This window comes from Streptomyces sp. NPDC101237 (genome assembly GCF_044767465.1).
Lineage (GTDB): Bacteria > Actinomycetota > Actinomycetes > Streptomycetales > Streptomycetaceae > Streptomyces > Streptomyces gramineus.
Genome location: NZ_JBIWNY010000002.1, coordinates 276403 through 501770 on the forward strand (window position 1 = coordinate 276403; position 225368 = coordinate 501770).

The 225368-nt window shown below is 72.6% G+C and carries 214 protein-coding genes, 2 pseudogenes and 1 riboswitch (2 of these 217 only partly in view); of the genes and pseudogenes, 131 read left to right on the top strand and 85 right to left on the bottom strand.

Annotated elements, in window-relative coordinates; translation table 11 throughout:
- The 6 genes from ACIRQ9_RS04300 to ACIRQ9_RS04325 all read left to right on the top strand — a co-directional run.
- On the top strand, positions 1-238 hold the 3' portion of the coding sequence (locus ACIRQ9_RS04300; protein WP_404166967.1) for a hypothetical protein. The gene continues 29 nt to the left of window position 1, outside the view; 238 of the gene's 267 nt are visible here — the last part of the coding sequence; the start codon falls outside the window, past its left edge; its stop codon occupies positions 236-238.
- A 163-nt stretch (positions 239-401) separates the two neighbouring features.
- Entirely contained in the window at positions 402-1433 is a 1032-nt protein-coding gene (locus tag ACIRQ9_RS04305) for a LacI family DNA-binding transcriptional regulator (protein ID WP_404166969.1), read from the top strand.
- A 302-nt stretch (positions 1434-1735) separates the two neighbouring features.
- Positions 1736-2785: an LCP family protein gene (locus ACIRQ9_RS04310; RefSeq protein ID WP_404166971.1), complete on the top strand. Its 1050-nt coding sequence runs from the start codon at positions 1736-1738 to the stop codon at positions 2783-2785.
- Positions 2786-2959: 174 nt separating this feature from the next.
- Positions 2960-3316 carry a YciI family protein gene (locus ACIRQ9_RS04315; protein ID WP_362174907.1) on the top strand — a complete coding sequence of 119 codons (357 nt, stop codon included), beginning with the start codon at positions 2960-2962 and terminating at the stop codon, positions 3314-3316.
- 43 nt (positions 3317-3359) lie between these two features.
- Complete coding sequence (locus ACIRQ9_RS04320; protein ID WP_404166973.1) at positions 3360-4634, top strand: RNA polymerase sigma factor; 1275 nt, start codon at positions 3360-3362, stop codon at positions 4632-4634.
- A 309-nt stretch (positions 4635-4943) separates the two neighbouring features.
- Entirely contained in the window at positions 4944-5261 is a 318-nt protein-coding gene (locus ACIRQ9_RS04325; protein ID WP_404166975.1) for a hypothetical protein, read from the top strand.
- Here ACIRQ9_RS04325 and ACIRQ9_RS04330 read toward each other — a convergent pair.
- A complete protein-coding gene (locus tag ACIRQ9_RS04330; RefSeq protein ID WP_404166977.1) occupies positions 5239-6441 on the bottom strand; it encodes a methyltransferase domain-containing protein in 1203 nt (400 codons plus the stop codon). The genes ACIRQ9_RS04325 and ACIRQ9_RS04330 overlap by 23 nt on opposite strands.
- Before the next feature lie 90 nt (positions 6442-6531).
- Here ACIRQ9_RS04330 and ACIRQ9_RS04335 point away from each other — a divergent pair, with 90 nt between their 5' ends.
- The 4 genes from ACIRQ9_RS04335 (at position 6532) to groL (ending at position 10499) form a co-directional block, all read left to right on the top strand.
- Positions 6532-7422: a polysaccharide deacetylase family protein gene (locus tag ACIRQ9_RS04335; protein WP_404166979.1), complete on the top strand. Its 891-nt coding sequence runs from the start codon at positions 6532-6534 to the stop codon at positions 7420-7422.
- Complete coding sequence (locus ACIRQ9_RS04340) at positions 7419-8222, top strand: polysaccharide deacetylase family protein (protein WP_404166981.1); 804 nt, start codon at positions 7419-7421, stop codon at positions 8220-8222. Before ACIRQ9_RS04335 ends, ACIRQ9_RS04340 begins: the two co-directional genes overlap by 4 nt.
- Before the next feature lie 224 nt (positions 8223-8446).
- Positions 8447-8755 (top strand): co-chaperone GroES, encoded by a 309-nt coding sequence (gene groES / locus ACIRQ9_RS04345; protein ID WP_066995800.1) that lies wholly within the window; start codon positions 8447-8449, stop codon positions 8753-8755.
- Positions 8756-8873: 118 nt separating this feature from the next.
- Positions 8874-10499 carry a chaperonin GroEL gene (groL, locus tag ACIRQ9_RS04350; protein ID WP_404166983.1) on the top strand — a complete coding sequence of 542 codons (1626 nt, stop codon included), beginning with the start codon at positions 8874-8876 and terminating at the stop codon, positions 10497-10499.
- 87 nt (positions 10500-10586) lie between these two features.
- Here the strand turns inward: groL and ACIRQ9_RS04355 are convergent, their stop codons facing one another.
- The 3 genes from ACIRQ9_RS04355 to ACIRQ9_RS04365 all read right to left on the bottom strand — a co-directional run bounded on the left by ACIRQ9_RS04355 (position 10587) and on the right by ACIRQ9_RS04365 (position 12914).
- The gene (locus ACIRQ9_RS04355; protein WP_404166985.1) at positions 10587-11300 is read right to left on the bottom strand and encodes an ester cyclase; all 714 of its coding nucleotides are present in this window, start codon (positions 11298-11300) and stop codon (positions 10587-10589) included.
- 74 nt (positions 11301-11374) lie between these two features.
- Positions 11375-12148, bottom strand: a complete 774-nt coding sequence (locus ACIRQ9_RS04360) for an SDR family NAD(P)-dependent oxidoreductase (RefSeq protein ID WP_404166987.1) — start codon at positions 12146-12148, stop codon at positions 11375-11377.
- Positions 12149-12245: 97 nt separating this feature from the next.
- Positions 12246-12914: an MOSC domain-containing protein gene (locus ACIRQ9_RS04365; protein ID WP_404166989.1), complete on the bottom strand. Its 669-nt coding sequence runs from the start codon at positions 12912-12914 to the stop codon at positions 12246-12248.
- A 79-nt stretch (positions 12915-12993) separates the two neighbouring features.
- Here ACIRQ9_RS04365 and ACIRQ9_RS04370 point away from each other — a divergent pair, with 79 nt between their 5' ends.
- Positions 12994-13893: a LysR family transcriptional regulator gene (locus ACIRQ9_RS04370; protein ID WP_404166991.1), complete on the top strand. Its 900-nt coding sequence runs from the start codon at positions 12994-12996 to the stop codon at positions 13891-13893.
- A gap of 88 nt (positions 13894-13981) precedes the next feature.
- Here the strand turns inward: ACIRQ9_RS04370 and ACIRQ9_RS04375 are convergent, their stop codons facing one another.
- A complete protein-coding gene (locus ACIRQ9_RS04375; RefSeq protein ID WP_404166993.1) occupies positions 13982-14311 on the bottom strand; it encodes a WhiB family transcriptional regulator in 330 nt (109 codons plus the stop codon).
- 381 nt (positions 14312-14692) lie between these two features.
- Between ACIRQ9_RS04375 and ACIRQ9_RS04380 the strand changes: the two genes are divergently transcribed.
- The 4 genes from ACIRQ9_RS04380 (at position 14693) to ACIRQ9_RS04395 (ending at position 19054) form a co-directional block, all read left to right on the top strand.
- Positions 14693-15304 carry a response regulator transcription factor gene (locus ACIRQ9_RS04380; RefSeq protein ID WP_003948568.1) on the top strand — a complete coding sequence of 204 codons (612 nt, stop codon included), beginning with the start codon at positions 14693-14695 and terminating at the stop codon, positions 15302-15304.
- A 276-nt stretch (positions 15305-15580) separates the two neighbouring features.
- Positions 15581-16168 (top strand): sigma-70 family RNA polymerase sigma factor, encoded by a 588-nt coding sequence (locus ACIRQ9_RS04385; RefSeq protein ID WP_404166995.1) that lies wholly within the window; start codon positions 15581-15583, stop codon positions 16166-16168.
- Between the two features lie 153 nt (positions 16169-16321).
- Positions 16322-17824 carry an IMP dehydrogenase gene (gene guaB, locus ACIRQ9_RS04390; protein WP_404166997.1) on the top strand — a complete coding sequence of 501 codons (1503 nt, stop codon included), beginning with the start codon at positions 16322-16324 and terminating at the stop codon, positions 17822-17824.
- Positions 17825-17929: 105 nt separating this feature from the next.
- On the top strand, positions 17930-19054 hold the full coding sequence (locus tag ACIRQ9_RS04395; protein WP_404166999.1) for a GuaB3 family IMP dehydrogenase-related protein: 1125 nt from the start codon (positions 17930-17932) through the stop codon (positions 19052-19054).
- A gap of 70 nt (positions 19055-19124) precedes the next feature.
- On the opposite strand, the gene ACIRQ9_RS04400 is transcribed toward ACIRQ9_RS04395, so the two are convergent.
- Both ACIRQ9_RS04400 and ACIRQ9_RS04405 read right to left on the bottom strand, forming a co-directional pair.
- Complete coding sequence (locus ACIRQ9_RS04400) at positions 19125-19685, bottom strand: hypothetical protein (protein ID WP_404167001.1); 561 nt, start codon at positions 19683-19685, stop codon at positions 19125-19127.
- A gap of 147 nt (positions 19686-19832) precedes the next feature.
- A complete protein-coding gene (locus ACIRQ9_RS04405; protein WP_404167003.1) occupies positions 19833-21041 on the bottom strand; it encodes a nucleotide sugar dehydrogenase in 1209 nt (402 codons plus the stop codon).
- Positions 21042-21329: 288 nt separating this feature from the next.
- On the opposite strand from ACIRQ9_RS04405, the gene ACIRQ9_RS04410 reads away from it, so the two are divergent.
- On the top strand, positions 21330-23036 hold the full coding sequence (locus tag ACIRQ9_RS04410; RefSeq protein WP_404167005.1) for a glycerol-3-phosphate dehydrogenase/oxidase: 1707 nt from the start codon (positions 21330-21332) through the stop codon (positions 23034-23036).
- Between the two features lie 45 nt (positions 23037-23081).
- On the opposite strand, the gene ACIRQ9_RS04415 is transcribed toward ACIRQ9_RS04410, so the two are convergent.
- The gene (locus tag ACIRQ9_RS04415; RefSeq protein WP_404167007.1) at positions 23082-24125 is read right to left on the bottom strand and encodes a serine hydrolase domain-containing protein; all 1044 of its coding nucleotides are present in this window, start codon (positions 24123-24125) and stop codon (positions 23082-23084) included.
- Between the two features lie 170 nt (positions 24126-24295).
- Between ACIRQ9_RS04415 and ACIRQ9_RS04420 the strand changes: the two genes are divergently transcribed.
- The 7 genes from ACIRQ9_RS04420 to ACIRQ9_RS04450 all read left to right on the top strand — a co-directional run bounded on the left by ACIRQ9_RS04420 (position 24296) and on the right by ACIRQ9_RS04450 (position 37817).
- On the top strand, positions 24296-26347 hold the full coding sequence (locus ACIRQ9_RS04420) for a serine/threonine-protein kinase (protein WP_404167009.1): 2052 nt from the start codon (positions 24296-24298) through the stop codon (positions 26345-26347).
- 136 nt (positions 26348-26483) lie between these two features.
- Positions 26484-29240: a protein kinase gene (locus ACIRQ9_RS04425; RefSeq protein WP_404167011.1), complete on the top strand. Its 2757-nt coding sequence runs from the start codon at positions 26484-26486 to the stop codon at positions 29238-29240.
- A gap of 178 nt (positions 29241-29418) precedes the next feature.
- Positions 29419-31158 (top strand): protein kinase, encoded by a 1740-nt coding sequence (locus ACIRQ9_RS04430; protein ID WP_404167013.1) that lies wholly within the window; start codon positions 29419-29421, stop codon positions 31156-31158.
- Positions 31159-31595: 437 nt separating this feature from the next.
- Entirely contained in the window at positions 31596-33242 is a 1647-nt protein-coding gene (locus ACIRQ9_RS04435) for a serine/threonine-protein kinase (protein ID WP_404167015.1), read from the top strand.
- Positions 33243-33288: 46 nt separating this feature from the next.
- A complete protein-coding gene (locus ACIRQ9_RS04440) occupies positions 33289-34203 on the top strand; it encodes a serine/threonine-protein kinase (protein WP_404167017.1) in 915 nt (304 codons plus the stop codon).
- Positions 34204-34338: 135 nt separating this feature from the next.
- Positions 34339-35964, top strand: coding sequence for a succinic semialdehyde dehydrogenase (locus tag ACIRQ9_RS04445; RefSeq protein ID WP_404167019.1), 1626 nt, complete (start codon positions 34339-34341; stop codon positions 35962-35964).
- A gap of 77 nt (positions 35965-36041) precedes the next feature.
- The gene (locus ACIRQ9_RS04450) at positions 36042-37817 is read left to right on the top strand and encodes a GMC family oxidoreductase N-terminal domain-containing protein (protein ID WP_404167021.1); all 1776 of its coding nucleotides are present in this window, start codon (positions 36042-36044) and stop codon (positions 37815-37817) included.
- 121 nt (positions 37818-37938) lie between these two features.
- On the opposite strand, the gene ACIRQ9_RS04455 is transcribed toward ACIRQ9_RS04450, so the two are convergent.
- On the bottom strand, positions 37939-38952 hold the full coding sequence (locus ACIRQ9_RS04455; protein WP_404167023.1) for an LAETG motif-containing sortase-dependent surface protein: 1014 nt from the start codon (positions 38950-38952) through the stop codon (positions 37939-37941).
- 205 nt (positions 38953-39157) lie between these two features.
- Here ACIRQ9_RS04455 and ACIRQ9_RS04460 point away from each other — a divergent pair, with 205 nt between their 5' ends.
- The gene (locus ACIRQ9_RS04460; RefSeq protein WP_404167025.1) at positions 39158-40303 is read left to right on the top strand and encodes a hypothetical protein; all 1146 of its coding nucleotides are present in this window, start codon (positions 39158-39160) and stop codon (positions 40301-40303) included.
- A 684-nt stretch (positions 40304-40987) separates the two neighbouring features.
- Here the strand turns inward: ACIRQ9_RS04460 and ACIRQ9_RS04465 are convergent.
- Positions 40988-41275, bottom strand: coding sequence for a chorismate mutase (locus ACIRQ9_RS04465; RefSeq protein ID WP_404167027.1), 288 nt, complete (start codon positions 41273-41275; stop codon positions 40988-40990).
- Between the two features lie 309 nt (positions 41276-41584).
- Here ACIRQ9_RS04465 and guaA point away from each other — a divergent pair, with 309 nt between their 5' ends.
- Positions 41585-43165, top strand: a complete 1581-nt coding sequence (gene guaA, locus ACIRQ9_RS04470; protein ID WP_404167029.1) for a glutamine-hydrolyzing GMP synthase — start codon at positions 41585-41587, stop codon at positions 43163-43165.
- Between the two features lie 6 nt (positions 43166-43171).
- Here the strand turns inward: guaA and ACIRQ9_RS04475 are convergent, their stop codons facing one another.
- Positions 43172-43678, bottom strand: coding sequence for a pyridoxamine 5'-phosphate oxidase family protein (locus tag ACIRQ9_RS04475; protein WP_404167031.1), 507 nt, complete (start codon positions 43676-43678; stop codon positions 43172-43174).
- A 139-nt stretch (positions 43679-43817) separates the two neighbouring features.
- Between ACIRQ9_RS04475 and ACIRQ9_RS04480 the strand changes: the two genes are divergently transcribed.
- The gene (locus ACIRQ9_RS04480) at positions 43818-44612 is read left to right on the top strand and encodes a class II aldolase/adducin family protein (protein ID WP_404167033.1); all 795 of its coding nucleotides are present in this window, start codon (positions 43818-43820) and stop codon (positions 44610-44612) included.
- A 44-nt stretch (positions 44613-44656) separates the two neighbouring features.
- On the opposite strand, the gene ACIRQ9_RS04485 is transcribed toward ACIRQ9_RS04480, so the two are convergent.
- A complete protein-coding gene (locus tag ACIRQ9_RS04485) occupies positions 44657-45544 on the bottom strand; it encodes a DUF4429 domain-containing protein (RefSeq protein ID WP_404167035.1) in 888 nt (295 codons plus the stop codon).
- Between the two features lie 188 nt (positions 45545-45732).
- On the opposite strand from ACIRQ9_RS04485, the gene ACIRQ9_RS04490 reads away from it, so the two are divergent.
- Positions 45733-47010, top strand: a complete 1278-nt coding sequence (locus ACIRQ9_RS04490) for a hypothetical protein (RefSeq protein ID WP_404167037.1) — start codon at positions 45733-45735, stop codon at positions 47008-47010.
- Positions 47011-47201: 191 nt separating this feature from the next.
- Positions 47202-47735, top strand: coding sequence for a DoxX family protein (locus ACIRQ9_RS04495; RefSeq protein ID WP_351318284.1), 534 nt, complete (start codon positions 47202-47204; stop codon positions 47733-47735).
- 16 nt (positions 47736-47751) lie between these two features.
- Here ACIRQ9_RS04495 and ACIRQ9_RS04500 read toward each other — a convergent pair whose 3' ends face one another.
- Positions 47752-47961: a hypothetical protein gene (locus ACIRQ9_RS04500; RefSeq protein ID WP_404167039.1), complete on the bottom strand. Its 210-nt coding sequence runs from the start codon at positions 47959-47961 to the stop codon at positions 47752-47754.
- Positions 47948-49369, bottom strand: a complete 1422-nt coding sequence (locus ACIRQ9_RS04505; RefSeq protein WP_404167041.1) for a PspC domain-containing protein — start codon at positions 49367-49369, stop codon at positions 47948-47950. The genes ACIRQ9_RS04500 and ACIRQ9_RS04505 overlap by 14 nt, the downstream gene beginning before the upstream one ends.
- A 197-nt stretch (positions 49370-49566) precedes the next feature.
- Here ACIRQ9_RS04505 and ACIRQ9_RS04510 point away from each other — a divergent pair, with 197 nt between their 5' ends.
- Complete coding sequence (locus tag ACIRQ9_RS04510) at positions 49567-50859, top strand: PspC domain-containing protein (protein WP_404167043.1); 1293 nt, start codon at positions 49567-49569, stop codon at positions 50857-50859.
- Entirely contained in the window at positions 50856-51569 is a 714-nt protein-coding gene (locus ACIRQ9_RS04515; RefSeq protein WP_351318292.1) for a response regulator transcription factor, read from the top strand. The genes ACIRQ9_RS04510 and ACIRQ9_RS04515 overlap by 4 nt, the downstream gene beginning before the upstream one ends.
- A 17-nt stretch (positions 51570-51586) precedes the next feature.
- Here the strand turns inward: ACIRQ9_RS04515 and ACIRQ9_RS04520 are convergent, their stop codons facing one another.
- Positions 51587-52651 (bottom strand): NlpC/P60 family protein, encoded by a 1065-nt coding sequence (locus ACIRQ9_RS04520; RefSeq protein WP_404167045.1) that lies wholly within the window; start codon positions 52649-52651, stop codon positions 51587-51589.
- 499 nt (positions 52652-53150) lie between these two features.
- Here ACIRQ9_RS04520 and ACIRQ9_RS04525 point away from each other — a divergent pair, with 499 nt between their 5' ends.
- The gene (locus ACIRQ9_RS04525; protein WP_404167047.1) at positions 53151-53504 is read left to right on the top strand and encodes a hypothetical protein; all 354 of its coding nucleotides are present in this window, start codon (positions 53151-53153) and stop codon (positions 53502-53504) included.
- 48 nt (positions 53505-53552) lie between these two features.
- Here the strand turns inward: ACIRQ9_RS04525 and ACIRQ9_RS04530 are convergent.
- Positions 53553-53948 (bottom strand): annotated as a pseudogene (locus tag ACIRQ9_RS04530) (C40 family peptidase); the annotation flags it as partial.
- A gap of 120 nt (positions 53949-54068) precedes the next feature.
- Here ACIRQ9_RS04530 and pcrA point away from each other — a divergent pair.
- The gene (pcrA, locus tag ACIRQ9_RS04535) at positions 54069-56555 is read left to right on the top strand and encodes a DNA helicase PcrA (protein ID WP_404167049.1); all 2487 of its coding nucleotides are present in this window, start codon (positions 54069-54071) and stop codon (positions 56553-56555) included.
- A gap of 74 nt (positions 56556-56629) precedes the next feature.
- Here pcrA and ACIRQ9_RS04540 read toward each other — a convergent pair whose 3' ends face one another.
- Together ACIRQ9_RS04540 and ACIRQ9_RS04545 are read right to left on the bottom strand one after the other, a co-directional pair.
- Positions 56630-58117: a M23 family metallopeptidase gene (locus ACIRQ9_RS04540; protein ID WP_404167051.1), complete on the bottom strand. Its 1488-nt coding sequence runs from the start codon at positions 58115-58117 to the stop codon at positions 56630-56632.
- A gap of 268 nt (positions 58118-58385) precedes the next feature.
- Positions 58386-59240, bottom strand: a complete 855-nt coding sequence (locus ACIRQ9_RS04545) for an esterase/lipase family protein (RefSeq protein WP_404167053.1) — start codon at positions 59238-59240, stop codon at positions 58386-58388.
- Positions 59241-59555: 315 nt separating this feature from the next.
- Between ACIRQ9_RS04545 and ACIRQ9_RS04550 the strand changes: the two genes are divergently transcribed.
- Positions 59556-59972, top strand: a complete 417-nt coding sequence (locus tag ACIRQ9_RS04550; protein ID WP_404167055.1) for a cobalamin B12-binding domain-containing protein — start codon at positions 59556-59558, stop codon at positions 59970-59972.
- A gap of 53 nt (positions 59973-60025) precedes the next feature.
- On the opposite strand, the gene ACIRQ9_RS04555 is transcribed toward ACIRQ9_RS04550, so the two are convergent.
- Positions 60026-61624 (bottom strand): DUF5691 domain-containing protein, encoded by a 1599-nt coding sequence (locus ACIRQ9_RS04555; RefSeq protein WP_404167518.1) that lies wholly within the window; start codon positions 61622-61624, stop codon positions 60026-60028.
- Between the two features lie 46 nt (positions 61625-61670).
- Complete coding sequence (locus ACIRQ9_RS04560; RefSeq protein WP_404167057.1) at positions 61671-63026, bottom strand: SWIM zinc finger family protein; 1356 nt, start codon at positions 63024-63026, stop codon at positions 61671-61673.
- 132 nt (positions 63027-63158) lie between these two features.
- Here ACIRQ9_RS04560 and ACIRQ9_RS04565 point away from each other — a divergent pair, with 132 nt between their 5' ends.
- The 7 genes from ACIRQ9_RS04565 to sucD all read left to right on the top strand — a co-directional run bounded on the left by ACIRQ9_RS04565 (position 63159) and on the right by sucD (position 72269).
- The gene (locus tag ACIRQ9_RS04565) at positions 63159-64277 is read left to right on the top strand and encodes an AAA family ATPase (RefSeq protein ID WP_404167059.1); all 1119 of its coding nucleotides are present in this window, start codon (positions 63159-63161) and stop codon (positions 64275-64277) included.
- Positions 64274-66649, top strand: coding sequence for a DUF5682 family protein (locus ACIRQ9_RS04570; protein ID WP_404167061.1), 2376 nt, complete (start codon positions 64274-64276; stop codon positions 66647-66649). Before ACIRQ9_RS04565 ends, ACIRQ9_RS04570 begins: the two co-directional genes overlap by 4 nt.
- The gene (locus ACIRQ9_RS04575; RefSeq protein ID WP_404167063.1) at positions 66646-67830 is read left to right on the top strand and encodes a VWA domain-containing protein; all 1185 of its coding nucleotides are present in this window, start codon (positions 66646-66648) and stop codon (positions 67828-67830) included. Before ACIRQ9_RS04570 ends, ACIRQ9_RS04575 begins: the two co-directional genes overlap by 4 nt.
- Positions 67831-68016: 186 nt before the next feature.
- On the top strand, positions 68017-69297 hold the full coding sequence (locus ACIRQ9_RS04580) for a hypothetical protein (protein ID WP_404167065.1): 1281 nt from the start codon (positions 68017-68019) through the stop codon (positions 69295-69297).
- A gap of 179 nt (positions 69298-69476) precedes the next feature.
- On the top strand, positions 69477-69749 hold the full coding sequence (locus tag ACIRQ9_RS04585; protein ID WP_404167067.1) for a hypothetical protein: 273 nt from the start codon (positions 69477-69479) through the stop codon (positions 69747-69749).
- 429 nt (positions 69750-70178) lie between these two features.
- Entirely contained in the window at positions 70179-71357 is a 1179-nt protein-coding gene (gene sucC, locus ACIRQ9_RS04590) for an ADP-forming succinate--CoA ligase subunit beta (RefSeq protein WP_351318328.1), read from the top strand.
- 27 nt (positions 71358-71384) lie between these two features.
- The gene (gene sucD, locus ACIRQ9_RS04595) at positions 71385-72269 is read left to right on the top strand and encodes a succinate--CoA ligase subunit alpha (RefSeq protein ID WP_404167070.1); all 885 of its coding nucleotides are present in this window, start codon (positions 71385-71387) and stop codon (positions 72267-72269) included.
- A gap of 106 nt (positions 72270-72375) precedes the next feature.
- Here the strand turns inward: sucD and ACIRQ9_RS04600 are convergent, their stop codons facing one another.
- Positions 72376-73218, bottom strand: coding sequence for an RNA polymerase sigma factor (locus tag ACIRQ9_RS04600; protein ID WP_404167072.1), 843 nt, complete (start codon positions 73216-73218; stop codon positions 72376-72378).
- Between the two features lie 96 nt (positions 73219-73314).
- Here ACIRQ9_RS04600 and ACIRQ9_RS04605 point away from each other — a divergent pair, with 96 nt between their 5' ends.
- Positions 73315-74955, top strand: a complete 1641-nt coding sequence (locus tag ACIRQ9_RS04605; RefSeq protein ID WP_404167074.1) for a DUF6350 family protein — start codon at positions 73315-73317, stop codon at positions 74953-74955.
- Between the two features lie 15 nt (positions 74956-74970).
- Here ACIRQ9_RS04605 and ACIRQ9_RS04610 read toward each other — a convergent pair whose 3' ends face one another.
- Positions 74971-75717, bottom strand: coding sequence for a hypothetical protein (locus tag ACIRQ9_RS04610; protein WP_404167076.1), 747 nt, complete (start codon positions 75715-75717; stop codon positions 74971-74973).
- Positions 75718-75999: 282 nt separating this feature from the next.
- On the opposite strand from ACIRQ9_RS04610, the gene purN reads away from it, so the two are divergent.
- Together purN and purH are read left to right on the top strand one after the other, a co-directional pair.
- Complete coding sequence (gene purN, locus ACIRQ9_RS04615; protein ID WP_404167078.1) at positions 76000-76629, top strand: phosphoribosylglycinamide formyltransferase; 630 nt, start codon at positions 76000-76002, stop codon at positions 76627-76629.
- Positions 76626-78215, top strand: coding sequence for a bifunctional phosphoribosylaminoimidazolecarboxamide formyltransferase/IMP cyclohydrolase (purH, locus tag ACIRQ9_RS04620; RefSeq protein ID WP_404167080.1), 1590 nt, complete (start codon positions 76626-76628; stop codon positions 78213-78215). The genes purN and purH overlap by 4 nt, the downstream gene beginning before the upstream one ends.
- 81 nt (positions 78216-78296) lie before the next feature.
- Here purH and ACIRQ9_RS04625 read toward each other — a convergent pair whose 3' ends face one another.
- The gene (locus tag ACIRQ9_RS04625) at positions 78297-78893 is read right to left on the bottom strand and encodes an RDD family protein (protein ID WP_404167082.1); all 597 of its coding nucleotides are present in this window, start codon (positions 78891-78893) and stop codon (positions 78297-78299) included.
- A 230-nt stretch (positions 78894-79123) separates the two neighbouring features.
- Between ACIRQ9_RS04625 and ACIRQ9_RS04630 the strand changes: the two genes are divergently transcribed.
- From ACIRQ9_RS04630 to ACIRQ9_RS04655, 6 genes are all read left to right on the top strand, one after another.
- Positions 79124-79978: a bifunctional methylenetetrahydrofolate dehydrogenase/methenyltetrahydrofolate cyclohydrolase gene (locus ACIRQ9_RS04630; RefSeq protein ID WP_404167084.1), complete on the top strand. Its 855-nt coding sequence runs from the start codon at positions 79124-79126 to the stop codon at positions 79976-79978.
- The gene (locus ACIRQ9_RS04635) at positions 79968-80396 is read left to right on the top strand and encodes a DUF3017 domain-containing protein (RefSeq protein WP_404167086.1); all 429 of its coding nucleotides are present in this window, start codon (positions 79968-79970) and stop codon (positions 80394-80396) included. The genes ACIRQ9_RS04630 and ACIRQ9_RS04635 overlap by 11 nt, the downstream gene beginning before the upstream one ends.
- A 272-nt stretch (positions 80397-80668) precedes the next feature.
- A complete protein-coding gene (locus tag ACIRQ9_RS04640; RefSeq protein WP_404167088.1) occupies positions 80669-81136 on the top strand; it encodes a helix-turn-helix domain-containing protein in 468 nt (155 codons plus the stop codon).
- A gap of 298 nt (positions 81137-81434) precedes the next feature.
- A complete protein-coding gene (locus ACIRQ9_RS04645; protein ID WP_404167090.1) occupies positions 81435-82484 on the top strand; it encodes a DUF2690 domain-containing protein in 1050 nt (349 codons plus the stop codon).
- Between the two features lie 319 nt (positions 82485-82803).
- Positions 82804-83793, top strand: coding sequence for a malate dehydrogenase (locus ACIRQ9_RS04650; protein ID WP_404167092.1), 990 nt, complete (start codon positions 82804-82806; stop codon positions 83791-83793).
- Between the two features lie 348 nt (positions 83794-84141).
- The gene (locus tag ACIRQ9_RS04655) at positions 84142-85161 is read left to right on the top strand and encodes a hypothetical protein (RefSeq protein WP_404167094.1); all 1020 of its coding nucleotides are present in this window, start codon (positions 84142-84144) and stop codon (positions 85159-85161) included.
- Positions 85162-85170: 9 nt separating this feature from the next.
- Here the strand turns inward: ACIRQ9_RS04655 and ACIRQ9_RS04660 are convergent, their stop codons facing one another.
- Positions 85171-85857, bottom strand: a complete 687-nt coding sequence (locus tag ACIRQ9_RS04660) for a siderophore-interacting protein (RefSeq protein ID WP_404167096.1) — start codon at positions 85855-85857, stop codon at positions 85171-85173.
- A 39-nt stretch (positions 85858-85896) separates the two neighbouring features.
- Positions 85897-86166 carry a hypothetical protein gene (locus ACIRQ9_RS04665; protein WP_404167098.1) on the bottom strand — a complete coding sequence of 90 codons (270 nt, stop codon included), beginning with the start codon at positions 86164-86166 and terminating at the stop codon, positions 85897-85899.
- A gap of 68 nt (positions 86167-86234) precedes the next feature.
- On the opposite strand from ACIRQ9_RS04665, the pseudogene ACIRQ9_RS04670 reads away from it, so the two are divergent.
- The 13 genes and pseudogenes from ACIRQ9_RS04670 to ACIRQ9_RS04730 all read left to right on the top strand — a co-directional run.
- Positions 86235-86591 (top strand): annotated as a pseudogene (locus ACIRQ9_RS04670) (LysR family transcriptional regulator); the annotation flags it as partial.
- 164 nt (positions 86592-86755) lie between these two features.
- Positions 86756-86920 carry a hypothetical protein gene (locus ACIRQ9_RS04675; RefSeq protein WP_351318362.1) on the top strand — a complete coding sequence of 55 codons (165 nt, stop codon included), beginning with the start codon at positions 86756-86758 and terminating at the stop codon, positions 86918-86920.
- Positions 86921-86943: 23 nt separating this feature from the next.
- A complete protein-coding gene (locus tag ACIRQ9_RS04680) occupies positions 86944-87690 on the top strand; it encodes a DUF2637 domain-containing protein (RefSeq protein ID WP_404167100.1) in 747 nt (248 codons plus the stop codon).
- Between the two features lie 165 nt (positions 87691-87855).
- Complete coding sequence (locus ACIRQ9_RS04685; RefSeq protein WP_404167102.1) at positions 87856-89367, top strand: aldehyde dehydrogenase family protein; 1512 nt, start codon at positions 87856-87858, stop codon at positions 89365-89367.
- Between the two features lie 46 nt (positions 89368-89413).
- The gene (locus ACIRQ9_RS04690) at positions 89414-90940 is read left to right on the top strand and encodes a GMC family oxidoreductase (RefSeq protein ID WP_404167104.1); all 1527 of its coding nucleotides are present in this window, start codon (positions 89414-89416) and stop codon (positions 90938-90940) included.
- On the top strand, positions 90940-92157 hold the full coding sequence (locus tag ACIRQ9_RS04695; protein ID WP_404167106.1) for a glycine betaine/L-proline ABC transporter ATP-binding protein: 1218 nt from the start codon (positions 90940-90942) through the stop codon (positions 92155-92157). The genes ACIRQ9_RS04690 and ACIRQ9_RS04695 overlap by 1 nt, the downstream gene beginning before the upstream one ends.
- Positions 92157-94091, top strand: a complete 1935-nt coding sequence (locus ACIRQ9_RS04700; protein ID WP_404167108.1) for an ABC transporter permease — start codon at positions 92157-92159, stop codon at positions 94089-94091. The genes ACIRQ9_RS04695 and ACIRQ9_RS04700 overlap by 1 nt, the downstream gene beginning before the upstream one ends.
- A 2-nt stretch (positions 94092-94093) precedes the next feature.
- A complete protein-coding gene (locus ACIRQ9_RS04705; protein ID WP_404167110.1) occupies positions 94094-95044 on the top strand; it encodes an ABC transporter substrate-binding protein in 951 nt (316 codons plus the stop codon).
- A 123-nt stretch (positions 95045-95167) separates the two neighbouring features.
- Positions 95168-96580, top strand: coding sequence for a condensation domain-containing protein (locus ACIRQ9_RS04710; RefSeq protein WP_404167112.1), 1413 nt, complete (start codon positions 95168-95170; stop codon positions 96578-96580).
- Positions 96581-96744: 164 nt separating this feature from the next.
- A complete protein-coding gene (locus ACIRQ9_RS04715) occupies positions 96745-96990 on the top strand; it encodes a hypothetical protein (RefSeq protein WP_404167114.1) in 246 nt (81 codons plus the stop codon).
- A 7-nt stretch (positions 96991-96997) separates the two neighbouring features.
- On the top strand, positions 96998-97363 hold the full coding sequence (locus tag ACIRQ9_RS04720) for a hypothetical protein (protein WP_404167116.1): 366 nt from the start codon (positions 96998-97000) through the stop codon (positions 97361-97363).
- 96 nt (positions 97364-97459) lie between these two features.
- Positions 97460-97759, top strand: a complete 300-nt coding sequence (locus ACIRQ9_RS04725; protein WP_404167118.1) for a hypothetical protein — start codon at positions 97460-97462, stop codon at positions 97757-97759.
- Between the two features lie 205 nt (positions 97760-97964).
- Positions 97965-98321, top strand: a complete 357-nt coding sequence (locus tag ACIRQ9_RS04730; protein ID WP_404167120.1) for a hypothetical protein — start codon at positions 97965-97967, stop codon at positions 98319-98321.
- 61 nt (positions 98322-98382) lie between these two features.
- Here the strand turns inward: ACIRQ9_RS04730 and ACIRQ9_RS04735 are convergent, their stop codons facing one another.
- The 3 genes from ACIRQ9_RS04735 to ACIRQ9_RS04745 all read right to left on the bottom strand — a co-directional run bounded on the left by ACIRQ9_RS04735 (position 98383) and on the right by ACIRQ9_RS04745 (position 99873).
- A complete protein-coding gene (locus ACIRQ9_RS04735; protein WP_404167122.1) occupies positions 98383-98670 on the bottom strand; it encodes a hypothetical protein in 288 nt (95 codons plus the stop codon).
- Positions 98671-98892: 222 nt separating this feature from the next.
- Entirely contained in the window at positions 98893-99180 is a 288-nt protein-coding gene (locus ACIRQ9_RS04740; protein ID WP_404167124.1) for a hypothetical protein, read from the bottom strand.
- Positions 99181-99387: 207 nt separating this feature from the next.
- Positions 99388-99873 (bottom strand): hypothetical protein, encoded by a 486-nt coding sequence (locus ACIRQ9_RS04745; RefSeq protein ID WP_404167126.1) that lies wholly within the window; start codon positions 99871-99873, stop codon positions 99388-99390.
- A gap of 464 nt (positions 99874-100337) precedes the next feature.
- On the opposite strand from ACIRQ9_RS04745, the gene ACIRQ9_RS04750 reads away from it, so the two are divergent.
- The 3 genes from ACIRQ9_RS04750 (at position 100338) to ACIRQ9_RS04760 (ending at position 102190) form a co-directional block, all read left to right on the top strand.
- Entirely contained in the window at positions 100338-100979 is a 642-nt protein-coding gene (locus ACIRQ9_RS04750; RefSeq protein ID WP_404167128.1) for a hypothetical protein, read from the top strand.
- A gap of 76 nt (positions 100980-101055) precedes the next feature.
- Complete coding sequence (locus ACIRQ9_RS04755; RefSeq protein WP_404167130.1) at positions 101056-101334, top strand: hypothetical protein; 279 nt, start codon at positions 101056-101058, stop codon at positions 101332-101334.
- Positions 101335-101587: 253 nt separating this feature from the next.
- A complete protein-coding gene (locus ACIRQ9_RS04760; RefSeq protein ID WP_404167132.1) occupies positions 101588-102190 on the top strand; it encodes a chaplin in 603 nt (200 codons plus the stop codon).
- Between the two features lie 84 nt (positions 102191-102274).
- Here ACIRQ9_RS04760 and ACIRQ9_RS04765 read toward each other — a convergent pair whose 3' ends face one another.
- The gene (locus ACIRQ9_RS04765; protein WP_404167134.1) at positions 102275-102772 is read right to left on the bottom strand and encodes a carboxymuconolactone decarboxylase family protein; all 498 of its coding nucleotides are present in this window, start codon (positions 102770-102772) and stop codon (positions 102275-102277) included.
- Between the two features lie 46 nt (positions 102773-102818).
- Here ACIRQ9_RS04765 and ACIRQ9_RS04770 point away from each other — a divergent pair, with 46 nt between their 5' ends.
- A complete protein-coding gene (locus ACIRQ9_RS04770) occupies positions 102819-104249 on the top strand; it encodes a PLP-dependent aminotransferase family protein (protein ID WP_404167136.1) in 1431 nt (476 codons plus the stop codon).
- Positions 104250-104260: 11 nt separating this feature from the next.
- On the opposite strand, the gene ACIRQ9_RS04775 is transcribed toward ACIRQ9_RS04770, so the two are convergent.
- Both ACIRQ9_RS04775 and ACIRQ9_RS04780 read right to left on the bottom strand, forming a co-directional pair.
- On the bottom strand, positions 104261-104455 hold the full coding sequence (locus ACIRQ9_RS04775) for a helix-turn-helix domain-containing protein (protein ID WP_404167138.1): 195 nt from the start codon (positions 104453-104455) through the stop codon (positions 104261-104263).
- Positions 104456-104637: 182 nt separating this feature from the next.
- On the bottom strand, positions 104638-105465 hold the full coding sequence (locus ACIRQ9_RS04780) for a DMT family transporter (protein WP_404167520.1): 828 nt from the start codon (positions 105463-105465) through the stop codon (positions 104638-104640).
- A gap of 156 nt (positions 105466-105621) precedes the next feature.
- A riboswitch (ZMP/ZTP riboswitch) is annotated at positions 105622-105711 on the top strand.
- Between the two features lie 32 nt (positions 105712-105743).
- Between ACIRQ9_RS04780 and ACIRQ9_RS04785 the strand changes: the two genes are divergently transcribed.
- The 3 genes from ACIRQ9_RS04785 to ACIRQ9_RS04795 all read left to right on the top strand — a co-directional run bounded on the left by ACIRQ9_RS04785 (position 105744) and on the right by ACIRQ9_RS04795 (position 109119).
- A complete protein-coding gene (locus ACIRQ9_RS04785; protein ID WP_404167140.1) occupies positions 105744-107198 on the top strand; it encodes a glycine hydroxymethyltransferase in 1455 nt (484 codons plus the stop codon).
- 142 nt (positions 107199-107340) lie between these two features.
- Entirely contained in the window at positions 107341-108354 is a 1014-nt protein-coding gene (trpS, locus tag ACIRQ9_RS04790; RefSeq protein WP_404167142.1) for a tryptophan--tRNA ligase, read from the top strand.
- Positions 108355-108540: 186 nt separating this feature from the next.
- Complete coding sequence (locus tag ACIRQ9_RS04795; RefSeq protein ID WP_404167144.1) at positions 108541-109119, top strand: 2'-5' RNA ligase family protein; 579 nt, start codon at positions 108541-108543, stop codon at positions 109117-109119.
- A gap of 24 nt (positions 109120-109143) precedes the next feature.
- Here the strand turns inward: ACIRQ9_RS04795 and ACIRQ9_RS04800 are convergent, their stop codons facing one another.
- Positions 109144-109899 (bottom strand): decaprenylphospho-beta-D-erythro-pentofuranosid-2-ulose 2-reductase, encoded by a 756-nt coding sequence (locus ACIRQ9_RS04800; RefSeq protein WP_404167146.1) that lies wholly within the window; start codon positions 109897-109899, stop codon positions 109144-109146.
- Positions 109900-109907: 8 nt separating this feature from the next.
- A complete protein-coding gene (locus ACIRQ9_RS04805) occupies positions 109908-111299 on the bottom strand; it encodes an FAD-binding protein (RefSeq protein WP_404167522.1) in 1392 nt (463 codons plus the stop codon).
- 160 nt (positions 111300-111459) lie between these two features.
- On the opposite strand from ACIRQ9_RS04805, the gene ACIRQ9_RS04810 reads away from it, so the two are divergent.
- Genes ACIRQ9_RS04810 through ACIRQ9_RS04825 form a run of 4 tightly spaced genes read left to right on the top strand, consistent with a single transcriptional unit; the run spans position 111460 to position 114288 of the window.
- Positions 111460-111984: a phosphatase PAP2 family protein gene (locus tag ACIRQ9_RS04810; RefSeq protein ID WP_404167148.1), complete on the top strand. Its 525-nt coding sequence runs from the start codon at positions 111460-111462 to the stop codon at positions 111982-111984.
- A 29-nt stretch (positions 111985-112013) separates the two neighbouring features.
- Positions 112014-112973, top strand: a complete 960-nt coding sequence (locus ACIRQ9_RS04815; protein ID WP_404167524.1) for a decaprenyl-phosphate phosphoribosyltransferase — start codon at positions 112014-112016, stop codon at positions 112971-112973.
- Positions 112967-113395 carry a GtrA family protein gene (locus ACIRQ9_RS04820; RefSeq protein ID WP_404167526.1) on the top strand — a complete coding sequence of 143 codons (429 nt, stop codon included), beginning with the start codon at positions 112967-112969 and terminating at the stop codon, positions 113393-113395. Before ACIRQ9_RS04815 ends, ACIRQ9_RS04820 begins: the two co-directional genes overlap by 7 nt.
- On the top strand, positions 113383-114288 hold the full coding sequence (locus ACIRQ9_RS04825; RefSeq protein WP_404167150.1) for a YihY/virulence factor BrkB family protein: 906 nt from the start codon (positions 113383-113385) through the stop codon (positions 114286-114288). The genes ACIRQ9_RS04820 and ACIRQ9_RS04825 overlap by 13 nt, the downstream gene beginning before the upstream one ends.
- On the opposite strand, the gene ACIRQ9_RS04830 is transcribed toward ACIRQ9_RS04825, so the two are convergent.
- On the bottom strand, positions 114236-115516 hold the full coding sequence (locus ACIRQ9_RS04830; protein WP_404167152.1) for a D-alanyl-D-alanine carboxypeptidase family protein: 1281 nt from the start codon (positions 115514-115516) through the stop codon (positions 114236-114238). The genes ACIRQ9_RS04825 and ACIRQ9_RS04830 overlap by 53 nt on opposite strands.
- 91 nt (positions 115517-115607) lie before the next feature.
- Here ACIRQ9_RS04830 and ACIRQ9_RS04835 point away from each other — a divergent pair, with 91 nt between their 5' ends.
- The 3 genes from ACIRQ9_RS04835 to ACIRQ9_RS04845 all read left to right on the top strand — a co-directional run bounded on the left by ACIRQ9_RS04835 (position 115608) and on the right by ACIRQ9_RS04845 (position 118916).
- A complete protein-coding gene (locus ACIRQ9_RS04835; RefSeq protein WP_404167154.1) occupies positions 115608-115847 on the top strand; it encodes an SCO4848 family membrane protein in 240 nt (79 codons plus the stop codon).
- Positions 115848-115863: 16 nt separating this feature from the next.
- Entirely contained in the window at positions 115864-117159 is a 1296-nt protein-coding gene (locus tag ACIRQ9_RS04840; RefSeq protein ID WP_404167156.1) for a metallophosphoesterase, read from the top strand.
- A 215-nt stretch (positions 117160-117374) separates the two neighbouring features.
- Positions 117375-118916, top strand: a complete 1542-nt coding sequence (locus ACIRQ9_RS04845) for an ABC transporter substrate-binding protein (RefSeq protein ID WP_404167158.1) — start codon at positions 117375-117377, stop codon at positions 118914-118916.
- A gap of 90 nt (positions 118917-119006) precedes the next feature.
- Here the strand turns inward: ACIRQ9_RS04845 and ACIRQ9_RS04850 are convergent, their stop codons facing one another.
- The gene (locus ACIRQ9_RS04850) at positions 119007-120443 is read right to left on the bottom strand and encodes a sensor histidine kinase (protein WP_404167160.1); all 1437 of its coding nucleotides are present in this window, start codon (positions 120441-120443) and stop codon (positions 119007-119009) included.
- The gene (locus tag ACIRQ9_RS04855; protein WP_404167162.1) at positions 120440-121129 is read right to left on the bottom strand and encodes a response regulator transcription factor; all 690 of its coding nucleotides are present in this window, start codon (positions 121127-121129) and stop codon (positions 120440-120442) included. The genes ACIRQ9_RS04850 and ACIRQ9_RS04855 overlap by 4 nt, the downstream gene beginning before the upstream one ends.
- Positions 121130-121304: 175 nt before the next feature.
- Here ACIRQ9_RS04855 and ACIRQ9_RS04860 point away from each other — a divergent pair, with 175 nt between their 5' ends.
- A complete protein-coding gene (locus ACIRQ9_RS04860) occupies positions 121305-123716 on the top strand; it encodes an MMPL family transporter (protein WP_404167528.1) in 2412 nt (803 codons plus the stop codon).
- Here the strand turns inward: ACIRQ9_RS04860 and ACIRQ9_RS04865 are convergent.
- The 4 genes from ACIRQ9_RS04865 to ACIRQ9_RS04880 form a co-directional block, all read right to left on the bottom strand.
- Positions 123709-124452, bottom strand: coding sequence for a TetR family transcriptional regulator (locus ACIRQ9_RS04865; RefSeq protein WP_404167164.1), 744 nt, complete (start codon positions 124450-124452; stop codon positions 123709-123711). The two genes, ACIRQ9_RS04860 and ACIRQ9_RS04865, sit on opposite strands and share 8 nt — an antisense overlap.
- Positions 124453-124461: 9 nt before the next feature.
- Positions 124462-124956 carry a thiol-disulfide oxidoreductase DCC family protein gene (locus tag ACIRQ9_RS04870; protein WP_404167166.1) on the bottom strand — a complete coding sequence of 165 codons (495 nt, stop codon included), beginning with the start codon at positions 124954-124956 and terminating at the stop codon, positions 124462-124464.
- Positions 124953-125360 carry a hypothetical protein gene (locus ACIRQ9_RS04875; protein ID WP_404167168.1) on the bottom strand — a complete coding sequence of 136 codons (408 nt, stop codon included), beginning with the start codon at positions 125358-125360 and terminating at the stop codon, positions 124953-124955. The genes ACIRQ9_RS04870 and ACIRQ9_RS04875 overlap by 4 nt, the downstream gene beginning before the upstream one ends.
- Before the next feature lie 94 nt (positions 125361-125454).
- Entirely contained in the window at positions 125455-125865 is a 411-nt protein-coding gene (locus ACIRQ9_RS04880) for a VOC family protein (RefSeq protein ID WP_404167170.1), read from the bottom strand.
- 129 nt (positions 125866-125994) lie between these two features.
- On the opposite strand from ACIRQ9_RS04880, the gene ACIRQ9_RS04885 reads away from it, so the two are divergent.
- The gene (locus tag ACIRQ9_RS04885; protein WP_404167172.1) at positions 125995-126435 is read left to right on the top strand and encodes a hypothetical protein; all 441 of its coding nucleotides are present in this window, start codon (positions 125995-125997) and stop codon (positions 126433-126435) included.
- A gap of 88 nt (positions 126436-126523) precedes the next feature.
- Here the strand turns inward: ACIRQ9_RS04885 and ACIRQ9_RS04890 are convergent, their stop codons facing one another.
- The 5 genes from ACIRQ9_RS04890 to ACIRQ9_RS04910 form a co-directional block, all read right to left on the bottom strand.
- The gene (locus tag ACIRQ9_RS04890; protein ID WP_404167174.1) at positions 126524-127303 is read right to left on the bottom strand and encodes a succinate dehydrogenase iron-sulfur subunit; all 780 of its coding nucleotides are present in this window, start codon (positions 127301-127303) and stop codon (positions 126524-126526) included.
- Complete coding sequence (gene sdhA / locus ACIRQ9_RS04895; protein WP_351318446.1) at positions 127303-129057, bottom strand: succinate dehydrogenase flavoprotein subunit; 1755 nt, start codon at positions 129055-129057, stop codon at positions 127303-127305. Before sdhA ends, ACIRQ9_RS04890 begins: the two co-directional genes overlap by 1 nt.
- Positions 129058-129076: 19 nt before the next feature.
- Positions 129077-129559 carry a succinate dehydrogenase hydrophobic membrane anchor subunit gene (locus tag ACIRQ9_RS04900; protein WP_351318448.1) on the bottom strand — a complete coding sequence of 161 codons (483 nt, stop codon included), beginning with the start codon at positions 129557-129559 and terminating at the stop codon, positions 129077-129079.
- A gap of 5 nt (positions 129560-129564) precedes the next feature.
- Complete coding sequence (gene sdhC, locus ACIRQ9_RS04905; protein WP_404167177.1) at positions 129565-129945, bottom strand: succinate dehydrogenase, cytochrome b556 subunit; 381 nt, start codon at positions 129943-129945, stop codon at positions 129565-129567.
- A gap of 188 nt (positions 129946-130133) precedes the next feature.
- Positions 130134-130706: a 2-oxo-4-hydroxy-4-carboxy-5-ureidoimidazoline decarboxylase gene (locus ACIRQ9_RS04910; protein WP_404167179.1), complete on the bottom strand. Its 573-nt coding sequence runs from the start codon at positions 130704-130706 to the stop codon at positions 130134-130136.
- Between the two features lie 155 nt (positions 130707-130861).
- Between ACIRQ9_RS04910 and ACIRQ9_RS04915 the strand changes: the two genes are divergently transcribed.
- The 9 genes from ACIRQ9_RS04915 (at position 130862) to ACIRQ9_RS04955 (ending at position 140312) form a co-directional block, all read left to right on the top strand.
- A complete protein-coding gene (locus ACIRQ9_RS04915) occupies positions 130862-132511 on the top strand; it encodes a glycoside hydrolase family 20 protein (protein ID WP_404167181.1) in 1650 nt (549 codons plus the stop codon).
- 110 nt (positions 132512-132621) lie between these two features.
- Positions 132622-133392: a DUF4328 domain-containing protein gene (locus tag ACIRQ9_RS04920; protein ID WP_404167183.1), complete on the top strand. Its 771-nt coding sequence runs from the start codon at positions 132622-132624 to the stop codon at positions 133390-133392.
- Between the two features lie 162 nt (positions 133393-133554).
- Positions 133555-134100: a hypothetical protein gene (locus tag ACIRQ9_RS04925; RefSeq protein WP_404167185.1), complete on the top strand. Its 546-nt coding sequence runs from the start codon at positions 133555-133557 to the stop codon at positions 134098-134100.
- Between the two features lie 148 nt (positions 134101-134248).
- The gene (locus tag ACIRQ9_RS04930; RefSeq protein ID WP_404167187.1) at positions 134249-134629 is read left to right on the top strand and encodes a hypothetical protein; all 381 of its coding nucleotides are present in this window, start codon (positions 134249-134251) and stop codon (positions 134627-134629) included.
- Between the two features lie 215 nt (positions 134630-134844).
- Entirely contained in the window at positions 134845-136113 is a 1269-nt protein-coding gene (locus ACIRQ9_RS04935) for an NAD(P)/FAD-dependent oxidoreductase (RefSeq protein WP_404167189.1), read from the top strand.
- Positions 136110-136844, top strand: coding sequence for a DUF1365 domain-containing protein (locus tag ACIRQ9_RS04940; RefSeq protein ID WP_404167191.1), 735 nt, complete (start codon positions 136110-136112; stop codon positions 136842-136844). Before ACIRQ9_RS04935 ends, ACIRQ9_RS04940 begins: the two co-directional genes overlap by 4 nt.
- Positions 136841-138166, top strand: a complete 1326-nt coding sequence (locus ACIRQ9_RS04945; protein ID WP_404167193.1) for a class I SAM-dependent methyltransferase — start codon at positions 136841-136843, stop codon at positions 138164-138166. Before ACIRQ9_RS04940 ends, ACIRQ9_RS04945 begins: the two co-directional genes overlap by 4 nt.
- Complete coding sequence (locus ACIRQ9_RS04950) at positions 138163-139476, top strand: class I SAM-dependent methyltransferase (protein WP_404167195.1); 1314 nt, start codon at positions 138163-138165, stop codon at positions 139474-139476. The genes ACIRQ9_RS04945 and ACIRQ9_RS04950 overlap by 4 nt, the downstream gene beginning before the upstream one ends.
- A complete protein-coding gene (locus ACIRQ9_RS04955; RefSeq protein ID WP_404167197.1) occupies positions 139473-140312 on the top strand; it encodes a DUF1295 domain-containing protein in 840 nt (279 codons plus the stop codon). The genes ACIRQ9_RS04950 and ACIRQ9_RS04955 overlap by 4 nt, the downstream gene beginning before the upstream one ends.
- On the opposite strand, the gene ACIRQ9_RS04960 is transcribed toward ACIRQ9_RS04955, so the two are convergent.
- Genes ACIRQ9_RS04960 through ACIRQ9_RS04975 form a run of 4 tightly spaced genes read right to left on the bottom strand, consistent with a single transcriptional unit; the run spans position 140275 to position 142551 of the window.
- Complete coding sequence (locus tag ACIRQ9_RS04960; protein ID WP_404167199.1) at positions 140275-140853, bottom strand: hypothetical protein; 579 nt, start codon at positions 140851-140853, stop codon at positions 140275-140277. The genes ACIRQ9_RS04955 and ACIRQ9_RS04960 overlap by 38 nt on opposite strands.
- A complete protein-coding gene (locus ACIRQ9_RS04965) occupies positions 140853-141815 on the bottom strand; it encodes a DUF6286 domain-containing protein (protein ID WP_404167201.1) in 963 nt (320 codons plus the stop codon). The genes ACIRQ9_RS04960 and ACIRQ9_RS04965 overlap by 1 nt, the downstream gene beginning before the upstream one ends.
- Entirely contained in the window at positions 141812-141997 is a 186-nt protein-coding gene (locus tag ACIRQ9_RS04970) for a hypothetical protein (protein WP_404167552.1), read from the bottom strand. The genes ACIRQ9_RS04965 and ACIRQ9_RS04970 overlap by 4 nt, the downstream gene beginning before the upstream one ends.
- A gap of 50 nt (positions 141998-142047) precedes the next feature.
- The gene (locus ACIRQ9_RS04975; RefSeq protein ID WP_404167203.1) at positions 142048-142551 is read right to left on the bottom strand and encodes an Asp23/Gls24 family envelope stress response protein; all 504 of its coding nucleotides are present in this window, start codon (positions 142549-142551) and stop codon (positions 142048-142050) included.
- A 220-nt stretch (positions 142552-142771) separates the two neighbouring features.
- Here ACIRQ9_RS04975 and ACIRQ9_RS04980 point away from each other — a divergent pair, with 220 nt between their 5' ends.
- Genes ACIRQ9_RS04980 through ACIRQ9_RS04990 form a run of 3 tightly spaced genes read left to right on the top strand, consistent with a single transcriptional unit; the run spans position 142772 to position 144320 of the window.
- The gene (locus tag ACIRQ9_RS04980) at positions 142772-143356 is read left to right on the top strand and encodes an RNA polymerase sigma factor (RefSeq protein WP_404167205.1); all 585 of its coding nucleotides are present in this window, start codon (positions 142772-142774) and stop codon (positions 143354-143356) included.
- Entirely contained in the window at positions 143353-143976 is a 624-nt protein-coding gene (locus tag ACIRQ9_RS04985) for an Asp23/Gls24 family envelope stress response protein (RefSeq protein WP_404167207.1), read from the top strand. The genes ACIRQ9_RS04980 and ACIRQ9_RS04985 overlap by 4 nt, the downstream gene beginning before the upstream one ends.
- Positions 143973-144320 (top strand): hypothetical protein, encoded by a 348-nt coding sequence (locus ACIRQ9_RS04990; protein ID WP_404167209.1) that lies wholly within the window; start codon positions 143973-143975, stop codon positions 144318-144320. The genes ACIRQ9_RS04985 and ACIRQ9_RS04990 overlap by 4 nt, the downstream gene beginning before the upstream one ends.
- Positions 144321-144350: 30 nt before the next feature.
- Here the strand turns inward: ACIRQ9_RS04990 and ACIRQ9_RS04995 are convergent, their stop codons facing one another.
- On the bottom strand, positions 144351-145109 hold the full coding sequence (locus tag ACIRQ9_RS04995; RefSeq protein ID WP_404167211.1) for an anti-sigma factor domain-containing protein: 759 nt from the start codon (positions 145107-145109) through the stop codon (positions 144351-144353).
- Positions 145106-145690, bottom strand: a complete 585-nt coding sequence (locus ACIRQ9_RS05000) for a sigma-70 family RNA polymerase sigma factor (RefSeq protein WP_404167213.1) — start codon at positions 145688-145690, stop codon at positions 145106-145108. Before ACIRQ9_RS05000 ends, ACIRQ9_RS04995 begins: the two co-directional genes overlap by 4 nt.
- Before the next feature lie 465 nt (positions 145691-146155).
- Here ACIRQ9_RS05000 and ACIRQ9_RS05005 point away from each other — a divergent pair, with 465 nt between their 5' ends.
- Both ACIRQ9_RS05005 and ACIRQ9_RS05010 read left to right on the top strand, forming a co-directional pair.
- Complete coding sequence (locus ACIRQ9_RS05005; RefSeq protein WP_404167215.1) at positions 146156-146821, top strand: RNA polymerase sigma factor; 666 nt, start codon at positions 146156-146158, stop codon at positions 146819-146821.
- Positions 146821-147867, top strand: a complete 1047-nt coding sequence (locus ACIRQ9_RS05010) for a hypothetical protein (RefSeq protein ID WP_404167217.1) — start codon at positions 146821-146823, stop codon at positions 147865-147867. Before ACIRQ9_RS05005 ends, ACIRQ9_RS05010 begins: the two co-directional genes overlap by 1 nt.
- 219 nt (positions 147868-148086) lie before the next feature.
- Here the strand turns inward: ACIRQ9_RS05010 and ACIRQ9_RS05015 are convergent, their stop codons facing one another.
- Positions 148087-148971 (bottom strand): L,D-transpeptidase family protein, encoded by an 885-nt coding sequence (locus tag ACIRQ9_RS05015; RefSeq protein ID WP_404167219.1) that lies wholly within the window; start codon positions 148969-148971, stop codon positions 148087-148089.
- A gap of 97 nt (positions 148972-149068) precedes the next feature.
- Here ACIRQ9_RS05015 and ACIRQ9_RS05020 point away from each other — a divergent pair, with 97 nt between their 5' ends.
- Complete coding sequence (locus tag ACIRQ9_RS05020) at positions 149069-149329, top strand: hypothetical protein (protein ID WP_404167554.1); 261 nt, start codon at positions 149069-149071, stop codon at positions 149327-149329.
- A gap of 45 nt (positions 149330-149374) precedes the next feature.
- On the top strand, positions 149375-150031 hold the full coding sequence (gene leuE, locus ACIRQ9_RS05025) for a leucine efflux protein LeuE (protein ID WP_404167221.1): 657 nt from the start codon (positions 149375-149377) through the stop codon (positions 150029-150031).
- 64 nt (positions 150032-150095) lie between these two features.
- On the opposite strand, the gene ACIRQ9_RS05030 is transcribed toward leuE, so the two are convergent.
- A complete protein-coding gene (locus ACIRQ9_RS05030; protein ID WP_404167223.1) occupies positions 150096-151475 on the bottom strand; it encodes an FAD-dependent monooxygenase in 1380 nt (459 codons plus the stop codon).
- Between the two features lie 71 nt (positions 151476-151546).
- On the opposite strand from ACIRQ9_RS05030, the gene ACIRQ9_RS05035 reads away from it, so the two are divergent.
- Positions 151547-152191, top strand: coding sequence for a TetR/AcrR family transcriptional regulator C-terminal domain-containing protein (locus tag ACIRQ9_RS05035; protein WP_404167225.1), 645 nt, complete (start codon positions 151547-151549; stop codon positions 152189-152191).
- 209 nt (positions 152192-152400) lie between these two features.
- Here the strand turns inward: ACIRQ9_RS05035 and ACIRQ9_RS05040 are convergent, their stop codons facing one another.
- Together ACIRQ9_RS05040 and ACIRQ9_RS05045 are read right to left on the bottom strand one after the other, a co-directional pair.
- Entirely contained in the window at positions 152401-153324 is a 924-nt protein-coding gene (locus ACIRQ9_RS05040; protein ID WP_404167227.1) for a class I SAM-dependent methyltransferase, read from the bottom strand.
- Positions 153325-153488: 164 nt separating this feature from the next.
- Positions 153489-154598: an acyltransferase family protein gene (locus ACIRQ9_RS05045; RefSeq protein ID WP_404167229.1), complete on the bottom strand. Its 1110-nt coding sequence runs from the start codon at positions 154596-154598 to the stop codon at positions 153489-153491.
- 263 nt (positions 154599-154861) lie between these two features.
- On the opposite strand from ACIRQ9_RS05045, the gene ACIRQ9_RS05050 reads away from it, so the two are divergent.
- Together ACIRQ9_RS05050 and ACIRQ9_RS05055 are read left to right on the top strand one after the other, a co-directional pair.
- The gene (locus tag ACIRQ9_RS05050; RefSeq protein WP_404167231.1) at positions 154862-156322 is read left to right on the top strand and encodes a glycosyltransferase family 29 protein; all 1461 of its coding nucleotides are present in this window, start codon (positions 154862-154864) and stop codon (positions 156320-156322) included.
- Positions 156319-158637, top strand: coding sequence for a glycosyltransferase (locus ACIRQ9_RS05055; RefSeq protein WP_404167233.1), 2319 nt, complete (start codon positions 156319-156321; stop codon positions 158635-158637). Before ACIRQ9_RS05050 ends, ACIRQ9_RS05055 begins: the two co-directional genes overlap by 4 nt.
- A 125-nt stretch (positions 158638-158762) precedes the next feature.
- Here the strand turns inward: ACIRQ9_RS05055 and ACIRQ9_RS05060 are convergent, their stop codons facing one another.
- Together ACIRQ9_RS05060 and ACIRQ9_RS05065 are read right to left on the bottom strand one after the other, a co-directional pair.
- The gene (locus ACIRQ9_RS05060) at positions 158763-160097 is read right to left on the bottom strand and encodes an alpha-2,8-polysialyltransferase family protein (RefSeq protein WP_404167235.1); all 1335 of its coding nucleotides are present in this window, start codon (positions 160095-160097) and stop codon (positions 158763-158765) included.
- Complete coding sequence (locus ACIRQ9_RS05065; protein ID WP_404167237.1) at positions 160094-161071, bottom strand: glycosyltransferase family 2 protein; 978 nt, start codon at positions 161069-161071, stop codon at positions 160094-160096. The genes ACIRQ9_RS05060 and ACIRQ9_RS05065 overlap by 4 nt, the downstream gene beginning before the upstream one ends.
- A gap of 198 nt (positions 161072-161269) precedes the next feature.
- On the opposite strand from ACIRQ9_RS05065, the gene ACIRQ9_RS05070 reads away from it, so the two are divergent.
- The 6 genes from ACIRQ9_RS05070 to ACIRQ9_RS05095 all read left to right on the top strand — a co-directional run bounded on the left by ACIRQ9_RS05070 (position 161270) and on the right by ACIRQ9_RS05095 (position 167610).
- A complete protein-coding gene (locus ACIRQ9_RS05070; RefSeq protein WP_404167239.1) occupies positions 161270-162625 on the top strand; it encodes a DUF6716 putative glycosyltransferase in 1356 nt (451 codons plus the stop codon).
- A 59-nt stretch (positions 162626-162684) separates the two neighbouring features.
- Positions 162685-163935, top strand: a complete 1251-nt coding sequence (locus ACIRQ9_RS05075) for a cytidylyltransferase domain-containing protein (RefSeq protein ID WP_404167241.1) — start codon at positions 162685-162687, stop codon at positions 163933-163935.
- A gap of 15 nt (positions 163936-163950) precedes the next feature.
- Positions 163951-164886, top strand: coding sequence for an N-acetylneuraminate synthase family protein (locus ACIRQ9_RS05080; protein ID WP_404167243.1), 936 nt, complete (start codon positions 163951-163953; stop codon positions 164884-164886).
- A 60-nt stretch (positions 164887-164946) separates the two neighbouring features.
- The gene (locus ACIRQ9_RS05085; protein ID WP_404167245.1) at positions 164947-166092 is read left to right on the top strand and encodes a hypothetical protein; all 1146 of its coding nucleotides are present in this window, start codon (positions 164947-164949) and stop codon (positions 166090-166092) included.
- Positions 166093-166171: 79 nt separating this feature from the next.
- Positions 166172-166429, top strand: coding sequence for a hypothetical protein (locus ACIRQ9_RS05090; protein WP_404167247.1), 258 nt, complete (start codon positions 166172-166174; stop codon positions 166427-166429).
- A gap of 89 nt (positions 166430-166518) precedes the next feature.
- Positions 166519-167610 (top strand): glutamate--cysteine ligase, encoded by a 1092-nt coding sequence (locus ACIRQ9_RS05095; protein WP_404167530.1) that lies wholly within the window; start codon positions 166519-166521, stop codon positions 167608-167610.
- Positions 167611-167759: 149 nt separating this feature from the next.
- On the opposite strand, the gene ACIRQ9_RS05100 is transcribed toward ACIRQ9_RS05095, so the two are convergent.
- Entirely contained in the window at positions 167760-168416 is a 657-nt protein-coding gene (locus ACIRQ9_RS05100; protein WP_404167249.1) for a class I SAM-dependent DNA methyltransferase, read from the bottom strand.
- A gap of 262 nt (positions 168417-168678) precedes the next feature.
- Between ACIRQ9_RS05100 and ACIRQ9_RS05105 the strand changes: the two genes are divergently transcribed.
- Positions 168679-169896 (top strand): amidohydrolase, encoded by a 1218-nt coding sequence (locus ACIRQ9_RS05105; RefSeq protein ID WP_404167251.1) that lies wholly within the window; start codon positions 168679-168681, stop codon positions 169894-169896.
- 383 nt (positions 169897-170279) lie between these two features.
- On the top strand, positions 170280-171308 hold the full coding sequence (locus ACIRQ9_RS05110) for a BMP family protein (protein WP_404167253.1): 1029 nt from the start codon (positions 170280-170282) through the stop codon (positions 171306-171308).
- 75 nt (positions 171309-171383) lie between these two features.
- Here ACIRQ9_RS05110 and ACIRQ9_RS05115 read toward each other — a convergent pair whose 3' ends face one another.
- Positions 171384-171725 (bottom strand): hypothetical protein, encoded by a 342-nt coding sequence (locus tag ACIRQ9_RS05115; protein WP_404167255.1) that lies wholly within the window; start codon positions 171723-171725, stop codon positions 171384-171386.
- 281 nt (positions 171726-172006) lie between these two features.
- On the opposite strand from ACIRQ9_RS05115, the gene ACIRQ9_RS05120 reads away from it, so the two are divergent.
- The 6 genes from ACIRQ9_RS05120 (at position 172007) to ACIRQ9_RS05145 (ending at position 179165) form a co-directional block, all read left to right on the top strand.
- Positions 172007-173056 (top strand): BMP family protein, encoded by a 1050-nt coding sequence (locus ACIRQ9_RS05120; RefSeq protein ID WP_404167257.1) that lies wholly within the window; start codon positions 172007-172009, stop codon positions 173054-173056.
- 266 nt (positions 173057-173322) lie between these two features.
- A complete protein-coding gene (locus tag ACIRQ9_RS05125) occupies positions 173323-175035 on the top strand; it encodes an ABC transporter ATP-binding protein (RefSeq protein ID WP_404167532.1) in 1713 nt (570 codons plus the stop codon).
- Positions 175032-176153 carry an ABC transporter permease gene (locus tag ACIRQ9_RS05130; RefSeq protein ID WP_404167259.1) on the top strand — a complete coding sequence of 374 codons (1122 nt, stop codon included), beginning with the start codon at positions 175032-175034 and terminating at the stop codon, positions 176151-176153. Before ACIRQ9_RS05125 ends, ACIRQ9_RS05130 begins: the two co-directional genes overlap by 4 nt.
- On the top strand, positions 176153-177415 hold the full coding sequence (locus ACIRQ9_RS05135) for an ABC transporter permease (RefSeq protein WP_404167261.1): 1263 nt from the start codon (positions 176153-176155) through the stop codon (positions 177413-177415). Before ACIRQ9_RS05130 ends, ACIRQ9_RS05135 begins: the two co-directional genes overlap by 1 nt.
- Positions 177412-177816, top strand: a complete 405-nt coding sequence (locus ACIRQ9_RS05140) for a cytidine deaminase (RefSeq protein ID WP_351932849.1) — start codon at positions 177412-177414, stop codon at positions 177814-177816. Before ACIRQ9_RS05135 ends, ACIRQ9_RS05140 begins: the two co-directional genes overlap by 4 nt.
- A 71-nt stretch (positions 177817-177887) precedes the next feature.
- Positions 177888-179165: a thymidine phosphorylase gene (locus tag ACIRQ9_RS05145; RefSeq protein ID WP_404167534.1), complete on the top strand. Its 1278-nt coding sequence runs from the start codon at positions 177888-177890 to the stop codon at positions 179163-179165.
- A 76-nt stretch (positions 179166-179241) separates the two neighbouring features.
- Here ACIRQ9_RS05145 and ACIRQ9_RS05150 read toward each other — a convergent pair whose 3' ends face one another.
- Positions 179242-180162, bottom strand: a complete 921-nt coding sequence (locus ACIRQ9_RS05150) for an AEC family transporter (RefSeq protein ID WP_404167263.1) — start codon at positions 180160-180162, stop codon at positions 179242-179244.
- A gap of 152 nt (positions 180163-180314) precedes the next feature.
- Here ACIRQ9_RS05150 and ACIRQ9_RS05155 point away from each other — a divergent pair, with 152 nt between their 5' ends.
- Complete coding sequence (locus ACIRQ9_RS05155) at positions 180315-180701, top strand: STAS domain-containing protein (RefSeq protein ID WP_404167265.1); 387 nt, start codon at positions 180315-180317, stop codon at positions 180699-180701.
- On the opposite strand, the gene ACIRQ9_RS05160 is transcribed toward ACIRQ9_RS05155, so the two are convergent.
- A complete protein-coding gene (locus ACIRQ9_RS05160; RefSeq protein ID WP_404167267.1) occupies positions 180585-181598 on the bottom strand; it encodes a sigma-70 family RNA polymerase sigma factor in 1014 nt (337 codons plus the stop codon). The two genes, ACIRQ9_RS05155 and ACIRQ9_RS05160, sit on opposite strands and share 117 nt — an antisense overlap.
- Positions 181599-181747: 149 nt before the next feature.
- Positions 181748-183022, bottom strand: coding sequence for an MFS transporter (locus tag ACIRQ9_RS05165; protein ID WP_404167269.1), 1275 nt, complete (start codon positions 183020-183022; stop codon positions 181748-181750).
- A 62-nt stretch (positions 183023-183084) separates the two neighbouring features.
- Between ACIRQ9_RS05165 and ACIRQ9_RS05170 the strand changes: the two genes are divergently transcribed.
- Positions 183085-184038 carry a LysR family transcriptional regulator gene (locus ACIRQ9_RS05170; RefSeq protein ID WP_404167271.1) on the top strand — a complete coding sequence of 318 codons (954 nt, stop codon included), beginning with the start codon at positions 183085-183087 and terminating at the stop codon, positions 184036-184038.
- Between the two features lie 97 nt (positions 184039-184135).
- Here ACIRQ9_RS05170 and ACIRQ9_RS05175 read toward each other — a convergent pair whose 3' ends face one another.
- On the bottom strand, positions 184136-184900 hold the full coding sequence (locus ACIRQ9_RS05175; protein WP_404167273.1) for a prolyl oligopeptidase family serine peptidase: 765 nt from the start codon (positions 184898-184900) through the stop codon (positions 184136-184138).
- A 124-nt stretch (positions 184901-185024) separates the two neighbouring features.
- Between ACIRQ9_RS05175 and ACIRQ9_RS05180 the strand changes: the two genes are divergently transcribed.
- Both ACIRQ9_RS05180 and ACIRQ9_RS05185 read left to right on the top strand, forming a co-directional pair.
- Complete coding sequence (locus tag ACIRQ9_RS05180) at positions 185025-186182, top strand: adenosine deaminase (RefSeq protein WP_404167275.1); 1158 nt, start codon at positions 185025-185027, stop codon at positions 186180-186182.
- A 155-nt stretch (positions 186183-186337) separates the two neighbouring features.
- A complete protein-coding gene (locus ACIRQ9_RS05185; RefSeq protein ID WP_404167277.1) occupies positions 186338-186691 on the top strand; it encodes an ATP-binding protein in 354 nt (117 codons plus the stop codon).
- A gap of 86 nt (positions 186692-186777) precedes the next feature.
- On the opposite strand, the gene ACIRQ9_RS05190 is transcribed toward ACIRQ9_RS05185, so the two are convergent.
- The 5 genes from ACIRQ9_RS05190 to afsQ1 all read right to left on the bottom strand — a co-directional run bounded on the left by ACIRQ9_RS05190 (position 186778) and on the right by afsQ1 (position 190657).
- Positions 186778-186975 (bottom strand): PspC domain-containing protein, encoded by a 198-nt coding sequence (locus ACIRQ9_RS05190; protein ID WP_132891288.1) that lies wholly within the window; start codon positions 186973-186975, stop codon positions 186778-186780.
- 110 nt (positions 186976-187085) lie between these two features.
- The gene (locus tag ACIRQ9_RS05195) at positions 187086-187637 is read right to left on the bottom strand and encodes a VanZ family protein (protein ID WP_404167279.1); all 552 of its coding nucleotides are present in this window, start codon (positions 187635-187637) and stop codon (positions 187086-187088) included.
- A 178-nt stretch (positions 187638-187815) separates the two neighbouring features.
- Complete coding sequence (locus ACIRQ9_RS05200) at positions 187816-188418, bottom strand: hypothetical protein (protein ID WP_404167281.1); 603 nt, start codon at positions 188416-188418, stop codon at positions 187816-187818.
- On the bottom strand, positions 188418-189983 hold the full coding sequence (locus ACIRQ9_RS05205) for an ATP-binding protein (protein ID WP_404167283.1): 1566 nt from the start codon (positions 189981-189983) through the stop codon (positions 188418-188420). Before ACIRQ9_RS05205 ends, ACIRQ9_RS05200 begins: the two co-directional genes overlap by 1 nt.
- Positions 189980-190657 (bottom strand): two-component system response regulator AfsQ1, encoded by a 678-nt coding sequence (gene afsQ1, locus ACIRQ9_RS05210; RefSeq protein WP_177232965.1) that lies wholly within the window; start codon positions 190655-190657, stop codon positions 189980-189982. Before afsQ1 ends, ACIRQ9_RS05205 begins: the two co-directional genes overlap by 4 nt.
- 240 nt (positions 190658-190897) lie before the next feature.
- Here afsQ1 and ACIRQ9_RS05215 point away from each other — a divergent pair, with 240 nt between their 5' ends.
- Entirely contained in the window at positions 190898-191671 is a 774-nt protein-coding gene (locus ACIRQ9_RS05215) for a SigE family RNA polymerase sigma factor (RefSeq protein ID WP_404167285.1), read from the top strand.
- Positions 191672-191902: 231 nt separating this feature from the next.
- On the opposite strand, the gene ACIRQ9_RS05220 is transcribed toward ACIRQ9_RS05215, so the two are convergent.
- Complete coding sequence (locus ACIRQ9_RS05220; RefSeq protein WP_404167287.1) at positions 191903-192538, bottom strand: uridine kinase; 636 nt, start codon at positions 192536-192538, stop codon at positions 191903-191905.
- Between the two features lie 127 nt (positions 192539-192665).
- Here ACIRQ9_RS05220 and ACIRQ9_RS05225 point away from each other — a divergent pair, with 127 nt between their 5' ends.
- On the top strand, positions 192666-193073 hold the full coding sequence (locus tag ACIRQ9_RS05225; protein ID WP_404167289.1) for a hypothetical protein: 408 nt from the start codon (positions 192666-192668) through the stop codon (positions 193071-193073).
- A gap of 76 nt (positions 193074-193149) precedes the next feature.
- On the opposite strand, the gene ACIRQ9_RS05230 is transcribed toward ACIRQ9_RS05225, so the two are convergent.
- Genes ACIRQ9_RS05230 through deoC form a run of 3 tightly spaced genes read right to left on the bottom strand, consistent with a single transcriptional unit; the run spans position 193150 to position 196446 of the window.
- Positions 193150-194046 carry an aldehyde dehydrogenase family protein gene (locus ACIRQ9_RS05230; RefSeq protein ID WP_404167291.1) on the bottom strand — a complete coding sequence of 299 codons (897 nt, stop codon included), beginning with the start codon at positions 194044-194046 and terminating at the stop codon, positions 193150-193152.
- Positions 194039-195475: an aldehyde dehydrogenase family protein gene (locus ACIRQ9_RS05235; RefSeq protein WP_404167293.1), complete on the bottom strand. Its 1437-nt coding sequence runs from the start codon at positions 195473-195475 to the stop codon at positions 194039-194041. The genes ACIRQ9_RS05230 and ACIRQ9_RS05235 overlap by 8 nt, the downstream gene beginning before the upstream one ends.
- A 20-nt stretch (positions 195476-195495) precedes the next feature.
- Positions 195496-196446 carry a deoxyribose-phosphate aldolase gene (deoC, locus tag ACIRQ9_RS05240; RefSeq protein WP_404167536.1) on the bottom strand — a complete coding sequence of 317 codons (951 nt, stop codon included), beginning with the start codon at positions 196444-196446 and terminating at the stop codon, positions 195496-195498.
- Between the two features lie 169 nt (positions 196447-196615).
- Between deoC and ACIRQ9_RS05245 the strand changes: the two genes are divergently transcribed.
- The gene (locus ACIRQ9_RS05245) at positions 196616-197308 is read left to right on the top strand and encodes a PH domain-containing protein (RefSeq protein ID WP_404167295.1); all 693 of its coding nucleotides are present in this window, start codon (positions 196616-196618) and stop codon (positions 197306-197308) included.
- Positions 197309-197471: 163 nt separating this feature from the next.
- Here ACIRQ9_RS05245 and ACIRQ9_RS05250 read toward each other — a convergent pair whose 3' ends face one another.
- From ACIRQ9_RS05250 to ACIRQ9_RS05265, 4 genes are all read right to left on the bottom strand, one after another.
- The gene (locus ACIRQ9_RS05250; protein ID WP_404167297.1) at positions 197472-198656 is read right to left on the bottom strand and encodes a hypothetical protein; all 1185 of its coding nucleotides are present in this window, start codon (positions 198654-198656) and stop codon (positions 197472-197474) included.
- Positions 198657-198840: 184 nt separating this feature from the next.
- A complete protein-coding gene (locus ACIRQ9_RS05255) occupies positions 198841-200472 on the bottom strand; it encodes a phospho-sugar mutase (protein ID WP_404167299.1) in 1632 nt (543 codons plus the stop codon).
- Between the two features lie 249 nt (positions 200473-200721).
- The gene (locus ACIRQ9_RS05260) at positions 200722-201546 is read right to left on the bottom strand and encodes a purine-nucleoside phosphorylase (protein WP_404167301.1); all 825 of its coding nucleotides are present in this window, start codon (positions 201544-201546) and stop codon (positions 200722-200724) included.
- A 143-nt stretch (positions 201547-201689) separates the two neighbouring features.
- Positions 201690-202130 carry a gamma-glutamylcyclotransferase gene (locus tag ACIRQ9_RS05265; RefSeq protein ID WP_404167303.1) on the bottom strand — a complete coding sequence of 147 codons (441 nt, stop codon included), beginning with the start codon at positions 202128-202130 and terminating at the stop codon, positions 201690-201692.
- 96 nt (positions 202131-202226) lie between these two features.
- Here ACIRQ9_RS05265 and ACIRQ9_RS05270 point away from each other — a divergent pair, with 96 nt between their 5' ends.
- Complete coding sequence (locus tag ACIRQ9_RS05270) at positions 202227-203675, top strand: NAD(P)H-quinone dehydrogenase (protein WP_404167305.1); 1449 nt, start codon at positions 202227-202229, stop codon at positions 203673-203675.
- A 166-nt stretch (positions 203676-203841) separates the two neighbouring features.
- The gene (locus ACIRQ9_RS05275) at positions 203842-204810 is read left to right on the top strand and encodes a DeoR/GlpR family DNA-binding transcription regulator (protein ID WP_404167307.1); all 969 of its coding nucleotides are present in this window, start codon (positions 203842-203844) and stop codon (positions 204808-204810) included.
- Between the two features lie 11 nt (positions 204811-204821).
- Here ACIRQ9_RS05275 and ACIRQ9_RS05280 read toward each other — a convergent pair whose 3' ends face one another.
- Positions 204822-205445 carry a TetR/AcrR family transcriptional regulator gene (locus ACIRQ9_RS05280; RefSeq protein WP_404167309.1) on the bottom strand — a complete coding sequence of 208 codons (624 nt, stop codon included), beginning with the start codon at positions 205443-205445 and terminating at the stop codon, positions 204822-204824.
- Between the two features lie 74 nt (positions 205446-205519).
- Positions 205520-207292, bottom strand: a complete 1773-nt coding sequence (locus ACIRQ9_RS05285; protein WP_351318606.1) for a biotin carboxylase N-terminal domain-containing protein — start codon at positions 207290-207292, stop codon at positions 205520-205522.
- 375 nt (positions 207293-207667) lie between these two features.
- Here ACIRQ9_RS05285 and ACIRQ9_RS05290 point away from each other — a divergent pair, with 375 nt between their 5' ends.
- Entirely contained in the window at positions 207668-208222 is a 555-nt protein-coding gene (locus ACIRQ9_RS05290) for a hypothetical protein (protein ID WP_404167311.1), read from the top strand.
- Here ACIRQ9_RS05290 and ACIRQ9_RS05295 read toward each other — a convergent pair.
- The 4 genes from ACIRQ9_RS05295 to ACIRQ9_RS05310 form a co-directional block, all read right to left on the bottom strand.
- Positions 208194-208796: a Maf family protein gene (locus tag ACIRQ9_RS05295; RefSeq protein WP_404167313.1), complete on the bottom strand. Its 603-nt coding sequence runs from the start codon at positions 208794-208796 to the stop codon at positions 208194-208196. The two genes, ACIRQ9_RS05290 and ACIRQ9_RS05295, sit on opposite strands and share 29 nt — an antisense overlap.
- Before the next feature lie 19 nt (positions 208797-208815).
- Positions 208816-208944 (bottom strand): morphogenic membrane protein MmpB, encoded by a 129-nt coding sequence (gene mmpB / locus ACIRQ9_RS05300; RefSeq protein WP_362643935.1) that lies wholly within the window; start codon positions 208942-208944, stop codon positions 208816-208818.
- 156 nt (positions 208945-209100) lie between these two features.
- Positions 209101-209310 carry an acyl-CoA carboxylase epsilon subunit gene (locus tag ACIRQ9_RS05305; RefSeq protein WP_351318614.1) on the bottom strand — a complete coding sequence of 70 codons (210 nt, stop codon included), beginning with the start codon at positions 209308-209310 and terminating at the stop codon, positions 209101-209103.
- A 9-nt stretch (positions 209311-209319) separates the two neighbouring features.
- A complete protein-coding gene (locus ACIRQ9_RS05310; protein ID WP_404167316.1) occupies positions 209320-210915 on the bottom strand; it encodes an acyl-CoA carboxylase subunit beta in 1596 nt (531 codons plus the stop codon).
- A 110-nt stretch (positions 210916-211025) separates the two neighbouring features.
- Between ACIRQ9_RS05310 and ACIRQ9_RS05315 the strand changes: the two genes are divergently transcribed.
- Entirely contained in the window at positions 211026-211892 is an 867-nt protein-coding gene (locus ACIRQ9_RS05315; protein ID WP_404167318.1) for a biotin--[acetyl-CoA-carboxylase] ligase, read from the top strand.
- A 556-nt stretch (positions 211893-212448) separates the two neighbouring features.
- A complete protein-coding gene (locus tag ACIRQ9_RS05320) occupies positions 212449-213564 on the top strand; it encodes an adenylate/guanylate cyclase domain-containing protein (protein WP_404167320.1) in 1116 nt (371 codons plus the stop codon).
- A gap of 44 nt (positions 213565-213608) precedes the next feature.
- Here the strand turns inward: ACIRQ9_RS05320 and ACIRQ9_RS05325 are convergent, their stop codons facing one another.
- Positions 213609-214244, bottom strand: coding sequence for a hypothetical protein (locus ACIRQ9_RS05325; protein WP_404167322.1), 636 nt, complete (start codon positions 214242-214244; stop codon positions 213609-213611).
- A gap of 215 nt (positions 214245-214459) precedes the next feature.
- Here ACIRQ9_RS05325 and ACIRQ9_RS05330 point away from each other — a divergent pair, with 215 nt between their 5' ends.
- The 3 genes from ACIRQ9_RS05330 (at position 214460) to hutH (ending at position 218168) form a co-directional block, all read left to right on the top strand.
- Entirely contained in the window at positions 214460-215254 is a 795-nt protein-coding gene (locus ACIRQ9_RS05330) for an enoyl-CoA hydratase/isomerase family protein (protein WP_404167324.1), read from the top strand.
- A 106-nt stretch (positions 215255-215360) separates the two neighbouring features.
- Positions 215361-216503 (top strand): diguanylate cyclase domain-containing protein, encoded by a 1143-nt coding sequence (locus tag ACIRQ9_RS05335; RefSeq protein WP_404167326.1) that lies wholly within the window; start codon positions 215361-215363, stop codon positions 216501-216503.
- Between the two features lie 126 nt (positions 216504-216629).
- Positions 216630-218168, top strand: coding sequence for a histidine ammonia-lyase (gene hutH / locus ACIRQ9_RS05340; protein ID WP_404167538.1), 1539 nt, complete (start codon positions 216630-216632; stop codon positions 218166-218168).
- A gap of 99 nt (positions 218169-218267) precedes the next feature.
- Here hutH and ACIRQ9_RS05345 read toward each other — a convergent pair whose 3' ends face one another.
- Positions 218268-219050, bottom strand: coding sequence for a hypothetical protein (locus tag ACIRQ9_RS05345; protein ID WP_404167328.1), 783 nt, complete (start codon positions 219048-219050; stop codon positions 218268-218270).
- Between the two features lie 41 nt (positions 219051-219091).
- Complete coding sequence (locus ACIRQ9_RS05350; RefSeq protein WP_404167330.1) at positions 219092-219397, bottom strand: hypothetical protein; 306 nt, start codon at positions 219395-219397, stop codon at positions 219092-219094.
- A 109-nt stretch (positions 219398-219506) separates the two neighbouring features.
- Here ACIRQ9_RS05350 and ACIRQ9_RS05355 point away from each other — a divergent pair, with 109 nt between their 5' ends.
- The 5 genes from ACIRQ9_RS05355 to ACIRQ9_RS05375 all read left to right on the top strand — a co-directional run.
- On the top strand, positions 219507-219851 hold the full coding sequence (locus ACIRQ9_RS05355; protein WP_404167332.1) for a hypothetical protein: 345 nt from the start codon (positions 219507-219509) through the stop codon (positions 219849-219851).
- 222 nt (positions 219852-220073) lie between these two features.
- Positions 220074-221321: an Ig-like domain-containing protein gene (locus ACIRQ9_RS05360; RefSeq protein ID WP_404167334.1), complete on the top strand. Its 1248-nt coding sequence runs from the start codon at positions 220074-220076 to the stop codon at positions 221319-221321.
- 136 nt (positions 221322-221457) lie between these two features.
- A complete protein-coding gene (locus ACIRQ9_RS05365; protein ID WP_404167336.1) occupies positions 221458-222936 on the top strand; it encodes an ABC transporter permease in 1479 nt (492 codons plus the stop codon).
- Positions 222937-223038: 102 nt separating this feature from the next.
- Positions 223039-223722 (top strand): ABC transporter ATP-binding protein, encoded by a 684-nt coding sequence (locus ACIRQ9_RS05370; RefSeq protein ID WP_404167338.1) that lies wholly within the window; start codon positions 223039-223041, stop codon positions 223720-223722.
- 245 nt (positions 223723-223967) lie between these two features.
- Positions 223968-225368, top strand: partial view of a S8 family peptidase gene (locus ACIRQ9_RS05375; protein ID WP_404167340.1) — the start only. The gene runs 1914 nt beyond the window's last position; only the first 1401 of its 3315 coding nucleotides appear in the window; its start codon is at positions 223968-223970; the stop codon falls past the right edge of the window.

Below are 225368 nucleotides of genomic sequence, written 5' to 3' on the forward strand. Positions count from 1 at the left end.
GGCGGTGCCGGGCCGGGGCGACGAACTGCTGGACTGGGCCCGGCGGCAGCGCCTGGCGAGGGACCCGGTGCGCCGGGAGGCGTTCCGGGCGCCGCAGGACCGGGTGCTGGTCGTCACGTGGTGGCCCGGCTCGTACGACACCCCGGACCTGCCCGAACTCGGCGATCCGCCCGGCGACCTGACGGCCCGTCCGGTGCACCGCTGGCGGTTCGAGTCGGCCGGGGCCGAGACTCCCTGAGACCGGTCCGGCGGCCGCCGCCGGTCCGGTCCCCGCCTTCGTCGAGGTGATCGGCCCCGGCCGAACGCGGCCGAATGTTGCGCCGGGTAGCCCGAATGTTCCGGAGACCCTGGACGTGCGCGGGTCTTCGTCCCGGCGGGAGCGCGGGGATACGATCGCCGGCATGACGCCTCCGAAGCCCGCAGAAACGCAGACGGCGACACTCGCCGAGATCGCCCGTGAGGCCGGTGTGTCCGCTCCGACTGTTTCGAAGGTCCTGAACGGGCGCGCGGACGTCGCTCCGGCGACCCGCACCCGGGTCGAGGAACTGCTGCGCTCTTACGGCTACCGGCGGCGGCGCGCCGAGGCCTCCCGGTCCCCGCTCATCGACCTGGTCTTCCACGAGCTGGAGAGCGCCTGGGCGATGGAGGTCATCCGGGGGGTGGAGAACGTGGCCAGGGACGCCGGCCTGAGCGTGGTGCTCAGCGAGAGCGCCGGGCGGCTCACCCCGGGCCGGACCTGGGCCGACCAGGTGGCGGCGCGGCGGCCGCACGGAGTGGTGCTGGTGCTGTCGGGCCTCGACGAGTCGCAGCGGGCGCTGCTGCTGAGCCGGTCGATCCCGTTCGTGGTGATGGACCCGGCCGGTGACCCGGGCCCCGACGTGCCGTCCATCGGCGCCACCAACTGGCAGGGCGGGCTGGCCGCCACCCGGCACCTGGTCGAGCTGGGCCACCGGCGCATCGGGGCGATCAGTGGACCCTCCCGGATGATGTGCAGCCGGGCCCGGGTGGACGGCTACCGGGCCGCGCTGGAGACCGCCGGGCTCCCCGTCGACCAGCGCCTGGTCAAGGCGGGGGACTTCCATCACGACGCCGGCTACCGGCTCGGGCTGGAGCTGCTGCGCATGCCCGACCGGCCCACCGCCGTCTTCACCGGCAACGACCTCCAGGCGCTAGGCCTGTACGAGGCGGCGCGCGAGCTGGGGCTGAGGATCCCGGAGGACGTGAGCGTCGTCGGGTTCGACGACCTGCCGGTGGCCCGCTGGGTGGGGCCGCCGCTGACGACCGTACGGCAGCCGCTCACCGAGATGGCCGAGGCGGCGGCGCGGCTGGTGCTGGAGATGGGGCGGGTGGAGAAGGCCACCACCGCGACCCGGGTGGAGCTGGCGACCAGCCTGGTGGTGCGGTCCAGCACGGCGGCCCCGGCGACCGGCTGAGACCGGCACCTTCCACGGGGCCTCCCGGGTCCCGAAAGTTTCCGGTGCGCACCCGATCGGCTGTGGCGGCGGGCGGGGCGCGCGTACCCGTGTCCCCGCGTCGCCTCGTACGTCATGTTCTCCTCGCCGGGCGGCGGTTGGACGGGACCCGGGTGCAACGGCCCCTGGAACGGCGGCAGTCCGGTGCCGGCCGTGGTCCGGGGGTGAAGCGCGCCTGAGAAGGGTGAGATTTTCCGAAGAAAACGCCCTTGGGGTACTCGTGCTAACAGTCCCCTAATAATTCGGACTTACGTTCCTGTCTCGTGACGGGACACGAGGAGCGGGACGGGGCGGGCGTACGGGCGGGCCGGCGGTCCAGGTGGCTGAAGATCGCCGGCTTCACCCTGGCGGGGGTCGTGACGCTGGGCCTCGCGGGCGCGGGGTGGGTCTACCGGCACCTCGACGACAACATCAGGAGCGTCGACATCAACAGCGCGCTCGGCGACGACCGGCCGGCCAGGGCGGTGACCACGCCGACCGCCACCGCGTCCGCCTCGCCGCTGCCCACCGGTTCCGTCAACATCCTGGTGCTCGGCTCGGACTCGCGCAGCGGCAAGGAGAACCAGAAGCTCGGCGGCGGCCACAGCGGCGGCGCCCGCTCCGACACGGCGATGGTCGTCCACGTCGACGCCGGCCGCACCGAGGCCACGGTCGTGAGCATCCCGCGCGACACCCTGGTCACCCGTCCCTCCTGCCCGCTCTCCTCCGGCGGCCACACGTCCGTCGCCCCCGGCGCGATGTTCAACAGCGCCTACTCGGTGGGCGGGGCGGTGTGCGCGGTCAAGACGGTCGAGTCGATCACCGGCGTGCGCATGGACCACTACCTGGAGATCGACTTCTCGGGCTTCGCGAAGCTGGTGGACGCGCTCGGCGGGGTCACCGTCACCACCGCCCAGGACATCGACGACGACGACAGCCATCTGCACCTGGCAAAGGGCACCCACCACCTCGACGGCACCACGGCCCTGGCGCTGGCCCGCACCCGGCACGGCATAGGCGACGGCAGCGATCTCGGCCGGATCGGCCTCCAGCAGAAGCTGGTCAAGGCGCTGCTGGACCGGATGGCCTCCATCGGCCTCCTCTCCAGCCCGGCCAGGCTCTACGAGGTGGCCGACGCGGTCACCGCGAGCCTCACCACCGACACCGGCCTGGACTCGCTCGGCGAGCTGATGCGTCTCGGCCAGAGCCTGGGGGGCCTGACCTCGGACCACGTCAGGACGGTGATGATGCCGGTGGTGACGGCCCCCTCCGACCCCAACCGGGTGATCGCCGACGAACCCGAGGCGAGCGACCTCTGGAAGTCCCTGCGGTAGCTCCCGAGGCCCGCGCGGCGGACGCGGTCAGGGGCCCGGAAGCGGGCGCGGAAGCGGGCGCAGAAGAAACTTCGGGAAATTCCGGCGCGCGTGTCGATCCGGGTCCGGCGCGTTCGACGCAAGGGTGAGATGCGGGGAGAGCCCCCGCAGCGCACCGGAACACCAGGAGTCACCATGCCCCGCTACCTGTCGCTCGTGAAGATCGACGAGAACACCGCCCCCGCCGAAGGCCCCAGCCAGGAGCTGATGCAGCGGATGGGGGAGCTGATCGAGGAGATCACCAAGGCCGGCGTGATGCTGGACACCGCGGGCCTCACGCCGACCGCCCAGGGCAGCCGGGTGCACTGGGAGGGCGGGAAGATCTCCGTCACCGACGGGCCGTTCACGGAGTCCAAGGAGGTCGTCGGCGGGTACGCGATCATGCAGTGCAAGGACATGGCCGAGGCCCTGGAGTGGACCAAGCGGTTCCTGAAGGTGCACGAGGAGTTCTGGACGGTGACCTGCGAGGTCCGGGAGATCGCGGAGGGCTGACCGTCCTGGCGCGCGTCCCGCGGTGGGTGTTGCATGGGGGGCTGTGAGCACACAGCCCCCCGACGGCGCCGACGCCGAGACCCGCCACGCCATCGAGACCGTCTTCCGGCTCGAATCTCCCCACGTGATCGCCGGTGTCGCCCGCGTCGTCCGCGACGTCGGCATCGCGGAGGAACTGGCCCAGGACGCGCTGGTCGCGGCCCTGGAGCAGTGGCCGGCGGACGGGGTGCCCGACAACCCGGGCGCCTGGCTCATGGCCACCGCCCGCCACCGCGCCGTCGACCTGGTCCGGCGCCGGGAGAACTACGCCCGCAAGCTCGCGGAGATCGGCCGCGGCCTGGAGACGGCCGCCCCGCCCGAGGAACCCGCCGACCCGGACGACATCGACGACGACCTGCTCCGGCTGGTCTTCACCACCTGCCACCCGGTGCTGTCGCCCGAGGCCCGCACCGCGCTCACGCTGCGCCTCCTCGGCGGTCTGAGCACGGCCGAGATCGCCCGTGCCTTCCTCGTCCCCGAGCCGACGGTCGCCCAGCGCATCGTCCGCGCCAAGCGCACCCTGGCCGCCCGGAACATCGCCTTCGAGGTGCCGTACGGCCCGGACCGCGAGGCCCGGCTCGGCTCGGTGCTCGACGTGATCTACCTGATCCACAACGAGGGGTACGCGGCCACGGCGGGCGACGACTGGCTGCGCCCCTCGCTGTGCGAGGACGCGCTGCGGCTGGCCCGGGTGCTGTCCTCGCTGATGCCCAAGGAGCCGGAGGTGCACGCCCTCACCGCGCTCCTGGAGTTCCAGACCTCCCGCACCGCCGCCCGCACCGGCCCGGACGGCGAGCCGGTGCTGCTCCGGGACCAGAACCGCCGCCGCTGGAACCGGATGCTCATCGCCCGCGGCATCAGGGCGCTGGCCCGCGCCGACGCCACGGCGACGGGCGCCCCGGGGCCGTACGCCCTGCAGGCGGCCATCGCGGCCTGCCACGCGCACGCGTACGCCTACGAGGAGACCGACTGGAGGTCCATCGCCACCCTGTACGGCCTGCTGGCGGCCCGCTCGCCGTCCCCGGTCGTCGAACTGAACCGGGCGGTGGCCGTGTCGATGGCGGACGGCCCGGCCGCGGCCCTGGCGATCGTGGAGCCGCTGACCGCGGAGCCCGCCCTGCGCGACTACCACCTGCTGCCCAGCGTGCGGGGTGACCTGCTGGCCCGTCTCGGGCGTACCGAGCAGGCCCGCGCGGAGTTCGAACGGGCCGCGGCCCTGGCCCGCAACGAGCGGGAGCGGCGGCTGCTGCTGGAAAGGGCCCGCGCGTGCGCTTCGTAACCCGGAAGCACACAGGTGTTCATCCGCGACTCCGTTCCCATGGCGATCAGTTGGTCACTACAGCGGCCCGGCCCCCGCAGAGGGGGCGGTACAGGCCATGGGCGGTCGACAACACCGTGCACGACTCCACCGGCCGGGTCGCCTTCGAGCGCCGCGACGGCGGCTGCTCCGCGGATCCGGGCATCTCCGTCTACGACTCGGTCGCGGACACCGTCAAGCCGCTGCTCAGCCACGCCGCGCAGCCCGCCTTCTCGCCCGACGGCAACCGGCTGGTCTTCGTCCGCGACTCCCAGCTCTCTCTACGGGCCGGTGCTGTGGACCTCCCGGCCCGCCCTGTCCGACGAGGTCAAGAGCTACCTGCTGCGCGAGTCCGCCGGCACCCGGGCGGTGTTCGCCTTCGGCGACACCGGCTCGGTCACGCTGGGCGCGCTCGACACGGCGGGCTCGTCGATCAGTGCGAGCGGGAGAGACTTCGTGTACCAGCCCTACTGCAACGGCCTTGCCCCGGCCGCGCGCGCCTTCGCGCTGCGCCAGGGGGCCGGGGGGCCCGTCCCGGCCGGCACCAGGTCGGCCTTGCCGGCCGCCGAGCCGGATCCGGCCTCGGTCAGGACCGTTCACCACCGGTAGCCGGTGCGGGGGCGCCGACGAGCATGGTCGGCGCCCCCGCCACCCGGGTCAGGAAGACGGTCGCCGCGTGGGGTCCCTGCGGCTTGACCTTCCTGCGCAGTTCCTCCGGCTCCACGGCCGAGCCGCGCTTCTTCACGGTGAGGACGCCCACCCCGCGCTCGCGCAGCAGCGCCCGCAGCTTCTTGACGTTGAAGGGGAGCTGGTCGGTGATCTCGTACGCGCTCGCGTACGGGGTGGTGCGCCGCTCGTCCGCCGTGATGTAGGCGATGGTCGGGTCGATCAGCCCGCCGTCCAGGTCCGCGGCCACCTCGGCGACCAGATGGGCACGGATGACGGCGCCGTCGGGCTCGTACAGGTACCGGCCCACCGGCCGCACCGCGGGATCCGGCAGCATGGTGGCGGGCGAGGCCCGCACGGCCGCGCCCGAGGGCAGCAGCACCGCCCGCCGGGCGCCGGGCGTCACCCGTGCCCCGAACCACACCGTCGCCTCCTTCACGTCGCCTCCGTCCGAGATCCACTCGGCCTCGGCGTCCGCCGGGATCGCCTCGTGCGGGATGCCGGGCGCGACCTTGAGCACGCCGCACGGCGCCTTGCGGGCGGCCTCGACGGCCCAGGACAGCGGCGGCGAGTAGGCCTCCGGGTCGAAGATGCGGCCCCGGCCGCCGCGCCGGGCCGGGTCGACGAAGACGGCGTCGCAGCCGCTCGTGTCGACCTCCGTGACGTCCGCCTCCCGGACCTCGACGAGGCCGTCCAGCCCGAGCGCCGCCGCGTTGGCCCGCGCCGCCGCCGCGGTGGCCGGGTCCCGGTCCACCGCCAGCACGCGGATCCCGGCGCGGGCGAGCGCGATCGCGTCGCCGCCGATCCCGCAGCACAGGTCGGCGACGGTCCGCACGCCGAGCGCGTGCAACGACTCGGCCCGGTACGCGGCCACGCTCGCCCGCGTCGACTGCTCGACCCCGTTCGGCGTGAAGAACATGCGGTCCGCGTCCGCCTCCCCGAACTTCGCCGCCGCCCGCTGCCGCAGCCGGGCCTGGGAGAGCGCCGCGGACACCAGCTCGGCCGGATGCGCGCGGCGCAGCCGGGTGGCGACGGCGAGTTCGTCGGCGGGCGCGGTGCCGCGCACCTCGGCGAGGAGGGCGCGGCCCTCGGGGGTCAGCAGCGGGGCGAGGACGTCGTTCACCGGGTCATTGTCGGCCAGTCGGTGGATGGTTCGCCTCCGGCGGCGGTGTCGGCGCCGGATCCGGGGGAGGCCCTGGAAGGATCCGACACCATGCGAGTAGTCGTACAAAATGACAAAAAAGGGTTGATGGTGGGCGCGGCGGGCCTGCTGGCCGTGGCCGCCCTGATGTCCGGCTGCGCGGGGCCCGACAGCGGCTCCACCGCCCACCCCGCCGCCGGCCAGCCGCGACCGCACAAGGCCGCCCCCGCCCCCGACTCCCACGCCGCCCTGGTCGCCGCCGCCAGGCACTGGGGCCTGGACGCGGTGCCGCTGCGGGCCCCGGCTCCGCCGAAGGTGAAGCCGCGGATCACCGCACGCGACGGCTTCGAGGTCGACGGGCAGGTGGAGGACGACCTCCCGCCCGTCTTCACCACGATCCCGACCCGGCAGAAGATCGTCTTCCTGACCATCGACGACGGCGCGAACAAGGACCCGCGGTTCCTGCGCATGATGAACGACCTGCGGATCCCCTACACCGCGTTCCTCAGCAACTACCTGGTCAAGGACGACTACGGCTTCTTCCGCACGATGCAGTCCGAGGGCCACACCCTCAACAACCACACGCTCACCCATCCCTACCTGCCCGGCCTGTCCTACGAGGAGCAGAGGGACGAGATCTGCGGCATGCAGGCCATCATGAAGAAGCAGTTCGGCAAGGCGCCGACGGTCTTCCGGCCGCCCTACGGCAACTACAACGGCGACACCCTGCGCGCCGCCAAGTCCTGCGGCATCAAGTACGCGCCGATCTGGGACGAGGAGGTCTTCGTCGACCACTGGGAGTACCGCGAGTGGGACCGCGGCCTGCACCCCGGCGACATCGTCCTCACGCACTTCCGGGGCACGGACGACTGGGACGGCACGATGGTCGACGACATGCGCCGCTTTCTGAACAAGGTCACCCGCGAGGGCTACGCGGTGGCGCGCCTGGAGGACTACCTGTGAGCCGGCCGAGGGCGGCGGCCGCGCTGCTGACCGCCGCCCTCCTCCTGGCGGGCTGCGCCCAGTCCGTCGACCCGATCGAACGGCTGGGCAAGAAGGCGGCCGACCGGGTGCGGCCGAACGGCCCGGCCCGTGAACAGGCCTACCGCCGCTGGGGCCTGAGCGCGCCCCTGCTGCCCGCGCCGCACCCCCCGCTGCACCCGCTCGCCCTCCACGACGCCCTGCCCCCGGTCGTCGACCACGTCGACACCGCCGACAAGGTCGTCTTCCTCACCTACGACGACGGCGCCGAGAAGGACCCGCGGTTCGTCGACATGGTCCGCGAACTGCGGCTCCCGGTGAGCATGTTCCTCACCGACAGCGTGGTCGGCCCCGGCTACGGCCACTTCGCGCGCCTCCAGGAGGTCGGCGCGAGCGTCCAGAACCACACCCTCGACCACCCGGCCATGTCCGGCCTGCCCTACGCCGGCCAGCGCGCCGAGATCTGCGGTCAGCAGGAGAAGCTGAAGTCCCGCTTCGGCATCCGCCCGCGCCTCTTCCGCCCGCCCTACGGCACGTACGACACCACCACCCTGCGCGCGGCGGCCGACTGCGGCGTGACGGCGGTGGTCCTGTGGCGCGCGGCCGTGACGGGCGACGGCATCACCTTCGGCCGCGGCGAGAAGCGGCTGCGCCCCGGAGACATCGTCCTGGTCGGCCCGGACGAGGCCACCGGCCTGACCCTGCGCGAACGCACCACCGCCCTCCTGCGCCGGGCCCAGGAGGCCGGCCTGACGGTGGGGCGGCTGGAGGACTACCTGTAGGCCCCGTCACCCGGTTCCGGACACCGATTTTCCGCGCCGCGCCGCGACGGATTGGCACTCCGCTTGACCGAGTGCTAATCCCGGTCATAGTCTCGGCACTGGCACTCGGCAGATGAGAGTGCCAACTACGCGACGGGCAGGTCCGGCACCCGCGACGACGGATCCACCTGGTCGCCACCTCAGACAGTTAACCCCGTGAGATCTCCGAAGGGGGAGGTCGGATCGTGACGACCACCAGCTCCAAGGTTGCCATCAAGCCGCTTGAGGACCGCATTGTGGTCCAGCCGCTCGACGCCGAGCAGACCACGGCCTCCGGCCTGGTCATCCCGGACACCGCGAAGGAGAAGCCCCAGGAGGGCGCCGTCCTCGCCGTGGGCCCGGGCCGTTTCGAGAACGGCGAGCGCCTGCCGCTCGACGTCAAGGTCGGCGACGTCGTGCTCTACAGCAAGTACGGCGGCACCGAGGTGAAGTACAACGGGGACGAGTACCTCGTCCTCTCGGCTCGCGACGTGCTCGCGATCATCGAGAAGTAGTTCACCCGAAGCACATTCTGCTTTGAGCTGCGCCCCTGGCCCCCGCGATCTCATGAAGCCGGGCGTCGGGGGCGCGGTTCGTTTCACTCACGTTTTCCGAGAGGGCTGAACCGCTCCCATGGCGAAGATCCTGAAGTTCGACGAGGACGCCCGTCGCGCCCTTGAGCGCGGCGTCAACAAGCTTGCCGACACCGTCAAGGTGACGATCGGTCCCAAGGGCCGCAACGTCGTCATCGACAAGAAGTTCGGCGCCCCCACCATCACCAACGACGGTGTCACCATCGCCCGCGAGGTCGAGATCGAGGACCCGTACGAGAACCTCGGCGCGCAGCTGGTGAAGGAGGTGGCGACCAAGACCAACGACATCGCGGGTGACGGTACGACCACCGCCACCGTGCTGGCCCAGGCGCTCGTCCGCGAGGGCCTCAAGAACGTCGCCGCGGGTGCCTCCCCGGCCGCCCTGAAGAAGGGCATCGACGCCGCCGTCGCCGCCATCTCCGAGGACCTGCTCGCGACGGCCCGCCCGATCGACGAGAAGTCCGACATCGCCGCCGTCGCCGCGCTGTCCGCCCAGGACCAGCAGGTCGGCGAGCTCATCGCCGAGGCGATGGACAAGGTCGGCAAGGACGGTGTCATCACCGTCGAGGAGTCCAACACCTTCGGCCTGGAGCTGGACTTCACCGAGGGCATGGCCTTCGACAAGGGCTACCTGTCGCCGTACTTCGTGACGGACCAGGAGCGCATGGAGGCCGTCCTGGAGGACCCCTACATCCTCATCAACCAGGGCAAGGTCTCCTCGATCGCGGACCTGCTCCCGCTGCTCGAGAAGATCATCCAGAGCAACGCCTCCCGCCCGCTGCTGATCATCGCCGAGGACGTCGAGGGCGAGGCGCTCTCCACCCTCGTCGTCAACAAGATCCGCGGCACCTTCAACGCGGTCGCGGTCAAGGCCCCCGGCTTCGGCGACCGCCGCAAGGCGATGCTGGAGGACCTGGCGATCCTCACCGGCGCCACGGTCATCTCCGAGGAGGTCGGCCTCAAGCTCGACCAGGTCGGCCTGGACGTGCTGGGCTCCGCCCGCCGTGTCACGGTCACCAAGGACGACACCACGGTCGTCGACGGTGCCGGTGACTCCGGTGCGGTCGCCGGCCGCGTCGCCCAGATCAAGGCCGAGATCGAGAACACCGACTCCGACTGGGACCGCGAGAAGCTCCAGGAGCGCCTCGCCAAGCTGGCCGGCGGCGTGTGCGTGATCAAGGTCGGCGCCGCCACCGAGGTGGAGCTGAAGGAGAAGAAGCACCGTCTGGAGGACGCCATCTCCGCGACCCGCGCCGCGGTCGAGGAGGGCATCGTCTCCGGTGGTGGCTCCGCGCTCGTCCACGCCGCGAAGGTGCTGGAGGGCGGCCTGGGCAAGACCGGCGACGAGGCCACCGGTGTCGCCGTGGTCCGCCGCGCGGTCGTCGAGCCGCTGCGCTGGATCGCCGAGAACGCCGGCCTGGAGGGCTACGTCATCACCTCCAAGGTCGCCGAGCTGGAGAAGGGCCAGGGCTTCAACGCCGCCACCGGCGAGTACGGCGACCTGGTCAAGGCCGGCGTCATCGACCCGGTCAAGGTCACCCGCTCCGCCCTGGAGAACGCGGCGTCCATCGCCTCCCTCCTGCTGACGACCGAGACCCTGGTCGTCGAGAAGAAGGAAGAGGAGGAGCCCGCCGCGGGCGGCCACTCCCACGGCCACTCCCACTGAGGCGACGCCTGTACGGATGAAGCCCCCGTCCCCGGTCGTCCGCCGGGAACGGGGGCTTCGCCCCTCGCGGGCACTTCGATGGTCGGCCTAGTTCGCCAGCGCGTCCAGCGCGTCGAGCTGGGCCAGCAGTCCCACCCGGTCGTACTGCAGCCAGCTCTCGGCCAGCTTTCCGCCGGCCAGGCGGTGGATCGTCGTACCGGTCATGGTGACCTGGCGGCCGGTGTTCGGCACTCCCATGAACGCCGCCTTCTGCACGCCCGTCCACAGCCACCTGGTGCACACCCGGTCGCCCTGGGCGATCTGGTCCTCGATCACGAACGAGAAGTCGAAGGCCTCCCGCCAGATCTCCAGCTTGCGCCGCATCGCGTCCATGCCGATGGTGTCCCGGCCCTCGACCGGATCGTGGTCGTGGTAGTCCTCGGTGATCAGGCTGTGCAGCGGGACCAGCGGTCCGGGCGCGGCGATCGTCTCGAAGAACCGCCGCGCGGTGTCCGCGGTACCGGCGGGCACCCGCTCGTCGCGCACCACGTCCAGGTCCGTGAACGTCGGCATCCCCTCGCACAGGGCCAGCATCTCGTCGAGGACCTGGTCCGCCTCCGGCCGGCTGGAGTTCCGCATCGCCTCCTCGTACGAGGGGAACTCCACGATCTCGACGACGTGCGACGCGTCCGAGCGGTCCTTGCCGACCACCGTGTGCGTCGCCGCCCGCTTCCCCTTGGTCTGCGTGACCCACCTGTCCAGCAGCCGGTCCATCTCGGCCGGCCGGTGGGTCCTGCACTCGATGAGCTGTACGAACGTCATGCCGCCGCCTCCGGCCCCCCTGGGTCCGGTACCGTCACGCCCATTTTCCCACCGGAGGCAGCGGCTCCCGGGCCTCACTGCGGTCCGAATTTGCGTCCCGTCTTCGAGGTGATGCCGCCCAGCAGCCCGTGCGGGGTCACCTTCGCCAGGCCGGTGAGCACCTTGTACCGCGGGTCGGGGATCGACAGCGTCTTGCCGCGCGCCAGGTCGGCGAGCGCGGCCTCGACCAGCTTGTCGGCGTCCAGCCACATCCAGTCCGGGATGTTGTCCGTGCCCATGCCGGCCCGCTGGTGGAACTCCGTCCGCACGAAGCCGGGCGCCAGCGCCATCAGTCGCACCCCGGTCCCCGCCAGGTCGCGCGCCGCGCCCTGGGTGAACTGCACGACCCACGCCTTCGACGCGCCGTAGGTGCCCCGGGGCACGAAGGCCGCGACCGAGGCGACGTTGACGACCCCGCCGCGCCCGCGCTCCCGCATCGCGTCGGCCGCCGCCGAGGTCAGCCGCAGCACCGCCTCGCAGTGCACCTTGAGCATCTTCAGCTCGTCGTCCATCGAGACGTCCAGATAGCGGCCCTTGTTGCCGAAGCCCGCGTTGTTGATCAGCAGGTCGACCGGGTTCCTGCGGTCGCCTAGCCGGCCGGCGACCGACTCGATGCCGGCGTCCTCGGAGAGGTCGGCGGTGAGCACCTCGGCCTCGATGCCGTGCCGGTCGTGCAGCTCGGTGGCCTGCTCGCGCAGCCGTTTGGTGTCCCGTGCCACCAGGACGAGGTTGTGCCCGTCCGCCGCCAGCCGCCGCGCGAACGCGGCGCCGATCCCCGCGGTCGATCCCGTAATCAGAGCCGTTGTCATGGCCCAAGGGTAGTTACCCGGACCGGCGGCGTCCGCTGCCCGCACCGGCTCTTCCGAACGGTGGAGCGACGGTGGCGGTCCCGCCCGCGAACGCCGTTCAGTCCCGCTGCGCGGCCACGTAGCCACGGGCCTTCGCCAGCGCCTCCGGGTGCAGCGCCGCGCCCGCCGCGAGGATCGTCGGCAGCAGTTCCCGCTCGGTGGTGGTCGCGCGGAACTCCATCGCCGCCGTCACCCCGTGCGCCGGCCGGTGGACGATCTCGATGGGGTCTCCGGCCCTGATCTCGCCCGGTTCGATCACCCGGAGGTAGGCACCCGACGCACCCTTCCGCGTGAACCTCTTCACCCATCCCCGCTCGCCCAGATGGCCCTGGAAGGTACGGCACGGGATGCGCCCGGAGGTGACCTCCAGTACGACCCCGGAACCGATCCGCCAGCGCTCGCCGATCAACGCGTCCGACACGTTCAGCCCGTTTGTCGTGAGGTTCTCACCGAAACAGCCGTTCGGCAGCGGCCGGCCCAGCTCCTTCTCCCAGTCGTCGAGGTCCTCGCGGGCAAAGGCGTACACCGCCTGGTCGTCGCCGCCGTGGTGGCGCAGCTCGCACACCGCGTCCCCGGCCAGACCGCTGCCCGCGACGCCCTTCGGCCCGGGTGCCTGTACCCGCACCGGCCCTGCCACGGGGCGCTTGTCGATGCCGGTCACGCCGTCCTTCTGGTCCGTGTGCGGCGACGGCGTGGGGACTCCGAGATTCACCGAGAGAAGCTCCATGGTGCGACGGTACGGGACCCGGCTCAAAGCGTCGACGCGATATGCGGGGCGCAGTCCAAGGCCGCCTTATGATCGAGGGATGATCGAGGCCCGTCATCTCCGCGTCCTGCGCGCCGTCGCCACCACCGGTTCGTTCTCGGCGGCGGGGCGCGAACTGGGCTGCACCCAGCCCGCCGTCAGCCAGCAGATGAAGGCCCTGGAGACCTCGGTGGGCACTCCGCTGCTGGTGCGCAACGGCCGCGAGATGCGCCTGACCCAGGCCGGCGAGGCCCTGGTGCGGCACGCCTCCGGGATCCTCGCCGGGCTCACCGCCGCCGAGGAGGAGGTCGCCGCCATCGCGGGCCTGCGCGCCGGCCGGGTCCGGCTGGTCTCCTTCCCGAGCGGCAGCTCCACCCTGGTCCCGACGGCACTGGCCGCCCTGCGCGCGGCCCACCCCGGCACCCGGGTCTCCCTGGAGGAGGCCGAGCCGCCGAAGTCGGTGGAACTGCTGCGCGCGGGCGACTGCGACATCGCGCTGGCCTTCCGCTACGAAGGCGCGGCGGACGCCGAGGAGTGGGACGACCTGGTGGTGCGGCCGCTGCTGACGGACCGGCTGGTCGGCCTGCTGCCCGAACGGCACCGGCTCGCCCGCGCCGGATCGGTGGCCCTCGGCGAACTGGCCGACGAGCCGTGGATCGCGGGCTGCCCGCGCTGCCGGGGCCAGCTGGTCCAGGCGTGCGAGAACGTGGGCTTCACGCCCCGCATCGACTTCGCGACCGACGACTACCCGGCCGTGGTCGGCCTGGTCGGCGCGGGCCTGGGCGTGGCGGTGCTGCCCCAGCTGGCGGTCGAGTCGGTGCGTCCGAGAGGTGCGCGCACGGTGGCGCTGGAACCCGCGGTGGTGCGGGAGATCGTCGCCCTCACGCTGCCCGACCTGGCGCAGGTTCCGGCGGTGGCGGCGACGTTGGAGCAGCTGGGCCGTGCGGCCCGGCGGGCCTGAGGCGACGGGCGGCCCGGCTGCAGCGTGGGCTGCGGTGGCAGCGATGTGAAGAAACGTTCTTTCAGGCGTGTGCGGGGAGTCGGGTCCTTCAGCTGTGCGGGAGGGCGTCGCCGCTGGTCGTCGACGCCGACACCAGCCTGTTGCGCGCCCGCCCCATGAGCTCTTCGCGCTCGTCCTCGGTCAGGCCGCCCCAGACGCCGTACGGCTCGCGGACCGCCAGCGCGTGCGCCGCGCACTCCGCGCGGACCGGGCACCTCATGCAGACCTCCTTGGCCGAGTTCTCACGGGCACTCCGAGCCGCCCCGCGCTCGCCCTCGGGATGGAAGAAGAGCGAGCTGTCGACCCCACGGCAGGCGGCCAGGAGCTGCCAGTCCCACAGGTCCGCGTTCGGTCCGGGAAGGCGGGAGAAATCTGCCATTACGTGACCCCTTGTAGCCGTTCTGGGCGGATACGGTGCCAACGACCGTACATCTCCGGTCTAGAGAGATGAAAATATGACTCATTGCGAATCTAGCCCCAGACACCGTGAAACGGGAAGAAAAAGGTCTAAATGGGGCATTGGATGTGATGAAAAGTTGAGGGTCTGACGTCCATGTCTGCACCGTGTCCGCGCCCTCACGTAGAGTGCCGAAGACGGCACGCGGCCCCGTAACTCTTTCGAGTGACCGTCGTTGAGAGTGCGGAGGCGGTTGAAACAACAAGCGCTCGGGCAGGCGTCCGAGACGGTCGACCGCACAGGTGACGATTCCGTACCAGCCTGGAGGCTCAAGGTGACGCGCATCAGCTGCGGAGGGCGGTCATGACTTCCGTCCTCGTCTGCGACGACTCCCCGCTTGCCCGAGAGGCGCTCCGCCGCGCGGTGGCGACCGTGCCCGGTGTCGAGCGCGTGACGACGGCGGCCAACGGCGAGGAAGTCCTCCGCCGCTGGGGCGCCGACCGTTCCGACCTGATCCTGATGGATGTGCGCATGCCCGGACTGGGCGGCGTCGAGACCGTGCGGCGGCTGCTGTCCGCCGACCCCGGCGCGCGCATCATCATGCTCACGGTCGCCGAAGACCTCGACGGGGTGGCGCTGGCGGTCGCCGCCGGTGCCCGCGGCTACCTGCACAAGGACGCCTCGCGCGCGGAGCTGCGCGCGACCGTCACCCAGGCGCTCGCGGACCCCACCTGGAGGCTGGCGCCGCGCCGGCTCCGCTCGGCCGAGATGGGCGCCGCGCCCACCCTCACCGCGCGCGAGATCCAGGTCCTCGAAGGCATGAGCCACGGCCGCTCCAACGCCGAGATCGGCCGCGAGCTGTTCCTCTCCGAGGACACCGTGAAGACTCACGCCCGGCGCCTGTTCAAGAAGCTCGGCGCCTCCGACCGGGCCCACGCGGTGGCCCTCGGCTTCCGCTGGGGGCTGGTCCGATAGCAGGACGGTGAGCTGCGCGGCAGCGGGACGGCGACCGACCGGACGCCCCCGCCTACCCCACGGTGGGCGGCGTCCGCAAGGCGGAGCGCCGTACGCCCGCTGCTCGTTTCGGCGTCGATGCCGCATCCTTGAGGTGTGGAGTCTCTCGGGGACGAGTCGTTCGAGCGGAAGGGGAGGGCGCAAGGGATGGGTTCCGGCGCACCTGCTCATAACGCTTCGGTGCACAACGGCGGACGCGGTGCCACACCGCCGACGGCAGCAGGGCACGATGGACCGATGCGCGACGACGAGGCGGTCACCGCCGTGGGGACGATCGGCGCTCTCGTCCACCGCGCCGTCGAGGGGGACGAGCAGGCCACACACGACCTGCTCGCCCATGTCCACCCGCTCGCGCTGCGTTACTGCCGCACGCGTCTGTCCCGCCTTCCGGGCGACGCCCGGCACTTCGTGGAGGACCTGGCCCAGGAGGTCTGTGTGGCGGTCCTCCTCGCGCTGCCCCGGTACCGCGACACCGGCCGGCCCTTCGAGGCCTTCGTCTTCGCCATCGCCTCCCACAAGGTCGCCGACCTCCAGCGGGCCGCGATGCGCCACCCGGGCTCCACGGCCGTCCCCTCCGACGAGATGCCCGAGCGCCCCGACGACTCGCTCGGCCCCGAGGAGCGCGCCCTGCTCAGCAGCGACGCCGAGTGGGCCAAGAAGCTCCTGGCCAACCTCCCCGAGAACCAGCGCGAGCTGCTGCTCCTGCGCATCGCGGTGGGTCTCACCGCCGAGGAGACGGGCCAGATGTTGGGAATGTCACCGGGCGCCGTGCGCGTCGCCCAGCACCGCGCGCTGAGCCGGCTGCGCGCCCTGGCGGAGCAGTAGCCGCACGGTCCGCCGCCCCCCGATGAACAGGCGTGCGTTCATTTCCGTACGAACATACGAAGCCTGAAGCTGAGTCGTACCGTGGAATTTGGGGCCTGTGCTTCCCGTTAGCATGGACATCCGCACCGTTCAAGGCCATTTGGGGAAGGTGTCATGACTGCCAACGTCGACGGAGTGCCCGGAAAATTCGCGACACTCGGGCTTACCTACGACGACGTGCTGCTGCTGCCGGGCGCATCCGAGGTGCTCCCGAACGCGGTCGACACCTCGTCCCGCATCTCGCGCAACGTCCGGGTCAACATTCCGCTGCTGTCCGCCGCCATGGACAAGGTGACCGAGTCCCGCATGGCGATCGCGATGGCCCGCCTCGGCGGCGTCGGCGTGCTGCACCGCAACCTGTCGGTCGAGGACCAGGTCAACCAGGTCGACCTGGTCAAGCGGTCCGAGTCCGGCATGGTCACCGACCCCATCACGGTGCGCCCCGAGGCGACCCTCGCCGAGGCCGACGCGCTGTGCGCGAAGTTCCGCATCAGCGGCGTGCCCGTCACCGACCCGGCCGGCAAGCTGCTCGGCATCGTCACCAACCGCGACATGGCCTTCGAGAGCGACCGCTCCCGGCGCGTGCACGAGGTCATGACGCCGATGCCGCTGGTCACCGGCAAGGTCGGCATCTCCGGCGCCGAGGCCGTCCAGCTGCTGCGCAAGCACAAGATCGAGAAGCTGCCGCTGGTCGACGACGCGGGCGTCCTCAAGGGCCTGATCACGGTCAAGGACTTCGTCAAGGCCGAGAAGTACCCGAACGCCGCCAAGGACGCCGAGGGCCGCCTGCTCGTCGGTGCCGCCGTCGGCGCCAGCCCCGAGGCGCTGGAGCGGGCCCAGGCGCTCGCCGAGGCCGGTGCGGACTTCCTGGTCGTCGACACCTCGCACGGCCACAACAGCAACGCCCTCAGCTGGATGTCGAAGATCAAGTCGAGCGTGGACGTCGACGTGATCGGCGGCAACGTCGCCACCCGCGACGGCGCCCAGGCCCTCATCGACGCCGGCGTGGACGGCATCAAGGTGGGCGTCGGCCCCGGCTCCATCTGCACCACGCGCGTGGTCGCCGGCATCGGTGTCCCGCAGGTCACCGCGATCTACGAGGCCTCCCTCGCGGCCCGTCCGGCCGGCATCCCGCTGATCGGCGACGGCGGCCTGCAGTACTCCGGCGACATCGGCAAGGCCCTCGCGGCCGGCGCCGACACCGTGATGCTCGGCAGCCTGCTGGCCGGCTGCGAGGAGTCGCCCGGCGAGCTGCTCTTCATCAACGGCAAGCAGTTCAAGTCCTACCGCGGCATGGGTTCGCTCGGCGCGATGCAGTCCCGCGGCCAGGGCCGGTCGTACTCGAAGGACCGCTACTTCCAGGCCGAGGTGGCCTCCGACGACAAGCTCGTGCCCGAGGGCGTCGAGGGCCAGGTGCCCTACCGCGGCCCGCTCTCCAACGTGCTGCACCAGCTCGTCGGCGGCCTGCGCCAGACCATGGGCTACGTGGGCGCCACCACCATCGACGAGATGGAGTCCAAGGGCCGGTTCGTGCGCATCACCTCCGCGGGCCTCAAGGAGAGCCACCCGCACGACATCCAGATGACGGTCGAGGCCCCGAACTACAGCCGCAAGTAGTCTGCACGGCCGATCCAGGGCGGTCCCGGGCGCACCGGGGCCGCCTTCGCCGTGCCCGTCGGCGATACTGGAAGACGCTGAAACGAAGAGGGAAAGGCCACAGACGTGACTGAGATCGAGATCGGGCGCGGCAAGCGCGGCCGCCGGGCGTACGCCTTCGACGACATCGCCGTCGTCCCCAGCCGCCGTACGCGGGACCCGAAGGAGGTCTCGATCACCTGGCAGATCGACGCCTACCGCTTCGAGCTGCCGTTCCTGGCCGCCCCCATGGACTCGGTCGTCTCCCCGGCCACCGCCATCCGCATCGGCGAGCTGGGCGGCCTCGGCGTGCTCAACCTCGAAGGCCTGTGGACCCGGCACGAGGACCCGCAGCCGCTGCTCGACGAGATCGTCGGGCTGCCCGCCGAGCAGGCCACCCGCCGGCTCCAGGAGATCTACGCGGCCCCCGTCAAGGAGGAGCTGATCGGCGCGCGCATCAAGGAGGTGCGCGACTCCGGCGTGGTCACGGCGGCCGCGCTCTCCCCGCAGCGCACCGCCGAGTTCTCCAAGGCGGTCGTGGACGCGGGCGTGGACATCTTCGTCATCCGCGGTACGACGGTCTCCGCCGAGCACGTCTCCTCCTCGCACGAGCCGCTCAACCTGAAGCAGTTCATCTACGAGCTCGACGTCCCGGTGATCGTCGGCGGCTGCGCCACCTACACCGCGGCCCTGCACCTGATGCGCACGGGCGCCGCGGGCGTCCTGGTCGGCTTCGGCGGCGGCGCGGCGCACACCACCCGCAACGTGCTCGGCATCCAGGTCCCGATGGCCACCGCGGTCGCCGACGTGGCCGCCGCCCGCCGCGACTACATGGACGAGTCCGGCGGCCGGTACGTGCACGTGATCGCCGACGGCGGTGTCGGCTGGTCCGGCGACATCCCCAAGGCGATCGCCTGCGGCGCGGACTCGGTCATGATGGGCTCGCCGCTGGCCCGCGCCACGGACGGTCCCGGCAAGGGCCACCACTGGGGCATGGAGGCGGTCAACGGGGAGCTGCCGCGCGGCAAGAAGGTCGACCTCGGCACGGTCGGCACCCTGGAGGAGATCCTCACCGGCCCGTCCCACACCCCCGACGGCTCGATGAACCTCTTCGGCGCACTGCGGCGGGCCATGGCCACGACCGGCTACAGCGAGCTGAAGGAGTTCCAGCGCGTCGAGGTGACGGTGGCGGACAGCCAGCACAAGCGGTAGTCGCCGCACGACGGTCGAAGGGCCGGTCACCCGCCTCGGGTGACCGGCCCTCCGTCGTACCGCGGGCCGGTCAGCCGGCCGCTTTCCTCGCGCCCGAGAACGCCGCCCACCCGGCGATCGCGAAGAAGAGGAAGGTCAGCGGGTCGGCCGCCTCCTTCCACGCGTCCTGGACGACACCGAAGTGCTGGAAGAACACCTCGGAGAAGCTCAGGTCCAGCTGGTCGGCACCGATCATGGCCTCGCCGACGAGCTGGCCGAGGTAGACGGAGCCGAGCGCGAGGAGCGTCGCGCCGACGGCGAGCACCGGGTTGCGGCCGCCGAGCCTGCCGGCGGCGAGGCCGATGACGAAGCCGACGCCGACGGCCGCCCAGCCGATCTCGTGCTTCGTGAAGCCGATGATCATGCCGTAGAGGGCGGCGGCGGCCACGGCCATGACGACGGCGGCGACCAGGCCGAGGGCGACGTTGCCGCGGCGCGGCGCGGGCTGCTGCGGGGCGACTGCCGCCGGTGCCTGCTGGGCGAACGGGTCGCCGTCGGCGGGCTGCGGCACCTGCTGCGCAGCAGGCGCCGGCTGCGCCTCGGGCCGGATCGGCGACTGCGGCTGCGGCGGTGGTGGAGCTGACTGGCTCATGACAAGAAATCCCCCCTGGTGGATCACTGCGCGAACAGTGGGAAAAGCGGCGTACGCACACCTGTGCGACGCGAGTGAGGGGAGATTAACAGGGGCCTGTGACAACGCCCCTGACGTTTTTCGCGTCCGCCGCCCGCGGCGGAGCCCTCAGAGCCGGTGCGCCGCCCCCGTCGGGGTCGCCCCACGGGTGTCCAGCAGCAGCTGTGCCTTCACCGACAGGCCCTGGAGGTCGTACGTCCGGTGCTGCTGGACCAGGATCGTCAGATCGGCGTCGGCGGCCGCCTCGTAGAGGGAGTCCGCGCGCGGCACCGGACGGTCCAGGACGTTCCAGGACGCGATGTGCGGGTCGTGGTAGCTGACCGAGGCGCCCAGTTCCATCAGCCGGATCGCGATCTCGCGCGCGGGCGTGGCCTGCTGGTCGGCGAGGTCGGCCTTGTAGGTGACGCCGAGGAGCAGCACGCGCGCGCCGCGGGCCGACTTGCCGTGTTCGTTGAGCAGGGCGGCGGCGCGCTGGACGACGTAGCCGGGCATCCGGTTGTTGACCTGCTGGGCCAGTTCCACCATCCGCAGACCGCGGCCCGCGACGCCGGACAGGTCCTGGGCGACGCCGTGGCCGCCGACGCCGGGGCCGGGGCGGAAGGCCTGGAAGCCGAACGGCTTGGTCTCCGCGCAGCGGATGACGTCCCACAGGTCGACGCCCAGGCCGTGGCAGAGGACGGCCATCTCGTTGACGAGGGCGATGTTGACGTGCCGGAAGTTGGTCTCCAGGAGGTGCACGGTCTCGGCCTCGCGCAGGCCCCGCGCGCGGACCACCTTGTCGGTGAGCCGGCCGTAGAAGGCGGCGGCCGATTCCGTGCAGGCCGGCGTGAGGCCGCCGATGACCTTCGGCGTGGTGGCCGGGGTGGCGTCGCGGTTGCCGGGATCCACCCGGCTGGGCGAGTAGGCGAGGTGGAAGTCGCGGCCCGCGCGCAGGCCCGAGCCCTTCTCCAGCAGGGGCCGCAGGAAGTCCTCCGTGGTGCCCGGATGGACCGGCGACTCCAGGATCACCGTGGTGTGCGGGCGCAGCCGCGCGGCGAGGGTGCGGGCGGCGGCCTCCACCTGCCCGAGGTCGAGTCCGCCGTCGGCGCCCCGCGGGGTGGGCGCGCAGATGACGGCGGTCCGGACCCGGCCGAGCTCGGCCGGGTCCTTGGCGACCCGGAAGCCCTTCGCGAGCATCCGGCGCAGTTCGGCGGGGCTGAGCGAGCCCGCCTCGGGTCCGGTGGCGTACCCGATCGTGGAGAGGCCGGCGGACACGGCGGCCTGGGCGAGGGGCAGGCCGTAGGGACCGAGTCCCATGACGGCGAGGTCTGCGGGCATGGCGTGGGCCGTCCTTCCCAGTAACCGAAGCGGGACACGTGCGCAAGCCCTGTGGACAGGATGAGCGAAGCGCAATGTCAGACTAGGAGTAAATATGAACGTTATGTGGGATTGTGTACGTGTGTCTTCCGGGGTTCGGTGAGTGTTGTCCACAGGCTGCGGGTACGTGGTGGCTGAAGTCGGCCATCGCGGTCAGACTTTGGGCATGGGCCTCGCCTGCCGGGTGTGGCCGGGGCGAGTGACGACCGACGACGAGCCATGACCGATGGCGCAGAGCGGGAGGCAGCGGTGAGGACAGCGACACTGGGGCCGAAGCAGCGGGCGGAGTCCTTGGCGGCCATGGCCGAGCGCGAACTGGACGTGCTGGTCGTGGGCGGCGGAGTGGTCGGCGCGGGCACCGCGCTCGACGCGGTCACCCGCGGACTGAACACCGGCATAGTCGAGGCCCGGGACTGGGCCTCCGGCACCTCCAGCAGGTCGAGCAAGCTGGTCCACGGCGGCCTGCGCTATCTGGAGATGCTCGACTTCGCGCTGGTCCGCGAGGCCCTCAAGGAGCGCGGCCTGCTCCTGGAACGGCTCGCCCCGCACCTGGTCAAGCCGGTGCCGTTCCTCTACCCGCTCCAGCACCAGGGCTGGGAGCGCCTGTACGCGGGCTCGGGCGTCGCGCTGTACGACGCGATGTCGATGGCCCGCGGCCACGGCCGCGGCCTGCCCGCCCACCGCCACCTGAGCCGCCGTCACGCCCTGCGCGTGGCCCCCGCCCTGCGCAAGGACGCCCTGGTCGGCGCCATCCAGTACTACGACGCGCAGATGGACGACGCCCGCTTCGTGGCCACCCTGGTGCGCACGGCGGTGTCCTACGGCGCGAAGGCGGCCAACCGGGCGCGCGTGACCGGGTTCCTGCGCGAGGGCGAGCGGGTCGTCGGGGCCCGGGTGCTGGACGTGGAGGGCGGCGGGGAGTACGAGATCCACGCCCAGCAGGTCGTCAACGCGACCGGCGTGTGGACCGACGACACCCAGGCGATGGTCGGCGAGCGCGGCCAGTTCCACGTCCGCGCCTCCAAGGGCATCCACCTGGTCGTCCCCAAGGACCGCATCCACTCCACGTCCGGCCTGATCCTGCGCACCGAGAAGTCCGTCCTGTTCGTCATCCCCTGGGGCCGGCACTGGATCATCGGGACGACCGACACCGACTGGGACCTCGACAAGGCCCACCCGGCCGCCTCCAGCGCCGACATCGACTACCTGCTCAACCACGTCAACTCGGTGCTCGCGGTGCCCCTGTCCCGCGACGACGTCCAGGGCGTGTACGCGGGCCTGCGCCCGCTGCTGGCCGGCGAGTCGGACGCCACCAGCAAGCTGTCGCGGGAGCACACCGTCGCCCATCCGGCACCCGGGCTCGTGGTGGTCGCGGGCGGCAAGTACACGACGTACCGCGTGATGGCCAAGGACGCCGTCGACGAGGCGGTGCACGGGCTCGACATGCGGGTCGCGGAGTGCGTCACCGAGGACATCCCGCTGCTCGGCGCCGAGGGCTACCGGGCGATGTGGAACGCGCGGGCCAGGATCGCCGCCCGCACCGGCATCCACGTCGCACGGGTCGAGCACCTGCTGAACCGGTACGGCTCGACGGCGGACGAACTCCTCGACCTCATCGCCGCCGACCCCTCCCTGGGCGAGCCGCTCGCGGCCGCCGAGGACTACCTGCGCGCCGAGGTCGTCTACGCCGCCTCCCACGAGGGCGCCCGCCACCTCGACGACGTCCTCACCCGTCGCACCCGCATCTCCATAGAGACCTTCGACCGGGGCACCCGCAGCGCCCGCGAGGTCGCCGAGCTGATGGCCCCGGTCCTCGGCTGGGACAAGGACCACATCGAGCGGGAGGTCGAGCACTACGAGAAGCGGGTGGAGGCGGAACGCGAGTCCCAGCTCCAGCCCGACGACCTGACGGCGGACGCGGCCCGCCTCGGAGCCCCGGACATCGTGCCGCTGTAGGCGTCGCCGGAGGAAGGCGGACCCCGGTCCTGGGCGCACCACGACCTAGCGGCCGCGAGGACAGAACTCGGCCGCGAGCAGCGCGGGTTCGAGGGCCGGGTCCGCCACCGACGTCGTGTTCACACGGAACGTCAGGACGTGCCGGCCGTCGGCCGAGGCGGCGCTGCGCACGTAGCTGCCCGGGATCCGGCCGTTGTGCCCCCACACCGTGGTCCCGCACGGCAGCCTCACCGGATAGATCCCCAGACCGTACGCGCCCCGCGTGGCGCGGGTGTCGAGCATCTCGCGCAGCCGGCGCGCGGGCAGCAGCTCGCCGCCCAGCAGTGCCGCGTAGAAGCGGTCCAGGTCGTCGAGCGTGGTCACCACCTCACCGGCGGCGCCGGCCACCCGCGGGTCCAGCTCGGTGACGTCGGAACCGTCGGACGCGTAGGCACGGCCGTGCGGCGCGGGCAGCGAGGTGCGGGCACCGGGGAAGGACGTGCCCGTCAGCCGGAGAGGAGCGATGATGCGGCGGCGCGCCTCGGCGGCGTACGAGTGACCGGTGACCTGGCGGACGACCATGCCGAGGACGACGTACCCGGTGCTGGAGTAGGAGAAGCGGCCGGCACCGGTCGAGGGGAGGGCGAGGGCCAGACGGACGGCCTGAAGCGGGGTCAGGGGGACGGACGCCCGGGTCGCCTCGCTGAAGTCGGCGAGACCGCTGGTGTGGGAGAGCAGGGCGCGCAGGGTGATCCGCCGTCCGTCGACGCCCCGCCCCCGCAGCAGACCCGGCAGATGGCGTTCCACCGGATCGGACAGGGACAGCCGGTGTTCGGCGGCCAGTTGCAGGACTACGGTGGCGATGAACGTCTTGGTGACGCTGCCCGCGCGGAAGTGATCGGCGCGGCCGATGCCCGGCCCGGCGGCCGCGTAGCGGACGCCGTCCCCGTCGCGTTCCAGGAGGGCCGCGGCGGGTGCTCCGCCTTTGGTGAGGAACTGTGACAGGAGCGGGTCGGTGGCCTCTGCCGAGGACGCGGAACCGGCCGTCACCGGGGCCAGGAGGAGGGCGAGAGAGACCGGTATGGCCACCAGTGTCCGAAGCGACGGCATCCCGGTTCCTCCCTTGTGGCGGCCCATCATCGCGCCCCGTGTGACCCATCGGTCACGGGGGGTTCGGGCCGGCCGGCCCCGATGGGCGATCAGGGGCACCCTGGGCGCCGGGCACTTGTCGGGTGAGGGACAATGAAGGCTCTGTCAGGGCGGGTTGCATGAGGGGACGCATGTCGGAGGCGGAGCGGGCGGGTAATTCCCGTCAGGAGACTCGTCAGGACAACAGCGAGCGTCTTCTCGCCGGGCGGTACCGGCTGGGACGGGTGCTCGGCCGCGGCGGTATGGGCACGGTGTGGCGGGCCGAGGACGAGACCCTCGGACGGACGGTGGCCGTCAAGGAGCTGCGGTTCCCGACGAACATCGACGAGGAGGAGAAGCGGCGCCTGATCACGCGCACCCTGCGCGAGGCCAAGGCGATCGCCCGGATCCGCAACAACAGCGCGGTGACGGTCTTCGACGTGGTCGAGGAGGACGACCGGCCCTGGATCGTGATGGAGCTGGTCGAGGGCAAGTCGCTGGCGGAGGTCATCCGCGAGGACGGCGTGCTCAAGCCCAGGCGCGCCGCCGAGGTCGGGCTCGCGATCCTGGACGTGCTGCGCTCCGCCCACCGGGAGGGCATCCTGCACCGGGACGTGAAGCCGTCCAACGTGCTGATCGCCGAGAGCGACGGCCGGGTCGTGCTCACCGACTTCGGTATCGCCCAGGTCGAGGGCGACCCGTCGATCACCTCCACCGGCATGCTCGTCGGCGCCCCCTCCTACATCTCCCCGGAGCGCGCCCGCGGGCACAAGCCCGGCCCGGCGGCCGACCTGTGGTCGCTCGGCGGCCTGCTGTACGCGGCGGTCGAGGGCGCACCGCCGTACGACAAGGGTTCGGCGATCGCCACGCTGACCGCCGTGATGACCGAGCAGTTGGAGGAGCCCAAGAACGCGGGCCCGCTCCGGGACGTCATCTACGGGCTGCTCACCAAGGACCCGGCCCAGCGGCTGGACGACGCCGGTGCGCGGGCGATGCTCAACGCGGTCGTCAACGCGCCGGAGGAACTGCCCGTCGACGCCACCCGGGTGGTGCCGCTGCCCGCGCAGCCGGACGCGCCGCGGGAGGAGAAGACCGGCACGGCCCGGCGGAGCGAGGAGGCCGGGGAGAAGCTGCGCGGAGCACTGCGCTCCGTGCGCAAGGCCGCGGGCGCGGCGGGCGCTGCGGCCGCGACCCGGCCGAAGGGCGCCGCGGCCGAGACGGCCGCCGCCACCGACCAGGCCGCTTCCGGTTCGGCTCCGGTCGCCGGCTCCACGGGCGGCGCGCGCCCCGCGGGCGGTGCCGCCGCCGCTGGGGCCGGAGCGGACGGCGCGACGGCGGGGACCAAACCCGCCGCGGGCCGGGCGAGTTCCGGATGGCCGGTCATGCCGCCGCCGGATCTGGACCTGGCGCCCCGGCCCGTGCCCCGGGCCCCGCTGACCGACGTGGTGCCCAGGCGGACCCTGGTCATCATCGCCGTGGTGGTGGCCCTCGCGGTGCTCGGTACCGTGCTGGCCCTCACACTGGGCGGCGGCGGGGACGACAAGGGGAGCGGCAGGAGCGGCGGTTCCAAGCCGGCGGCCAGCTCGGACGCGACCACGGGCTCCCACACAAGTTCCGGTGCGGGATCCGGCGGCGGATCCGCCACCAAGGAGGACCCGAAGGGCGGCACGCAGACCGACGACGACTCCGCGGCGGCCACCGGCTCGGGGAAGGGCGACGACTCGGACGACAAGGACTCCTCCGGGTCGAACTCCAGTGGCAGCAAGGACGACAGCGCGGTGGCGCAGACGTACCACGGCGGCCAGGGGTACTCGATCGGGCTGCCCGCGGGCTGGAAGTTCCAGACCGGCAGCTCCGCCGGTGACCGGTTCACCGGGCCCGACGGGCAGAAGCTGCTGATCGCCTGGACGAGCTCCCCGAAGAACGACCCGGTGGCGGACTGGAAGAACCAGGAGCGGTACATGGTGCGCTCCCAGTACCAGAAGATCCGCATAGCCGGCGTGGACTACCGCGGCTGGAACACGGCCGACTGGGAGTTCACCTACGTCGACGGCGGTACCGAGTACCGGACCGTCGACCGCGGGTTCGTCGTCAGCCCGAAGCAGGGGTACGCGCTGATGTACACCGCGAAGGCCGCGGACTGGAACGGTGAGCTGCGCGAGCACACCTGGAAGACGCTGGCGGCGAGCTTCCAGCCGAAGTGACAAATTCGCATCGCCTCAATGCAATGTGCCTCCGGCACGTATCGTGAGTGGTCGCGGACCGTACGCATCCAGGTAGATGTGCGGAACGGCCCGCGAAACGAGCGGATTTGACCACCGGCCGGCCGGGGGAGGCAACGTGGACGACTACGCGGGTCGGGTGCTCGCCGACCGCTACCGCCTGCCCCTGCCCCCCTCCGACGAGTACGAACACACCGAGACCCGGGCCTTCGACACCTACAGCGGGCAGGAGGTCTACGTCCGGCAGGTGCCGCTGCCCGAGGTCGTCGAGGCCGAGGTGCTGGACGCGGAGGGACTGCCCGACGGGTTCACGGCCCGTGACCGCGGCGCGCGCCGGCCGCCGTCCGCCCGCGCCGCGACCCGTCGGCCGAGCGATCCCGCCGTGCGCCGCGCCGTGGAGGCCGCGCAGGCCGCCGCCCGGATCCCCGACCATCCCCGGCTCGACCAGGTCTTCGACGTGTTCGCCGAGGGCGGTTCGCTCTGGATCGTCAGCGAGTTCGTCTCCGCGCGGTCGCTGGCGACCCTGCTCGCCGAACGGCCGCTGTCGCCGTACCGGGCGGCCGAGGTCGCCTCCGACGTGCTGATGGCCCTCCGGGTGCTGCACGCGCACGGCTGGGTGCACCGCAACATCACCGCCCGCACGGTCCTGGTCTGCGACGACGGCCGGGTGATGCTGACCGGCCTCGCGGTCGGCGCGGCGGAGGAAGCGCTGTGCGGGTACGACCCGGTGCCGGTACCGGAAGGCGAGGGCGGCGGCCCGGTGGCGGAGGGCTCCGCCCTGCCCGGCGGTCCGGCCGGTCCCGCGGGCGCCCTCGCCGTCGGGAGCATGGGAAGCAACGGTGGTGCGGGTGGTGCGGCGGGTGGTACGACCGGCGCGCGCCCGGCGCCCGGCGTGCCGGAGACGGACCCCGAGGCCGCCCGGCGCGCCGCCATCCAGGCCCGGGCCGCCGGCGCGCTGCCCGGAGCCGGAGCCGACGAGGGCTCGGGCGGCGCCGGTACGGGCGCGGTGGAGCGACGGGCACAGGAGACCGGCACCGACGTGCGGGCCGCGCGGGCCGGGGCGATCGCCGCGTACCGGGCGGGGGCCAGGGCCGCCGCCCGGGTCCAGGAGACCCAGCAGAACGGCCGGGCCGCCCTCCCCGGCGCCCGCCGACCCACCGACCCGCACCCCGACACCCCCGGCCACCAGCCGCCCTACGGCCAGGGCCAAGGCCAGGCCAACGGCGTGTCGGAGTCGCGGTACGGCCAGAGCCAGGCCGAAGGGGCGCCGCAGTCCCCGTACGGTCCGGGCCAGGCCAACGGCGTCGCGCAGTCGCCGTACGGGCGGGGCCAGGCCGAGCTGGAGGCGCCCGGTGGCGGGCAGCGGGCCGCCGGTGCCGTGCCGCCGGGGCGGATCGCCGACCCGTACGGGGTGGGCGGCGCGCCCTCGTCCTGGCACGGGGCGGTGCCCAGGCCCGGTACGCCCGCCGCGGAGCGCACCGTTCCTCCGGCCGTCGGCCCCGGCACGCCTGCCGCGGAGCGCACCGCGCTCCCGGCCGCCGCGCCCGGCACCGACGTACCGCGTCCGGTCGTGCCCGCCCAGACGCCTCGCTGGGGTGAGGCGGGCGCCGCCGTGACGGGGCGGCGCGGGCCCGCCACCGCGCTGGCCGCCGAGCGCGCCAGGCAGGTGCGGATGACCGTGGTCGGACCGGTCACCGAGCGCTGGGCCCCGGAGCAGGCCGGCCCCGTGCACGAGAACTGGCAGCTGGCGGCGCCCATCGGCCCGGCCACCGACCTGTGGGCGCTCGGCGCGCTGCTCTTCCGGGCCGTGCAGGGACACGCGCCGTATCCGGAGGAGTCGACGGCCGAGCTGGTGCAGCTGGTGTGCTCGGAGCCGCCCGCCTTCGCCGAGGAGTGCGGGTCGCTCAGGCCGGTCGTGGAGTCGCTGCTGCGTCAGGACCCCACCGAGCGGCTGGACTTCGAGGAACTGCGCGGCTGGCTGCGCTCGCTGGTGCGTTCCGCGCCCGAGCCGGACGCCGGCGCGCACGTCGTCGCCGCACCGCCCGCCGCCGATCCGGCCCGGCTGCCGATCGTCCGCCGCCGCGGGCACCTGGTGCGCTGGCGCCGGGCCGGGCTGCCGGTGACCGGTCCGCACGGCCGCCACAAGCGGGCCCGCCAGGAGGCCGGTTCGCCGCGCAGACTCGGCCGGACGCTGCTGCTGGTGGTGCTGCTCCTGCTGGCCGGCGCGGTCGCCTACGCCATGGTGTTCCTGCCCAAGAAGGACAGCGCCGACCGCGGCGGCGCGAGTGGCGGCGACCGGACGGGCACGGCAGGCCAGACCAGCGCCGCGCCCGGTCCGACCACCGAGCCGACCCCGACACAGACGGCGGCCCCGTCCACCGAGACGCAGACCACCGCCGGTTCCACCGGGGGCGCCCCGGCCGGCGACGGGTTCACCCTGCGCGAGGACCCGGACGGCTTCCGGGTCGCCGTCGCCAAGGGCTGGAACCGCACACCGCGCAACGGGATCGGCCAGGTCGTGTACGCGCACGGGAAGTTCGAGCTGATCGTCGTCGCCGGTCGGGACAGCGCGGCGGACTACGGCAACGACCCGATGAGGTACCAGCGGGACAAGGAAAGGGAGTTGCAGCCCTACCGGGACTCCAGCTGGGCCACGGCGAGCGGGCTGCGGACCATCACGGTGGGCGAGCGGGTCTCCGCCGAGGGGCAGTTCACCTGGACGGACAGTCAGGAAGGCGACCTGTTCGTACGGAACATGGTCTTCCTGATCAACGGGCGGTACCACGTCGTCCAGGTCCGCGGCCCGGAGTCGGAGCGGGACAGGGTGACCCAGCTGTACGAGAAGGCGTCCTCGACGTACACGTACACGGGCTGAGCGTGAACGCCGGTGCGCGCCGAATGGTTCCCGCTTTGATGGGGGGATTGCGTTCACATTCCGTGCCGAAAGCGAAAACCGTCACAGTGCTGTCTCCGTGGGACCCCACCGGTTCCCTGACCGCAGGGGGGTCCTTAGTCTGACCCTGACAAGACCATTGCGGGGCAACGTGAATCAGATGCAGGGCCTGCTCATCGCGGGCCGCTACCGGCTGGCCGACATCATCGGCAGCGGCGGCATGGGCAGGGTGTGGCGCGCCCACGACGAAGTGCTGCACCGGGCCGTCGCCATCAAGGAGTTGACGGCCGCGCTCTACGTCTCCGAGAGCGACCAGGCCGTCCTGCTGGCCCGCACCCGGGCCGAGGCCCGGGCCGCGGCGCGCATCAACCACTCCGCCGTCGTCACCGTGCACGACGTCCTCGAACACGACGGCCGCCCGTGGATCGTCATGGAACTGGTCGAGGGCCACTCGCTGGCCGACGAGGTCAAGGAACGCGGGCGCGTCGAACCGCGGGAGGCGGCCCGGATCGGGCTGTGGGTGCTGCGCGCGCTGCGCGCCGCGCACGGCGCCGGCGTCCTGCACCGGGACATCAAGCCCGGCAACGTCCTGCTCGGCCGGGACGGCCGGGTCCTCCTCACCGACTTCGGCATCGCGCAGATCGAGGGCGACACCACGATCACCCGTACCGGCGAAGTCGTCGGATCCGTCGACTACCTCGCGCCGGAGCGCGTGCGCGGGCACGACCCCGGGCCGTCCTCCGACCTGTGGGCGCTGGGCGCCACGCTGTACACCGCGGTGGAGGGGCGCTCGCCGTTCCGCCGCACCTCGCCGCTGACCACCATGCAGGCCGTCGTCGAGGACGAGGCCACCGAACCGCGCAACGCGGGCCCGCTGGAGCCGGTCATCACCGCGCTGCTGCGCAAGGAGCCCGACCAGCGGCCCGGCCCCGAGGAGACCGAGCACATGCTCGCCGAGGCGGCGGAGGGCCGGCGGCCCAACGGCGCCCAGGCGTACGTACCGACACGGTCGCAAGTCACCGAGGTGCCCCGGCCCGACTCCGGTACGCCGTACGGCGGTTCGTACGACAGCTCACGGGACTCGGCGTCGTACGGCAGCCCGTACGCCGGCTCGCGGGGCGGCCCCTACGGCGACTCGCGCGGCGGCTCCTACGGCGGTTCCTACGAGGGCCGGAGCGCTTCGGGCGGCTCCACGACCCCGGCGACGACCATCGGACCACCGCCCCCCGCCGGCCGGTCCGGGCGACGCCGGCTGCGTACGCTCGCGCTGGTCGTCACGGTGGCCGCCCTGCTCGGCGGCGGCGCGGCGATCGCCCTGCAGAACTGGAACACGGCCCACCGCGACGGCCCCACCGGCACAGCGACACCGGCCACCTCCGGTTCCGCCTCGCAGGGCGCGACCAGGACTCCGGGCGGCACGATCCCCGCGGGCTGGCAACGGTACGACGACCCCGTGGGCTTCTCGCTGTACCTGCCGGCGGGCTGGAAGCGCTCGGTCTCCATCAAAGAGACGAACGGCCTGGAGCAGGTCGACTACTCGCCCGACGGGGGCACGCATCTCGTACGCATCGCCGTCGACACGTCACCCGACTTCACCAACGCGTACGACCACATGCGCAATCTCGAGGCGCAGCTCGACGGCAAGCTGGTGGACTACAGGACGGTGAGCCTGAAGAAGGACACGTACCGCGATCTGCCGAGCTGCCGCTGGGAATCCACGTGGACCGCGTTGCCCAAGGACGCGAAGGTCCCGGGTCCGTATCGAGCCCTCGACGTCGGTTACTTCACCCGCGACGGCGTCGAGTACGCGATCTACACGGCATCACCGGCGGACGACTGGGCCACCACCAGCAAGCAGTTCACCTCCGTCCTCCAGAGCTGGCGAGAGGTCGAGCACTGAGAGCGTCCGGGGGCCCTCGTCCTGCCGGCCTGGCTTTCCGCCGGTGCGTTCTGTCCACAGCACTTGTGGAGGAATGACCTCGGTTCTACGGCTCGCTCCGGCGGAACTCCTTCACGGAAAGGCGCTTTCCCATGTTTCCCAAAAAGAGACGATAAAGCTTCACAGGGTTCATGTGACAGCGTGCTTCCAGTCACCCGTCTTGCCGTGTGTGGAGGGTGGATGCGGGCAACGTGTCATGGTTTTCGCGGTTTTTGAAAACCGTTGTGGCTGAGAATGATCGTCTCTGGAATGGTCGGCAATCAGTCCGGGGAACGGCGCGGAGCGGGAGTGCTCGGGAACGTCCCGCTGAGCCCGTACGCCCCCGGGTGCTGCCGGGGCCCGGTTTGTTGGCCGGTCGGCGTCCGGAACGGCGGCGTCCGGTGGGGCATCATGGGCCCATGGGGACCGACGGGGAAGCCGTTCGTCTGATCGCGGGGCGTTATCGCCTGGAAACGCGGCTCGGGCGGGGCGGAATGGGTGTCGTGTGGCGCGCTACCGATCAGTTGCTCGGCCGGCAGGTCGCCGTGAAGGAACTCACCGTCGACGACTCGCTGCCGGACGACGACGCCCGGCTGCGCCGCGACCGCACCCTGCGTGAGGCGCAGGCCGTCGCACAGCTGCACCACCCGCACATCATCGTGGTGCACGACGTGGTCGAGGTGGGCGAACGCCCCTACATCGTCATGGAGTTGATCGTCGGGGGCTCACTCGCCGACCGGATCTCCCGGCACGGCCCGGTCGACGTCGAGGAGACCGCCCGGATCGGGATCGCCCTGCTGAGCGCGTTGCGGACGGCGCACACGGCCGGGGTGCTGCACCGGGACATCAAACCGGCCAACGTGCTCGTCGAGACCGGCACCGGGCGTGTCGTGCTCACCGACTTCGGGATCGCCCAGGTCGCGGGCGCCACCACGCTCACCGAGACCGGCTCCTTCGTCGGGTCGCCCGAGTACACGGCGCCCGAGCGGATGTCCGGCTCCCGGTCCGGTCCCGCCTCCGACCTGTGGTCGCTGGGCGTGCTGCTGTGCGCGGCGCTCAGCGGCGAGTCGCCGTTCCGCCGCGACTCGCTCGGCGGGATCCTGCACGCCGTGGTCTCCGACGAGATCCGGCCACCGTCCCAGGCGGAGCCGCTGCTGCCGGTCGTACGAGGGCTGCTGGAGCGGGATCCCGAGCGGCGGCTGGGCGCGGCGGAGGCCGAGCGGATGCTGCGCGGGTTCCTGGAGACCGGGACCGTGCCGGCCGCGTCCGCCGCGGACGGTACCGGCGCCGCCGCGTACACGCCGACCCAGCGCGACGTGCCCCGGCCGCCCGCCCCGGCGCCGGACGGCCGGCCCGGGAACTCGTCCCGCGGGGTGCTGGTCGCCGCGCTGCTCGTCGCGGCGATGGCCGGGGCCGGGGTGTCGGCGGCCGCGCTGCTCTTCCACGGCGGCGGAGGCGGCCGCGGTCCGGCCCCCGGGACCACGGCGTCGGTCTCCGCGCCGCGCCCGACGGCCACCGCCCCGACCCCGTCCCGGACACCGCCGCCGGCCTCGCCGTCCGTACGCCCGTCCCCGCCCTCGCCCGCGAACTCCCGCCAGGTGCCGTCCGGTTACCGGCTCGCGCGGGATCCCGGCGGCTTCTCCCTCGCCGTACCGGAGGACTTCACCCGCGACCCGCAGGGCCAGCGTGTCTTCTACCTGTCACCGGGTCAGGCCTTCCGGCTCGGCGTCCGGGTGTCGGAGCCGCAGACCGGCGGTCCGGGTACGGCGATGCGGCGGGCGGCGGCCGAGGGACCGAGCACCAACCCCGGCTACCACGACGGTCGGGTCACCGACACCACCCGCTCCGGACACCCGGCCGCCCTCTGGGAGTTCACCTGGAAGGGCTTCAGCGCGGCGGAGGGGCCCCGGCACACCTTCGACCTGTGCTGGGAGGAGGGCGGCCGGTCGTACGACGTGTGGGTGTCGGCGCCGGTCGGGAAGGTGCGGGAGGCGCGGGAGTACTTCGACGTGGCCGTGGACACGTTCGTGCCGGGCCGGGCGCCGGATCGCCCCGCGGGCCGCTGACCGTGCCGCTTCGACAAGGGCATGGCGCGCACGGTACTCATGTGCCATGAGTGAAGACGGCGAACGGCCGGTCGGGGAACGTCTGATCGGCGGGCGCTACCGGCTCGCCGAGCGCATCGGCTCCGGGCCGACCGGCACCGTGTGGCGCGCCCACGACGAGCAGGACGGGCGACAGGTCGCCGTCAAGGAGCCGCGCCCGACCGGCGAGCCGGACGCCGGGGAACGGCAGCGCGCCGCCCACCGCCTGCTGCACGAGGCGCGGGCCGCCGCGCGCGTCGACCACCCGGCCGCCGTCACCATCCTCGACGTCCTTCTGGAGAACGAACTTCCCTGGGTCGTCATGGAGTTGGTGGAGGGCCCGTCGCTGGAGGAGGCCCTCGCCGCGGACGGTCCGCTGGCGCCCGCCGAGGCCGCCAGGATCGGGCTCGCCGTGCTCGGCGCCCTGCACGCCGCCCACGGCGTCGGCATCGTGCACCGCGACCTCAAGCCGTCCAACGTCCTCCTGGACGCCGGGGGCGACCGGGTCGTGCTGACCGACTTCGGCATCGGAGCGGGCCAGCAGACACAGCAGGGCCGGCACGGTGAGCAAGAGGGGCACGGCGGTTCCGACGGCTTCCTGGCTCCCGAGTGCGCCGCCGGGCGCGGCGCCGGGCCCGCCTCCGACCTGTGGTCGCTCGGCGCGCTGCTGCGGGCGGCCACCGCGCCGGACCCCGGTCCGCTCGGCCCGCTCCTGGAGCGCCTGCTCGCCCTCGACCCGGAGGCCAGGCCGGCCGCCCCCGAGGCGGCCGAGGCCCTCGCCGAAGCCGCCGGCGCGGCCCTGCCGGAGTGGGTCACCGAACCCCCGGCGCCGGCACCCCGGCCGCCCCGCGCGGAGCCGTCGCCGACGGCCGACGAACCCCGTCGCCTCACGCCCTTCGCCGCCCTCGGCCTCCTCCTCGCCAAAAAACCGGAACGCGGCTGAACGCGGGCGCCCGTCCCCGTCCCACGGCCTGATCAGCACATTCCCTGCCAGTGATCACTGGCAGGGTGTGAGCACTCGGTGAAACCGGGTTACCCACGGGTACCCAAAGGCCCCGCTCCCGCATACCCTGCGGCCATGACGGACTCGCAGGCCCCGGCCCCCGCACCGGCCATCACCGGCACGAACCCGCTCGCTCCCGCACCCGCGGGGGCCCGAACCGCCGCCGACGTGGTCACGCCCGAGCTGGTCGCCCAGCTCACCAAGGGCGTCGTCGGCTCCGGCCGCACGGCCAACCACACGCCCTTCACCGGCGAGAAGCTGGCCGACCTGCCCGAGTCCAACCCCGAGGACGTGGCGAAGGCCTTCGAGGCGGCCCGCGCCGCGCAGGCCGTGTGGGAGAAGGTGCCGGTACGGCAGCGCGCGGCCGTCCTGCTCCGCTTCCACGACCTGGTGCTGGCCCGGCAGGCGGAGGTCCTCGACCTCATCCAGCTGGAGACCGGCAAGGCCCGCCTGCACGCGCACGAGGAGGTGCAGGCGGTCGCCGTGGCCGCCCGGCACTACGGCCGCAAGGCCCCCGCCTACCTGCGCCCCAAGCGGCACGCCGGCGCCATGCCCACCCTCACCAAGGTCACCGAACTCCGGCACCCGCGGGGCGTGGTCGGCCAGATCGCTCCCTGGAACTACCCGCTCGAACTCTCCGTCGGCGACGCGCTGCCCGCCTTCGTCGCGGGCAACGCGGTCGTCATGAAGCCGGACACCGAGACCTGCCTGACCGCCCTGTGGGCCCGCGACATCCTCATCGAGGCCGGGCTGCCCGCCGACGTCTTCCAGGTCGTCCTCGGCGAGGGCCCGGTCGTCGGCCCCGAGGTCGTCCGGCACGCCGACTACGTCTCCTTCACCGGCTCCACCCGCACCGGGCGCGAGGTCGCCCAGGGCGCGGCGGCCCGGCTGGTCGGCGTCTCCCTCGAACTCGGCGGCAAGAACGCCATGCTGGTCCTGGAGGACGCCGACATCGAGAAGGCGGCGGCCGGCGCGGTCCGCGCCTGCTTCTCCTCGGCCGGCCAGCTCTGCATCTCCATCGAGCGGCTGTACGTCCACGAATCGGTCGCCGACGCCTTCGTCGAGCGGTTCGCCGCCCGCACCAGGGCCATGCGGCTGGGCAGGTCACTGGCCTACGGCGCGGACATGGGATCCCTGGTGGGGGAGCGGCAGCTGGAGACGGTCACCCGCCATGTGGCGGAGGCCGTGGAGAAGGGCGCGACCGTCGTCGCCGGCGGCACCGCACGCCCCGACATCGGCCCCTACTTCTACGAGCCGACCATCCTGGACGGCGTCGAGGACGCGATGGCCGTCTGCACGGAGGAGACCTTCGGCCCGGTCGTCTCCCTCTACCGCTTCAGGACCGAGGACGAGGCCGTCGAGCACGCCAACGGCACGCCGTACGGCCTGAACTCCTCGGTCTGGACGAGGAACGGCAGCCGCGGCCGCGCGGTCGCCGCCCGCCTGCGCACCGGCACCGTCAACATCAACGAGGGCTACGCACCCGCCTACGGCAGCGTCCAGTCCCCGATGGGCGGCATGAAGGACTCGGGCCTCGGCCGCCGGCACGGCTCGGAGGGCATCCTGAAGTACACCGAGGCCCAGACCGTCGCCCAGCAGCGCCTGCTCCCCATGGCCCCCTCCCTCGGCATGGACGACGAGAAGTACGCCGCCTTCATGAGTACCAGCCTGAAGGTGATGAAGGCACTGAGGCTGCGCTGAGGCGCGCCTTCGGGGGCGCGGGCGACCGCGCCACCCACCACTGACGGCCCGCACGCGACACTCGACGAGGAGCACCCGTGCCCCAGGACACCTACGACTACGACGTCATCGTCGTCGGATCAGGATTCGGCGGATCCGTGACCGCCCTGCGCCTGACGGAGAAGGGCTACACCGTGGGCGTCCTGGAGGCCGGTCGCCGCTTCACCCGCGAGTCGCTCCCGAAGAACTCCTGGGACATCAAGAACTACCTCTGGGCGCCCCGGCTCGGCTGCTACGGCATCCAGCGCATCCACCTCCTCGGCAACGTCATGGTGCTGGCCGGCGCGGGCGTCGGCGGCGGCTCGCTCAACTACGCCAACACCCTCTACGTCCCGCCGAAGACCTTCTTCGACGACCCCCAGTGGCGGGACATCACCGACTGGCAGGAGGAGCTGAAGCCGTACTACGACCAGGCGGAGCGCATGCTCGGCGTGCGGCTCAACCCGACGATGACGCCCTCCGACGTGCACCTGAAGGCCGCGGCGGAGAAGCTCGGCGTCGGCGACACCTTCCATCTCGCCCCCGTCGGTGTCTTCTTCGGCGACGGCAAGGACGCCGCCGGCGACGCGAAGGCCGCGCCCGGCGACCGGGTCGCCGACCCCTACTTCGGCGGCGCCGGCCCCGCCCGCAACGCCTGCACCGAGTGCGGCGAGTGCATGACCGGCTGCCGGCACGGCGCGAAGAACACCCTCAACGAGAACTACCTCCACCTCGCCGAACGGGCGGGCGCGGCCGTCCATCCCATGACCACCGTCGTCTCCGTCACCGACGACTCGCGGGGCGGCTACGCGATCGCGACCCTCCCCACCGACGACAAGAAGGCGGAGGGCCGGATCTTCACGGCCCGCCGGGTCGTCGTCGCGGCCGGCACCTACGGCACCCAGACGCTGCTGCACCGGATGAAGGCCGGCGGCCAACTGCCGTACCTGTCCGACCGGCTGGGCGACCTCACCCGCACCAACTCCGAGGCGCTGGTCGGCGCCCAGACCGACGACCGCCGCTACCGCAGGGCGCACGGCACCCCGAAGGCCGACTTCACCCGGGGCGTCGCCATCACGTCCTCCATCCACCCGGACGCGAACACCCACATCGAGCCGGTCCGCTACGGCAAGGGCTCCAACGCGATGGGCGGCATGTCCATCCTCCAGGTGCCGTACGCGGAAGGCTCCTCCCGCGTCCTCGGCTGGCTGGCGAACGCGGCCCGCCACCCGATGCTCGTGCTGCGCTCGCTCTCCAACCGGAAGTGGTCGGAGCGGACCATCATCGGCCTGGTGATGCAGTCCCTGGACAACTCCCTGACGACGTACCTGAAACCGGACGGCGTCGGCAAGGGCCTGCTCACCGCCCGGCAGGGCCACGGCGCGCCTAACCCCAAGCAGATCGAGGCCGCCTCCCGGGCCGCGACCGTGCTCGCCGCCGAGATCAACGGCTTCGCCGGCAGCAACGTCGGCGAACTGATGGGCACTCCGCTCACCGCGCACTTCCTCGGCGGCTGCCCGATCGGCGACTCGCGCGAGACCGGCGTCATCGACCCGTACCACCGGCTCTACGGCCACCCCGGCATCTCGGTCGTGGACGGCGCCGCCGTCTCCGCGAACCTGGGCGTGAACCCGTCCCTGACCATCACCGCGCAGGCCGAGCGCGCGATGTCGTACTGGCCCAACAAGGGCGAGGCGGACCCGCGGCCGCGGCAGGGCGAGGCGTACGAGCGGCTGCGGCCGGTCGAGCCGCACCGCCCCGCGGTCCCGGCCGGTGCCTTCGGCGCGCTGCGCCTGCCGCTGCTGGACATCCCGGCCGTGCCCCCGAAGAAGTAGCCCAAAGGGCGAGCGCCCGGACACCGAAGAGGGACCTGTGCCCCCCTCCGAGCCCAGGTCCCTCTTCGTCCGGTGCGCGCGGCCGCCTCGGAAGGCGGGCCGCGCGACCTCGTTCACATGGCTAGGCGACCGCCCCGGCCTTCCGGCGCCGGACCACGAACACCGCGCCGGCACCGGCCACGACGGCGACCCCGCCGACCAGGCCGATGACCGGCAGGGCCGAACTGGAGCCGGTCTCGGCGAGGTTGCCGGTCGGCAGGTCGGAGATCTCGCCCTGCGGCCGCTTCACGGAGTCCTTGCCGCCGTCGTCGCTCGGCGTGGCCGTACCCGGGGCCGGGTTGGCGGAGCCGGCCTTGAGGACCGTGAAGTCGTACTGCGCCCAGCCCTCGGCGATGCAGTCCTGGCCGTCGACCTTGTCGAGGTAGGCGCCGGAGCCGAAGGAGTAGGCGTCACCGGCGGGCGCCTTGGCGTCGATGGAGACCCGCAGGTCGACCGACCTGCTCGCGCCGGACTTGAGCTTGTCGACGTAGAAGAAGTAGTCGCCGGCCCAGTCGTCGCTGCCGATCCGGTCCCAGGAGCCGGTCTCGGCGTTCTTGAACTCCAGGTCGACGTACGGGCTGAGGAACTTCGACTCGCTCAGTTCGTAGTTCTCGATCTCGGCGTAGAAGGCGACGCCCTCGACGTCGGTCTTGGACTCGTTGGTCACGACCAGCTTGAAGCCGTGGAAGCCGTCACCGGCGACGATCTTGCCGGGCAGGCCTTTGATGTCGGCGGACACCTTGGCGTGGCCGAAGTCCTGGTCGAGGTCCTCGCAGTAGGGGACGTCCGGGTCGGTCGGGTCCTCGCTGGGCTCCGCCGAATCGGACGGCTCGGCCGAGGCCGACGCGCTCGCACTGGCGCTCGCGCTATCGCTGGGCGAGGCGGACGCCGGGGCCGACTCGGACGCGGAGGCGCTGTCGCTCGGCGCCGCGGAGTCCGAAGCGGAGGCCGAGGCCGTGTCGCTCGGGATCTCGCTGGGCGCGCTCTCGGAGGCCGAGGGCAGGTCGTCCGCGAAGGCGGCCGGTGCCGAGAGCAGGGCTATGGGCGCGATGACAGCCGTGGCGGCTGCCGCGGCCATGGCGCGGCGAAGCTTCATGAGGACCCCCGTGAATCAGGCGCGGCAGACGGATGTAACCGCTGGTTCCAGTGATGTGACCGGCGAATCCAGTGAATGGTTGCCTCCGCATTCACCGAATTCTCATGTGACGGTCGTCACTCACGGTCGGTCGCGGAGGGGGTCGTCTCCGCGGCCGGTTCCAGGGCTATTCTCCCCCAGTCGAACGGCCGAGCGAGAGAGTGCGATGTCTGACAGACGGTCCGAACAGTCGTCGGGGGACGAACCGTCGTCGTCCTCCGCCATACCCGACGAGGTGTGGGAGCGGTTCATCCGCGACTCCGAGCGCGACATCCGCAGGTCCGCGCCGAAGGAGCCCTCCGCCCGTGCCCGGCAGGTGGCCGAGCGGCTCAAGGGGCGGCAGGAGCCGGAGGGTTGGCGGACCGGGCCCGCCTGGCGGGAGATGGACGGGCGGGCCGCGCGGCGCCGCAGGCTGTGGGCGGTGCTCGGCCTGCCGGTGGCGATCGCCGTCGCTCTCGTGGCGGTGCGGCCGTCGCTGATCCCCGGCGACCCCTTCGGGCCGGCGTCCGGCGCGGACACCGCGACCTCGCAACTCCCGGCCGAGACCGCCGCTCCGACCGCGGCGCCGTCCGCGGTCGCCGCCGACACCCCCACCCTGGCCCATCCGTTCGCCGGTTCCCCGGCGCTGCGCTGGGCCGACGGCGCGGCCGGCATCGTGCTGCCGAAGGCCACCGCGCTCGGTTCGATCCCGAAGGACCGCGTCGAACTGGCCCTCCGGCAGACCAGGAAGCTGCTCGTCGACGCCAACCTCGACCCCGAGGTCGTGGCCGGCGCCCGCCCCGACGCCGCCCTCGCGGTCCTCGACCCCCGGCAGCCCCGCGTCCTCGACGAGCTGGACACCGCGCTGCGCCACCCCAGCAAGGCCCACGACCCGCTGTCCCTCTTCAGCCGCTTCGACCCCGAGGACGTGATGCCGGCCGGCAAGGTCGTCAAGACCCGGGGCCGGATCACCTTCGGCAAAGGCACGTTCGGCGGCGTCGCCGTGCACGCGGACTACACCTTCGTCTACCCGGTCGTCCCGGTCGACGGCTCGGGCGAGGTCACCCGGACCATCGTGCGCCGGATCGTCGACACCGAACTTCCCGATCCCGTGCGCTACCGGGTGACCCCGGGCCGGCTGACCCTCGTCCGCTACCTGGAGGACGCGGGCAACTCCGCCTGCGACGTCGACGACGGCTTCCTGCACCCGCAGTTCCCGTCCCGGGCGCCGACGGGCAGCGCCGCCCCGAGCGGGCCGTCGGTCGACCCGTACGACCGCAGCCGGCAGCTCGGCGACGGCCCTGAGGACTGCGGCACGGTCAGCCGGACCTAGCCGCCGGAGCCACCCGGAGCCGCGCTTCCGCCGGAGGGCGCGTCGCCGACGACGGGTCTGCGCCGAGGGGTCTTCGGGGAAAGGCGAAGGGCCCCGCGGGACGGAGCCGCGGGGCCCTTCTTTCGTCAGCACCGACGTCAGGGCAGCGTCGGTGCCTGGGAGCGGCGCCGGGGGGTTGCGCCGCTGGTCTCTGTGCCCTGTGCCACCGTCCCGCCCCGGGCGGGCGCCCCTGAGCACTCGGGGCGTACGGCGGGTGTCGACCTTCGGCGGACGGTCGGCGCACGGCAATTACGCTGCCTGAACTGGGACGTGGGAGCTTCTGAAGGCTGTGGGGGCCCTCCAGGCATCGTGCTGGATGCACGGGGCCTCCGCAACCGTTTGACCCAGCCCTTGTGCATATTTGCGATTTTCCGCCGGTCGGCCCCGGGCGTCCCCGGAGCCGGCCGTCTCAGGTGTGACCGGGCTGCTGTCCCCTGCCGTCCGGTCACATGACTGGAGCGAGGTCCCACGGCGCACGGCACGATCCGTACGCCTCATCGCTCCAGCGAGCCACGCGTGGTTCTTTCGGGCCGCCCCTGGCTGGCACGGACACCCCACCAACGAAGCGGTCCGGGTGCCGGTCACGCGCCGTACGGGTGAGAAGGCTCCGAACTCAGGTCCGCCCGAACTCAGATCCGCCCGAACTCAGATCCGCCCGCGGCACAGTTCGAGGAGCGTCATGGCCAGGGCGGTGCCCGGCCTGCCGAGCGCCTCGCTGTAGTGACCGAGAACCTCCATCTCCCGGGACAGGTTCACCCGGCGGCCGCCGGAGGTGATGCGGGCCTCCTGGATGACGGCGGAGACCGCCATCCGTTCCTGGATCATGCCGATGATCCGGTCGTCGAGCGCGTCGATGCGCTCGCGGGCGCCGGTGATCACTCCGGCGGCCTCGGCGGTACGGGCGCCGGTCTTCTCGGCGGGGGTGACGCTCATCTCGGGGCTCCTCGTCTCGGGGGTTCCCAGGCGGTCCTCGCAGGGGAGGGGCCTCGGACCGGCAGGATCCGGAGAAACACCAGGCGCCCCGGACCTTGTCGGCCCGGGGCGCCTGGGGAAGTCGCTCGTCAGTAGATGCTCAAGCGAAACGACCATGGCAGCCGGCGGGCCGGTCGCCATAGGTAAAGGTGAAGGTCGTCTGCGTGAGCATGGCGGCGAGTATGCCACACCACCTCGTCAGGGCGTCGCCCGCCCGCCCCGTTAGAATCGGTAACCACAGACCCCCGCCCCACCGCCGGAAGGCACCCCGTGTCATCAGCGACTCCCGCTGCCGCCACCCCCGACACCGTCCTGGTCGTCGACTTCGGCGCGCAGTACGCCCAGCTCATCGCCCGCCGCGTCCGCGAGGCCCGGGTCTACAGCGAGATCGTGCCCAGCACCATGCCGGTCGCCGAGATGCTCGCCAAGAACCCGGCGGCGGTCATCCTCTCCGGCGGCCCCTCGTCCGTGTACGAGGAGGGCGCCCCCCGCCTGGACCGCGCGCTCTTCGAGGCCGGCGTTCCCGTCTTCGGCATGTGCTACGGCTTCCAGCTGATGGCCCAGGTCCTCGGCGGCACCGTCGACAACACCGGCGCCCGCGAGTACGGCCGCACCGACCTGCACGTCTCCCGGTCGTCGTCCACCCTCTTCGAGGGCACCCCGGACGAGCAGCACGTGTGGATGTCCCACGGTGACGCCTGCTCCGCCGCTCCCGAGGGCTTCACCGTCACCGCGTCCACGGACGTCGTCCCGGTCGCCGCCTTCGAGAACGACGAGAAGAAGCTCTACGGCGTCCAGTACCACCCCGAGGTCATGCACTCCACGCACGGCCAGCAGGTGCTGGAGCACTTCCTGTACCGGGGCGCGGGCCTCACCCCGTCCTGGACCACCGGCAACGTGATCGAGGAGCAGGTCGCCCTCATCCGCGAGCAGGTCGGCGACAAGCGCGCCATCTGCGGCCTGTCCGGCGGCGTGGACTCCGCGGTGGCCGCGGCGCTCGTCGCGCGCGCCATCGGTGACCAGCTGACCTGCGTGTACGTCGACCACGGCCTGATGCGCAAGGGCGAGACCGAGCAGGTCGAGAAGGACTTCGTGGCCGCGACCGGCGTCAAGCTGGTCGTCGTGGACGCCGAGGAGCGCTTCCTGAGCGCGCTGAAGGACGTCTCCGACCCGGAGGAGAAGCGCAAGATCATCGGCCGCGAGTTCATCCGGGTCTTCGAGCAGGCGCAGGCCGAGATCATCGCGGACGAGGGCCCGGCGGTGGAGTTCCTCGTCCAGGGCACCCTCTACCCGGACGTGGTCGAGTCCGGCGGCGGCTCCGGCACGGCCAACATCAAGTCCCACCACAACGTCGGCGGCCTCCCCGAGGACCTGGAGTTCCAGCTCGTCGAGCCGCTGCGCAAGCTGTTCAAGGACGAGGTCCGCATGGTCGGCCAGGAGCTTGGCCTGCCGGAGGAGATCGTCCAGCGCCAGCCCTTCCCCGGCCCCGGCCTCGGCATCCGGATCGTCGGCGCGGTCACCAAGGAGCGGCTCGACCTGCTCCGCGACGCCGACGCCATCGCCCGCGAGGAGCTGACCGCGGCCGGCCTGGACCGCGACATCTGGCAGTGCCCGGTGGTCCTGCTCGCGGACGTCCGCTCGGTCGGCGTCCAGGGCGACGGCCGCACCTACGGTCACCCGATCGTGCTGCGCCCGGTCTCCTCCGAGGACGCCATGACGGCCGACTGGTCGCGCCTGCCGTACGACGTCCTCGCGAAGATCTCCACCCGGATCACCAACGAGGTCCGCGACGTCAACCGGGTCGTCCTCGACGTCACCTCGAAGCCGCCGGGCACCATCGAGTGGGAGTAGCGGGCCCTACGTGCGCTTGACCGTGCGCACGGGCCCGCCGGGCCGCCAGGCCTCGACGACCAGGTAGGTGTCGTCCTCGACGCGGGTCCGCACGACCTCCGTCAGCTCGGCACGGAAGAGGTGGAACGGTCCCTCGGGCACCACCACCTCTTCCGTGAACCTCCCCTTCACCGCCGCGTCCGTCACCTCGTGGGCCCGTCCGCCGATCCGGACGTCGCCGCCGCCCATGCCGGTGCCCTCCCCGGGGTTGGCCTGGAGCGCGAACCTCGGGTCGCGCAGCAGGTCCAGGGCCTTCACCGAGTCCGGCATCATGCCGAGCCAGAGGTCGCCGTCCAGGAACCGGACCTCCAGGCCCGAGGTGCGGGGCGAGCCGTCCTTGCGGAGCGTGGCCAGGACGTGGTGCGGCTGGGCGGTGAAGCGTGTCTCGGCGGCTCGGGCCAGGTCGGGCGCGGCGGCGGCGAAGTCCGCCCAGCGGACGGCAGGGGTTCCGGTTGCGGGGACGGTGCGTGTCATGCGTGCCAGTCTGCTGCCGATACACGACATCTTCTGTCGTGTTTTGCTCGCGGGCGTCATCTTTACAGAACAGCTCTGTTTTCCTGCGCTGACCGACGGTAACTTCCGCCCGTAACACAAACCCAGTGCTGGAGGACCTATGCACGGGCCGACTCCGCCCCTGCCGCTGCCCACGGATCAGCTCCGGTTCGCGATGCCGCCGATGCACGACTCGCTGGACGACGAGCGCCGGCATCGCAAGGAGCGGCTCGCGGGCGCGCTGCGGATCTTCGGCCGGGCCGGACTGGAGGACGGAGTCTCCGGGCACATCACCGCCCGCGACCCCGAGTACTCGAACTGCTTCTGGGTCAATCCGTTCGGCATGCCGTTCAAGCACGTCACCGTCAGCGACCTCGTCCTGGCCAACCAGGACGGCCAGGTGATCGAGGGCCGCTACCACGTCAACCAGGCCGCTTTCACCGTCCACGCCCAGGTGCACGCGGCCCGCCCGGACGTCGTCGCCGTCGCCCACTGCCACTCCGTGCACGGCCGCGCGCTGTCCGCCCTCGGCGACCTGCTCGACCCGATCAGCCAGGAGAGCTGCGCCTTCTACGAGGACCACGCCCTCTACGACGCCTACACCGGCGTCGCCGTGGACGCCGAGGAGGGCCGGCGGATCGCCGACGCCCTCGGCTCCCACAAGGCACTGGTGCTGCGCAACCACGGGCTGCTGACCGTCGGCGACTCGGTCGACGCGGCGGCCTGGTGGTTCCTGTCCATGGAGAAGTCCGCACAGGTCCAGCTGGCCGCGAAGGCGGCCGGCCGTCCGCTGCTCATCGACCACAAACTCGCCGTCGCCACCCGCGAACAGCTCGGCGGCGACCTGGTGGCCTGGATCAACTACCAGCCCCTGTGGCAGGACATCAGCCGCGCCGAACCGGATCTGCTGAGCTAGGAGCCGTCGTCCGCGTCCCTTCCGGGACCCGCCGGGCCGTCGGCTCAGAAGCTGCGCAGCACCGCCGCCTTGGTCGCCGTGAACTCCTCGTCCGTCAGCACGCCGTCCCTGTGCAGCTCGCCCAGCTCCCGGAGCCTGCGCAGCAGCACGTCGTGGTGGTCGGCGGACGGGCGCGGCACGGTTGCCGGCGGCCGGTCCCGGTCGGCGTACTCCGCGCCCGCGCGGGTCGAGGGATGCGGCAGCCGGGCCGTGACCGCGGCGGCCACCAGCGCCGTCAGCAGATCGCGGCGGACGCTGCCCCACAGGTCCAGCGCGTAGGGGTCGCGCTCCGCCGGGAGTTTCGAGAACGCCGTCTCCCGGGTCACGAACCGCAGGAAGCCGTCCTCGTAGCCCGAGTTGGGCAGCCACTCCACCTGCACCAGGTCGCCGACGCCGATGATCCGCGGCCCGGTCGCCCGCTTGACCCGGTCGGAGGTGTCGGCCCAGTCGATCCGCACCTGCGTACCGTCGAACGACACCGTGCCGTCCGAGGACCGCACCGACACCGGAACCGGCGGCCCCGGCAGCAGGTACGCCTTCGCCGGCTCCCTCGGGATCTCCTCCAGCAGCAGGGACTGCCGGATCTCCGCCACGACGTACTCCGCCACCCCGGACCGGTCCCCGTCCACCGTCAGCAGATACGGATCCGCGGTCTCCGGAAGCCTTCCGCCGGTCGCCTGGAGCAGCGGATCCGCCCCCTCGCGTAGCCGCAGCCGCAGTCGTCCGTGCCTGCGCTCCGGCTCGTGCACCACCCCCGCCACCGCCTCCAGCGGCACGGCGATCTCCCCGTACGTCTGCCGGAACAGCGGCACGGAGCGGTGGCGCCCCGGCGTGATCCGGAGCGTGCTGCCGTCGAAGGCCCAGGTCCCGTCCCGCTGGATGATCTCGGCCATGGGGGGATTCTCGCAGCCGGGTCAACCTGTCGGCCGTACCTTCACCCGCGGTCACCGACCTGCTGGACGCGGACAGCGTGGCGTAGGGCACAATTCGTCCTCGACACAAGGGAGTTGCGCGGCGTCGTCCGGCCCCGGCCAGGGCCCTGAGCGTCGTGCCCCGGGCGTGGGGAAGGCGGGCGTCGGGCGTGGCGGTGCAGGAGGCGAGGCAGGGCCCCGGTTCGGGTGTCCACGGCGGCGGCTGCGCGTGCGGGGACTGTCCGCACGGGGCACGCGAGGGACATCGGCGGGCGGTCGCCGAATTCCTGCTCAAACGCGAGGAGTTCGCGGCCGGACAGGGCCTGCCCGCGGCGGTGGCCCACTCCGCCTCCGCCTCCCGGCAGTGGGTCTCCGAGGAACTCTCCCAGTCCGCCGAAGTGGTCGCCGAACGCGGCCGCGCCGAGGGCGAGGCCTGGCTCGCCCGGCTCTGGCAGCGCACCGTCGTGACGGTCTGGGCCACCGTCGTGATCATGCTCCTGGTCCAGTCCCTCACCGCGATCGGCGCCGGCTGGACCAGCGCCCGCACCGCCGGACTGGCCGCCGCCGTGGCCGTCGCCCTCGCGCTGACCGCCGGCTCCTGGTTCCACCGCTCGCGCGGCGGCGTGCTCGCCCCCGTGATCGGCGAGGACAACCGCATGTCCACCTCCCGCACCGTGGCCGCCTCCTGGGTCCTCTTCGTCGCCTACGCCGTGCTCGTCCTCGCCGGCCGTCTGGCCGTCGCCTCCTCTCCCGCCGACCGGGACGCCCTGATCGCCGGCCTCGACCTCGCCCGGGGGGCCGGTGTGGTGACCGTCCTCGCCGTGGTCTGCGGCATCGCCGTGCTGGTTCGCCGGGTGGTCGGGCTGCGCATCCTCGGCCAGCGCCTGCAGAAGGTGCCCGCACACCGCCCCCGCGCGGCCGACCTGCTCACCGACGACTCCGGCCGGGGCACCTTCGCCGACATCCAGTACGTCGTGATCGGCGCCGTCGCCCTGGTCTTCGCCGCCGTACGCCTCGCCCGCCGCCCCGACCAGCTGCCGGACCTGCCCTGGGGCCTGGCGACCGTCGTCCTGATCTCCGCCGCGACCTACCTCGCCGGCAAGTACGCCGAGGGCGGCCGGCCGGTCATCCTCTCCGTCGTCCGCGCCCGCGAGGCAGGCGCCCTGGACGCGCCCATCCGCACCGGCGACGACATCGAGATCCGCGGCACCGGCTTCGTGCCTCCCGGCGCCCAGACCGCCGACCGCCTGGCCCGCATGGTCGTGCGAGTCGGCGCGGTCAACGTCCACGTCCCGCTGGTCCCCGTCGCCGGCGGCTTCAGCAATCCCACGGACGGCGTCCTCACCGTCCCCGTACCCGTCGAGGTGGAGCCGGGGCCGGTGGAGATCCAGGTGGTGACGGCCGCCGGGACGGCCACCAACCGCTGCGTGGTCGAGGTGACCGAGTGACCCGGCCGAGGTGACCGGGTGACGGGAACGGCCGTTACGGCGGCGGCGCCACCGTGCGTGTGGCCGTGCGGGTGACGAAGACCCGCCGAAATTCGGAAAAACGTCCGCGAGAGGGTTGAGCCGCTCGCGGTTGCCGTACGTATGGTCTGTTGAGGGGCCCTGTGCACACCGGCGAGAGGCGGCTAGTGGCGATGACTCACGGCATTCGTACGGACACGCATCCCCCGTATCTCGATGGCGATCGTGGTGGTCTACGGGAGACCGCCACCCGATACGCCCTCCTTCCTCTGCGGATCTTCCTGGGCGTCACCTTCATCTATGCCGGTCTGGACAAACTGACCAGCAGCGAGTTCCTGAAGTCCGGCGGCGCCGGTTCCATCGGCGACACCATGCGCGGGGTCCGGGACTCCGCCGCCATCCCCGCCCTGATCGACCTGGCTCTGAAGAACCCGGTCGGCTTCGGCACCGCGATCGCCCTCGGTGAACTCGCCGTGGGCCTCGGCACCCTCTTCGGCCTGCTGGCCCGGGTGGCGGCCCTCGGCGGTGCGCTCATCTCGCTCAGCCTCTGGCTGACCATCAGCTGGGCCAACTCCCCGTACTACTACGGCAACGACCTCGCCTACCTGATGGCCTGGCTGCCTCTGGTCCTGGCCGGTGCGCCCTACCTCTCGCTGGACGCGATGCTGCATGCCAGGCGCAGGCGACGCTCCGGCGGCCTGCGCTAGCTTCTTCCGTTCTTCGCTAACGCTCCGGTGCGCGGCGGCGCCTGCGTATCGCCCGGGTCAGAGCCGCGGTCACGCCAGCCAGGAACAGGCCGGCCACCATCAAGGGGATGACCGCGAACCACTCGGTCGTCCACAGGCCCCCCGCGTCACCGGCGTAGGCGATCCCCGTCGCCGTCAGGAAGACGCCCACCACCAGCCGTCCCGGCTGGAACTCATGCCGCAGCACGGCTCACCTCCACCTGTCCCGCGCCGACCTGGAGGTCCAGGTCGAGCGTGCCCGTGTTCTTCGCGCCCGCCGCCGGTCGCAGCGTCACGTCCTCGTGCTTGCCCGGTGCCACGTCCACGTCCTTCTGGCCGTCGCCGGGCAACTGGATGTCGCCCAGTCCCACGTCGATGCTCATCCGCACGGTCACGTCCGCCGGCACGACGACCCGCAGCCGGCCCGCACCGACCTCGGCGGCCGTCGACACCGTCCGCCCCTCGGCGACGCGTAGGTGTTCCAGGTCCAGGGTGGCGACGCCGCTTCCCAGGTCGTAGGCCGGCTTCACCTCGGCCGCCGTCGCCGGGGTCCAGGACCGGCGCGTCCAGTGGGTGCTGATGTCGGACGGCAGGGCCGTCGACGCCGCGAGCAGGGCCGCCGTCACGAGGGCCAGGAACAGCGAACCTGCTCCCGTGCGTCCCAGGAACGAGCTGACCGCCGTGCCCAGGCCGAACACGATCAGCGCGCCGGCCAGACCGGTCTGCAGGCTGGTGCCCAGCGGATGCGTGTCCCACGTCAGGCCCGTGCCCAGACCGCCTGCCAGCAGAGCGAACAGGAAGATCCAGCCGCCGATCCAGCGCGGACCGCGCGGCGCCGCGGGCGCGCTCCGCCGGGCGGCCGTGTCCTGGCCGTGGACCCACGGCGTGCTCAGCCGGAAGTCGAGGCCGGGTGCCTCCCGGCCGCGGGCCTCGCCCGGACCCCACAGATATCCGGTGCCGCCGACATGCGTGCCGTCCTTCACGATCGGATCGCGCCACCACGACGGGTAGGTGATCGAGATCGGCGGCGCCTGGGCTTCCGGAGGAGCGTCGGCGACCGTCTGGGCGGCCAGCGGATCGGGGTCCGGGGCGCCCCGCCGCCGCGACCAGTACCCGGCGCCGGCCAGCAGCACGGACAGGACCACCGCGAAGGTCAGCACCCCGCCGTTCCTGATCATCGTCAGCAGGACCCCGCAGCCGACCAGGGCGAACAGCACCGCCGCCAGGGCCTGCCCGTCGACCCGGCCGGTCAGCAGCTTGCGGACCTCGTTCTCCTCGTCGTCCTCGTAGGGAACGAAGAGCCAGGCGAAACCGTAGAAGAGGAGACCGATGCCGCCGGTCGCGGCCAGCACCGCGAGGGTGATGCGGAAGATCACCGGGTCCAGGTCGGTGTGACGTCCGAGTCCCGCGCACACGCCCGCGATCATCTTGTGCCGGCGGTCGCGCCGGAACCGGGGGAGCGTCCCGGCGTCGGTGGCGTCGGCCCCCGGTTCCGGCGCTCCCGTCCCGGCGGACTCCGCCGCGGCGGGCGCGGCATCCGGCGGCCCGGGGCCCTCGGCGGGCCGCGGGCCGGGGCCGGGTCCCGGACCCGTCGCGGCGTGCTCGTGATCAGTCATGAGTCAATGGTGACGGGCGAGGAGCCGCGACGGCAGTCGGGATGACCCTGGCCGAACCCTGAGATCGGCCCCGAGCCCGGACCGGGACGCGTTCGAACCGCTTCCCGACGGCCCGCCGCGGGGAAATCCGAAGATCAGGGCAGTATCGGGGGCCGACCCTGATGCCCGGGGGTCCCCGGCGTGTGAACATCGATGGCATGCCGGAAGCCGCAGCAGTGCCCCTCGACGACCCGCGGCCGCCGCGCAAGCTCTACCGCAGCAGCGACGGACGGTGGCTCGGTGGAGTGGCGCGGGGCCTCGCCGGGCACCTCGGCCTGCCCGTCGTGTGGGTGCGGCTCGTCTTCGTCGGCCTGTTCATGGCCAACGGCCTCGGCGCGCTGCTCTACGCCGCGTTCTGGTTCTTCGTGCCGCTCGGCCTCGGCGGCGTCGGCGGTCAGAAGCCGCCCTCCCTGGTCACCACCGAGACCTCGGCGGACGGCCGGCGCAGACTCGTCGCCCGCAGACCCGACAGAGGCCAGATCGTCGCGCTGCTCCTCATGGTCGTCGTGTCCATGGTGTTCGTGGGCAGCGTCAACCTCACCAACGGCGCCAAGGCCTATCTGCTGCCCGCGGTCCTGGTGGCCGCCGGTGCGGCACTGGTGTGGCGCCAGGCGGACAACGCCCGCCGGGCCCGCTGGGTCGAGGTCGGCAGGCGCCGCCGCACCCTCTCCCTGCTGCGCGCGGGCGTCGGTGTCCTGCTCGTCACGGCGGGCGTCTCCGGCGTCTTCGTCATGCAGGGCTCCGCCGCGCACATCGGCGCGGTGCTCCAGGCGTCGCTCGCCGTGCTCGTCGGCATCACCCTGCTCGCCGGTCCCTATCTCGTGCGGATGACCCAGGACCTCTCCGAGGAGCGGCTGATGCGCATCCGTGCCCAGGAGCGCGCCGAGGTCGCCGCCCACGTCCACGACTCCGTGCTGCACACCCTGACCCTGATCCAGCGCAACGCGGAGAACGCGAACGAGGTGCGCCGCCTCGCCCGCGCCCAGGAACGCGACCTGCGCACCTGGCTCTACAAGCCGGAGGGCACCGGCAAGGACGAGGCCGACGAACCGGCCACCCTCGCCGAGGCGGTGCGCCGCAGCGCCGCGGAGGTCGAGGACAAGCACGGCGTCCCCATCGAGGTCGTGGTGGTCGGCGACTGCCCGCTCGACGAGCGGACGGGCGCGCAGATGCAGGCCGCGCGCGAGGCCATGGTCAACGCCGCCAAGTACGGTGGCGAGGGCGGCGCCGTCCAGGTCTACGCCGAGGCCGAGGGCAGGACGGTCTTCGTGTCCGTCCGCGACCGCGGTCCCGGTTTCGACCTCGACTCGATACCCGCCGACCGGATGGGTGTCAGAGAATCGATCATCGGCCGCATGGAGCGCCACGGCGGCACCGCGCGACTGCGGTCCGTGCCGGGCGGCGGCACGGAGGTCGAACTGGAGATGGAGAGGGCGGAGAACACGTCATGAGCGACGCGACCGAGGCGAACGGCCCGGCGGAGGGCACCGAGAAGGCCGGGCGTCGGGTGCGCGTGGTCCTCGTCGACGACCACCGGATGTTCCGTACCGGTGTGCAGGCCGAGATCGGCCAGACCGAGCAGACCGGCGTGGAGGTGGTCGGGGAGGCCGCCGACGTCGACCAGGCGGTTTCGGTGATCACCGCGACCCGGCCCGAGGTGGTGCTCCTCGACGTGCATCTGCCGGGCGGCGGCGGGGTCGAGGTGCTGCGCCGGTGCGCCCCGCTGGCGGCGGACGCCGAACGGCCGGTGCGTTTCCTCGCGCTGTCCGTGTCGGACGCGGCCGAGGACGTGATCGGGGTGATCCGCGGCGGGGCCCGCGGCTACGTGACCAAGACGATCACCGGCACCGACCTGGTCGACTCGATCTTCCGGGTCCAGGAGGGCGACGCGGTCTTCTCCCCGCGTCTGGCGGGGTTCGTCCTGGACGCCTTCGCCTCCACCGACGCCCCGCCGGTCGACGAGGACCTCGACCGCCTCACCCAGCGCGAGCGCGAGGTCCTGCGCCTGATCGCCCGCGGCTACGCCTACAAGGAGATCGCCAAGCAGCTGTTCATCTCCGTCAAGACGGTCGAGTCCCATGTGTCGGCGGTCCTGCGGAAGTTGCAGCTGTCCAACCGGCACGAGCTGACCCGCTGGGCGACGGCCCGTCGGCTGGTCTGAGGCGCCCCCCAGGGGTCTCACACCACCCGCGTCGCCCCCGCGAACGGCATCTCGTCGATCGGCGCGATCCGTACCGGCGCCGACGGGTTGGGCGCGTGGATCATCTGGCCGTTGCCGATGTAGATGCCGACGTGGCTGATGCCCGAGTAGAAGAACACCAGGTCGCCCGGCTGGAGTTCGGAGCGGGACACCCGGCGGCCGGCGTTGATCTGGGCGTAGGTGGTGCGGGGCAGGGAGACGCCGGCGGAGCGGTAGGCGGCCTGGGCGAGTCCCGAGCAGTCGAAGGCGTTCGGGCCGGTCGCGCCCCAGATGTAGGGGCTGCCGAGCTTGGAGTAGGCGTACGCCACGGCGGCCGCGGCCCGGGAGTCGGAGGCGGTGGCCGGGGCGTGGGCCGGAGCCAGTGTGGTGCGGCCGGCGGAGGCCGAACGGGAGGCGCGCGCGGGGGAGCCGTCCGCGGTGACCACCGCCTGCTGCTGCGGCGAGAGCCGGTCCAGCAGCCGCCGGGCCTCGGCGAGTTTGCCGGTGATGGTGGTCTTCTGCCGTTCCAGTTCGGCCTGCCGGGACCGCAGCGAGGCCAGCTCCAGGTGTGCCGCGCCGCGCAGTTGCTCGATCTCCCGCAGCTGCCGGCGCACCCGCGTCACCGCGCCGGCCTGGGCGGCGCCCGCCCGTTCGGCGAACGCGGCGTTGTCCAGGTACCGGTCGGGATCGCTGGAGAGCGCCAGCTGCCACGCGGGGTCGATACCGCCGTCGCGGTACTGCGCGGCCGCGGCCAGACCGAGCGCGTCGCGCGCGGAGTTGAGCTTCTCCTGCTTGCGGGCGGTCTGGTCCTGGAGGGCCTTGATCCGACGCTGGGCCGTGTCGGCCTTCTCCTTCGCCCCGTCGTACTTCTCGGTGGCCGTCTCGGCCTCCTGGTACAGCTGGTCCACCCTGGTCTTCACCTGCGCCGGGGTCAGTTGCGGCTCGGCGTTTCCGGTCCCCTCGAAGCCCGTCGCGGTGGCCGCGCCCGCCAGGGCGAGGGTGACGGCCGTGCGGGCCGTGTTGCCGCCGAGCGAGCGCTGTCGGGGCTTGCGGTGCGCTGCCACCTGGACTGGTCACGTCCTTTCGTAGGCCGCCGGACCGTCCGTCCACAGGCCGGGGAAGCGTGTGTGCGGCCGCAGGGGTGCGGTGTACGCGTCCGGCGGCGGCCCGCACAGGGGAACGGGCCGCCGCCGGACTTTCTCGGCGGTGGTGTCCGACTGCCGCCCCTGGCCCGGGCGGCGGTGGGGAGTCGGTCACCTGGGGGAGGACGCTAGGCCGGGGTGTGTCGGGTCCGTAACGTGATGCACGGAATTGGTGTGACCGGATCGTTACCTGATGGTTTGTGGCCAGGATTCCGGTCCGGAGCCGTCGGCTTCACTCGGCGGGATGACCGAAGCGCCGGTTCCGGGGCGGCCGGGGTGCGCGGGCTGCTATGGCGCATATATGCGCGATGCCGGGTGCCGGGGCGGACGTCGGGGGAAGGCCGGTGTCCCGCCAGGGGCCGCCGTACGGAGAGGGGCCGGTGAGCGGTGCTCCGGGGGCGGCTGGTTAGGCTCCGGGGCCATGGGCGTACTCATCCATCTCTTCGTCGGCCTGCACATCATCGGCATCGCCGCGCTCCTCGGCGGCTTCCTCACCCAGATGAAGGCGATGGGCCGGGGCACGGCCCGGTTCGTCCCGGGAATGCTGCACGGCGCGTTCACCATGCTCGCCACGGGCGTGATCCTGGTCGGCCTCAACGAGGCCGACGACCACCACGTCAACACCGTCAAGATCGGTGTGAAGCTCGCGCTGCTGATCGTGATCCTCGGCCTCGTCTACGTGAAGCGGGACGACGAGAAGGTGGAGAAGGGCGCGTTCGGCCTGGTCGGCGCGCTGACCATGGCGAACGTCTTCATCGCCGTCCTGTGGACCTGACCTGGGGGTCCTGACGGGAAGCCGGTGCCCCCGCCGGCCCCGCCCGCGTCAGGCCGGTCGCACCACGCTGTGGATGATCGACCCGCCGCCGTAGAAGAAGACCAGGTCGCCGGGGCGGGCGGCGGCCAGGGAGACGGCGGTGCCGGCGTTCACCTGGTCGTACGTGGTGCGCGGCAGCGAGACGCCCGCGGCCTTCCAGGCGGCCTGGGAGAGGCCGGAGCAGTCGTAGGAGCCGGGACCGGTGGCGCCCCAGACGTACGGCTTGCCGATCTGCGCGCGGGCGAAGGCGATCGCCTTGGCGGCCTTGGTCCCGTAGGCGGAAGCCGAGGAGGGGCCGGAGGAGCCGCCCGAGGCCGGCGCCGACGACGGGTCGTCGTGCCGCTCGGCCGCCTGCCGCTTCGCCAGTTCCGCCGCCTTGGCCGCCGCCGCTGCCCTGGGTCGGCGGACGGGGATCCTTCACGGTGTGTGATCGCTCACGGTGAGAGGCCGGTTCTGGTGGGTGACCGGGACGAGTTTGCGGGGTGGGGACCGGTTGTCAGTGGGGCGCCCTAGACTCGGAGAGCGATGAGCAGCCTCTTTGACGACAGCTTCCTGGCGAGCCTCCAGCCCCCGCGCGGCCACGAGGAGGAACCCCCGCCGCCGCCCGAGGACGAGCACGGACCGGAGCCGGTTCCGGACGACCTGTTCGGCGGACAGTTCGACGCGCCTCCGGACCGGGACGCCTACTACCGCGACGGCGCCGCCCGGCCTGCCCCGGACCCGGCCGCGCTCCTGGAGGGGCTGAACGAGAACCAGCGTGCCGCCGTCGTGCACGCCGGCTCCCCGCTGCTCATCGTGGCCGGCGCCGGTTCCGGCAAGACGCGCGTGCTCACCCACCGCATCGCGCACCTGCTCGGCGCCCGCCACGTGCACCCGGGCCAGATCCTCGCGATCACCTTCACCAACAAGGCCGCGGGCGAGATGAAGGAGCGCGTCGAGCAGCTCGTCGGCCCGCGCGCGAACGCGATGTGGGTCATGACCTTCCACAGCGCGTGCGTGCGGATCCTGCGCAGGGAGAGCAAGAAACTCGGCTTCACCTCCTCCTTCTCGATCTACGACGCGGCCGACTCCAAGCGACTGATGGCCCTGGTCTGCCGCGACCTGGACCTCGACCCCAAGCGCTTCCCGCCCAAGTCCTTCAGTGCCAAGATCAGCAACCTCAAGAACGAGCTGATCGACGAGGAGGACTTCGCCGCGCAGGCCACCGACGGGTTCGAGAAGACCCTCGCCCAGGCCTACGCCCTCTACCAGTCACGGCTGCGCGAGGCGAACGCCCTCGACTTCGACGACCTGATCATGACGACGGTCAACCTGCTGCGGGCCTTCCCGGACGTCGCCGAGCACTACCGCCGCCGCTTCCGGCACGTCATGGTCGACGAGTACCAGGACACCAACCACGCCCAGTACGCGCTCGTGCGCGAGCTGGTCGGCACCGGCGGCCACGCCGAGGACGTACCGCCCGCCGAGCACGACCTGCCGCCCGCCGAACTGTGCGTCGTCGGTGACGCCGACCAGTCGATCTACGCCTTCCGGGGCGCGACGATCCGCAACATCCTCCAGTTCGAGGAGGACTACCCGAACGCGACGACGATCCTCCTGGAGCAGAACTACCGCTCCACCCAGACGATCCTCTCCGCCGCCAACGCGGTCATCGAGCGCAACGAGTCCCGCCGCCCGAAGAACCTGTGGACCAACGCGGGCGCGGGCGCGCAGATCACCGGTTACGTCGCCGACACCGAGCACGACGAGGCACAGTTCGTCGCCGAGGAGATAGACCGTCTGACCGACGCGGGCGAGGCGAAGGCCGGCGACGTCGCCGTCTTCTACCGCACCAACGCCCAGTCCCGCGTCTTCGAGGAGATCTTCATCCGCGTCGGCCTGCCCTACAAGGTCGTCGGCGGCGTCCGCTTCTACGAGCGCAAGGAGGTCCGGGACGTCCTGGCGTACCTGCGGGTGCTGGCCAACCCGGAGGACTCCGTCCCGCTGCGGCGGATCCTCAACGTGCCCAAGCGCGGCATCGGCGACCGCGCGGAGGCGATGATCGACGCCCTCGCCCAGCGCGAGAAGATCAGCTTCCCGCAGGCGCTCAAGCGCGTCGACGAGGCGTACGGCATGGCCGCGCGCTCGACCAACGCGGTCAAGCGGTTCAACACGCTGATGGAGGACCTCCGCACGGTCGTGGAGTCCGGAGCCGGACCCGCCACGGTCCTGGAGGCGATCCTGGAGCGCACCGGCTACCTCGCCGAGCTGCAGGCCTCCACCGACCCGCAGGACGAGACCCGGATCGAGAACCTCCAGGAACTCGCCTCCGTGGCGCTGGAGTTCGAGCAGGAGTCCGGCGCCGACGAGGCGTCCGGCGGACTGTCGGACTTCCTGGAGCGGGTGGCGCTGGTCGCCGACTCCGACCAGATCCCCGACGAGGACGAGGACGGCTCCGGTGTCATCACGCTGATGACCCTGCACACCGCCAAGGGCCTCGAATTCCCGGTGGTCTTCCTCACCGGCATGGAGGACGGCGTCTTCCCGCACATGCGGGCCCTCGGCCAGACCAAGGAGCTGGAGGAGGAGCGGCGCCTCGCGTACGTAGGCATCACGCGCGCGCGTGAGCGGCTGTACCTCACGCGGTCGACGATGCGCAGCGCCTGGGGCCAGCCGTCGTACAACCCGCCCTCGCGCTTCCTGGAGGAGATCCCGGCCGGGTATCTGGAGTGGAAGCGGACCGGTGCGACGGCGCCGGTCTCCTCCGGGCCCGTGTCCGGCGTGGCGTCCTCGCTCTCCTCGACCCGTTCGCGATCCTCGGCGTCCGGCGGCTCCGGTTTCGCCACCCGGCGGAGCGCGGAGAAGCCGGTGGTCTCGCTGGCCGTCGGCGACCGCGTCACCCATGACCAGTTCGGTCTCGGCACGGTCGTCGCGGTGAAGGGCACGGGCGGCAACGAGGAGGCGACGATCGACTTCGGCGACACCAAGCCGAAGCGGCTGCTGCTGCGGTACGCGCCGGTCGAGAAGCTGTAACCGCGCGCGCCGCGCGCGAACGCCGGGCCCCGCCGCCGTGAGCGGGGCTCGTCGGCCGGGACCGAGAGGGTGGGTCAGGTCGGGTCGAGTCCGTGGCTGCGCAGCCACGGCAGCGGGTCTATGGCGGCGCCGCCCGCCGGCCTGACCTCGAAGTGCAGGTGCGGGCCGGTCGAGTTCCCGGAGTTCCCGGAGTACGCGACCGGATCGCCGGCCTTCACGATGGTGCCGGAGGCGACGCGGTACGACGAGAGGTGGCAGTACCAGGTCTCCGTGCCGTCCTTCGCCGTCACGATCATCATGTTGCCGTAGGCGCTGTTCCACTTGGTGGAGACGACTCCGTCGGTCGCGGCCATGACGGTCGTGCCGTAGGAGACGGGGAAGTCGATGCCCGTGTGGACGGACATCCAGTTCACGCCGGCCTGGCCGAAGTAGGCGCTGAGCCCTCGCTGGGTGACCGGGAGGACGTACTTGGGGCGCAGCCGCTCCTTGCGGGCCGCCTCCGCCGCCGCCTTCTTCTTCTCGGCCTCCTGCTGGGTCTTGAGGTCGATGCGCTCCTGGGTCCGGCTGGCCCGGTCGGCGAAGTCGTCGGCGCCGGCCGAGAGCGTCCTGAGCTGGGCGTCCAGCTTGCTGTTGGCGGCGGACGGCTTCACCGACTGCGCGTCCGAGGCGGAGGCGGTGGTCTCCTGGCCGTCGCCGGTCAGGTTGCCCACGGACGCCGCCGCGATCCCGGCGACCCCCATCACACAGGCCGACGGGACGGCGATGGTCAGCAGCGCGGAGCGCTTGGGGGGCGTACGACGGCGGGAGCGGGACCCGGTGCGCGCGCCGGAGCGTGTCGCGGCCGGCGTCCTCTCCTCCTGGTCCTCCAGCAGGGGCGCCACCATGGGCAGCTCGCCGGTCGCGGCCGGTTCCCCGGCGTCCGCGGAGCCTTCCGGCGCCGCCGCGAACTCCTCGAACTCGTCATAGGCGACGTGCTCGAACATCTCGGTCGCCGACGTGTCCAAGGAGTCGGCGGGGTACGGCTCGTGCTGCGGGTCCGGCTCCGGCTGCTGCGCCGGGGTGCCGTCGGAGTTCCACTGCGTGGCGTCGTACGCGCCGGTGTCGAAGACCTGGGTGCCCCACTCCCACTGCTGGGTCGCGCCGGCCGTCGTCGCCTGGTCGGGCGGGAGCCAGGCGTTCGCGTCCCAGTGGCCGCTGCCGTCGCCCGTCGTCGCCTGGGCCGCGGGTGCCGCCTGCGGAGGGACGGTCCAGGTGGTGCTGTCGTAGGCGCCGGAGTCGTAGGCGGCCTGGTGCTGGGCCGCGTACGGGTCGTAGTTCAGGGTGTGGTCGCCGGCCGTCTGCCACTGCGTGGTGTCGTACGCGCCGGTGGCCTGGGCCTCGCCCGGGAGATGCCCGAAGAGCGGGTCGCTGTGGAACGCCGTGCCGGTGGTGGTGTGGTCGCCGGACGTGGTGAAGTCGCCGTACTGGGCTTCCTGGGTGCCGTACGGCGCGTAGTGCGCCTGGCCGGCGTCGGAAACCGGGGCCGGGGTGGTCATGGTCCCCGACGGGTGACGGTCGTTCACCAACTTCTCTTTCGCCTCGACAACAGGGGCTGCCAGAGCAGTGCGGCGACTGTACCCGGCGGTATACGGGCGCGACAATCTTCCGCAGGTTTCGTGGTTTCGGGAAACGGGCATTCGGCCGTGTTTCGGGGGACGACGGGCGCGGGTTTGGCCTTGTGTTCGATGAGTGTTCGAGATTGGCGGGTCCGCATCGGGGTTGCCCGGCCGTCGTGGGCCGCCCGAACCGAGTCGAATGCCCGGCCTCGCCCGGTTCGCTCTCCGTTCGCCGTCAGGCCACCGTCAGGTCAGCCGCGACCCGCTCCCGCGGCTGCACCTCGTCCAGCGCCTGCCGTATGCCGGTCGCGACCGCCGGGTGGACCGGCAGCGCGAGGTGGCCGACGCCGGTCACCTGCACGTTCGTCGCCATGAGGTCCGGGTGGTCGATCCGGGCCGTCTCCACCGGTTCCATCAGCGAGTCGAGGTCGCTCCAGAAGCCGACGAACCGGGTGCGGCAGCCGGGCGCGGGCTGCGCCAGCTCCTCGATGACCTCCGAGCCCGGACGCATCTGCCGGACGATCGGGTGCGCGTCCGCGAGCGGCACGACCCGGGTCCCGGCGTGCGGGGTGCCTAGGGTCACCAGGGTGCGGACGCGGTAGTCGCCGCCGAGCCGCTGCACGTAGTAGCGGGCGATCAGGCCGCCCAGGCTGTGCCCGACGATGTCGACCCGGCGGCTGCCGGTGCGCTGGCAGATCTCCTCGATGTGCCGGCCCAGCAGACCGGCGGCGGTACGGATGTCGCAGGTCAGCGGGGAGTAGTTGAGCGATTCCACGCGCTGGCCGCCGTGCTGGGCGAGCGCGCGGCGCAGCAGGACGAACACCGAGCGGTTGTCGATGAACCCGTGCAGCAGCACGACCGGCGGCGCCGTGGGGACCGGCAGCAGGGCCGTGCCGTCACGCGGGACGGGCAGGGCGGGGGAGCGGCGCTCCGGGGTGAGGCCGGTCGGGTAGAGGAGCAGGTGCCCGGCCAGGATGGCGGCTTCCAGCGCGGTCGACTTCAGCAGCGCCAGCGACAGACCGGCGAGCCGGTCCGGCAGCAGACGGCGGCACAGCGGGAGCAAGGGCTCGATCACCCCGGTGACCTTCATCGGCCGACCTCCTGTCGGCGCACGGCGGACGGCTCTGTCCCCTGTGTGCCCTTATGGGAGGCCGAGCGGAGGCGGCGCGGGTACGACGACGGGCCGCATCGCGTGCCCCAGTCGCCCCCGCGGACCACGCTGCGGCTCCCTGACGTGTCCCACACTGTGTGATTTCCCCCTCGGTAACCTCCGCGAAACTGCCGGTTGCGGGATGCTGGAGATAACGTTCGTTCACTGGAGACGGGTGGCGGAACGCGTCGAAGGTGCGGTACTTCTCGGTACGCACGCATCCTGGCGTGTTCGTTCGTGGTCATGGAGGCAGTGATGGGTGTGGCAGCCGGTCCGATCCGCGTGGTGGTGGCCAAACCGGGGCTCGACGGCCACGACCGCGGGGCCAAGGTCATCGCGCGGGCGCTGCGCGATGCGGGCATGGAGGTCATCTACACCGGGCTCCACCAGACGCCGGAGCAGATCGTCGACACGGCCGTCCAGGAGGACGCCGACGCGATCGGCCTGTCCATTCTCTCCGGCGCCCACAACACCCTGTTCGCCGCGGTGATCGACCTCCTCAGGGAGCGCGAGGCCGAGGACATCCTCGTCTTCGGCGGCGGCATCATCCCCGAGGACGACATCGCCCCGCTCAAGGACAAGGGCGTCGCCGCGATCTTCACACCGGGCGCGACGACGACGTCGATCGTGGAGTGGGTACGGGAGAACGTCCGGCAGCCCTCGCAGGCATGAGCCGCGTCCGCGTCACGGCTTCCCCCGGGCACCGCCGCCGGGGAGCCGCGGACTCAGCCCGCGACCGGGCCCAGTTCCTCCAGCATCACCGCCCGCAGCCGCAATGTCGTCGCGAGCCGCTGGAACGCCTCCGCCCAGTACCCGCCGGCACCCGGTGACGCGTCCTCGCCCTCGTCCGGCACCGCCAGCAGCGAATCCAGCCGGCCCGCCTCCGCTGGATCCAGGCAGCGCTCGGCCAGGCCCATGACCCCGCTGAAGCTCCACGGGTAACTCCCGGCGTCCCGCGCGATGTTCAGCGCGTCCACCACGGACCGGCCGAGCGGCGCCGACCACGGGACGGCGCACACACCGAGCAACTGGAACGCCTCCGACAGACCGTGCGCCGCGATGAACCCGGCCACCCACCCGGCCCGCTCGGCGCCCTCCAGCGTCCCCAGCAGCCTGGCCCGCTCGGCCAGGGACACCGCGCCGGGACCGCCCGCCTCCGGCGCCGCCGGAACCCCGAGCAGCGCCCTGGCCCACTCGGCGTCCCCCTGCCGTACCGCGGCCCGGCACCAGGCCGCGTGCAGCTCCCCCTGCCAGCCGTCCGCGACCGGAAGCGCCACGATCTGTGCCGGAGTACGGCCGCCGAGCCGCACCGGCCAGGTCGCGAGCGGCGCCGCCTCCACCAACTGGCCCAGCCACCACGACCGTTCTCCGCGGCCGGCCGGCGGTCTCGCCACCACTCCGTCCCGCTCCATGCCCGCATCGCACTCCGGCGGGGCCTCCACCGCGATCACCGGTCCGCCTCCCGTCCGGTCGACCGCCACGCACGCCGCGGCCCGCACCGCCATCCGCCCCGCCAGAGCCGAGCCCGGGAGCGTGGACAGCAGTTCCGCGGCCGTCGTCCGTACGTTGCGGCTCCGGTCCGACAGCGCCAGCTCCAGGAACGGCTCGTCCCCGGCGGCCAGGCCGGCGCGCAGCGAGTCGAGGAACATCAGCCGGTCCTCCGCCCGCTCCGTGGCCCAGGTCCCGGCCAGCAGCTCACGCGCCGCCTCGGGCGCACGGGCCCGCAGCGCCGCCAGCAGCGCCACCCGCTCGGCGAACAGGCCCTCCTGCCACAGCCGCCGCGTCCCGTCGGTGTCCTCGGCCCCGGGCAGGCTCGCGCCGCCGCCCGGGGCCGCGCGCAGGGCGAACCGCCAGTCCTGGTTGAACCGGGCCAGCCACAGCGCGCGCGGCCCCGCGAAGGCCAGCGCGGCGGGCCGCAGGTCGGTACGGCCGCGGGCCGCGTCCAGCAGCGCGGGCAGTGTCTGCGGGGGCGCGGCGAACCCGCGCGCGTTGGCCGCCGCGAGCCACTGGGGCAGCAGCTCCATGAGGTCGGGCGAGGTGCCCCTGCGACCGCCGGTGCCGGTGCCGGGCCGGTCGGACAGCAGCATCGCCAGCCTGCGCGCGGCGGCGGCCGGCAGCGCGGGCCGCGGGTCCCCGGGAGCCGCCTGCGGCCGGGCCGCGGCCCGCGCGGGCCGCAGCCCGGCCCGTCGGCGCACGGTCGCCACGGCGGCCTCGTCCAGCACGGCCACCGGAGCCGCCCGGCCGGAGCCGTCGGCCGCGGGCGGACGCCGGTCGGTGCCCAGCAGGGCCGTGGTGACGAGATCTTCCCAAGCGGTCACCGGGATCTCCTCTGCGGATTCGGGTCGGGTCGGAACATGCCGGCCGGTGGGGTCAGCACAGCGGCACCGCGTCGCCCGCGTGCTCGGGCCAGGCCGTCAGCGGGGTGAAGCCGCGGTGGCCGCACTCGCCGAAGACGGTGACCGGCGCCCCGCCGGAGAGCGCGACCAGCCGCCACAGACCGGGCCGGGAGCGGGCGTGCGGCGACAGCGGGAGCCCCCCTTCGCCGTCCGCGTCGGCCAGCTGCCAGGAGTCGCCGTCCGGCACCGGCACCACCCGGCCCAGGGTCACCGGCACCGAGTCCAGCCACGGGTCGGCCCGCAGCGCCTCCCCGTACCGGGCCGTCGCCTGCGCCGTGGTCATCCCGGGCGGCCGGACCGGCAGCGGCGCGGGCGCGGCGAACCGCTCGCCCAGGGCCGCCCGGTGCCCGCCCGCGCCCGGGTAGGCGGACAGCTCCGCGTCCAGCGCGAGACCGACCGGCAGCGCCAGCTCCGGGGCGCGGCCGGCCGCGCCGTAGGAGAGGAGCAGCGCCGTACGGCCCGAGTCGGCGCCGTGCAGCCAGATCCGGCGGGTCGTCAGCTTCGCGTCCGCCGTGTCGTACTGGGCGAGGACCAGCCAGCGGTCGCGCACCGGCGGGCCGTCCGCCGAAGCGGGCAGGCCGGCACGGGAGCGGACCGTGGCGGCGAGGTCCGCCGGCAGCTCGTCGCGGCGCAGCCAGCCCTGGTCGAGGAGGTGCAGCAGGGCGCATTCCTCCAGCAGCCGCACCGGCCAGCCGGGCCCGGAACCCGGTATCGCGCCCAACTCCCTCACCCGCGCCGCCAGTCCGGGCGCCTGCGCGTCGACCATGCGGGCGGCGGTCTCCTCCCACAGCCCGTACCCCGCCTGCTCGGCCGCGGCCAGACCGCCGCGCAGCAGGTCGGCCAGGCGCTGCTCCAGCTCCGTGGCGCCCCCCGTGATCCGCTCCGCCCGCCGCTCCGCGCGCCGCCGGGCCGCCTCGGGATCGGCGGCGGCCGGGGAACTCCCGTCATCCGCGGGCCGTTTGTCCTCCGCACGCTTGCGCCGGCCCGCGATCCACTGCCCGGCCCAGTCCGGCGGCTCCGCCACCGTCGGCACCGTGTCGTCCTCGCCGGCCCACAGCAGGAGCAGCCCGAGGGCGTGCTTGCAGGGGAACTTCCGGCTCGGACAACTGCACTTGTAGGCGAGAGCGGCCGGGTCCGCGAGGTCCACGATCGTCTGGTACGGCTTGCTGCCGCTGCCCTTGCACAGCCCCCATACAGTCCCCTCCTCGCAACTCCCCGCCCCGGACCACGGCCCCGCCGCTCCGAGCTTGCTTCCCGCCTTGCGTGACGCGGCGTCAGGAGCCAGTGCCAGCACCTGGTCCGCACTCCAGCGCACCCCCTGCTGAGTCATGCCACCGACGGTAGATCCCCCCACTGACAATCGGCCCGACGAGTGCGTCCGTGCAGGTCAGAGCGATTGTCAGTGGCGTGGTGCACGGTGGACACCAGATCCGAACCGGCCGAGCTGGAGGGGGCCTCAGCCATGACTGTGTCCGTGGAACCGACCGACCCGACGACCGCCGAGGGCGCGCTGCGACCGCACGCCGAGCACGCCTTCGCCGACGAACTCGCCGCGCTCGCCGCGCAGGACGACCGGCCCCGCCCGGCCCGCTGGAGGATGTCGCCCTGGGCGGTGGCCACCTACCTCCTGGGTGGCGTGCTGCCGGACGGCACGGTGATCACACCCAAGTACGTCGGCCCGCGCCGCGTCGTCGAGGTCGCCGTCACCACGCTCGCCACGGACCGCGCCCTGCTCCTGCTCGGCGTGCCCGGCACCGCCAAGACCTGGGTCTCCGAACACCTGGCCGCCGCCGTCAGCGGTGACTCGACCCTCCTGGTGCAGGGCACGGCCGGCACGCCGGAGGAGGCCATCCGCTACGGGTGGGACTACGCCCAGCTGCTGGCCAACGGCCCCAGCCGGCACGCCCTGGTGCCGAGCCCGGTCATGCGCGCCATGGCGGAGGGCATGACGGCACGGGTCGAGGAGCTGACCCGGATCCCGGCCGACGTGCAGGACACCCTGATCACGATCCTGTCCGAGAAGACCCTGCCGATCCCGGAGCTGGGGCAGGAGGTGCAGGCGGTCCGCGGGTTCAACCTGATCGCCACCGCCAACGACCGCGACCGGGGTGTCAACGACCTCTCCAGCGCCCTGCGCCGGCGCTTCAACACCGTCGTCCTGCCGCTGCCGGAGAGCCCGGACGCCGAGGTCGACATCGTCGCGCGCCGTGTCGACCAGATCGGCCGCTCCCTCGACCTGCCCGCCGTGCCCGACGGCATCGAGGAGATCCGCCGGGTCGTCACCGTCTTCCGGGAGCTGCGCGACGGCGTCACCGCCGACGGCCGGACCAAGCTGAAGTCGCCGAGCGGCACGCTCTCCACCGCCGAGGCGATCTCCGTCGTCACCAACGGGCTCGCCCTGGCAGCCCACTTCGGCGACGGCGTGCTGCGGGCCGGTGACGTCGCGGCCGGCCTCCTCGGCGCGGTCGTCCGCGACCCGGCCGCCGACCGCGTCATCTGGCAGGAGTACCTGGAGACGGTCGTCCGCGAGCGGGACGGCTGGAAGGACTTCTACCGCGCCTGCCGGGAGGTGAGCGCGTGAGCGACGAGGCGCGGCAGCGCTGCGGGCCGCTGCTCCTGGGGGTGCGCCACCACGGGCCCGGCTCCGCGCGGGCGGTGCGGGCCGCGCTGCGGGCCCGCCGGCCGAAGGCCGTGCTCATCGAGGGGCCGCCCGAGGCCGACGCGCTGATCCCACTGGCCGCCGACCCGCGGATGCGGCCCCCGGTCGCCCTGCTGGCGCACGCCGTGGACGAGCCCGGCCGCTCCGCCTTCTGGCCGCTGGCCGACTTCAGTCCTGAATGGGTGGCCCTGCGCTGGGCGCTGGAGCACGGCGTCCCGGCCCGGTTCATCGACCTGCCGGCCGCGCACACCCTTGCGTGGGAGACGGAGCAGCGGGCACCGGCCGCCCCCGTCGACGCCGACGCGCCCCGCGCCGAGGGCGGTGCGCCGGACGCCGAGCGGCGGCTGCGCGTCGACCCTCTCGCCGCCCTCGCCGAGGCCGCCGGCTACGACGACCCCGAGCGCTGGTGGGAGGACGTCGTCGAGCACCGCGGCGGGACGGAGGAGCGGGACGCGCTCGCGCCGTTCACCGCGGTCGCGGAGGCCATGGCGGTGCTCCGGGAGACCTACGGAACAACGGGACGCGACCGGGACCCGGTGCGCGAGGCCCACATGCGGCTCCGGCTGCGGGCGGCACAGCGGGAGTTCGGCGAGGACGTGGCGGTGGTGTGCGGGGCCTGGCACGTGCCGGCCCTGCGCGCGCGGAGCACCGTCGCGGCCGACAAGGAGCTGCTGAAGGGACTCCCCAAGGTCAGGACGGACATGACCTGGGTGCCGTGGACGAACCGGCGGCTGGCGCGGTCGAGCGGATACGGCGCGGGCATCGACTCGCCCGGCTGGTACGGGCACCTGTTCCGGGCCCCGGACCGGCCGGTGGAGCGGTGGCTCACCAAGGTCGCCGGGCTGCTGCGCGAGGAGGACCGGATCGTCTCCTCGGCCCACGTCATCGAGGCGGTACGGCTGGCCGAGACCCTCGCGGTGATGCGCGGCCGCCCGGTGCCCGGTCTCGGCGAGACCACCGACGCGGTGCGGGCGGTGCTCTGCGAGGGCTCGGACGTGCCGCTGGCGCTCGTGCACGACCGGCTGGTGGTCGGGGACGTACTGGGGGAGGTGCCGGAGTCGGCGCCCGCCGTGCCGTTGCAGCGCGACCTGGCCCGGGAACAGCGCCGGCTCCGGCTCAAGCCGGAGGCGCTGGAGCGGGAGCTGGAGCTCGACCTGCGCAAGGAGACCGACGCCGGGCGCAGCCTGCTGCTGCACCGGCTGCGGCTGCTCGGCATCGGGTGGGGCGAGCAGGCGCAGTCGCGGGGGAGCACGGGCACGTTCCGGGAGGCCTGGCGGCTGCGCTGGGAGCCGGAGCTGTCGGTGCGGATCGCCGAGGCCGGGGTGTGGGGAACGACCGTCGAGGGCGCGGCGACGGCCAGGGCCGAGGCCGACGCGGAGCGGGCGACCGCGCTCGCCGACGTCACCGCGCTCGCCGAACTCTGCCTCCTGGCCGGCCTGCCGGACGCGCTGCCGGTCGTGATGCGGGCCCTCGCCGACCGGGCCGCGCTGGACACAGACGTCGGCCGGCTCGCCCAGGCACTCCCGGCCCTGGTCCGCTCCCTGCGCTACGGCGACGTGCGCGGGACGGACACCCGGGCGCTCGCCGAGGTGGCCGCGGGCCTCGCCGAGCGGATCTTCGTCGGGCTCCCGCCGGCCTGCGCCGCCCTCGACGCGGACGCGGCGGAGGAGATGCGGGGCCACGTGGACGCGGTGCACACGGCGGTGGGTCTGCTCGCGGAGCCCGGGGCCGGGGACGCTCCGGGCGGCCGCGGGCTGCGGGACCGCTGGCGGGCGGTGCTGCGCACGCTGTCCGGACGGGACACCGTGCCCGGGGTGCTGCGCGGGCGGGCCGTGCGCATCCTGCTCGACGAGGGAGAGCTGGAGCCGGCGGAGGCGGCCCGGCTGATGGGGCTGGTGCTCTCGCCGGGGACACCGCCCGCGGCGGCGGCGGCCTGGGTCGAGGGGTTCGTCGGAGGGGGCGGCGGCGGAATGCTGCTCGTGCACGACGAGCGGCTGCTCGGCCTCGTCGACACCTGGCTCACGGGAGTGCCGCCGGACGCCTTCACGGACGTACTGCCGTTGCTGCGGCGGACGTTCTCGGCGTACGACCCGGGGGTGCGCAGGACGATCGGTGAGCTGGTGCGCCGCGGTCCGGGACGGCGGGCCGACGCGCCCGGTCCGGCCGGCCGGACACCGGGCTTCGCCGCCGAGGCCGACGAGGAGCGCGCCGCCGCCGTCCTGCCGGTGCTGCGGCTGCTGCTCGGCCTCGGGGACAGGACAGCGGACGACGAGCTGACGGGGGTGGGGAGATGACAGCGGACCCGACGGGCGGCGGCACCGGCCTCGACGACGAGGCGCGGGAACGGCTGCGGCGCTGGCGTCTGGTGCTCGGCGGCGAGGCCGCCGAGGGGACCGGCTGCGCACTGTCCGGGCGCGACGCGGCCATGGACGGGACGCTGGCCGCGCTCTACGGCAAGCGGGACGGACCGGTGTCGGGACGGGAGCGCGCGGCGGGGCTGGGGGCGTCGGCGCCGTCGGTGGCGCGCTGGCTCGGCGACATCAGGACGTACTTCCCGTCCTCCGTCGTCCAGGTCATGCAACGGGACGCCATCGACCGGCTGGGACTGGCCGCGCTGCTGCTGGAGCCCGAGATGCTGGAGGCCGTGGAGGCCGACGTGCACCTGGTCGGCACGCTGCTCTCCCTCAACAAGGCGATGCCGGAGACGACGAAGGAGACGGCACGGGCGGTCGTCCGCAAGGTCGTCGAGGACCTGGAGAAGCGGCTGGCCACCCGCACCCGGGCCACCCTCACCGGCGCCCTGGACCGCAGCGCCCGGATCAGCCGGCCCCGCCACCACGACATCGACTGGAACCGCACGATCGCGGCCAACCTCAAGCACTACCTGCCCGAGTACCGGACGATCGTGCCGGAGCGGCTCGTCGGGTACGGGCGGGCCTCGCGGTCGGTGAAGAAGCAAGTGGTGCTCTGCATCGACCAGTCCGGGTCGATGGCGGCCTCGGTGGTGTACGCGTCGGTGTTCGGGGCGGTGCTGGCGTCCATGCGGTCCATCGACACCCGGCTCGTCGTCTTCGACACGGCGGTGGTCGACCTCACCGACCAGCTCGACGACCCGGTGGACGTCCTGTTCGGCACCCAGCTGGGCGGGGGGACGGACATCAACCGGGCGCTCGCGTACTGCCAGTCGCAGATCACCCGGCCCGCCGAGACCGTCGTCGTGCTCATCAGCGACCTCTACGAGGGCGGGATACGCGACGAGATGCTGAAGCGGGTCGCGGCGATGAAGGCCTCGGGAGTGCAGTTCGTGGCGCTGCTCGCGCTGTCGGACGAGGGAGCGCCGGCCTACGACCGGGAACACGCGGCCGCGCTCGCCGCCCTGGGAGCACCGGCGTTCGCCTGCACGCCCGACCTCTTCCCCGAGGTGATGGCGGCGGCGATCGAGAAGCGGCCCGTCCCCGTTCCGGACACAGTGTGAAGGAGACCGCATCGAGTCAAAGAGGACTGGTGAACCGGACATGATGACCCGTCGGTAAGGGGGGCTTGCGCGACGGCGGGCCGGGCGTGCGAGGATCGACGCCCGCGGGGCGGTCCGTGTACCCCGGCCGCGCACGCGTTCCCGTTTCGCGCCCGCGTTCAGTCGCACCGGAGGGTCCTCCCCGCCTTGACCTCGCCAGCCGTTCCGCCCGCTCCCGCCGCGCGTCCCCCGCGTACGGCGGCGGGCCGGCGCGCACTGCGGCTGGCGTTGCCGGCAGGCGGACTGGTCGCGCTCGCCCTCCTGTGCGGAGGCCGGGCGCACGCGGCGGAGGGGACCCCCGCGGTGCCGTCCCCGGCGTCCCTGGCGAGCCGGCTGGATGTGGAGAAGCTCCTCCCGTCCGCCGGTACGACGACGGACGAGCGGACGACGGACGAGCGGACGACGCCCGCCGGAGCAACGCCTCCGGAGGCAGCACCTCCGCACACGGACGCACGACCCACGGCCGCGCCGCGCACCGACGCGCCGGACACGGCCGTCCCCCGCGCGACCGCGCCGCACCCGCTCGCCCCGCACGCGACCACGTCGCTCACCGTCACCCCGCTCACCACGACCCCTCGCACGGACGCGGCTCGCACGGACGCTCCTCACGCGAACGCTCCTCGCGCCACGGCCACCGCCGCCGCGCCCCCGTCCGCCGCCGACCCGACGGCGGGCCGCCGGGCGACGTCCCCGCAGGGCCCGCCTCGCCCGGCTTCCCGTACCTCCACGGCGCCGGCGGCGACCTCCAAGCCGCCCGCTCTGCCGGTGCTGTCGGTCGTGCCGGTCGTAGGCGAAACGGTTCGCTCGGTGACCGGGACCGTCACCACGACGGTGACCGCCACGGTGACCGGGACCCTGGACACGGTCGTGACGCAGGGCCTCGGTGAGGTGGTCCGGCAGGTCTCGCACCTCCCGGGGGACCTGACCACGCTGCCCGGACAGCTGCCCGCGCCTCCGGTGCCGCCCGGCACCTCCACCGCCCCGCCGGTGCCGGTGCCGCCCGCCGGTTCCGCTCCGGTGCCGGCCGGCTCGGCGCCCGGCACCGCCGCGGCACGCCCCGCCGTACCGGAGGAGGGCCGGCACCACAGCCCCCGTACGAGGACGGCCGCGAAGACCGCCGTGCCGTACGGGCCGCGGGGCACCGTCCTCGCCGCCGCACCCGTCCCCGGGACCGCGGCGCACCCGCACACCGGCGGCCACCGTGCCGCCCGCGCCTTCGACGGACCGAACCGCCCCGCGCCCGCCGGAGACACGGACGGCGCGCTGGGCAAGTCGGTGGTCGACGGCGGTTCCGCCCGGCACGGTGACGCGTACGCCGTGACCTTCGCCGACCGGGCGCCGCTGCGGCTCGTGCCCGGTACCGCCGCGCACACCGACGCGGCCGGGACCCCGGACCGGTACCGGGACATCCCCGTCTTCCCCGGCTAGGACGGCCGGCCCACGCCCGCCGCGGCACCGCCGCGCGGAGGCCGAACAGGTCTGCCCGTCCGGGACACCCGATCCTCCGGACGGCGATGTCCCCAGCCGCGCTTCCGGCCCACCGGAGGCATTCCCGGCTCCGCGAGTGCGTGATCACGCACCGGAGTCCCGAAGGACTGACGTACGCCATGAACGACAACATCAGCGCTCTCCCCGGCACGCCCGTGGCCGGTGCCCGCGCCGCGCAGGCCATCCAGGGCGCCCGGGCGGCGCGGGCCGCCCGGGCCACGGCCAGGGCGCAGGCCACCACAAGGGCACACGCCCAGGCCCTGCAGAGACGGGCGGCCACGATGATCGGCTCCGACCCGGTCTCCGACGTGGCCGCGCCCCTGTTCGCCGGCCCCGCCCCCACGCTCTCGCGGCGCCGGAACGCCCCGCAGGCCGGGGCGCGCTCCGCCTGACTCCGCGGGGTGACCGGGGGCGGGCGGCCGAACACCGTCGGCGCGTCCCCGCCGGAACCCCGCGGTCAGGACCGGCCGATCCCCGTGGGGTGGGGAACGGCCGGTCCGGCCCCGGAGGCGCGCAGCCTCCGGGGCGGAGGCCTCGCCGGGCCTGCCCCAGCCCGGTGAGGCCTCGCACATCGTTCCCGGGGCGGCACGCCGTGCCACCGAAACCCCGGATACCCGGCATCATGTGACAGGTATCACCGCTCAGGTGTGACCCCTGATTTAGAGACCCCCCGCGAGCGGCGATAATCTGCGAGACGGACATGCCGCGCGCTCGGACACCGTGTGCGCCCCCCTTGTGACACATTGCGGACGTCACGTTGCCCTTCGCGGCACGCCCACGCATCCAACGAACCGCGAGATCACTGATAGGGACGGAAGCGCGTGGACCTGTTCGAGTACCAGGCGAGGGACCTCTTCGCCAAGCACGATGTACCGGTGCTGGCCGGTGAAGTCATCGACACGCCTGAGGCGGCGCGCGAGATCACCGAGCGTCTGGGCGGCAAGTCCGTCGTCAAGGCGCAGGTGAAGGTCGGTGGTCGTGGCAAGGCCGGTGGCGTCAAGCTGGCCGCCTCCGCGGACGAGGCCGTCGCCCGTGCGACGGACATCCTCGGCATGGACATCAAGGGCCACACGGTCCACAAGGTGATGATCGCCGAGACCGCTCCGGAGATCGTCGAGGAGTACTACGTCTCCTTCCTCCTCGACCGTGCCAACCGCACCTTCCTCTCCATCGCCTCCGTCGAGGGCGGCATGGAGATCGAGGAGGTGGCGGCCACCCGTCCGGAGGCCGTCGCCAAGACCCCGATCGACGCGATCGACGGTGTGGACCTGGCCAAGGCCAAGGAGATCGTCGCCGCCGCGAAGTTCCCGGCCGACGTCGCCGACAAGGTCGCCGACATCCTGGTCAAGCTGTGGGACACCTTCATCAAGTCGGACGCCCTCCTCGTCGAGGTCAACCCGCTCGCGAAGGTCGTCTCCGGTGACGTCCTCGCCCTGGACGGCAAGGTGTCGCTCGACGACAACGCCGAGTTCCGTCACGACTGGGACGAGCTGCACGACAAGGCCGCGGCCAACCCGCTGGAGGCCGCCGCCAAGGAGAAGAACCTCAACTACGTCAAGCTCGACGGCGAGGTCGGCATCATCGGCAACGGCGCCGGTCTCGTCATGAGCACCCTGGACGTCGTCGCGTACGCCGGTGAGAAGCACGGCGGCGTGAAGCCGGCCAACTTCCTCGACATCGGCGGCGGCGCCTCCGCCCAGGTGATGGCGAACGGCCTGGAGATCATCCTCGGCGACCCGGACGTCCGCTCCGTGTTCGTGAACGTCTTCGGCGGCATCACCGCCTGCGACGAGGTCGCCAACGGCATCGTGCAGGCGCTGAAGCTCCTGGAGGACCGCGGCGAGAACGTCTCCAAGCCCCTGGTCGTCCGTCTGGACGGCAACAACGCCGAACTGGGTCGCAAGATCCTCACCGACGCCAACCACCCGCTGGTGCAGCGCGTCGACACCATGGACGGCGCGGCCGACAAGGCCGCCGAGCTGGCCCACGCCGCCAAGTAAGCACTCAGGACGAGGACAGAACACACCATGGCTATCTGGCTCAACAAGGACAGCAAGGTCATCGTCCAGGGCATGACCGGCGCCACGGGCATGAAGCACACCAAGCTCATGCTGGGCGACGGCACCAACGTCGTGGGCGGCGTCAACCCGCGCAAGGCCGGTCAGAAGGTCGACTTCGACGGCACCGAGGTACCGGTCTTCGGCACCGTCAAGGAGGCCGTCGAGGCCACCGGCGCCAACGTCTCCGTCATCTTCGTGCCGGAGAAGTTCACCAAGGCCGCCGTGGACGAGGCGATCGACGCCGAGATCCCGCTGGCCGTCGTGATCACCGAGGGCATCGCCGTGCACGACTCGGCCGCCTTCTGGGCGTACGCCGGCAAGAAGGGCAACAAGACCCGGATCATCGGCCCGAACTGCCCCGGCATCATCACCCCGGGCCAGTCGAACGTCGGCATCATCCCGGGCGACATCACCAAGCCGGGCCGCATCGGCCTGGTCTCGAAGTCCGGCACGCTGACGTACCAGATGATGTACGAGCTGCGTGACATCGGCTTCTCGACGGCCGTCGGCATCGGTGGCGACCCGATCATCGGCACCACGCACATCGATGCGCTGGCCGCGTTCCAGGACGACCCCGACACCGACCTGATCGTGATGATCGGTGAGATCGGCGGCGACGCCGAGGAGCGCGCGGCCGCGTTCATCAAGGAGAACGTGACCAAGCCGGTCGTCGGCTACGTCGCGGGCTTCACCGCGCCCGAGGGCAAGACCATGGGTCACGCCGGCGCCATCGTCTCCGGTTCGTCGGGCACCGCCCAGGCGAAGAAGGAGGCCCTGGAGGCCGCGGGCGTCAAGGTCGGCAAGACCCCGACCGAGACGGCGAAGCTGGCCCGCGAGCTGCTCGCCGGCTGAACGACCGCCCGACCGTACGCCGGTAGGCCCGTCCCCGCCCAGGGACGGGCCTACCGGCGTTCCGCTCGCCGGCGCTCACCGGCACGCCTGCCCGCGGCCGGCGGAGTCACCCCGCCAGCGGTGCCAGTCTCTCCGGCCCGTTGTCGGTGTCCCTCTGCAGTTTCAGCCGCAGTGCCCGCTCCCCGGCGGACAGCGGTCCCAGCCCCACTTCCGCCGGCACCCCGCTGATCGCCTGCGGGGGACCGATCGGCGCCTCGTAGTGGGTCGGGGCCGTCCGCAGCGTGAGGGTCGTCGCCGCGATGATCGTCGCCGTGAAGGCGAGCGCGGACCGGGTCCAGAACCGGGTCTGCCGTTCGGCGCAGCCCCGCACGGCCGGCGGCTGGGCCGACCGCAGGGTCTGCGCCGTCGCCAGTTCGGCCATCCGGCGGTTCAGCACGGCCGGGTCCGCCAGTTCGGGCAGCTGGTCGGCGACGGCCTGCCGGGCGTGGGTCAGCCGCCGTGCCGCCGCCGGAGTGCTCGCCTCCGTCTCCGCCGCCGTCTCCGGCAGGTCCAGGCCGACACCGTCGTACAGGAGCAGCGTGCGGCGGTAGGTCGGCGGGAGCTGGAGGAGCACGTCCAGCAGCGCGCGGTCCGCCGCGCCGGCCGGCGGGGCCTCGGGCTGGCGGTAGCGCAGCCGGAACCGGTGCCAGGGGGAGAGCGCGCACTCGTGCGCCACCGCCCGCACCCAGCCGGCCGGGTCGCGGTCGCGGGCCACCTGAGGCCAGTTCTGCCAGGCGAGTTGGAAGGCCCGTTCGACGGCTTCCCGTGCCAGTTCCCGGCGCCCGGTGAGCAGGTAGGTCTGCCGTACCAGGGCGGGGGCGCAGAACGCGTAGAGCGCGTCGAAGGCCTGAGTGGGCGTCAGGGTCCCGGACGGTACGGCCTCGTCGGCGGGGACAGGGCTCTGCGTCACCGGGTGCACCTTCCTTCGAAAAAACACATAAACATATATTGGGCGACACTTCGGTGGTTCGCCCGTTACGACGGAAAAGCGCGTGTCGTTGGGAGCATGGCCGTCGTGATTCGGATGCCCGCTCACCGACCGACGTCGGCACCTCCGTCCCGAGGGCCCCGACCGTCCCGCCCGCCGCTCCTGCCGCACCTGCTCGACCGCCTGCGCGACCGGTCCCCGGGGCTGGCCGCGAGCCTCCTGGGCGGCGCGATCGCGGCCGGGCTCGGACTCGCCTGCTTCGCCGTGCTGGTGATGGCCCTGTGGGTCAGCTCGCCCTACCCCGACAGCGGGCCGGGCGGCGCACTGCACCTCGCGGCGGCCCTGTGGCTGCTCGCCCACGGAATCGAACTGGTCCGCACCGACACCCTGTCCGGGGTGCCGGCCCCGGTCGGGGTGACGCCGCTGCTGCTCCTGGTGCTGCCCGCCCTGCTGGTGTACCGGGGGGCACGGGAGGCGGTCGACGCCCAGGACGGCGACGACGGGGACGACGGTGACGGCCTCGACGTGCCGCCGCCGGTCCGGGCCCGTACGGCGTGGACCGGAGTGGTGGCCGGCTACCTCGGCGTCGGCGGCTGCGCCGCGTTGTACGCCTCCGGCGGCGAACTGCGCCCCGTGTGGGGATGGGTGGCGGTGTGTCTGCCGCTGGTCGCGACACTCGCCGCGGGCGCCGGGGTGTGGTCGGCGTACGGCCGTCCGCGCGAGCCGCTGCTGCGCCTGGCCGCCGTGCTGCCAGGCCCGGTGCGGCGCCTGCTGCTGGGCCGCGACACCCGGGCGCGGTGGGGCACGGCGGTCCGCGCCGCCCTCGCCGGCACGGCCGTGTTCCTCGGCGGCGGGACGCTGCTGCTGGCGGTCTCGCTGGTGCTGCACGGCGAGCCGGCCCGCGCGTCGTTCCTGCAGCTGACGGAGGGCTGGACCGGACGGTTCGCGGTCCTGCTGCTGTGCGTCGCGCTGATCCCGAACGCGGCGGTGTGGGCCGCGTCGTACGCCGTCGGCCCCGGCTTCGTGCTCGGCGCCGGGCACGTCGTGAGCCCGCTCGCCGCACACCCGGCTCCGCTGCTGCCGCCCTTCCCGTTGCTCGCGGCCGTACCGGCGCACGGACCGGGCACGCCGCTGAACTGGCTGGCCGGCGCGGTGCCGCTGGCGGCCGGGTGGACGATGGCCTGGTTCGTGGTGGGCCGGGCGACCCGCCGGCGCTGGGCCGCCGGGCGCACGGCCGGGGTGACGCTGCTGGCGGCCCTGGTGTGCGCGGTGCTGCTCGCGGCCCTGGCCGAACTGGCGGGCGGCCCGCTGGGCGTCGCCGCGCTCAACGGCTTCGGCCCCGTCTGGTGGCAGACGGGCGCGGCGGCCGGCGGCTGGCTCCTCGTGGCCGGCGTGCCCGCGGCCCTGGTGCTGCGCGCCTTCCGGGGGCTCGGCCCGCTGTCGCTCGCGGCCTGGCTGGGCTTCGGCAGGCAGCGGCCCGCGGAGGAGCCCGCGGCGGAGAAGAAGAAGGAGACACCGGCGGCCGCGGCCCCGGCGGCCGTCGTCCTGCCCGACCAGGGCGACGGCGACACGTACGAGGCGCTGCCCGCCGAGCCCTACGAGATGCGGCGGGCCACCCCGCCGCCGTCCACCGCCTGGCAGGACGAGGTCGCCCGCACGGCGGGATGGGCGGCACCGCACGAGAAGGCCGAGCCGCCGGACGGCACCGAGGGGACGTGACGGGCGCCCGTCCGCTCAGCTGTTCGCGGTGCCCAGGACGGTGCGCAGTTCCTTCGGGAGCAGGTGGTCGCAGGAGTGCCTGGCCTCGTTGGTGAGCGAGTCCGAGACGCAGGTGTAGTAGTCGCGGTAGACCATCTGGGCCGTGAAGGTCGCCGCCACCAGGGCCAGCGCCAGGGACGCGGTGACCAGGCCGCTGATCGCCGCCGTGGTCTGCGGCCGGCCGGCGTTGGCCGCGGCCGCCGCCTCCTCCGGGGTGCGCGGCCTGGCGCGGAGCGAGCTCACTCCCCAGTAGATGCCGAGCGCGCCCAGCAGCAGCGCCACGTAGGGCCAGCCGAACAGGGCGAAGAGGAAGGCCCACATGCCGCTCAGCAGGGCGTACCGCGCCCGGCGCTGGGCGGGGTCCGTCGGGTCCCAGCGCATCCCGGGACCAGGACCGCCCTGACCGCCGCCGCCCTGGCCGCTCTCGTCGGGTCGCCGGCCGAAGCCGCCGGATCCCGGGCCGGGCTGGCGGTCGCTCCACTGGCTGCCCCAGGGCGGATCCTGGTCGTCGTCACCGGCCGGGCGGCGCGGCTGCCACGGCTTGTCCGGCGTGCCCTCGGGCGGCGGGGCGAAGGGGTTGTCGTCCTGCTGGTCGCCCTTCGGCCGGTCCGAGGGCGCCTCCGGCGGCGAGGCCGGCCGCTCCCGCAGCAGCACGGCGAAACTCGGCCCTCCCTGGACGGAATGCGGGGGGAGCATACGAAGTCCCAGGCTGCGGTCCGGCATCAAGTGAGCGTCTTCCCTTGGATCGAGATGGACAACGAAACGGCTGGTTACCCGGTCAACGCGTCGCCCCCCGCACGCGTTCCCGCCCCGGTACCTCCCAGACGCTACCTTCCGGCCACGCCCCCGTCCCGTGGGGGCCGTCCGGTGTGCCGGTATCGTTGCTGACGGTCGGCCGCTTCGTAGACTTCCCCGTATCCCGGGGCGCGAAGCACTCGTAGGAACGCACAAAGCGGGTGCCGGTCCGGCCGCCGTACCGACGCTCCCCCGAGAAAGGGCCCCGCCGTGGCCGCCAAGCCCGTGGCCAAGCGCCTCGTCGTGCTGGTCTCCGGATCCGGCACCAACCTCCAGGCGCTCCTCGACGCGATCGCCGCCACCGGCGCCGGGGCCTACGGCGCCGAGGTCGTCGCCGTCGGAGCCGACCGCGACGGCATCGAGGGGCTCGCGCGCGCCGAACGCGCCGGGATCGCGACCTTCGTGACCCGCGTCAAGGACTTCGGGACGCGGCAGGAGTGGGACCGCGCGCTCGCCGAGGCGGTCGCCGCCCACGAGCCCGACCTCGTGGTCTCCGCCGGGTTCATGAAGATCCTCGGGAAGGAGTTCCTGGCGCGGTTCGGCGGCCGGACCGTGAACACGCATCCGGCCCTGCTGCCCAGTTTCCCCGGGGCCCACGGTGTGCGGGACGCGCTCGCGTACGGCGCCAAGGTCACCGGTTGCACCGTCCACTTCGTCGACGACGGCGTCGACACCGGGCCGATCATCGCGCAGGGCGTGGTGGAGGTCAGGGACGAGGACGACGAGGGCGCTCTGCACGAGCGCATCAAGGAAGTCGAGCGAAGCCTGCTCGTCGAGGTCGTGGGGCGGATCGCCCGCAACGGCCATCGCATCGAGGGACGAAAGGTGTTTATCCAGTGACCGCCGAGAGCAACAAGCGGCCCATCCGACGGGCGCTCGTCAGCGTCTACGACAAGTCGGGTCTCGAAGACCTCGCGCGCGGGCTGCACGAGGCGGGCGTCGAACTCGTCTCCACCGGCTCCACCGCCTCCCGCATCGCCGCCGCCGGCGTCCCCGTGACCAAGGTGGAGGAGCTGACCGGCTTCCCGGAGTGCCTCGACGGGCGGGTCAAGACCCTGCACCCCAAGGTGCACGCCGGCATCCTCGCCGACCTGCGCCTCGAGAGCCACCGCAAGCAGCTCGAAGAACTCGGCGTGGCCCCCTTCGACCTCGTCGTCGTCAACCTCTACCCGTTCCGCGAGACCGTCGCCTCGGGCGCCTCGCCGGACGAGTGCGTCGAGCAGATCGACATCGGCGGCCCCTCGATGGTCCGCGCCGCCGCCAAGAACCACCCCTCGGTCGCCGTGGTCACCAGCCCCGGGCGGTACGCCGACGTGCTCGCCGCCGTCGCCGAGGGCGGCTTCGACCTCGCCACCCGCAAGCGGCTGGCCGCCGAGGCGTTCCAGCACACCGCGTCCTACGACGTGGCGGTGGCCTCCTGGTTCGCCTCCGAGTACGCCCCGGTCGACGCCGCATCCACCAGCGGCTCCGCCGCGTGGCGGTTCCCGGACTTCCTCGGCGCCACCTGGGAGCGCGAGAACATCCTGCGCTACGGCGAGAACCCGCACCAGCCCGCCGCGCTGTACGTCGACGCGAGCGGCGGCGGCCTCGCCAAGGCCGAGCAGCTGCACGGCAAGGAGATGTCGTACAACAACTACACGGACACGGACGCCGCGCGCCGTGCCGCGTACGACCACGACGAGCCGTGCGTCGCGATCATCAAGCACGCCAACCCCTGTGGCATCGCGATCGGTTCGGACGTCGCCGAGGCGCACCGCAAGGCGCACGCCTGCGACCCGCTGTCCGCGTTCGGCGGCGTCATCGCGGTGAACCGGCCGGTCAGCAAGGAGATGGCCGAGCAGGTCGCGGAGATCTTCACCGAGGTCATCGTGGCGCCGGACTACGAGGAGGGGGCGCTCGAGGCCCTCGCCCGGAAGAAGAACATCCGGGTGCTGAAGGCTCCGGGTGCGCCCGCGAACCCGGTGGAGGTCAAGCCCGTCGACGGCGGTGTGCTGCTCCAGGTCACCGACCGGCTGCAGGCCGACGGCGACGACCCGGCGCACTGGACCCTGGCCACCGGCGAGGCCCTGAGCCCCGAGGAACTGCGCGAACTGGCCTTCGCCTGGAAGGCCTGCCGGGCCGTGAAGTCCAACGCCATCCTGCTCGCCAAGGACGGCGCCTCGGTCGGCGTCGGCATGGGCCAGGTCAACCGCGTCGACTCCGCGAAGCTCGCCGTCGAGCGGGCGGGGGAGGAGCGGGCGCGCGGCTCCTACGCCGCCTCCGACGCCTTCTTCCCCTTCCCCGACGGCCTGGAGATCCTCACCGCGGCCGGTGTGCGGGCCGTGGCGCAGCCGGGCGGTTCGATGCGTGACGAACTCGTCGTGGAGGCCGCGAAGAAGGCGGGCGTGACGATGTACTTCACGGGCACGCGGCACTTCTTCCACTGAGCCGCCGCACCGGGGCCGCACATACCAGGGCCGTGTTCCCCCTCGGGGAACACGGCCCTTGGAATGCGGTGCGGTGCCTGCTCAGTTGCTGCGGATCACGATGGTGCCGCAGACCTTGTCGGCGAAGGTCTGGCGCTTGGCGTCCCACGCCGGCCACAGCCAGCCCAGGTAGCAGGCGATGCTGTCCAGGGCGTGCGCGATGCGGCGCACGAAGGCCATGCCGACGCCGATCGGCTGGCCGGTGGCCTCCTTGACCAGGCGGATGCCCAGCGCCTTCTTGCCGACCGTCTGACCGGTGCGGCCCTCCTGGATCAGCTGCCAGATGGCGACGGCGATGATCGCCAGGACGCCGATGAACAGCAGCGCCTTCACCTTGGCGCCGACGAGCACCAGGATGTACGGCACCAGGAAGACCAGGCCGTCGACGAGGGTGCCGAGGAAACGCTGGCCCCAGTTCGCGTACGGCGGCGTCGCGCCGTACCCCTGGGGCGGGTAGCCGTAACCGGCCTGCTGCGGGAAACCGGGCTGCTGGGGGTAGCCGTACCCCTGCTGCGGAGGCACGCCCTGCGGGACCTGCTGGTAGCCGGGCTGGCCCTGCTGCGGGTAGCCGTAGCCGGGCTGACCCTGCTGCGGGTCCTGCGGCTGACCGTAGGGGTTGTTGGGCGCGCCGAAACTCATGGCCGTTTTCCTCCGTTGAACCTGCGGGGACGACGCGGACAGGGGCGGAGGTACGTCATGTTCTGAGCGGTTTGCCCCCCAACCGGACCGCGATACTGCGCCGCTCATCGTTTAGTAAGGGCGAGTTGTTGTCCAGTCCGATTAGCGAGGTGTTGTGCAAGTGCAACATCATTGATCACGACCGCACACCCGACTGGAACCGGGAGACCGGAATCCGCGAGGATGGAGCCATGACCGCCCAGATTCTCGATGGCAAGGCCACCGCAGCCGCGATCAAGTCCGATCTGACCGCCCGCGTGGCGGCGCTGAAGGAGAAGGGCGTCACGCCCGGCCTCGGCACGATCCTCGTCGGGGACGACCCCGGCAGCCAGAAGTACGTCGCGGGCAAGCACCGCGACTGCGCGCAGGTCGGCATCGCCTCCATCCAGCGCGAGCTGCCCGCCACCGCGACCCAGGAGGAGATCGAGGCCGTCGTCCGCGAGCTCAACGACGACCCCGACTGCACCGGCTACATCGTCCAGCTCCCCCTGCCCAGGGGCATCGACGAGAACCGCATCCTGGAGCTGATGGATCCGCACAAGGACGCGGACGGCCTGCACCCGATGAACCTGGGCCGGCTGGTGCTCGGCGAGCCCGCCCCGCTGCCCTGCACCCCCAACGGCGTGCTGACCCTGCTGCGCCGCCACGGCGTCGAGATCAAGGGCGCCGAGGTCGTGGTCGTCGGCCGCGGTGTCACCATCGGCCGCCCGATGCCGCTGCTGCTCACCCGGCGCAGCGAGAACGCGACGGTCACCCAGTGCCACACCGGCACCCGTGACCTCTCCGCCCACCTCCGGCGCGCCGACATCATCGTCGCCGCGGCCGGCTCCCCGCACCTGATCCGCGCCGAGGACGTCAAACCGGGCGCGGCCGTTCTCGACATCGGCGTCTCCCGCAACGCGGAGGGCAAGATCGTCGGCGATGTCCACCCCGGCGTCGCCGAGGTCGCAGGCTGGCTCTCCCCGAACCCCGGCGGAGTCGGACCGATGACCCGGGCCCAGCTGCTCGTCAACGTGGTCGAGGCGGCGGAGCGCAGTGTCGGCTGACGGCGGTCACGGACAGGGTGCGGGACGCCGGGCGACCCGGCGCTTCCCGCTGTTCACGCGGGACACGGCACGCCCCGAGGGCGGCGGCAGGGCCGCGTCGAAGGACCTGCCGGCGCCGGCCCGGCAGTGGCCGGTGCTGGTGGTGCTGGCGACCGTCGCGGTCGGGCTGCTGCTCACCTCGCTCGACCAGTTCCGGGTGGGTGCGCTGCTGATCGGGGCGGGGCTGCTCGCGGGAGCGGCGATGCGGTGGGTGGTGCCGAGCGTCGGGATGCTCGCGGTGCGCTCCCGGTTCACGGACATCGTGACGTACGGGGTGCTGGGGCTGGCGATCGTCCTGCTGGCGCTGATGGCACAGCCGAAGCCGTGGCTGGTGATCCCGTTCCTGAAGGACACGCTGCACTTCACGATGAAGAGCTAGCGGGTCCCGCCCGGTCCCTGCCGGGCCGTCCCGGTCTGCGGTCGAAGGCGGCCCGTCCCCTCCCCCGAGCAGGACGGACCGCCGTCGGGTTTCAGCCTTCCCGTCGCACGGCGGCTGTTCAACGCCTGTCCGCCGGCTGTGGCACAGAGGTGACCGTTCCGCTACGGACCGTCCGCACTGCCACAACCTGCGGGAACCGTCGGACCGCCCGCCGTCGTCACCCGCTCTGAACTGGCAACGAACTGGCAACGCGGGAAGGCCGGAGGTGCGTGATGGGCGGCTGGCAGCCGCTGCCGGAGGAGCTTCCGGCGGAGGTGCGGCACTTCGTGGAGCACTTACGGCTCCTCAAGGAAGGCACCGGTCTCAGTCTGGTAGCGCTGGGCGCCCGCACCGCGTACAGCAAGTCCTCCTGGCAGCGGTACCTCAACGCCGTCCAGCCGCCGCCCCGGCAGGCCGTCGCCGCGCTGTGCCGGGTCGCCGGCCTCACCGGTGCCGACGCCGAACGGCACACCGTGCGCTGGGAACTGGCCGTCCAGGCCTGGCCGCGCCCGGCGAACGCGCCGCAACCGCCGCCGGGCGCCGGGGAGTACGAGGACGACCCCACCCTTCCCTGGTGGGAGAGCCCGGAGCCGGAGCCGGAGCGGGCGCCCCGCCCGCACGGCCGGCTGCTGCCGGCCGCGGTGGCGCTGCTGGTCGTGCTGCTCCTCGTGGCCGTCGTCGGCGCGGTGGTCCTCGGGTGAGCCGGGTCCGCGGTGACCTGGGAGGTCACGACCGGTGTGCCGATGTGCCGGTGACTTGGCGGACCGGTCACGGAGCTGGCCCGGAACCCGGCTAACGTGGTCAACGAGGGTGCGCCGAAGGCCCGTTGGACCGCTTCGCGGTCGGCGTGCGGCGGTGCGCGCGGGCCGGGCCGTGCTTCCGTGCGCCCCCTGGCGGGGGACGGGGTTCCACAGGCGCCGTGGTCCGCTGGACAACGGGAACGGGGGCCGGCGCGGGGGCGCCGCGTGCCAGGGGAACGCGGGAAAGAGGGGGGAAGCGATGCCTCGTTGGAAGGACCTGCCGGACGAACTGGACCCGCGGGTCGCGGAGTTCACGACTCACATGCGGCGGCTCGTGGACCGCGGCGGGCTGAGTGCCGCGGCACTGTCCGACCGCACCGGTTACAGCAGGACGTCCTGGGAGCGGTACCTGGGCGGGCGGCTGCTGGCGCCCAAGGGCGCGGTCGTCGCGCTCGCCGAGGCCACCGGCACCGATCCCGTCCACCTCACGACCATGTGGGAGCTGGCGGAACGGGCCTGGAGCAGGTCGGAACAGCGCCACGACAGGACGATGGAGGCGATCCGGATCTCCCAGGCGCGCGCCGCGCTCGGGGAGTTCGGAGGACCGCCCGCCGTGCCCACGACGGCGACCGCCGGGGGCAGGGCGCGGCGCCGGCCGGGCGGTGCCGTCGCCACGCCCGGGGTCGCCGGTCCCGCGGGCGTCTCGCCCACCGTCCCCGCCCAGCCGACGGCGCCCGACGCCGACAAGCGGGAGGGCGCCCGGCCGCGCGGGCCGGGCGCGCCCGCGGCACCGGCGGCCGGTGCCGGCGGCGAGGGCAGGCGGCGGCTGACGATGTTCCTGGCCGGCGCCTCCGGTGTCGCCGTGATCGTCGCCGGCGTCTTCCTGCTGACCGGCGGCGACGGCGGCGGCGCGGACCAGCACCGCAGCGGTGCCGCCGCCGCCCCGTCCACCGCCGCGCGCACCGCCCTGCCGGCCGGTGTGAAGTGCGCGGGCGCCGGCTGCACCGGCAAGGACGCGGAGGCCATGGGGTGCAGCGGCGACCTGGTGACCACCACCAGGTCGGCGGCGGTCGGCGCGGTCACCCTGGAGGTCCGCTACAGCAGCGCCTGCGGCGCCGCCTGGGGCCGTATCACCGGCGCCGCCCGGGGCGACTCGGTGCGCGTCACCGCGGGCACCACCAGCAGGACCGGGGACATCACGGCCGACGGCGACACCATCGCCTACACGCCGATGGTGGCGGTAGGGGACGCGGCCCAGGCCAAGGCGTGCGCGACGCTGGCGTCGGGGCGGACGGGGTGCACCCCGTAGAAAGTCCGCGGGCCCGGGAATGCCGTCGCGATTCCCGGGCAGGCGAACCTGTATCCCCCCACGGGAGTCCGGATTCCGGCACCCCCGGCGGCGGCCGCCCTCCCCCCTCTCCCGGACGGGCGGCCGCCTCATGTCCGGCGCCCCTCCGCACGGCTGACGCGGATCCGTTGTGGGGTGGGCCACACCCACCCCTCCACGTCCGGCATGCGGAATGCGCGATAGCCTGACCGGTGGATCTCTTGATGCCGAGAGATCGATCATTCGTACGTCCGCACCCCAGGGCAAGGACGCCCACCGCCAGCTGTCTACGGAGAACGCCATGACCCGCACTCCCGTGAACGTCACCGTCACCGGCGCGGCCGGCCAGATCGGTTACGCCCTGCTCTTCCGCATCGCCTCCGGCCAGCTGCTCGGCGCGGACGTGCCGGTCCGGCTCCGCCTCCTGGAGATCACCCCCGCGCTCAAGGCCGCCGAGGGCACCGCCATGGAGCTCGACGACTGCGCCTTCCCGCTGCTGCAGGGCATCGACATCACCGACGACCCGAACGTCGCCTTCGACGGCGCCAACGTGGCCCTCCTCGTGGGCGCCCGCCCGCGCACCAAGGGCATGGAGCGCGGTGACCTCCTGGAGGCCAACGGCGGCATCTTCAAGCCGCAGGGCAAGGCCATCAACGACCACGCGGCGGACGACATCAAGGTCCTGGTCGTCGGCAACCCGGCCAACACCAACGCGCTGATCGCGCAGGCCGCCGCGCCGGACGTACCGGCCGAGCGGTTCACCGCGATGACCCGCCTGGACCACAACCGCGCGCTGACCCAGCTGGCGAAGAAGACGGGTTCCACGGTCGCCGACATCAAGCGCCTGACCATCTGGGGCAACCACTCCGCCACCCAGTACCCGGACATCTTCCACGCCACGGTCGCCGGCAAGAACGCCGCCGAGGTCGTCAACGACGAGAAGTGGCTGGCCGAGGAGTTCATCCCGACCGTCGCCAAGCGCGGCGCGGCCATCATCGAGGCCCGTGGCGCGTCCTCCGCCGCCTCCGCCGCGAACGCGGCCATCGACCACGTCCACACCTGGGTCAACGGCACCGCGGACGGCGACTGGACCTCCATGGGCATCCCGTCGGACGGCTCCTACGGCGTCCCGGAGGGCCTGATCTCCTCCTTCCCGGTCACCACCAAGGACGGCGTGTACGAGATCGTGCAGGGCCTGGAGATCAGCGAGTTCTCCCGCACCCGCATCGACGCCTCGGTGCAGGAGCTGGCGGAGGAGCGCGACGCGGTCCGCGCCCTCGGCCTCATCTGAGCCTCCCGCGCCCACGGGCCCCGATCCGGTTTCGTCCGGAACGGGGCCCGTTCCCGTTTCCGCCGCTACCGTCGGAAGAGGCAAGCCGTGCAGTGAATCGGGGGGTTCGCGATGAGCGACAGGAGTGGCCGGTCCGGGGACGGGACGGACGACGGGCGGCGGGAGGGCCCGCGGCAGCAGGACCCGGAGGAGCCGAGCACCCAGAGATGGCCGACGGTGACCCCGGGGCACACCGGGGTTCCGGAGAGCCCGTGGCCCGCGGAGCCCACCGGGCGGCCGGACCGGTCCCCGGTGCCACAGAGCCCGCCGCCCGGCGGGCCGTCGGCCCCGCCGCGGTCCGCGTGGCCGGTGTCCCTGGACAAGCCGCGGCAGGCCGGCCCCGCCGTGCCGCCGGGATGGCCGACCGCCGGTGACGGCCCGTACGGTCCGGGCCGCGCACCGGACCCGGACCCGAACCCCTCGGCCCGGCCCGCGGACCCGCCGGCGCGGTCCGCGCCCTGGCCGCCGACCCTGCCCGCCGTACCCTCCGGTACCGGGGCGCGGCCCCCGGCGCCGCCCGCCCCCTGGGCGCAGTCCGCGCCTCCCGGCGACCGTCCCGCGCTGCCGTCCGCGACGCCGCACGAGGCCCGGCGGGACTACACGCCGCCGCCCTGGTCCGGCGCCCCGACCTCGACCGGGTACCGGCTCGCGCCGCCGCGACGGCGTTCCGGGCGGGCGCTCGCGGCGGTCCTCGCCCTGGTCCTGGTCGCGGGTCTCGCCGGGCTGGGGGTCTGGTACCTCGGCCGGGACGACGGCGCGCGCTCCGGCACCGGGTCGGCCGCGCCGTCCGCGCGCGTGCGCACCGGCCCGACGTCGTCTCCGGCCGGCTCTCCCGCGGCCACGGCCGCCTCCTCCGCCTCCGCTCCCTCGGCCGCCGCCGGATACCGCGTCGCGCACGACCCCGTCGGATACACGCTCGACGTGCCGAAGGGCTGGACCCGGCGGCAGCAGCAGGGGGAGAAGGCGCCGGTGGTGTACTACGACTCCCCGTCCGACGGACGCCAGTTGCAGATCTTCGCGCTCTCCGAGGCCACCCCGGCCCAGTCGCTGGACCTCGCGGAGAACGACTCCGGGTACGGGTACGCCAAGCAGCCCGGCTACCTGCCGGGCGCCCGCGCCTCCGGTGCCGGCTGGGCCGAGCTGTCGTACCGCTACGACGACCGGGACAAGGGCACCCGTCAGGTGATCGACCACCGCTTCCAGGCCGCCGACGGCACCTTGTACGCGATCCGCTCCAGCGGTCCCGGGAGCCTCGCCGCCGACCTGGTCCGCGCGCCCCTCACCACGGCGCTCGACTCCTTCTGCCCGGCCGGCGCCGGGTGTTCCTGACCGCCGCCGTCACTCCATGCCCTTCCTGCCCGGCGTCCAGAACGGCTTGGTGAGCACCGCCCGCCGGTCCCAGCCCGCCTCCTGGACGAGAACCTTGCGCACCGCCTGCACGGCCCGCGCCTCCCCGGCGACGTACGCGATCCCGCCGGGTTCGGGCGCGAGCCGGCGGACCGCCTCCGGCAGCGAGGTCTCGCCGCGCAGCACCCAGTCCAGGTGCTCCCCGTGCGCCAGGGGCAGCCGGTCCGCCGCGGTCGCCGTCTCCACGCAGCCGGAGACGTCGGCCTCCTCGGGCAGCGCGGCGAGCATCGCGCCGAAGGCCACCGAGGCCGTCTCGTCACCGACGAAGACGTGGTGGGAGGCCTCGGGGCGCAGCGTGAAGGTGCCTTCGGGCCTGCGCAGCCGCACCTGGTCGCCGGCGGCGACCGTGCGTCCCCAGCGCGCTCCCGGGCCGTCCTCGGCATGGTCCAGCACGCACAGCTCGACGACGCCGGAGGGGTCGTAGTGCCACACGGAGTACGTGCGCAGGGTCAGGCCGGTGACCAGGACCCGCACCTGCTGTCCCGGCCGCACGTCGAGACCGGCGAGCTGGTCGCCGTCGACGCGCAGCCGGCGGATGCGTGCGGTGATCTGTTCGGCCTCGGTGACGGTGCCGCGCAGGGTCAGCAGGTCGAGGACGGGATTCAGCAGGGCGGGCATGGAAGGCTCCTCAACGGGCCGTGTGGTGACGGGAGTTGCTCAGGCACCGGATGAACGCGACAGTACGCGTTCCCGGTCGGACGCGATAGTACGTGTCGGGGTCCGGTCGCGGTAGCCGGCCACCACGAGCACCGTCGCCGCGAGCACCAGCGGCGAGACGGTGCGTGGCGCCGGGCCCAGGCCGCAGGCCGGGTCGGCGGACAGGATCGTGCCGGGGACCGCGACACCGAGCGCCGCGCCGGTCTCGCGGCCGGTGGTGCCGAGTCCCGGGCCGAGCCCCGCCTGGTGGGGCGGGAGCGAGGTGAGCACGCCCAGGGTCAGGGCGGGCCTGGACGGACCGGTGCCGGCCGAGATGACCGGCAGCCGGGAGGCGTACCGGCGAGCTGGCGCCCGAGCGGTACGCCGCCGCGGCCGGTCACCTGACCGTCTCCCGGCGCGGCAGGCCGCACGGCCCGGTGGACGCCCGGCGGGCCGAACTCGGCCTGGAACGCCGGGTGGTGGGCACCGTCGGCACCTTCCCGGCCTCCCTGTTCACGCTCCGCGACTGCGACCTGACCGGTCTGATCGCCGCCTGGAGCGCGCCGCCGGCCGCCGCGCTCGGCCTGGTCGCCTTCGAGGTGCCGCTGGACCAGCCGCCGATCGGCATCGGCCTGGCCTGGCACCCCCGCCACGACGCCGACCCGGCGCACGCCTGGCCCCGGGACCGCGTGCGGGAACGGCCGGCCGGCCCGTGACAGCGCCCGGCGGGCGCGGGTCCGTGGCTTCGTTCATTTAATTCCAGTATCCGCGGAATGTAATTGCCTGCCTGTATTCCGCGGTTCCTCTTCCGAGTGACTCAATTCCCCCGAACGCTCCAAATCCTGCTCCGATCGACGGTCGTTAGGTGACTGTGACGCGATTGGACTGGATCACCGCCGAAGACCACCCGACCACCGCGCTCCGCTGGCCCGGCAATATGGAAATCACTTCATGTTCGGACCTGCTCGATGATTTCCTGACGAGAATCAAAGTGCTGGAAAATGATTATCGGCGGACCTTGGCGGATCTGTACGCAGCGTTCTGAAGCAGGGTGCGGAGGTTTTATCGATGGACGGGATGCAGCGCGACGCTGGTCTCTACGACCATCCCGGTCTCTACGACCACCCGGGTCTCCATGAGCACCCCGGGCGCTACGAGCACCCCGGCCTCTACGACCATCCGGGCCTGTACGACCACACCTGGACCGCTCCGGAGCAGGACACCGCCCCGAGCGACTGGGACCCGGTCGAGGAACTGGCCCAGATGCTGTCCGCGCCGACCGGGGTGAGCGTCAGCTCGGCTCCCACCCTGATCGACGTGCCGGCGCGGCGCAGGAGCAGCCGCCGGCGGGTCCGCCGCCACGACTCGCACCTGCTCGACGGCGGCCGGAGCGTCACCCACATCACGTTCCTGATCGCGGCGGTCTCGCTCTGCGCCGTCTGCATGCTGACCTGGTCCCTGTGCTACTCGTACGGGCAACTGCGCGGGATCGCGTCGTCGATGCTGCCCGCGGGGCTGGCCCAGTACTGGCCGCTGACGGTGTACGGCCCCTGGTTCGTGGCGGCCCTGTCCGTCCTGCGCGCCACCGCGCAGCGCCGCAGCGCCCGCCGGTCCTGGTGCGTGGTGCTGGCCGCCTCCGTCCTGGCCGTGGTGCTCTGCGTCAGCCACTCGTCCCACGCGCTGTTGTCGTTAGTCATTTTCGGGATTCCGCCCGTGACCGCACTCGTGTGTTTCTGGGAACTCGTCGGCCAGATCTCGGCCAAGAGCAGGCCCCGGCACGCCACGCACACCGAGTCGGCGGATTCCGCGCCCTGACAGGGGCCTGTTTGTACTGGTACGTCCGGCTGTTCAGTGAGACAGCGCACTCTCGGCCATCGATTGCGCATGCAATCCCGGCCCGAGGGCATGCGGTGACGGTCCCCGAGGGTGACCCCTCTGTCACACAGGGGCACTGAACAGGAACGGAAGGCAATACCGATCATGGCGGACCGAACGGCACGAGCGACCATCCAGGTCGGAGGCGAGTGGCTGGCAGCCGTCTCCGGCGCGACGCGCGAGATCATCGACCCCGCGGACGGCCTGCCCTTCGCCGTGGTGGCCGAGGGTGACGAGAGGGACGCGGAGGCGGCGGTGGCCGCCGCCCGGCGCGCCTTCGACACCGGCGACTGGCCGCGCACCGCGGTCGCCGAGCGGGCCGCCCTGCTGCGCCGGGTGGCCGACCTGCTCGTTCGCGACCGCGAGGAGCTGGGCCTCCTGGAGAGCCGGGACGCGGGCAAGACCGTCGAGGAGGGCCGCGTCGACATCGACTGCGTCGCCGACGCCTTCCGCTACTTCGCCGACCTGGTGGCGGCGGAGGGCGCGGGCCGGGTGGTGGACGCGGGCTCGCCCGACATCCACAGCGTCGTCGTCCACGAACCGGTCGGTGTCTGCGCCCTGATCACGCCCTGGAACTACCCCCTGCTGCAGGCCAGCTGGAAGATCGCTCCGGCCCTCGCGGCGGGCAACACCTTCGTGATCAAGCCGAGCGAGATCACCCCGCTGACGACCGTCGCGCTGATCGCCCTGCTGGCGGAGGCCGGGCTGCCGGCCGGAGTCGCCAACCTCGTCACCGGCCCCGGGCACAGCGTCGGCGCCCGCCTCGCCGACCACCCCGACGTCGACCTGGTCTCCTTCACCGGCGGACTGGTCAGCGGCGTCAAGGTCGCCCGGGCGGCCGCCGTGTCGGTCAAGAAGGTGGCCCTCGAACTCGGCGGCAAGAACCCCAACGTGGTCTTCGCCGACGCCTGCGCCACCGAGGAAGGCTTCGACACCGCCGTCGACCAGGCCCTCAACGCCGCCTTCATCCACAGCGGCCAGGTCTGCTCGGCCGGCGCCCGGCTGATCGTCGAGGAACCGCTGCGGGAACGATTCGTCGCCGAACTCGCCCGCCGCGCGGCCCGGATCCGCCTCGGACGCGGAACGGCCGACGGCGTCGAGTGCGGACCGCTCGTCTCCGAGCGGCAGCGCGCCAGGACCGAGGAGTACGTCGCCTCGGCGCTCGCCCAGGGCGCGGTACTGCGCTCTGGCGGCAAGCGCCCCGAACCGTCCGCCGACCGTCCCGAGGGCGGCTACTTCTACGAGCCGACCATCCTCGACCAGTGCCACCGGGAGATGCGGGTGGTCCGCGAGGAGATCTTCGGACCGGTCCTCACCGTGGAGACCTTCCGCACCGAGGACGAGGCGGTCGCCCTCGCCAACGACACCGAGTACGGCCTGGCCGGTGCCGTCTGGACCGCCGACGCCGGACGCGCCCGCCGGGTCGCGGCGCGACTGCGGCACGGCACCGTCTGGATCAACGACTTCCACCCCTACCTGCCGCAGGCGGAGTGGGGCGGCTTCGGGAAGAGCGGCACCGGCCGCGAACTGGGGCCCGCCGGGCTCGCCGAGTACCGCGAGACCAAGCACGTCTACCAGAACCTCGCGCCGCGGCCGGTGCGCTGGTTCGCCGGCTGAGCCCACCCGACCGCCGTACGCGAGCAGCCTTTTGGAGCACCCCCTCATGTCCCAGTCCCCCCTGTACGACTACGTCGTGATCGGCGGCGGAACAGCGGGTTCCGTCATAGCCTCCCGTCTCACCGAGAACCCCGACGTCACGGTCGCCGTGATCGAGGGCGGCCCCAGCGACGTCGGCCGCGACGACGTCCTCACCCTGCGCCGCTGGATGGGTCTGCTCGGCGGCGAACTGGACTACGACTACCCCACCACCGAGCAACCGCGCGGCAACTCCCACATCCGGCACAGCCGGGCCCGTGTCCTCGGCGGCTGCTCGTCCCACAACACGCTCATCGCCTTCAAGCCGCTGCCCTCCGACTGGGACGAGTGGGAGGCGGCCGGCGCCGAGGGCTGGGGCGCGGTCCCGATGGAGGCGTACTACGCCCGCCTCCTCAACAACATCGTCCCGGTCGACGAGAAGGACCGCAACGCCATCGCCCGCGACTTCGTCGACGCGGCCCAGGAGGCGCTGGGCGTCCCGCGCGTGGAGGGCTTCAACCGGAAGCCGTTCACCGAGGGCGCCGGCTTCTTCGACCTCGCCTACCACCCCGAGGACAACAAGCGCTCCAGCGCCTCGGTGGCCTACCTCCACCCGGTGATGGACGAACGGCCCAACCTGACGCTCTTTCTGGAGACCTGGGCGTACCGGCTCCAGCTGGACGGCACCCGCGCCGAGGGCGTGCACGTGCGCACCAAGGACGGCGAGGAACTGCTCGTACGGGCCCGCAACGAGGTCGTGCTGTGCGCGGGCGCCGTGGACTCCCCGCGGCTGCTCCTGCACTCGGGCATCGGCCCGGTCAAGGACCTCGAAGCGCTCGGCATCCCGGCCGTGCTCGACCTGCCGGGCGTCGGCGAGAACCTCCTGGACCACCCCGAGTCGGTCATCGTCTGGGAGACGAACGGACCGATCCCCGAGAACTCCGCGATGGACTCCGACGCGGGCCTGTTCGTGCGCCGCGACCCCGAACACGCGGGCCCGGACCTGATGTTCCACTTCTACCAGATCCCGTTCACCGACAACCCGGAGCGACTGGGCTACCGGCGGCCGGAGTTCGGCGTCTCGATGACCCCGAACATCCCCAAGCCGCGCAGCCGCGGCCGCCTGTACCTCAAGAGCGCCGACCCGGCGGAGAAGCCCGCCCTGGACTTCCGCTACTTCACCGACGAGGACGACTACGACGGCCGCACCCTCGTCGACGGCATCCGCATCGCCCGCGAGATCGCGAAGACCGAGCCGCTGGCCGGCTGGCTGAAGCGCGAGGTGTGCCCGGGCCCGGAGATCCTCGGCGACGCCGAACTCGGCGAGTACGCCCGCAAGGTGGCGCACACCGTGTACCACCCGGCCGGCACCTGCCGGATGGGCGCGGCGGACGACGGGCAGGCCGTCGTCGACCCGGAGCTGCGGATCCGCGGCCTGGACGGCATCCGGATCGCCGACGCCTCCGTCTTCCCGACCATGCCGGCCGTGAACCCGATGATCGGAGTGCTGATGGTCGGCGAGAGGGCCGTGGACCTGCTGAAGGGCGGTGCGTGATGACCAGTACGACCCCGGTGGCGGCCTCCGCCACACCCCCTGCCTCGACCCCCGTCTTCTCCGTCGACGGCCTGTGGAAGGTGTTCGGCCCGAAGGCCGCCCAGATCCCCGGCGACCCCGAACTCTCCGCCCTCGTGCCCGCCGAACTGCGCTCCCGCACCGGCTGCACGGCAGCCGTCCGTGACGTCTCCTTCGACGTGCGCAAGGGCGAGGTCTTCGTCGTGATGGGCCTGTCCGGCTCCGGGAAGTCGACGCTGGTCCGCTGCCTGACCCGGCTCATCGAACCCACCTCCGGCACGATCGCCATCGACGGCGAGGACGTCCGGGCGATGGACAAGGGCCGGCTGCGCGAACTGCGCCGGCACCGGGCGGCGATGGTCTTCCAGCACTTCGGACTGCTGCCGCACCGCTCCGTCATCGACAACGTCGCCTACGGCCTGGAGATCCAGGGCGTCGGCAGGTCCGAGCGGCGCGCACGGGCCGCGGAGGTCGTCGCCAAGGTCGGACTCGACGGCATGGAGCAGCGCAGGCCCGCCCAGCTGTCCGGCGGCCAGCGCCAGCGGGTCGGACTGGCGCGGGCGCTCGCCGTCGACCCCGAGGTCCTCCTCTTCGACGAGCCGTTCAGCGCCCTCGACCCGCTGATCAGACGGGACATGCAGGAGGAGGTGGTCCGCCTGCACCAGGAGGAGGGCCGCACGATGGTCTTCATCACGCACGACCTGAGCGAGGCGCTCAAGCTCGGTGACCGCATCGCGCTGATGCGGGACGGACGGGTGGTGCAGCTCGGCACGCCCGAGGAGATCGTCGGCTCCCCGGCCGACGACTACGTCCGGGAGTTCGTGCGGGACGTACCGCGCGAGCAGGTCCTGACGGTCGGCTCCGCGATGAGGCCGGCGGCGGCCGGGGAGGCCTCGGCCGGACCCGTGGTCAGCCCGGCGGCGACGGTCTCCGAGGCGATCGACCTGGTGGCCGCGCAGGGCGCCCCGGCACGGGTCGTCGACGGGGACCGGTGCGTCGGCGTCGTCGACGCGGACACGCTGCTCGGCGTCGTGGCCAAGGGCGAGGCGGCCAGTGGTCCGTCCGCGCGGGTCCCCGCGCCCCCGGGCGGGGACGCGGACGGCCGCGCCACCGGCGCGGCACAGCCGGGCGCGGCGGCACCCCGCGAGCGCGGGGAGGCCAAGCCCCCGGCGCCCCGCACCAGTCCGGAGGGTGTCTGATGGCAACCGTCACCGTCCCGACGCCCCGTCGCCTGCCGCTGCCCGCCGGCCGGGCCGTGCGCAAGCTGCTCGCCCTGGCCGTGGTCGCGGCCGTCCTCGTGCCGCTCGCCCACTCCCGCTGGGCGTCCGCCGCCTGGCCGCACGACCTGACCGTCGATCTCTCCGGGCCGCTGACCTCCGCCAGCGACTGGGTCATCGACAACCGTGACACCCACCCCCTCTTCCTCTACTTCCTCGGCTACATCAGCAACGCCGTCGTGCTGACCGTCCGCGTCGTCTACCTCGCGCTGCTCGCCGCGGGCTGGCCCGGCGTCACCGTGCTGGCCGCCGCCGTCGCGCACCGCGTCGCCGGCCTCCGGCTCGCCGCCGGCACGGCCGCCGCGTTCCTCGCCTGCGGTCTCCTCGGCATGTGGGTGCCGACCATGCAGACCCTCGCGCTGATGGTCGTGGCCGTCCTCGCGTCCGTCGCCGTGGGCCTGGTCCTCGGCCTCGGCGCCGGTCTCTCCGACCGGCTGCACCGCGCCCTGCGCCCGGTCCTGGACACCATGCAGGTACTGCCCGCCTTCGCCTACCTGCTCCCGGTGGTCCTGGTCTTCGGCATCGGCGTGCCCGCCGCCGTCCTCGCCACCGTCGTCTACGCCGCCCCGCCGATGGCCCGGCTCACCGCCCTCGGCCTGCGCGGCGCCGACCCGGAGGTCCTGGAGGCCGTCGAGTCCCTCGGCGCCACCCGCGGGCAGCGGCTGCTGACCGCGCGCATCCCGCTGGCCCGCCGGGAACTCCTGCTCGGACTCAACCAGACGATCATGATGGCGCTGTCGATGGCCGTCATCGCCTCCGTCATCGGCGCCGGCGGCCTCGGCGACCGCGTCTACCAGGCGCTGGCCTCCGTCGACGTCGGCGCGGCCCTCGCCGCCGGCATCCCGATCGTGCTCCTCGCGGTCGTCCTGGACCGCATCACCGCCGCGGCGGGCGACCGGGACGACACCCGCCCCGGCCGGGCCGGCCTCCTCCACGCCCTCGCCGCCACCGTCGCGGTCGCCGTCGCCGCCCGCCTCCTCGGAGTCCTGGACTGGCCCGCGGGCTGGACCCTGAACTTCGCCGAACCGGTCAACCGCGCCGTCGACTGGATGACCGCCCACCTGTACTCGGGCGTCCCGGTCGTGGGCGGCACCGCCGACTGGGCGGCCCACTTCACCACCTGGATCCTGGACCCCGTCCGGTCCGGCCTGCAGTGGCTGCCCTGGTGGTCGGTGCTCCTCGTCGTCGCCGCCCTGGCCTGGCTGATCGGCACCTGGCGCACCGCGCTCACCGCCGTCCTCGCGATGGCCGCGATCGGCGTCCTGGGCGTGTGGGAGCCGTCGCTCGACACGCTGTCCCAGGTCCTCGCGGCGGTCGCCGTCACGCTCGTCATCGGCTTCGCCACCGGCATCGCCGCCGCCCGCAGCGACCGCGTCGAACGCGCCCTGCGCCCGGTCCTGGACGTGTTCCAGACCATGCCGCAGTTCGTCTACCTGATCCCGGTCGTCGCCCTGTTCGGCGTCGGCCGCGCCCCGGCCGTCGCGGCCGCCGTCGTCTACGCGCTGCCCGCCGTCGTACGGATCACCACGCAGGGGCTGCGGCAGGTCGACCCCGCCGCCCTGGAGTCCGCTCGGTCCCTGGGCGCGACCGGCCGGCAGCAGCTGTGGCAGGTCCAGCTCCCGCTCGCCCGGCCCGCGTTGCTGCTCGCCGTCAACCAGGGCGTGGTGCTGGTCCTCGCGGTCGTCATCATCGGCGGCCTGGTCGGCGGCGGCGCGCTCGGCTACGACGTCGCCTTCGGTCTCGCCCAGGGCGACCTGGCGACCGGGCTGGTGGCCGGTGCCGCCATCGTCTGCCTGGGCCTGATGCTCGACCGGGTCACCCAGCCCACCGACCGCCGTACGACGAAGGGAGCCTGACCATGCGTCGCACGCCCCTGGCGGCCGCCGCCTGCGTGCTGGTCCTCACGACCGGCTGCGGTGCCGCCGACATGACCAAGCAGGCCTCGCCCTTCGCCAACGCGCAGGGCTCGAAGACCGTGACCCTGTCCGTGCAGTCCTGGGTCGGCGCGCAGTCCAACGTCGCCGTCGCGCAGTACCTGCTGGAACACGAACTCGGCTACCGCGTCGACACCGTGCAGGTGGACGAGGTGCCCGCCTGGGACGCGCTCAGCCAGGGCCGCGTCGACGCGATCCTGGAGGACTGGGGCCACCCGGACCAGGAGAAGCGCTACGTCCAGGACAAGAGGACCATCGGGCGCGGCGGTGACCTCGGGGTCACCGGGCACATCGGCTGGTTCGTGCCGACCTACCTGGCCAAGCAGCACCCCGACATCACGAACTGGAAGAACCTCGACAAGTACGCCTCCCTCTTCCGCACCGCGGAGAGCGGCGGCAAGGGCCAACTCCTCGACGGCTCACCGTCGTACGTCACCAACGACAAGGCGCTGGTGAAGAACCTGAAGCTGGACTACCAGGTGGTCTTCGCCGGTTCGGAGGCCGCCCAGATCACCCAGATGAAACAGTTCGCCAAGGAGAAGAAGCCCTTCCTGACCTACTGGTACTCGCCCCAGTGGCTGTTCGAGAAGGTCCCGATGACCGAGGTGAAGCTGCCCGCGTACCAGGAGGGTTGCGACGCCGACGCCGCCAAGGTCGCCTGCGCCTACCCGCACACCCCGCTGCAGAAGTACCTCAACGCGGACTTCGCGAAGGACGGCGGCCGGGCGGCGGCCTTCCTGAAGAAGTTCCGGTGGACGACCGAGGACCAGAACGAGGTCTCGCTGATGATCGCCGACCAGAAGCTGAGCCCGCAGGAGGCGGCGGGGAAGTGGGTGCGCGCTCACCCTTCGGTGTGGAGGAAGTGGCTCTCCTGAACCGCCCCGCCAACTCGTTCGAGGTGTCACACGTCCCGCTGAAAACCGGGCGACACAGCGGCCGTCGCTCGCGCACGGCCGGGACTTGATCAAGCTGGTGTCTTCTGTGAAGGAGACGCCATCGTGCGAATTTCTGACATTCAGCGCTGCGAGGTCCGGCCCGGACGGCTAGTGGAGTGGACGTTCAGCCCGGCGACCGTCGCGGCGGCGACAGCGCTCCCACCGGATCCGCGGCCGCCGGCGTACATCCAGGAGTCGCACATCAGGACGGCGCGGGCGGTGCGCGAGGACGGGCTGTTCGTGCCGACCTGGCTCGGCACGGCGTTCGACCTGCCGGGCCGGGCCGACCTCGACGCGCTCGAAGAGGCCCTGCGCGGCTGGACGTTGCGGCACGAGACGCTGCGCAGCGGCTTCCGCCTGGTGGACGAGGAGATGCGCCGGTTCACCCTGGACGCCGCCGACGTGGCGCTGCACCGCGAGGTGGTCGGCGACTTCGCGGACGCGGACGTGCTGACCCGGTACCTCCAGGACCGGTTCGACGTCGCCGCGGACGCGCTCGGCTGGCCGAACCACATCTACGCGGCGGTCGTCCGCGACGACTCCACCAGCGTGTACATGGCCTTCGACCACACCAACGTCGACGCCTACTCCCTCCAGCTCACCTCCAGCGAGATCCACGGGCTGTACACGGCCTCCCGCGCGGGACGGCCCGTCACCGGCGCGCCGGTGGGGAGTTACGTGGACTTCTGCCGGCAGGAGCGGGCGAACGCGGACGGCATCGACGACACCCACGCGATCGTCGGACGCTGGCGCGAGTTCATCGGCCGGTGCGACGGGAGGCTCCCGGAGTTCCCGGTCGACCTCGGTCTGCGGCCCGGCGGCGCGCTGCCCGCCCAGAAGCTGATGTGCGAGCCGCTCGTCGACGCCGACACCGCGGCCGCCTTCGAGGCGTACTGCCGGCCCTACGGCGGAAGCCTGGTGGGCATCCTGGCCGCGACCAGCCTGATCGTCCACGAGCTGGGCGGCCAGCCGGTCTACCGGACGGTCGTGCCGTTCCACACCCGGCTGAGGTCCGAGTGGTCGGACTCCGTGGGCTGGTACGTCGGCGGCGCGCCGATCGAGGTGCCGGCGGCCCGGGACTTCGACGGCGCGCTCGCCACGGTCCGCGCCGAACTGCGGGCCAACCGGTCGCTGGCCCGGATCCCGCTGGCCCGCGTACTGCGGCTGCTCGGCGCGGACTTCCGTCCGACCTCGCCCGACATGTACTCGATCGTCTCGTACACGGACGCCCGGCCGACCCCCGGCTCGCACGGCTGGAACGAGCAGAAGACGTACGGGCTGATCCGGGTGTCCTACGGCGATCAGGTGTGCGCCTGGGTCAGCCGCCTCCACGAGGGCCTGTGGTTCGCCTGCCGCTACCCGGACACCGAGATCGCCTACAAGAACGTGCGCCGGTACGCCGAGAGGCTGCGGGACGTGATCGCCTCCGTACCGGCGAGCGATCACCTGCGCACCGCGCAGCCGGAACTGCTCTGACCCAACTTCCCTCTGATACGACCGTATTGGAATCGCGGCACTATGCGGCGAACGTCAACTCATGGCCCCATTGGGTGCGGTACGTCACCTGTCGCTACTGCTAGTGTTTGCGCGGTCACGCTAGGCAATCGGTCTCGATGTACAGGAAAAGAATCGAGGTTTCCATGCGCAAGCTTCAGAAGGTCGTGTTCGCGGCGGTGGCGGCGGCCGGCGGCCTGTCCGCCCTCGGCGCCGGCACCGCTGTCGCCGACAGCTCGGGCAACGGGCTGCAGGTGGCCGACCTCTACCGCCCCTACCAGGAGTGCAGCCCGCAGACGGTGGCCGAGAACGACATCCCGGTCGGCGTGCTCGGTCTCGCGGGCACCACGGACACCACCTGCGGTCAGTACAACAACGCCTTCACCGGCTGACTCCGACATGGTGAACCGGAAGAAGATCGCGGCTCTCTCGGTGCTCGTCGGCGGCCTCGTGGTGACCGGTGCCGGCATCGCCCAGGCGCATGCCGCAGCGGCCCCGGGGGAGTGCACCCGTGACCTCCTGGGCAACCTCAGCTGCTCCCAGCGGTTCAAGGGCGAGGTGCCCGAAGGTGAGTTGCCGCCCCACCAGGACACCTGTCAGACGGTGCAGCCGCTGACGGTGCCCGCCGTCCTCGGCAACGGCCGGGCGCGCCTCGGCCCCGAGGTGACCTGTTCCCCGACCACTTGGGGATCGACCGGCACCCGCGAGGACCGGCACGCCCGCCACTGGCAGTCGGCGACGCAGCACGAAGACGACGCGACATGACCGAGTGTAGATCCTGAATGACTACGTAATGTGTGTATATGCTCACACTGCGTAGTCGAACCGGGCTGTCCTGCCCGGAGAAGAAAGGGTCACATCATGCGTAAGTTTCAGCGTGCCGCGGTCGTAGCGGCGGCCGTTGCCGGTCTGTCCTTCGTCGGTGCCGGGGCGAGCTTCGCCGCCGGTGGCGGGGACGCGGGCCAGGGCGTCACCGCCGTGGCCAACTCGTCGGCCAACGCCGTTGCCGTCGGCAGTGGTTACTACGGCCCGCAGGTCCAGCCGCAGGGTCAGCCGGAGGGCCAGCCCGAGGGTCAGCCCGAGGAGCAGAAGGCCGGCCCCGAGGGCCCCGAGGGCCCCGAGCAGGGCTACGGCGAGCAGCAGGGCGGCGAGGGCGAGTAACGACGTATCGGGGACATCGCACGAACTCCGGGGTCCGTTCAGCGACTTGCTGAGGGGTACCCCGCGGCGACGGCAGCCCGGACGCACTGCTCCCTCGGAGCATGCGTCCGGGCTGCCGTCGTCCTGTCGTATCCGACCTTCTCGGGCCCGACGCACGCCGGCGACGGCATTGCGGACGGGCCCTTTTCGCAAAGGAAAGCACCACATGTTGACTCGGCAGAAGATTGCCACCGTCACGGGGCTCGTCGGGAGCCTCGCGGCGATCTGCGTCGGCGCCGGACACGCGTCCGCGTCCGCGTACGCGGACGGGCGCTCCGGCGACTGCAAGACCAACGCCCAGGGGGACACCGTCTGCGTCCGCAAGAGCGAGATCCACAGCGACAAGGACGGCACGCACGTCATCAAGCAGACGCAGGACTGCACGACGGTCGACCGGCCCGGCGTGGTGTATCCGGAGGACGGACTGCTGGGCAGCGGCTCCACGAGCGCCGGTCCCGAGGTGGACTGCTCCAACAAGGCGGAGCTCCCCAAGGGCTTCAAGAAGCCGCATTTCGAGTTCTGAGCGCCAACGACCGATCCCGGTACCCGGCTTGTCGCCGGGTACCGGGATCGGTCGTTGGGGCCTACTTGCCGAAGCTGTTGTTGCAGCCCATGTCCGAACCGAGGTGGCTCTGCTGGGCGCCGGCGTTGCCCTCGCCGTTCAGCAGGTTGCCGCCCAGGCCGTTGAGGATGCCGACCTCGCCGAGGACGTCGACGTTGCCGTCGTGCGACCTGCAGGTGCTGCTCTGCCGGATGTCGAAGCTGTCGCCCCGCTTCCCGCCGCCCTGGTCGGCGTGGGCGGCGCCGGCGCCCAGGAGCCCGATGCTCCCGAACGCGGCGAAGAGGACGGCGGCCATACGTACCTTGTGCATTTCATCTCCGCTGAGGTGGGGTAGAGGCGATCCGCGAAAGACCGGCCTCCTTGAGCTGAAGATTGATACGAAATAACCGAGATAATCCAGCGGCGCGCCGAACTCCATTGATATTCACCACCTCTGGGTTCCGCCGGTACACGCACATGGTCCCGGTGCCGGGCTTTCGCGCCCGGCACCGGGACCATGTGTCGACCGGCGTCTGCGTGCCGATCAGGTGTTTCAGAAGGCGCTGTTGTTGCACCCCATGGTGGAACCGATGTCGGTGGCCTGGGCGCCCGGGTTGCCCTCGCCGTTCAGCGCGTTGCCCAGAACGCCGTTGAGCAGGCCGACCTCGCCGAGGACGTCCAGGTTCAGGTCGTGCGACTTGCAGTTGGAGCTCTGAGTGATGTTGAACTTGTCGCCGTGCTCGCCGCCCCTGCCGCCCTGGTCGGCGTGGGCCGTGCCGCCGACGAGTCCGATGCTGCCGAGAGCGGCGACCAGGACGGCAACGTTGCGAAGCTTACGCATGTCATCTCCGGGGAGTGAGTGGGTGCGATCTGTGGGGAGATCGACTTGTTACAGTTACGGGAGATTAGTACGAAATACTCCAAAGATGGCAACGACGCGCCGATTTCGCGATCGGAAAGCGAATGCACCCGAAAGCCGTATCGCGTCGTTGCGCACACCTCGGCCGCGACGAGCGGCAATTGCCCGTCGCGCGCCGGTGGTTGACCGTCATCCCTGGCGCGCGTTGGCGAGCGAGTTCGACTGGCTGTTGGCCTGGGAGCAGTCGACGCCGCGGGTCTGGGAGGCGGCGAGCAGCGCGACCGGAACGTTCGCGTCGAGCAGGGTCTGCGGGCTGCATTCCTGCGACGGGCGGAACATGTTGGTCTGGCTCACCGGGGCGGCCTGGCCCTGCGCCGGCTGCGGGGCCGGCTGCGACAGCTGCGGGTTGATCTGCGGGTTCAGCTGCGGGTTGATCTGCGGGGCGACCTCGGTGGCCCGCTGCGGGGGCGCCTGCTGCACGGCCGGCGAACCGTAGGACTGCGCGGTCGCCTGGGCCGAGGAGGCCGCGGCGGCCTGGGCGTCCGGCTGTGAAACGGGGGGCGGCACAGCCCCGTTGTAGGTGGCGGGGGTGGCGGCGGAGCTGGGGCCGGCGCCGACGGCGGTGAGACCTCCGGCTGCTGCTACGACGAGCGCGACCTTACGAAGCTTGCGCATGGAATTCTCGGCCCTTCATTGACCTGTGCACGGAATCTGATGAAATGCTGAATGAGGCAGCGCAGTTGTCGCTGTGCCTGGCGCCCTGTGCGGCTGCGGTGAACCATCGTCCTTGCCCCGTGGGGAACGAGGAGCGCGCGGAGCCAGAAACGGCTGCCGGGGTGTGGTCACCCATTTGCCACAGGGTGTGCGGATCGTGAAGTCCCGCCCATGGCACGGCAAATGGGTGACGGGCCAGCAATTGCCGTGACCGCGTCCGGACGTTCCTCGTTCCGACGAGGAGAGGGCAGCGACCGTGGACCTGACGAGGTGAGGCAATCGCTGCCGGCTCCGAATGCGAAGTCCGCGTGCTTATCGGAATTACCGCTGCCGGCGGTGCGGTACGAACATCACACCGACGGCACGTGTGACGGCGCTGAATGCAATGGACTTCCCTATTCAGGTATCGAAGGGCCGAGGGTTTCATGCGCAAGCTTCACAAGGCCGCGCTCTTTGCAGTGGCGGCCAGCGGTCTGTCCGCGCTCGGCGGCGGTGTCAGTCACGCCGCCGAGATCGCACCGGGCAGTCCCGCCCCGGCTCCGGCTCCCGCTCCCGAGCAATTCGCTCCCCAGGCGGCCCCGGCGCCCGCTCCGCAGCCGGTCCAGCAGGCCGTGCCCGCGCCGCAGACCGGTTACGCCTCCAGCACGGCCTCCTCGCAGGGAGTCGCGCAGGCCGCCACGACGCCGTACCCGCAGCAGGCCGCCCCCCAGTACCCGCAGCAGGCCCCTCCGCAGTACCAGCAGCAGGCGCCGCAGTACCAGCAGCCCGCCCCGCAGTACCAACAGCAGGCCGCCCCGGCGCAGCCCGCCCAGGTGGTGCCGCAGGTCATGCCCCAGGTCATGCCGCAGGTCGCCCCGCAGCTCGCCGTGCCGCAGGTCCCGCAGAACGTCGGAGGCCAGCCCCCGGCGATCGTCGCGCCGCAGGTGAACCCCCAGATCAACCCCCAGGTGAACCCGCTGCTCAGCCCGCAGCTGGGGCAGCCGGGCGTGCCGCAGCTCTCCCCGGTCGGCCTCGGACAGGTCGCCGCGCCTCCGGTCGGCCAGCTCGGCCTTCCCCGGCTTGGCTGACCGCGGCGCCGGCGGACCTCCGCACCACTCGCACCACCTCCCGCAGATCCTCTCCGTACCGAAATCTGGAGTACCCATGCGCAACTTCCACAAGGCGGTCCTCGTGGGCGCCGCCATGCTCGGCAGCGTCGCCTCGTTCGGCGCCGGCACCGCCTCCGCCCACGACGACCTGGGCCGCGACCTGGACATCACCCAGGCCACCGAGTGCCGTTCGCACGACATGAACATCGAGGTGCTCGGCAGCGTCGGCGCGCTCACCGGCCTGGCGGGCAACGTGCTCAACGGCGAGGGCAACCCGGGCGCGCAGCAGAGCCACCTCGGCTCGGACATGGGCTGCAACAACCAGGCCCTCTGACGGCCCCGGCCGTGCGCCCCGCCGTCGTGTGCCGATCCGCCGCCCGGAACCGGGCCGGCGCGGCGAGACGTCGGCGGGGTCGGCCCGCGCGCCCGTATCGACCCGATACCGGCGAACGGAGCCGTTTTCTCTATCGCTTTGCTTGGATTCGCCGATCGCGGGTGAGTGCCCGCGACGTGTCTGGAAGGGCAGGGAACCCATGAAACGGGCTACCCGGAACAGTGTGATCGCCTTCGCCGTCGCGTCTGGTGCGATGGCGGTCGCGGGGCCCGCGTGGGCCGACTCCGCCGCGGACGGTTCCGCGACGGGCTCGCCCGGCGTGCTGTCCGGCAACGACATCCAGTTGCCGGTGAACATCCCGGTGAACGTGTGCGGCAACACCGTCGACGTGGTCGGGCTCCTCAACCCCGCGATGGGCAACCGCTGCTCCAACGAGGGCGGCAAGGCCGCGCACAAGGAGAAGGAGAAGGAGGGCGCGGCGGCCTCCGGCACCGCGCACGACTCGCCGGGCATCCTGTCCGGCAACGCCGTCCAGCTCCCGGTCGACGTCCCCGTGAACGTCGTCGGCAACAGCGTGAACGCGGTGGGGATCGGCAACCCCGTCTTCGGCAACTCCACCGACACGCCGGACGAGCCCGCCCCCTCCACGCCTCCCGTCCGCCACACGCCGTCCCACCCGGTCAAGGCGCACCCCGCACCCGAGCCGCCGGCTCCCGTCCACCACCACGCGGGCGGCATGCTCGCGCACACCGGAACGGGCAACCCCTGGGCGCCGGCCGCCGCGAGCCTGGCCTCGCTGACGGCCGGTGTGCTGCTCTACCGCCGTTTCCGGCCGGGGGCCGGCCACGCGGCGTGATCTCCGCCCGTCCGTCCGACGGAGCCCGGCGGCGCCCTCCCGGACCGCCGCCGAAGCTCCGGCCCGGACGGTCAGCGGCTCCGCCTATGCGTGCTGCCCCGGCGTGTGGTGCCCCGGCACCAGGCGGCAGGTCACCCCGAACCGGTTCCAGGCGTTGATCACCGTGATCGCGGCGATCAGCTGTGCCAGCTCCGTCTCGTCGAAGAGCCTGGCGGCCCGCTCGTAGACGGCGTCCGGCACGAACCCGTCCGTCAGGACGGTCACGGCCTCCGTCAGCCCCAGCGCAGCCAGCTCCTTCTCGGTGTAGAAGTGCTCGGACTCCTCCCAGGCGCTGAGCTGGATGATCCGCTCGACGCTCTCGCCCCGCGCCAGCGCGTCCTTGCTGTGCATGTCCACACAGAGCGCGCAGCGGTTGAGCTGCGAGGCCCGGATCCTCACCAGCTCCAGAAGCTTCGGGTCGAGGCCCCGGCGGGCGGCGGTGTCCAGCCGGACCATCGCCCGGAAGACGTCGGGCACCAGCTCCGACCAGGGCAGACGGGGGGTGTGCTCGGGTGCGTGCTCGGACGGTTGTTCTGTGGTCATATCGCGACCCTAGGAGCCAGGCAGCCCAGGAGTATGGTCCATTTCCATGGGGAGAACATGGGCCACTCTGGGAATCGACCTCCATCTGGAGCCGGCCGGTCCGGGGCTGCGCCGGGGTCTGACCGACGCCCTGCGGGAAGCCGTCCGGGGCGGCCGGCTGGTCCCCGGCACCCGGCTGCCCTCCTCGCGGTCCCTCGCCGCCGACCTCGGGATCGCCCGCAACACGGTCGCCGACGCCTACGCCGATCTGGTCGCCGAGGGCTGGCTCACCGCCCGCCAGGGCTCCGGAACGCGGGTCGCGGCCAGGGAACCGACGCCGGCGCCCGACGGGCGCCGCGCACCGGCGCCCGCGCCCGGCGCGAGCGCCCATCACCCCGCCTACGACCTGCGCGCCGGCCACCCCGACGTCTCCGCCTTCCCCCGCGCGGAGTGGCTCAGGGCGGCCCGCCGCGCCCTGACCGCCGCTCCCAACGAGGCCTTCGGGTACGGCGATCCGCGCGGCCGCGTCGAGCTGCGCACCGCGCTCGCCGCCTACCTCGCCCGTGCCCGGGGCGTGCGCGCCGACCCCGAACGCATCGTGATCTGCGCCGGGTTCGCCCACGGCCTCGGCCTGCTCGGCCGGCTGCTGCGGGCCCGCGGGGCGGACACGGTCGCGGTGGAGTCGTACGGCCTCGACGAGCACTGGCGGCTGCTGACGGCGGCCGGACTGCGCACCGTCCCGCTGCCCTTCGACCGGCTCGGCACCGACACCACGCGCCTGTCCCGGGGACCGGCGGCGGTGCTGCTGACCCCGGCCCACCAGTTCCCGATGGGCGTGCCGCTGCACCGCGACCGGCGGGCCGCCGTCGTGGACTGGGCGCGGCGCGAAGGCGGTCTGGTCCTGGAGGACGACTACGACGGGGAGTTCCGCTACGACCGCCGTCCCGTCGGCGCCCTCCAGGGCCTGGCCCCCGACGAGGTCGTCTACCTCGGTACGGCCAGCAAGTCCCTGGCGCCCGGGCTGCGGCTGGCCTGGATGGTGCTGCCGGCGGGGGTGGCGCGGGAGATGGCGGCCGTCAAGGGTGCCGTGGACGTCTGCGGGACGCCGGACCAGCTGATCCTCGCCGAGTTCGTCAGCTCCGGTGCCTACGACCGGCACGTGCGCGCCTCCCGCGCCCGCTACCGGCACCGCCGGGACGCCCTGGTCGCGGCCCTGGCCGAGCGCGCCCCGCAGATCGAGGTCACCGGCATCGCGGCCGGTCTGCACATGCTGCTGCGGCTGCCGCCCGGCACCGAGCGCCGGGTGATCCGCGCCGCCGCCGCCCACGGCCTCGCCCTCGACGGCCTCACCCCGCGCCACCGCCACCCCGACGCGTCCGCCGCGCCCCCGGACGCCCTCGTCCTCGGCTACGGCACCCCCGCCGACCACGCCTGGTCGGGGGCGCTGGACCTGCTGTGCACGGTGCTGTCGGACCCGGCCGTGACCGGCGCCGGATGAATCCGGGCGGGTCAGCCGGCCGCGGCCTCCTCGGCCTCCCGGCGCAGCAGGCCGCCCGGCCGGCACTCCAGCACCTCGCGGAGCGCGGCGAGCGTCGCGAACCGCACCCCCTTGGCGCGGCCGTTCTTGAGCACCGCGAGGCGGGCGGGCGTGACCCCGACCCGGTCCGCCGGCTCGCCCAGGGACATCTTCCGTCGGGCCGGCATCACGTCGATGTCGACGGTGATGGCATCGGATCACCTCGTCCAGCTCGGCCCGCGTCCGTGCCGCCTCGCCGTCGCGCGGGACGGCCTGGGCGAGCGGCATCCGCAGGACGCGCACGATGAGCGCGACCCCGCGGACGGCGAGGCCGATCCCTGTCGACTGGTCGGGCAGGGGTGGCCGCGTCTCAGGCCTCCGCCTCGTCCTCCGGTGCCTCGCCGAACCTGGCCAGCGCCAGGGCGCCCACGACGGCCACCGTGAAGCCGAGCACCCCGAGCCAGGCGAGCCCCTCGCGGGTGCGGTCGCCGAGCCAGACCACGCCGACCGCCGCCGGGCCGATCGTCTCGCCGATCACCATCCCCGCCGTCGCCGTGGTCACCGAGCCGCGCTGCAGCGCCGAGGTCAGCAGCAGGAAGGCGCCGCCGCCGCCCACCAGCAGCGCGTAGAGCGCCGGGTCGGTGAACAGGCCGGCCGGCCGCAGGGTGTCGACGAGCCGCACCGACACCTCCACCACCCCGAACCCGAACCCCGCGCCGAGGCCCAGCAGCAGCGCCCGCCCGCGCCCCGACAGCCGCCCGCCCGCGAGCCCGAGCAGCAGCACGCCCACCGCGGTCGCGAGCATGGCGAACGTCAGTGCGTCCGACCCGGCCCTGCCGCCCTCCGGCCCCGACGCCAGCCCCAGCATCGCGAGCCCCGCGCACACGACCCCGACCGCGCCCCACTCCAGCCCGCTCAGCCGCACCCGCAGCAGCCGGGCCGCGACCACCGCGGTCACCGCGAGACTGGACGCCAGCGCCGCGCTCACCGCGTAGATGGGGAGCGAGCGCAGCGCCAGGATCTGGAACACGAACCCCAGCCCGTCCAGCCCGAGCCCGGCGACGTACCGCCACTGGCGGACCGCCCGCAGCAGCAGCGCGGCCTCCCCGCCACCACCGTCACCGGCCGCCCGCGCGGCCACCGCCTGCAGGACCGTCGCGGTACCGAAGCACAGCGCCGCGGCGAGAGCGCACACCATTCCGAAGAGCACGAGGGGACTGTAGGCGACGCACTGTCCGCGAACCTCCCCGGTACCCGCCGTCCCGCGCCGCGGCACGACGCCGGGGCGGTGGCCCGCGGCCCCGCCCGAGTGGTGGACGTCCCGGTCCCCGGTGGGGTGTGCCGGGTAGTGTGACCAGCGGGCCGTGACTGGCGCGCTGGGATGGGACCGACCATCGGGGAGCGGCCCGTGTCTGATCGAGTGCCGTGCGCCTGGGCCGAACCGTGAGTGCCGAACGACATGTCCGGAGGTCCCGAATGACTGACAAGTCCGCGCCCCTGTCCACCGAGTCCACCGCGTTCCGATCCGCCCTCGACGTGATCCGCGCGGTCGAGCCGCGCGTCGCCGACGCCATCGGGCAGGAGGTCCACGACCAGCGCGAGATGCTCAAGCTGATCGCCTCGGAGAACTACGCCTCCCCGGCGACCCTGCTCGCGATGGGCAACTGGTTCAGCGACAAGTACGCGGAGGGCACCGTCGGCCGCCGCTTCTACGCCGGCTGCCGCAACGTCGACACCGTCGAGGCGCTCGCCGCCGAGCACGCCCGCGAGCTGTTCGGCGCCCGGCACGCCTACGTCCAGCCGCACTCCGGCATCGACGCCAACCTGGTCGCCTTCTGGGCCGTCCTCGCCGACCGCGTCGAGGCGCCGTTCCTCCAGAAGACCGGCGTCCGCCAGATCAACGACCTCTCCGAGGCCGACTGGGCCGAGCTGCGGCAGGCCTTCGGCAACCAGCGGATGCTCGGCATGTCCCTGGACGCGGGCGGCCACCTCACCCACGGCTTCCGCCCCAACATCTCCGGGAAGATGTTCGACCAGCGGTCCTACGGCACCGACCCGGCGACCGGCCTGATCGACTACGACGCGCTGCGCGCCCAGGCCCGTGACTTCAAGCCGCTGATCCTGGTGGCCGGATACTCCGCGTACCCGCGGCTGGTGAACTTCCGGATCATGCGGGAGATCGCCGACGAGGTCGGCGCGACCCTCATGGTCGACATGGCGCACTTCGCGGGCCTGGTCGCCGGCAAGGTCCTCACCGGCGACTTCGACCCGGTCCCGCACGCCCAGATCGTCACCACGACCACCCACAAGTCGCTGCGCGGCCCGCGCGGCGGCATGGTCCTGTGCGACGACTCGCTGAAGGACCAGGTCGACCGCGGCTGCCCGATGGTCCTCGGCGGCCCGCTCCCGCACGTGATGGCCGCCAAGGCCGTCGCCCTGGCCGAGGCCCGGCAGCCCTCCTTCCAGGACTACGCCCGGCGGATCGTGGACAACTCCCGCGCGCTGGCCGACGGCCTGCTGCGCCGCGGCGCCACGCTGGTGACCGGCGGCACCGACAACCACCTCAACCTGATCGACGTCGAGTCGTCGTACGGCCTCACCGGCCGGCAGGCCGAGACGGCGCTGCTCGACTCCGGCATCGTCACCAACCGCAACGCGATCCCGGCCGACCCGAACGGCGCCTGGTACACCTCCGGCATCCGCATCGGCACGCCCGCCCTCACCACCCGTGGCCTCGGCACCGCCGAGATGGACGAGGTCGCGGGTCTGATCGACCGCGTGCTGACCGCCGCCGAGCCGGGCACCACGAAGTCCGGCGCCCCGTCGAAGGCCTCCCACGTCCTGGACGAGAAGGTCTCGGCGGAGATCGCGAAGCGCGCGACCGACCTGGTGGCGGGCTTCCCGCTGTACCCGGAGATCGACCTCGGCTGATCGGCGCCGGTCAGGGGCAGCGCCCCTGAAGGGGCGCGGGGAACTGCGCGCCGGGCCCCCACCGGGCCCGCGGCCCCCGCGCTCCGAAACCACCCCCACCGCCGGGCCGATCCCGCCCTCACCCTCTGAGAGAATGGTGAGCATGGCCTCTGATCGACCCCGCGTGCTCTCCGGCATCCAGCCCACCGCCGGCTCGTTCCACCTCGGCAACTACCTCGGCGCCGTCCGCCAGTGGGTGGCCCTCCAGGAGTCCCACGACGCCTTCTACATGGTCGTCGACCTGCACGCGATCACGATCCCGCAGGACCCCGCCGACCTGCGCGCCAATACCCGGCTCGCCGCGGCCCAGCTGCTCGCGGCCGGCCTGGACCCGGACCGCTGCACCCTCTTCGTGCAGAGCCACGTCCCGGAGCACGCCCAGCTCGCCTGGGTCATGAACTGCCTCACCGGCTTCGGCGAGGCCAGCCGGATGACCCAGTTCAAGGACAAGGCGGCCAGGCAGGGCGCGGACCGCGCCAGCGTCGGCCTGTTCACGTACCCGATCCTCCAGGTCGCCGACATCCTGCTCTACCAGGCCAACGAGGTGCCCGTCGGCGAGGACCAGCGCCAGCACGTGGAGCTGACCCGCGACCTCGCGGAGCGCTTCAACGGCCGCTTCGGCGCGACCTTCACCGTCCCGAAGCCGTACATCCTCAAGGAGACGGCGAAGATCTACGACCTCCAGGACCCGGCGATCAAGATGAGCAAGTCGGCGTCCACGCCGAAGGGCCTCATCAACCTGCTCGACGAGCCGAAGGCGACGGCGAAGAAGGTCAAGAGCGCGGTCACCGACACCGACACCGTGATCCGCTACGACGCCGAGCACAAGCCGGGCGTCTCCAACCTGCTCACGATCTACTCCACCCTCACCGGCAGGACGATCGCCGAGCTGGAGCGGGAGTACGAGGGCAAGATGTACGGCGCGCTCAAGACGGACCTCGCCGACGTCATGGTGGACTTCGTCACCCCGTTCCGGGAGCGCACCCAGCAGTACCTGGACGACTCGGAGACGCTGGACTCGATCCTCGCCAAGGGCGCGGAGAAGGCCCGCGCGGTCGCCGCGGAGACCCTGTCCCACGCCTACGACCGGGTCGGTTTCCTGCCCGCCAAGCACTGAGCGCGCTACCGGCCGCACCGAGCGGAGCGCCAGGGGCGCTCGGGGCGCCCCGGGGAGCGCACGGGAGCGCTGCACATCACTTCGGCCACGGCTGCCCGGAAGGCGGCCGTGGCCGTACAGTCGATAGCCGGACGGCAGTGTACGAACCCGACACACGTCCGATCATCACGACCGACAGGAGATGACGTGGGGACCGTAACGATCGGCGTCTCGATCGCGGTCCCGGAGCCTCACGGCAGCCTGCTCCAGGAGCGGCGCACGGGCTTCGGCGACGCCGCGGCGCACGGCATCCCGACGCACGTCACGCTGCTGCCGCCCACGGAGATCGCCGAGGAGTCACTGGCCGCCGTGGAGGCGCACCTCGGCGAGGTCGCCGCGGCCGGCCGGCCCTTCCCGATGCGGCTGTCCGGCACCGGCACCTTCCGGCCGCTGTCGCCGGTGGTGTACGTCCGGGTCGTGCAGGGAGCGGACGAGTGCTGCCGGCTCCAGCAGCGGGTCCGGGACGCCTCCGGGCCGCTCGACCGTGAGCTGCAGTTCCCCTACCACCCGCACGTGACCGTCGCGCACGGGATCGACGAGGCCGCGATGGACCGGGCGTTCGCCGAACTCTCGGAGTACGAGGCCGCGTGGCCGTGCACCGGGTTCGCGCTGTACGAGCAGGGGCTCGACGGCGTGTGGCGCAAGCTGCACGAGTACGCCTTCGGCGGCGCCGTCGTACCGCCGCAGGCCGGGCCCGCGGAGCGGGACACCATCGCCAGCCGGTAGCCGTCCCCCCGGACCGGCCGTCCCTCAGATCGGCAGCCGCCGGAACAACGGCCGCGGCGCGTGCCGCAGCGCCGCCATCACCACGCGCAGCGCCCCCGGCACCCACACCAGCTCCGAGCGCCTGCGCAGTCCCGTCTCGATCGCCGTCGCCACCGCCTCCGGGGTCGTCGCCAGGGGCGCCTCGGCCAGTCCCGCGGTCATCCGCGACCGCACGAAGCCCGGCCGTACGACCATCACGTGCACGCCGGTGCCGTGCAGCGCGTCGCCCAGGCCCTGCGCGAACGCGTCCAGGCCCGCCTTGCTGGAGCCGTAGATGAAGTTGGAGCGCCGGGCCCGCTCGCCGGCGACCGACGACAGGACCACCAGGGAGCCGTGCCCCTGCGTCTGCAGTTCCCGCGCGCAGACCAGGCCGGCCGAGACGGCGCCCGTGTAGTTGGTCTGCGCCACCCGCACGGCCTGCACCGGCTCGCGCTCGTCGGTGGCCTGGTCGCCCAGGACACCGAAGGCGAGCAGCACCATGTCGATGTCGCCCTCGGCGAAGACCTTGCCGAGGGCCGCCTCGTGGGACTCGGGGTCGAGCGCGTCGAAGGGGACGGTGCGGACCTCGGCGCCCAGGGCGCGCAGTTGCTCGGTGGCGGCCCCCAGGGCGGGCGAGGGGCGGCCGGCCAGCCAGACGGTGCGGGTGCGGCGGGCGATCAGCCGGCGCGCGGTGGCCAGCGCGATCTCGGAGGTACCGCCGAGCACGAGCAGGGACTGGGGCATTCCGAAGGCGTCCTTCATGACAGCTCCTAGAGGCCGAGGCGGCGGGACAGGTCGGAGACGAACACCCCGCGCGGGTCCAACTCCGCGCGCAGCGCGCGAAAGTCGGCGAGCCGTGGGTACATCGCGGCGAGCAGGTCGGGGCGGAGCCGGGCGTCCTTGGCGAGGTAGACGCGGCCGCCGGCGGCCGCGACCTCCTCGTCGAGTTCGTCGAGGAACGCGCCGAGGCCGGGCAGCGAGGCCGGGATGTCCAGCGCGAGGGTCCAGCCGGGCACGGGGAAGGAGAGCCAGCCGGGGTCGGCGTCGCCGAAGCGCTTGAGGACGGCGAGGAAGGACGGGCAGCGGCGCTCGGAGATACGGGCCACGATCCGGCGCAGCGCGTCCTCCTGGCCGTAGCCGACGACGAACTGGTACTGCACGAAGCCGCCGCGGCCGTAGACCCGGTTCCAGTGCGGGACGCCGTCCAGGGGGTGGAAGAACGTGGAGACGCGCTGGAGCTGGCCGGTGCGCGCGCGGGGTGCCTTGCGGTACCAGAGTTCGTTGAAGAGCCCGACCGTGGTGCGGCCGAGGAGGCCCTCCGGGACGAAGGCGGGCGCGGCCGGAAGCCGACGGGAGCGGAAGGCGAGTGGTGCACGCCCGGCGCGTGTGCCCTCACCGAGCGCCTCCAGGGGCGCGTGGTCGCCGCGCGTGAGCACCGCGCGCCCGGTCGCCGCCCCGCGGGCCAGCAGGTCGATCCAGGCGACCGAGTAGCGGTAGCGGTGGTCGGTGGTGGTCAGGCGGTGCATCAGGTCGTCGAGGTCGTCGGCGCGTTCGGTGTCGACCGTCAGGTACGACGTCTCGACCGGGAGGAGGCGGACGGTCGCCGTGAGGATCACTCCGGTCAGACCCATGCCGCCGGCCGTCGCGTCGAACAGCGGGGTGTCGCGGCTCACCGTCCGGACCTGGCCGTCCGCGGTGAGGAGTTCGAAGGACAGCACGTGACGGGAGAACGATCCCGAGACATGGTGGTTCTTGCCGTGGATGTCGGCGCCGATCGCGCCGCCCACCGTCACCTGGCGGGTCCCCGGGGTCACCGGGACGAACCAGCCGAGCGGCAGCAGCACCTCCGTCAGGCGGTGCAGGGAGACCCCCGCGTCGCAGAGCAGGATGCCGCCGTCGGCGTCGATGGCGTGGATGCGGTCGAGGCCCGTCATGTCGAGCACGGCGCCGCCGGCGTTCTGCGCGGCGTCCCCGTACGCGCGCCCCAGCCCACGCGCGATACCCCCGCGAGCCCCGCAGTTCCGGATCACGTCCGCCGCCTCCTGGTACGTCCGGGGACGGATCAGGCGGCCGACGGTGGGGGCGGTGCGGCCCCAGCCCGTGACGGGGACGGCGGTTCCGGGAGGTGCGGTCGCGGCGGGATCTGCGGACCCTCCAGGCATTCCAGGCATGAGGCCGACCGTATCGCCCCCGTATGGGTGTGATGCGTGCCGCCTTCCCGGGGGTTACGGAAGATCACCTGACTCCCCGAAACGGGTGATTATCGGAATGTCGATCAATAGGGTCGTAGCTTTTGGGGAGTCGAGGTGAACAGTGAGTCCAATGGACGACATGGACCACCGGATCCTCTCCGCGCTGCACGCCTGCGGTGCCGATCCACGCGTCGCGTCGGCCGCGCGCGGTCTCTCCCTCGCCGGTGAGCACGGCGCGCTCTGGCTCGCGGCGGGCCTCGCCGGGGCCGCCGCGGACGGCGCACGACGGCGCACCTGGCTGCGCGGCACGGCGCTGGTCGCGGGCGCGCACCTCGGCAGCATCGGCGTCAAACGGCTCGTGCGCCGGTCGCGCCCCACCCACGTGCGGCCCCTGGTGCGCACCGCGGGCCGGCACTCCTTCCCCAGCTCGCACGCCACCTCCGCGGTCGCCGCCGCCGTCGCCTTCGGCGCGCTCGGCGCGCCCGCCCTCGCACCCCTGGCGGCCGCCATGTGCCTGTCCCGGCTCGTGGTCGGCGTGCACTATCCGTCGGACGTCGCGGCGGGCGCGGCCCTCGGCGCGCTCACGGCGCGTGCCGGGGCGCGGTGGATGCGCGGGGGAGTGCCGGGCGCCTCGTACGAGGGGAGGCCGACGTGACCGAGACCGCGCACGCCGCCGGGGAAGCGATTGCGGAAACGAATCTGCGCGAGCAGCGCGCCCACCCCGCCCGGCCGCACGGACCGGCACGCGCGCGCGTCACCCCCGGCGGCCTCCTCCTGGGCCTGCTCAGGACCACCCGTCCCAAGCAGTGGGTCAAGAACACCCTCGTCATCGCCGCACCGGCCGCCGCCGGACGGCTCTTCTCCGCGCACGCGCTCCTGACCCTCGGCCTCACCTTCGCCCTCTTCACGGCCTGCGCCGCCGCCGTCTACCTGATCAACGACGCCCGTGACGCGGACGCCGACCGCGCCCACCCCACCAAGTGCCGCCGCCCGGTCGCCGCCGGCGCGCTCCCCGTCCCCGTCGCCTACGCCGCAGGAGGCGTCCTGGCCGTCCTGGGACCGGCGCTCGCGGCCTGGCTGACCCCGCCGCTGGTCGCCGCCCTGCTGATCGCCTACCTCGGCATGCAGCTGGCGTACTGCGTCGCCCTGAAGCACGTCCTGGTGGTCGACCTCGTCGTCGTCACCACCGGATTCCTCATGCGGGCGGTGATCGGCGGGGTCGCGCTCGGCATCCCGCTGTCCCGCTGGTTCCTGATCACCACCGGCTTCGGCGCGCTCTTCATGGTGTCGGCCAAGCGCTACTCCGAGGCCGTGCAACTGAGCGGCAAGGCGGGCGCCACGCGCGCGCTGCTCACCGAATACACCACCGGCTACCTCCGGTTCGTCTGGCAGCTCGCCGCGGGCGTCGCCGTCCTCGCCTACTGCCTGTGGGCCCTGGAGGGCCACCGCACCCCGGCGCCGGGCCTGCTGCCGTGGCGTCAGCTGTCCATGGTCGCCTTCATCCTGGCGATCCTGCGCTACGCCGTCTTCGCCGACCGGGGCACCGCGGGCGAACCCGAGGACGTCGTCCTGCGCGACCGCGCCCTCGCCCTGATCGGCCTGGCCTGGCTCGCGATGTACGGGCTCGCGGTGGCCCACTGGTGAGGGCGCACCAGCGCGAACTGATCGGGTTCGCGGCCGTCGGGCTGCTCGCCTACACCACGGACCTCACCCTCTTCAGCTGGCTGCGCGGCCCGGCCGGCCTGGACCCGCTCACCGCCAAGTCCCTCTCCTTCCTGGCCGGCTGCACGGTCGCCTACCTCGGCAACGCGCGCGGCACCTACCGGGGCGCCCGCCTGCCCGGGGTGCGCGCGTTCGCCGTCTTCGTGGCCGTGAACCTGGCCGGCGCGCTGGTCCAGCTGCTCTGCCTCGCCGTCAGCCACTACGGCCTCGGTCTCACCTCGCAGCGCGCGGACACCGTCTCCGGCGCCGTCGTCGGCATGGCGCTCGCCACAGTTCTGCGCTTCTGGGGTACCCGTACATTGGTATTCCGCGCGGAGGGCAGAGTCGGATCATGGACTGGCTGAGAAAGCTTCCCGTCGTCGGCCCGCTCGTCGGGTGGCTGATGCGGACACACGCGTGGCGGTCGTACGAGCGGCTGGACCGGGTGAAGTGGACCCGGCTCGCCGCGGCCATGACCTTCATCAGCTTCATCTCGCTCTTCCCGCTGCTGACCGTGGCCGCCGCGATCGCCGCCGCCACGCTGAGCGAGTCGCGGCAGCACACCCTGGAAGGCAAGATCGCCGACCAGTTCCCGGGCATCTCCGACCAGCTGGACATCAACTCGCTGGTGCAGAACGCCGGCACCGTCGGCCTCATCGCCGGTGCCCTGCTGCTGTTCACCGGCATCGGCTGGGTCGGCCAGATGCGGGACTGCCTGCGCACGGTGTGGGAGCTGCCCGACAAGGAGCAGAACCCGATCGTCGCCAAGGGCAAGGACGCCGGCATCCTGATCGGCCTCGGCGGCGCCCTGCTGATCACCCTCGCCGTGTCCACGGTCGCCTCGGCGGCCGTCGGCTGGACGGCGGGACAGTTCGGCATCGACCAGCACAGCTGGGGCAGCCTGCTGCTGCGGGGCATCGCGTTCCTCGTCGCGGTGGTCGCCGACTTCCTGGTGCTGCTCTACGTCCTCACCCTGCTGCCCGGGGTGGAGCCGTCGCGCCGCCGCCTGCTGGTCGCGGCGCTGATCGGCGCGGTCGGCTTCGAACTCCTCAAACTGCTGCTCAGCGGCTACATCCAGGGCGTCGCCACGAAGAGCATGTACGGCGCGTTCGGCGTGCCGGTCGCCCTGCTGCTGTGGATCAACTTCACCTCGAAGCTCGTCCTGTTCTGCGCCGCCTGGACGGCGACCGAGAGCGGCGAGGAGATCACGGACGAGGACGCCGGCGTACCAGATCCGGCAGCGGCCAACGGCGGTTGACCAGGAAGGCCGCGCCCACCAGCAGCACCACCGCGCCGCCCGCGATCCCCAGCGCGATCCCGACCCCGCCGGAGCCGTCGGCGGACGCGGCGGCCACCGGCGCCGGCCCGGAGTCCTTGCCCGCACCCGTGGCGGGCGCGGAGGGGGAGGGGGTCGCTCCCCGCTGCGCACCGGTGTCCGCGGTCCCCTTCGGCGGGACGAGTTCACCCACCGGGGTCACCTTGCCGGCCGCCTGGAAGCCCCAGTCGAGGAGCTGCGCGGCCTCCTTGTAGACCTCGTTGTGCTCCTTCTTCTCCGGGTTCATGACGGTGACCAGCAGCACCTTGCCCGCGCGCTCCGCGACCCCGGTGAAGGTGGCGCCCGCGTTGGTGGTGTTGCCGTTCTTCACCCCCGCGATGCCCTGGTAGACCGGCACGTCGGTGTCGCCGCTCAGCAGCCGGTTGGTGTTCTGGATCTCGAAGGAGTCCCGCACCGACTTGCCCTTGGCGTTCTTCGTCGTCTCGCCCGGGAACGCGGCCCGCACGGTCGAGCAGTACTCCCGGAAGTCCTTCTTCTGCAGCCCGGAGCGGGCGAACAGCGACAGGTCGTACGCCGAGGACACCTGTCCGGGGGCGTCGTACCCGTCCGGGCTCACCACGTGCGTGTCCAGCGCCTGGAGGTCGTCGGCGTGCGACTGCATGTCCTTCACGGTCTGCCCGACACCGCCGTTCATCGCGGACAGCACGTGCACGGCGTCGTTGCCGGAGCGGAGGAAGACGCCGAGCCACAGGTCGTGGACCGTGTAGGTCTGGCCCTCCCTTATCCCCACCAGGCTGGAGCCGACGCCCATGCCCGCGAGGTCGCTCGCCGCCACCTTGTGCGGGGTCGACTTCGGGAACCTCGGCAGCACGGTGTCCGCGAACAGCATCTTCAGGGTGCTCGCCGGGGGCAGCCGCCAGTGCGCGTTGTGCGCGGCCAGCACCTCGCCGGACTCGGCGTCGGAGACGATCCAGGAACGGGCCGTGAGGTCCTTCGGCAGCACCGGCGCCCCGGCGGCCAGGTCGACCTGGGTGCCGGGCTGTCCCAGCCGGGCGCCGCCGACCGACGACATGCCCGCCGGCGGCGTGGCCGACGGACCGGTCGAGGGCGTGGGCGCGGCGAGCGCGGCCGGGGCGGTGAACGACAGGGACAGCAGGGCGGCGGAGGCGACCAGCAGGGACCGGCCGGCGGGGGACTTCGGTGCGGACACGGACGAGAACGTACCCGGCACGGACGGCGAGGTCCCGCCGCGGACCCCACCCCGGCCACGGAACCGGACAGCCGACGGCGATACTGGACCCATGAAGCTCAGCCGTCCGGTGTCCTGGTTCCTGCTCGCGTTCGGAGTGTGGTCTTGGTTCATCTGGATCACTTTCGTCAAGAACTTGGTCAAGGACGGCAGCGGGCTGGCCTTCGACGACGGCCGTCCGACCGCGTACTTCTGGGTCCACCTGGCGCTGGCCGTCGTTTCCTTCGTATTGGGGACGGTCATCGGGGGCATCGGGTTGCGCGGAGTGCGCGCACTGCGCCGTACGTCATAGGAAGAGGCACCCCGGGGTGATCATCGTCTTCGCGCTCCTCGCCCTGGCCGTGGTGGCGGCGCTGTACGGGTACCTGTGGCGCCGCCTGGTGCGGGACACGACGTCGGGCCCGGGGGCGGCACGGCGGACCGGTACGGCCGTCTTCGTCGTCGGCCCGGTCCTGATGGTCGCGGCGCTGTCCGCCGAGGTCGGCCACGCCCCGTTCGCCCTCCAGCGGACCCTGGCCTGGCCGGGCTTCCTGTGGATGGCCCTGTCGCTGTACCTGCTGCTGGCGGTGGTGGCCGGCGAGGTCATCCGGCCCCTGGTCACCCGCCTCTGGCAACGCCTCTCTCCCGAGCACCCCGCTCCCGAGCACCCCGCTCCCGAGCACCCCGGTGCGGAGCGTCCCGCTCCCGAGCGCCCCGCCGAGGACGGGGAGGACCGCGCCGCGGATCCCCGCGACGAACAACCGTCGCAACCTACCGAAACCGCCCCAAGCAATACAAACCCGTCCCGCCGTCTCGTCGTCTCGCGGTTCGTCGGCGGCGCGGCCGCCACCGCCGCGGTCGCCACCGTCGGCCTGGGCACCTACGGCGTGCTGCGCGGCCCCGCGGTGAGACGCGTCACCGTCCCCCTCGCCAAGCTCCCCCGCTCCGCCGACGGTTACCGCATCGCCGTGGTGAGCGACATCCACCTCGGCCCGGTCCTCGGCCGCGGCTTCGCCCAGCGGGTCGTCGACACGATCAACGCCACACAGCCCGACCTGATCGCGGTCGTCGGCGACCTCGTCGACGGCAGCGTCAAGGACCTCGGCCCCGCCGCGGCCCCGCTCGCCGGGCTGTCGGCACGGCACGGCGCCTACTTCGTCACCGGCAACCACGAGTACTTCTCCGGTGCCGACCAGTGGGTGGAGGAGGTGCGCCGGCTCGGCCTGCGTCCGCTGCAGAACGCCCGGACCGAACTGGCCGGCTTCGACCTCGCCGGGGTCAACGACATCGCCGGCGAGAGCTCGGGCCGGGGCCCGGACTTCGACCGGGCGCTCGGCGACCGCGACCCGGCCCGCGCCTGCGTGCTCCTCGCCCACCAGCCCGTCCAGATCCACGAGGCCGTCCGCCACCACGTCGACCTGCAGCTCTCCGGCCACACCCACGGCGGCCAGCTCTGGCCCGGCGACCTGATCGCGGCCGCCGCCAACCCGACCGTCGCCGGTCTCGACCGCTACGGCGACACCCAGCTGTACGTCTCCCGGGGCGCCGGCGCCTGGGGCCCGCCCACCCGCGTCGGCGCGCCCTCCGACATCACCGTCATCGAACTGGCGTCGAAGCGGGCGTGAACGCAGGGTTCCTGTGCGGGAGCTGTGAAATACGGGAGAAACAGGCGCTCGGTAAGTTCTTTCCCATCTGGGCGGATCACTCTTCCCCCACACGAAACACCTGTGGTTAGGTGAGCCGCGTCACTTAGGGGAGTGGCACTTGTGGAGGGCCTGGGCAGGGCCTGGAACGGGCCCGTGCGGGTCCTGGGGAGGGCACCACCGTGCGATCTGTTCGCATGCGGATTCTCGTGACGCTTCTCGTCCTGGCGATCGTGGGGATCGGCGGCTGGCAGCTGCTGCCGTCGCAGGGCGACAAGAACAAGACGATCATCGTCGGTACGACCGACGCCGTCACCTCGCTCGACCCGGCCGGCGCCTACGACGCCGGATCCTGGGCACTGTTCAACAACGTGTTCCAGTCGTTGCTGACCTTCGAGCCCGGCGGCGTCCAGCCGGTCCCGGACGCGGCGCAGAAGTGCGACTTCACGGACACCGGGCTGCGGACGTACCGGTGCGTCCTGCGGGACGGGATCACCTTCCCGAGCGGCCGGGCGATGACCGCCGAGGACGTGAAGTTCTCCTTCGACCGCGTCAAGAAGATCAACTCCGACGTGGGGCCGTCGTCGCTGTTCTCGACGCTGTCCTCGGTCACCGCCTCCGGCGACACCGTGACCTTCCACCTGGCGTCCCCGGACGCGACGTTCCCGTTCAAGGTGGCGACCGGCGCCGGTTCGATCGTGGACAAGGACGACTACCCGGCGGACAGCCTGCGCACCGGCACCTCGGTGGCCGGCACCGGTCCGTACCGCCTGACCTCGTACATCCCGGGCAAGCGGGCCGACCTGCGCCCCAACGGCTCCTACAAGGGCGCTCTCGACAGCACCGGCCGGCCCGTCACGCTCGACTACTACAAGGACTCGGCCAGGCTCAGCAGTGCGTACAAGGCGAAGCAGATCGACGTCGCCACCCGGACGCTGCCGCCGGACATGGTCTCCAAGCTCTCGCCGAGCGACCCCGACCAGCGCGTCTCGGAGTCCGACAGCGCCGAGACCCGCAACCTGTACTTCAACACCCGCAAGAACTCCGCCCTGCACGACGTCCTGGTCCGCCGCGCGCTGGCCTGGCTGGTCAACCGCGAGGAGCTGGCCGCCTCCGTGTACGACGGGACGGTGGAGCCGCTGTACTCGCTGATCCCGACCGGTCTCACGGGCCACACCACGTCCTTCTTCGACTCCTACCCCTCCCAGAGCGTCGCCAAGGCGAAGGCGCTGCTGGAGCAGGCGGGCGTCAGCACCCCGGTCGAGTTCACCTTCGGCTACGGCATCGGCCACGGTGCCGGAGCCGAGGAGGCCGCCGCGCTGAAGAAGCAGCTGGAGGCCGGCGGCCTGTTCAAGGTCGACGTCAAGGGATACGAGTGGACCGACTTCCAGAAGTCCTGGGCCACCGGCAAGATGGACGCCTGGGCGGTCGGCTGGGTCGCCGACTACCCCGACCCGGACACCTTCGGCGCCTCCCTGGTCGGCAGCGACTCCACGATGAGCACCGGATACAGCAACCACGCCGTCGACAGCCTGATCAATGACAGCCGGCGGTACGCCGACCGGGGCCGCGTCGACGCGGACTTCCGCACCATCCAGACGGACGTGGCCACCGACGTCCCGCTGATCCCGCTGTGGCAGCGCACGGACTACGTCGTCAGCGTCGAGGACATCGGCGGCACCCAGTACCTCACCGACAGCACCGGCCTGTTCCGGCTGTGGAGTCTGGACTGGATCTGACGGAGACCTGAGGGACCCGCACCCCGCGCACCGCCCCGATCCGGAGGCGGGCGTGGGGTGCGGCGCGTCCGGGCGGGAAGCCCCCCGCGTTCAGACCGACCGCAGGGACACGGTGACGGCCAGGCCCTGACCGGGCGCCGTCCGCACCCACACCTCGCCGCCGTGCGCGTCCACCACGCCCTGCACGATCGCCATCCCGAGCCCGCTGCCCTCCGCGCTGCCCACCCGGAAGAACCGGTCGAAGATCCGCGCCGCGTCCTCCTCCGCGAGCCCCGGCCCCTCGTCGGCGACACACACCCGCACCACCCCGTCCGACCGCTCCACCCCCAGCCGCACCGCCGCGTCCACCGGCGTGTGGGTACGGACGTTGGCGACCAGGTTCCCCAGCACCTGCCGCAGACCCGACTCGTCGGCCCGGACCAGGACCGCCCCCTCGGCGCTCACGGCGACCCGCCGCGCCGGCTGCTGGGCCCGCAGGTCCTCCGCCGCGTCCCGGACCAGCCGGCTCACGTCGACGTTCCGGAACCGGATCTCGGGCCGCTGGTCGAGCCGCGCCAGCAGCAGCAGTTCGTCGACGAGCCGTCCCATCCGGTCCACCTCGCCGTGCATCCGGTCCCAGGCCCGCCGCCGCTCCCCGGGCTCGCGCAGCATCCCTTTGTCGTAGAGCTGGAGGTAGCCGCGGATGGCGGCCAGCGGCGTGCGCAGCTCGTGCGAGGCGTCGGCGACGAACCGGCGCAGCTGGGCCGCGCTGCGCTCACGGGTCCGGTAGGCCGTCTCCACCTGGTGCAGCATGGAGTTGAGAGCGAGGCGCAGCTGCTCGACCTCCTCCGTCGGATGCCGGCTGGAGGGCACCCGCCGGGTCAGGTCGCCCTCGGCGATCGCCGACGACGTCTCCACCATGCCCTCCAGCGGCAGCAGGCAGCGCCGCGAGCTGAACATGGTCAGGCAGGCCAGCAGCGCCAGCAGCAGCGCGCCGACCGCGAAGTCGAGCCGGAGCGCCTTGGCTATGCCCTCGTGCAGCAGCTCGGTCGAGGTGGCCAGCAGGATGTAGGGGCCGTCGGCGAGCCGGGTCGCCGTCACCCGGTACATCGCGCCGTGCACGGTGACGTCGCCCGGGTCGGCGCCCGCGGCGAGGGCGCGCGGGTCGTGCACGGCCGCCGCCAGCCCGCGCTGGGCCTCGGTCGGCGCGATGCCGAAGATCTCCACGGGACGGCTCCCGCCGTCGACGACGGCGAAGATCGAGCCCGGTGCCGGGTCGGACTCCGACGGCACCACCCGGTCACGGATCACGCCGAGCGTGCCGAGCGAGTCGACCTGGCGCAGGGTGAGACCCGAACCGCCCAGCGAGGTACGCATCTTGAGCAGGGAGGAGTCGACCTGGTCGAGGAGGTACAGCCGCATGCCCATGATGCTGACCGTGGTCGCCGCCACGATGCCGACGGCGAGCAGGCCGACGTTGGCGAGGGTCAGCTTGCCGCGCAGCGAGTGCATGCCGTGCCGGTGGCGGCGGCGCTTCGCGACCTTCATGCCAGGCCGTATCCGACGCCCCGCCGGGTGGTGATCACCGGCGCGCCCAGAGCGTCCAGTTTGCGCCGCAGGTAGCTGATGTAGGTCTCCACGACGGTCGATTCGGACGGCGCGTGCTCGTACTGCCAGACGTGCCGCAGGAGTTGGTCCTTCGGGACGATCCGGCCGCCGTTGCGCACCAGGAAGCGCAGCAGCGCGTACTCGGTCGGGGTCAGCTCCACCGAACGGCCCGCCCGGTGCACCGAGTACGTCGTCTCGTCCAGTTCCAGGTCGCCGTAGCGCAGCGGCGGGCGCTGCTGGATGACGTCGGCCGGACGGGTGCGGCGCAGCACCGCCCCGATCCGGGCGACGACCTCGTCGATGTTGAACGGTTTGGTGATGTAGTCGTCGCCGTAGCCGAGCGCGCCGACTATCTCCGCCGGCGCGTCCCGGGCGGTCAGGAAGACCAGCGCCAGGTCCGGCTGCCGGGCGCGCAGTTCACGGGCCAGGGCCCGGCCGTCGCCGTCCGGCAGCATCACGTCCAGCAGGGCCGCGTCGGGGCGGGTGCGTTCGGCCAGCGTGAGGGCGTCCCGGACGGTGCCGGCCGTCATCACCTCGAACCGGTGGTAGCGCAGGGCGATGGCGAGGACGTCCGCGATGCTCGGCTCGTCCTCCACGACCAGCACGGTGCTGCCTGGAGCCGTCATGCCCCCAGTATCCGCGCGGGCGCCGACGGCGGGGGGCGCACAGCTTTGGAGTTCCTTGAGAGTCATGCGCGCCCGGTGTCCCCGCGCCGCTTCCGCCGCCAATCCTGGTGCCCAGGACCTGGGGGACCGACCGACCGAACTCATTTGATTCAAGGAGCTGTTGAGCGTGACGGCATTGGCGCGGTGGTGCTATCGGCACCGGCTGGTGGTCCTGTTGGTGTGGGTGGGGGCGCTGTTCGGCATGGGCTTCTCGGCCTCGTCGGCGGGGACGGACTACGCGAACGTCTTCTCCCTCCCGGACACGGACTCCAAGACCGCCTACGACCTGATGCAGAAGGCCTTCCCGAACACCTCGGGCGACACGGACACCGTGGTCTGGAAGGTCACCCGGGGCTCGGTCCGGGACCAGGCGGTCCGCGACCGCGTCCAGCCGGCCCTCGACGCCATCGCGAAGGTGCCGGGTGTCGGCGCGGTCGCCGGCCCCTACGACGGTCCCCGGGGCGGGGCGCAGATCAGCCGGGACGGCACGATCGCCTACGCCCAGCTCACCTTCGTCCAGCGCGCGAACGAGATCCCGAAGGACGTCGTCCAGAAGGTGCTCGACACCGCCCAGGGCGCCGAACGCGGGGGACTTGAGGTCGAGTTGGGCGGCCAGGCGATCCAGCGCGTGCAGGAGCCGCCGCAGGGCCTGTCCGAGACGGTCGGCATCGTCGCCGCCGCGGTCGTGCTCTTCCTGGCGTTCGGCTCGTTCTTCGCGATGACCCTCCCGATCGCGATCGCCGTCTTCGGCGTGGGCATGGGGCTGTTCTCCACCCAGCTCCTCAGCCACACCACGAACATCCCCGACATCGCCCCGCTGCTCGCGTCCCTGATCGGCCTCGGCGTCGGCATCGACTACGCCCTGTTCATCGTCACCCGGCACCGCCGGGGCATCCTGCGCGGCATGGACCCCGAGGAGTCGGCGGTCACCGCTCTCAACACCTCGGGCCGGGCGGTGCTGTTCGCGGGCGGCACGGTCTGCATCGCGCTGGCCGGCATGCTGGTCACCCGGCTCCGCTTCCTGGACGGCGTGGTCATCGGCACCTCCCTGACGGTGGTGCTCAGCGTCCTGGCCGCCACCACGCTGCTCCCCGCCCTGCTGGGCTTCCTCGGCCCGCGCGTCCTCAGCCGCCGCCAGCGCCGCCGGCTGGCCGCCGAGGGCCCGGCGCCGGAGCGGGCGAGCGGCCTCGCGGCCCGCTGGTCGGCGAACGTTCAGAAGCGCCCGAGGCGCATCGCCGCCCTCGCCCTGGTCGTCATGGCGGTCCTCGCCGTGCCGGTGTTCTCGCTGCGCCTGGGCGCCACCGACCAGGGCAACGACGACGCGTCCACGACCACCAGGAAGGCCTACGACCTGCTCGCCGAGGGCTTCGGCCCCGGCTTCAACGGACCGCTCCAGGTGGTCAGTTCGGGCGGTGACACGGCCGGGCTCGTCGAGGACATCCGGGCGACCGCCGGAGTGGCCCGGGCCGCCGCGCTGCCGCCCGCGCGGGGCGTGACGGTGATCCAGGTCGTGCCGACCACCTCGCCGCAGTCCAAGGAGACCGACGACCTCATCGACACCCTCCGGGACCGGGTCATCCCGAAGGCGGGCGCGGACGCCCACGTGGGCGGCGTGACGGCGGTCTCCAAGGACTTCGCCGCGGTCACCGGCGACCGGCTGCCGCTGTTCGTCGCCACGATCATCGGCCTCGGCTTCCTGCTCCTGATGGTCGCCTTCCGCTCCCTGGTGGTCCCGCTGACCGCCGCGCTGATGAACCTGATCGCGGCGGCGGCCTCCTTCGGCGTGCTGGTCGCGGTGTTCCAGTGGGGCTGGGGCCTGGACCTGCTGGGCCTCGGCAAGGAGGGCCCGATCAACGCCTTCCTCCCCGTCATCATGCTGTCCCTGCTCTTCGGCCTCTCGATGGACTACCAGGTGTTCCTGGTGAGCCGGATGCACGAGGAGTGGGTGCACACCAGGGACAACGCGCGGGCGGTCCGGGTGGGCCTCGCCGAGACCAGCCGGGTCATCAACAGCGCGGCCCTGATCATGGTCTGCGTCTTCCTGGCCTTCGTGCTGAGCGGCGACTCGGGCGCGGCGATGGCGGGCGTGGGCCTGGCGGCGGCGGTGGCACTCGACGCGTTCGTCCTCCGTACCGCGCTGGTACCGGCGGCGATGCACCTGCTCGGCACGTCGAACTGGTGGCTGCCGGGCTGGCTGGAGCGGCGCCTCCCGCACCTCGCCGTGGAGCCGCAGGAGGAGCCCGCGGCCGCCGCGCCGGACGCTCCGTCCGGTCCGGCCACGGCCGTCCACGGGTTCGTCCGCACGGCGGACGGCGACCCGGTCGAGGGCGCCTCGGTGACCCTGATGTCCAAGGGCGGCCGCCGGCTGGACCGTGTCACGTCCCTGGCGGACGGCTCCTACATCGTGTCCGTCCCCGCGCCGGGCGCCTACCTGCTGGCGGTGACGTCACCGTCGTACGGCTCCAGGGCCCGGCACCTGACGGTGGCGGAGGGGCCGCTGGTGTACGACGTGGAGCTGACCGGGGACGAGGTGGACGCCGTCACGTAGCGCGGCGCCCCTGCGCCGCCGGATCCGGCAGGACCCGGGTCATGCCCGGCAGGAAGTCGGTGAACAGCTCGTGCACCTCCAGCACGAGCGGCCGAAGCACCCGGAACCGCGCGAGGGAGACGCCTCGCGCGGTCAGCCGGGCCCCGCGTTCGGCGAGCCGGTAGCTGCGCTCCCGGCCCTCGGTCCTGTCGAAGATCCAGTACAGGACCAGGCCCATCTGCGAGAGCCACATCAGCTCGGGCAGGACGTCCCGGAGTTCGGGCGCGACCTTGGTTTTCGCGCCGGCCAGCACCTCCCGGTGCACGCTGATCGCCTCGGCGCGCGCGTGCTCGCTCTCCGGCGAGAACGGGCTGAGCGGGCTGTCCGGGTCGGCGGCGTTCTTGAAGAAGTGGACCGCGAACTCGTGGTACGGCAGGGCGATGTCCAGCCACACCTTGAGAACGCCCGCGAGCCGCGCCTCCAGGTCGGTCTCCCGGTCCAGGACCTCGCGGACCGCCACCCGGTGCTCGGCGGCGAGCTGGTCGTAGAAGCCCTGGATCAGGTGCTCCTTGCCGGCGAAGTAGTAGTACGCGTTGCCGACGGAGACCCCGGCCTCGGCCGCGATGGCCCGCATCGTGGTCTTCTCGTAGCCGCGCTCCCGGAACAGCCGCATCGCCGTCTCCAGGATCAGCGCGCGGGTCTGTTCGGACTTGCTCGGCGTACCGGCCTCGACGGGACCGTCGTTCTTCGCGGACACGGACAGAGCCTAACCAGTGGCGCAGGCGTCGCCCGCACAGCCCGGGGGGTTGTAGGTCCAGCCGAGCCCCGGGTCGTACGCCCAGCCGTCGCCCCGCCGGTAGACCCGCCCGCCCCACTGGGCGCCCCGCCAGCGGGCGGCGGCGAGCACCGCGCCCCGGGCCAGCCGGGCGCCGGCCGGGGTGCTCAGCCGGTGGGCCAGCGGCCGGTGCTCCCGCAGCGCCCACAGGACCACGATCCAGGCGGCCGTCTCCCGGTAGACCTGGCCCGAGTCGCCGACGACGGTGACCTCGTCCAGGGTGGCGGAGTGGTCGAGGCCGGGGAAGCGGGCACGGGCCTCGGCCGAGGCCGCCGGGATCAGGGTGAGCGGCACCAGCTGCGGCTGCCGGACGAGCCAGTCCCGCAGGTGGGCGCAGAGCGAGCACTCGGCGTCGTAGAGGACGGTGAGCCCGCGGACCGGGACGCGCGCGGCGTCCCGGTCGCCGGTGACCCGCACGGTGCTCACGCCCCGGCCGCCGGTGCGGTCCAGCCCTGCGGCGGGACGGGCGGCAGCTGCTCCTTCTCCATGACCCCGCGGCGCCGTATCCGGTTGAGGACGTACACGTTCCCGAGGTGCATCACGCCGAGCACCAGCAGGACGACGCCGAGCTTGGTCGACAGGGCCTCGAAGACGCCCCGGGTGTCCTGGACGGTGTCGCTGGTGTGCAGGTACAGCGCGACGAAGCCGAGGTTGACGAGGTAGAAGCCGACCACCAGGAGGTGGTTGACGGCGTCGGCGAGCTGTTCGTTGCCGTGCAGCACGTCGGAGAGGAAGATCCGTCCGTTGCGGCTGAGCGTGCGGGCCACCCAGATGGTCAGTCCGATGCTGACGAGCAGGTAGATCACGTAGGTGATGACCGTGCGGTCCATGCCCCACCCCTTCTTGAACGCGTTCAAAACGCTGACAGGGATGACTGTAGACCTACTTTTGAACGTGTTCAACTCGTCTGCGGGGTGACCGCGTTCACGTCCGCCGGGCCAGCTCCGGCCGCTTGCCGTAGTCGGTGAAACCGACGACGTTGCCCCACGGGTCGGCGATCTCGACGGTCCATCCGGTGGCGACGGAGAACGGCGCGTCGAGCACGGCGATCCCGGCCTCCGTCAGCCGCCGCGCCGCCACCCGGGCGTCCGGCACCTCCAGCCACAGCCGCGGCGCGGCCCACACCGGGGTGCGCCGGCCGAGCCCCGCCTCGGCCCGCAGCAGGATGCCGGGCGTCTCGCCGCCGACCTTCAGCAGGGCGATGCCGGCCTCGTCGAACCGGAACCCGACCGTGAACCCGGCCCGTTCGTAGAAGGCGACGGCGTCCGCGAGATCCCCGACGGGGAGCAGAACATGGTCGAACCCGAGCAGTTCGTACGACTCGTCATCTGACATGCGATCAGATTAGGTGCGGAGATGTCGCTTGCCCGGCGGGCTGACCGCGGGGTCACTCAATGGGCCGAGACGGCGCCCGCCGCGTCGCTACTCTGGGCGCTCGGCACGGCGCATGCACAGGGGGCGGACATGACTCCGGGGACAGAGGCCTTCTTCGGCGAGGTACGGACGGCCTTCGCCGACGTCGCGGAGCGGCTCGGACTGGACGGGCCGGGCACCGACGAGCCGGACCGGCATCTCGCCGTGGCGACCTACAGCGGGTGCGGGGTGACCTACAAGGTGGTCCTCGGCCTGTGGCAGGGCGACGTCGGGATCCACGCCTGCCGGGAGACCGCCTCGACCGAGTGCAAGGTCGGCGTCGAGGAACTGGCCCTCACCGCGGGCGTCGTGGACCACCGCAGCGCCGTCTCCTTCGGCGCGCGCAGCCTCCGCCAGCTGCGCAGATCCCTGACCGGCCAGATCCGGTACGTCGAACTCGTCCACCCGCTGGTGTCGGGCCCGCCGGATCCGGCGCTGGCCCTGATGCGCGCGGCCGGTGCCCGCGAGTGGCGCAGGCCCGCCGCCGGATGAGGCCCGCGGCGGCGGTGCCCGGCCGCGAACGCCGCGGGCCCCGCCTCCCCGGATGAGGGAGACGGGGCCCGCGGCCGGGCGGCGCAGGTCAGAAGCGGCGCGTGATGAGCGCTCGCTTCACCTCCTGGATCGCCTTGGTGACCTCGATACCGCGCGGGCAGGCGTCCGTGCAGTTGAAGGTCGTGCGGCAGCGCCACACGCCGTCGCGGTCGTTGAGGATCTCCAGGCGCTGCTCACCGGCCTCGTCACGCGAGTCGAAGATGAAGCGGTGCGCGTTGACGATCGCGGCCGGGCCGAAGTACTGGCCGTCGTTCCAGAAGACCGGGCAGGACGAGGTGCACGCGGCGCACAGGATGCACTTCGTGGTGTCGTCGAAGCGCTCGCGGTCCTCGGCGGTCTGCAGACGCTCGCGCGTCGGCTCGTTGGTGTCCTTCGTGATGAGGAACGGCATCACGTCCCGGTACGCCTGGAAGAACGGCTCCATGTCGACGACCAGGTCCTTGAGGACCGTCAGGCCCTTGATGGGCTCGACCGTGATCGGCTTCTCGGGGTTGATGTCCTTGATCAGCGTCTTGCACGCCAGGCGGTTCTTGCCGTTGATCCGCATCGCGTCCGAGCCGCAGATGCCGTGCGCGCAGGAACGGCGGAAGGTCAGCGTGCCGTCGACGTCCCACTTGATCTTGTGGAGACCGTCGAGGACGCGCTCCTTGGGGTCGATCTCCAGCTGGAAGTCCTCCCAGACGGCGTCCGCGGAGACCTCGGGGTTGAAGCGGCGGATCCGGAAGGTGACCGTGATGTAGGGGGAGTCGGCGAAGCCGGGCTCGGGCCGGCCGGCCTCGTCCGCCTTGTCCAGAACGGGGGTTGCCATCAGTACTTACGCTCCATCGGCTGGTAGCGGGTCTGGACGACCGGCTTGTAATCGAGACGGATGGACTCCGTGCCGTCGTCGCCCACCTCGCGGTACGCCATCGTGTGGCGCATGAAGTTGACGTCGTCGCGGTTGGGGTAGTCCTCGCGGTAGTGGCCGCCGCGCGACTCCTTGCGGGCCAGCGCGGAGACCGCCATGACCTCGGCCAGGTCCAGCAGGTTGCCCAGCTCGATGGCCTCCAGCAGGTCGGTGTTGAACCGCTTGCCCTTGTCCTGGATCGAGACGTTGCGGTAGCGCTCGCGCAGTTCCGCGATCTTCTCCACGGCCGTCTTGATCGTCTGCTCGGTACGGAACACCATGACGTTGGCGTCCATCGTGTCCTGCAGCTCCCGGCGGAGCGTGGCGACCCGCTCGTTGCCCGTGGAGGTGCGCAGCCGCTCGATCTGCGAGACGACGAAACCGGCCGGGTCCTCCGGCAGGTCCGTGTAGTCCACGGTGTGGCTGTAGTCGGCGGCCGCGATGCCCGCCCGGCGGCCGAACACGTTGATGTCCAGGAGGCTGTTGGTGCCCAGGCGGTTGGCGCCGTGCACCGACACGCAGGCGACCTCGCCGGCCGCGTACAGGCCCGGGACGACCGTGGTGTTGTCGATCAGGACCTCACCCTCGACGTTCGTCGGGATGCCGCCCATGGCGTAGTGCGCGGTGGGCTGGATCGGGATCGGGTCCGTGTACGGCTCGATACCGAGATAGGTGCGCGCGAACTCGGTGATGTCCGGGAGCTTGGCGTCCAGCTGCTCCGGCGGGAGGTGGGTGAGGTCGAGGTAGACGTGGTCGCCCTCGGGACCGCAGCCGCGGCCCTCCCGGATCTCCGTGTAGATGGAGCGCGAGACGACGTCACGGGACGCGAGGTCCTTCATGACCGGCGCGTACTTCTCCATGAAGCGCTCGCCGTCCTTGTTGCGGAGGATGCCGCCCTCACCGCGGGCGCCCTCCGTCAGCAGGATGCCCATGCGCCAGATGCCGGTCGGGTGGAACTGGAAGAACTCCATGTCCTCCAGCGGCAGGCCGCGCCGGTAGACCGCCGCCTGGCCGTCACCGGTCAGCGTGTGGGCGTTGGACGTCACCCGGAAGAACTTGCCGGTGCCGCCGGAGGCGTAGATGACCGCCTTCGCCTGGAAGATGTGGATCTCACCGGTGGCCAGCTCGTAGGCGACCACGCCGGACGACTTCTTGACGCCGTCGACCTCGGTGATCAGCTGGTCCAGGACGTAGAACTCGTTGAAGAACTCCACGCCCTCCTTGACGCAGTTCTGGTACAGCGTCTGGAGGATCATGTGGCCGGTGCGGTCGGCCGCGTAGCAGGACCGGCGGACCGGTGCCTCGCCGTGGTTGCGGGAGTGACCGCCGAACCGGCGCTGGTCGATGGTGCCGTCGGGCGTCCGGTTGAACGGCAGGCCCATCTTCTCCAGGTCGAGGACGGCGTCGATGGCCTCCTTCGCCAGGATCTCGGCGGCGTCCTGGTCGACCAGGTAGTCACCGCCCTTGACCGTGTCGAAGGTGTGCCACTCCCAGTTGTCCTCCTCCACGTTGGCCAGCGCGGCGGCCATGCCGCCCTGCGCGGCGCCCGTGTGGGAGCGGGTGGGGTAGAGCTTGGTCAGGACCGCGGTGCGGCTGCGCTTGGTGGACTCGATGGCCGCGCGCATGCCCGCGCCACCGGCGCCGACGATGACGGTGTCGTACTTGTGGATCTTCATGATTCTCGCAGCCCCGTGCCTAGCGGATGTTCGGGTCGAAGGTGAAGATCACCAGCGTGCCCAGCAGGATGGTGAACACCGTGGCGGTGTAGAGCAGGCCCTTCAGCCACAGCCGGGTGTTCGCGCGCTCCGCGTAGTCGTTGATGACCGTGCGCAGACCGTTGGCGCCGTGCAGCATCGCGAGCCAGAGCATCAGCAGGTCCCAGACCTGCCAGAACGGGCTCGCCCAGCGGCCGGCCACGAAGGCGAAGCCGATCTTCGACACGCCGCCGTCGAGCACGAGCTGGATCAGCAGGTGGCCGAGGACCAGGACGACCAGCACGACGCCGGACAGCCGCATGAACAGCCACGCGGCCATCTCGAAGTTGCCCCGGGTGGAACGCGGGGTCTTCGCGGTGCGCCTGCGCGGGGCCTCGATGAGGGGAGCCGGGTTGTCGACGTTGAAGAGGGGAGCGCCCTCGACGGGGCCGACGCCGGCTGCGGTGGATTCAGTGGTCGACATCTGCGTCAGCTCCCGAACAGGACACGAGCGGCGTGGCCGAGAACGGGGTAAAGGGCCCCGGCCATCAGGACGACCCAGACACCCACGGCCGTCCAGAGCATCTGCTTCTGGTAGCGCGGGCCCTTCGACCAGAAGTCGACGGCGATGACGCGCAGGCCGTTGAGCGCGTGGAAGAGGATGGCGGCGACGAGGCCGTACTCCAGCAGCGCGACGATCGGCGTCTTGTACGTGGCTACGACCTTGTCGTAGTCCTCGGGCGAGACACGGACGAGAGCGGTGTCCAGGACGTGAACGAACAGGAAGAAGAAAATGAGGACGCCGGTGACTCGGTGAGCCACCCAGGACCACATTCCTTCCCGGCCGCGGTACAGCGTTCCAGCCGGCACGGAAGTCCCTCCGGGAGCGGGGATTGGGGCCGCGCCGGCTTGGTGTCGGTCGGGCCCGGCCGGGTACGGTCCACCGGCCCCCAGCATCGTAGCGATGCGCCGCCGCCGGGCTTACGCCGGGCCTACCGGTGTGATCAAAGTGGCACGCTTATGGGTTAGCCGGGCGGCGTCCGGGGCGGCTTGTTCGGTCATGTGCCGGACGCCGGCGCGTTCGGACTGGTCGCTCCGCGCGGCGGAGCCGCCGCCGGATGCGGCCCGGCGCCCCTGAGCAGGTCCGCCAGGCGGCCCTGGGCGAGACGCCTGAGTTGCTCCGCGGACGTCACCCGCTCGTCCTCCGGATCGTTCTTCAGGCGTGAGTAGATGCCTTCCAGCACACGGTCCAGGCGCTCGTCCGACGGGGTGTCGCCCAGGTGGATGACGAACACGTGTCCGAACTTGGCCTCGTAGGCGGCATGGGCCGCGGTCAGGGCCGTGTGGGCCGCCGAGTAGGTGTCCTCGGGCAGCTCGGGCAGCGACTCGCCGGCCAGGGCGTCGGTGAGGTCCGGCCGGGACAGGTCGTAGGCCGCCTCGTCGGCCGCGGCCAGCAGGGACTCCACGTCCGGGTAGGGGCGGTGGTCGGCGAGCCGCCGGGACCACCGCGGGCTGCGCAGGCAGTGCAGGAGCAGGGCGCCGACCTCCGCGTCCGGGGCGGCGTTGAACGCGTCCAGCGGAGTGGGGAGGTGCGGCAGACGGTGGGCGGCCAGCGTAGGTCCTCGCGTCACATGTGGTGTGGCAGGGGATGCTGTGAGAGATGTGTCGTAGACGTTATCGAGGACGTTCATGGTGTGTCGGTTGGTTGCCTCAATTTCACCCGAACGAGAGAGTTTCCGAGCAGTTGGATGACGGCTGAGCGGTGGAAGGGCAATAGGTTGGAGCGGTGAGCCAGCACAAGCGCAGGCCTTCGGCGCGCCAGGCGGCACGGAAGCGCGCGGTGATCGCGACGGCCTTCGTGGTGGCCGTCGCCCTCGGCACCGGCATCGGCGTGTGGGCCGCCACCTCGGGCGGCGACGGCGGCGACACGGCCGGTTCGGGCGTCCGGCCCTCCTCCGCCGGCGCGGCGGACTCCTCGTCGGCGGCCGCCACCCCGACCCGCAGCTATCCGCTGTCCAAGGCCCCGCGCACCATCCCCGCCGTGCGCTCCCACACCGCCGCCCGCGGCCCCGGCTGGCGGCCCGCGCGGGGCGAACGGGTCGTGGTGAGCGACGCGGCGCTGGCGGACGAGGGACGGCTGACGGCGGGCGAGCTGGGACTGTCGTACGCGGGCCGGAAGGCGGCGAACGAGGACGTCAGACCCGGTGACGTGCGGCTCGACCTCGGCGGCACGGGCGACCCGGAGTCGTACACGATGACCGTGCGCGGCGGGGCGGTGCGGATCAGCGGGCCCGGTGACGCGGGGGTCTTCTACGGCACCCGGACGCTCAAGCAGGAGGTGCGGGGCGCCGGCGCCGCCCCCGAGGGCGTGGTGAAGGACCAGCCGGCCAAGCCGGTGCGCGGCTTCATGCTGGACATCGCCCGCAAGCCCTTCACGGCCGACTGGATCGAGAACCGGATAAAGGAACTCGGCGACCTGAAGTTCAACCAGCTCGGGCTGCACTTCTCCGACGACCAGGGGTTCCGGATCGAGTCCACCACCCACCCCGAGATCGTCTCCCGCGACCATCTGACCAAGGCCCAGGTCAAGCAGATCGTCGACCTCGCCGCCGGCCGGCACATCCAGGTGGTGCCCGAGATCGACTCGCCCGGCCACCTCGGCGCCGTCCTCGCCGCCCACCCCGAACTCCAGCTCCGCGACGCCCGGGGCGTGGCCACCAGGGGCGCCGTCGACATCTCCCTGGACGCCTCGGCGAAGATCGTCGACGACCTCCTCGACGAGTACGCCGACCTGTTCCCCGGCTCCTCCTGGAACCTCGGCGGCGACGAGTACCAGGCGCTCACCGCCGCCGACCCGCAGGCCTCCTACCCGCAGCTGGCGGACGCCGCCCGCGAGGCCTACGGCTCCTCGGGCACCGTCGCCGACCTGACCACCAACTGGCTCAACGACCGGGCCGACACCGTCCGCGCCCACGACCGCACCCTGCGGGTCTGGAACGACGGCTTCTTCCGGAACACCTCCGTGCGGCCCGCCAAGGACCTCCAGGTCGCCTACTGGACCGGCAAGGAGATCGGCGCCCGGCAGCCGGCCGAGTACCTGAGCGCCGGCCGGGACGTCCTCAACTACAACGACGAGTACCTCTACTACGTGCTCGGAGAACCCAACACCTTCGTCTATCCGACCGGGCAGCGGATCTACCAGCAGTGGACCCCGCGCGTGCTGCGCGGCACCACCGCCGTGGCCGCCCGCTACGACCCGCAGATCCTCGGCGGCTCCTTCGCCGTCTGGTGCGACCTCGCCGGCTCCCAGACCCAGGACCAGGTCGCCGCCGGCATCCGGATGCCGCTGCGGGCCGTGATCCAGAAGCTCTGGGACCCCGGCGCCCCGGCCCTGTCCTGGACGGACTTCACGGCCCTGGCCGGCCGGCTGGGCTGACATCCGCCGGAAGGTGCCCGGGAGGTGGACGTACGGCGGTGCCGGGCCGTATGTTCCGCTTCCGCGCGCGGACCAGGGGAGAGCCGCGTGGACTGCCCCGGGGGACCGCCGTGAACTGCGCCCGCTGCCGCCACTTCGCCGCCGCGCCCGGCGCCACCCTGTGCGACCGGTGCCGGGCCGCCCCGCCCGAACCCGTCCGCGAGCCGGTGACCGGCGGCGCGCCGGGAGCGCGGCCCCGCTCGCCCGTGGGCCTCGGCTGGGCCGCCGCGGTGCTGCTCGGCGCGGTCGTCGCCGCCGACCTGTTCGCCCTCTGGGCGGACCTCCGGCAGTACGACGCCGTGGGCGACCTGGTGAACGGCGAGGCCGGCGCCGAGGTGTTCCGGCGTGCCGACAGCGCAGGCCGGCTGGTCGCTCTCGCTGCCGAAGGCCGTTCCGTCACGATGGTCGCCTGCGTGGTCGTGTACCTGTGCTGGTTCAACCGGGTGCGCGCCAACGCCGAGATCTTCGACCCGGCCGCGCAGAGCAGGGCGCCCGGCTGGGCGGTCGGCGGGTGGTTCGTGCCGGTGGTGAGCCTCTGGTTCCCGCGCCGGATCACCCTCGACATCTGGCGCGCCGGCGGCCCGCGCGGGACCCCTCCGCCGCACCTCCTGGTCAACGTGTGGTGGACGGCGTGGCTGGCCACCCTGCTCGTCGGCCGCCTGGCGCAGACCGCCTACGACGCCGCCGAGGACGCGGCCCTGGTGCGCGCGGCGACCGGCGAGATGCTGATCCGGGACGTCGTCGACATCGTCGCCGCCGTCCTCGCGATCCTCGTCGTGCTGCGGCTGACCCGGGTGCAGCACGAGAGGGCGACCGGGGTCGTCGTCCCGGCCGCGCGCTGACCGGCGAGGCCGCCGCGGTTGGCCGAAAACCCTTTCTCCGGCCCGCCCGGTCCGCCGGTTCCGGAACCGCTGTGACACTCCCGGGCGCTCGCACGCTGTAAGGGGAAGTGCGGGCTCCGTACAGGTCGGCGCCTTGGTACATACCGTTGTGGGAGGCGTGGGATGAGCCTGGTTGAGCTGATCGCTCAGGCCGATGAGCGCGGACTGGCCGCCAGCGGACTGGCTTGTTTGGATCGGTGCGTGCCGCTGCTCGGCGGTGACGACCTGGTGCTGCGGCCGCTGTGGACGAGCCTGGCCGACGGCTCCGGATGGGGCGCGGGCCTGGAGCAGGCCCGGGACGCCCTCGACACCGGCGAGGCCGAGGCCGAACTGCTCGCCCGCCGGATGCTCGACGGCGCCCCCGCGGACCGCGCCCCCGACGAGATGCGGCGGTGGGCCGACGCCTGCTCCGTCGCCTCGCTGCACATCCACCGGCTCCTGGACCCCGCCGAGGACCCGGCACCGGCCGCGGTGGTCGACAGCCGCCGCGAGGGCGGCGCCGAGGACATGTCCCCGCTGGTGGCCGCCGAACTGCGCCGGCAGGTCACCGTCCTGGAACTGGTCGCCGGTCACGGCGCGGCCGGGCTGCGCCACGCGCTGGACGTCTCGACCGAGGGCCGCCGCGTACTGCGCGCGGTGGTGTCCCGCCGGGCCCGCGGGCGCGGCTGAACCGGGCGGTCGCAACGGGTTCCTGTGAGCACTCCGCGAGGATGCCGCGGCGGACTTGCGGGGGTCCTGCGCCGGTTGTCGCAACACCCCGGAACAGAGTGACGAAACCCTTGCCGACCTCGCTTTTCCCTGTGTGACAGTTCACCACGTGACAGCACAGCAGCAGACCAGGCCGCACGCCGCCACGAAACCGGCCCGCTGGGCGGCGGACGCGGTGGCCATGATGCGCGAGGGCGCACGGGTCCGGCTCGACTACTCCGCGCAGAGCCTGTGGCGGGTCGACCGGGTGATCGAGGAGATACGCCGGGAGGGCGCGCCGTACGAGGCGGTACGCGAGATGCTGCGCGGCCTCGGGTGCTACGCCGGCGAGGTGGTCGTCCGGCACACCGGCGCCCAGTGGTGGTCCTCCGGCGGCGACCACTGGGTCCGCACCCCCGACGGCCGGCTCTGGGACCCCGTCGAGGAGGCCCGGCGCTGCTACGGCGGCCACGGCTCGCTGCGGCTGCTGTGCCGGGACGCGATGAGATAGCGGGCCGCCGCCGGCCGGCCGCGGCCGGGGGCGTCCGCGATCCGGGCGAATAGCCTCCGACCTGCTGTTTCCCCGCCGTGCGGGGCGCGGCGGGGAGGAGCTGCCGCCGCTGCCCGCGACCGCCCGCACACCCGCCCGAGATCGCGGCCAATCCATCGTCCGACCTGCTCCGGATTACGCGTGGAAGCTGATCGGCGAGCGCGGGAGAGACAACGATGGAGCGGACGCCGCGGACGGCCGTGGTGGGATCCGGAGTCGCGGGGCTGACCGCCGCGCACATCCTCGGCCGGACCCACCACGTCACGCTGTACGAGGCCGACGACCGGCTCGGCGGCCACGCGCACACGCACGAGCTGATCTCGCCCCACGACGGGCGGGTGCACCGGGTGGACTCCGGGTTCATCGTGCACAACCGGCGCACCTACCCGCACCTGCTGCGGCTCTTCGACGAACTCGGCGTCCCCACGCAGGAGTCGGAGATGAGCATGTCGGTGCGGTGCGAGGGGTGCGGCCTCGAGTACGCGGGCGCCCGCGGCGCCGCCGGACTCTTCGCCCAGCCCCGCAACCTGCTGCGCGGCCGGTACCTGCGGCTGCTGGCCGAGGTGCCCGCCTTCCACCGCGCGGCCCGGCGGCTGCTCGCGGCGGGCGGCGAGGACACGCTCACGCTCGGCGCGTTCCTGGACCGGGAGGGCTTCTCCGGCTACTTCCGCGCCCACTTCGTGACCCCGGTGGTGTCGGCCGTGTGGTCCTGCGACGCCGCGACCGCCCAGCGCTACCCGGCCGCCTACCTGTTCCGGTTCCTGGCCCACCACGGCATGCTCTCGGTGACCGGTTCGCCGGTGTGGCGCACGGTGCGCGGCGGCTCGCGCGAGTACGTCGACCGGATCGCGAAGCAACTCCCCGAGGTCCTCACCGGCACGCCCGTACGGGCCGTACGCCGCCATGACCGGGGCGCCGAGGTGACGGCCGCGGACGGGACGAGCCGGTCCTACGACGCCGTGGTGATCGCCGTCCATCCCGACCAGGCCCTGCGGCTGCTCGCCGACCCCACCGACACCGAACGCGCGGTGCTCGGCGCGCTGCCCTACACGCGCAACGCCACGCTCCTGCACACCGACACCCGCCTGCTGCCGCGGGCCGCGGGCGCCCGCGCCTCCTGGAACTACCTGATGCCGTCCTGCGCGGCGGGCGCCGACCGGGTCCGGGTCAGCTACGACATGAACCGGCTGCAACGCCTCGACGCCACCGAGACGTTCGTGGTCACCCTGGGCGGCGAGGACCGCGTCGACCCCGGCCGGGTACTGGCCCGCATGGTCTACGAACACCCCCTCTACACGCCCGAGTCGCTGGCCGCACAGCGCCGGCTGCCCGAACTGAACAGTCCCGTCTGCGCGTTCGCGGGCGCCTACCACGGCTGGGGATTCCACGAGGACGGCTGCCGTTCCGGCGCCGAGGCCGCCGCGGCCCTGGGGACGCGCTGGTGACCGACGTTCCGGCCCTCTACCCGTGCACGGTCGCCCACGTGCGCACCGCACCCCGGCGGTACGTGCTGCGGCACCGCACCTACCTGTGGCTCATCGACCCGGACCGGCCGCCCACGCTCCCGCGCCCGCTGCGGCCGCTCGCCCGGTTCGACGCCCGCGACCACTTCACCGGCGACCGGCCCACGATCCGGGCCGCACTGGAGGACTTCCTCGCCGGGCACGGCGTGTCCCTGGACGGCGGACGCGTGGTCATGCTCGGCCACGCCCGGGTCTTCGGCCACGTCTTCAACCCCCTCACCCTGTACTGGTGCCACGGCCCCGACGGTGAACTGCGCTGCGTGGTCGCCGAGGTGCACAACACCTACGGCGGCCGGCACGGCTACCTGCTGCGCCCGGACGGGACCGGCACCGCCCGCGCCGACAAACGGTTCTACGTCTCGCCGTTCTTCCCGGTCGACGGCGGCTACCGGATGCGGCTGCCGCCGCCGGGACAGCGGCTCGACCTGACCGTGCACCTGGACCGCGAGGGCGGCCGTGCCTTCACCGCGACGGTGCGGGGAACCCGGCGGGCGGCGACCCCGGCGGCCCTGCTGCGGCTGGCACTGCGCAGGCCCTGGTCCACGCTCGCCGTCTCGGCCGCCATCAGATTCCACGGCATCCGCCTCTACCTGCGTGGGCTGCCCGTCCAGCCCCGGCCCGACCACCACCGCACCCCGGAGAAGACCACATGAGGGCAGCAGACCCCGCCCCCACCACCGCCGCCGTACCCGCCGCCCGCCCGGCCCCCGGCGATCCCGCCCCCTCCGCTCCCGGCGGCCGCCCGGCCCCCGCCGACGCCACCCGCTGGCCCGACGTCGCCCGGGTGCCCGCCTCCTCCCGGGCCCGCACCGCCATAGCCCGGACCGTGGTCCGCCGGGCGCTGAGCGGGCTGCCGCTGCGGGCGGAGTTCGAAGGCGCCGAGCCCGTCGGGCGCGGCGGCCCGTTGCTGGTGGTGCGGGACCCGGACGCCTTCCACGCCCGTGTCGGCACCGGCGGCCTGGTCGGGTTCGGCGAGTCGTACATGGCCGGCGAGTGGGACGCCCCCGACCCGGTCGCCGTCCTCACGGTGCTCGCCGCGCACGCCGCCGACCTGGTCCCGGCCCCGCTGCAGCGGCTGCGCCGCCTGTGGGCGCTGCGCCACCCGCACGACGAGCGCAACACCCCCGACGGCTCCCGCGCGAACATCAGCCGCCACTACGACCTCTCCAACGACCTCTTCGCCCTCTTCCTCGACGACACGCTGACCTACTCGTCGGCCGTCTTCCGGGGCTTCCCGGCCGCCTGGGACCGGCTCGCCGCCGCCCAGCACCGCAAGATCGACCGACTGCTCGACCTGGCCGGCGTCGGCGCGGGCACCCGGCTGCTGGAGATCGGCACCGGCTGGGGCGAACTGGCCCTGCGGGCCGCCGCCCGCGGCGCCCGCGTCACCTCGCTCACCCTCTCCCGGGAGCAGCGCGCCCTGGCCCTGGAGCGGGTGGGCGCGGCGGGCCTCGGCGACCGGGTCGACATCCAGCTGCGCGACTACCGCGAGGCACGCGGGACGTACGACGTCGTGGTCAGCGTGGAGATGATCGAGGCGGTCGGCGCCGAGTTCTGGCCGGTGTACTTCCGCACCCTGGACGACCGGCTCGCCCCCGGCGGCCGGGCGGCGATCCAGGCCATCACCATGCCGCACGAGCGGATGCTCGCCTCCCAGGACACCTTCACCTGGATCCACAAGTACGTCTTCCCCGGCGGCCTCATCCCCTCCACACAGGCCGTCGAGGAGACCGTCCGCGACCACACCGGGCTGCGCCTGACCCGCCGCGACGCGTTCGGCGCCCACTACGCCGAGACCCTGCGCCTGTGGCGGGAGCGCTTCACCGAACGCGCCGACGACGTCGCCGCGCTCGGCTTCGACGAGACCTTCCGCCGCCTGTGGACCTTCTACCTCGCCTACTCCGAGGCCGGGTTCCGCGCCGGCTACCTCGATGTGCAGCAGTACCTCTTCACCAAGGAGAACCCTGCCCCATGACCAGCACCGCACCCGTCGAGGCCCCGGGCGCCGCCCACCGGCTCACCGCTCTCGCCGAGGACTTCCTCGGCGGCCCGCTGCCGGTGCGGCTGCGCGCCTGGGACGGCAGCGAGAGCGGCCCGGCCGACGCCCCCGTGGTGGTCCTGCGGTCCCGGCGCGCCCTGCGCCGCCTGCTGTGGCAGCCCGGCGAACTCGGCCTGGCGCAGGCGTACGTCACCGGGGAACTCGACATCGAGGGCGACCTCGCGCAGGGCCTGCGGACCGTATGGGCCGCCCAGCGCGAACGGGGACTGCGCCCGCCGCGGCTCGGCCCCGCCGACCGGACCCGTGCCCTCGCCACCGCCGCCCGCCTCGGCGTGCTCGGCCCGCGCCCCGCCGCACCCGCCGCGCAGGCCCGGCTCCGCGGCCGCCTGCACAGCCGGTCCCGCGACCGGGCCGCGATCAGCCACCACTACGACCTGTCCAACGACTTCTACGGCCTGCTCCTCGACGAGACCATGGCCTACTCCTGCGGCTACTGGACGAGCGAGGACCCCGGGTACGGACCCGCCGACGCGCAGCGGGCGAAACTGGAACTGATCTGCCGCAAGCTCGCCCTGCGTCCCGGCTCCCGGCTGCTGGACATCGGCTGCGGCTGGGGCTCGCTCACCCTGCACGCTGCCGAACACCACGGGGCCGTGGTCACCGCCGTCACGCTGGCCGCGGAACAGGCCGCGTACGTCCGCGAGCGGGTCGCCGAGCGCGGCCTGGCCGAGCGGGTGACGGTGGTGTGCCAGGACTACCGGGACATCGACGGCGGCGACTACGACGCCGTCTCCTCCGTCGAGATGGGCGAGCACGTCGGCGACGCCGAGTACCCGGCGTTCGCCGCCGCCCTGCACCGGCTGGTCCGCCCGCGCGGACGGGTCCTCGTCCAGCAGATGTCACGCGGCACCGGCAACCCCGGCGGCGGTCCCTTCATCGAGGCCTACATCGCGCCCGACATGCACATGCGCCCGCTCGGCGAGACCGTGGCCCTCCTGGAGAGGGCGCACCTGGAGGTGCGGCACACCGAGTCGCTGCGCGAGCACTACTCCCGGACGATCCGCGCCTGGCACCGAACCCTGGAGGACCGCTGGGCGTCGTTCGTCCGCCTCACCGGCGAGGAGACCGCACGCGTGTGGCGGCTGTACCTGGTCGGCGGTGCGCTCGCCTTCGAGGAGGGACGCATGGGCGTCGACCAGATCCTGAGCGTGCGGCCCGGCCCCGGCGGTGACAGCGCCATGCCGCTCACCCCGCACCGGTGGTACGAGGGGCTGGACGAGCGGTGAACGGATTCCCGTGGGGCGCGTTCGCCGTCAACCTGGGCTGGGGCGCCGTCGCGGCCCTCGCCGTCATGCTCGTCACCTTCGCCGTCGCGGTCCGCGTGGGCCTGCACCGGATCGTGGACGTGGCCTGGGGCGTCGGCTTCGCCGCCGTCGCCGCCGTGACCCTCGCGGCCTCCGCCGGGCACGGCGACCTCGTGCGGCGGGTGCTGGTCACGGCGCTGACCGTGGTGTGGGGGCTGCGGCTGGCCGTCCACATCGCCCGCCGCGGCCGGGGCCACGGCGAGGACCCGCGCTACGAGGCGATGCTCGCCAAGGCCCCCGGCAGCCGCGACGCCTACGCCCTGCGCAAGGTCTACCTGCTCCAGGGCGCCCTCGTCTGGCTGATCTCGCTGCCCGTCCAGGCCGCGCAGTACGTGCCCGGCCGGCCGTCCCCGCTCGCCTGGGCCGGCGTCGCGCTGTGGGCCCTGGGGATCGGCTTCGAGGCGGTCGGCGACGCCCAGCTCGCCCGCTTCAAGGCCGACCCCGCCAACCGGGGACGGATCATGGACCGGGGCCTGTGGTCCTGGACCCGGCACCCCAACTACTTCGGGGACTTCTGCGTCTGGTGGGGCCTGTTCCTGCTCGCCTGCGACTCCCCGCAGGCGGCCGCCGTCTCCGCGCTCTCGCCGCTCCTGATGAGCTTCCTGCTCATCGGGGGCAGCGGGAAACGGCTGCTGGAACGCCACATGGCCGACCGGCCCGGCTTCGCCGAGTACCGAGCCCGCACCAGCGGCTTCTTCCCCCGCCCGCCGCGGCCGCCGGTCAGCGGACCCGAGGTACGCGGTGCGACACGGCGCTGAGCCGGAGCCGGGTGTGCGCGGTGTACGGGGCGGCCGACTCGCCGGCCTCGGCGGTCACCGCGCACAGGGCGGGCAGCACGGCCCGAGGGGAGACGCCGGGCCGCAGCCAGACCCGTAGCCGCACCTCCAGCCGGAGCCGGGCCCCGGGCAGCACCCGGGCCCGGCTGCGGGCGACCCCGGGAACCGTGGCCGCGCGCTGGGCGAGGGCCTCGGCCAGCGCCTGGGGACGCACGGTGCACTCCGGGGCGCCCGGCGACAGCGGCCGGGACGGCCCGCCGCGGATCCGGGTGCGCAACCAGTGGCCGAGGAGCACGGTGAGCACGACCGCCGCGCCCACCGTCACGGGAGTCCACCAGCCCTCGCCGCGCTGCCGGGCCACGTCGAGCACACCCCGGTGGACGGCCCCGGGCGAGGGCCACCACGACGGCAGCCGCCGCCCGGCGCCGGTCCCGGTGACCGTGAGCCATGCGCCCGCCGCCAGGAGCGCCACCCCCGATCCGGCGAGGACGCACCGGTTGACGACGGCACGGGCCTGCCTCATCACAGGCCTCCTTCCAGGACGGCGTCGGCGGCGGCAGCCGGGGCGGGTCCCGGCAGGGGTGAGGGCTCCGGGGGGCGCCAGGCGGCGGACAGGGTGACGCGGGCGCGGACCGCGCGGCGCCGGCGCGGGGCGCAGGACGCCAGTGCCTCCTCCGCCGCGGCCACGACGTCGGCCCGGGTCCGGGCGCGGTCGCCGTACGACAGCGTGACCCGCACGGAGACCCGGCGGCGCGCCCGGACACGTACCGCGCCGATGCCGGGCACCGCGCCCACCGCGTCCCGGACCAGGGCCTCGACGGCCGGGCGGTCGACCGACGCGACGACCCGCGGCGCGGGCGCGCACACCGTGGACCGCCCGCGCAGCCCGGGAGTGACGGCGAGCACGACCGCCCACAGACCGAGCAGCGCCGTCAGGGCGCCCAGCGCGACCACCGACGGGTCGCCCGGCCCGTGCCCCGCCGCCCAGCGCACGGCCGCGACCCGCCAGGCGGCGGCCGGACGGTGCCCGACGTGCACCAGGACCAGATCCACCGCGAGCGCGCCGCAGGCCGCGGTGGCCACGGCGGCCTGCAGGGCGACCGGCACCCCGCGCGCCGACCACACGCGGCGCGGCGCCCGGCCCTCGGCCGGGGCCGTGGACGGGGCGGACGCCGGGACCCGGACCGCGGCCGGCTCCAGCGCGGTGACCGTGATCCGCGGCGCGGGCAGGTCGAGCCCGGTCAGCTCACTGGTCCGCCCGGCCACGTGCCGCTGCACCTCGCGGACCGTCTCGGCCAGGGGGGCCGGATAGGGCAGCGTCACGGCGAGCGCCACCCGCGCCCGGCCGCCGCGCACCGACGCCGCGCCCTTCGCGGGCCGTGCGGCGGGCCGGTCCGCGAGCGCCTCGCCGGCCGCCCGCTCGGCGATCCGGCGCACCACCCGGTCGGCGACCGTGGTGGTGCCCCGCTGCGCTGCGGCGGTCATCGGTTCCTCCGCTCGAAGGCGTCCCGCACGTCCTGGACCGTGCCGCCGCCCTCGGCCCAGCGGCCCGCCGCCCAGCCGAGGCCGCCGAGCGCGGCCACCAGCAGGAACGCGCCGAAGCCGCCGAAGAATCCGGCGAACGCCAGGGCCATTCCCGCGATCATCCCTACGAACGGTGCGCGCACGCCCGTCCACCTCCCACTGGATCCGCTGCTGTCCGCTGCCGTCGGAGCCGTTACGCCACCCGGGCCTCGGCACCGGCGGACGGCTCCTCGTCGTCGGGCAGGCGGACGTCGTTGACGGTGATGTTCACCTCGACGACCTCCAGTCCGGTGACGCGCTCCACGGCCGAGATCACGTTCTCGCGCACGTCACGGGACACGTCGGTGATGGAGACGCCGTACTCGACGACCAGGTCGAGGTCGACGGCGGTCTGCCGCTCGCCCACCTCGACCTTGACGCCGCGGCCGACGTTGGGGCGGCCGCCGGGCACCCGGTCGCGGACGGCGCCGATGGTGCGGGAGAGCCCGCCGCCCATGTCGTACACGCCGGGAATCTCGCGGGCGGCGATGCCGGCCACCTTCACGACGACCAGGTCGGCGATCGAGGTTTTGCCGCGGTCGGCGGCGGGCTGGTCGGCGCCGCGGGCGCCGCCCGGGAGCTCCGTGGTGCCCGCCGTCCCGTCGCCGGTCCGGGGGGCGGGGGCGTCCTTGGCGGTGATCACGGTCTGCGTGGCCATGGTCGTGTCCTTCCTGCTGGGCTCGTTCCCGATGTGCCTCTGCAGGGTCAGACCCGCTCCGGTCGCCGCTGTGACGCGCCTTTTTTCCGGCGGCCGGATCCGGGCGCCGGCCCCCGGAGCACGTCGTGCGTCCGTCCGCGGCCCCGCGGCCGAAGTCGTGCGTAACGGGCACCGCTCGCGGGTGTCCAACGTGCAGAGACCGGACGAGAGGAGCAGCCCAGTGGCGGGGGCCAGCAGACCGACCGCACCGCCGGACGCCGGGGCCGGCACCGACGACCCGCTGCTCGCTGTCCGGGCCGCCGAGGGCGACGAGGACGCCTTCGCGGCGCTCGTGCAACGCCACGCGCCCGTGCTGATCCGGCTGGCGACCCGGCTGCTGGGCTCACCCGCGGAGGCGGAGGACGCGGTGCAGGACGCCTTTCTCAGCGCCTGGCGCCGGCTGCCGGAGTTCCACGGCCAGGCCTCCTTCGGCACCTGGATGTACCGCATCGTCACCAACCGGTGCCTGAACGTGCTGAGGGCCCGCAGACCGGTGGCACCGCTGGAGGCGGCCGGCGAGGTGGCGGCGGCCGAGCACGCCACCTCGCCTGCCCGGATCACCGAGGGCCGCGACGCGGTCCGTGAGCTGCGGGAGGCCCTCGGCCTGCTCTCCGCCGAACAGCGCGCCTGCTGGGTGCTGCGGGAACTGGACGGCCGGTCCTACGAGTTCATCGCGGAGGCGGTCGGCATCAGCCAGGAGGCCGTCCGCGCCCGCGTCTTCCGCGCACGCCGCTGTCTGACACAAGCCCTGGGAGCCTGGCGATGACCACCCACACCGATCCGCCCGAGGACCCCCGCGCCGGGGCCGACGACGAGGAACGGCTGCCCTGCGGACGGCTGCTGTCCGGGGTCTGGGCCGACTGGGAACGGCAGGCGGATGACCCCCACCTGGCCTCCTGCCCGCACTGCAGGCGCGCCACCGGGGAACTCGACCTGCTGGAGAGCGCCGTGCGCGGCCTGCGCGAGGAGACGCCGGACGCCTCGGCGTACGACCCCGAGCCGCTCACCGGGCGGGTCATGGAACTCGTCCGCCTCGAACTGCGCCCCGGCCGCCCGCTGCCGCTCGGAGAGCCCGCCGAGGACCTGTGGATCATGGAGACGGTCGCGGCGCGCGCCCTGCGCTCGGCGGCCGAGACGGTCGACGGGGTGCGCGCGGGCTCCTGCCGCGTCACGGCCGCCGCCACCTCGGACGGCGGTGCCCTCTCGGTACGGCTCGACATCCACGCCCCCGTGAGCGCCGCTCTGCCCGAGATCGCGGAACGGGTACGCCGGCGCGTCCTGGAGGCCGCGGACGACCGGCTGGGCATGGACATAGCGTCCGTGGACATCCGGATCACGGACCTCGTCGCATCCCCGGCCGACGGCCGGGAAGGGAGTACGTCATGACCGCGCGCACGGCGACCGCCGCACTCGTCGAGGACGTGGCCGGCGTGGTGGAGAACGTGCCGGGCGTCGCCTTCCTGCGGCCGGGGCTGGCCGACCGCCTGCGCTCCGCGCTGTCGACGCCCGGCCCCGGTGCCGGACGGGCGCCCGCGTCCGGGGTGCGCATGGCACCGGGACCTGAGGGCACCGGCGCCTGGCACGTCGACATCCAGGTGGTCACGGTGCGCCGGGCCCGCGCGGTGGACGTGGCCCGTGCCGTCCGCGCCGCCGTGCGGGAACACCTGGCGCCGCGTCTCGCGGGCGGGCCGGAGCCGACGGTGACGGTGACGGTGACCGGCCAGGTCTGAGCGACCCGGCCGGGCCCGCGACACCGGTCCTCAGGCCGGGAAGCCCAGCAGCGCGAGCGGCGCGGAGGTCGGGCTCGTGGAGCCGCCCGCCGGTTCCACGGTCACGCCCATGCCCGAGGCGCCGTCGACACCGCCCGCCAGCAGGACGCTCTGGTCGCTGCGGCCGGGATCCATCAGGCCCGCCGACCGCATGGTGCCCGCGTCGTCGAACCACAGCTGGTAGACCTTGCCGGCGGCCGGCCGGGCCATCCCGGAGACGACGAACACCGCCCGGTCCCGGTCGTGCGAGACGACGACCGTGCCGGTGGCCCCGTCGCCGAGCGCGGCGGTCCGCGTCCTGGCGTCCGGCGCGGCCAGCACGGCGGCGATCCCGTCCGCGCCCTGCTGGGCCCGGCGCGCCTGGGCGAGGGCGTCCTCGGCCCGCTGGTGCTGCCACACCGTCGTACCGCCCAGGGCGGCGGCCACCGCCACGCACGCGGCCAGGGCCCACCGGGAGAGCAGGCGGGCCCGCACGCCCACGGCCCGCGCGGTACGGGCCGCCGTCGCTCCGCCCGGCGTCTCCTGCCGGACCGAGGAGACCCGGCGCAGCACCTGCTCGCGCATGACCGCCGGAGGCGTCACGGTGGCGGCCAGCCCCAGCCGGGCGGCGGTGGCGGACAGCTCCTTGGTCTCCTGGACGCACGGTTCGCAGCCCGTCAGATGGCTCTCGAAGGCGCGGAGTTCGTCGTCGGACAGAGCGTGCAATGCGTAGGCGCCCGTCATCCGGTGCAGATCGGCGGAGGCTCTCATGCTGTCACCCCCAGGCAGTCGCGCATCCGGATGAGTCCGTCCCGCAGCCGGGTCTTGACCGTGCCCAGCGGCAGCGCGAGGGCCTCCGCCACCTGGCGGTAGGTCAGCCCCCGGTAATAGGCGAGCGTGACCGCCTGCCGCTGGATCTCGGTCAGCGTGCGCAGGCAGCGCCGCACCTGCTCCCGTTCCAGCCTGGCCTCGACCTGCTCGGTCACCTCGTCGAACTCGGGAGTCCGGTCCAGCAGCGCCGCCTTGTGGTCCCGGGCGGCCGCGGCCTCCACCGAGCGGACCCGGTCGACCGCGCGGCGGTGCGCGAGGGTGAGGATCCAGTTGACGGCCGTGCCGCGGTCGGGCCGGTACCGCGGAGCCGTCCGCCACACCTCCACCAGCACCTCCTGTGCGACCTCCTCGGACTGCGCCTGGTCGCGCAGGACGGCACGCACGACACCGAGGACCGGGCCGGCCACGGCGTCGTAGACGGAGCCGAAGGCGTCCTCGTCGCCCAGGGCCACGCGGCCCACCAGCTCCTGCAGATCCGGCTCCGACGCCGGATTTCTGCCGATATGCACGGCTTCTCGCACAAGGTCCTCCGCGGTTGGGACATCTCCGGACGTAATCCGGTCCCCGCGGCGCGGCGGATTGGTCCGGACACGATGAAACCCCAGGTACCCGCGTGCGGCGTACCACCGGCCGGGGCGGGACACCCCGGGCGGACGTCCGGCGACCGGGGCCAGGAGGCCGAACCGGCTGCGGTGAGGTGCGGCGAGCCGGCACCGAGGCAACGGCCGAGGCCGCCACCCCCCACAGGAGAGGCCCCGGCCGTCGCGCGGTACGGACCGCGCGGCGGCCCGTACTCCGTTCAGCGCCATGAGTGCGTTTTCTGTCACACCTCGGGGCGTCACGAGTTAGTTGCACTTTGTACTGGCGTGGACGGCGAGCGGTTTCACGTCGTAACGTGCCTTTCGCGTCGAGCGCGAGTACATGATCACTGCAAGGATCGGCGGCTGCGTCACAGCCGCGACCGACCACTTACTGGGGAACGACGGGTGCTGGGGGACGACGCGGAGTTGACCGCCGCGGTGCGTGCGGCACAGGACGGGGACGAAACCGCGTTCCGCATCGTCTATCGCGCGGTACAGCCCCGCCTGCTCGGATACGTCCGCACACTGGTCGGCGATCCGGACGCCGAGGACGTCGCCTCCGAGGCCTGGCTGCAGATAGCCCGCGACCTCGACCGCTTCGAGGGCGACGCGGACCGGTTCCGCGGCTGGGCCGCCCGGATAGCCCGCAACCGCGCCCTCGACCACATACGGATGCGCGGCCGCCGGCCCGCGATCGGCGGCGACGAGACCGAACTGACCGGCCGGGCCGCGGAGTCCGACACCGCGGGCGAGGCCATCGAGGCGCTGACCACCGACTCCGCCCTCTCCCTCATCGCCCGGCTGCCCCAGGACCAGGCCGAGGCCGTCGTCCTCAGGGTCGTCATGGGCCTGGACGCCAAGACCGCCGCCGACACCCTCGGCAAACGCGCCGGTGCCGTCCGTACGGCGGCCCACCGCGGCCTGAAGAGACTCGCCGAACTGCTCGGTGCCGACGCGGAGCAGGCGGGCGTCGTCCTGGAGGCCCTTCCGCCCCAGAGAGAACCGAAGGATCGTGCGGTGACGTCCGCCACTGTGACGCATACGCGTTCGCGGACGCAGAAGGACATGTGATGGCCGACGAGCAGGACAAGTGGCTGGACCGGGCGACGGCGGAACGTCTGCTGCGCGGTGAGTCGCTGGAAGCCGTCGACGAATCCGCCCGTGACCAGGCAGAACGCCTTGCCGGGACGCTGGAGGCGCTCGCCGCCCGGGCCGCGCCCGCCACCGCCGAACTCGTCGGCGAGGAGGGCGCGCTGGCTGCGTTCCGCAAAGCGCGCGAATCCGCCGGGGACCAGTGGACCTCCGTGGCGCGGCAGCCGGACGGCCCGGTCAGGGGCTCGGACGCGGGTCTCATCCGCATCGGAGCGGGGCCGCGACCGCTCCGGGTCCCCGCCTGGGCCCGTCCCGCGCGCTTCGCCCTGGCCGCCGTGCTGACCGTCGGCATGGTCGGCGGCGTCGCCGTGGCCGCCGGTACCGGGATGCTGCCGTCGCCGTTCGACGGCGGTCACCCGGCGCCGGGAGCCTCCGTCTCGGCCGCGGGCACGCCCGCGCGTCCGCAGGACTCGCCCTCGACCGAGTCGCTGCTCGGCGGCGAGAGCGGGGCGCCCTCCGCCGGTGCCTCCGCCGGTGCCTCCCCCCGCGGCCCCGTCCGGCCCTCGCCCGACCCGTCCGGCGTGACGCGGGAGCGGGCCAACGGGTCCGACGGCGCCCCCGGGACCAGGCGCAACCGTGCCCGGGCCTACTGCCGTGACGTGCAGGACGGCAAGTCGCTCGGCGCCGACCGCAGGCGGGCCCTGGAGGGGATGGCGGGCGGCTCCGCCCGCGTCCACAGGTTCTGCAAGGTCCTGCTCGGTGTCGGCACGGGCGGACGCGACGGCGTCCCCGGCGGGGACGAGGGCGACGGCAACGACGACGGACGGGGCGGCCCTGACAAGGGTTCGGGCGGCAACGGCAACGGTCAGGGCGGTGACGACGACGGCCGTCCCGGCCGGCACGGCGGCTGGGGCGGCGGCCACCACCACCGGGACGGTGCGTCCTCGTCCGCCCCGGGGGCCCTCGCACCGCCGAGGGCGGACCGCCCCGCCCTCGCGCCCAGCCCGGACTACAGCGCGCTCTGACCTTTACGGACCGCTGTGACCAGCAGTTTTGAAACCCGCTGAACTTTTTCCCGGCCGGGTGTGACGTTTTCGGCCGTGGCGACGCAGTACTGGGTGAGCCGACTGGTCATCGGCCGTTGCACAGAGCCGGGGTTCCCCCCGTACCCGTGGCTCGTGCACTCGGCGCGGGCGGGACACGTTCCCCCGGTTCCGCCCGCGCCCCCAACCCCGTCCCGGTGCTCACCAGGAGACGACGACCTTGTCGCCGTTACGGACCTGCGCGAAGAGAGCCGAGACCGCCGCCTCGTCGCGGACGTTGACGCAGCCGTGCGACCCGCCCGCGTAGCCCCGGGCCGCGAAGTCGTACGAGTAGTGCACCGCCTGGCCGCCGCTGAAGAACATCGCGTACGGCATCGGCGAGTGGTAGAGCGTCGACACGTGGTGGCGCGACTTCCAGTAGACGTGGAACACGCCCTCGCGGGTCGGGGTGTACTGGGCGCCGAAGCGCACCGACATCGTGGACACCGTGCGGCCGTCGATCATCCAGCGCAGCGTCCGGCTGGTCTTGTCGATGCACAGCACCCGCCCGGTCAGGCACCGCGGATCGGGCGCGGCGGCCGGCTGACCGCCCATCAGGTACAGCTCCCACTTCCCCGGCGTGTGCGTCATCCCGCGCAGCCGCTGCCAGGTCGCGGCGTCGGTCTCACCCGTCCGCGGCAGTCCGCGCTTGCCCTGGAACCCCTCGACGGCCTCGGCGGTGAGGTCGTCGTACGTCCCGGTCGGCCCGTCGAAGAGCCAGGCGACCTGGCGCAGCCTGGCCTGCAGCTCGCGCACGCCGGTACCGGTGTCGCCGCGGGTGAAGACGATGTGCGGCGGGGTGGTCACGACGGCGGACGGGGCCGCGGTGGCCGGGGCGGCGGCCGCGGCCGACGGGCGGTGCGCCGTCGCGCCGGGTGTCGGGCCGGACGGAAGCCGGATGTGGACGGGCGAGTTCCCTTTGCCGTCCGCGGCGTCCGGCGGCTGCACGGTGCAGGCGCAGAGCGCGGTGAGTGCCGCGAGCACGGCGGCCGAGGCGAGCGCGCCCGCGGGGCGCCCCGCGATCCCTGAGTACCCCGAGACCTTCATGCCGAGGATGCTTCCCCGCGTGACCGCCGTCGAACAACGGAGCATGGCGGGAAGGGGGAGGCCCAGCGCTCCGGCGCACCCGCGGAGGTCAGCCACCATGGGCCGGGAGTCGGAGTCCGGACTGCCCGTCGAGCCGGTCCACGGCCCGTCGGCCCCCGCGGACCGGAACCCCGCCGAACAGCTCGGCGAGCCGGGCGCGTACCCCTTCACCAGGGGCGCCGGGATTCCGGAGGGGCGAGACCGAACGCAACGCCTACCGCCGATGCGGACCGCCCTGCGGGCCCGTGCGACGGTGGGGGAGGTGTGCGACGCGCCGCGCGAGGTCTGGGGCGTGTACGTCCCGGCCGACGTCTGCTGACCGCGGCCCCCGCCGCTGTCGTACCCCCGTGCGAGACTTCTTCGCATGTTCGGTGTCATCGACCTTCCCACCTACCTGGCGGGCCTCGTCCTGATCGTGCTGCTGCCCGGCCCCAACTCGCTGTACGTGCTCTCGGTCGCCGCCCGGCAGGGCGTACGGGCCGGGTACACCGCCGCCGCGGGCGTGTGGTGCGGCGACACGGTGCTGATGACGCTGTCCGCGGCCGGCGTGGCCTCGCTGCTCCAGGCCAACGCCGTACTGTTCGCGATCGTCAAGTACGCGGGCGCCGGCTATCTGACCTGGCTCGCCGTCGGGATGCTGCGCGCCGCCCGCTCGATGTGGCGGACCCGGCGGGAGCGCGCCGCCGAGGAGAGCGGGCCGGCACCGGACACCGCCGCGCAGGAGAGGCCCTACCGGCGCGCCCTGGTGATCAGCCTCTTCAACCCGAAGGCGATCCTGTTCTTCGTCGCCTTCTTCGTCCAGTTCGTCGACCCCGGGTACGCCTATCCGGCGCTGTCCTTCGTCGTCCTCGGCGCCTTCGCCCAGCTGGCCAGCTTCCTCTACCTGACCGCCCTCATATTCAGCGGCACCCGGCTGGCCGCGACCTTCCGCCGCCGCAAGCGGCTGGCGGCGACGGCGACCTCGGCCGCGGGGGCGCTGTTCCTGGGCTTCGCGGTGAAGCTGACGCTGGCGAGCGCCTGACCGCCCGGGTCGCTGGCCCGGGACGGCGGCCCGGTGCCGCCCGCCGGGCCCGGTTCCCGGCGGTCTACGCGCCGCCCGGCGCGCCGGCCCGTGCCGCGTACTCCCGCAGGCCCTCGGCGCTTTCGCCCGCCCAGCCCACGTAGCCGTCCGGACGGACCAGGAACAGGCCCGGGCCGTACGCCCGCGGGGCCGGCAGGCTGCGGAAGCCGTCCACCGGCTCCGGGGACAGCAGGGTCCAGTGCGGTCCGCGGAAGGCGTCGAACATCCGCGTCCCGTCCGCGTTGCGGCCGTCCGGCGCGCGGTCGCCCGCCCGCACCGGGCCGGGATCCGGCCGGGTCTCCGCCGTCAGCGAGGACTCGCGGTAGCCGATCCCCAGCTGGACCGTCGCCTCGCCGCGCCGGACCTCGCCGCGGTGCACGCCCGTCGAGAGGTCCAGCATGGCGGCGGCGTTCGCGCGGCGCTCTTCCTCGTAGGTGTCGAGCAGCGCGTCCGCGGCGTCGCCCGCCAGCACCGTGGCCAGCTTCCAGCCCAGGTTGTAGGCGTCCTGGACGCTGGTGTTCAGGCCCTGGCCGCCGGCCGGTGAGTGGACGTGGGCGGCGTCTCCGGCCAGGAAGACCCGGCCCACCCGGAACCGGTCGGCCAGGGCGGCGCGGGGACGGAAGTCGGAGGCCCAGCGCACCTCGGTGACGTCGGCGGCGTCGAGGTGGCTGTACGCCGACACCAGGCGCCGCAGGCCCTCCAGGGACAGGTCGGGCTCGGTGCCCTCGGGCAGCTTGGCGCCCAGCTGGAAGTCGTCCGTGCCGGCCAGCGGGCACAGGGCCACGCCGTTGCCGTCGTCACCGGCGAAGACGTGCCAGTGGTCGCGGTCGAGGCCGCGCACCCGCAGGTCGGCCACGAGGAAGGGGCTCGGGTCGACCGACTCGCCGGTCATCCCGACGCCCACCGCACGCCGTACGGCCGACCGGCCGCCGTCCGCCGCCACCACGTAGCGCGCCCGGGCGGTGGAGCCGTCGGCGAAGCGGGCGGTGACCCCGTCCGCGTCCTGCTCCAGGCCGGTGAGCGCCTGCCCGAACGCGACCCGGCCGCCCAGGTCGAGGAGCCGTGCGTACAGCACCTCCTGGGTCCGCCACTGCGCGACCATCAGCGGGTCGGTGCAGGGAGAACCCTCGTCGGCGGGCACCGCGTCGAACATCGGCTGGGTCCTCACCCGTTCGCCGTCCTTCCAGAACAGCTGCGGCGGGTAGGGGCCGCCCGCCGCGCGGAGCGCCTCGCGCACCCCGAGGTCGTCGAAGACCTCCTGGGTGCGGGGCTGGATCCCCTTGCCGCGCGAGCCGGGGAACAGCCGCTCGGCCGCCTCCACGACCAGGGCGTCCACACCGCGCCGGGCGAGGTCGATCCCGAGGGTCAGTCCGGTGGGGCCCGCGCCCACGATCAGAACGTCCATCCCATATCTCCTTAACGCTGTTAAGTCCCGCTGGCCGCAAGGCTGCCCTTAACGCTGTTAAGCTGTCAAGCGTGAGTACGGAGAGACGCGCGCCCCTCGACCGCCGCCGGGTCGCCGACACGGCCCTGCGCCTGCTGAACGAGACCGGCCTGGACGGTCTGACCCTGCGGGCCATCGCCAAGGAGCTGGACGTCAAGGCGCCCGCCCTCTACTGGCACTTCAAGGACAAGCAGGCGCTGCTCGACGAGATGGCGACGGAGATGTACCGCCGGATGGTCGCGGACGCCGGGGTGGACCCCTCCGGCACCTGGCAGGACCTGCTGCGCACGATGAGCGGCGGGCTGCGCGCGGCGCTGCTCGGCTACCGCGACGGCGCCAAGGTCTACAGCGGTTCACGCTTCACGGGCACCGACCACGCCCCCCAGCAGGAGGCCTACCTGCGCGTCATGACGGAGGCCGGCTTCACCCTCGCCGAGGCGGCCGTGATCGGCACGGCGGTGACCTCGTACACCATCGGCTTCGTCACGGAGGAGCAGGGCGTCGAGCCGCTGCCCGGCGAACGCAGGGAGGGCTACGACATGGAGGAACGGGCCCGCCTGCTGGCCGACTTCCCGCTGTCGGCGGCGGCGGGCCGGGACCTCTTCACCGACTACGACAGTCGGTTCGAGACGGGCCTGGAGATCATCATCGCGGGAGTGGAGACCCGCTACCGCTAGACCCGAGCGCCCCTCGGGGGCGCGGGGAACGGCGCGACCGGCCACGACCACGGGTGCGGGGAACTGCGCGACCGGCCACGACGGGCCCGCGGCGACCCGACAGCCCGGCCCGATGCGACTCGCCGCGACCCGACGCGAGCCGCCGCGACCCGATGCGACCCGCCGCGGCCCGATGCGACTCGCCGCGACCCGACGCGACCCGTCGCGGCCTAGCGCATGGCCCTCCGGAGGACCCGCGTCAGCACCGGCGGCAGCAGATCCACCGCCACCCGCCGCACCCGGCCGCGCCGCCGCCCGCCGCGCCCCGCCGTCCCCGCAGTCGCGGGTGCCGGTGCCGCCGCCGCGGGTTCCTCCGGCTCGCCGGCCGTGCTCGCGTACCGCGACTCCGGGAAGTCCGGCCCCCGCATGCCCTTCGACTTCAGCCGTACGATCCGGTGGCCCGCGGCCTCCTGCACGCTCAGATGGCAGTCGTCGCGCCCCCGCGCCATCGCGATCAGCTCCTCCTGCACCGGCCGCGGGTCGCCCCACGTCCCGTACAGCTTCTGCGTGCTGATGCAGACGGGGCTCAGCCCGCGGTTGAGTACGGCCTCCCAGGCGGCTATGGAGACGCCGGGGGTGTGCTCCGAGCGGAAGTCGTCGAGGACCACGATCCCGTCCGGCAGCAGCAGGTCCTGGGCGGTCCCTATGTCGTCGTGCACGTGCTCGTACAGATGCGAGGCGTCGACGTGCACGAACCGGCAGCTGCCGGGTTCCACTTCGCCGCGGACGAGCGAGCTGGGGCCCTGGAGCACGCGGGGCAGCTCGTCGTGGAAGGCGAGGTAGTTCTCCTCGAAGAGACGCCGGGTCAGCCGGGCGTAGGACTTCGTCGACTCGGCCCGGTTGGCGGCGTCCGGCGCGGCGCCCTCGAACAGGTCGCAGACCGTGTAGGTCTCGCCGGGCCGGCGGTGCCGCCCCGTGAAGATCGCGCTCTTGCCCATGTAGACCCCGACCTCCAGCAGGTCGCCGCCGACGCCGGAGCCTTCCTGGCGGTCGAGGAACCAGTCGAAGAGCATCTGGTCGAGCACCGGGAACCAGCCCGGGACGTCGTCGAGGCGGCGGGGCGGTCGGGTCGTTTCCTGGGTGGTGGTGGCCATGCGGGGAAGGCACTCCCTCGGGACGGAGGTCTGTGGGAAACCTGCGGAAAACCTGTGCACCGCGAGGTCCCAAGGTGCCTGCCCGCCGCCCCGCCGCGAAACCCACGGAGAAATGAACGGCGGGCCAACATCGCATGGTTAACGGAATATGAATTGAAGGGGGACTAGGAGTTTTTCAAGGACCTTTTCAATCTCGGTCCGAACCGGTTCTCGACCTGCCGGTTGATCAGCCAGGCCAGGCCCAGCATGGAGAGGATCGTCAGCGCCAGCGTGGCCCACGGCGGCACCCCCCAGCCCCGGTGCAGCACCCGGATCACGAACCAGCCCAGGTGCTCGTGGACCAGGTAGAACGGGTAAGTGAGCGCACCGGCCGTGGTCAGCCAGGACCAGGTCGCCCGGCGCGTCCAGCCCGCCGCCACGGCCGCCACGGCGGCGAACGCGAGGGTGATCACGGCCATCGCCACGTACGGGTTGCGGGGGCTGCCGTGGTGCCACAGGCCCTCGGTGGTCAGCCGCATCCCGAGGATCCAGGAGCAGGCCACGATGGACCAGGCCAGCGGCCGGCTGCCGAAGCGGTGGACCAGGTAGAGGGCCAGTCCGCCGATGAAGTACGGGGCGTACTGCGGCATCACGACCAGCTCGGTCCAGGGGCCGCCGGCGGCGGTGGACAGGACGGTCGCCAGGGTCCAGACCGAGCAGAACAGCACGACCCGGCGGTAGGTGACGCCCGGCAGGACGACGGTCAGCGCGAACAGCGCGTAGAACCGCACCTCGACCCAGAGCGTCCAGCAGACGCCCAGCACGCGCGGCACGCCCATCGGCTGCTGGAGCATGGTGAGGTTGACCAGGAACTCGTCGGCGCGCACCGGGTGCACGACGGCCGGCAACAGCACGGACGCCGCCGTGACCAGCACCAGCGCGACCCAGTAGGCGGGGTAGAGGCGGGCGACGCGGGAGCGGAAGAAGTCGCCGAGGGACCGGCCCCAGCTGCTCATGCAGATCACGAAGCCGCTGATCACGAAGAAGAACTCGACGCCGAGACAGCCGTAGACGGCCGCCTTGTGGAGGGTCGGGAAGATCTGGCCGGGGTTCTGGTGCCAGGACGCGGAGACGACTCCGCCGCGGCCGGTGTAGTGGTAGAGGCAGACCATCAGGGCGGCCAGGAGGCGCAGTCCGTCGAGGGCCTGGAGTCGGGGGCGGGGCCGTCCGGGCGGAGCCGTGACGGCCGGGATCTTCGCAGGCGGGGGCGCCAGGGTGGTGGTCACGGGAGGCATGGTCCGGGGAGCTTACCCGGACCTGGGCATTTAATCATCAGATCTGTTTCGCAAGACCCCGGTAAGAGGGGGGTACGAGTCCTGCACCTGGGCGAATCACAGGAATGGCTTGGTTGACAGCCCAATCATTCCCTCGGGCGTCTCGACTTGTTAACCCTATGGTCGTTTTGGCTTCCTAGTTTCTCCATCCGCCCCCTAGGTGCGGGTAAACCCATCACAGCAGCAGGTAAACCCAAGCTTTGCTTGGCAAAATCAGGAGAGCTATGACGAGGGTCCAGAACAGGCGGGCACCCGCGCGCGGCGGGGATCTCGACGAGTGCCTGCACGCCTGCGCCGTGCACAGCGGCAAGCTCGTCGGCAGCCTCGACCGTCGGCGCGGCGAACTCGCCGAGCAGCTGCGCAAGCTCCTCGTGGTGGTGGCCACCGAGGGCACCACCGCCGCCGCGCCCGCCCCGGCCGGTGGCGCCACCGCTCTCCTCAAGCGTGCCGTCAAGGGCGCCGCGACCCCGTCCGGCGGCATCAACAACGACCTGCTGGACGCCCTGCTCGCCGTCGCCAACAAGGCCCTGGAGTGCGGCTACGGCGACGAGCTGAACCTGGCCCTGGTCATCAGCGACACCGTGCTCGCCCAGCGCAAGAACTCCCGGGCCGGCTGGCGGCTGCGCGCCCGCATCCTGGAGGACCTCGGCGAGGAGAGCGAGGCCGTGGAGGCTTACGAGCGCTACCTCGAACTCACCCAGGACGACGGCTTCGGCGTCGCCAACCGGATCAGCGGCATGCGCCGCGCCGGTGAGCGCGAGAACGAACTCCTCGACCTCCTCGGCCGCCAGGTGCCGGCCGCCGCCGAGTACCGCCGCGAGCCCGCCACCGCCGTCTGGGCCGAGGGCCTCGCCCTCCAGGCCGCCGGCGACTGGAAGTCCGCCGAGCCGCGTCTGGTCGGCGCCCTGCTGGCCCTCACCGAGGACGAGGCCCCGGTCGACGACCGCCAGGAGCTGCTCAGCCAGTACCTGGACCTGCGGATCGCCGAGGGCAACGACCCCGGTCTCGCCGAGGCCGTCGCGCTCTACTCCGAGCAGCGCCGCAACCGGATGCGCGGACCGGTCGCCAACCCGACCTTCGACGGCGTGCAGTGGATCACCCTCGGCGAGTTCCGCAACCAGATCACCGGCAAGTCGGTCTGCCTGATCGCCAACTCGGGGCGGGTGGGCGCCAGCGGCATGGGCAAGGAGATCGACGCCTACGACCTGGTCGTGCGCTTCAACTCGTACAAGATCGACCCGAAGCACACCGGCGAGCGCACCGACATCCACGTCAGCATCCACAAGCACGCCTTCAACTGGGAGAAGCCGGTGACCACGCGGCTGATCTTCGGCGGCGTCTCCGGCGACTGGAAACACTCGCTGCGCAACAAGCTGGTGCCCGGCGCCCAGCAGTACCTCGGCGACGAGTCGCTGCGCTGGCCCATGCGGAACATCGGGCAGATCGGCCCCGAGGCCTGGTCGGGCATCCCGACCTCCGGCTTCAACATGCTGTGGCTGCTGGACTTCCTGGACGTCAGCCCGACCCTGGACCTGATCGGCTTCGACTTCTACGAGAGCGGCGCCTACCGCGTGCCGGAGGCCATGAAGCTGGCCATCACCTCCGTGCACGAATACACCAGCGAGAAGGACTGGGTCATGCAGCGGGCCCAGAGCGTGAGCGACATGAGGATCTCCCTGCGATGACGACGACCTTCACCTCCGCGATACCCGGTACCGACGCCGGCGCGCTCACCAAGAAGCGCCGGATCGCCTTCGCGTCCTACGTGGACGAGAACTACCTCCCCGGCTTCCTGGTCCTGCTGCGCAGCCTCGCCCTGTCCAACCCGGGCGTCTGCGAGGACTTCGTCGTGCTCTACGACGACCTGCGCCCGGCCTCCGTCGCGAAGATCCGCGCCCTGCACCCGCGCATCGTGCTCCAGCGGGTCAACGACACGCACTACGACTCGTACGTCAAGGGCGACCAGGACAACTACCTGGTCCGCAAGGCGTACTTCATCCTCGACATCTTCCGGCTGCGCGACTACGACACGGTCATCACGCTGGACACGGACATGGTGGTCCTCGGCGGTCTCGGCGAGCTGCTGGAGCTGCGCGAGGGCCTGGCGGCCGTGCCGCAGTTCTTCTACGGACAGCACAAGCTCAACTCGGGCCTCCTGGTGATCCAGAAGGAGTACCTGTCCGACGAGTTCTGCGCGAAGATCGACAAGGCGGGCCGCAGCGGCGAGTACGAGCTGGACAAGCACGACCAGGGCATCCTGAACGCCGTCCTGGACGGCGACTTCGTCCGCCTCGACGCCAGGTACAACTTCGTCAAGCGGCGGCTCTCCGGCGACCTCCCGGTCCCGGAGGACACGAAGATCCTGCACTTCACCGGCCGTCACAAGCCCTGGCAGGGCGGCGAGACCGGCTACGCGCAGGCCGAGGACCGCTGGCGCGAGTTCGAGATGACCGACGCCGAGTTCCACGCGGCCTACTTCGCCTCCCCCGGCGGCCTCCACCACGACCTGGTCGTGCACTTCGGCACCCCGCACGTCAAGCGCACCGGTGACGTGGAGATCGCCCGCAAGGTGGCCGCCGCGCACATCGCCTCCGGCGACTACCAGGACGCCGTCGACGTCCTCACCAGCGTCCGCATCCCGCTGGACGAGGCCTGGCCGCACGAGGTCCTCGGCCACGCGCTGATGAGCGTCTCGCGCTACGACGAGGCCAGGACCCAGCTGCTGCTCGCCGCCGCCGCTCCCAACCGGGCCGCGACCGCCTTCTCCCGGCTCGCCCAGATGGCCTGGGTGCAGGGCGACAACACCGAGGCCCTGCGGTACGCCACCGCCGGCCTCACCGTCGACCCGACCCACCGCTCCAGCCGCCTGTGGGCGCAGCGCGCGGCCGCCGTCCCCTCCCAGGAACAGGGCAGCGCCGAGGACCAGCTCGCGCACGTCGCGTTCTACATGGACCGGCAGGGCAACGCGGGCGACAAGCTGCTCCCGGAGACCGTCCGGCTCGGCTTCGGCCCGGACACCACCTCCCGGCGCTGGCACTCGGTGCACGCCCACCGCTACTTCGACCGGGCCGCCCTGGAGCGGGTCAACGCCCGCCGGGGTCTGGTCATCGGCGGCGGCGGCCTGTTCATCCCGGACACCATGCCCAACGGCAACAGCGCCTGGCAGTGGAACGTCCCGGACGAGCACCTGCGGGCCATCGACGTGCCGATCATGGTCTACGCGGTCGGCTTCAACGCCTTCGACGGCCAGTCCTACCGGGCGACCCGCTTCAACGAGAGCCTGCGGCTGCTGGTCGAGAAGGCGTCCTTCTTCGGGCTGCGCAACCACGGCTCCATCGCCAAGGTCCGCGGCATGCTCCCGCCGGAGCTGCAGGACAAGGTCGTCTTCCAGCCCTGTCCCACCACGGTCACGCGCCAGTTGGTGGCCGGCTGGACCGACCCGTCGTACCGCGAGGACACGGTGATGCTCAACGCGGCCTACGACCGCGCGGGGCTGCGCTTCGGCCACGACTACGCGCACTTCCTCGCCGAGATGGCCAAGGCCGTGCGCAAGATCGGCGCGCACACCGAGGTCCAGTGCGTGGCGCACTCGCTCGACGACGAGAAGATCGCCTTCGACCTGCGCCGCGAGCACGGCATCTCGCTGCCGGTGATCCCGATGTACGACTTCTCCAACGACGAGATCCGCGAGACGTACGCCAAGACCCGCCTGGTCATCGGCATGCGCGGACACGCGGGCATGATCCCGTTCGGCGTCGGCACGCCGATCATCTCGCTGATCTCGCACCCGAAGATGGCGTACTTCCTGAACGACATCGAGCGGCCCGAGTGGGGCGTCTCGGTGCACGAGCGGAACCTCGGCGACCTCCTCACCGAGCGCGCGATCGGCATCCTCGACCACCACAGCCGGACCGTCGCCGACGTGCACGACCGGCAGCGGCTGCTGTGGAAGGTCACCGAGGACAACGCCGCCACGATCAAGAAGATCCTGGGCCGGTAACGCCGGAAGGGGCGGGTCCGATCCAGGACCCGCCCCGCCGGGCAGCGCCCCGCAAGGGGCGCGGGGAACGGCGCGACCAGCCACGACGCCGCCGCAGACGACGTAGATCGGCGCGACCGGCGGAGCTACCTCCGCACGACCCGCCGCAGATTCCGCGCCCTGCGCGCCATCCGCCGCACCGTCGCGTTGCGCGGCAGGAAGCCCAGCTGGGCCGGAACCCCGCCGGGCAGCGCGAGCGAGGTCAGGCGCTTGCGCTTGAAGTACCGGATGGTGGTGGCGTCGAGATGCTTGGCCAGGTAGCGCTCGGTCTCCCGGCGCAGCTGCGGATAGATCTTCGGCTGCATCGCGAAGCCCACCGCGCGGAGCAGCGCGCTCAGCTGCTCGACCGTCAGCAGCGCGCGCTGCTCCTCGACGGCCTTGCGGTCGGTCAGCGAGGGCAGCAGCACGTCGACGACGGTGACCGGGACGCGGTTGCTGTTCTCGTACGGGACGAGCTTGTCCAGGAGCGTGTCGGTGCCGACCCGGGCGGTCGGCAGGCTGTACAGCGCGGACGCGGTCAGCAGCGCGGTCGAGAAGCAGCCGACGACCAGCGCGGGGCGCATCCGCTGGTACAGCACCTCGGCGAGGACCGTGGTGTCCAGGACGGTGAGTTCGACCCGGAGCTTCTCGGCCTCCTGCTCCAGGGTCCGCGCGAAGCGGGCCGGGGCGGAGGGGTGCGGCTTGAACACGACCTTGGTGTGGCCGAGTTCGACGGCGCCCCGCAACATCCGCACGTGCAGGTCCTCCTCCTGTTCGGGGGAGAGGATGCCGAGCGCGGAGAGGTACTGGCCGAGCAGCAGGGCCGGTTCCTCGATCTGCGGCAACTCGTCACCGCTGGAAGCCAGTTCGGCCAGCACCTTGGTGAAGGCCGCGGTCGGCACGACCTCGCCGGGGACACCGAACTCGGTGAGCAGCATCGGCTTCAGGCCCGGCACCAGGTCGAGGTGGAGGACCCGGTCCACGCGGGTGCCGACCAGCGGGTCGATCTTGTTGCGGGTCGGGCCGTAGCTCATCAGACCGTCGGCGTAGACCGTGACCGGGGCGCCGGTGAAGATCTGGGTGAGGCTGAGCGAGGGGTTGACCTGGATCGACTCGACGGCGAACTCGACGTCGTCGTCGCCGAGCCGCCACTCGTGGCGCAGGAAGCGTTCCCACAGCGGGAAGTCCTCCGGGCGCGGGGCCCAGCCGCCCGGGTGGAACGGGAAGATCGTCTCGTTGTACGAGATCACCTCGTCGAACCGGTCGCGCAGCCGCTCGAAGCCCGGCGCCGCGTCCAGCCCCGGAGTGGTCTCCGGGGTGGCAGCGTTGTTGCAGACCAGCAGGATGCGCCGGTCGGCCGGGCCGAAGGCGCCGGAGTCCAGGGCGGCGGCGAGGGTGGCCGTGCCGTAGAGGGTGGACGCCTGGAAGATCTGGGTGGTCACGCGGCGGCCCCCGCGGGAGCGGGACGGCGGCGCAGCCGGCGCAGCTTGGTGGCACGCTGGAGGTCCATGGAGTCCAGGGCCTCGTCCAGCACGTCCTGCGGCATGCGCCGCAGTGCTGCGGCACTCATGGATTTCAGCTTTTTCGCCACCGCGGGCTCGAACCTTTCGATGGATCCCAGGTGATGGGAAATGATGGCGCAGTAGGTCCTGACGGCCTTCGGCAGGAGTTCCTTCGCGTCCGCGTCCTGCGCGGTTTCCTCGATCACCTGGTCGAACGCGCGAATGAAATCGAGCTGACGGACGTCGCCGATCTGCGTGAGTGACGAGGCTACGCCACGCCGATAGAAGACACCGAGCAGGTTCACCGCGGCGAAGGACTCGGCCTCCCGGTGCAGCTTCCAGATCCACGGCCGGTCCTCGGCCGTGCGCAGCCCGTCCGTGAAATGGACGAGGCCCTTGTCCACCAGGCGGCGGTGGTAGATCCCCGCCCACGCGTAGGCGTAGTCGACGGAGGTCGACCGGTCGGCCGGCAGGATCGCCTCCCGCGGGTTCATGACGGTGTTGCGGCGGCCGACCGGCACCCGGTGCACGAGCCGGGCGCGCGCCGTGCACTGCACATGGTCGGTGCGGACGAAGTCGCAGCCCAGCGACTCGATGGCGGCCACCAGGTCCGGGTAGTAGCCGGGCGCGAGCCAGTCGTCGCCGTCCAGGAAGGTGACGTACTCGCCGCGTGCTTTGTCGATGCCGGTGTTGCGCGCGGTGGCCAGCCCCCCGTTCAGCTCGTGTCTGACATGGACCGCGCCTGGCAGCTCGCGCTCTGCTCGCGCGAGAATCTCAGGTGTCCCGTCGGTCGAACAGTCGTCGACGAGAATGAATTCGAAGTCCTCACGCGCGTTCGCGCGCAGGCTCCTCAGGGTGTCGGGCGCGTATTGCTGCACGTTGTAGAACGGCACGATGACGGAGAGCTTGACCACGTGAGGGACGTTAGAGGGGTGCCCGTCATCCGTCTTGTCTGTTGTCTTGACATCAGGTGAACGACGTGTGTCGAAGCTATGAATCAGGGCTTTTTCGAGCCCTGTCCCGGGCTGATTCGCCATTCGGCGATGTGTTGTTAACCCTTTGTTGGATTCGGGTTCGGGAGATCCTTGGAATGGCTTTCTAGCGTCTTGGGTGTGCCAGCAAGTGCAACGAAGACCCTGCGGGTGGCCGTCCTGGCGGACTCCGACACTCGGTGGAAGTGGGGAGCGCTCACCGCGAAGCGGCTGATCCCCGATGAAACCGACCGTCCGGAGGTCCGGCTCGACGGCTACCTCCTGCGGGGCCGTGCCACCCCCACCGCCCGCCAGCTCCAGGAGGTCGGCGTCCACGCGGACTCGCTCCGCGAAGTGACGGCCGTCGAGTTCCTGCGCGCCATGGAGAGAGGCCCCGAGGACCCCGAGGGCCCCGAGGGCACGGAGTCGTACGACGTCCTCGTCCTCTCGCTCGTCGGCGGCGGGGTGCAGGCCATGCTGCACGGACTGCGCGGCGTCTTCGCCGGCCGCGCGAAGCGGCCCGTGGTCGTCACCGGCTACGTCGGCGTCGTCTACGAGAAGCTCGCCGACGGCCTGCTGCTGCGGCACGGCGCGGACCTGGTCCTCGCCAACTCCCGCCAGGACGCGGACCGGTTCCGGGCCGTGTACGACGGGGTCGGCGCCGACTCCTCCTCGGTGACCGAGGTCGCGCTGCCGTTCCTCGGCGGCGAACCCTACGAGGGCGAACACGAGCCCTACACCGTGGTGTTCGCGGCCCAGCCCTCGGTCCCCGAGAGCCGCAGGGACCGTGCGTACCTGCTCGACCGCCTCATCCGGCACGCCCGCCGGCACCCGGCGCGGGAGGTGCTGCTCAAGCTGCGCTCCAAGCCCGGCGAGCACACCACCCACATCGAGGAACTGCCGTACCAGAAGCTGGTCCAGGGCAAGGACGTGCCCGCCAACTTCCGCCTGGTGTACGGGCACATGGGCGAGGTGCTCGACCGCACGGACCTCCTCGTCACCGTCAGCTCGACGGCCGCCCTGGAGGCCCTGCACCGGCGGATCCCCACCGTGGTCCTCACCGACCTCGGGATCCGCGAGACGCTCGGCAACCACCACTTCGTCGGCTCCGGCTGCCTCGCCTCCTGGGACCAGCTCGACGCCGGACACCGCCCGGTGCCCGACGCCGAGTGGGTCGCCCGGCAGGGCGTCGCCGCCGACGGCTCGTACGCCACCGCGTTCGACGCCGGCCGCGAGCGGATCGCCAAGCTGCTCGCCCGGCCCGGCGGCCTGCCGCCCCTGAACCCGTACTACACACCCGAGACCGCGCCCGGCTACCTGCCCGGCATCCTGGCCCGCCACCACCTCGGCCCCGACGGCGTACCGCTGCCCGGTGCGCCCGCCGCCGACAAGGCGCCGGGACCCGTCCGACAGATCGTGCGCCGGGCCGCACGCGGCGCCTACCGCCACGGCGTCCAGCGGGTGGCCCCCGTGATCCGACGAATGGGAGAGCTGTGAGCGACCGGATCCCGAACCAGGCGTCGTCGGCGCCTGACGGACGTGAAGGAACAGAGCCGATGCCCCACCCCGAGAAGGCCGTCGTACCCCGGGTGCTGGCCGTGATCCCCGCGCGCGGCGGATCCAAGGGCGTGCCCGCGAAGAACCTGCTGCCGGTCGGCGGCGTCCCGCTGGTCGCCCGCGCCGTCCGCGAGTGCCGGGCCTCCCGCCTGGTGACCGACGTCGTCGTCTCCACGGACGACCAGGCGATCGCCGCGGCCGCCCGGTCCGCCGGCGCCGAGGTGGTGCTGCGTCCTGCCGCCATCGCCGGTGACACCGCCACCTCCGAGGCCGCCGTCCTGCACGCCATGGACGCCCACGAGGCGCTGCACGGCGCCCCGGTCGACGTCGTCCTGCTCGTGCAGTGCACCAGCCCGTTCATCATCCGCGAGGACATCGACGCAGTGGCGGGCGCGATCGTCGAGAACGGCGCCGACACCGCCCTGACCGTGGCGCCCTTCCACGGCTTCGTCTGGCGCGACGAGGTGGACGCCCCGGTGCCGGCCGGCGTCGACGCGGCCTCCGCGAGCGGCGGCTTCGGCGTCAACCACGACAAGTCGTTCCGCCCCCGCCGCCAGGACCGCCCGCAGGACTTCCTGGAGACCGGCGCCGCCTACGCGATGCGCGCCGGCGGCTTCCGCGAGCACCGGCACCGCTTCTTCGGCCACACCGAGCTGGTGCGCACCGACCCGGCCCGCGTGCTGGAGATCGACGACCCGCACGACCTGGCCCGCGCCCGCGCGCTGGCCGGCCTCTTCGACGCGGACCGCCCCGGTTCGCTGCCGGCCGCCGACGACATCGACGCGGTCGTACTGGACTTCGACGGCACCCAGACCGACGACCGGGTGCTGATCGACGCCGATGGAAAGGAGTTCGTCTCCGTGCACCGCGGCGACGGACTCGGCATCGCCGCCCTGCGAAAGAGCGGGCTCAGGATGCTGGTCCTCTCCACGGAGCAGAACCCGGTCGTCGCCGCCCGGGCCCGGAAGCTACAGATCCCGGTCCTGCACGGCATCGACCGCAAGGACCTCGCACTCAAGCAGTGGTGCGAGGAGCAGGGCATCGCTCCCGAGCGCGTGCTCTACGTCGGCAACGACGTCAATGACCTCCCGTGCTTCGCCCTCGTGGGCTGGCCCGTGGCGGTCGCGAGCGCCCACGACGTCGTACGCGGCGCCGCACGCGCGGTCACCACCGTCCCGGGTGGCGACGGCGCGATCCGAGAGATCGCCAGCTGGATCCTCGGCCCCTCTCTCGATTCCCTCCCGAAGTAAGGACACCCCACAGTCATGAGCACCTCCCGCCTGCGCCAGTTCGGTTCCCGTGAGGTCGGTCCCGGCAAGCCCGTCTACATCTGCGGCGAGATCGGCATCAACCACAACGGTGAGCTGGAGAACGCCTTCAAGCTGATCGACGTCGCCGCCGAGGCCGGCTGCGACGCCGTCAAGTTCCAGAAGCGCACCCCGGAGATCTGCACCCCGCGCGACCAGTGGGACATCGAGCGCGACACCCCCTGGGGCCGCATGACCTACATCGACTACCGCCACCGCGTGGAGTTCGGTGAGGACGAGTACCGTCAGATCGACGAGTACTGCAAGAGCAAGAACATCGACTGGTTCGCCTCCCCGTGGGACACCGAGGCCGTCGCCTTCCTGGAGAAGTTCGACGTCCCGGCCCACAAGGTCGCCTCCGCCTCCCTGACGGACGACGAGCTGCTGAAGGCCCTGCGCGCCACCGGCCGTTCGGTCATCCTCTCCACCGGCATGTCGACCCCGAAGCAGATCCGCCACGCGGTCGAGGTCCTCGGCTCCGAGAACATCCTCATGTGCCACGCCACGTCGACGTACCCGGCGAAGGCCGACGAGCTGAACCTCCGCGTGATCAACACGCTGGAGAAGGAGTACCCGAACGTCCCGATCGGCTACTCCGGCCACGAGACGGGTCTGCAGACCACCCTCGCCGCGGTCGCGCTCGGCGCCACGTTCGTCGAGCGTCACATCACCCTCGACCGCGCCATGTGGGGCTCCGACCAGGCCGCCTCCGTGGAGCCGCAGGGCCTGACCCGTCTGGTCCGCGACATCCGGATCATCTCCGAGTCCCTCGGCGACGGCGTCAAGAAGGTCTACGACTCCGAGCTCGGCCCGATGAAGAAGCTGCGCCGCGTCACCGGTGTCGTCGCCGAGGCGGAGATCGCCGCGGCCGCCGGCGAGCCGGTCCAGGTCTGACCCCGCCGAGAACCTGAAGTTACGTCTGTTGTGTTACGACGACGGGACGGTCGTACGTCGATGAACCTCCGCGCCGGGAACCCCGGCCCCCCCACCCTCGCGTTCGTCGAGAGTCCGGTGCAGCTGCTGAACGTGCTGGAGTGGGCGCATGTCCACGCCCTGCGCGGGGCGGTGGAGCCGGTGCCGACGGTGCCCCCGCAGGGCCGTCGCGCATCGGTCGCCATATCGGCGGCGGCACCCGGCGCGGAACTCACGATCGTCGTCCTGTCCCCGACGGACCCGATGACCCGGGGCCAGCTGCGCCGTATGGCGGACCTGGCCCGCGACGAGGGCTACCGGGTCCGCTGGGAGGAGGCACGGGGCGGCACCGCCGCTCCCTTCCACACGATCGGCGGCCTGGCGGGCTCGCTCCGCCGGGCCGACCGCATCGTGATGGGGGATCCCTTCTCCCGCTACGTGCAGCTGCTCCTGACCATCACCCGCGCCCGTGACCTGGTCGTCGTCGACGACGGCACGGCCACGATGGAGTTCGTCGCCCAGCTCGCGCGCGGCGAACGGCTGGTCCGCTGGCACCGCAAGGGCGGCCGCCCCGGCGCCCGTGACCTGCTCTTCGCGCCCGTCTCCTCCTCCGCGCGCCGCCGTCTCACGCCGAGCGACCGCCGCCGGGTGGAGGTCTTCTCCTCCATGCCGGTGACCGAGACACCGGCGGGCGTGACGGTCACCGCGAACGACTTCGGCTGGACCCGCGCCCGCTTCGGCCCGCCGCGCATCACCAAGGGCGCCGACATGGTCGGCACCTCGCTGGTGGAGACCGGCGTGGTGGACGGCGAGCGCTACCTCGAGGCCGTCCAGACCCTGGCGAAGGCACACGGCGCGACCCGCTACTTCGCGCACCGCCGCGAGAGCACCGACAAGCTCCACCGCCTGGCCGCCGAGACCGGGCTGGAGATAGTCCGCCCGGATCTCCCCCTCGAACTGATCGCCCGCCGCGGCCCGATCGGCCGTACGATCCTGAGCTTCCCCTCCACGGTCGTGCACACCCTCCCACTGGCTCTGGCCGGTACCGGCGTCCGCGTCGCCGTCTGCGACATCGACCCGGCCTGGCTCACGGAGAACGCCTCCCCCCGAGCCCAGGGCTTCCTCTCCGGCGTCACCGGCACCGCGAAGGACGTCCACCGCCTGACGTCGGTGGCCAGCCCGGTCTAGCCGACGGCCCCCGCGCGCGGCACCCACGTCACGGGTTCCGTGTCTCGGGACCCGTCCGGTTCGTGAGGGGAGGGACCTGATGACGGCGATCCAGTACTTCTGGCGTCACCCGCTGGCGGAGCAGGTGCGCCAGGAAGGGCGTGAGGAAGGGCGGGAGGAAGGCCGCGTGCAGGAGCGGGCCGAGATGGTGCTGCGGCTCCTGGAGTGGCGGGGCGTCCCGGTGAGCGACGACGTGCGCCGGCAGGTGCACGCCTGTGGTGACCTTGACCGGCTGGAGAGCTGGGCCCAGCGGGCCATGCGCGTCACGGACGCGGCGGAGCTGTTCGCCCAGGAGTGACGGGCACAGGTGTCCTCCCGGCCGCCCGGGGAAGTCGGAGGGCGGAGGCCGCCGCGTTCGGTGGTGGCACGGGCGGAGGGCGGGTGCGGGTGCGTACTGTCGGCGTGGAGGAGGAGCTTCTGCTCGTCGACCCGGAGTCGGGCGAGCCCAAGGCGTCGGCGGCCGCGGTGCTGGCCCGGGCCGCGCTGGCGGATCCCGGGCAGGACGTGTTCGAGAAGGAGCTGTACGGGCAGATGCTGGAGTTCGCCACCCGGCCGCAGTCGGAGATGGCGGACCTCGGCGAGGAGATCGTGCGGTGCCGCAAGGAGGCCGCGCGGCTCGCCGCCGACCTCGGCTGCACCGTCGCCGCGCTCGCCAGCTCGCCGCTGCCCGTCAGCCCCTCCTTCAGCGCGAACCCGCGCTACCGGTGGATGGCCGAGCAGTACGGGATCACCACCCGGGACCAGCTCGTCTGCGGATGCCATGTACATGTTTCCGTCGAGTCGGACGAGGAGGGCGTGGGCATCCTCGACCGGGTACGCACCTGGCTGCCCGTGCTCACCGCCGTCAGCGCCAATTCACCCTTCTGGCAGGGCCGCGACTCGGAATACGCCAGCTACCGCAGCCGGGTCTGGGCCCGCTGGCCGTCCGCCGGGCCGGCCGAGCTGTTCCGGTCAGCGGAGCGCTACCACCGGCTGGTCGCGGACATGGTCGCCACCGGCGTCATCCTGGACGAGGGCATGGTCTACTTCGACGCCCGGCTCGCCCAGCGCTACCCGACCGTCGAGATCCGGGTCGCCGACGTCTGTCTGCGCGCCGGGACCGCCGTACTCGTCGCCGCCCTGGCACGAGCGCTGGTCGAGACCGCCGCCAGGGAGTGGCGGGACGGCCGCGAACCCGTCGACCACGGCGTCGGGCCGACCCGGATGGCCGGCTGGCGCGCCGCCCGCTCGGGCCTGCGCGGCGACCTGCTCGACCCCGTCACCCTGCGCCCCCGCCCCGCCGAGGAGGTCCTGACCGCCCTCCTGGACCACACCCGGGACGCCCTGGCCGACACCGGCGACCTGGAACTGGCCGAGGAGGGCGTCCACCGGCTGCTGCGGGACGGCAACGGCGCCGACGAGCAACGGCACCTGTACGCGGACACCGGCAGCCTGCGCGACGTCGTCACCGGGTGCGTGCAGCGGACCCAGGCCGCCTGAGGCGGGGACTCAGGTCCGCGGCTCCGGCATGGTCTCCAGGTTCTGCCTGGCGATCCGCCTGCGGAACGCCCCTCCGTAGCCGGCGTCACCGCACCGCCGCCGAGCAGGTACAGCCTGCCGGCCGTGGCCGCCCTGCGCGCCGCGTCCCCTCACCCAGGCTTGCGGGCCAGGACGAACGCGCGGGGCCACTTCTCCTCGTCCTGCGGTTCGCGGATCAGGGTGGCCGCCACCTCCAGGCCCGCCTTGACGAGCATGTCGCTCACCACGTACGCCGGGCGCCAGTGGTAGTGCAGGTCGATGCGGTGGCCGAAGCGTTCGGTGAGGTGGAGGCCGGGCTGCTCGCTCTTCTGGAAGGCCAGCAGGACATGGCCGCCGGGGACCAGCGCGCGGTGGAAGCCGGCGAAGGTCGCCGGGAGGTGGGCGTCCGGGACGTGGATGATCGAGTAGAGGGCGAGGATGCCGCCCAGGGTCGCGTCCGGCAGGTCCAGGGACGTCATCGAGCCCCGGTGGAAGCGCAGCGCCGGATACGCCTCGCGGGCCAGCGAGACCATGGCGGGGGAGAGGTCGACGCCGAAGGCCGGGACCCCCAGTTCGTGCAGGTGGGCGGTGATGTGGCCGGGGCCGCTGCCCAGGTCGGCCACGGGGGCGGCGCCGTTCGCCTTGACCAGCCGGGCGAACGCGTCGATCAGCGACATGTCCACGGGTCGTTCCGGCAGGCCTGGGTACGCGGCGGAGTAGTCCTCCGCGATCGCGTCGTAGGACGTACGGGTGGTTTCTATGAAGTCGGTCGTCTCCGAGTCCGTCACGGTCGCGCACGCTACCGGCCAGGCGTGGCCGGGCGTACCGAAGTGGCCGTTCCGGCCCGGTACCCGTTCCGGACGGTGGACAGAAACGGCGTGATTGCCGTCAGGCGTGGTATCCGTGGAAGAGGAAACATAGGTTTTACCCAGCCACGTCCGAGGTCATGCCATCGCGGTCAGATTTTCTTCCCCTAACGGGCTGAACTTTTGTTGATCTCGGGGCAGTTGACCCCTCGGGCGTCCTACCCTTCAGAGGGTGAACCAATTGATGTCCCTAGAGTCCGAGGCCGACCTCCCAGGGGATGTGCTCCCCGGTGTGCTCCGCGCGGAGCTGCACGCCGAACTCGTAGCCTTCCGCCGCGACCTGCACATGCATCCCGAGCTGGGCAACCAGGAGTTCCGCACCACCGCCGCGATCAAGGAACGGCTGGAAAAGGCCGGTCTGCGACCGCGGGTGCTCGCGATGGGAACCGGGCTCGTCTGTGACATCGGGCCCGAGGCCGACGGGCTGCCCGTGCTCGCCCTGCGCGCCGACATCGACGCGCTGCCCATCCCGGACATGAAGACCGAGTGCGCCTACCGGTCCACCGTGCCCGACCGGGCGCACGCCTGCGGCCACGACGTGCACACCGCCGTGGTGCTGGGGGCGGGACTCGTCCTCGCCGAGCTGCACGAGCGCGGACTGCTGCCGCGGCCCGTACGGCTGCTCTTCCAGCCCGCCGAGGAGGTGCTGCCCGGCGGCGCCGCCGACGCCATCGAGTCCGGCGTGCTGGACGGCGTGGGGCGGATCATCGCCGTGCACTGCGACCCGCGCGTGGACGCGGGGCGGATCGGGCTGCGGACCGGCGCCATCACCAGCGCCTGCGACCGCATCGAGGTGGCGCTGGACGGCCCCGGCGGGCACACCGCGCGGCCGCATCTCACCACCGACATGGTCACCGCCGCCGCCCGGGTCGCCGTCGACGTGCCTGCGCTCATCGCGCGGCGCGTGGACAGCCGCAGCGGGCTCGCCGTGACCTGGGGCCGGATCGAGTCCGGGCACGCGCCCAACGTCATCCCGCAGCACGCCGAGCTCTCCGGGACCGTGCGGTGCCTGGACCTGGCCGCCTGGCGGCAGGCGCCGGACGTGGTGCACGCGGCGATCGACGAGGTCGCCACCCTGCACCGCGCCAAGTCGGAGATCAACTACGTGCGCGGGGTGCCGCCGGTCGTCAACGATCCGGTCGTCACCGAACTGCTCCGGGACGCGATGACCGCCCGGCGGGGCACCGACTCGATCGAGACCACCGAGCAGAGCCTCGGCGGCGAGGACTTCTCCTGGTACCTGGAGCGGGTGCCGGGCGCGCTGGCGCGGCTCGGGGTGCGCACGCCGGGCGAGCGGACCGTACGCGACCTGCACCAGGGCGACTTCGACGCCGACGAGCACGCCATCACCGTCGGGGTCGAGCTGTTCACCGCCGCCGCCCTCATCGACGCGACCCGCTAGACCGGCGCCCCGCCGACGCGCCCCGCCGGACCGGTGGCGGGCGGAGCGGGCGGTGCGGACGGCCGTCTCGGACGGCCGGCGGGAGCGGCCCCAGAACGGCCGCCCCACCACGGAGGAGGAGGGTGCCCGATCGGCACCCCTTCGCCCTCTTGTGTCACCCCGGCGTAACCAATGATCTCTTCTTGTAACCCGGGGTCGGCACGGTTCGATAACGGCCAGGAGAAACCCCGTTCCCCTACCCTTCTACGCGCGTTACTGTGCGCCGAAATCGCCACCGTGGGTGGACGGTTGGGCAAGCGGGCCGGTGACGGTGCCGTGGGGACGAAGGGGTGCTTGCTGTGCGTCATATCTCGGGTCGGAGGACTCGGTTCTCCCAGACTGCGGTGACCGTTGCCGTCATCGCCCTCGCGGCCGCCGGGTGCGGCAAGTCCAGCTCGGACAGCGCGGGCGACACCAGTTCGTCCGGCAAGTACAACGGCAAGGGCATCGGTCTCGCGTACGACATCGGCGGCAAGGGCGACCAGTCCTTCAACGACGCCGCCTTCGCCGGCTTCGAGAAGGCCGAGAAGGACTTCGGCATAGGCGGCCGGGACATCGAGCCCGCCGACAACGAGACCGACGCCGACAAGGTCCAGCGCCTGGACGAACTCGCCAAGGCCGGCTACAACCCGATCATCGGCGTCGGCTTCGTGTACGCCCCCGCGGTCAAGGAAGTCGCCGCCAAGTACCCGAAGATCACCTTCGGCGTCATCGACGACAACGAGGTGAAGGCCGACAACGTCGTGGACATGGTGTTCGCGGCGGAGCAGTCCTCGTACCTCGCCGGCGTCGCCGCGGCGTCCGCCACCAAGAAGGACCACATCGGCTTCATCGGCGGCGTCGACGTCCCGCTCATCCACACCTTCGAGGCCGGCTTCGACCAGGGCGCCAAGTCGGTCAACCCGAAGGTCAAGATCGAGTCGCAGTACCTGACGCAGACGGCCCAGGAGGGCGGCTTCTCCAGCCCCGACAAGGGCAAGGCCGCCGCGCAGGGCCAGATCGACGCCGGCGCCGACGTCATCTACCACGCGGCCGGCCTCTCCGGACAGGGCGTGATCGAGGCCGCCGCCACCGCCAAGGTGTGGGCGATCGGCGTCGACTCCGACCAGTACGCGCAGGACGCGCTCGCCAAGTACAAGGACTACATCCTCGGCTCGGCGCTGAAGAACGTCGGCGGCGCGGTCTACGACCTGGTGAAGTCCGTCCACGAGGGCAAGCCCGAGACCGGTGTGGTCAACGGCACCCTCAAGACCGGCGGCGTCGGCTTCGCGGACACCAACCCGAAGTACAAGGCCATGACCAAGGTCGTCGCGGCCGTGGAGAAGGCCAAGCAGGACATCATCGACGGCAAGGTCACCGTCAACACCAAGTGATCACCGCGTGAGGACGGCGTGAGGCCCGGCCGGGACATCCCGGCCGGGCCTCACGCGTTCATCGGTACCCGAAGGTCAGAGCCGGTCCGTCTCGACGCTCATCTTGTACACCTCGACGCCGGACTTCCTGGTGTCCGTGGAGCAGACTCCCTTGGAGGTCTCGCCGTCCCGGGTGTTGACCCACTTGCCGTACACGTTGAACGTCTTGCCGGTCGGGCCGATGCAGACGACCTTGACCCGGTGCACGTCGAAGCGGGTGTCTCCCCCGGTGCACTTGCCGTAGCCGGTCGCCCGGTCCGCGGACGTCCAGGTGCTGCAGTTCGTCGACGCCATCGCGGGCGTCGCCACACCCACCACGGCGGCGGACAGCACGATTCCGACACCCGCCGAGGCGGCCGCGAGCTTGCGCAGTTCCATGATCCTCCCCAAGGATCCGAAGGCTCCCGCAGGTGGTCTGCCTGCGGAAATGCTTGTTTCGATCATGGATCCTGCCGCAGGACCTCCGGTGAAAGATCCCTCTGCTGGCGGATCTTCCACCCGTGGTGAGCTGCTACATGACACGGACGCGTGCGGTGGCGAAGGTTCAAAACGGTCGGATAACGCTCTGGCAATTTGGGGTTCTCTGATATGTCTACGCGCGTTACGCTGCGGCGGAACCAGCGCCTGGAATGGGCGCTTGCACGAAGGAGTCTCGTTCCATGCGCCGGGTGTCCCGTATAGCGGTTGCAGGCGTTGCAACCGCAGCTCTTGCCGTCACCGTCTCCGCCTGTGGCGGCTCGTCCACCGAGTCCGCCGGCGGCAGTGCCAAGTCCAAGGGCGTCGGTCTCGCCTACGACGTCGGCGGCAAGGGCGACCAGTCCTTCAATGATGCCGCGTACGCCGGCTTCCAGAAGGCCGAGAAGGACTTCGGCGTCGGCGGCCGGGACGTGGAGCCCCAGGACGGCGAGTCCGACGCGGACAAGGTGCAGCGCCTTGAGACGCTGGCCCGCTCCGGCTACAACCCGGTCATCGGCGTCGGCTTCGCCTACGCCCCGGCCGTCAAGGAGGCCGCGGCGAAGTTCCCGAAGGTCTCCTTCGGCATCATCGACGACGACAAGACCCAGGCCTCCAACGTCGCCGACATGGTCTTCCACGAGGAGGAGTCCTCGTACCTGGCCGGCGTCGCGGCGGCCAAGGTGACCAAGAAGAACCACATCGGCTTCATCGGCGGCGTGGACGTCCCGCTGATCCACAAGTTCCAGGCGGGCTTCGTCCAGGGCGCCAAGTCGGTCAACCCGAAGATCAAGGTCGAGTCGCAGTACCTGACCCAGACCGCCCAGGAGGGCGGCTTCTCCAGCCCCGACAAGGGCGAGGCCGCCGCCGACGGCCAGATCAGCGCCGGTGCCGACGTGCTCTACGCCGCCGCCGGTCTGTCCGGCCAGGGCGTCATCAAGTCCGCCGCCGGCCACAAGGTGTGGGCCATCGGCGTGGACTCCGACCAGTACAACCAGCGCCCGCTGGCGCAGTACAAGGAGTACATCCTGACCTCGGCCCTGAAGAACGTCGAGGGCTCGGTGTACGACCTCGCGAAGTCCGTCATCAAGGACAAGAAGCCGCTGTCGGGCGTCGTCCGCGGCGCGCTGGACAACGGCGGCGTCGGGCTGGCCGACTCCAACCCGGTCTTCAAGAACAACGCCGCCCTGCAGGCCGCGCTCAAGAAGGCCGAGGCCGGCATCAAGGACGGCTCGATCGTGGTCAAGACCTCCTGACCCACGGTCATGATCATGCCGTAGGCATGGCCAAAAAGACGCTGTAATGGCAGCGTTACGGCCACGGAACGGGGTGCGGGCAGGATCTTCCTCCCGCGCCCCTGCCGTAGACCCGGATCCCTACGGGCCGCGGCGGGAAGCCCCTCGTTCGCGCGGCAGAATGCTCGGAACGGATCGAGAGTCAAAAAAGCTCGGTCAGGTCCGGGCACTATTTAAAGCAGGGGCGCTACGCGCGTAGATGGCCCCGTTCCCGAGGAGAGTGCGCCATCGACGCGTCCAGCAGCCCTCCGCTCACCGCAGAGACGACAGCCGCGGTCGAGCTGGCGGGGATCACCAAGCGATTCCCCGGAGTCGTGGCCAACCACGACATCCACCTGTCCGTCCGCAAGGGCACCGTCCATGCCCTGGTCGGCGAGAACGGCGCCGGCAAGTCGACCCTGATGAAGATCCTCTACGGCATGCAGAAGCCGGACGAGGGCACCATCACCGTCGACGGCGAGCAGGTCACCTTCTCGTCCCCGGCCGACGCCATCGCGCGCGGCATCGGCATGGTCCACCAGCACTTCATGCTCGCCGACAACCTGACCGTCCTCGAGAACGTGGTCCTCGGCAGCGAGAAGCTGTACGGCATCGGCGGCAACGCCCGCAAGAAGATCCGCGAGATCTCCGACCGGTACGGCCTCGGCATCCGCCCCGACGCCCTGGTGGAGGACCTCGGCGTCGCCGACCGCCAGCGCGTGGAGATCCTCAAGGTCCTCTACCGCGGTGCCAAGACCCTGATCCTCGACGAGCCCACCGCCGTCCTCGTCCCGCAGGAGGTCGACGCGCTCTTCGACAACCTGCGGGAGCTGAAGTCCGAGGGCCTGTCCGTCATCTTCATCTCGCACAAGCTCGGTGAGGTGCTGTCGGTGGCCGACGACATCACCGTCATCCGCCGCGGTACGACGGTCGGGACCGCGGTCCCCTCCGAGACCACCCCGCGCCAGCTCGCCGAACTGATGGTCGGCAGCGAGCTGCCCACCCCGGAGACCGCCGAGTCCACGGTCACCGACCGGCCGGTCGTCACCGTCCGCGGCCTCACCGTCTACGCCGCCGGCGCCTCCCTCGGCGAACTCGGCGCGCAGCCCGAGACCGCGACCCCCGGCTCGTCCGGCGCCACGGCCGGCGCCGACGTCCTGATCGAGACCGGCGCCCCCGGCGCGGCCAAGCGCGTCCTGGACGACGTCACCTTCACCATCCACGCCGGCGAGGTCATGGGCATCGCCGGTGTCGAGGGCAACGGCCAGACCGAGCTGATCGACGCGCTGATCGGCACCCGCGACGCCGACTCGGGCACGATCGAGTTCCTCGGCGAGGACATCACCCCGTGGGCCACCCGCAAGCGCCGCCAGCAGGGAGTCGGGTACATCCCCGAGGACCGGCACCGCCAGGGCCTGCTCCTGGAATCGCCGCTCTGGGAGAACCGCATCCTCGGCCACGTCACCGAGAAGCCCAACGCCAAGGGCTTCTGGCTGGACATCAAGGGCGCCCAGGCCGACACCCGCCGGATCGTCGAGGAGTACGACGTCCGCACCCCCGGCATCGACGTCACCGCCGCCTCCCTCTCCGGCGGCAACCAGCAGAAGCTGATCGTCGGCCGCGAGATGAGCCACCACCCGAAGTTCCTGATCGCCGCCCACCCCACCCGCGGTGTGGACGTCGGCGCGCAGGCGCAGATCTGGGACCGCATCCGCGAGGCCCGCCGCGAGGGCCTGGCCGTGCTGCTGATCTCCGCCGACCTCGACGAGCTGATCGGCCTGTCGGACACCCTGCGGGTGATCTTCGACGGAAAGCTGGTCGCCGACGCCGACCCGGCCACCGTCACCCCGGAGGAGCTGGGCTCCGCCATGACCGGCGCCGCGTCCGGTCACCTGGAACACGTAGACACCGCCCCAGAAGCATCCGAGGGCGCCGCCGGTCCGGAGGACGAGGCCCGATGAAGAAGTTCGACAAGGAGCGGGTGCTCCTCGCGCTGGCCGGCCCGGTCATCGCGCTCGTCCTCGCGATCGCGCTGACGTCGATCGTGCTGCTCGCCTCGAACCGCAACCCGTTCGAGCCGTACTCCCTGATGCTCCAGCAGCTGCCGTACTCGGACATCCAGGTGCTGATCGTCAACCAGGCGGCGATGTACTACATCGCGGCCATCGCGGTCGCCCTCGGCTTCCGGATGAACCTGTTCAACATCGGCGTCGACGGCCAGTACCGTCTCGCCGCCGTGATGACGGCCGTGGTCGGCGCCAACGTGGGCCTGCCCGCCTTCCTGCAGATCCCGATGCTGCTCCTGGTCGCCATGTTCACCGGCGCCTTCTGGGCCGGCATCGCGGGCGTCCTCAAGATCACCCGCGGGGTCAGCGAGGTCGTCGCCACGATCATGCTGAACGCCATCGCCACCAGCGTCATCGGCTATGTCACCCTCGCCGACGTGTGGGGCGTGCAGGTCGGCAACAACATGACGACCGGCGACATGAAGAAGTCCGGCTGGTTCCCCGGCATCGACCTGGGCTCGGACGTCGGCGAGATCTACGGCATGGTCTTCGTCGCCGTCGCCCTCGGCATCGCCTACTGGGTGGTCCTCAACCGCACCCGCTTCGGCTTCGACCTGCGCGCCACCGGCGCCTCCGAGTCCGCCGCGGCCGCCTCCGGCGTCGACGCCAAGCGCATGGTCCTGATCTCCATGCTGATCTCCGGCGCGGTCTCCGGCCTCGCCGGCCTGCCGCTGCTGCTCGGCGACACCCACACCTACAGCCTGAGCTTCCCGGCCGGCCTCGGCTTCACCGCCATCGGCATCGCCCTGCTCGGCCGCAACAACCCCGGCGGCATCGCCTTCGCCGCCCTGCTGTGGGCCTTCCTCGACAAGGCCTCGCCCGCCCTCGACTACGCGACCCCGGTGGCGTACGAGAAGGAGATCGCCACGATCATGCAGGGTCTGATCGTCTTCTCCGTGGTCATCTCCTACGAAGCCGTACGCCAGTGGGGCCTGCGCCGCCAGCAGCGCCAGGTCGGCGCGGAGCTCGCCGCGGCCGCCGCCCAGAACACCAAGAAGGAGGTGGCGGCCTGATGTCCACCGCGACCATCGCCAAGCCGCAGGCGAAGCAGCCCGGCAAGGGCGGCCGCCGAATGTCGCTCCCGGTACTCCTGCTGGTCATCGCCGGCGTACTGATCCTGACCTCGGCCGTCCGCCTGATCACCGGCGCCGACGGCATCACCTCGACCGGCCAGATGTCCACCGCGCTGCGCCTGGCCGTCCCGATCGGCCTCGCCGGTCTCGGCGGTCTGTGGGCCGAGCGCGCGGGCGTCGTGAACATCGGCCTCGAAGGCATGATGATCCTCGGCACCTGGTTCGGCGCCTGGGCCGGCTACCAGTGGGGCCCCTGGGCCGGCGTCCTGTTCGGCATCATCGGCGGCGCGCTCGGCGCCCTGCTGCACGCCGTCGCGACCGTCACCTTCAACGTCAACCACATCGTCTCCGGTGTGGCCTTGAACATCCTCGCCCTGGGCGCCACCCGCTACCTCTCGAAGTTCACCTTCGAGGACGCTCCCGGCGGCTCCTCCAAGCAGTCCCCGCCGATCGACTCGCTCGGCACGTTCAGCGTCCCGGGCCTGTCCGACTGGCTGAACACGCTCAACGGGAAGCACTGGTTCCTGATCTCGGACATCGGCGGCCTGGTCGGCGGTCTGCTCACCGACCTGTCCCCGCTGACGGTCATCGCCGTCGCCCTCGTCCCGGTCACCTGGTGGGTGCTGTGGCGCACCGCCTTCGGCCTGCGCCTGCGCTCCTGCGGCGAGAACCCGGTCGCGGCCGAGTCCCTCGGCGTCAACGTCTACAAGTACAAGTACATCGCGGTGATCATCAGCGGTGGCTTCGCCGGCCTCGGCGGCGCCTTCCTGTCGATCGTGGCCTCCAACGTCTACCTGGACGGCCAGACGGCCGGCCGCGGCTACATCGGTCTCGCCGCGATGATCTTCGGCAACTGGATGCCGGGCGGACTGGCGCTCGGCGCGGGCCTGTTCGGCTACACCGACAGCCTCAACCTGCGCGGCGGCACGGTGAACGTGCACGCGCTGATCCTGCTGCTCGCGATCCTGCTGGTCTTCGGCGCGGTCTACCTCGCCTGGCGCAAGAAGTACGTCCCGGCCGTCATCACGATCGTCATCTCGGTCCTGATGTTCGTCTGGTACGCGACCACCAACGAGGTCCCGCGCCAGCTGGTGACCGCGACCCCGTACCTCGTCACCCTGCTGGTGCTCTCGCTGTCCGCGCAGTCCCTGCGGATGCCGAAGGCGGACGGCCTGCCGTACCGGAAGGGACAGGGCAAGTGACGACCGAGGCCGCCGGCTTCGACTGGGAGACCCTGCGGGAGGGGGCGCGGGCGGCCATGTCCCACGCCTACGCGCCGTACTCCGGGTTCCCGGTCGGTGCCGCCGCCCTGGTCGACGACGGCCGCACGGTCTCCGGCTGCAACGTGGAGAACGCGTCCTACGGCCTGGGCCTGTGCGCCGAGTGCGGTCTCGTCTCCGAGCTGCAGCGCACCGGCGGCGGCCGGCTCACGCACTTCACCTGCGTGGACGGCACGGGCGGGCTGCTCGTCCCGTGCGGGCGGTGCCGCCAGCTGCTCTACGAGTTCGGCGGCCCGGACCTCCTGCTGGACACCCCGGCGGGCGTCCTGCCCCTCTCCGAGATGCTGCCCCAGGCCTTCGGCCCGGACCATCTCACCAAGTAACTCCCGTACGGCCCCTCCTCGCCGGGAGGGGCCGTACGGCTTCGCAATGCATCGAAGGGAACGTCATGGCCATGGACGCCATCTCCGTCATCCGCACCAAGCGGGACCGCGGTGAACTCGGCGACGACCAGATCGACTGGGTCATCGACGCGTACACGCGCGGCGAGGTCGCCGACGAGCAGATGTCGTCGCTCGCGATGGCCATCCTCCTCAACGGCATGAACCGCCGCGAGATCGCCCGCTGGACCGCGGCGATGATCGCCTCCGGCGAGCGCATGGACTTCTCCTCGCTGTCCCGCCCGACCGCCGACAAGCACTCCACCGGCGGCGTCGGCGACAAGATCACCCTCCCGCTGGCCCCCCTGGTCGCGGCGTGCGGCGCGGCCGTCCCGCAGCTCTCCGGCCGGGGCCTCGGCCACACCGGCGGCACCCTGGACAAGCTGGAGTCCGTCCCCGGCTGGCGCGCGCTGCTCTCCAACGAGGAGATGCTGAACGTCCTGGACACCACCGGCGCGGTGATCTGCGCGGCGGGTGACGGCCTGGCCCCCGCCGACAAGAAGCTCTACGCGCTCCGCGACGTCACCGGCACCGTCGAGGCGATCCCGCTGATCGCCTCCTCGATCATGTCCAAGAAGATCGCCGAGGGCACCGGCTCGCTCGTCCTGGACGTGAAGGTCGGCACCGGCGCCTTCATGAAGACGATCGAGGACGCGCGTGAACTGGCCTCGACCATGGTCGGCCTCGGCACCGACCACGGCGTGAAGACGGTCGCGCTCCTCACCGACATGTCCACCCCCCTCGGCCTCACGGCGGGCAACGCCCTGGAGGTCCGCGAGTCTGTCGAGGTCCTGGCCGGCGGCGGCCCCTCCGACGTCGTGGAGCTGACCCTCGCCCTGGCCCGCGAGATGCTCGACGCGGCCGGCCTCAAGGACGCCGACCCGGCGAAGGCGCTGGCCGACGGCTCGGCGATGGACGTCTGGCGCCGGATGATCGCGGCCCAGGGCGGCGACCCGGACGCGGTCCTCCCGGTGGCGAAGGAGCAGCACGTGATCAACGCGCCGTCGTCCGGCGTCCTGACCCGCCTCGACGCCTACGACATCGGCGTCGCCGCCTGGCGCCTGGGCGCCGGCCGTGCCCGCAAGGAGGACCCGGTGCAGGCGGGCGCGGGCGTCGAGCTGCACGCCAAGCCCGGCGACACGGTCACGGCGGGCCAGCCCCTGCTGACCCTCCACACGGACACCCCGGAGCGCTTCGCGTACGCGCTCCAGTCGGTGGAGGGCTCCTACGACATCGCGGCGGCGGGCACGGAGTTCACGGCGTCGCCGGTCGTGCGGGAACGTATCGCCTGACCAGGGGATCTCCTCGCATGGTGAACGGGACCGGTGGACCTCCGCCGGTCCCGTTCACCATGCTGGGATCGGTCCCTCACCCCAGCAGCGCCGCCACGAGCACCAGCACCGGTACCGCCAGCACCGTGGAGAGCAGGACCGAGTCGCGGGCCAGTTCCTCGCCCACGTGGTAGGTGCTCGCGTACGTGTAGAGGTTCTGCGCGGCCGGCAGCGCCGAGGTCACCGTCACGTCGAGGAGCGGGGCTCCGCGCAGGCCGAAGACCGCGGACGCCAGGGCCCAGGCGACCAGCGGCTGGCCCACCGACTTCAGCGCCACGGACAGGAACACCGGGTGCCGGTCGCGGCCCCGGCCGGGCGGGGTGCTGCCGTGCAGGGAGATGCCGAAGGCGAGCAGCACCGCCGGGACCGACATGTTCCCGATCAGGGTCAGCGGATCCATCACCGGGCCCGGAAGGCGGATGCCGAGCGCCGCGACCAGGACGCCGGCGAGGGAGCCGACGGCTATCGGGTTGCGGAGCGGGGTGAGCAGCCGCCGCCACCAGGGACCCTTCTCGCCCGTGCCCGACAGGTCGAGGACCGTCAGGGCGACCGGGGTCAGGATCACCACCTGGAAGAGCAGCACCGGAGCCACCAGGGACGCGTCCCCCAGCACGTACACGGCGATCGGGATGCCGAGGTTCCCGGAGTTGACGTAGCCGGAGCTCAGCGCGCCGATGGTGGTGCGGCCCACGCCCCAGTGACGCGCGACGCCCACCGCCACGAACGCGCCCGCCGCCGCGGCCGTGGACAGGGCCGTCACCAGGAGGCGGCTGGAGAAGATCACCGCCAGGTCGGCCCTGGCGAGGGTGGTGAACAGCAGCGCGGGGGAGGCGACGTGGAAGGCCAGCTTGGTGAGCACCTCGCGGCCGTCGGCCCCGAGGTGGCCGGCACGGCCGAGGACGTATCCCACCCCGATGACGATCGCGATGACCGCGAAGCCGCTCAGCACCCCTTGCACGGAACCTCCTTGACGTGCGCAAGGCCGTCGGGGGTCCGCGTGCGTGCTGGTCTGTGGCGCATACACCCAACCCTCCGGTGCGGGTCAGGCGCAGGTCAACGTGGCGGTCCCGGTGATCTCCGTGACCGTACGGGACGGCCCCGGACCTGCCGATGAGTTGTCAGGCCCTCGCCGGTCTACCGCTCGTGGATGCCGTGACCCCCGCCGTGCTCGTGCTGTCCGGCCCCGTCACCAGGGACGAGGTGCCGGGGCTCTGCGACGACGTGCGCGGCCTGCTGCCGGGCCGCGGGGACCGGGTCGTCGTCTGTGACGTCGGCGGTCTGGGACCGCCGGGCCTCGCGGCCGTCGACCTGCTGGCCCGGCTGGAGCTGACCGCCCGCCGGGCCGGCGGGCGGATACGGCTGCGCGACCCCGACCCCGCCTTACGCTCCCTGCTCCGCTTCGTCGGCCTCCGCATCCAGGTGGAGGGGGAAGCCGAAGAGCGGGAACCAGCGCTTGGTGTCGAGGAAGAAGTGGAACCCGGTCAGCCGGCCGTCTGAGATCTCCAGGACCTGGATCGACCAGGGGGTCCAGCCGCCGGTGTCCGGGTCGGGCTTGTACTGGGCGAACCCGGGCAGCCCGTTGACCTGGACCGGGAACAGCCGGGAGCCCTCGCAGGCGGAGCCGAGCGTGGTCATGAAGCCCGCGATGTCCTCGTGGCCCACCAGCCACAGGTCGAACGGCGGCATCGTCATGACGGCGTCCTCGTGCAGGAGCGCCGTCAGCGCGGTCATGTCGTAGCCCTCGAACGCCGCCACGTAGCGCTCCAGGAGCTTTTGCTGCTCCTCGTCGAGCGGGTCGCAGACCTCGGCGGCGGCGCCCGACTGCTGCTGCTCGGCCAGCGTGGCCCGGGCCCGCTGCAGGGCGCTGTTGACCGACGCGACGGTGGTGCCGAGCAGCTCGGCCACCTCGCTGGCCTTCCAGGCCAGCACCTCGCGCAGGATCAGCACCGCCCGCTGCTTGGGCGGCAGCTGCTGCAGCGCGGCCATGAAGGCGAGGCGGACCGACTCCTTGGCGACGGCCGCCTCCGCCGGGTCGTCCACGGTCGGCAGCACGCGCGCGTCCGGCACCGGCTCCAGCCAGGTGTTGTCGGGCCTCGGCGCGAGCGCGGCGCGGGCCAGCGGCGTCGACTCGCTGAGGTCCATCGGACGGGCCCGCTTGTTGCCCGCGCTGAGCAGGTCCAGGCACACGTTGGTCGCGATCCGGTACAGCCACGACCGCAGGCTGGAGCGGCCCTCGAACTTGTCGTAGCTCCGCCAGGCCCGCACCAGCGTGTCCTGCACGGCGTCCTCGGCCTCGAACGAGGAGCCGAGCATCCGGTAGCAGTAACCGGTCAGCTCGGTCCGGTACTTCTCCAGTGCGACGTCGAGTTCCGCCGTCGCCGTGCTGTCGGTCATTGCCGTCCACCCACCCCTGTGGCCGTTCCTGTTCGCGCGCCGTCGCGCTCCAGCACTTGGAAGCTACCGCAGGGGACTGACAATGACCCCCGGAGTACGGAAACGTGCAGGTAGGGCGGGCCAGGGGACGCCCGAGGGGGCGGGGCGGCTCAGTGAGCGGGCGCCACGACCCGGCGGGCCGCCACCGATCCCAGCACGGTGATCGCCACCACGCCGAGGACGGCCAGCAGGGCCACCCCGACCGTTCCCGCCCAGCCGCTCGCGTGGAAGGCCAGCGCGCCCACGGTGCTGCCCGCGCTGGAGCCGATGTAGTACGCCGACTGGTAGATGGCGGAGGCCTGGGCCCGGCCGTGGGCGGCCGTCTTGCTGACCGCGGAGGACGCCACCGCGTGGCCCGCGAAGAAGCCCGCGGTGATCAGGACCAGGCCCAGCAGGACCAGCGGGAGCGAGTCGGCCAGGGAGAGCAGCAGGCCCGCGGCCGTCGTGCCGCCGCCCAGGTAGAGGGCGCCCCGGCGGCCGAGGCGGCCGACCAGGCGTCCGGCCGCGGACGCGGAGACCGTACCGACCAGATAGACCAGGAAGATCGAGCCGACGATGCCCTGCGGGAGCGAGAACGGCTCCTCGGTCAGGCGGTAGCCGATCACCGTGTAGACGCCGCCGAAGACGGTCATGAACAGCGCGCCGATCGCGTACAGGCGGCGCAGCAGCGGGTTGGCGAGGTGGTCGCGGACCGTGCCGAGCAGCCGCCGCGGGTGCAGCGAGCCGGCCTTGAAGTGCCGCGGGGCGGGGAGGAGCAGCCGGAAGGCCACCGCGCAGCCGACCGCGACCACGCCGATGACGCCCACCGCGACCCGCCAGCCCCACTCCTGGGCGACCCAGCCGGTGATGACCCGCCCGCTCATGCCGCCGACGCTGTTGCCGGCGACGAACAGGCCGATCGCCGTGACCAGCGCCTTCGGCCGGACCTCCTCGGCCAGGTAGGCCTGTGCGGAGGCCGGCAGCCCGGCCAGCGCGGCGCCCTGGACGCCCCGCAGCACCACCAGCACGGCCAGCGACGGCGCGAAGGGGACCAGGAGGCCCACGGTCACCGCCACCGCCAGCGACGCGGTCATGACCGTACGGCGCCCGAAGCGCTCGGACAGGGCACTCATCGGGATGACGAACAGCGCCAGACCGCCGGTCGCCGCCGCCACCGTCCAGCTCGCGTCGCTCGCGCTCACCCCGAAGCCGTCCGAGATCAGCGGCAGGAGGGCCTGCGTGGAGTAGAGGAGGGCGAAGGTCGCGACACCGGAGAGGAAGAGGGCGAAGCTCATCCGGCGGTAGCCGGGGCCGCCCGGAGCCATCCGGGAGTCGGGGGTGTCGGTGGCGGGGACGGGCGCTGCGGCGTCCACGGCGGTGGACGCCCCGGTACTGGCGGGAGACATACCTCGAACGTACGGAGCCCCTTCTGATCCGTCCAATGCACGGAATCGCCATAATCGTTCCCATGGAGCATCAACGGAGGTCAGCGAAGCGCCTGTCACCGGACAGTGACACAGCAGACATGACGATGTTGCTGGCGCCCCGCCTCGCGTACTTCGCCGGCGTGGCCCGCACGGAGCACGTCACCAGGGCCGCGCAGGAGATCGAGGTCCCGCAGTCCACGCTCTCGCGGGCCATGGCCCGCCTGGAGCAGGACCTCGGCGTCGACCTGTTCACCCGGCACGGCCGTACCGTCTCGCTCACCCCGGCCGGCCGCACCTTCCTCGCCTCGGTCGAGCGCGCCCTCGCCGAGGTGCAGCGCGCCGCCGACGAGGTACGCGCCGACGCCGACCCCGCCACCGGCAAGGTCGCCTTCGGCTTCCTGCACACGATGGGCGCGGAGACCGTGCCCGGCCTCCTCCAGGCCTTCCGCGTCGACCATCCCGGGGTCCGCTTCGGCCTCGTCCAGAACTACGGCGAGGCCATGATCGAGAAGCTCCGGGCGGGCGAGCTGGACCTGTGCCTCACCTCGCCGGTGCCGGACGCCCCCGACCTGGTGGCCAGGCGCCTGGACGAACAGAAGCTCCGCCTGGTGGTCCCCGCCGACCACGCGTTGGCCGCCCGCAAGCGGGTCCGCCTGGCCGAGGCGGCCGACGAGACGTTCGTGACCCTGGAGCCGGGGTACGGCCTGCGCCGCATCACCGACGACCTGTGCGCGGAGGCCGGGTTCCGGCCGCGGATCGCCTTCGAGGGTGAGGAGGCGGAGACGCTGCGGGGCCTGGTGGCGGCGGGACTCGGGGTCGCGCTGCTGCCGCCGCCGGCCTTCCCCCGCCCCGGCGTGGTGGAACTGACGGTCACGGCGCCGAGGGCCGCCCGGGAGATCGGCGTGGCCTGGCTGCGGGGCCATCCGGACACCCCGCCGGTGGCGGCCTTCAAGAAGTTCCTGCTGTCGCGGCGGGGGACGCTGCTCCCGGCCTAGAGGGTCTGTCTGACACTTCCCGTCGTCGCGCGGCAGACGGGAAGTGTCAGACAGGCCCTACGCGTGACGGCCGGTTTCCGCACCGGACCCGCCCGCCTCACCCCTTGCGCAGCGACCGGCCGAACCCCGCGGCGAGCGGCATCCGCAGGCCGATCGGCGGCGGCGCCGCCAGCGCGTCCTCCACCGGCCGCGACACCGTGTGCCCGTACACCGCGCCCATCACGAAGTCCGCGGCGAGGGCGAGGACTTCGTCCCGGTGCTGGTGCAGTCCGTGCCCGTCGGAGTGCACCTCGAACCGGCACACCTCCCGGTTCGCCTTCTTGGCCCGCGCGGCCAGCTGGAACGACAGCTCGGGGTCGGTGCGTTCGTCGTTCGTGCCGTGCACGATCAGCACCCGGCGGCCCACCAGCTGCCGTACCGGTTCCTCGGGCGCCGCCACGTCCGTCTCCGGCAGCCAAGGGGCGATGGAGACAACGGAGTTCACGGCCTCGTGGCCGCCCGCGCGCAACGCCGCCCGGCCGCCCATGCCGAGCCCCACCAGGCACACCGGGACGTCGCCGTACCGCCGTACCACCTCGTCGGCGGCCCAGTTCGCGTCTCCCGCCAGATGTGCCTCGGCGCCGTTCCAGCCGCGGTAGCGGTAGTGGACGAGGTGCGCGGCCAGGCCCTCCCGGCGGCCGTCCCGGGCGAGCCGGCGTCCGAGCGCGCGGACGAAGGGCGTCGCCCAAACGGGGGACGGTCTGCGGGCGGAGACCTCCTCACCGCCCGGGAGCAGCAGGACCGCTCCGCTCACCGTCGTCGGCTCCTGACCGACTGCTCTGCCCAGCCTGGCCGTTCGGACCGGCGTCGCTTGCTGTGCCATGACAGAACAGTGTCAGAAGAAGCGGTGTACGCGTCCCGTCGGTGCGGTCACCGTTGCGTATCGACGGGAAACGGAATGCGCAGAGTACCGGGCGATCTACGCGCGTAGGAGTTACAGTGCGGAAATGACGAGCCAGAGCATCGCGAACACCCCGACGCCGGAGCAGATCCGCCGGGCACCGAAGGTTCTGCTGCACGACCACCTCGACGGCGGCCTGCGCCCCGGCACCGTCGCCGACCTGGCCCGGGAGACCGGCTACGCACAGCTTCCCGAGACCGACCCCGACAAGCTCGGTCTCTGGTTCCGGGAGGCCGCCGACTCCGGCTCGCTGGAGCGGTATTTGGAGACCTTCTCGCACACGGTCGGCGTCATGCAGACCCGCGAGGCCCTGGTGCGGGTCGCGCGCGAGTGCGCGGAGGACCTCGCCGAGGACGGCGTCGTCTACGCCGAGGTGCGGTACGCGCCCGAGCAGCACCTCGACCGCGGCCTCTCCCTCGAAGACGTCGTCGAGGCCGTCAACGAGGGCTTCCGGCAGGGCGAGGCGCTCGCCCGGGAGAACGGCCGCCGGATCCGGGTCGGCGCCCTGCTCACCGCCATGCGGCACGCGGCGCGCTCCCTGGAGATCGCCGAACTCGCCAACCGCTACCGGGACCTGGGCGTCGTCGGCTTCGACATCGCGGGCGCCGAGGCCGGCTTCCCGCCCACCCGGCACCTCGACGCGTTCGAGTACCTCAAGCGCGAGAACAACCACTTCACCATCCACGCCGGCGAGGCCTTCGGGCTGCCGTCCATCTGGCAGGCCCTTCAGTGGTGCGGCGCCGACCGGCTCGGGCACGGCGTGCGGATCATCGACGACATCCAGGTCCACGAGGACGGCACGGTCAAGCTCGGCCGGCTCGCCTCCTACGTCCGCGACAAGCGGATCCCGTTGGAGCTGTGCCCCAGCTCCAACCTGCAGACCGGGGCCGCCGCCTCCTACGCCGAGCACCCCATCGGACTGCTGCGCCGGCTGCACTTCCGGGCCACCGTGAACACGGACAACCGCCTGATGTCCGGGACCAGCATGAGCCGGGAATTCGAGCACCTTGTCGAGGCGTTCGGGTACACGCTCGACGACCTTCAATGGTTCTCCGTCAATGCGATGAAATCAGCGTTCATTCCTTTCGATGAACGACTCGCCATGATCAATGACGTCGTCAAGCCCGGTTATGCGGAGCTGAAATCCGAATGGCTGTTCCAGCAGACGGCATCCACCAGCGGTTCTGCCGACCGGAAGGACTGACCGGAGGATTCGGCGGGGCCCGGAACGCGGACGCGCTCTCACCGGCCGTCCGCATTTCGGTGTTTGCGGTGGGCGGTCCGGCATGTTTACGGTCGTGGACCGCTCAGCACGTTTTTTATGAATCCCCGTCGCCGTATTCCAAGGACGCATCAACGATGAAGCAGTCTGCTGCCAAGACCCTCGGTGTCGCCGCGCTCGGCGCCGCCTTCGCCGCCGCCGGCGCCGGTGCGGCCAACGCGGCCCCGGCCGTCCCGGACTCCTCGCAGGCCCTGGACACCGTCACCAGGACGCTGCCGGCCGAGAACGTCGCCAAGGCCCTGCCGGGCGCCGGCGAGGCTCTCACGCAGGGGCGGACCGCTCTCTCCGCCGGTCTCGCCGCCGCCCAGCCGGCCGCCCGGCAGGTCCTCGCCGCGGGCCCGACCAAGCCCGTCGCCGGTCTCCTCGGCGGCCTGCCCGTCCAGGGCATGCCCACCCACGGGCTGCCGGTGAACGGGATCCCGATCGGCTGACCCCTTCCCCCAGGGCCGGTCGGCAACGCCGTCGGGGCGCACCGGAACACTCCGGTGCGCCCCGACGGCGTCGCCGTGCCCGGCCGTCACCAGGCGGTGGCCTTCTCCTCCGAGGGGAGGAGGATCCACAGCGCGATGTAGAGCAGGAACTGCGGTCCGGGCAGCAGGCAGGACAGCAGGAAGACGACCCGCATGGTGGTCGCGGAGGTGCCGAAGCGGCGGGCCAGCGCGGCGCACACTCCGCCGATCATGCGGCCATGGGTGGGGCGGGCGAGGCTGGACATCCGCGTCTCCTTCGTGACGGTCCGGTGCGGTGGGCGACCGGTTCGAGGCGGCCCCTGCGGCCCCTCGTCCACTTCAAAGGTACGGAGACGAACCGGGTCGAAGCGTCGCTCTACGGAGCGATCCCGACCCTGGGAATCGTCGGGGTACGACCCTGAGCCGCGTCCTCCTGGGGAAGGGCCGGGTGCCGGCGCCGGGCACCGCGCCGGCGGAACCGCGCGCGGGCCGCCGGGACCACCGCCAGATGCGCGAGGACCACACCGGCCGTGTTCAGCAGGACCGAGTCGACGTCCACCACCCGCCCCGGCACGCCGGTCTGCAGCAGGGCGATGCCGAGCGAGAGCAGCGCGGCCGCGGTCGCCGTACGGACCAGGGAGGCGAGCGGCGAGACACGGAGCCGGCCGTGGACCGCCGGGAGCAGCACGCCCAGCGGCGCGAGCAGCGCGAGGCCCTCGCCGATCCGGTGGGCCGCCTCGCGCGGGCCCAGCGCCAGGTCGGCGCGGATCCCGGCGAACGGGTGCAGGTTGGGGGGCATCACCCACGGCACGTCCAGGGGCCGCAGCATCAGCCAGGCGACGAACGCGAGATGGGCGACGAGGAGGACACCCCCTGTCACACGGACGCGGATCGCGGCGTTGTTGCCGATGGAGCCTTGACGCTGCACGCCCCCCAAGACGCCCGCGCGCACACGAACGGTTCCGGATACGGGAGTGAGGCCTCGGACACAGGCCGGTCAGGACGCGCGCCCCGCGAGGGGCGCGGGGAACCGGACGGCAGGCCCCCACCGCCCCGCCCCCGCCGTGCGGCGCCCGGGGCAACGCCAGGCGCCGCGGCGCCGCCCCTCAGCCGGAAGGAACATCCCCGGACGGCGGCCGGTTCCCGCTCGGCGCGTTGCGCACCGCGTCCGTGCACTCGTACCGCAGCAGCGGCTCGCGCCCGGGGCCGCCGAGGATCACCGAGCCGTCGCCCTCGGCCGCCGCCGAGTCGGAGAGCGTGCACACGATCTGGCCCAGCGCGTACGAGGTCAGCTGGGCCGGCGGCGTGCTCAGCCGCAGCGTGTCCTCCGGATCCCCGGGCCGGGGCCCGACGACCGACATCCCGCCGCGCACGTACGTCGTGTAGCCCGCCGCCTTCTCGGGCGCGGTGGGCGTCTCCGCGAGCTGGTCGAGGAGCCCCTGGGCGACGATCACCCGCCGCTGCGCGTCCGCCGTGCCCTCCGGCACCAGCACCTCCCGGTCCACGGTCACCAGCGAGGACCCGCACAGCAGGAACACCTGCACCGGCACTCCGCGCGCGGACTGCGCCGGCAGGTCCGGCTGGGTCATCGAGCACGGCACCCGCGAGGGCGCACCGCCGAAGTCGGTCGGCACCTCGGTGGCCCGGATCCCGCACCCGCCGAGCGCCAGCACCAGCCCGGCGGCCCCCAGGAGTCTTCGTACGTGCATCAGGCGTCCTTCTCCGCGGCGTCCTGGCTCTGTGCGGTCAGCGTCGAGGCGTCCCGCGGCAGCCGCAGGGTGAACACCGCGCCGCCCTCGGGGGAGTTGGCGGCGGTGATCGAACCGCCGTGGATCCGGGCGTTCTCCGTCGCGATGGACAGGCCCAGGCCGCTGCCCTCGGAGCGCGGCCGGGAGGCGCTCGCCTTGTAGAACCGGTCGAAGACGTGCGGCAGCACGTCCTCGGGGATGCCAGGACCGTGGTCGCGCACGGCGATCACCAGGTCACCGCCCTCCTCCTGGTCCATCCGCACCGACACCCGGACCGGCGAACCGCCGTGCTTGAGCGCGTTGCCGATCAGGTTGGCGAGGATCACGTCGAGGCGGCGCGGGTCGAGGCGGGCGTGGATGCCGCGCTCGGCGTCCAGGTCGACCGCGTCCAGCCAGGCCCGCGCGTCGATGCACGCGGTGATCTGGTCGGCGATGTCGACGTCGTCCAGGACCAGCCGGGCCGTGCCGGCGTCGAAGCGGGTGACCTCCATCAGGTTCTCGACGAGGTCGTTCAGGCGGCGCGTCTCGCTGACGACCAGCCGGACGGCGGGCTCGATCATCGGGTCCACCGACCCGGACTCCGCCTCCAGTTCCTCCTCCAGGATCTCCGTCACGGCGGTGATCGCGGTCAGCGGCGTCCGCAGTTCGTGGCTCATGTCGGCGACGAACCGGCGCGAGGCGTCGTCCCGCGCGGCCATGTCGTCGACCCGTTTCTCCAGCGCCTCGGCCGCGTCGTTGAACGTCCGTGACAGATCGGCGAGTTCGTCCGTGCCGGACACCCGCAGCCGGGTGTCCAGCTTGCCCTCGCCGAGCCGCCGGGCCGCGACGCCCAGCCGGTGCACCGGCTTCAGGACGGTCGTCGCGGCGGCCTGCGCGAGCAGCGCCGAACCGATGAGCGCGAGCCCGGTGGCGATGCCCAGCGACCACGCCAGCGAGTTGAGGTCCTTCGCCTCCGGCTCCAGCGACTTCATCATGTAGCCGGTCGGGCCGCCGCCGATCAGCCGTGTCCCGGCCACCAGGTACGGCGTGCCGTGGTCGACGACCCGCTGCCAGTACAGGTGGTAGGCCGACCTGTCGGAGTCGGTCGGCTTCTGCTGCTTGTCGACGGCGTGCCGCAGCGAACGGGGCACGCCGTCGAGCGCGAACGCGCTCAGCCCGTCCGAACTGCCGTACACCGTCTTGCCGTCGGGGTCCTGGCCGACCAGTAACACGCTGAACCGCTGGCTGCTGCCCGCCATCTGCCCGGCCGTGCGCTGGAGTTCGTCCTGGGTGGGATGGACGGGCAGCGCGCCGGCCCGGTTCTGCATCTCCTGCCGGAAGTCGCGCAGCACCGCGTCCTGGGTGCGGGTGAGCACGGCCTCGCGGTTCAGCCAGTACGCGATGCCGGACGCGGACACGGCCGCGGTCAGCGCGACCAGCCCGAAGACCACCACGAGCCGCAGCCGCAGGCTGGTGAAGCGCAGCCGGGACACGGCCCCCTTGCGATCCGCGGCCCAGCCGCGGAAACCCCCTTGCCGGTCCGTCACTGAGGGGCGTCCAGGCGGTAGCCGACACCACGGACGGTACGGATCAGGGTCGGTGAGGAGGGCACGTCCTCCACCTTGGCGCGCAGCCGCTGCACGCAGGCGTCCACGAGCCGCGAGTCACCGAGGTAGTCGTGCTCCCAGACCAGCCGCAGCAACTGCTGCCGGGACAGCGCCTGCCCCGGCCGCCGGCTCAGTTCGAGCAGCAGCCGCAGCTCGGTCGGCGTCAGCTGGAGGTCCTCGCCGTTCTTCGTCACGGTCATCGCCGACCGGTCGATGACGACGTTGCCGAAGGTCGCCGAGTCGGTGGACTCCCGTTCCCCGCGGCGCAGCACGGCCCGGATCCGGGCGTCGAGCACCCGGCCCTGGACGGGTTTGACGACGTAGTCGTCGGCGCCGGACTCCAGCCCGACCACCACGTCGATGTCGTCGCTGCGCGCGGTCAGCAGGATGATCGGCAACTGGTCCGTGCGCCGGATCCGCCGGCACACCTCGAACCCGTCGATGCCGGGCAGCATGACGTCGAGGACGATCAGATCGGGCCGCTGCTCGCGCAACAGCTTCAGACCGTCCTCACCGGTCGCAGCGGTGGCCACCCGGTGCCCCTGGCGCGTCAGTGAGAGCTCCAGGGCCGTACGGATGGCGTCGTCGTCCTCGATCAGCAACAGGGAAGGCACGGGCTCATTCTGGCCCATGAGAGGCCTGTCGTACGACCTGTGCGGCTGGTAGCCGTCCGCGAACCGCCCCGCACCACCACCTGTGCATCACGTGTGGACGCTCTGTGCCGGATCCCTGTGACAGGTCTGTGACAGTCGGCGGATACGGCCGTGAAGGTGACCCGGCAGAGTTCTCGGCACGGGCAAGCGAGACCGCCCGGGCAAGCCGAACTACCGGAAGTCCACGACGGGGGGCGCGAGATGAACACGCTGATCGGTCACAGCACCAGCGCAGTGATCACGCGTCTGCACGACGTGCACCGGGGTTCCGAGAAGTCCGGTACGGAGGGGGGTCCCTCCCGCGCGAGCGGATTCGAGCGTGGGGGAGGGCGGGGGTGCGCTCGCGGCACCGGGCGTCAGCACACCGGTTACATGACGGTGGTCGAGGGCCTCACGGGGGAGGCCCACGGGGGATCCGCGTACGGGGAGGACACGGGGGAACAGCGTTCGCTGACCGAGGCGGAGTTCACCGCTTACGTCCAGGAGCGCCGCGCCTCCCTGTACGCGACCGCCTACCACCTGACCGGTGACCGCTTCGAGGCCGAGGACCTGCTGCAGAGCGCGCTGTTCTCGACGTACCGGGCCTGGGACCGGATCAGCGACAAGGCCGCCGTCGGCGGCTACCTGCGGCGCACGATGACCAACCTGCACATCAGCGCCTGGCGGCGCCGCAAGCTCAACGAGTACCCGACCGAGGAACTGCCGGAGACGCCCGGCGACACGGACGCGATGAGCGGCACCGAGCTGCGCGCGGTCCTGTGGCAGGCGCTGGCCCGGCTGCCCGAACTCCAGCGCACCATGCTGGTCCTGCGCTACTACGAGGGCCGCACGGACCCGGAGATCGCGGAGATCCTCGACATCAGTGTCGGCACGGTGAAGTCCAGCATCTGGCGGTCGCTCCGCCGGCTGCGCGAGGACGAGGTCCTCAGCTTCGGCCGTGACGAGGAGGACGCCTTCGGGGAGCTCGTCGCCTGAAGGTGAAGGGATCCGGGGGGATCCCGACGGGGAGGGCCCGGGGGGACTCACGGGGGACGCGAGTCGGGGCCCAGGGGGAGAGCGAGTCCGGGGGGACTCGCGGGGGAAAGCACGGGGGAGTTCCGCCACGGGGGACACGGGGGTGTTCGGCGGAGCGAAGGGGAGCGGGACCGGAGGGCCGGGGGGTCCGTCCGGTCCCGCTTCTTCGTCTCGTGCGCGGGTGCCGCGCGGTCAGGCCGCGGCCCGGTCCCGGGAATGGCGGTCCACCGCTGCCGCCGCCAGCCGGCCCAGCGCCTCGTCCCGGTCGCACGAGTGGGCGCCCAGGGACACCTGGCGGGCCACGATCGCCCGCTCCGCGCGCATCAGCCGCCAGCCGCGGCGCAGCAGGAACGGCACCGACTTGCGGCCCTCCCTGAGGTCGCGCAGGAAGCGCCGCCGGAAGGTCCGCACCGGCCCCCGGTTCAGGCAGAGCGCGTCGGCCAGCAGGCCCAGTTCCCGGCAGCGCTCCACTATCTCGGCGGCGAAGATGCCCTCCGCGATGAACAGCGGGGTACGGCCGATGTGCAGCGCTTCCTCACCGGTGCGGGCGCTCAGCGAGATGTCGTACACCGGGACCGGCGTCGAACCCGTGGCGCAGAGGCGGGCGATGGCCTCGACGGCGATCTCCGCGTCCCAGGACCCGGGGTGGTCCCAGTCGATGTCCGAACTCTCCGCCACCAGCGGCAGCGTCGGATCGTCGCCCTCCTTGTAGAAGTCGTCGAGGCGCAGCACGGGCAGCCCGGAGCGGGCGGCGACGAGGGACTTGCCGGAGCCGGAGGGGCCGCACAGCAGCACGACACGGGCGGGGGACGGCGGATGAATGCTCACGGAACACCAGTTTGACGCATGGGGCGCCCGCTGCCGACCCCGCGGGTCGGCTTTGGAGCGTGACTCACACCTCAACTACCCTGAGTCCCCATCCGCTTACCCTGAGCACTTGAAGGTGGCACCAGTCATGGCCCGAACCGCGTCCTCCCCGCATCCGACCGCTCAGCGCGCCCTGGTCGCCCTCGCCACGGCGGGAGTCGCGCTCGGCGCGGGCGCCGCGACGGCCGCCGCGGACACCCAGCACGTGACGGAACCCCTGGCGCGGTCCGCGCCGGCCGGGCTCGGCCACGCCGACCCGGGCTCGGGTCTCCAGGCGCTGGGGGGCGCCCTGCCCTACGTCACGGGGGCGGTGACCGGGCTGAAGCCCAACCCGCTGGCGGGCACGGGTGTCGACCCGCTGGACAACGGGCTGGGGACGCAGGTGGCCGACTTCCGGCCGGTGTCGTCGAGGATGCTGACCGGGCCGGTGGCGCAGGCGTCGTCGGTCGGGTCGCTGCCGGTGCTGGGGCAGGTGCTGGGCACCACGGGCGGCTGACGGCCGACGGGGAACTGCGGGCCCGTGGTGGCGGTATCGCAGTTCCCCGGCCCCCGGCGGGGCGGTCCGGCCCGCCTCAGTAGGAGGAGCCGGACGCGCCCAGCGCGCCCGTCGGGTGCCAGACCGTCTTGGTCTCCAGGAACGCCGTCAGGCGCTCGGTGCCCGGGGTCGCGGTGTAATCCACAGCCTGTGGACGAAGAACCCGCTTGAGGTTGTCGGCGGCCGCGATCTCCAGCTCCCTCGCCAGCGCCTCGTCGGCGCCCGCGAGGTCGATCGCGTTGACGTCCTGGTGGGCGGCGAGCGGCGCCGCGATCTCCGCGGTGCGGCCGGACAGGACGTTGACCACGCCGCCCGGCACGTCGGAGGTGGCGAGCACCTCGGCCAGCGACAGCGCGGGCAGCGGCGCCTTCTCGCTGGCCACGACGACCGCCGTGTTGCCGGTCGCGATCACCGGCGCGACCACGGACACCAGGCCGAGGAACGACGACTCCTGCGGGGCCAGCACGGCGACCACGCCGGTCGGCTCCGGGGAGGAGAGGTTGAAGAACGGGCCCGCGACCGGGTTGCCGCCGCCGGCCACCTGGGCGATCTTGTCCGTCCAGCCCGCGTACCAGACCCAGCGGTCCACGGCCGCGTCCACGACCGCGGCGGCCTTGGACTTGCCGAGACCCTCGGCGTCAGCGACCTCGCGCACGAACTGGTCCCGGCGGCCCTCCAGCATCTCCGCGACGCGGTAGAGGACCTGGCCGCGGTTGTAGGCCGTGGCGCCGGACCAGCCGCCGAACGCCTTGCGCGCGGCGACCACAGCGTCCCGGGCGTCCTTGCGGCTCGACTGCGGCGCGTTGGCCAGCCAGTTGTGCTTGGAGTCGGTCACCTCGTACACCCGGCCGCTCTCGCTGCGGGGGAACTTGCCCCCGACGTACAGCTTGTAGGTCTTGAAGACAGACAGACGCTCGTCGGTGCGATCAGACATCGAGGTATGCCTCCAGGCCGTGGCGGCCGCCCTCGCGGCCGTAGCCCGACTCCTTGTACCCGCCGAACGGCGAGGTCGGGTCGAACTTGTTGAACGTGTTGGACCAGATCACGCCCGCGCGCAGCTTGCCGGCCACGGCGAGGATCCGCGAACCCTTCTCGGTCCAGATGCCGGCCGACAGGCCGTACTGCGTGTTGTTGGCCTTGGCGACGGCCTCGTCCGGGGTGCGGAACGTCAGGACCGACAGGACCGGGCCGAAGATCTCGTCGCGGGCGATGGTGTGCGCCTGGGTGACGTTCGTGAACAGCGTCGGGGCGAACCAGTAGCCGGAGGAGGGGAGTTCACAGGCCGGGGACCACCGCTCGGCGCCCTCGGTCTCGCCCTGCTCGACGAGCGAGGTGATCCGCGCGAGCTGCTCCGCGGAGTTGATCGCGCCGATGTCGGTGTTCTTGTCCAGCGGGTCGCCGAGGCGGAGCGTGGACAGGCGGCGCTTGAGGGAGTCGAGCAGCTCGTCGTGGATCGACTCCTGGACCAGGAGCCGGGAGCCCGCGCAGCAGACCTGGCCCTGGTTGAAGAAGATGCCGGTGACGATGCCCTCGACGGCCTGGTCGATCGGCGCGTCGTCGAAGACGATGTTCGCGCCCTTGCCTCCCAGTTCGAGGGTGAGCTTCTTGCGGCTGCCCGCGACCGTGCGCGCGATCTCCTTGCCGACGGCGGTGGAGCCGGTGAAGGCGACCTTGTTCACGTCCGGGTGGGCGACGAGCGCGGCGCCCGCGTCGCCGTAGCCGGGCAGGATGTTGACGACGCCCCTGGGCAGGCCCGCCTGGCGGCAGATGTCCGCGAAGAAGAGCGCGGACAGCGGAGTCGTCTCGGCGGGCTTGAGGACCACCGTGTTGCCGGTGGCGAGCGCCGGGGCGATCTTCCACGCCAGCATCAGCAGCGGGAAGTTCCAGGGGATGACCTGGCCGGCGACGCCCAGCGGACGCGGGTTCGCGCCGTAGCCGGCGTGGTCCAGCTTGTCGGCCCAGCCCGCGTAGTAGAAGAAGTGCGCGGCGACCAGCGGGAGGTCCGCGTCGCGGGTCTCCTTGATCGGCTTGCCGTTGTCCAGCGTCTCCAGGACGGCCAGCTCGCGGCTGCGCTCCTGGATGATGCGGGCGATGCGGAAGAGGTACTTGGCGCGCTCCGAGCCCGGCAGCGCGGACCACTTCTCGAACGCCTTGCGGGCGGCCAGGACGGCCCGGTCGACGTCCTCGGCGCCGGCCCGCGCGACCTCGGACAGCACCTCCTCGGTGCTGGGGCTGACCGTCTTGAAGACCTTCCCGTCGGCGGCGTCGGTGAACTCGCCGTCGATGAAGAGGCCGTAGGACGGGGCGATGTCGACGACGGAGCGGGACTCGGGCGCCGGGGCGTACTCGAATGCGGTGGTCATCTTTTCCTTGGCCATGGTGATCAGTCCACCGTCACGTAGTCGGGGCCGGAGTAGCGGCCGGTGGCCAGCTTCTGACGCTGCATCAGCAGATCGTTCAGGAGCGAGGAGGCGCCGAACCGGAACCAGTGGTTGTCCAGCCAGTCCGTGCCCGCCGTCTCGTTCACCAGGACGAGGAACTTGATCGCGTCCTTGCTGGTGCGGATGCCGCCGGCCGGCTTGACGCCGACCTGGACACCGGTCTGCGCGCGGAAGTCGCGCACGGCCTCCAGCATGAGCAGGGTGTTCGCCGGGGTCGCGTTCACCGCGACCTTGCCGGTGGAGGTCTTGATGAAGTCGGCGCCCGCGAGCATGCCGAGCCAGGAGGCCCGGCGGATGTTGTCGTACGTCGACAGCTCGCCGGTCTCGAAGATGACCTTGAGCCGGGCGGCGCCCGAGGCCTCCTTCACGGCGACGATCTCCTCGTGCACCTTGCCGTAGTTCCCCGCGAGGAACGCCCCGCGGTCGATGACCATGTCGATCTCGTCGGCGCCCGCGGCCACGGCGTCCCGCACGTCGGCGAGCTTGACCGGCAGCGCGGCGCGGCCCGCCGGGAACGCGGTGGCGACCGAGGCGACCTTGACGGACGAGCCGGCGACGGCCTCCTTCGCGGTGGCCACCATGTCGGGATAGACGCAGACGGCGGCCGTGGCGGGGGTCGTCCGGTCCGTCGGGTCCGGGTGGACCGCCTTGGCGCCGAGCGCCCGGACCTTGCCCGGGGTGTCCGCGCCTTCCAGCGTCGTCAGGTCGACCATCGAGATGGCGAGGTCGATGGCGTACGCCTTCGCGGTGGTCTTGATGGAGCGGGTGCCGAGGGAGGCGGCGCGCGCCTCCAGGCCGACCGCGTCGACGCCGGGCAGCCCGTGGAGGAAGCGGCGCAGCGTGCTGTCGGACGCGGTGACGTCAGCAAGTGCGTGGGGTGCGGTGGTGGGCATGGTCACCACCCGAGCATATCTACGCGCGTAGCGGCTGTACACCCCGAGGGCGCGGTTCTTCTCCACGCGGCGGGGCGCGCGCCGCGCGGCGGGCCCCCGCGGGCCGGGCCCGCGCACCGGACGCCCACCCCACGGCGGCCCGGCGCGCACCTGAGGCACAATCGGCGGCATGACCTCGCCCCTCGTCAAGGACCGCATCTACCGCTCGCCCCAGGCGCTGGCCGGTGGCGTGCTCCTGCTCGGCATCATCGGCTGGCTCGGGATCGACGCGTTGATCCGGGGCAACGGCCGCACGCCCTGGCTCGCCCTGGCCCTCATGATCCTGATCGTGCCGCTGGTGGTGGCCTTCACGCTGCGCCCGGCGGTGTTCGCGGGCGACGACCGGCTGCGGATCCGCAACCCGTTCCGCGTCATCACGCTGCCGTGGGGAGAGATCGAGGTCCTGCGCTCGGGCTACTCGAACGAGGTGATCGTCACGTCGGGCGCGAAGTACCAGCTGTGGGCGATCCCGGTCTCGCTGCGCGGCCGCAAGAGGGCGGCGGGCCGGCAGGCGAAGGCGCAGGCCAGGGCGGCGTCGGACGCGCGGCGCGGCCGGACGGAGCCCAGCGGGGGCGGCTACGGCGGCTTCGGCGGCTTCGGCCTGGGCGGCGGCGCGTCCCGTGGCCTGCACGAGCCCGCCGAGGCGTCGGGCCCGGCGCGCGCGGTCACCGACAAGGTCATGGACGACCTGCGGGAGACGCTGGAGAACCGGGCGAAGGCCGAGTCCGCGCAGGGCGAGATCACGGTGCGCTGGGCGTACGAGGTGGCCGCACCCGCGATCGCCGGTGCCGTCCTCCTGGCGATCCTGCTGGCGACGGGCTGAGCGCGCCGCCGTTCCCCGGGCGGTCACCGGACGGGGGCCGAGCCCGTTCCGGGTCCGCCCGCCGGTGCGGTGCGGGGCGGTGCGGGGTCGGCCGGTGCGGGGCAGGGCGGTGCGGGAGACGGCTGACGGTCCGGTCGGCAGGCCGCGGGCCGGCGCCGCTCGCTCACGGCGCGCTCGGCCACACCAGCAGCATGTACGCACCGCAGTACGCCGACCCGGCCACCGCCGCCGCCAGCACGAGCACCCGCGACCGCCGGGACGCGCGGGCCAGCCACCCGGCGACGGGCAGCAGCAGCGGGAAGCCGGGCAGGAGGAAACGGGCCCGCGGGAAGTACACGCCCCCGCTGGCCACCACGATCACCAGCAGGACCGCGCCGTACACCAGCAGCGGCACCGGCTGCCGGTCCGCGACCGCGAGCCCGAACAGGACGACGGACGCCAGCACGGTCAGGCTCACCACCACCAGGAACAGCTCCGGCCGCGGCACCTGCCCGAACAGGTGCCGCAGCCACCGCACGGTCTCCGCGCCGCCGTCCAGCTCGTTGTGCCACATCCGCTGCACCGCGAAGTAGCCGTCCCAGCGGCCGAGCCTGAGCCCCACCCACCCGACGTAGGCGCACCAGCCGAGAGGGGCCGCGAGGGCCGCCGCCAGGGCGCGGGCCGAGAAGCGGGTGCGCAGCGAGAGCAGGGCGGTGACCGTGACCGCGGCGGCCACCGCGACGCCGGTCGGTCTCGTCAGCCCGGCCAGGACCGAGCCCCACGCCGCCCACAGCCAGCGCTCGTCCAGCACCGCGTACAGCGTCCACGCGGCGAACGCCGTGAACACCGACTCGGTGTAGCCCATCCACTGGACCAGTCCCACCGGGTACGCCGCCCACAGCACCGTGAGCAGCACCCCGACCCGCCGCCCGGCCAGCCGGTCGCCCACCGCGAACACGCCCCAGGCCGCGACCAGCGACGCCACCCAGGCGATGCCCAGCCCGGTACTGGCCCGGGTGCCGGGTGTCAGCACGGCCACGGCCTTGACCAGCAGCGGGTACAGCGGGAAGAACGCGAGGTTGTTGTGGTCGAAGGCGGTCCCGAGGGTGTGCGTGTAGCCGTGGTCGGCGATCCCCAGGTACCAGCGGGAGTCCCACTGGGTGGCCAGCATCGGCCACACCCCGTGGTGCCGCCGGTGCGCCCACACGGCGAGGAACAGCAGCCCGGTGAGCCGTACGCCGAGGTACGCGGCGAGCGCCGGTGCCGCCCGGCGCAGCGCGTGCCGCGGGACGGCCGCGGCGGGCAGCAGGGGCCTTCGGGAGCCCGGGATGTGTCCGCTGGGGGCGGTGTCGGGGGCGGTCGAGGACACGGCGGCGGCTCCAGACTCCGGTACGGCGGTGGCGGGCGTTACCCGACCACCGTTTCCCGGCCGCCGGGGCAGCGCGTGGAGCCCGGGTCACCTGCCGACGGGAAATCACCCGATGGGGTGCCAAGGATCCTTGTCCGAGCCGGTGGGAGAGGCCGCGGGACGCCCGTTCGGGGCGCCCCCCGGGTCAGATGCCGGCCGCCGCCGACAGGTCCCGCTTGATCGCGGCCAGGGTCTCGGCCGCCTCGGCGCGGGCCGCCGGGAGACCGGCGTGCGCGGCCACCGGCACGACGACCTCCAGGTAGCACTTCAGCTTGGGCTCGGTGCCGCTGGGGCGGACGACGACCCGGGCACCGGTGAGCGTGTAGCGCAGGCCGTCGGTCGGCGGCAGCCGGTCCGTGCCCCGCGTCAGGTCCTCCGCGCGGGTGACGGGGAGGCCCGCGAGGGCGGTCGGGGGCTGCTCGCGGAGCCTGCGCATGGCGTCCGCGATGACGGAGAGGTCCTCGACGCGGACCGACAGCTGGTCGGTGGCGTGCAGGCCGTGCTCGACGGCGAGGTCGTCGAGGAGGTCCAGGAGGGTGCGGCCCTCCTCCTTGAGGACCGACGCCAGCTCGGTGATCAGGAGCGCGGCGGTGATGCCGTCCTTGTCGCGGACGCCCTCGGGGTCGACGCAGTAGCCGAGGGCCTCCTCGTAGCCGTAGCGCAGGCCGTCGACGCGGGCGATCCACTTGAAGCCGGTGAGGGTCTCCTCGTACGGCAGTCCCGCCTTCTCGGCGATCCGGCCGAGCAGGGAGGAGGAGACGATCGACTCGGCGAAGACGCCGGTGACGCCGCGCCGGACCAGGTGGGCGGCGAGCAGGGCGCCGACCTCGTCGCCGCGCAGCATGCGCCAGGCGTCGCCGTCCTTGACCGCCGCCGCGCAGCGGTCGGCGTCCGGGTCGTTGGCGATGACCAGGTCCGGGTCGGTGGCGCGGGCCTGCGCGAAGGACAGGTCCATCGCGCCGGGCTCCTCCGGGTTGGGGAAGGCGACGGTCGGGAAGTCCGGGTCCGGTTCGGCCTGTTCGGCGACGAGCACCGGCGCCGGGAAGCCGGCGCGGGCGAAGGCGGCGAGGAGGGTGTCCTTGCCGACGCCGTGCATGGCCGTGTAGACGGTGCGCGCGGTCCGCGGGGAGCCGGGGGCCAGGACGGCGTCCGTACGGGCCAGGTAGGCCTCCAGGACGGCGTCGTCGAGGGTCTCCCAGCCGGCGTCGGGGCGCGGGACGTCGTGGAGGGTGGTGATCGCGTCGATCTCGGCGGCGATCTCCGCGTCGGCGGGCGGGACGATCTGGGAGCCGTCGCCGAGGTAGACCTTGTAGCCGTTGTCGCGGGGCGGGTTGTGGCTGGCGGTGACCTCCACACCGGCGACCGCGCCCAGGTGCCGTACGGCGAACGCGAGGACCGGGGTGGGCAGCGGGCGGGGGAGTACGACGGCGCGCAGGCCGGCGCCCGTCATGACCGCCGCGGTGTCGCGGGCGAAGTCGGCGGACTTGTGGCGGGCGTCGTAGCCGATGACGACGGTCCCGCCGGTGTGGCCGTGCCGCTCGAGGTGGGCGGCGAGGCCGGCGGCGGCGCGGATGACGACGGCACGGTTCATGCGCATCGGGCCGGCGCCGAGTTCGCCGCGCAGGCCGGCGGTGCCGAACTGGAGGGTGCCGGCGAAGCGGTCCGCCAGCTCGGCGACGTCACCGGCGTCGATGAGCTTGGCCAGCTCCTCGCGGGTCTCCGGGTCGGGGTCCTCGGCCAGCCAGGTCCTGGCCCGGGCGATGAGATCGTCGTGCACGGTCGTCGTCCAACCTCTCGTGGTGTGCCTGCGGCGCGTCCGCGGCTTCGGTGGGGGTGCGCGGAGCGCCCGCGCGGCGGGGAGTCTCCGTCCTCGGACCGGCGGTGCGGTCTCCGGGCCGTACGGGGGGACGGGCGCCGGTCGCCGCGGGCGGGGACTCCCCGCACCGTCCCCTTCCCGCCGTGGGCGAGTGCACCGGAACAGGGGCGGAGGGGAGCTGCGCCCACGGCCACGGTGCGACCGCGGGGGTTACAGCCGGCCCAGTACCTGTGCCAGCAGTTCGCCCATGCGGGCCGCCGAGTCGCGGCCGGCCTGGAGGACCTCCTCGTGGTTGAGGGGTTCGCCGGTCATGCCGGCGGCGAGGTTCGTCACCAGGGAGATGCCCAGGACCTCGGCGCCCGCCTCACGGGCCGCGATCGCCTCGAGGACCGTCGACATGCCCACCAGGTCGGCGCCGATGGCGCGGGCCATGCGGATCTCGGCCGGGGTCTCGTAGTGCGGGCCGGGGAACTGCGCGTAGACGCCCTCTTCGAGGCTGGGGTCGATCTCCTTGCACAGGGTGCGCAGGCGGGGCGAGTACAGGTCCGTCAGGTCGACGAAGTTCGCGCCGACGATCGGGGAGGTGGCCGTCAGGTTCAGGTGATCGCTGATGAGGACCGGCTGGCCGGGCCGCATGCCCTCGCGCAGGCCGCCGCAGCCGTTGGTGAGGACGACGGTCTTGCAGCCGGCGGTGACGGCGGTGCGGACGCCGTGCGCGACGGCGGCGACGCCGCGGCCCTCGTAGTAGTGCGTGCGGCCCAGGAAGACCAGTGCGCGCTTGTCACCGAAGGAGTACGAGCGGATCTTGCCGCCGTGGCCCGCGACGACCGGCGCCGGGAAGCCCGGCAGCTCGGTGACCTGGAACTCGGCGTCGGGGGCGCCGAGGGCGTCGACCGCCGGAGCCCAGCCGGAGCCCATCACGAGGGCGACGTCGTGGGTCTCGGCGCCCGTGAGTTCGCGCAGGCGCGCGGCGGCCGCCCCGGCTGCGGCATGGGGGTCGCCCTGGATGTCGTCCGGAAGGAGAGATGCGTTCACGCGGATGAGAGTAGCCGCTTCGGGCCTACGCGCGTAGATGAGGGAGCTGACGCATGGGCGATCGTTGTCTTGTCGTTTCCAACGAGAGGTGTGACGCAGATAACCTTTGCGGTGGCTGTGGGCGGTCTGTGCGGGTTGGCGGCTCAGCAGGGCCGCTTGCGCAGTTCCATCACGTAGTCGTGCGGGGCGCCCGCGGACTCCGCCGCGTCGGCGACCTCGCCGAGGTAGCGGGCCGAGGGGAGGCCGCCCTCGTAGCCGTTGAGGACGTAGAGCCAGGCCGTCTCCTCGCCGTCCAGCGTGTGCACGCGCACGCGGGCCCGCCGGTAGATGCCCAGGCCGACGCCCTCCCACCGGTCCATGGACTCCTCGTCCATCGCCGCCAGGTCGTACAGGCCGACGAAGACCTGGGAGAGCGGGTCCTCGACGATCGTCGCCAGCGCGCCCTCCCAGCCCATCTGCTCGCCGCCGAAGGTCAGCCGCCATCCGTTCAGCCAGCCGGTGGCGCGGAGAGGGGAGTGCGGAGCGCGGCGGGACATCAGCCGTGCGTCGAGATTGCCGGCGTACGCGGCGTAGAGCGACGACATGGAGAGAGGGTACGGCAGCCGTCACGGCTGCCTCTTCCGTCCCGGGAACCACCGGGCGCCGCCCCCGGGCAATAGCACCTCGAGGGGTGCGGGACAATGGGGTACGTGACTCGGATCGTGATCATCGGTGGCGGACCCGGCGGATATGAAGCGGCGCTGGCGGCCGCGCAGCTCGGCGCGGAGGTGACCGTCGTCGACTGCGACGGTCTGGGCGGGGCGTCGGTGCTGACCGACTGCGTGCCGTCGAAGACCCTCATCGCCACGGCCGAGGTGATGACCAACTTCGACTCCTCGTACGAGGAGCTGGGGATCATCGTCGCCGACGACACCCCGCCGCTGGAGCGGGCGGCCCGGGTGGTGGGCGTCGACCTGGGCAAGGTCAACCGGCGGGTGAAGCGCCTCGCGCTGGCGCAGTCGCACGACATCACGGCCTCGGTGACCCGGGCCGGCGCCCGGGTCGTGCGCGGGCGCGGGCGGCTGGAGGGCATGCAGGCCCTGGACGGGTCGCGGAAGGTCGTGGTCACGGCCGCGGACGGCAGCGAGGAGACCCTCGTCGCGGACGCGGTGCTGATCGCGACCGGCGGCCATCCCCGCGAGCTGCCCGACGCGCAGCCGGACGGCGAGCGCATCCTGAACTGGACCCAGGTCTACGACCTCACCGAGCTGCCCGAGGAGCTCATCGTGGTCGGGTCCGGCGTGACGGGCGCCGAGTTCGCCGGCGCCTACCAGGCGCTCGGCTCCAAGGTGACGCTCGTCTCGTCCCGGGACCGCGTGCTGCCGGGTGAGGACCCGGACGCGGCCGCCGTCCTGGAGGACGTCTTCCGCCGCCGTGGCATGAACGTCATGGCGCGCTCGCGGGCCGCCGCCGTCAAGCGGGTCGGCGACCGTGTCGAGGTGACGCTCGCGGACGGCCGGGTCATCGGCGGCTCGCACTGCCTGATGGCCGTCGGCGCGATCCCCAACAGCGCCGGGCTGGGGCTGGAGGAGGCGGGCGTCAAGCTGCGCGACTCCGGGCACATCTGGACCGACAAGGTGTCCCGTACGTCGGCTCCCGGGGTGTACGCCGCCGGTGACGTGACGGGCGTCTTCGCCCTGGCGTCGGTGGCCGCCATGCAGGGCCGGATCGCCATGTACCACTTCCTGGGCGACGCGGTGGCCCCGCTGAACCTGAAGGCCGTCTCCTCCAACGTCTTCACCGACCCGGAGATCGCGACGGTCGGGTACACGCAGGCGGACGTCGACGCGGGCCGGATCGACGCCCGGGTCGTGAAGCTGCCGCTGCTGCGCAACCCCCGCGCGAAGATGCAGGGCATCCGGGACGGCTTCGTGAAGCTGTTCTGCCGGCCCGGCACCGAGATCGTGGTCGGCGGTGTGGTGGTCTCGCCGCGCGCCTCGGAGCTGATCCACCCCATCTCGATCGCCGTCGACAACAATCTGACGGTCGAACAGATCGCGAACGCGTTCACCGTGTACCCGTCTCTTTCGGGGTCGATCGCGGAGGTCGCACGGCAGCTGCACTCGCGGAAGATCGGCAGCGATCTCTGACGGCCGCGGCCGACTCCCCGCTGGTCACGGGGAGTTGTCGAGCATGCGTACGGCATAGTCGGACGGGATGACTGCTATACCACTTCCGACCCTGCCGTGCGAACAACTTCTGCTATTCGGCGCAAACTGCTGAAACCAGACGGTCGTTGGGGTTACTGTCAGTTTCGTGTTCGCTGCAGAACGTCGTCAATTGATCCTCGAAATGGTGCGCGCGAACGGGGCCGTATCGCTCCGTGAGCTCGCCCGCGTCGTCCAGACCTCAGAAGTGACCGTACGGCGGGACGTGCGCGCACTGGAGGCAGAAGGACTCCTCGACCGCCGGCATGGCGGTGCGGTATTGCCGGGCGGGTTCACGCGGGAGTCCGGCTTTCCGCAGAAGTCACATCTCGCGACCGCCGAAAAGACGGCCATCGCCGATCTCGCCGCGAGCCTCGTCGAAGAAGGCGAGGCCATCGTGGTCGGGGCGGGTACCACCACCCAGGAACTCGCGCGCCGCCTGGCGCGCGTGCCCGGACTCACCGTCGTCACCAATTCCCTGCTCGTGGCGCAGGCGTTGGCCCACGCCAACCGCGTGGAGGTCGTGATGACCGGCGGCACCCTGCGCGGGTCCAACTACGCCCTCGTCGGCTCCGGCGCGGAGCAGTCCCTCCAGGGGCTGCGCGTGTCCAAGGCCTTCCTGTCGGGCAGCGGCCTGACGGCCGAGCGGGGTCTGTCCACGTCCAACATGCTGTCGGCGTCCGTCGACCGGGCGCTGGTGCAGGCCGCCGCGGAGGTGGTCGTCCTCGCCGACCACACCAAGCTCGGTACGGACACCATGTTCCAGACCGTGCCGACGGACGTCATCACCCGCCTGGTGACCGACGAGCCGCCCGCTCACGACGACCGCGCCGGCACGGAGCTCCAGGCCCTCGCCGATCAGGGGGTGCAGATCGCCGTGGCCGGGGCGTCGGGAAGCCCGGGGGGTGATCAGGTCCCGGCGCGGCAGCAACAGCATCAACAGCGTCGGGACGTCTCTCTTCCGGGACCGCGCCGGGGCCAGGTGCCCGGGGCGGGGCTGCGGTCGGCTTCGATGCTGAACGGGGAACCGCCGGCGGGAAGCGAGCGCGGCCGGGTCGCCGACATGCGGCGGCGCTGAGCGCAGGGCGCCTAGTCGCCGGACCGGTCCGGTCGCCGCACGGGACCGCCGTGGCCGGTCGCGTGGTCCTCCGCGTCCCTGGGCCGCTCCGGCTTGAGCCCGTTCAGGGCGAGGGCCAGCAGGCGGTCCGTCAGATCCGCGTCTTCGGGTGACTCCTCCACTGCCAGGGCGATGGCGTGGGTGAGTTGCAGCAGGTCGGCGATCCGTACGCCCGCACGCACCGTCCCGGCTGCCTGCGCGCGGGTCAGCAGGGCCGCGCCGGCCTCCCGCATCGGAGTGCCGCAGCGGGCCAGCGCCGAGGCCGGGTCGGCCGAGGACGCCGACATCAGGGCCCGGGACAGACCCCGGTAGGCCGCCGTGCTGGTGACCACCTCGTGCAGCCAGGTCAGCAGGGCCCGGTACGGGTCGGGAGCGGACTGCAATTCCTCGGCCCTGGCAAGGAGTTCGTTCACCGCGTCCTCGAAGACCGCGCTCATCAGCGCGTGCCGGTTCGGGAAGTGGCGGTACAGGGTGCCGATGCCCACGCCCGCCCGGCGGGCCACGTCCTCCAGCGAGGCGTCGGTGCCGTGCTCGGCGAAGACCGTACGGGCCTCGGCGAGCAGCCGGTCGTGGTTGCGGCGGGCGTCGGCACGCATGGGCCGTTCCAGAACGTCGGGTGCCCGGCGAACGGACGGCTGCCGTTCGCCGGGCGATGCGGACCGGGGCGTCGTCAGTCCTTGATCTCGCAGATCACGGCGCCCGAGGTGAGGGACGCGCCGACCTCGGCGGCCAGGCCCTTGATGGTGCCCGCCTTGTGCGCGTTCAGCGGCTGCTCCATCTTCATGGCCTCCAGGACGACGATCAGGTCGCCCTCCTTGACCTCCTGGCCCTCCTCGACCGCGATCTTGACGATCGTGCCCTGCATGGGCGAGGCGAGGGTGTCACCGGAGGCGACCGGGCCGGACTTCTTCGCGGCGCGGCGCTTGGGCCGGGCACCCGCGGCGAGGCCGGTGCGGGCCAGGCTCATGCCCAGCGACGACGGGAGGGAGACCTCGAGACGCTTGCCGCCGACCTCGACGACGACCGTCTCACGGCCGGCCTCCTCGTCCGCCTCGGTGTCGGCCGGGGCGGCGAAGGGCTTGATCTCGTTGACGAACTCCGTCTCGATCCAGCGGGTGTGGACCGTGAAGGGGTCCGCCGAGCCGGTCAGCTCCGGAGCGAACGCCGGGTCACGGACGACCACGCGGTGGAACGGGATGGCCGTGGCCATGCCCTCGACCTGGAACTCGTCCAGGGCGCGGGCGGCCCGCTCCAGGGCCTCCTTGCGGGTGCGGCCGGTGACGATCAGCTTGGCCAGCAGGGAGTCCCAGGCCGGGCCGATGACCGAGCCGGCCTCCACGCCCGCGTCCAGGCGGACACCGGGGCCCGACGGCGCGTCGAACACGGTGACGGCACCGGGGGCGGGCAGGAAGTTGCGTCCCGGGTCCTCGCCGTTGATGCGGAACTCGAACGAATGACCGCGCAGCTCGGGGTCGTCGTAGCCGAGTTCCTCGCCGTCGGCGATCCGGAACATCTCGCGGACCAGGTCGATGCCGGCGACCTCCTCGGTCACCGGGTGCTCGACCTGGAGCCGGGTGTTGACCTCCAGGAAGGAGATCGTGCCGTCCTGGCCGACCAGGAACTCGCAGGTGCCGGCGCCCTCGTAGGCGGCCTCCTTGAGGATGGCCTTGGAGGCGCGGTACAGCTCCGCCATCTGGGCGTCGGACAGGAAGGGGGCCGGGGCCTCCTCCACGAGCTTCTGGTGGCGGCGCTGGAGCGAGCAGTCACGCGTGGACACGACGACCACGTTGCCGTGCTTGTCGGCCAGGCACTGCGTCTCCACGTGCCGCGGCCGGTCCAGGTAGCGCTCCACGAAGCACTCCCCGCGCCCGAAGGCGGCCACCGCCTCACGGACGGCGGAGTCGTACAGCTCCGGCACCTCTTCGAGGGTGCGGGCGACCTTCAGCCCGCGCCCGCCGCCGCCGAAGGCGGCCTTGATGGCGATCGGCAGGCCGTGCTCCTCCGCGAAGGCCACGACCTCGTCCGAGCCCGAGACCGGGTCCGGGGTGCCGGCGACCAGCGGCGCGCCGGCGCGCTGGGCGATGTGCCGGGCGGCGACCTTGTCGCCGAGGTCGCGGATGGCCTGCGGCGGCGGCCCGATCCAGGTCAGGCCCGCGTCCAGCACGGCCTGGGCGAACTCCGCGTTCTCGGACAGAAAACCGTAGCCCGGGTGGACGGCGTCGGCCCCCGCCTCGCGTGCCGCGTTCAGGACCTTGTCGATGTCCAGGTAACTGGTGGCCGGGGTGTCACCGCCCAGGGCGAACGCCTCATCCGCGGCGCGGACATGCAGAGCGTCCCGGTCCGGATCCGCGTAGACGGCCACGCTCGCGATCCCAGCGTCCCGGCAGGCCCGGGCCACGCGGACAGCGATTTCGCCACGGTTGGCGATGAGCACCTTGCGCACGATTGAGGCTCCCTCCTTGAAACAAGCCGAGTTTAGGGAAGGCCGACACGGCACATCGACCCGTCCCCAATGGTGAGCTTGCCCACACGGAGCGTGATGCGAGGCTCGCCCGACCCGCGAAAGCCCTTGTCGCACCGAGGTACGCAGGACTCCTTCGGAAAACCCTAGCCCCGCGATGTGCTCAAGGTCTCTGTGAGAGCGTGCCGCGCCCCACAGTGTTTCTTTGTCGAGTCCCTACGAATGGCCCAACGAATCTTTGCCGACGCCCGGCCCCTTGTCCCCGGGTTTACCCGTTAGTAGCGTTCGCGATGTCTTGAACGTACTTCAAGTAACAGCGGCTCTCGGCGGGTCGTGACCGAAAGTGGGTGGGGGCCGGTGGTGCGCAGACCGGTGGCGTGGGTCGTGGCGGTCGTACTCCTGGCGGAGGCGTTCGGCGTCGCCGCGCTCAACTGGTTCATGGGAGTGGTGGTCGACCGTCAGGACATGTCCCTGGCCGGGCTCGACCCCCACCACATGTCGGTGACGGCGAAGATCGGCGCCGTCGTCTTCGGCCTCTACTTCGCCCTGTGTGCCCTGGTGGCCCTGCTGGTGGCGATACGCGACCGGGCGCCCGCCGGCCTCGGCCGGATCCTGCTGGTCAGCGTCGCGGTCGTGCACGGCCTGCTGGGCGCCGTGGCCTGGGGCCTGATCGGCTGGCGCGCGTTCCTGTTCATGGTGGTCGTCCTCGCCCTCGTCGTGCTGCTGTTGATGACGTACGACCGTGCGGAGGGCGCCGGGGCGGCCGCGGGCGGCGGCGCGGGTCACAGCCCGGCGGACGACGGTACGCGGCCCGAGCCCGCGCCGCAGCCGCAGCCGGAACCGGAACCGGAACCGAGAAAGGACACGCCGGCCGCCGGAGCGGTCACTCCGCCGGCGCCCACAACTCCGTGATGCCGGTGCCCAGCTCCCCGAGCAGGCGTCGGACCAGCGGCAGGCTGATGCCGATCACGTTGCCGTGGTCGCCCTCGATGCCGTCGATGAACGGGGCGCTGCGGCCGTCCAGGGTGAACGCGCCCGCCACGTAGAGGGGTTCGCCGGAGGCGACGTACGCGGCGACCTCCGCGTCGGTGGGCCGGCCGAACCGGACGACGGTGGAGGCGATGGCCGACACGTGCCGGTTGCTCGCCGTGTCCCACACGCAGTGCCCGGTCTGCAGGGTCCCGGCCCGGCCGCGCATCGCCTGCCAGCGGGCGGTCGCCTCCGCGGCGTCCGCGGGCTTGCCGAGCGCCTGGCCGTCGAGGTCCAGCACGGAGTCGCAGCCGATCACGAGCGCGCCCTGGACGTCGGGGCGGGCGGCGACCACGGACGCCTTGGCCTCCGCGAGGGCCAGGGCCAGTTCCGCCGGGGTGGGGGCGGTGACGGCGTCCTCGTCGACACCGCTGACGATCACCTCGGGTGCCAGACCCGCCTGGCGCAGCAGATTGAGCCGGGCGGGGGACTGGGAGGCGAGGACGAGTCGGCGCATGGCGTCAGCCTAGTGGCTGCTATCCGACCCCCAGCACGATCATCAGCAGCAGCATGACCACGGCCAGGAAGACGCCGAGCCGCCGGAGGGTGTGCTGCATGTCCTGCAGGTCCTTCGGCGGCTCGTCTTCGGGGTCCGACCAGAGCATGCCACCAGCGTGGGGCCCGGCCCGGTCGGGGCGCCTGAGTAGCCGTACTCAAATCGGCGCCGTGGGCTTCTCCTCGGGGCGCGGTTCCTCCCCGGCCTTCGGCGGGGACGCCCCTGGTCCTTTGGGGCTAGCCCGGCCAGTAGGTGTCCTTTGCCGCTAGCCCGGCCAGTAGGTGCGGGTCCACGCGGTCGGGCCCGGGTGCGGGAGCCGCTGCCGGGCGATGCGGGACGGGTCGGACCAGGCGGCCCGCGCGGCCGGGCCGCCCGACGGGGCGGCCGCCGCGGCAGCCGCCCGCGCCCTGACCACCGCCAGGGCGGCGGCCAGCTCCTCCGGGGTCGGGTTGCCCCGTATGACCTTGATCGTCACAGCGGCTCCTTAGAGGGGGATGTTGCCGTGCTTCTTCGGCGGCAGGGACTCGCGCTTGGTGCGGAGCTGGCGCAGGCCCCGTACGACGTGCCGGCGGGTGTCCGACGGCATGACCACCGCGTCGATGTAGCCGCGTTCGGCGGCCGTGTAGGGGTTGAGGAGGTGGTCCTCGTACTCCTGGATCAGGCGGGCGCGGACGGCCTCGACGTCCTCTCCGGCCGCCTCCGCCTCGGCGATGGTGCGGCGGTGCAGGATGTTGACGGCGCCCTGGGCGCCCATGACGGCGATCTGGGCGGTCGGCCAGGCCAGGTTGAGGTCGGCACCCAGGTGCTTGGAGCCCATGACGTCGTAGGCGCCGCCGAAGGCCTTGCGGGTGATGACGGTGATCAGCGGCACCGTCGCCTCGGCGTAGGCGTAGATGAGCTTGGCGCCGCGGCGGATGATGCCGTCGTGCTCCTGGTCGACGCCGGGAAGGAAGCCGGGGACGTCGACGAAGGTGATGACCGGGACGTTGAAGGCGTCGCAGGTGCGGACGAAGCGGGCCGCCTTCTCGCTCGCCTTGATGTCGAGGCAGCCCGCGAACTGCATCGGCTGGTTGGCGACGATGCCGACCGGGTGCCCCTCGACACGGCCGAAGCCGGTGACGATGTTCGGCGCGAACAGGGCCTGCGTCTCGAAGAACTCGCCGTCGTCGAGAACGTGTTCGATCACCGTGTGGATGTCGTACGGCTGGTTCGCGCTGTCCGGGACCAGGGTGTCCAGCTCGCGGTCCTCGTCGGTGACCGACAGCTCGGCCTCCTCGGGGAAGACCGGGGCCTCGGAGAGGTTGTTGGACGGCAGGTAGGACAGCAGCTGCTTGATGTACTCGATGGCGTCCTTCTCGTCGCCGGCCATGTGGTGGGCCACGCCGGAGAACGAGTTGTGGGTACGGGCGCCGCCCAGCTCCTCGAAGCCGACGTCCTCGCCGGTGACCGTCTTGATGACGTCCGGGCCGGTGATGAACATGTGCGATGTCTGGTCGACCATGATCGTGAAGTCGGTGATGGCCGGGGAGTACACGGCGCCACCGGCGCAGGGGCCCACGACGAGGCTGATCTGCGGGATCACGCCGCTCGCGTGCGTGTTGCGGCGGAAGATCTCGCCGTACGCGCCCAGCGAGGCGACGCCCTCCTGGATCCGGGCGCCGCCGGAGTCGTTGATGCCGATGACCGGGCAGCCGGTCTTCAGGGCGAAGTCCATCACCTTGACGATCTTCTGGCCGTAGACCTCGCCGAGGGCGCCGCCGAAGACGGTGAAGTCCTGCGAGAAGACGGCGATCGGACGGCCGTCCACCGTGCCGTATCCGGTGACCACGCCGTCGCCGTACGGGCGGTTCCTCTCCAGGCCGAAGTCGGTGGAACGGTGGCGGGTGAACTCGTCCAGTTCGACGAAGGACCCCTCGTCGAGCAGCAGCTCGATCCGCTCACGGGCCGTCAACTTGCCCTTGGCGTGCTGCTTTTCGACGGCACGCTCCGAACCGGCGTGTGTCGCCTCGTGGACACGGCGCTGGAGATCCGCGAGCTTCCCCGCGGTCGTGTGGATGTCGATCTCTTCCGGCTCGGACATCGGGATGCGGCTCCCTGCCTGCTCAAAAGGGGGGACGGTTACTCATCCGTAGCGTAGTGGGGCACCTACCAAACGGCAGTGCGGCGTACGACACACCTAGGGTGGCTTGCATGACGCCGCGAGATGCAGCAGACGAGAACAACAATCGCTGGTCCGACCTGGACCGTCCACCGCTCGGCGCGGCGGGACTGCGCAGGTCCCTGGTGCGGGACGGCGGTCTGTACCGCGACGTCGAGGTGGTGGCGCGCACCGGCTCCACCAATTCCGACCTGGTGGCGCGGGCCGCGGCGGGGGGCGCCCCCGAGGGCGTCGTCCTCGTCGCCGAGGAACAGACGTCCGGACGGGGACGGCTGGACCGCAGGTGGACGGCGCCGCCCCGCTCGGGCCTGTTCTTCTCGGTGCTGCTGAGGCCGGCCGGCGTGCCGGTGGCCCGCTGGGGCTGGCTGCCGCTGCTGACCGGCGTGGCGGTGGCGACCGGCCTGGCGCGGGTGGCCGGTGTCGACACGGCCCTGAAGTGGCCCAACGACCTGCTGGTCACCGTCGGCGGCGAGGAGCGCAAGGCCGGCGGCATCCTCGCGGAGCGGGCCGGCGAGGACGCCGTGGTGGTGGGCGTCGGCATCAACGTCTCGCTCGGCGCGGCGGAGCTGCCGGTGCCGCAGGCCGGGTCGCTGGCGCTGGCCGGGGCGGGGAGCACGGACCGCGATCCGCTGCTGCGGGCCGTGCTGCGGTCGCTGGAGGACTGGTACGGCCGCTGGCGCGACGCGGACGGCGATCCGGCGGCCAGCGGTCTCCAGGAGACGTACGCGGCCGGCTGCGCGACGCTCGGCCGGACGGTCCGGGCCGAGCTGCCGGGCGACCGGGCGCTGGTGGGCGAGGCGGTGGCGATCGACGGCGACGGACGACTGGTGATCGCCACGAAGGACGGCGTCCAGGAGCCGGTGGGAGCGGGCGACATCGTCCACTTGCGACCGGCGTGAGGACAGGGGCGGGTGGCGTGAGGACAGGGGCGGATGCCGGGGGTGCCGAGGGTGCAGGGAGTGGCGGGGCGCCGGGAGTGCCGGAGCGCCGGGGGTGTTCGGTCGACCGGAGCGACTGCGGCGGCTGAAGCGACTGGGCGGTCCCGGTCGGTCCGGAGCTGACTGGGGTGGCCTGACGGCCCGGTCGGTCCGGAGCTGATTGGGGTGGCCGGACGGCCCGGTCGGTCCGGAGCTGGCTGGGGTGGCCGGACGGCCCCGGCGTCCACCGTCCCCAGCGCCTACCGCCCCGGCCCGAACCGTCCCCGGCGCCTACTGCCCCGGCCCGCACCGTCTGCGTCCACCTCGCCCTGCGGCCGCCTGCGCGACCCCGCCGGTCCGCGCCCCCGAAGCGCACGGTGAACGGTGCCGCGGGCGTCCGCTCGCCCGCACCCGCACCCGGACCCCGACCGCCCGCCACCTCGGTCTCGGCCCACCTCACGAAGTGAGGTACCGCACACCTGCCGTAGAGTTGAGGCCGGTCGGTATGCGACCGCGGCAGATCGGAAGGGCAGCAGGCGTGACCGTCGACGACACGGGCTCCGGCGAGGGCGCGGACGCCGCCGACTCCGGCGAGGACCCGCTCGCCCTGCGCCTCGAAGGCCTGATCCTCGGTGCCGAGCGCCGCTACACCCCGTTCCAGGCGGCGCGCAGCGCCGGTGTCTCCATGGAGCTGGCGTCGAGGTTCTGGCGGGCCATGGGCTTCGCCGACATCGGGCAGGCCAAGGCGCTCACCGAGGCCGACGTGCTGGCCCTGCGCCGGCTCGCCGGTCTCGTCGAGGCGGGCCTGCTCAGCGAGGCGATGGCCGTGCAGGTGGCCCGCTCGACCGGGCAGACCACCGCCCGTCTGGCGGAGTGGCAGATGGATTCCTTCCTGGAGGGCCTGACCGAGCCCCCGGAGCCGGGCATGACCCGCACCGAGGTCACCTACCCGATCGTCGAACTGCTCCTGCCCGAGCTGGAGGAGTTCCTGGTCTACGTCTGGCGCCGGCAGCTCGCCGCGTCGGCCGGCCGGGTCGTGCAGTCGGCCGACGACGAGGAGATGGTCGACCGGCGCCTGGCCGTCGGCTTCGCCGACCTCGTCGGGTTCACCCGGCTGACCCGCCGCATGGAGGAGGAGGAACTCGGCGAGCTGGTCGAGGCCTTCGAGACCACCGCCGCCGACCTGGTCGCGGCCCGCGGCGGCCGGCTCATCAAGACCCTCGGCGACGAGGTCCTGTACGCCGCCGACGACGCGGGCACGGCCGCCGACATCGCGCTGCGCCTGGTGGAGACCATGGCGCACGACGAGACGATGCCGGAGCTGCGCGTCGGCATGGCCTTCGGCACCGTGACCACCCGCATGGGCGATGTCTTCGGCACGACCGTGAACCTCGCCTCCCGGCTGACCTCCATAGCCCCGCGGGACGCCGTCCTCGTCGACTCGGCGTTCGCCGAGGAACTGATCCGCTCCGGGGAGGCGCCCGCCTCGGAGGCGGAGGCCGCCGAAGCCGCGGCCACCGCCGAGAAAGAGGGCGAGGAACCGCCGACGTACCGCTTCGCGCTCCAGCCCATGTGGCAGCGCCCGGTGCGCGGCCTGGGCGTGGTGGAGCCGTGGCTGCTCACCCGCCGGGAGGGCCCGCCGGGCGCACCGTGACCCGCGCGTCGCACGCCCCGGGCGGACGCCCCTGGCGGCCGTCCTCAGGGGATGACGCACAGACCGATGATCGGGACGCACAGGCCCGGATCGGCGGGAGCGGACGGCTGAGGCGCCGGAGCGGGCGTCGCGGGAGGCGCAGGGCGGGTCGGTGTCGGGCTCGGACGCGGGGCGGCCGGGGGCGCCGGCGGGTTCGGTGACTCGGGGATCGTGGTCGTGCCCGGGGTGGCGTGCGCGGCGGGCGGGACCGCCACGGCCGTGGACCCGGAGGTGGCAGCCGTGGCCGGTGAGCCGTTCGGACCGCCGGGCGGCGAGGTCGGGGAGGCGCTCACCCGGGGGAGGGTGGTGGCGCTCGCGACGGTGACGGCGGCGGGGGCCGACGGGCCCGCAGCGGTACCGGGACCCGGCCGCGGCACCGCCTCGGCGGCACCGGGACCGCCCGGCGCCGGCTCGACGCCGACCCGGACCAGACTCAGCGCCCCGGCGGCCAGCGCGATCCCGCCCGCGACGAGCAGGACCCGGCGGCGCCGCGGACGACGGTGCCGCCCCCGCCGCCGATACCCGAACAGCCCCGCGCCCCCCGTGACGAGGGCGGGCCCCGGTGCCGGAACGATCCGCCCGGCCGGCTCCGCGCCCGTGGGGTCGGCGTCCTGCGTCGGCCGCGTCGATGTCTCGGTCATCTTGATCCCTCCCCGCCGCGCTCGCGCCCCCGATGCGCCGTGGCGAGCGCACGTTATGCGCTCCCTTGGGCGGTGCGACGGGAGTTGGGCGGGATGTCACTCGAACGGGTTGCCGGGCTTCGGTACGGGAACCGGACGGCCGCCCTTTCCCGTTCGCGGCTCGACTGCGATGATCGGACCCAGGCTGTTAACCCGCGTTAACCGGAGGATGTGTCGTGAGCGAGGAGCGCTACGGGGAGTTCGTGCTGGTTCGACGGCACGGCCAGGTCGCGGAGCTGGTGCTGGACCGGCCCAAGGCGATGAACGCGGTGTCGGCGGAGATGGCCCGCTCGATCGTGACCGCGTGCGCCGCGCTCGGCGCCGACCGGGAGGCCCGGGTGGTGGTGCTGACCTCCTCGCACGGGCGGGCGTTCTGCGTCGGCGCCGACCTCAAGGAGCGCAACTCCATGACCGACGCGGAGCTGGTCCGGGCCCGGCCGCTGTCGCGCGGGGCGTACACCGGCGTGCTGGAGCTGCCGATGCCGACCGTCGCCGCCGTGCACGGCTACGCGCTCGGCGGCGGCTTCGAGCTGGCGCTGTCCTGCGACGTGATCGTGGCCGACGGCACCGCCGTGGTGGGCCTGCCCGAGGTGTCGGTGGGCGTGATCCCGGGCGGCGGCGGCACGCAGCTGCTGCCCCGCCGGGTCGGCGCGGCCCGCGCGGCCGAGCTGATCTTCTCGGCGCGCCGGGTGGAGGCGCCGGAGGCGCACGCGCTGGGCCTGGTCGACCACCTGGTGGCGGAGGGCCGGGACCGGGAGGAGGCCCTGGCGCTGGCGGCCCGGATGGCCGCGAACTCGCCGGTGGGCCTGCGGGCGGCGAAGCGGGCGCTGCGGCTCGGGCAGGGACTGGACCTGAGGGCGGGCCTGGAGGTCGAGGACGCGGCCTGGCGGTCGGTGGCCTTCTCGGGAGACCGCGCGGAGGGTGTCGCGGCCTTCAACGAGAAGCGCAAGCCCGAGTGGCCGGGGGAGTGAGGCGGGCGGCCGTACCCGGCCGCGGACCGCGTCGGGGCGGGCCGTCGCAACACCTGTTCGCCGCACCAACGTCCCGAATGCACCAAAACCTCCCTAACCTGGAGTAATGGGTGAGGACATCCGGCTCGCCGCCGTCGTGGCGCTGGCCCAGGGCATGGCTGCGGCGCACACCCCTCGGGAGTGCTGGCACGCCGCGGCGGCCGGCGCCTGCCGGGCCCTGGACGGCAGTTTCGCCGCGCTCTCCGTCTGGGAGCGCGACCTGGGCCGGCTGCGGGTCCTGGTGAACGTCGGGCAGCGCGCCCCCGACGAGGAGGAGTTCCCGGAGGCCGAGGCCTACCCGGTCCACCAGTTCCCGGAGATCACCGAGTTCCTGCACGAGCGCTGGGCGGGCGGCGGCGGCCCCAACGCCTGGGTGGAGACGGCCGAGGGCACCGCTGCCGGCCGCCCCGGCTACTCGCACCGGCGGGTCGACGCCCTGCGCCGCAGGGGCCGCGGCTGCTGCCTGGTCGCGCCGGTGCTGCTGCACGGCAGGGCCTGGGGCGAGCTGTACATAGCCCGGGCCGTCCGGGCTCCCGTCTTCGCCCGCGGCGACGCCGACTTCGCCACCGTCCTGGCCTCGGTCGTCGCCGCCGGCATCGCCCAGACCGAGCGGCTTGAGGAGGCCCGGCGGCTGGCGTTCACCGACTCGCTCACCGGGCTCGCCAACCGCAGGGCCGTGGACGCCCACCTGGACGAGGCGATCGACCGGCACCGCGCGGACGGCACCGTGGTCAGCCTCGTCGTCTGCGACCTGAACGGGCTCAAGCGGGTCAACGACACCCAGGGGCACGCCGTCGGCGACCGCCTCCTCGAACGTTTCGGCTCGGTCCTGTCGCTGTGCGGGGCGATGCTCCCCGGCGCCCTCGCCGCGCGCCTCGGCGGGGACGAGTTCTGCCTGCTGGCGGTCGGCCCCCCGGCCGACGACGTGGTCGAGGCGGCCGACCAGCTCTGCCGCCGGGCCGGGCGGCTGGAGCTGGGGGAGGGGGTGGCATGCGGGGTGGCCTCGACCGCGGACCCGATCGGGCCGGTGCGCTCGGCCCGCCGCCTGTTCCGGCTCGCCGACGCCGCGCAGTACCGTGCCAAGGCGCTGCGCGCGGACCGGCCGGTGGTGGCCGGCCGGGAGGGCCCGGACGACCCCGTCCTGCGGCTGGCCGACGCGCCGCCCCGGGAACACGCCGAGCGGCGCAGCTTCCGGGGCCGCCGGCCGTGACCGTACGGCGGTACCCGCGACCGCGACCGGTGACCGTGACCTCGAAGTGACGAGGACGTAAGGGGCAACCCTGTACTCCACTAGTGACAGCGGCCGCTTTCACTGCGTACGCTCCTGAATATGGATATGCACACTGTGGTGGTGGGGACGTCCGGTGTCACCGCGTCCGACGTTCTCGCCGTGGCACGCGGCGGCGCCCGCGTCGAACTGTCGGCGGAGGCGGTCGCGGCCCTCGCGGCGGCCCGCGAGATCGTGGACGCGCTCGCGGCCAAGCCCGAGCCGGTCTACGGCGTCAGCACCGGCTTCGGCGCGCTCGCGAGCCGGCACATCAGCCCGGAGCTGCGCGCCCAGCTGCAGCGCAACATCGTGCGCTCGCACGCCGCCGGCATGGGCCCGCGGGTGGAGCGCGAGGTCGTACGGGCCCTGATGTTCCTGCGGCTGAAGACCGTCTGCTCCGGACACACCGGTGTGCGTCCCGAGGTCGCCCGGACCATGGCCGACGTGCTGAACGCCGGCATCACCCCGGTCGTCCACGAGTACGGCTCCCTCGGCTGCTCCGGCGACCTGGCCCCGCTGTCCCACTGCGCGCTCACGCTGATGGGGGAGGGTGACGCCGAGGGCCCGGACGGCGTCGTGCGCCCCGCCGGCGAACTGCTCGCCGAGCACGGGATCGCGCCCGTCGAACTGCGCGAGAAGGAGGGCCTCGCGCTCCTCAATGGCACCGACGGCATGCTCGGCATGCTGGTCATGGCCCTCGCCGACCTGGACATGCTCTACAAGTCCGCCGACGTCACCGCCGCGCTGAGCCTGGAGGCGCTGCTCGGCACGGACAGGGTGCTGGCCCCCGAGCTGCACGCGATCCGCCCGCACCCCGGCCAGGGCGACAGCGCCGCCAACATGCTCGCCGTGCTCAAGGGCTCCCAGCTCACCGGGCACCACCAGGACGACGCGCCGCGCGTCCAGGACGCCTACTCGGTGCGGTGCGCCCCGCAGGTCGCAGGCGCCGGGCGGGACACGCTCGCGCACGCGCGTCTGGTCGCCGAGCGGGAGCTGGCCGCGGCCGTCGACAACCCCGTGGTCCTCCCCGACGGGCGGGTCGAGTCCAACGGCAACTTCCACGGCGCGCCGGTCGCCTACGTCCTCGACTTCCTCGCCATCGCGGTCGCCGACCTCGGGTCCATCGCCGAGCGGCGGACCGACCGGCTGCTGGACAAGAACCGCAGCCACGGACTGCCGCCGTTCCTGGCGGACGACGCGGGCGTCGACTCGGGCCTGATGATCGCCCAGTACACGCAGGCGGCGCTGGTCAGCGAGCTGAAGCGGCTCGCCGTCCCGGCGTCGGCCGACTCGATCCCCTCCTCCGCGATGCAGGAGGACCACGTCTCCATGGGGTGGTCGGCGGCGCGCAAGCTGCGGACCGCCGTGGGCAATCTGGCGCGGATCATCGCCGTCGAGCTGTACGCGGCGTCCCGGGCGGTCGAGCTGCGCGAAGGGCTGACGCCGGCGCCGGCCTCCGCCGCCGTGATCGAGGCGGCGCGCGGCGCCGGGGTGCAGGGGCCCGGACCCGACCGGTTCCTGGCTCCCGACCTCGCCGCGGCGGAGGAGTTCGTGCGAAACGGCGCCCTGGTCCGGGCGGCCGAGAAGGTGACCGGACCGCTGCGGTAGACCGCCGGGCACGGGTGCGCGGGGGCCGCTCGCGCGGCTCCCGCGCACACCCCTGGTTCCTCGCCGCGGCCCTTCCCGAAGGGCCGCGGCGAGCCGTGCTCACTTCAGCTTCGCCGCCTGGGCCTTGACCACCGCCGGCGGGACCGCGTACGTCTTCCCGCCCATCATCGCGCCGATGTTCATCGTGAAGTACGTCGCGAGCGTGTTGCCGTGCCGCACCACCTCTGCGTGCAGCGGGCCCTTGTCGCCGTCCATGTCGGTGACCGCGGTGAACGCCACCGCCTCGTCACCGGTGCCGGTGGGCTCGGTGGCCGTGACCTTCGTGACCTTCTGCTCGTCACCGGTGGAGCCGCCCGTGAAGCCGGCCGCGCAGTCCTCGACGGCCGCCGAGAGGTCCTTCATGGCCTGCCGCGCGCCGTTCCCGTCGTACGACGACAGGTCCAGGGACGTGACGTCCAGGTTCAGCGAGTCCTTGATCGCGGCCTCGAACTTCCCGTCGGCCATGGTGTCGAGCGAGGTCGCGTCGTCGGTCGGGTCCTTCTTGTCCTGGCGGACCGTGCGGCCGATCTCCGCCCCCGCGGCGGCCGGCGCGAGGCCGGTGAGGACGTAGGCCAGCGGACGGCACTTCTCGTCGCTCGTCCTGATCCTGCTCCGGTTCGGCGCGGCCGCCCCGACCGCGTTGACCTTGTAGCCGTCCACCTCGCCCTGCGCGAGGATCCGCTGCTTCAACTCCGCCACGCTCAGGGCCTTTGCGCCGGCGGCCGGACCGGCGGCCGTGGCCGGATCCTTCGAACCCCCGTCGGAGCAGCCCGTGATGAGGGCGAGGGACAGCACGCCGCCGACGGCGAGGGCGCACATCCGCACGCCCGATGATCTCTTCATGACAGGACTGTGGGTCCCGGGTCAAGGGCCGGTCAAGTCCTTTAAAATTCCAGCCGTTCCCGGCGCACCGAATACACCACGAACCCCGCGCCGACCGCGAGGAAGAGGGTGCCGCCGATGACGTACGGCGTGGTGTCCGGGCTTCCGGTGTCGGCGAGCTGCCCGGTGTCCCCGGTCGCCTCGGTCAGCGCCCGGGCCTGCTGGGTGACGCGCGCCGCCGTCCCCTCCGACGTGCCGGTTCTCGCCGGGGTGTTCTGCGACGCGTTGGCGGACGGGACGAACCACAGCGCGCACAGGAGGGTGCCTGCGGCGGTGGCGGTCAGCAACGGGCGGCGAGCGGATGACACGGAATATCGATCCCCTTGTGACGCTGGCGAATTGGCCGTGTGAGGCGATGTTAGTGAAAATCGCGGGTCACGGGAAAGTCACGGGAGGTTTCGGCCGTACGCTCCCGGCATGAGCACTCCAGAGACATCACGTTTTGTGCGCCTTCGCGTGGAGCTGGTCCTCGAGGTCGAGGACGCCGACGAGGTCACGAAGGCCGCACTGCAGCGGATCGCCGGGGATCCCGAGCTGCCCGGCGAGGAGCGTGCGCACGCCGAGACCGCTGTGACGGAGGACACCGCCGAGGCCCTCGCCCATCTCGTCGACCCGTTCGACCTGGTCGGAGAGGTGCCCGGCATCGAACTCCAGCAGGCCTCCTGGTCCAGCGAGTACGTCTCCTACGACCCTGATTCGCCGGACTGGGACCTCGACGGGGATGATGGCCTGGACGACGACGAAGAGGACCGCATCGGCTGAGCGTTCCGGGGAACCAGTGACCCCGGACGGCAACCGCCGTCCGGGGTCTCGTCGTCCTGACAGTGCACGGACCGGCCCCCGCCGCACCGCCCGCCTTGGCGGACGTGGTGTGCCCCACACCTGCCTGGCATGTGGAACGGGACCAAGCGGCCGTAGCGTTGAAGGTTCTTGACGGGGGCTTCCGGTGTGTTCGCGTACTCGGCAACGATGGAGAAGCGTGTGATGACGGACAGTAAGCGGCGCAGGGGCCTGATGGCCGCGTCCGCTCTGCTCGGCGGTGTGCTGGTGCTCACGACGTGTTCCGGCGGCGACGACAAGGCGTCCGGCGGCGGCGAGAGCTCGCAGGCGGCCCAGTCGGACCAGGCGGCGGCGAAGAAGTCGTCCAAGGCCGACATCGCGATCACGCCCAAGGACGGTTCGGACAACGCGTCGATCAACAACTCCGCCGCCGTCACCGTGAGCAAGGGCACGCTCACCAGCGTGACCATGACCACCGCCGACGGCACCGCGGTCGCGGGCGCCCTGTCCGCCGACAAGACGACCTGGAAGCCCTCCGTCCAGCTGGAGCGGTCCACGACCTACAAGGTCGCCGCCGAGGCCAAGGACTCCGCCGGTCTGGTCGCCCACGAGAACGCGTCCTTCACCACGGTCTCCCCGGCCAACAGCTTCATAGGCAGCTTCACGCCGGAGGACGGCTCGACCGTCGGCGTCGGTATGCCCGTATCGATCAACTTCGACAAGCAGATCACCGACAAGGCCGCCGTCCAGAAGGGCATCACGGTCACCTCCAGCAGCGGCCAGGAGGTCGCCTGCCACTGGTTCTCCACCCAGCGCATGGACTGCCGTCCCGACGACTACTGGAAGGAGAACTCCACCGTCACGCTGAAGCTGGCCCTCGACGGTGTGCAGGGCGCCTCCGGTGTCTACGGCGTCCAGCAGAAGACGGTCACCTTCCACATAGGCCGCAACCAGGTCTCCTACGTCGACGCCAAGACGAAGGAGATGCGGGTCACCCAGGACGGCAAGACCGTCAAGACCATTCCGATCTCGGCGGGTTCGCCCGAGCACAAGACGTACAACGGCGTCATGGTGATGTCCGAGAAGTTCAAGGAGACGCGCATGAACGGCGCGACCGTGGGCTTCACCGACAGCGACGGCAAGGGCGAGTACGACATCAAGGACGTGCCGCACGCCATCCGCCTCACCAGCTCCGGCACCTTCCTGCACGGCAACTACTGGGGCGCGAAGTCCGTCTTCGGTTCCGTGAACACCAGCCACGGCTGCGTCGGCCTGTCCGACACCAAGGGCGCCGACGACACCAGCACCCCGGCCTACTGGATGTACAGCCACTCGATCGTCGGTGACGTGGTGGTCATCTCCAACACCGGCGACAAGACGGTCTCCCCCGACAACGGCCTCAACGGCTGGAACCTCGACTGGTCGGCCTGGAAGGCCGGTTCGGCCGTCTGACGCACAGCCGCCGCACAGCACCGCCGATGCCGCCCCCAGGGGCGGCATCGGCATTTCCGGGCCCGGCCACAGCCTTCTCATGCTTCTCTTATTTCGGCCTTATCGAGCCATCACGGTGCGTCCCTACCTTGCCGTCATGTTCTTCACCTACCTGAGGCGCGAACTGCGCCGCCGCAGAAAGGCGGCTCTCGTCGTCGCCTCCGGCCTCGCGCTCGGCATCGCACTGGTCATCGTGGTCAACTCCGTGTCCAACGGCATGGGGAAGGCGCAGGACAAGGTCCTCCAGTCGCTGTACGGCCTGGGTACGGACATGACCGTCACCAAGGCCGCCTCGGCCTCCACGAGCGCCTCCCAGCGCCCCCGCTTCAACTTCGACGCGCAGAACAACGGCTCGTCGGACACGCAGAGCAGCGACCGCGTCATGGTGCAGGGCTTCACCACCCTCGCCTCCAGCACCGTCACCAAGGTCGGCGACCAGAAGGGCGTCGCGACCGCGGTCGGCGGCCTGAACCTCAACGTGGTCAAGATCAGCGGCCAGTTCACCCGCGGCCAGTTCCAGCAGAACCAGGGCTCCGGCGGCAACGGCGGCGGCTTCTCCCGCGGCGGCGGCCAGCCGCAGGGCGAGGTCCGCGGCGGTGGCGCGAACTTCGACGTCAACGCGTACACGGTCTACGGCACCGACGTGACGCAGACCGAGGTCGGCCCGCTGACCTCGTCGAAGATCACCAGTGGCCGTACCTTCAAGGCGACCGAGACCGACGCCAAGGTGCTCGTCGCCGACTCGGCGTACGCCAAGGAGAAGAAGTACAAGGTCGGTTCGACCGTCACCGTCAACAAGGTCAAGTACACGATCATCGGCATCGCGACCGCCGACAGCGGTGACGCGGCGGCCAACCTGTACATGCCGCTGAAGCAGGCGCAGACGCTGGCCGACGAGAAGGACAAGGTCACCACGATCTACGTCAAGGCGACCGACTCCCAGCAGATCTCGGCCGTCAAGTCGACCATCCAGAAGAACGTCACGGGTACGACGGTCACCACCTCCGCCGACCTCGCGGACACCGTCTCCGGTTCCCTGTCCACGGCGTCCTCGCTCGCCTCCAACGTCGGCAAGTGGCTGTCCGTCGCGGTGCTCGTGGCCGCGTTCCTGGTCGCCGGTCTGCTGACCTCCTCGGCGGTCTCCCGCCGGGTCCGCGAGTTCGGCACGCTGAAGGCGCTGGGCTGGAAGTCCCGCCGGGTCACCGGACAGGTCGTCGGCGAGGCCATGGTCAACGGCCTGGTCGGCGGCGCGCTCGGTATCGCGCTCGGTCTCGCGGGCGCCTACGTCGTCACCGCGATGAGCCCGACGCTGGACGCCTCGCTCGGCGGTGGCGGCGGCGGCGCGGGCCGCGCTACCGGCGGTGGCGGTTTCGGCGGCGGCGGTGGCGGCTTCGGCGGCGGTCCCGGCCGCCAGACCGCCAAGACCCTGGAGGTCGCCCTGACGGCACCCGTCAGCGTGACGACGATCGCGGTGGCGGTCGGCCTCGCGGTGGCCGGCGGCCTGATCGCGGGCGCGTTCGGCGGCTGGCGGGCGTCGAGGCTGCGGCCCGCGGACGCGCTGCGCCGGGTCGAGTAGGAGACGTCGTCCCGCAAGGGTCGCGGGGAACCGCGCGACCAGCCCCCACCGGCCCGCGGCCGGCACCGCACCGCCCCACCCCGAACCCTCCCAGGAGCCACCATGTACGAACTCAGAGACGTCACCAAGCTCTACTCCCGCGGCAAGGACACCGTCCGCGCCCTCGACGGCGTCGGCCTCGCCATCGCGGACGGCGACCGCCTGGTCATCCAGGGCCCCACCGGCGGCGGCAAGTCCACGCTCCTGCAGATGCTCGGCGGCCTGGACCGGCCGACCTCCGGCGAGGTCGTCCTGGACGGCACCGACCTGGCCAGGCTCTCCGAGACCAGGCTGACCCGGGTCCGCAGCGAGAACATCGGGTTTGTGTTCCAGTCGTTCAACCTGATCCCGACGCTCACCGCCCAGGAGAACGTCGAGACCGCCCTCGTCCCGCTCGGCGTCAAGGCCAGGGAGCGCCGCGAGCGGGCCGCCGAGGCGCTGACCTCGGTCGGCCTCGGCGAGCGCCTCGGGCACCTGCCCTCCGAGATGTCCGGCGGCCAGCAGCAGCGCGTCGCCATCGCCCGGGCCCTGGTCAAGCAGCCCAAGGTGCTGCTCGCCGACGAGCCCACCGGCAACCTCGACGAGGGCATGCGCGACGAGATCATGGACGTGCTGGAGCGCATGTGGAAGGAGCACGGGCTGACCTTCATCATGGTCACCCACGACTCCGCGATCGCGAGGAAGGCCCCGCGGGTGGCGACCATCCGCAAGGGCAAGATCACCGTCAAGGAGAACGCGGGCGCGTGAGGTGCGTCACGGAGCAGTCGCGTGTAGCACCGAACTCCCCCGCATGACCGCGCAGTTGCGTAACAGTGTCCGCCACGGCGGGTAACACTTCCCCGGTCCCTCTCTTACCGGCCTCTCATCTATTGAGCCCGCTGATCACCCCCCGGCATACTCCGTGTTCCGGGGGGTTGGCGTACGTGCGTACGAGGCTTCCCTCGGCCGGGTGAACGGGGAGTTCGCCCAGGACACCGTCTCCAGGGGGAGTCTTGCGCAGACAACTGAAAAGGGCTGCCGCGGCCACGGTGGCCACGGCGGCGGCCGTCGCCCTCGCCGCGGGCATGACCAGCCCGGCGTCGGCGAAGCCGGAACAGCGCACCCCGGCCGCCGCCGCGGCGGCCTCGGTCGCCGGCAGGCACCACGTCACCCTGATCACCGGTGACCGCGTCACCCTCGACACCAAGGGCCGGGTCGTCGGCCTGGAACGGGCCGCGGGACGCGCGCACATACCCTTCCAGATCCGCAAGGCCGGCGGGCACACCCTCGTCGTCCCCGGTGACGCCCTGCGGCTGGTCGCCTCCGGCACGCTGGACCGGCGGCTCTTCGACGTCACCGAGCTGGACAAGGCAGCGACCCGCAAGGCGCAGCGGGGCGGCCTGAAGGTCATCGTCGGCTACCGGGGCGCCGCCGGCACCGCGAGGGCCGAGGTCCGTGACGCCGGCACCCTGCGGCACAGCCTGCGCACGCTCAACGCGGACGCCGTGCAGACCCCGGTCAAGGACGCGCCGGAGCTGTGGGACGCCGTCACCGACGGGGGCAGGGCCGCCTCCGGCATCGCCCACGTCTGGCTCGACGGGGTCCGCAAGGCCAGCCTCGACAAGTCCGTGCCGCAGATCGGCGCCCCCAAGGCCTGGGCGGCGGGGTACAACGGCAAGGGCGTCAAGATCGCCGTCCTGGACACCGGTGTGGACACGACCCACCCGGACCTCAAGGACCAGGTGATCGAGTCCAGGAACTTCACCACCGCAGCCGACGCCTCGGACCACTTCGGCCACGGCACGCACGTCGCGTCCATCGCGGCGGGCACCGGCGCCAAGTCGCACGGCAAGTACACCGGCGTCGCGCCCGGCGCGAAGATCCTCAACGGCAAGGTCCTGGACGACACCGGCTCCGGCGACGACTCCGGCATCCTGGCCGGCATGGAGTGGGCCGCGGCCCAGGGCGCCGACGTCGTCAACCTCAGCCTGGGCGGCTACGACACCCCGCAGATCGACCCGCTGGAAGCCGAGGTGAACAAGCTCTCCGCGGAGAAGGGCATCCTGTTCGCGATCGCCGCGGGCAACGAGGGCCCCGAGTCGATCGGTTCACCGGGCAGCGCGGCCGCCGCGCTCACCGTCGGCGCCGTCGACGGCGCCGACCGGCTCGCCGACTTCTCCTCCACCGGCCCCAGCGCCGAGGGCACCATCAAGCCGGACGTCACCGCACCCGGCGTCGACATCACCGCGGCCGCCGCCAAGGGCAGCGTCATCGACCAGGAGGTCGGCGAGAACCCGCCCGGCTACCTGACCATCTCGGGCACGTCGATGGCGACCCCGCACGTCGCCGGCGCCGCCGCGATCCTCAAGCAGGAGCACCCCGACTGGGGCTACCAGCAGCTCAAGGCCGCGCTG

Coding starts and splice junctions, on each gene's coding strand:
- ACIRQ9_RS05120 (WP_404167257.1), top strand. CDS start 172,007: ATGCGCCGGGTGTCCCGTATAGCGGTTGCAGGCGTTGCAACCGCAGCT.
- ACIRQ9_RS05360 (WP_404167334.1), top strand. CDS start 220,074: ATGACGGACAGTAAGCGGCGCAGGGGCCTGATGGCCGCGTCCGCTCTG.
- ACIRQ9_RS04950 (WP_404167195.1), top strand. CDS start 138,163: ATGACCAGCACCGCACCCGTCGAGGCCCCGGGCGCCGCCCACCGGCTC.
- ACIRQ9_RS04785 (WP_404167140.1), top strand. CDS start 105,744: ATGACTGACAAGTCCGCGCCCCTGTCCACCGAGTCCACCGCGTTCCGA.
- pcrA (WP_404167049.1), top strand. CDS start 54,069: ATGAGCAGCCTCTTTGACGACAGCTTCCTGGCGAGCCTCCAGCCCCCG.
- ACIRQ9_RS05135 (WP_404167261.1), top strand. CDS start 176,153: ATGTCCACCGCGACCATCGCCAAGCCGCAGGCGAAGCAGCCCGGCAAG.
- ACIRQ9_RS04370 (WP_404166991.1), top strand. CDS start 12,994: ATGATCGAGGCCCGTCATCTCCGCGTCCTGCGCGCCGTCGCCACCACC.
- ACIRQ9_RS05080 (WP_404167243.1), top strand. CDS start 163,951: ATGAGCACCTCCCGCCTGCGCCAGTTCGGTTCCCGTGAGGTCGGTCCC.
- ACIRQ9_RS05165 (WP_404167269.1), bottom strand. CDS start 183,022: ATGTCTCCCGCCAGTACCGGGGCGTCCACCGCCGTGGACGCCGCAGCG.
- ACIRQ9_RS04805 (WP_404167522.1), bottom strand. CDS start 111,299: ATGCCTGGAGGGTCCGCAGATCCCGCCGCGACCGCACCTCCCGGAACC.
- ACIRQ9_RS05265 (WP_404167303.1), bottom strand. CDS start 202,130: ATGTCGTCGCTCTACGCCGCGTACGCCGGCAATCTCGACGCACGGCTG.
- ACIRQ9_RS04430 (WP_404167013.1), top strand. CDS start 29,419: ATGCAGGGCCTGCTCATCGCGGGCCGCTACCGGCTGGCCGACATCATC.
- ACIRQ9_RS04605 (WP_404167074.1), top strand. CDS start 73,315: ATGGCCGTCGTGATTCGGATGCCCGCTCACCGACCGACGTCGGCACCT.
- ACIRQ9_RS04810 (WP_404167148.1), top strand. CDS start 111,460: ATGGACGACATGGACCACCGGATCCTCTCCGCGCTGCACGCCTGCGGT.
- ACIRQ9_RS05105 (WP_404167251.1), top strand. CDS start 168,679: ATGTCCCTAGAGTCCGAGGCCGACCTCCCAGGGGATGTGCTCCCCGGT.
- ACIRQ9_RS05075 (WP_404167241.1), top strand. CDS start 162,685: ATGCCCCACCCCGAGAAGGCCGTCGTACCCCGGGTGCTGGCCGTGATC.
- ACIRQ9_RS05170 (WP_404167271.1), top strand. CDS start 183,085: ATGGAGCATCAACGGAGGTCAGCGAAGCGCCTGTCACCGGACAGTGAC.
- ACIRQ9_RS05055 (WP_404167233.1), top strand. CDS start 156,319: ATGACGACGACCTTCACCTCCGCGATACCCGGTACCGACGCCGGCGCG.
- ACIRQ9_RS04900 (WP_351318448.1), bottom strand. CDS start 129,559: ATGTCGACCACTGAATCCACCGCAGCCGGCGTCGGCCCCGTCGAGGGC.
- ACIRQ9_RS04315 (WP_362174907.1), top strand. CDS start 2,960: ATGCCCCGCTACCTGTCGCTCGTGAAGATCGACGAGAACACCGCCCCC.
- ACIRQ9_RS04375 (WP_404166993.1), bottom strand. CDS start 14,311: ATGGCAGATTTCTCCCGCCTTCCCGGACCGAACGCGGACCTGTGGGAC.
- ACIRQ9_RS04640 (WP_404167088.1), top strand. CDS start 80,669: ATGGGCGGCTGGCAGCCGCTGCCGGAGGAGCTTCCGGCGGAGGTGCGG.
- ACIRQ9_RS04545 (WP_404167053.1), bottom strand. CDS start 59,240: ATGAAGGTCACCGGGGTGATCGAGCCCTTGCTCCCGCTGTGCCGCCGT.
- guaB (WP_404166997.1), top strand. CDS start 16,322: ATGACTGCCAACGTCGACGGAGTGCCCGGAAAATTCGCGACACTCGGG.
- ACIRQ9_RS04720 (WP_404167116.1), top strand. CDS start 96,998: ATGGTGAACCGGAAGAAGATCGCGGCTCTCTCGGTGCTCGTCGGCGGC.
- ACIRQ9_RS04625 (WP_404167082.1), bottom strand. CDS start 78,893: ATGAGTTTCGGCGCGCCCAACAACCCCTACGGTCAGCCGCAGGACCCG.
- ACIRQ9_RS04360 (WP_404166987.1), bottom strand. CDS start 12,148: ATGACAACGGCTCTGATTACGGGATCGACCGCGGGGATCGGCGCCGCG.
- ACIRQ9_RS04990 (WP_404167209.1), top strand. CDS start 143,973: ATGACCGCGCGCACGGCGACCGCCGCACTCGTCGAGGACGTGGCCGGC.
- ACIRQ9_RS04995 (WP_404167211.1), bottom strand. CDS start 145,109: ATGAGAGCCTCCGCCGATCTGCACCGGATGACGGGCGCCTACGCATTG.
- ACIRQ9_RS05200 (WP_404167281.1), bottom strand. CDS start 188,418: ATGCACGTACGAAGACTCCTGGGGGCCGCCGGGCTGGTGCTGGCGCTC.
- ACIRQ9_RS04735 (WP_404167122.1), bottom strand. CDS start 98,670: ATGCACAAGGTACGTATGGCCGCCGTCCTCTTCGCCGCGTTCGGGAGC.
- ACIRQ9_RS05155 (WP_404167265.1), top strand. CDS start 180,315: ATGAGTTGTCAGGCCCTCGCCGGTCTACCGCTCGTGGATGCCGTGACC.
- ACIRQ9_RS05020 (WP_404167554.1), top strand. CDS start 149,069: ATGGGCCGGGAGTCGGAGTCCGGACTGCCCGTCGAGCCGGTCCACGGC.
- ACIRQ9_RS04725 (WP_404167118.1), top strand. CDS start 97,460: ATGCGTAAGTTTCAGCGTGCCGCGGTCGTAGCGGCGGCCGTTGCCGGT.
- ACIRQ9_RS04385 (WP_404166995.1), top strand. CDS start 15,581: ATGCGCGACGACGAGGCGGTCACCGCCGTGGGGACGATCGGCGCTCTC.
- ACIRQ9_RS05085 (WP_404167245.1), top strand. CDS start 164,947: ATGAACCTCCGCGCCGGGAACCCCGGCCCCCCCACCCTCGCGTTCGTC.
- ACIRQ9_RS04495 (WP_351318284.1), top strand. CDS start 47,202: ATGACTCACGGCATTCGTACGGACACGCATCCCCCGTATCTCGATGGC.
- ACIRQ9_RS04460 (WP_404167025.1), top strand. CDS start 39,158: ATGTCTGACAGACGGTCCGAACAGTCGTCGGGGGACGAACCGTCGTCG.
- ACIRQ9_RS04885 (WP_404167172.1), top strand. CDS start 125,995: ATGACTCCGGGGACAGAGGCCTTCTTCGGCGAGGTACGGACGGCCTTC.
- ACIRQ9_RS04405 (WP_404167003.1), bottom strand. CDS start 21,041: ATGCCCGCAGACCTCGCCGTCATGGGACTCGGTCCCTACGGCCTGCCC.
- ACIRQ9_RS04305 (WP_404166969.1), top strand. CDS start 402: ATGACGCCTCCGAAGCCCGCAGAAACGCAGACGGCGACACTCGCCGAG.
- ACIRQ9_RS04455 (WP_404167023.1), bottom strand. CDS start 38,952: ATGAAGCTTCGCCGCGCCATGGCCGCGGCAGCCGCCACGGCTGTCATC.
- ACIRQ9_RS05010 (WP_404167217.1), top strand. CDS start 146,821: ATGGCCGACGAGCAGGACAAGTGGCTGGACCGGGCGACGGCGGAACGT.
- ACIRQ9_RS04740 (WP_404167124.1), bottom strand. CDS start 99,180: ATGCGTAAGCTTCGCAACGTTGCCGTCCTGGTCGCCGCTCTCGGCAGC.
- ACIRQ9_RS05050 (WP_404167231.1), top strand. CDS start 154,862: ATGACGAGGGTCCAGAACAGGCGGGCACCCGCGCGCGGCGGGGATCTC.
- ACIRQ9_RS04480 (WP_404167033.1), top strand. CDS start 43,818: ATGCACGGGCCGACTCCGCCCCTGCCGCTGCCCACGGATCAGCTCCGG.
- ACIRQ9_RS04475 (WP_404167031.1), bottom strand. CDS start 43,678: ATGACACGCACCGTCCCCGCAACCGGAACCCCTGCCGTCCGCTGGGCG.
- ACIRQ9_RS05160 (WP_404167267.1), bottom strand. CDS start 181,598: ATGACCGACAGCACGGCGACGGCGGAACTCGACGTCGCACTGGAGAAG.
- ACIRQ9_RS05215 (WP_404167285.1), top strand. CDS start 190,898: ATGAACACGCTGATCGGTCACAGCACCAGCGCAGTGATCACGCGTCTG.
- ACIRQ9_RS04960 (WP_404167199.1), bottom strand. CDS start 140,853: ATGAGGCAGGCCCGTGCCGTCGTCAACCGGTGCGTCCTCGCCGGATCG.
- ACIRQ9_RS05365 (WP_404167336.1), top strand. CDS start 221,458: ATGTTCTTCACCTACCTGAGGCGCGAACTGCGCCGCCGCAGAAAGGCG.
- ACIRQ9_RS04700 (WP_404167108.1), top strand. CDS start 92,157: ATGGCAACCGTCACCGTCCCGACGCCCCGTCGCCTGCCGCTGCCCGCC.
- ACIRQ9_RS04835 (WP_404167154.1), top strand. CDS start 115,608: ATGAAGCTCAGCCGTCCGGTGTCCTGGTTCCTGCTCGCGTTCGGAGTG.
- ACIRQ9_RS05015 (WP_404167219.1), bottom strand. CDS start 148,971: ATGAAGGTCTCGGGGTACTCAGGGATCGCGGGGCGCCCCGCGGGCGCG.
- ACIRQ9_RS04845 (WP_404167158.1), top strand. CDS start 117,375: ATGCGGATTCTCGTGACGCTTCTCGTCCTGGCGATCGTGGGGATCGGC.
- ACIRQ9_RS04890 (WP_404167174.1), bottom strand. CDS start 127,303: ATGGCAACCCCCGTTCTGGACAAGGCGGACGAGGCCGGCCGGCCCGAG.
- ACIRQ9_RS05345 (WP_404167328.1), bottom strand. CDS start 219,050: ATGAAGAGATCATCGGGCGTGCGGATGTGCGCCCTCGCCGTCGGCGGC.
- ACIRQ9_RS04770 (WP_404167136.1), top strand. CDS start 102,819: ATGGGGAGAACATGGGCCACTCTGGGAATCGACCTCCATCTGGAGCCG.
- ACIRQ9_RS04355 (WP_404166985.1), bottom strand. CDS start 11,300: ATGACGTTCGTACAGCTCATCGAGTGCAGGACCCACCGGCCGGCCGAG.
- ACIRQ9_RS04550 (WP_404167055.1), top strand. CDS start 59,556: ATGGGTGTGGCAGCCGGTCCGATCCGCGTGGTGGTGGCCAAACCGGGG.
- ACIRQ9_RS05370 (WP_404167338.1), top strand. CDS start 223,039: ATGTACGAACTCAGAGACGTCACCAAGCTCTACTCCCGCGGCAAGGAC.
- ACIRQ9_RS04485 (WP_404167035.1), bottom strand. CDS start 45,544: ATGGCCGAGATCATCCAGCGGGACGGGACCTGGGCCTTCGACGGCAGC.
- ACIRQ9_RS04365 (WP_404166989.1), bottom strand. CDS start 12,914: ATGGAGCTTCTCTCGGTGAATCTCGGAGTCCCCACGCCGTCGCCGCAC.
- ACIRQ9_RS05180 (WP_404167275.1), top strand. CDS start 185,025: ATGACGAGCCAGAGCATCGCGAACACCCCGACGCCGGAGCAGATCCGC.
- ACIRQ9_RS04925 (WP_404167185.1), top strand. CDS start 133,555: ATGAGCCTGGTTGAGCTGATCGCTCAGGCCGATGAGCGCGGACTGGCC.
- ACIRQ9_RS04525 (WP_404167047.1), top strand. CDS start 53,151: ATGGGCGTACTCATCCATCTCTTCGTCGGCCTGCACATCATCGGCATC.
- ACIRQ9_RS04610 (WP_404167076.1), bottom strand. CDS start 75,717: ATGCCGGACCGCAGCCTGGGACTTCGTATGCTCCCCCCGCATTCCGTC.
- ACIRQ9_RS05325 (WP_404167322.1), bottom strand. CDS start 214,244: ATGACCGAGACATCGACGCGGCCGACGCAGGACGCCGACCCCACGGGC.
- ACIRQ9_RS04965 (WP_404167201.1), bottom strand. CDS start 141,815: ATGACCGCCGCAGCGCAGCGGGGCACCACCACGGTCGCCGACCGGGTG.
- sucD (WP_404167070.1), top strand. CDS start 71,385: ATGGCTATCTGGCTCAACAAGGACAGCAAGGTCATCGTCCAGGGCATG.
- ACIRQ9_RS04440 (WP_404167017.1), top strand. CDS start 33,289: ATGAGTGAAGACGGCGAACGGCCGGTCGGGGAACGTCTGATCGGCGGG.
- ACIRQ9_RS04935 (WP_404167189.1), top strand. CDS start 134,845: ATGGAGCGGACGCCGCGGACGGCCGTGGTGGGATCCGGAGTCGCGGGG.
- ACIRQ9_RS04630 (WP_404167084.1), top strand. CDS start 79,124: ATGACCGCCCAGATTCTCGATGGCAAGGCCACCGCAGCCGCGATCAAG.
- ACIRQ9_RS05090 (WP_404167247.1), top strand. CDS start 166,172: ATGACGGCGATCCAGTACTTCTGGCGTCACCCGCTGGCGGAGCAGGTG.
- ACIRQ9_RS04515 (WP_351318292.1), top strand. CDS start 50,856: ATGAGCGACGCGACCGAGGCGAACGGCCCGGCGGAGGGCACCGAGAAG.
- ACIRQ9_RS05335 (WP_404167326.1), top strand. CDS start 215,361: ATGGGTGAGGACATCCGGCTCGCCGCCGTCGTGGCGCTGGCCCAGGGC.
- ACIRQ9_RS04585 (WP_404167067.1), top strand. CDS start 69,477: ATGAACGACAACATCAGCGCTCTCCCCGGCACGCCCGTGGCCGGTGCC.
- ACIRQ9_RS04465 (WP_404167027.1), bottom strand. CDS start 41,275: ATGAGCGTCACCCCCGCCGAGAAGACCGGCGCCCGTACCGCCGAGGCC.
- ACIRQ9_RS04780 (WP_404167520.1), bottom strand. CDS start 105,465: ATGGTGTGCGCTCTCGCCGCGGCGCTGTGCTTCGGTACCGCGACGGTC.
- ACIRQ9_RS04415 (WP_404167007.1), bottom strand. CDS start 24,125: ATGCCGTCGCTTCGGACACTGGTGGCCATACCGGTCTCTCTCGCCCTC.
- ACIRQ9_RS05040 (WP_404167227.1), bottom strand. CDS start 153,324: ATGGCCACCACCACCCAGGAAACGACCCGACCGCCCCGCCGCCTCGAC.
- ACIRQ9_RS05115 (WP_404167255.1), bottom strand. CDS start 171,725: ATGGAACTGCGCAAGCTCGCGGCCGCCTCGGCGGGTGTCGGAATCGTG.
- hutH (WP_404167538.1), top strand. CDS start 216,630: ATGCACACTGTGGTGGTGGGGACGTCCGGTGTCACCGCGTCCGACGTT.
- ACIRQ9_RS05310 (WP_404167316.1), bottom strand. CDS start 210,915: ATGTCCGAGCCGGAAGAGATCGACATCCACACGACCGCGGGGAAGCTC.
- leuE (WP_404167221.1), top strand. CDS start 149,375: ATGTTCGGTGTCATCGACCTTCCCACCTACCTGGCGGGCCTCGTCCTG.
- ACIRQ9_RS04775 (WP_404167138.1), bottom strand. CDS start 104,455: ATGCCGGCCCGACGGAAGATGTCCCTGGGCGAGCCGGCGGACCGGGTC.
- ACIRQ9_RS04660 (WP_404167096.1), bottom strand. CDS start 85,857: ATGCCCGCCCTGCTGAATCCCGTCCTCGACCTGCTGACCCTGCGCGGC.
- sdhA (WP_351318446.1), bottom strand. CDS start 129,057: ATGAAGATCCACAAGTACGACACCGTCATCGTCGGCGCCGGTGGCGCG.
- ACIRQ9_RS04650 (WP_404167092.1), top strand. CDS start 82,804: ATGACCCGCACTCCCGTGAACGTCACCGTCACCGGCGCGGCCGGCCAG.
- ACIRQ9_RS05230 (WP_404167291.1), bottom strand. CDS start 194,046: ATGTCTGATCGCACCGACGAGCGTCTGTCTGTCTTCAAGACCTACAAG.
- ACIRQ9_RS04850 (WP_404167160.1), bottom strand. CDS start 120,443: ATGAAGGTCGCGAAGCGCCGCCGCCACCGGCACGGCATGCACTCGCTG.
- ACIRQ9_RS05315 (WP_404167318.1), top strand. CDS start 211,026: ATGACGCCGCGAGATGCAGCAGACGAGAACAACAATCGCTGGTCCGAC.
- ACIRQ9_RS04400 (WP_404167001.1), bottom strand. CDS start 19,685: ATGAGCCAGTCAGCTCCACCACCGCCGCAGCCGCAGTCGCCGATCCGG.
- ACIRQ9_RS04880 (WP_404167170.1), bottom strand. CDS start 125,865: ATGTCAGATGACGAGTCGTACGAACTGCTCGGGTTCGACCATGTTCTG.
- ACIRQ9_RS04380 (WP_003948568.1), top strand. CDS start 14,693: ATGACTTCCGTCCTCGTCTGCGACGACTCCCCGCTTGCCCGAGAGGCG.
- ACIRQ9_RS04755 (WP_404167130.1), top strand. CDS start 101,056: ATGCGCAACTTCCACAAGGCGGTCCTCGTGGGCGCCGCCATGCTCGGC.
- ACIRQ9_RS04445 (WP_404167019.1), top strand. CDS start 34,339: ATGACGGACTCGCAGGCCCCGGCCCCCGCACCGGCCATCACCGGCACG.
- ACIRQ9_RS05270 (WP_404167305.1), top strand. CDS start 202,227: ATGGGGTACGTGACTCGGATCGTGATCATCGGTGGCGGACCCGGCGGA.
- ACIRQ9_RS05045 (WP_404167229.1), bottom strand. CDS start 154,598: ATGCCTCCCGTGACCACCACCCTGGCGCCCCCGCCTGCGAAGATCCCG.
- ACIRQ9_RS04765 (WP_404167134.1), bottom strand. CDS start 102,772: ATGACCACAGAACAACCGTCCGAGCACGCACCCGAGCACACCCCCCGT.
- ACIRQ9_RS04855 (WP_404167162.1), bottom strand. CDS start 121,129: ATGACGGCTCCAGGCAGCACCGTGCTGGTCGTGGAGGACGAGCCGAGC.
- ACIRQ9_RS04730 (WP_404167120.1), top strand. CDS start 97,965: ATGTTGACTCGGCAGAAGATTGCCACCGTCACGGGGCTCGTCGGGAGC.
- ACIRQ9_RS05355 (WP_404167332.1), top strand. CDS start 219,507: ATGAGCACTCCAGAGACATCACGTTTTGTGCGCCTTCGCGTGGAGCTG.
- ACIRQ9_RS04505 (WP_404167041.1), bottom strand. CDS start 49,369: ATGACTGATCACGAGCACGCCGCGACGGGTCCGGGACCCGGCCCCGGC.
- ACIRQ9_RS04975 (WP_404167203.1), bottom strand. CDS start 142,551: ATGGCCACGCAGACCGTGATCACCGCCAAGGACGCCCCCGCCCCCCGG.
- ACIRQ9_RS04875 (WP_404167168.1), bottom strand. CDS start 125,360: ATGGACCGCACGGTCATCACCTACGTGATCTACCTGCTCGTCAGCATC.
- ACIRQ9_RS05245 (WP_404167295.1), top strand. CDS start 196,616: ATGACCTCGCCCCTCGTCAAGGACCGCATCTACCGCTCGCCCCAGGCG.
- ACIRQ9_RS05130 (WP_404167259.1), top strand. CDS start 175,032: ATGAAGAAGTTCGACAAGGAGCGGGTGCTCCTCGCGCTGGCCGGCCCG.
- ACIRQ9_RS04565 (WP_404167059.1), top strand. CDS start 63,159: ATGACTGTGTCCGTGGAACCGACCGACCCGACGACCGCCGAGGGCGCG.
- ACIRQ9_RS04705 (WP_404167110.1), top strand. CDS start 94,094: ATGCGTCGCACGCCCCTGGCGGCCGCCGCCTGCGTGCTGGTCCTCACG.
- ACIRQ9_RS04420 (WP_404167009.1), top strand. CDS start 24,296: ATGTCGGAGGCGGAGCGGGCGGGTAATTCCCGTCAGGAGACTCGTCAG.
- ACIRQ9_RS04745 (WP_404167126.1), bottom strand. CDS start 99,873: ATGCGCAAGCTTCGTAAGGTCGCGCTCGTCGTAGCAGCAGCCGGAGGT.
- ACIRQ9_RS04945 (WP_404167193.1), top strand. CDS start 136,841: ATGAGGGCAGCAGACCCCGCCCCCACCACCGCCGCCGTACCCGCCGCC.
- mmpB (WP_362643935.1), bottom strand. CDS start 208,944: ATGCTCTGGTCGGACCCCGAAGACGAGCCGCCGAAGGACCTGCAGGAC.
- ACIRQ9_RS05185 (WP_404167277.1), top strand. CDS start 186,338: ATGAAGCAGTCTGCTGCCAAGACCCTCGGTGTCGCCGCGCTCGGCGCC.
- ACIRQ9_RS04645 (WP_404167090.1), top strand. CDS start 81,435: ATGCCTCGTTGGAAGGACCTGCCGGACGAACTGGACCCGCGGGTCGCG.
- ACIRQ9_RS04715 (WP_404167114.1), top strand. CDS start 96,745: ATGCGCAAGCTTCAGAAGGTCGTGTTCGCGGCGGTGGCGGCGGCCGGC.
- ACIRQ9_RS04680 (WP_404167100.1), top strand. CDS start 86,944: ATGGACGGGATGCAGCGCGACGCTGGTCTCTACGACCATCCCGGTCTC.
- ACIRQ9_RS04435 (WP_404167015.1), top strand. CDS start 31,596: ATGGGGACCGACGGGGAAGCCGTTCGTCTGATCGCGGGGCGTTATCGC.
- ACIRQ9_RS05190 (WP_132891288.1), bottom strand. CDS start 186,975: ATGTCCAGCCTCGCCCGCCCCACCCATGGCCGCATGATCGGCGGAGTG.
- ACIRQ9_RS04685 (WP_404167102.1), top strand. CDS start 87,856: ATGGCGGACCGAACGGCACGAGCGACCATCCAGGTCGGAGGCGAGTGG.
- ACIRQ9_RS04760 (WP_404167132.1), top strand. CDS start 101,588: ATGGCGGTCGCGGGGCCCGCGTGGGCCGACTCCGCCGCGGACGGTTCC.
- ACIRQ9_RS05030 (WP_404167223.1), bottom strand. CDS start 151,475: ATGGACGTTCTGATCGTGGGCGCGGGCCCCACCGGACTGACCCTCGGG.
- ACIRQ9_RS04695 (WP_404167106.1), top strand. CDS start 90,940: ATGACCAGTACGACCCCGGTGGCGGCCTCCGCCACACCCCCTGCCTCG.
- ACIRQ9_RS05280 (WP_404167309.1), bottom strand. CDS start 205,445: ATGCGTGCCGACGCCCGCCGCAACCACGACCGGCTGCTCGCCGAGGCC.
- ACIRQ9_RS05175 (WP_404167273.1), bottom strand. CDS start 184,900: ATGGCACAGCAAGCGACGCCGGTCCGAACGGCCAGGCTGGGCAGAGCA.
- ACIRQ9_RS04825 (WP_404167150.1), top strand. CDS start 113,383: ATGGACTGGCTGAGAAAGCTTCCCGTCGTCGGCCCGCTCGTCGGGTGG.
- ACIRQ9_RS04690 (WP_404167104.1), top strand. CDS start 89,414: ATGTCCCAGTCCCCCCTGTACGACTACGTCGTGATCGGCGGCGGAACA.
- ACIRQ9_RS05235 (WP_404167293.1), bottom strand. CDS start 195,475: ATGACCACCGCATTCGAGTACGCCCCGGCGCCCGAGTCCCGCTCCGTC.
- deoC (WP_404167536.1), bottom strand. CDS start 196,446: ATGCCCACCACCGCACCCCACGCACTTGCTGACGTCACCGCGTCCGAC.
- ACIRQ9_RS04560 (WP_404167057.1), bottom strand. CDS start 63,026: ATGACTCAGCAGGGGGTGCGCTGGAGTGCGGACCAGGTGCTGGCACTG.
- ACIRQ9_RS04575 (WP_404167063.1), top strand. CDS start 66,646: ATGACAGCGGACCCGACGGGCGGCGGCACCGGCCTCGACGACGAGGCG.
- ACIRQ9_RS04800 (WP_404167146.1), bottom strand. CDS start 109,899: ATGAAGGACGCCTTCGGAATGCCCCAGTCCCTGCTCGTGCTCGGCGGT.
- ACIRQ9_RS05145 (WP_404167534.1), top strand. CDS start 177,888: ATGGACGCCATCTCCGTCATCCGCACCAAGCGGGACCGCGGTGAACTC.
- ACIRQ9_RS04985 (WP_404167207.1), top strand. CDS start 143,353: ATGACCACCCACACCGATCCGCCCGAGGACCCCCGCGCCGGGGCCGAC.
- ACIRQ9_RS05225 (WP_404167289.1), top strand. CDS start 192,666: ATGGCCCGAACCGCGTCCTCCCCGCATCCGACCGCTCAGCGCGCCCTG.
- trpS (WP_404167142.1), top strand. CDS start 107,341: ATGGCCTCTGATCGACCCCGCGTGCTCTCCGGCATCCAGCCCACCGCC.
- groL (WP_404166983.1), top strand. CDS start 8,874: ATGGCGAAGATCCTGAAGTTCGACGAGGACGCCCGTCGCGCCCTTGAG.
- ACIRQ9_RS04510 (WP_404167043.1), top strand. CDS start 49,567: ATGCCGGAAGCCGCAGCAGTGCCCCTCGACGACCCGCGGCCGCCGCGC.
- ACIRQ9_RS04335 (WP_404166979.1), top strand. CDS start 6,532: ATGCGAGTAGTCGTACAAAATGACAAAAAAGGGTTGATGGTGGGCGCG.
- ACIRQ9_RS04750 (WP_404167128.1), top strand. CDS start 100,338: ATGCGCAAGCTTCACAAGGCCGCGCTCTTTGCAGTGGCGGCCAGCGGT.
- ACIRQ9_RS05295 (WP_404167313.1), bottom strand. CDS start 208,796: ATGCGCCGACTCGTCCTCGCCTCCCAGTCCCCCGCCCGGCTCAATCTG.